The organism is Streptomyces sp. CB02400, from assembly GCF_001905725.1.
In the GTDB taxonomy this organism is placed as follows: domain Bacteria; phylum Actinomycetota; class Actinomycetes; order Streptomycetales; family Streptomycetaceae; genus Streptomyces; species Streptomyces atrovirens.
The window spans coordinates 1-230,686 of record NZ_LIWB01000001.1 but is presented as its reverse complement, the minus strand read 5'-3'; the positions used below and the strand labels follow the sequence as shown (position 1 = coordinate 230,686).

Here is a 230,686-nt window from a genome sequence, read left to right as displayed (position 1 = left end):
GCCGAGCGTGATCTCCAGCGCGGACCCGGAGTCCGGGTTCGGCGCGCTGTTCCGCTGCGCCCGGCTGGCTCTCTTCGTCGCCACGCTGTGGCTGCTCAGCCGCTGGTGGGACGGCGGCACGACGTTCGTACGGCACCACATCCGGATGTACTTCGTCGTCCTCGGGTCGGTCGCCGCCGGCCTGGCGATCTCACCGGGCGCCGCCCTGCCCGACCTCTACGGCGGGCGGCTGGTCGGCGCGTTGTGGCCGCTCACCCCGCCGCAGATCGGACAGTACGCCGCGGTGATCATCGGGCTCACCGTGCTGCTCCTGCTGGGCCGCCGGACCGACCGGGGCAGCGCGGCGGTGGTCATCGTGCCGTCACTCGTCCTGCTCGCGCTGACCCATACCCGGACGGCCACGGTCGGCCTGCTCGTCGGGCTGGCGCTGGCGATCGGCTCGCTCGTCCTGACCAGCGCCGCCGCCCGCCGGTTCTTCACCTGGACGGTGCTGTGCGCCGCCGTCGCCGCGGTGGTGCTCGGCTCCGCGGTGCAGGCGTGGTTCCTGCGCGGGCAGAGCCAGGAGAACTTCACCAGCCTCACCGGCCGGGCCAAGGTCTGGGACGCCCTGCTGGCGGCGGACCGGACGACCTCGGAGTACCTGCTCGGCGCGGGCCTGGGCGACAAGTCGTTCGGCGGGCTGCCGATCGACAACAGCTGGCTGGCCGTCTACCACGAGCAGGGCATGACCGGTGTCGTCCTGGTGGCGGCGTTCGTCGTCGTGCTGGGCGGTGTCGCGTTGCTGCGGCCGCCGTCGCTGTCGAGGGCCTGCGCGATCTTCCTGATCAGCTACTGCGCGATCGCGTCGTACACCGAGGCCGGGCTGGGTGACGCCTCGCCGTACCTGCTGCATCTGGCCGTGGCCGCCTCGCTCCTCGCGGCACCCGCCCCGGCCACGCCCCTCCCGGCGCCCGACGTCCCCCGACGACGCGTTCCGCGCTGGGCCCAGAGATCGGAGGTGAGCTGAGCATGCACGTCCTCGTGGTGCACAACCGTTACGCCTCGGCGCAGCCGAGCGGGGAGAACAAGGTCGTCGACCAGGAGGTGGCGCTGCTGCGCGGGGCCGGCCACCGGGTCGAGGTGTTCGAGCGGCGCAGCGACGACATCGCCGCCATGTCCCTGCCGCGCAAGGCCGCCCTGCCGCTGCTCGTGCCGTGGAACCCGGCGGTCCGCACGGAGCTCGCCGCCCGGCTGCGCGCCGAACGGCCGGACGTGGTGCACGTCCACAACGTCTTCCCGCTGCTGTCGCCGGCGGTGCTGGCCGCCTGCGCCGACGCGGGTGTGCCGGCCGTCGCCACGCTGCACAACTACACCCAGGTCTGCCCGCCCGGCACGCTCCAGCGGGACGGCCGGCCGTGCACCGAGTGCGTCGGGTCGACGCCGCTGCCCGCCGTCCGGCACGGCTGCTACCGGAACTCCCGGCCGGCGACGGTGCCGCTCGCGGTCAGCCTGTCGGTCAACCGGCGGCGGTGGTGGTCCGGCGTGGAGCGGTTCTTCTGCATCTCCGCGGCGCAGCGCGACGTCCTGGTGGGGGCCGGCATGCCCGCCGAACGGCTGGCGGTGAAGCACAACTTCGTGCCCGACCCGGACGCCCGCCGCTCGGGCGACGGCGAGCATCTGCTCTACCTCGGCCGGCTCGCCGAGGCCAAGGGCGTACGGCTGCTCATGACCGCGTGGGACGAGATCGCCGCCGGCGGCGGTGTGGGCGTGCCGCTCGTGATCGCCGGTACGGGGCCGCTGGAGCCGGAGGTGACCGCCTGGGCGGCGGGCCGGGACGACGTGCGGTACGTCGGCCTGTACGACACCGAGGAATGCCGGCAGGCGATCGCACGATCGGTGGCCGTGGTGGCTCCCTCGACGTGGCTGGAGGCGTTCGGCCTGGTGGTCGTGGAGGCGATGGCGGCCGGAGTGCCGACCGTCGCCGCCGGTCACGGCGCCTTCACCGAACTCGTCGAGGACGGGGTGACCGGGCTGCTGCACCGGCCGGGCGAGGCCGCCTCGCTCGCGTCCCGCATACGCCGGATCGCGGCCGACCAGGGCCGCAACCGGGAGATGGGCCGGGCGGCCCGGCGCCGATACGAGCAGGGTTTCAGCCCGGCCGTCGGCCTGGAGCGCCTGGTGGAGGGATACCGCGCCGCGATCGCGGGGCGGTCGGCACTGGCTCGCGGCGGGGACACCCGCGCGGGCAGGGGGGATGGGGACAGCAGATGACACGATGCCGACTCTGCGGCTCGGAAGCGATGGCGAGCGTCGTCGATCTCGGGGCGACGCCACCATGTGAGAGCTTCCTCGCCGCGGACCAACTGGATCAGCCGGAGCCCGCCTACCCGCTGCACCTGCGGGTCTGCACCGACTGCTGGCTGGCGCAGATCCCGCCGCTGATCACGCCGGAGGAGACGTTCAAGGAGTACGCGTACTTCTCCTCCTACTCCACCTCCTGGGTGGAGCACGCGCGCACGTTCGTCGCGGACGCCGTGGAACGGGTGGGACTCGGCCCCGACGCCTTCGTGGTCGAGGTCGCGAGCAACGACGGGTACCTGCTGCGGCACGTGGTGGACCGGGGCATCCGCTGCCTGGGCATCGAGCCGTCGGTGAACGTCGGCGCCGCGGCGCGCGAGGCGGGTGTGCCCACGCTCACGGAGTTCCTGAGCCCGGACACCGGTTCGGCCGTCCGCGCCGAGCACGGCCCGGCGGACCTGGTCGTGGCCAACAACGTGTACGCGCACATCCCCGACGTCGTCGGGTTCACCCAGGGTCTGCGCGCCCTGGTCGCCGACGACGGCTGGGTCTCCATCGAGGTGCAGCACCTGCTGACGCTGATCGAGGAGAACCAGTACGACACGATCTACCACGAGCACTTCCAGTACTACACGGTCGCGTCCGCGGCCCGGGCGCTGGCGAGCGGCGGACTCACGCTGGTGGACGTCGAGCTGCTGCCCACGCACGGCGGTTCCGTCCGGCTGTGGGCCCGTCCCGCCGAGGCGGCCGGCGAGCCGGGCGGGCGGGTGGCCGAGGTGCTGGACCGGGAGAAGGCCGCCGGGCTCCAGGAGCCGACCGGGTACGCCGAGTTCTCCGCCCGGGTGGCCAAGGTGCGCCGGGACCTGCTGCGGTTCCTCATCGAGGCGGCCGAGCGCGGCGAGACGGTCGTCGGCTACGGCGCCCCGGGCAAGGGCAACACCCTGCTCAACCACTGCGGCATCCGGCCCGACCTGCTCCCGTACACGGTCGACCGCAACCCCTACAAGCACGGCAGGTTCACCCCGGGCACCCGCATCCCGGTCCTGGCGCCCGAGCGGATCGCCGCCGACCGGCCGGACTACGTCCTCGTCCTGCCGTGGAACCTGCGGGCCGAGCTGGTCGAGCAACTGTCCTTCGTGCACGAGTGGGGCGGCCGGCTGGTCTTCCCCATACCGGAACTGAGCATCGTCGAGGCCCCGTCCCGAGAGGTCACAGCATGAAGGTCGTACTGTTCTGCGGCGGTTACGGGATGCGGATGCGCAGCGGCGCCGCGGACGACGTGCCCAAGCCGATGGCGATGGTCGGCCCCCGGCCGCTGATCTGGCACGTCATGCGCTACTACGCGCACTTCGGACACACCGAGTTCATCCTGTGCCTCGGCTACGGGGCCCACCACATCAAGGACTTCTTCCTCAACTACGAGGAGACGACGTCCAACGACTTCGTGCTGCGCGGCGGACGGACCGAGCTGCTGTCCACCGACATCTCCGACTGGACGATCACGTTCGCGCAGACCGGCATCGAGTCACCGATCGGGGAGCGGCTGCGCCGGGTGCGGCACCACCTGGACGGCGACGAGATGTTCCTCGCCAACTACGCCGACGTGCTCACCGACGCCCCGCTGCCGGAGATGATCGAGAGGTTCGCCCGGCGCGACGCCGGCGCGTCGATGATGGTGGTGCCGCCGCAGTCCTCGTTCCACTGCGTGGAGTTGGGCGAGGACGGCCTGGTGGGAGGCATCACCGCGGTGAGCGACATGCCGCTGTGGGAGAACGGCGGCTACTTCGTGCTCCGTCAGGAGGTCTTCGACCACATCCCGGAGGACGGGGACCTGGTCGCCGACGGTTGCGCGGGGCTGGCCAAGCAGGGGCGGCTGGTGGCGCACCGGCACCGCGGCTTCTGGAAGCCGACCGACACCGTCAAGGAGCGGGCCGCGCTCGACGCCGCCTACGCCCGGGGCGACCGCCCGTGGGCCGTGTGGGAGCGGGACGGCGCGGGGGTGGGCGCGTGATCCGGCTCGGTGCCGGGCGTCTGGACCGGGTCGTCGCGGTGGGCGCGCACTGCGACGACATCGCCATCGGCGCCGGCGGCACCCTGCTCACGATGTGCCTGGCGCGGCCGGGTCTCCGCGTCGACGCGCTGGTGCTCTCCGGCGGTGGCGGCGAGCGGGAGCAGGAGGAACGGGCCGCGCTCGCCGCCTTCTGCCCGGACGCCGACCTGCGGCTGACCGTGCTCAAGCTGCCGGACGGCCGGATGCCGGCGCACTGGGAGGAGGCCAAGGCCGCGGTCGAGGAACTGCGGACGCGGTCCGAGCCGGAGCTGGTCCTCGCCCCGCGTACCGATGACGCGCACCAGGACCACCGCGGCCTGGCGCGACTGATGACCACCGCGTTCCGCGACCACCTCGTGCTCGGCTACGAGATCGTCAAGTGGGACGGCGACCTCGGCCGTATGGCGGCGTACCAGCCGCTGTCACCGGAGACCGCCGAGCAGAAGGTGCGGCTGCTGCAGGAGCACTACCCCTCGCAGCGGCACCGGCCCTGGTACGACCGGGAGGCCTTCCTCGGCCTCGCCCGGATCCGCGGCATCGAATGCCACGCGCGCTACGCCGAGGCGTTCGCCGTCACCAAACTCACTCTCGACCTGGGGGATTGAACCTTGCGCGTACTGCTCACCGGACACCAGGGCTACCTGGGCACCGTGATGGCCCCGGTCCTCACGGCCGCCGGACACGAGGTCACCGGCCTCGACGCCGGCCTGTTCGCCGACTGCCTGCTGGGCCCGGCGCCCGCCGACCCGCCGGGCCGGCGGGTGGACCTGCGCGACGTCACGGCCGACCACCTGGCCGGGGTGGACGCCGTGATCCACCTGGCCGCCCTGTCCAACGACCCGCTGGGATCGCTGGCGCCGGAGCTCACCTACGACATCAACCACCACGCCTCCGTACGGCTCGCCCGGCTGGCCCGCGACGCCGGGGTGCAGCGTTTCCTGTACGCGTCGACCTGCTCGGTCTACGGCGCCGCCGGCGGCGGCGAGCTGGTGACCGAGGACGCCCCGCTGCGCCCGGTGACGCCGTACGCGGAGTCCAAGGTGCGGGTGGAGGACGACCTGCACGCGCTCTGTGACGGCGACTTCAGCCCGGTGTACATGCGCAACGCCACCGCCTTCGGGTACTCGCCCCGGCTGCGCGCCGACATCGTGCTGAACAACCTGGTGGGTCACGCCCTTTTGTCCGGCGAGGTCCTTGTCCTCTCCGACGGCACCCCCTGGCGCCCGCTGGTGCACGCCGCCGACATCGCGCGGGCCTTCACGGCGGCGCTGACCGCGCCGCGGGAAGCGGTGCACGACCGGGCGTTCAACATCGGCAGCGAGGTCAACAACGTCACGGTCGCCGAGATCGCCGGGCAGGTCGCCGAGGCGGTACCCGGCTCGAAGGTGGTGATCACCGGGGAGACCGGTGCCGATCCCCGGTCGTACCGGGTGGACTTCTCCCGGTTCCGCGCCGCGATACCCGGCTTCGACTGCGAGTGGACGGTGAAGCGGGGCGCGCTCGAACTCGCCGACGCCTACCGGAAACACGGGCTGACCCGGGAGGACTTCGAGCGGCGCTTCACCCGCCTCGCCGTGCTGCGCGCGGCGTCCGACGCCGGCACCGTCGACGACACCCTGCGGTGGCGCCGGTGACCGCGTTCGGCGAGGAGATGTACGAGCTGGTGGAGCGGCTGTACCCGCTCTGCCGGAGCATCACCGGCGACGGTGTGCGCGCCACCCTGGAGATCGTCGGCGAGTACATCCCGCTGCACGTGCACGAGGTGCCGACCGGGACGCAGGTGCTCGACTGGACGGTGCCGCAGGAGTGGAACATCCGGGACGCGTACGTCGCCGACGCCGCCGGCCGCCGGGTCGTCGACTTCCGTGCGTCCAGTCTGCACGTGCTCGGTTACAGCGTGCCGGTGTCGGCGACCATGCCGCTGGCCGAGCTGCGCGAGCACCTGCACACCCTGCCGGACCACCCGTCCTGGGTGCCGTACCGCACCAGCTACTACCGGCCGGAGTGGGGGTTCTGCCTGGCCCAGGAGACCCTGGACGCGCTGCCGGACGGCGAGTACGAGGTGCGGATCGACTCCACGCTCGCCGACGGCCACCTCACCTACGCCGAGCACGTGGTCCCCGGCCAGGTCGCCGACGAGGTGATCGTCTCCTGTCACGTCTGCCACCCGTCGCTGGCCAACGACAACCTGGCCGGCATCGCGGTGGCGACGTTCCTGGCCCGGACGCTGGCGGAGCGAAGGCCGTACTACACCTACCGGTTCCTGTTCGCGCCCGGCACCATCGGGGCGATCACCTGGCTGGCCCTCAACGCGGAACGGGTGGAACGGGTCAAGCACGGGCTGGTGCTGGCCTGCGCCGGTGATCCGGGGCAGTTGACGTACAAGCGGAGCAGGCGCGGCGACGCGGAGATCGACCGGGTGCTGCGGCACGTCCTGGCCGCCTCCGAACGGCCGCACCGCGTAGTCGAGTTCACGCCGTACGGCTACGACGAGCGGCAGTTCTGCTCGCCCGGGTTCGACCTCGGCGTGGGCTCTCTCACCCGGACCCCGTACGCCGGTTACCCCGAGTATCACACCTCGGCGGACAACCTGGACTTCGTCTCCCCGGAGGCGATGGCGGACACGCTCGCCGTCTGCCGCGAGGCGTTCGGCGTCCTGGACCGCAACCGGCGGTACCTCAACCTCAGTCCCTACGGCGAACCACAGCTCGGGCGGCGGGGGTTGTACGAGTCGCTCGGCGGTCGCAGCGACGCCAAGCAGGCCCAGATGGCCATGCTCTGGGTGCTCAACCTCTCCGACGGCGAGCACAGTCTGCTGGACGTCGCCGAGCGCTCCGGGCTGCCGTTCGACACCGTCGCCGCCGCGGCCGACGCCCTGCACGGCGCCGGACTGCTCAAGGCGTGACGCCGATGTCCACCGAGAAGGAGACGACGACCGCGGCCCGGTCCGCCCGGCGGGCCGTCGCCGGGCGGCTGTCCTGGGGACTGGCCGACCAGGCGGCCTCCAGCCTGTCCAACTTCGCGGTGGGCATCTACGTGGCGCGCTCGCTGGGGCTGACCGCGTTCGGTGTGTTCAGCCTGGCCTGGGTGACCTACGGCGTGGTGCTCAACGTCTCCCGCGGGCTGGCCACCGACCCGCTCGTGGTGCGCTTCAGCGGCGTGCCGGAAGCGTCCTGGCGCCAGGCGGTGGCCCGGTCGTCGGGTACCGCGCTCTGGGTCGGTGCCGGTATCGGCACGGCGTGCCTGGTCGCCGGGCTGGGCATCGGCGGCCAGGTGGGGGCCGCGTTCGCCGGTCTCGGCCTCGTGCTGCCGGGGCTGCTGCTGCAGGACGCCTGGCGGTACGCGTTCTTCGCCGCCGGCACCGGCCGGAAGGCGTTCGTCAACGACGTCGTGTGGGGCGTCGCACTCGTCCCGGCCATGGTGGTGGCGGCCCAGGTGGGCACCGTGACCGCTTTCCTGCTCGCCTGGGGCGGGTCCGCCGCGGTCGCCGCGGCGTACGGCTGCTTCCAGTCCGGCATCCGGCCCCGGCCGGCCGGGGCGCGCGAGTGGCACCGCGACCACCGTGACCTCGGCCACCGGTACCTGGTCGAGAACGTCGGCGTCAGCGGCTCGAGCCAGTTGCGGGCGTACGGGCTCGGCGCGATCGTCGGGGTCGGCGCGGTGGGGGTGATCCGGGGCGCCGAGCTGCTGCTCGGCCCGTTCCTCGCCGTGCTGATGGGACTGTCGCTGGTCACCGTCGCCGAGGCGGCGCGGGTGCTGCGGCAGGCCCCGCGGCGGCTCGGTGCGTTCTGCCTCCTCCTCGGCGGCGGGCAGGCCGTCGGCGCGCTGCTGTGGGGCGCGGCGCTGCTGCTGGTGCCGGACCGGCTCGGCGAGCTCGTCCTCGGCGACGTCTGGCCCGCCGCCTCGGAGCTCATCGTGCCGGTCACGCTCGGCGTCGCGGGCGCCGGCCTCGGCACCGGCGCGGCGGCCGGGCTCCGCGCGCTCGCCGCGGCCCGGCGCAGCCTGCGCTGCCAGATGTTCGCCTCCGCCTGCTACGTCATCGGCGGGGTCGGCGGGGCGGTCGTGGCCGGCACGATCGGCTCGGCCTGGGGCGTCGCCGCCGCGGCCGCCTGCGGCTCGGCCGTGTGGTGGCTCCAGCTCCGGTCCGCCCTGCGCGAGCACCACCACCTCCCCATCCCCGAAGCATCCGCGAAGTGAGGACACCGTGACCCCCCATCCCCGGCTGAGCATCGGCCTGCCCGTGTACAACGGCGAGGAGTACCTCGCCGAGGCGTTCGACGCCCTGCTCGGCCAGACCTACGAGGACTTCGAGCTGGTCGTCTCCGACAACGCCTCGACCGACGGGACCCAGGACATCTGCCGGAAGTACGCCGCGCGGGACTCCCGCATCCGGTACATCCGGCTGCCCCGGAACATCGGCGCCGCGCCGAACCACAACTACGTGTTCACCGAGTGCCGCGGCGAACTGTTCAAGTGGGCGTCGCACGACGACCTGTACGCCCGTGACCTGCTGCGGGCCTGCGTCGAGGCGCTGGACGAACGGCCGGACGTCGTCCTCGCGCACAGCGGCCAGGCGGTCATCGACGGCGACGGCCGGGTGAAGGTCCCCTACGAGTACTCGCTCGCCACCGACTCGCCGCACGCGCCGGAGCGCTTCCGCAGCCTGCTGTTCGAGCCCGGTGGCGACGACTTCTACGGAGTGATGCGGGCGGACATGCTGCGCCGGGTGAAGCCGCACGACAGCTACCACCACGCGGACCGCACGTTCGTCGCCGAGATCACCCTGCACGGGCCGTTCCACCAGGTGCCGGAGCTGCTGTACTTCCGCCGCGACCACCCCACCCGCGCCGAGCGGGCGAACCCCTCGAAGCGCTCCCGGTGCGTCAACCTGGACCCGCGCCGGGCGGGCCCGCTGCACCCGACGCCCCGGCTGCTCGCCGAGTACGTCTGGGGTTTCGTCTCCGCGATCGGGCGGGCGCCGTTGTCCTCGGCCGACCGGCGCGCCTGCTACCGCCACCTGGCCGCGTGGATGACCAGCCGGGCCCGGCCGGGCGCCGGCGAGCGGGTCGAGGACCGCGCCCCGGTCGACCCGGGCCGGCTCACCGTCTCCGTCGACGCCCTCGTCGCCGGCCGTGAGGGGAGGAGCGCGTGAGGCCCCCGCGGGTAGGGGTGTTCGGCCTGCTCGGCTCCGGCAACGTCGGCAACGACGGGTCGCTCGAGGCCGTACTCGGGTACCTCCGCGCCGAGCATCCGGAGGCGGTCGTGGACGCGCTGTGCGGCGGACCCGAGGTCGTCACGGCCCGGTACGGGATCCCCGCGACGCGGCTGCACTGGTACCGCGGGGAGTACCGGACCGCGTCCCGTGCGGGCGCGGTCGCGGCCAAGGGGCTGGGCAAACTCGTCGACGTCGTCCGCACCGCCGCCTGGGCGCGCCGGCACGACGTGGTGATCGTGCCGGGCACGGGCGTCCTGGAGACCACGCTGCCGCTGCGGCCGTGGGGCTTCCCGTACTCGCTGTTCCTGCTCTGCGCGGCCGGCCGACTGGTCGGCACCCGGGTCGCGCTGGTCAGCGTCGGCGCCGGCACGATCGGCAACCGGCCGACCCGGACCCTGACCCGCTGGTCGACGCGGCTGGCCGCGTACCGGTCGTACCGGGACGCCATGTCCCGCGACGCGATGCGGGCGATGGGCGTGGACACCGCGCGCGACGAGGTCTACGAGGACCTCGTGTTCGCCCTGCCGGCACCGCCGGCGAGCACGCCCTCGGGTCCGCCGGGCCTGGTCTGCGTCGGCGTCATGGACTTCCACGGGAGCAACGACGAGCGCGACCGGGCCGAGGAGATCCACCGGCGCTACCTCGACGGGACGACCCGTTTCGTCCGCGCGCTGGTCGAGGACGGCAGACCGGTCCGGCTGCTCACCGGTGACGAGCTCGACCGGCCGGTGGCCGACGCGATCCTCGACGCGGTGGACTCGCCGCTGGTCACCGTCGCCGAGACGGCCTCGCTGACCGACCTGATGAAGGAGATGTCGGCCGCCGACACCGTGGTGGCGACCCGCTACCACAACCTGGTCTGCGCGCTGAAGACCGGCACGCCGACCCTCGCGCTCAGCTACTCGACGAAGAGCGACACGCTCATGGCCCGGATGGGCCTCGGCGCGTACTGCCACCCGGCCCGCGAGACCGACGCCGACCGGCTGCTCGCACAGTTCCGCGAGCTGGAACGGCGGTCGGCGGAGCTGCGGCGGACCCTCACCGAGCGGAACCTGGACGCCACCCGGCGCGTCGAGCGGCAGTTCGCCGCCCTGACCGCGGCCCTGTTCCCCGCGACCGACCACGCCCACACCCTGAGAGAGGCTCCATGAAGGCGACCGAAGTCCCGGAGATCACCGGGGCGTACCTGTTCGAGCCGACGCCGTACGCCGACGAGCGCGGCTTCTTCTGCCGCACCTTCGACGCCGACGTGGTCCGCTCGGTGGGCCTCGACCCGGACGCCTTCGTCCAGGACAGCCTGTCCCGCTCGGTCCGGGGCGTGCTGCGCGGCCTGCACCTGCGCTCCGGCGCCGGCGAGGCCAAGCTGGTGCGGTGCTCGTACGGGAGGATCTTCGACGTCGTCGTGGACCTGCGGCCGGACTCGCCGACCTACCTGGGCCGGGCCTCCTTCGAGCTGTCCGGCGAGACGCAGACGACCCTGTACGTCCCGGCGGGGTGCGCGCACGGCTTCCAGGCGCTGACCGAGACCGCCGACACCTCGTACCGGATCGACCGCCCGCACGACCCGGCCGAGGACGTGACGATCGCCTTCGACGACCCGGAGCTCGCCATCCCCTGGCCGCTGCCGGTCACCTCGGTGTCCCGGCGGGACCGGGAGGCGCCGAGCCTGGCCGAGGTCCTGAAGCACAGGGAGAGCTGAGGTCGCCATGGACACCGAAGAGTTCGAACTGCCCCGCTCACGAGCGGTCAACGAGCGGCTGCACGCCCTGGTCCCCGGCGGCGCGCACACCTACGCCAAGGGCGACGACCAGTACCCCGAGAACCTGGCCCCGGTCATCAGTCACGGCCGCGGCGCCCACGTGTGGGACGTCGACGGCAACCGCTACGTCGAGTACGGCTCCGGCCTGCGGTCGGTCAGTCTCGGCCACGCCCACCCGCGCGTGACCGAGGCGGTGCGGCGGGAACTCGACCGCGGCAGCAACTTCGTCCGGCCGTCCGTCCTGGAGGTCGAGGCCGCGGAACGCTTCCTGGCCACGGTGCCGACCGCCGAGATGGTGAAGTTCGCGAAGAACGGCTCCGACGCCACCACCGCCGCGGTGCGCCTCGCCCGCGCCGCCACCGGGCGCCCGCGGGTGGCCGTCTGCGCCGACCACCCGTTCTTCTCCGTCGACGACTGGTTCATCGGCACCACACCGATGTCGGCCGGTGTTCCGGCGGCGACCACCGAACTCACCGTGGCGTTCCCCTACGGCGACCTGGCCGCCACGGAGGAACTGCTCACCCGGTACCGGGACGAGATCGCCTGCCTGGTCCTCGAACCCGCCGGCCACACCGAGCCGCCGCCCGGATACCTCGCCGGTCTGCGCGAACTGGCCGACCGGCACGGCTGCGTGCTGGTCTTCGACGAGATGATCACCGGCTTCCGCTGGTCCGAGGCGGGCGCCCAGGGCCTGTACGGCGTCGTCCCCGACCTCTCCACGTTCGGCAAGGCGCTGGGCAACGGGTTCGCCGTCTCGGCGCTGGCCGGGCGGCGCGAGCTGATGGAACGGGGCGGGCTGCGTCACTCCGACGAGCGGGTGTTCCTGCTGTCCACCACGCACGGCGCGGAGACGCACGCGCTGGCCGCCGCGACGGCCGTGCAGACCGTCTACGCCGAGGAGGGCGTCACCGCGCGGCTGCACGCCCTCGGCGAGAAGCTGGCCGCCGGTGTGCGTGAGGCCGCGGCCGGCATGGGCGTCGGCGACCACGTCGTCGTCCGGGGCCGGGCCAGCAACCTGGTCTTCGCCACCCTCGACGAGCGGGGCCGGCCCTCGCAGGAGTACCGCACGCTGTTCCTGCGCCGGCTCCTCGCGGGCGGGGTGCTGGCCCCGTCGTTCGTGGTGAGCGCCGCGCTCGACGACGCCGACATCGAGCACACCGTCGACGTGGTGGCCCAGGCGTGTGCGGTGTACCGGAAGGCGCTGGACGCCGGGGATCCCACCCCCTGGCTGGGCGGACGACCGGTGAAGCCGGTGTTCCGCCGTCTGGCGTGACGTCAGCGATGCCCTGACCGACCGGCGCCGGCCACCCGGTCGGCCAGCCACGCGGTCGCCGGTGTCACCGCCAGCGCGGTGCACCAGCCTCCGAGGGCGTCGGTCGGGTAGTGCGCGCCCAGGGCGACCTGCGCCCAGCCCATGGCGGCGCCAGCGGCCAGCGCCGCGGCGAGTACGAGTGAGGTGCCGGCCGTCCCGCCGGGGCCGCGCCGGCCGGTCGCGAGCAGCGCCACCACGAGGACGAACGCGGTGAGGAAGGCGGTGTGCCCGCTCGGGTAGGACAGGTTGCCGTCGCCATGGATGGTGCGTCCCACCAGGGGCTTGAGCAGCTTCGTCGTCCCCACGGCCAGACCGGGGCCGGCCACGACGAGCAGCGCCGCGCGAGGACTCCGAAGCAGCAGGCAGCCCGTCACGGCGGCCCCGACCAGCATCGCCGCTCCCACGGGCTCCCCCAGGAAGTCCGTGGCCAGGGCGACATGCCGCCACGGCGGCCCCGCACCGTCCACCACCGACTGGATCCGCGCGTCCACCGCGCCGGGCCCGCTGTCACCGGCGTACAGGACCCCGAGTACGACGACCATCAGCGCGGCGAGGGCCGCGATCAGCCCGAGCGACGCGCGCAGCGCCGGCGGCAGCACCGCGGGCGCCGACCTCTCATCCGACCGGTGGGTGACCATGCGTCAGCCTCCCCACGAACGAGCCCCCCGTCGTGTCCGACCCGGCCCACGCGGGAGCCGTCGGTCCGTCCCTCTCCGCTCGCCACCCTAACCGACGGGGCGTCACCGGCGGTCCCGGAGTCCGGGGCCGACAGGACGGGTCGCCGGTGCGGTCCGTCACCGCGCCGGCGACCCGCCGTCCCTCTCAGACCGGCACCCGCGACAGCGCGCCCACGATCTCGTCGACGCGGGTCTTGGCATCGCCGAAGAGCATCCGGGAGTTCTCCCGGAAGAACAGCGGGTTCTGCACGCCGGCGTAGCCGGCGGCCATCGACCGCTTGAAGACCACCACGTTCCCCGCCTCCCACACCCGCAGCACCGGCATCCCCGCGATCGGCGAGTCCGGGTCCTCGGCCGCCGACGGGTTGACGGTGTCGTTGGCGCCGATGACCAGCACGACGTCCGTGTCGGCGAGTTCGTCGTTGATCTCGTCCATCTCCAGGACGATGTCGTACGGCACCTTCGCCTCGGCCAGCAGGACGTTCATGTGTCCGGGCAGCCGCCCGGCGACCGGGTGGATGGCGAAGCGCACGTCGACGCCCTTCTCGCGCAGCAGCCGGGTCATCTCCGCGACCGGGTACTGCGCCTGCGCCACCGCCATGCCGTAACCGGGGGTGATGACGACGGACGAGGCGGACAGGAGGAGTTCCGCGGTGTCCTCCGCGGAGGTCTCACGGTGCTCGCCGTACTCCCGGTCACCCGACGGGCCCGTCTCCAGCCCGAAGCCGCCCGCGATGACGGAGACGAAGGAGCGGTTCATCGCCTTGCACATGATGTACGAGAGGTACGCGCCGGAGGAACCGACCAGCGCGCCCGTGACGATCAGGAGGTCGTTGCCCAGCAGGAATCCCGAAGCGGCGGCCGCCCAGCCGGAGTAACTGTTGAGCATGGAGACGACCACGGGCATGTCGCCGCCGCCGATGGAGGCGACCAGGTGCCAGCCGAGGGCCAGCGCCAGCGCGGTGACCGCTGTCAGCAGCCCGAGTGACGGCGTGATGACGTAGAGCACCGTGAGGATCACGAAGCCGGCCAGGGCCCCGATGTTGACGGCGTTCTTGCCCGGCAGCATCAGCGGCGCGGACTTCATCCGTGCCGAGAGCTTCAGGAAGGCGACGACGGAGCCGGTGAAGGTGACCGCGCCGATGAAGACACCGATGAAGACCTCGGCGTGGTGGATGCCGTCGGCGTGCGAACCCCCCTCCAGATGACCGTTCCAGCCGATCAGCACCGCGGCGAGACCGACGAAGGAGTGCAGCAGCGCGATCAGTTCGGGCATGCCGGTCATCTGCACGCGCCTCGCGCACCAGAGTCCGACGACCGCGCCGGCCGCGACCGCGGGCCCGAGGACGACGAGAGAGGTGAGTGAACCGGCGTCGGTGACCCGCAGGATCGTGGCCGCGAGCGCGAGGGTCATGCCCGCGACGCCGTAGGCCCAGCCCTGGGACGCGGTTTCGTGCCGGGAGAGCCCGGCGAGCGACAGGATGAACAGGAGGGCGGCGACCAGGTACGCCGCGCCGGAGATCGAGAGGACGTCCATGGTCACCTCACGCCTTCCGGAACATCGAGAGCATGCGGCGGGTGACGGCGAAGCCTCCGAAGATGTTGATCGAGGCGAGCAGCGTGGCGGCGCCGGCCAGCACCAGCACCACGTTGTCGGTGCCGGTCAGCTGGAGCAGCGCACCCACCACGACGATTCCCGAGATGGCGTTGGTGACCGACATCAGCGGCGTGTGCAGCGCGTGGTGCACGTGCCCGATGACGTAGAAGCCGACCACGACCGCCAGTGTCAGCACGGTGAAGTGCTGGGTGATCTCCGAGGGGGCGAAGGCGTTGAGGAGGAACAGCGCCAGCGAACCGGTGCCGACGAGGGCCGATCTGGCGGCGGTCGCGGAGAGCTTCTTCTTCTCCGCCCTTGCCGCCTTCTCTTCCGTCTTCCCCGGCTCCTTCGCCTCGGTGTCCGCGGCGGGGGCCGCGGACACCTGCACCGGGGGTGGCGGCCAGAGCACGTCGCCCTGGTGGACCACGGTCAGCCCGCGCTGCACGGCGTCCTCGAGGTCGACGACGATCCGCCCGTCCTTGGCGGGAGTGACCAGCTTCATCAGGTTGACCAGGTTGGTGCCGTACAGCTGTGACGACTGCGCCGGAAGACGTGCGGGCAGGTCGGTGTAGCCGATGATCGTCACACCGTTGTCGGTGGTGACGACCTCGTCCTTGACCGTTCCCTCCACGTTCCCGCCCTGGGCGGCCGCCATGTCGACGACGACGCTGCCTGGCTTCATTGAGGCGACGTCGGCGGCCGTGATCAGCCTCGGCGCCGGCCGCCCCGGGATCAGGGCCGTGGTGATGATGATGTCCACGTCCGCGGCCTGCTCGGAGTAGATCTCGGCGGCCCGCCGGTCGTACGCCTCGGAGGTCGCCCGCGCGTACCCGTCGGCCGACTGCTCCACCTCGACGTCCACCGGCAGGTACGCGCCGCCGAGCGACTTCACCTGGTCGGCGACCTCCGGCCGTGGATCGGTGGCACGGACGACGGCGCCCAGGGAGGCGGCCGCGCCGATCGCCGCCAGACCCGCCACGCCGGCGCCGGCGACGAGCACCTTGGCCGGGGGCACCTTGCCCGCCGCGGTCACCTGACCGGTGAAGAACCGGCCGAAGTGGTGCGCCGCCTCGATCACCGCACGGTATCCCGCGATATTGGCCTGGCTGGAGAGGATGTCCAGCGACTGGGCCCGGGAGATACGCGGAACGGCGTCCATCGCGAAGGCGTCGACCTTGTGCGTGGCCAACGCCGTGAGCAGGTCGCCGTTGGCCGCCGGCGCGAGCGGGGCGACCAGTGTCGCGCCCTCCTCGAGCCGCTCCACCTCCACGAGTTCGGGGGCGTTCACCCGGAAGACCAGGTCGGCACGCCACGCCTCCTCGGCGGTGCCGATCGCGGCACCGGCCCGGGTGTACGCCTCGTCGGTGATGCTCGAGCCCGCCCCCGCCCCGGTCTCGATCACCACGTCGTAGCCCAGTCCGGTCAGTTGCCTGACGGTCGCGGGCGTGGCCGCGACCCTGGTCTCCCCGGGCCGGGTCTCCCGGGTCACTCCAATCAGCATGCTCGGCTCTTTCGTCTCGTGGTCAGCCATGGTGGTCTGCATGAACCAATGGTCTGCATGGACGCAATGGCCCGAAATGTCTCGGCCACTCGTACCGGCACGGCCCCGTCTCCGAACTCCCCGGTGACGCCCGGCGATCCACTCGCAACCGTGGGAGTACCGTAGATCCGCTTCTCGCCGCCGTCGACGTGGCAACGGCATGCAGCACGTCACAGTGCCCCGATCGCCCCGGTCGCTCAAGGTGCCCCCGGCACCGGTCGTTCCGCACGCAGCGGAACGGACCGCGCGGCGCTCCGCCTGCGCCGGGCGGTACCGCTTACGCGGTGTTTCGCCAGGAGGAACGCTCCCCCATCGTGGCGCGGGCCCAGCCCTCGACGGGGGTCCGCCGGTCATTCGGCGACGTCGACCCCGTAGCCGCGAGCAAGGTCGGCCAGGCCATGGTCGTATCCCTGCCCGACGACACGCAGCCGCCAGCCCTCTCCTCGGCGGTAGAGCTCGACGAGGATCATGGTGCGTTCGGTGGTGGCCGCGTCGAGGGTGGCCCGGGCGGTCGGGGCCGCGCCGATTCCGCTGGTGGCCGTGATCTCGATGGCTCCGACGTCGGAGAAGGTCGCGGCACCGTCGATCGCGGCGGCGATGACGATTCGGTGGATCTCCAGGGGCAGGCGCTCCAGGTCGGCGGTGACGGCCTGCTCCGTCGGACCGTCCGTGCCGAGGCGCACGGTGCCGTCGGGGTGCTCGGGTGCGCCGTAGAAGACGAAGTCCTCATCTCCTGGCACCTGTTCGTGCCCGTCGACCGCGAAGGCGACGACGTCCACGACGCAGGCGGTCTGCTGACGCCATGTGGCGGCCACCGTCCAGGCCGTGCCGGTGTCGGACAGGTCGATGACAGCCCCTCGGACCAGTACCGCCGCTGTGTCCGACCGGCTTCCGGCCGCGCTCCGGGCCGGCGCGGGAAGAGACGTGGCCGTGGGCGCGAGGAGCCAGTCGGCGTCGTGGACGCGGAGGCCGAGCGTGGCGATGCGGCTCATGCGCCGGTCGGCTTCGCCACCGGGCAGCACGACGACGTCGGACACGCTGGCGGAGAGGTTGACCGCCGCGGAGGCTCCATGAGCGACAGCACGCGCGCGTGCCTCGGCGGCCTCGTCGTGGGTGCCGCCCAGGACCAGGACCCTGCGCCCGGTGAGCGACTGGTCCGCGGGAGCGGTGGACGGGCCCGGTGCGGCAGTCCGCTGTGCGGGAAGACTCGGCGTTGACGCAGGCGGCGCGGTGGGCACGCTCGCGGGCCTCTCCACGGTACGACGCTGCCGGGCGGTGCCTTTGGCCTGGCCGGGCTGCACACTCTCCAACAGTCGCAGATAGGTCGGCTCGTCCACGAGCGGAACACCTTCGTCCGCGGCGCGACCCAGCTTGGCGGATCCGGCTCCGGCGTCGTTGGTGACGACGGCGCTGGTCCGGCCGCTGACCGAGGTCATCACGTTCAGCCCGGCCGCCACCGAACGGGCGATCAGTTCCTCACGGGAGACCCGGGTGTCCCCGGTGATGGCGACCTTCATGCCCTGCACCAGGTGTCCGCCCGGCGTCAGGCGGCCCGGATTGCGGTACGCGCAGGGCGCCTTGGGGACGTACGGCTTGTAGTCCTGGCGGGGCGGGCAGTCCAGGAGCGGCAGGGACAGGCCCAGTTGTTCGGCCGCGCTCAACGAACCGCGCAGGATGCCGGAGAGCACCCGTACGTCGTCCTGCGCGTCGTGTGCCTTCTCCTGACGCACACCGTAGTGCTCGGCCAGGGTGCCCAGCTTGAGATCGGGCGTCGCGGGCCCGACCAGGCGGTTGAGGGCCAGCGTGCACAGCCGTCGGCTCACCGGCACCCAGGAACGAACGTGGGCGAACTCGTGGGCCAGGAAGTCGTAGTCGAACTGGGCGTTGTGGGCGACCAGGACGCGGTTGCTGAGCAGCGCCCCCACCTGTGGCGCGATCTCCTCGAAGGTGGGGGCACCTGCGAGACGAGCGGGAGTGAGACCGTGGATGTGCACCGGACCGGGATCGCACCCCGGATTCAGGAGCGTGGAGAACTCACCCGTCCGGTTGCCGTATGCATCCAGCGTGAGGATCGCGAGCGACAGGACACGGTCCCGGCCGGGTCTCAGCCCGGAGGTCTCCACGTCCACCAGCGCCCAGTCGTGGAAGTAGCCGGGAGGGGCGGGCGACTTCGGACTCGACGACAGCAGGGCCATACCAGGCTCCCCTCCCCGGGCGCGCCGGCCGGCACACCCTCTCCACAATGGTGATCAATCAGTGGGATTTTCGCACGCACCGGGCGCCGTTTCGTAGTGATTCCGTGACGGAGAGCCAACCCGGAGGCGGGCAAGCCGGTGCCCCGGAGTCGGCTGTTCCGATGGGCGACCGCATCCACCTCATGCGGCCTTGTGGGCCGAGTCCGCGGCCGGGCGCCCGGCCGCGGACTCGGCGTACACGTCGCGGCGGGGTACGGCGTCCCTGGCGGGGCCGGCGCTGCCGATCCTCACGGTCGTCGGCGCCTTCACCACGATGTCGTCCACCGCAGGGGCGGCGATGGAGGCGGACCGCCGTGCGCGTACCGTCGCGCAACTCGTCGTGGAGCCCGTCCTGGGCGACTCGCTGCGCGCGGACGAGATGGAGACGCCGCGTGCCGGCCCGAGGGCGGCGGCCGTCTCGGCGGCCGCGCGACATCGACCGCCCCTTCGTCCTCGGCGGCCCCACCCGGGACACGGGAATGTGGCTCGGATCGGCGGAGACCCGGGGGCAGGGGAGCCGGCGGCACGCTCTACGCGGCGCCGGACCTGGTGATCCACTGCATGACGGAGCACCGTTACCGCCTACCCGCGGAGTCCTGCCGCGCGGCGGCACGGCCGGAGAGGCCATGGAGGTCAGCCCGGTGGCAGGCCCCGGTCGCGCAGCCGCCGGAGCAGGGCGTCCTCGTCGGCGGCGACGGTGCCCGGGTTCCAGCCGGCCAGCGGTACCGACCCCAGGCGCCGCCCGGTGGGGTCCAGCAGGTGGCCGGCGAGTTTGACCGGCCACAGGGTGACCGCGCGGTCGGCGACGGTCAGGCCGGGGAACGGTGCGGTGAGCTGCGACTCGAAGGCGTGGATGTCGTCGACGGACCGCAGCCAGGCCGCGAAGAGCAGGTTGTGCGGGCCGGAGAGGGAGGCCACCAGCCGGACCTCGCGCAGCCCGGAGACATGCGCGGCGATCCGCGCGGTGTCCTTCGGCGGCGCCGCGCACCACAGGCTCACGCTCACCGGCCAGCCGGACAGACCTCGCGCCACCTCGCAGCGGAAGACCAGCGACCTGGACTCCTCCAGGCGGCGCAGCCGCCGCCGTACCGTCGTCGGGCTCAGTCCGGTACGCCGTGCCAGCTTGGCCACCGGCTGCCGCGGGTCGTCGGTCAGGGCCCGCACCAGTGCCTGGTCCTCACGTCGTACGGGGGAGCGCCCCGGTCCGGGCGCGGCGGCGCCCGCCGTACGCGCCGGCCGCGGCCGGGCCGCCGCGGTCGGGCGGTCCAGCCGCCACCGGCTGCCGTCCAGGTGCAGGGCGGTCGCGATCTGTGTCCGGCTCGCCGCGACCCCGGGCAGTGTCCCGACGCGCATCCCGGTGTAGCGGGCCAGCTCGGCCAGCCCGTCGAACACGCACGTCAGCACCAGGTCCCGGGCGCCGGTCACCTGCTCGACGGTGAACACGTGCGAGTCACCGGCGAGTTCGACGGCCACGTCGTGCACCCGGCCGGGCACGCAGTCCACCTCCACGAAGGCGACGACCAGCGGCGCGCCCTCCAGGCTGACCGGGTAGCAGCTGAACCACGCGTGGCCGGCCGCGGAGAGCCGGGCCCAGCGCCGCGCCGCGGTCGAGGGGTCGACGCCGAGGGCCGCGCCCACCTCGCTCCACTCGGCGCGCGGCGAGTCCTGCAGCAGGGTCACCAACCGCATGTCCAGCTCGTCGAGGCCGTCCGTGCCGTCGCGGCCGCCGGACGCACGCGAGGTCCACGGCCAGTCCGGAGCGTCGGATTCCCGCGGTGTGGCGGATTCCTGCAAAGGATCAAGGGACATCAGCGGATCCAGGCGTGTCGGCGTGGGTTTCTTCTGCCGGGCGCACCCTATCGGCCATGTTCCAGCTCAGCGACGCCTCCGTACTCACCGACGACCTGCGGCGACTGCGCCGCGCACTGCACCGCGACCCCGAGGTCGGCCTGCACCTGCCGCGGACCCGGCAGACCGTGCTCGCCGCCCTCGACGGGCTCGGCCTGGAGATCACCACCGGTACGGCCCTCAGCTCGGTCGTCGCCGTGCTGCGCGGCGGCCGGCCCGGCCCCGCGGTGCTGCTGCGCGCCGACATGGACGCGCTCCCCGTGGCCGAGGCCACCGGACTGCCCTACGCCTCCCGGCGCCCCGGCGTCATGCACGCCTGCGGGCACGACCTGCACACCGCCGCCCTGGTCGGCGCCGCCCGGCTGCTCGCCGGACGCGGGGCGGAGCTGGCGGGCGACGTGGTGTTCATGTTCCAACCCGGGGAGGAGGGTCACGACGGTGCCCGCCTCATGATCGAGGAGGGCGTGCTGGACGCGGCGGGCGAGCGCGTGGTGGCCGCGTACGCCCTGCACGTCACCGCCAACACGCTCCCCGCCGGCGTCGTGGCCACCCGGCCCGGCACCGTACTCGCCGGCTCGGACGGGTTCGACGTCACCGTCACCGGCCGCGGCGGCCACGGCTCCTCACCCCACACCGCCGCCGACCCGGTCACCGCCGCCTGCGCGATGGTGACCGCGCTGCAGACGATGGTCACGCGCACCGTGGACGTCTTCGACCCCGCCGTCCTCACCGTCGGCTCGGTGCACGCCGGGGAGGCACGCAACGTCATCCCGGAGACCGCAGTGCTCCGGGCGACGGTCCGCACCTTCTCCGAGGCCACCCGTGCCAAGGTGCGGGAGGGCGTGCTGCGCACGGTGCGGGGCATCGCGGACGCGCACGGCGTCACCGCCGACGTCAACTACCAGGACGGCTACCCGGTGACCGTCAACGACCCGGCCGAAACCGCGTTCGCCACCACGGTGGCCGCGGAACTGCTCGGAGAGGCCCGCAGCCTCACCGCGCCCCGCCCGATCTCCGGCTCGGAGGACTTCTCCCTCGTGCTCCAGGAGGTGCCCGGCGCGTTCCTGGGCATGGGCGCCTGCCCCACCGGCCTCGACCCGGCCACCGCCCCGATGAACCACTCACCGCACGCCGTCTACGACGACGGGGTACTGCCGGCCGCGGCGGCGCTGCTGGCTGACCTCGCCGCCCGGCGGCTGGAAGGGGCGGCGGCGGGGGCGGTGGAGGCATGACCGGCACCGCCGCACCCGGCAGGACCGCCGGCATCGCGCCCGGCGCCTCGGTGACCGCGGTCGTCGGACTGCTCGTCCTGTTCGAGGCGATGAGCGGCATCACCCAGATGGGCATCACCCCGCTGCTGCCCGAACTGGCCGCCGCCTACGGCCTCGACGGCTCCGCCGCTAACTGGATCGGGGCGGTACAACTGCTCGCCGCGACCGTCTGCGTACCGCTCTTCGGGCGCCTCGGGGACCTGTACGGCCACCGCCGGATGCTCCGGGTGGCACTGGTGTGCGTGGCGGCCGGCTCGCTGCTCGTGGCGCTCGCCCCCACTCCGGCGCTGCTGTGGACCGGGCGGGCGTTGCAGGGGCCGCTCGCCGCGCTCCTGCCGCTGGAGATCGCCCTCGTCCGGGACCGGCTGTCGGTGCCCGACGCCCGCCGGGCCATCGCCCGGCTGGTCGGGGCGCTCACCGTCGGCGGACTGCTCGGCGCGGCCCTGATGGGCGCGGCGGCCGACGCCCTCGGGGACGTCCGCACCGCGCTGCTGATCCCGGCCGGGCTCGCCGCGGTCTGCGTACCGCTGTCGTTCGTCGCGGTCCCCGAGTCCGCCGCGGCGGGCGGGGAACGGATGGACTGGGCCGGGTTCGCGCTGCTCGCCCTCGGCGCGAGCACCCTGCTCGCCGGCGTCTTCGCACTGGAGCGGGGCGGCGGCGCCGGGCCCCTGGTGGCCGGCCCGCTGCTCCTCGGGAGCGCGCTGCTCGCGGTGTGGGTACGGGTGGAACTGCGCCGGCCCGATCCACTGGTGGACGTACGGTCACTGGCTGACCGGCGGGCGGGTCCGTTCTATCTGGCGGCGGCGGGCTTCGGCGTCGTCTACTTCGCCGCCCAGGCCCCGGAGACCACGTTCCTGGCCGCCGACCCGCACGAAACCGGCTACGGCTTCGGCATGTCCTCGGCGCAGATCTCCCTGGTGCTGCTGCCCGCCATCGTCGCCGCCGTCGTCGGGTCGGCCGTCACCGTGCCACTGGCCCGCCGCATCGGCTACCGCTCCGCGCTGGCCTGCGCGTTCGGACTGGTCGCGGTGAGCTTCCTGGCGCTGGCCGCGCGCCACGGCGCCGTGGGCGAGATCGTGGCGGCCAAGGTCGTCACCGGACTGGGGCTCGGCATCGCCCTGAGCGCCATGCCCACGGTGATCGTCGAGGCCGCCGACCGGTCCCGCAGCGGGGTGGCGACGGCCCTCTACAACAACGTGAAGACGTTCGGCGGGGCGGTCGCCGGCGGTCTCATGGCCGCCGTACTGGCCACGTCCTCCCACAACACCCCGACGTCGAACGCCGCCCCCGAGGAGGGCGCCTACGTGGCGGTGTGGCTGCTGTGCGCGGGCTGCGCCGCGGCCGGCGCCGGCGCGGCCCTGCTGGCCCGCCGGACGGAGGGGGCGGACAGCGGCGTCTCCCGGTGACGACCGCGTCAGCCGGGCAGATCCGGTCCGGCGACGGCCGCTTGCCGACGGGGAGGCGGTCCAGGACCTTCCACCGGCCGGTGCGGGCCGGGCGCCGCGCGGGATGGAACCAGACCACCGGGTGAGCACACGTACGGCGACGAGTTCTTGACGGGTCGCGGAGTGGACGGTGGCACCATGTGCCCGGTTCGGCCTGGCGTGGCCGTCCCTCCGAAGCGGGCCTTCATCCGGACATACGCGCCTGGAGCTCGCAACGGGTGCTTCGGACTGCGTAAGTAAGGCTGTGGTAACTTCCGGACGCCAGTCAAACTCGTGAACGCGGTCGTACGCGTGCACGGGTCAGGGAATCCGGTGAGAGTCCGGAACTGACGCGCAGCGGTGAGGGTGACGGGCGGGGCAGCAGCCACTGGACGACGGCCACGGCCGGGTCCGGGAAGGCGTCCCGCCGGGATGATCCCGAGTCCGAAGACCTGCTGGCGCCCGATCGTCCGCACGGGCCCCGCGCATGGGTCCTGACGTTGAGAAAGCCGACACCGTGCATCTGTCACGTCCTGCCCGCCGTTCCGTCCTGCTCCTGACCGGGGCGCTGCTGCTCACCGCATGCGGTTCCGGTTCCGGCCCGTCCTCGAAGCCCGCCGGCTCCGGCGACCGGCCCGTCACCTTCGACAACTGCGGGCGGGAGGTGACGGTCGAGACCCCGCCGAAGCGGGCCGTGTCCCTGAACCAGGGCACCACCGAGATCCTGCTCTCCCTCGGCCTGGCCGACCGCATGGTGGGAACCGCCACCTGGACCGACCCGGTCCTGAAGGGACTGGAGAAGGCCGACGCCGAGGTGACCCGGCTCGCCGACAACCAGCCGTCGTTCGAGAAGGTCCTGGCCACCGAACCGGACTTCGTCGCCTCCTCCTTCACCTCCACCCTGAGCAAGGGCGGTGTGGCCCCCCGCGAGAAGTTCGAGGAACTCGGCGTGCCGACGTATCTGTCGCCCGCCGACTGCGAGGGCAAGGACAACAGCGGCGACGGCGACGGCTCACGGACCGTGCCCCTGGCCATGGAGACGGTCTACCGCGAAGTGCGGGAACTGGCCCGGATCTTCGGGGTGGAGGAGCGTGGCGAGAAGCTGGTCGCCGGGCTGAAGAGCCGGGTGACGAAGGCCTCTTCCGGGATCCGGGCCGGGAACACCACCGTCCTGTACTGGTTCGCGAACCAGGAGTCCCCCTACATGGCGGGCTGCTGCGGCGCACCCGGCATCATCACGAACGCGCTCGGCGCGAAGAACGTCTTCGACGACAGCACACAGGAATGGCCCCAGATCAACTGGGAGACCGTCGCCGACCGCGACCCCGACGTGCTCGTCATCGGCGATCTCACCCGCACGTCGCAGACCGCCGAGTCGGCCGCGAAGAAGATCACCTTCCTGGAGTCCAACCCGGCGACAAAGAACATGAAGGCGGTGAAGAAGAAAAGGTACGTGCTGCTCAGCGGGCAGGCCATGAATCCGACGATCCGTACCGTCGAGGGCGTGGAGAAGGTGGCCGCGGCGCTGCGCGGATACGGACTCGCCGGATGACCACCGCCCTGAGGTCTCCCCGGACCCGCCCGCCGCGGTCCGCCGCCGGTGTGCTGCGCGGCGTGGTCGGCCTGGGCACCGGGCTGGCGGTGCTCACCGCGTCCGTCGCCGTGGCCATCACCATCGGCCCGGCGGACATCGGTGTGGGCGATACCTGGTCCGTGGTCGCCTCCCGCCTGGGCTGGGGCACGACGGAGCTGACCCCGATCCGGGAGGGCATCGTCTGGAACCTGCGACTGCCACGTACCCTGCTCGCCGCGGTGTGCGGCGCCGGACTCGCCGTGTGCGGCACGGTGATGCAGTCACTGCTGCGCAACCCCCTCGCCGACCCCTTTGTCCTGGGCGTCTCCTCCGGAGCGTCGACCGGCGCCGTCATCGTGGTCGTCCTCGGCGCCGGCGGGGGTGTCCTGTCCGTCTCCGGTGGCGCGTTCGTGGGCGCGGTCGGCTCGTTCGCGCTGGTGCTGCTGCTCAGCCACACACTAGGCGGGACGACGGACCGCGTGGTGCTGTCCGGAGTGGCCGCGATGCAACTGTTCTCCGCCCTGACCTCGTTCGTGGTGACGACGGCGGCCGACGCGGAGACCACCCGGGGCGTGCTGTTCTGGCTGCTCGGGTCGCTCAGCGGGGCCGGCTGGACCGAGGTGGGACTGTGCCTGGCCGTCCTGGCGCTCGCCCTCGTGGTGTGCCTGGGATACGCGCGCACCCTGGACGCCTTCGCCTTCGGCCAGGACGCCGCCGCGTCGCTCGGGGTCGCGGTGGCCCGGACCCGGCTGGTGCTGCTGTGCGTGACAGCGCTGCTGACGGCCGCGCTGGTCAGCTCGGCGGGCGCGATCGGCTTCGTCGGCCTGGTCCTGCCGCACGCCGCCCGCGCCCTCGTCGGCCCGGGGCACGCCCGGCTGCTGCCGGTCACCGCGCTCGCCGGGGCGGTGTTCCTGGTCTGGGCCGACACCCTGGCCCGTACCGTCCTCGATCCCCAGGAGGTGCCGGTGGGCGTGGTGACCTCGCTGGTCGGCGTCCCGGCGTTCGTCCTGGTCCTGTACCGCACGAGGAGGATGCGATGACGACCGGCACCGAGCGGCGGGACGGCGGCGCCCGGCCGCCCGGCCCCGGACAGACGACCGCCGGACAGACGACCGCCGAGCAGCCCACCCTCGCCGCCGACCGCGTGAGCCGCACCATCGACGGGCGGCTGATCCTCGACGGCGTGAGCCTCACCCCCCGCCCCGGCTCCGTGACCGGGCTGCTCGGCCCCAACGGCTCGGGGAAGTCGACGCTGCTGCGACTGCTGTCCGGTGTGCTCGCCCCCGCCTCCGGCGTCGTCACCCTCGACGGGCGTCCACTCGGCGACTGGGGCCGCCGAGCCGTGGCCCGACGCGTGGCCGTCGTCGAGCAGCATGCCGACACCCTCGTCGAGCTGACCGTTCTCGACGTCGTACGCCTCGGCCGCGTCCCGCACCGCCGCGCCTGGACCCCCGCGACCGCGGCGGACGAGGAAGCCGTACTCACCGCCCTGGAGCGCACCGGCCTCACCGACCGTGCGGACCAGCCCTGGCACACGCTCTCCGGCGGCGAACGGCAGCGCGTGCAGATCGCCCGTGCCCTGGCCCAGGAGCCGCGCGAGCTGCTGCTGGACGAACCGACCAACCACCTCGACATCCAGCACCAGCTCGACCTGCTGAACCTGGTCGCCGAGTTGCCCATCACCAGCGTCGTCGCCCTGCACGACCTGAATCTGGCGGCCATGTACTGCGACCAGGTCGTCGTGCTCCGGCAGGGCCGGGTGGTAGCCGCCGGTGCCCCGGACGGCACGCTGACCGAGTCCCTGATCGCCGACGTCTACGGCGTACGCGCCGCGGTCACCCGCCCCGGCCCCGGCGACCGGCCGCACATCCGCTTCCTGGGCACGGTGACCGGCGACTGAGCGACGGAGCCCGCGTCGAGCGCGTGGTCCACCTCACCCTCAGTATGCGGGAGGCGGCCCGACGGGCGGGAATCCGGCAGGTCCAGCCATGCCGTCCGAGCAGTGCGGGGACGTCGACTCGCAGGTCGTGCGCAAGGTTCGCGTTCCCTTCGCCGTGCCGGAACCGCTTGGTCGCCTTCATCCGTGACCTCTCGCGAGGACTCGCCGTTCATCGGTCAGCCCGCCACCCTGTGCGTACCTCATGCACTCGACGTACCGCAGGGGTCATGAAGCGTCAGCCCCGCCGGCACCACACTTCGAAGGTCAGTGGGTGGGTGAGTCGCCGAAGGCGGCGGCCAAGGTACGGGCCTGGGCGGCTTCGGTGGGGGCGTTGGCCCGGGTGAAGGCGTCGGCGGCCCGGAGGTAGGCGGCGCGGGCCTCGGCGGGGCGGTGGGCGGTCTCATGCGCGAGGGCCAGGTTGTAGAGGGTCCGCCCCTCGCCGTACCGGTCCTCAAATCCTCGGAAGAGCTCCAGAGACCTTCCGTACGCCTCGATCGCCTCCTCCGCCCGGCCCGCCTGCCGCAGGGCGACACCGAGGCTGTCCCACGCCCTGCCTTCGCCGTGGCGGTCTCCGGTGGTCTTGTACAGGCCGAGGGCCCGCGTGTGGGCGTCGATCGCCTCCCCCGTCCGGCCCAACTCCCCCAAGGCGAGGCCGAGGTTGTTCCACGCGCCGGCCTCACGATGGTGGTTTCCGGCGGCCTGGTACAGGTCACGGGCCCGCGTATGGGCGTCGATCGCCTCCTCCACCCGGCCCGCCCCTCCCAGGGCGACACCGAGGCTGTCCCACGCGCCGGCCTCGCCGCGGCGGTCCCCGGCGGCCTGGTACAGGTCACGGGCCCGCGTATGGGCGTCGATCGCCTCCTCCACCCGGCCCGCCTCGCGCAGGGCGTTGCCAAGGTTGTTCCACGCGATGGCCTCGCCCAGCCGGTCCCCGGCAAGCTGCGCGGCCTCCCGCGCCGCCTCCGCTACGGCAATCAAGTCGTCGAAATATCGCCGCCAGTCCAGGTACACCGCCAGACACAAAGCCAGCCGCATCGCCGCGCCCGCGAACCGCTCCTCCCGTCCCCACCCCACCGCCGCCACCAGGCCCGCCCGCTCACCGTCCAGCCACGCCAACGCCTGCCCCCGGTCCCCGAACCGCTCCGGCTCCTCCATCCCCGGCAGCCACCGCAACCGGTCATCGGCCGCATCCGCCCACCGCGCGTAGAACCCCAGCACCCGCTCCCGCGCCCTCTCCCCTTCTTCGCTCAACTCCGCGTTCCCCGCCACCACACTCACGCCGAACGCCCGTACCAGATCGTGCACCCGCCACCATCCGCGTCCACTTCCCCTCTCCACGAGGTGTGCATCGGCCAATTCCTCGAGGTCGCGCACCGGAGGCTCCTCGGCACCGACCAGCGCCGCGACGACCTCGTCACTCACCTCGGGCCCCGGCGCGAGGGCGAGCAGACGCAGCAGCCGGGCCTGATCGGGCGGCAGTCGGCGGTAGGAGAGCTCGAAGGCCGCGCGGACGCTGCGCTCGCCGTCGTCGAGGTGGTCGAGCCGGTCGTGGAACTCGGTCAGTCCTGTCACGAGTTCGGTCACCGGCTTGCCCGGGTCCTCCACCAGCCGAGCAACCGCGATCTGCAGGGCCAGCGGGAGATGCCCGCAGAGGCCGGCGAGTCGCTCGGCCGTGTCGGGGTCGTCGGCCACCCGGCTGTCGTACGGGTCGGCGATCCGCAGGGCGCGGTCGAGGAGTTCGTACGCCTGCTGTGGGCTGAGCCGGTCCAAGAGGAGAAGGTGCGCGCTCAGTTGGGGCAGCCGGTCGCGTGACGTGATCAGGACGTGGTGCCGGGAGTCGCCCGGCAGGAGGGGCCGTACCTGCTCCGGCGAGGAGGCGTTGTCGGCCAGGACCAGCACCGCGCCGCGCTCCTGGGCCCGCACGGCCAGCACCGAGCGGTAGAGCGCCGTCCGCTCGTCCGTCGTGGTGGGGATGTGTTCCGGCGGGGTGCCGAGGGCGCGCAGCAGGGCCTGGAGGGCACGGTCGGCGGTGACGGGCTCCCGGTCGTAGCCGTGCAGGTCGATGAAGAGGACCCCACCGGGAAACCAGCCCCGCTCACGGGCCAGGCGCGCGGTCTCGACGGCGAGCGCGGTCTTGCCGATACCGGCGGGACCGGACACGGCGGCGACGAGGGTCGCCGCCGACTGTGTTCCGGCCGGGTCCAGCGTGCGCAGCAGCTCCTCCGTCTCGTGCTCCCGGCCCGTGAACCCACCGATCCGCGGCGGCAGGGCGGCCATCGCCTCCGGGACAGCGGCCCCACCCTCCTGGTTCAGAACCTGGACACCGATCACCTCGCGCAGGAAGACCCCGTCCCGGAAGTCGGTGTGGTCACCGTCGTACCAGGCCACCCCACTTCCCGGCGCGGACCGCTCCATGGCCCGCGCGACGGCACCGGCGACACCCCGCGGATCGGCGGCGAACAGGTCGGCCACCGCCTCACCCCACTCCCGTACGGCCTCCCGCCATACCGGATCCGCCGCCGCCTCGGCGATCTCCCAGGCGGATGCCCCGGCATCGAGCCCCACCGCACGCGCCAGCCTCTCCACCGCCCGGCGTCCGCCGTCCCCACCCGCCCCCTCGGCCAGGGCCGCCAACAGCACCGTTCTCGTCTGCCCGTTCCCTGCCTCGTCCCCGAACCGGTGGGAGATCTCCTCATTGTCATGACGAGGCCGGTGCTTGCGCAGCACCGCCATCGTGACCGCGGCCGCCTGCTCGGCGGCGAGCTCCTGTGAGCCAGCGGCGTGGGCATCACGTTTGCCGCCATCGGCGCGATCGCTGATGCCCCGGATCACCAGGGCGTTCGACTGGCCGCTCAGATGGGCCGCCTGGAGCGCGCCGGAGCCCTCCATCTCGATCGCGCCCGCGTCGTTGTAGCTCCTGCGAATGAACCGGGCGATCTCGGACTCGGCGTCCGCCAGGACCACGTCACCCGTGGCGATCGGCAGGAAGTGCGCCCGCACGTCGTGCATGTCCCGTACGGCGGAACGGGCCGCCTGTTCGAGTGCGAGCGAGCCCGGCAGGGCGTTCGGCCGGACCAGGAAACCCTCCGGCGTCTGCTTGCCGCCGTGGATCTCGTACACCTTCGTGCCCACGACGACGTCGCCGATCTCGACGTCGTCCTTCAGACTGCCGGCGACACCGACGAAGAACACGGCCTCGGGACGCAGCCAGTTGATGAGCTGCGTGGTGAGAGCGGCAGCCCGCTCGGCGCCCATGCCCAGCTCGGCGATGGCAACCTGCCAGGGGGTACCGGATAGTGGGCCCCTTTCGACTCGGCTCCCGTCACGGTGCACCAACTCCTCCCGCTCCTCGACGTGCGCGCGGACGGCGGCGTATTCGAGAGGGAGTGCGGTCAGGACGAGAACGGTGGATCGTGCTGCCGGCTCAGCAGGTTGTGGCGCCGGCTGCGTCGCCACGTCCGGCACCGCCTGCTCACGCAGTGTCGTCGGTGCCGGACGTCTGCCTTGCCGCCGACGTACCAGGTTGTGGACCTCCGCCCAGTGTCGCGCACCCACCGGGAGGGTGAGCGTTCCGTCGGGGTCGGGCACAGTGGCCGTGAAGCGAGCACTGATCGTCGGGGCGTTGCGCTTCATGTACGCGGAGACCGTGTCGATCACTTCCTCGGCCTCGTCCCGGCGAATGCTGCTCAGCAGGCGCTCCCTTGCGCCCGGAACGAACTCATAGGCCTGGCCCATTACGTCATCGGCGCGGGCGCCGCCGGGCACTCTCCGCAGGAGTCCGCTATAGATGATCTCCGCCAGGTCGGACAGGGGACTGTCCGGCAGCATCGCGGACTGCACCGTACGCATCACCGCCAGGTTGAGCGGGACAGCAGCGAGGTACGCGGCAAGGCGGAAGACCTGGGGCTGTGCCTGGGCCCGGAAGTCATCGAACGTAACGTCCCGTCCGGGCACTTCGTTCACGTCGAACACCCCGGGGCCGGGCCGCGAGAGAGCCGCGGGCGCGGGCAGCAGTACCGCGGCTGCGTCGAACGCGGCAGGTTCCGCGATCGCGTGTGCCCAGGGGGCTAGCCACTCAGGGCTGACCCCCAACACCGGCACGGGAACAGCACCACGCTTCGGGCCACCCGAGCGCAAGCCGTAACCGGTGTACAGCAGAGTGGAGTTGGCCCCTCCCGCTTCCGTGCTGCGAAAGCGCCCCGGCTCAGGTGCCAGGGCCGTCCGCTCCCAGACGTGCTCAGGCAGCGCCTGGAGTATCGCTGTCGGGCCACTGGCTGCCCACTTCCGCAGCGCCCCCCTCAGCATGTCGGATCCCCAAGCCGGTGCCACACCGTCCGTGAGGACAAGGGTGGCCGTGCGCCCCGTGGGATCAACCACAGAACTCGTCGAGCGCAGCAAGTGCGGCGGGGTCGCGGCGCCGATTCCGAGCCCGGGAGAACCGTCGCCCCGTGCCAGCAAACGGCACAGGCGTACGTCACGGAACGCGCCGAGCTGTTGGCACAGGGCGCGCAATTCGCGTGCAAGCGGCTCCCAGAAGATGCCGCTCTCACTGTACGCGTCCAGGACGATCACGAGGTCGAGCCATCGGTCCTCGGCCGGCGTGAGCACAGGGATCCAGTGGTGGTGGTCGGCGATCCGGGTCGCAGTGGCCTCCTCGTCGAGAACCGTGCTCACCGTGGAGGGGACGCGCCGTTTGAGAGGGCGCAGTGCGCGTGCCAGTTCGCGGTGGCGGGGCAACGCCGTCGGCCCGCCCACGCGAACCGGCGCCGCTTGTACGGTTTCTTTTTCCGCCCCCTCGTCCGGGGAGCCGTGCCGAGGCAGATAGAACCGCGTGGCCTCGGCATCGGATCGGCCGCTGTCGCCGGCCTGGGACGACTCCGGCCTGGGACCGCCCTCCGTGGTGGACGGAATCGGGCGATCCCCGGACGGCAGGAGCACCCGCCCGGCCTGCCCGATCCCCTCGGGCAAATGCCGTGCCAGCCAGATGAGTTCGGCTACTTCGCGAGGTGTGGGCGGCTGCTCCGCCGGACAGAGGTCGGCGAGCAGCGAGCCGAATCGCTCAATCACGACTCCGTCGGCACCGTCACATTGAGATGCTGGAACACCAGCGCGGTGAGCCGATCGAGGCTCGGCGCACCGTCACGTGCCGTACGGCTCACCAGGTAGACGGCGTTGAGGAGCTGGTCGGTGGCCAGCTCGCCCGACGCGGCATGGCTGAGGAACCTGCTGATGACTTCGTCGGCGTCCTCGGCGGCTGTGGGGAGATGTGCCCGCACGATGGTACGCAGCCGTTCGTCGTCGTCGACGGCCGGGAGATGGAGCCGGACGCAGCGACGAAGGAACGCGGGCGGGAACTCACGCTCACCGTTGCTCGTCAGGATGACGAAGGGGAACGTGCGGCAGCGTAGCGTGCCGTGCACGACCGTGACCCGGGCACCGTCGTCGGCCGGACGGACCCGGACCCTGGGCTGCTTGTCGGCAACCCTGGAGAGTTCCGGGATCTCGAACATGCCCTCCTCGAAGACATCGAGGAGGTCGTTGGGCAGGTCGATGTCGCTCTTGTCGATCTCGTCGATGAGCAGGACACGTGGCAATGCGTACGGTGCCAGAGCCGTGCCGAGCGGTCCGAGCCGCAGATAGCGCCCGAGGTCCGTACCGTGCTCCGCCTCTGCGGCCGGGTCCGTGGTGGCACTTCTCCCGGCGGCGTCGCCCTTCCCGCTCGCTTCCGGCACACCGCTTGCGGGGCCCCGGGCCGCGCGGTTGACTCCGGCGTCCTCCAGCCGGCCCAGGGAGTCGTACCGGTACAGGCCGTCGCGCAGTCCGGTCTTGCTGTTGATCGGCCAGCGCAGCACCGTGCCCAGCTTCAGTTCACGAGCGACCGCATACGCCAGCGTGGACTTTCCGACACCGGGATCGCCCGTCACCAACAGCGGGCGGCGCAGGTACAGGGCCGTGTTGACCGCCTCGATGGTGCGTTCCTCGGCCTTGTACGCGTCAGCTCTCGGGAGCCGTCGGTCCCCGAGGGCTTCGGCGTTCCGGTCGAACGGGGTGACCTCACCGGCGCGCTCGAAGTCCCGCCACGGCGGCGGATCCGGCAAGCGGTCAATGCCGTCGTGCGGTTCTCGCACACCTCGGTAAATCCGCCACTCGCTCATCGGGGGCGTCCTTCCTGGGCCGGGGCCAGAGGAGATCGGGGGATCTGGCGTCGAGGGTCGTCCCACAACAGGACGATGTCGTCACCGAGATGCCCTTCCCTCTTCGAGGGCTTCTGCGCGTCGACACGCAACTGACGGACTCTTTCGGGCAGCTCGTCTCGCCGGGTGTCGTCCAAGGTGGCACACAGTTCGGCGAAGAAACCGTTGCCGGGACAGGCCCGTCTGCCCGGCGCCCCGCAGCGGCCGCCGTCATCACGCTCGCAGGCCGGGCTGCCCCGCCGCCACACCATCATCGGCACTCCGGACGCGACGGCCACTTGGTAGGCGTCCGAGACCGGCTGCGACTGCGGAGAACCAGCGAGCGCGAGCGCGGCCAATGTCGGATCGCTGTCGAACGAGGCGTCCAGCGCGGCCTGATGCTGATCACCTCGACCACACACGCACACCATCACCTCGCTGACCGCCTTGCCGTCCAGTTGCTGCCAGCGCTCAGCCCATGCCGCGTGCAGCGCCGGCGTCTCATGTCGCTCAAGCGGCCGGACCACCACACGTTGTTTGCGCCCCAGTGAGAACCAGGGCAACTGCGGCCAGAGCAAGAGATCGGCGAAGCCTTCGTCAAGCACCTCTTTCGGGAGGATCAGCTCGATCAGACCAGGGCGAGTGGCCCCACCCATGATCTCGATCTGTTCGGGCAGCAGCGCCGCCAGATGCTCGACCGCCTGGTTCAGGGGAAGCGCATCCGACTCCGGGGCAGCCGGATCGATGTCGTTCGCTGAGCGGTAGCGCCACACCCTGACGTGGTACAGCCGCCGGTCTCGCATCGAATGGCGAATCCTGCCGATGATCGATGCCTGAGCTTCCGACGCGGTCCCTCGGGCGAGACGCTGCTGGATCCCTTTACCGAGTCCGAGCCTGCCCGCTGTGATCAGCACCAGGTCGCGCAACTGCTGTACGGCTCCCTGACAGGCCGGACTCGCCGTCGCGGCCTTACGAGCGAGGTCGGCGGCGAAGGCCAGCTCGTAGGGCAGTTGACCGGCCTCGGGCGGCATCTGGGCGGCCAGCTCGGTGAAGACGTCACGGTGGTCCAGTAACGGATACGGCTCGGGCTCGCGGGCACCTTCGACGGCTGCGGCGAAGAACGCGGCACGATGGCTGCTCGTACTGGATGGTTTCACATCGGATTCGCCTTCGCCGCCTGTGCGGTGGGCCGGCAGAAGGTCCTCGTCCATCGGCTCCATCGGCAGCTGAGAGAAAATCGCCAGCAGTTGCCGTTCCTCGGCGGGGCTGAGCTCTGAATCGAGGCTCTCGTCGGCCCTTCCCCCGCCGGACTCGATGACGCGGTCGGACAGCCGGGCCCACTGGTCGTTCTGCCCGTGGAACGCATCATGTGCCCGTATGAGAGTGCGGTAGACCTCCCCGTCCAGCAGCCTCAGTGCGCTCACGGGGATACCGACACCTCCCATGAAGGTGTTCCGCAGCCTGGTGGCCTTGACGATCGCGCAGACGCCACCGGAGTCGTGGTTCAGTACCGGGCCGCCGGACAGCCCCTTGTTGACCTCGCCGCCCACCAACTCCAGCATCGAGCCGCCCTGCACCTTCGTGGTGCCCCCGCGGTTGAGGGCGGCGGAGCGCTCAGATGCCTTCCCGGGCTCGTAGATGTCGGAGAAGCCAATCGCGGTCAGGGGGGCGTCACGCGAAGGAGACACAGTGTCCAGCCAGACGCATGGGTGATTCGCGGGTGCGTCGAGAAGTCGTACTACGGCCAGATCCGGATAGGGCCACAAGTCCCGGCCCTTGGGCGGGGCCGACGCGGTCAGCACAGATCCCTCGAACTCCGTGTCGTTCCAGAAGACGGGTAACCGAGTACCCGTCCGTGCCCCGGCCACGTGGGCGCAGGTCACCACGTAGCCCGGGGCGACGAAGAAACCCGCCCCCTGTGACGCTCCGTGGACGCGCACGCGGCAGGTGCCCAGATATTCTTGAAGAAGTGACAACGGTGAGGGCCTGCGCACAGCGTGTGGCCTCAGTCCTGAGCCGGTGGCACCGGGGGTACGGTCGGGGGCTGGGTCGGCTGCGGCGGCACCACCGGTGCGACAGGGATGGCGGGCTCGCTGTTCCAGCTCAAGGTCACCTTGAACGCCGCCTTGCCGCTGCCACCCGCCAGGGCGGCGACGATGCCGTTCTCGCCGGCAGCCAGCTCCAGACCGAATTCGACACTGACCTCATCAGGGCGGGCTTTCGCCACGGCGTTGCGCACATTGGAGGCGATGACCTGGAGGGATTCCTGGAAGCCCTCGAGTTTCTCCGTGATCCGCTCGCCAAGACCAGAGTCGCTGGGCCCGTCACCATCATCGACCGTGGCCCAGATGACCTGCTCATCCGGCATCTGCAGGCGCATGAGCTGCGACATGACTCCCCCTCACTTGCCACCTTCAGCAGATCACATGGTACGAGCAGCATGTTGAATCCGTGGACCGATCACGCCGAATCGCTTCGGCCCCCCGCACCACCGAAACGGACCACCGCATGTGGCCGCCCGCCTCGTACTGCGTGCGGAGCGGCGCCACCGGACGTGCCCAGCGCCACCGAGTTCCGTGAGCGGCAGGGCATGACCCCGAGCGCCGTGCCCCGGATGGGCGCCGACGACGTCGTCACCAGCCCGGACGGCGCGGCCCGAGACCGGGCGAAGTGATCTGTGCCCCCCGGCGCGGAGGACACCGGCCTGCCGGACGCCGTCTTTCGGGCGGGCCTGGCCGCCTTCGCGGGCCGGAGCACTGAACCGGCCACCCGATACCGGACCGCCCGACCCGCTCGGCTCCCGGGCACGACCTGACGGCGCGTGCTTCCGGTCGGCGCCGCGACGGTCGTGGTTCACACGCACGGTGACGGACGCGAACCAGCCGCCGCAGGCCGCTCGGGCCTCGTCACCATGATCCGGTGTTGAACTCGCGCTCGCCGGCGAAGGAACGGCCGCCCCGGATGCTGCCGCTGATCCGCTCGATGAGGTCAAGGGCGTGCGCCAGAGCGCGCCGGTCCTCCTCGTCCAGCGTTTCCTCCAGCGCGTCGGTGAGGACGCCGACGCGCTGACGGCGGTCCGCGTCGAGCGTCTCCTTCCCCTCCCCCGTCAGAGTGAGGACCTTCCTGCGGGCATCGTCCGGATCGGGGTGTACGGCCAGGAAGCCGGCGTCGGTCAGTTCCCTGACGGTCGCGGCCATCGTCTGGTGGCGCACCCCACGGGCCGCCGCCAGGTCGGCCGTGGTCATCGGCCCACCCGTGTCGAGGAGGCCGAGCACCGCCGCCGGGACGGACGCGAGCCGGTCGACGGTGCGGGCACTGCGGACCAGGGTGCCGACGACCGCCCTGAGGCGGGCGGCCAACTCGCCGGGAAGGGGAGCCGGTTCGTTCGAGGTCGCGTTGTTCACATCCGCCAGCCTAGCAAGATCATACAGGGTGCCCTGTATATATTGTGCAGTAAACCCTGTGCATCAAGCCGACGGGAGCCGGCAGTGAAGCTGATCAAGCACGCCCACGCATGTGTGTCACTGGTCAAGGACGGTGGGCGCATCGCCGTCGACCCGGGCACGTTCACCCCCGACGCGAAGGAGGTGGTGGCCGCCGCCGACGCCGTCCTGATCACGCACGAACACTTCGACCACTTCGACGAAGATCTGCTCGCCCGGGCCCTGGACGCCCGCCCCGACCTGCGGGTCTACGGACCGGCCGGTGTGGTCGAACGCTGGTCGGCCCGACGCTCCCAGGTCACCGCGGTCGCGGCCGGTGACCGTGTCGACGTCGCCGGCTTCGACATAGCGGTCTCCGGCGACCTGCACGCCACGATCCACCGCGACATCCCCCGAGTCACCAACGTCGGCTACCTCGTCGACGGCCGGGTCTTCCACCCCGGCGACGCGTACCAGGCACCGCCCGCGCCGGTCGACACGCTGCTGCTGCCCACCAGCGGCCCTTGGACCCACCTCGGCCGGGCGGCGGACTACGTGCGCGAGGTCGCGCCCGGTCGCCTCGTCCAGATCCACGAGATCATGCTCAGCCGGACCGGCCAGGAGTCGACGGCCCGCTTCCTGAGCCCCGAGGCGCTGACCGAGGCGCCCCTGACCATCGTCCCGGAGGGGGACGCGATCACCGTGTGACCCCGGCCGGCCGCACCGACCCACGCCGGAGGTGGAGCCCGGACCCGGGCCCCACGCCCCCGCCGTGAACCGGGAAGGTCAGCGTCGCAGGGTGAGGACGCCCGGCCGCCACGGCAGTCGGTTGTACTCGCCGCCCGCGTTCGGGTCCTTGCCCTGGTAGAGGAACTGCAGGTTGCAGGGGTCGATGGTCATGGTCTGGTCGGGGTTGTCGCGGACCAGGTCGCCGTGGCTGATGTCGTTGGTCCAGGTGGCGCCGCTGTTGGCCTTGCCCGCGAAGGGGTTGCTCTCGGTGGCGGCCTGCGGGGTCCACGACCCGTTCAGGCTGGAGGCCGTGAAGGAGCGGAAGTAGCGCCCGTTCGCGCCCATCGCCTCGACGATCATGAGGTACTGGTTCTGGCCCTTGACCTTGTAGACCTGTACGCCCTCGAAGAGGTTGGCCTTCGTGTCGCTCATGATCGTCGTGTACGAGGAGCCGAAGTTGCCCGGGAAGTTCCCGATCGGCATGCTCGCCCGGTAGATCTTGCCGTTGTCACCGGCGAAGAACAGGTACATGTTCTGGCCGTCGGCGATCAGGGTCTGGTCGATCGGACCGGTGTCGGAGCCGGAGATGCTCCCGGTGAACAGCGGCTGCGCGGAGGACCAGCCGTTGGGGTTGGTGGGGTCGCTCGACGTGCGGTACATGAAGGCCGCCGAACCCCACTGGTAGGCCAGCACCCAGATGTTCTTGGGCGCGAAGTAGAACAGCGTGGGCGCCACCGCGGCCTGGCTCATCGCGTTCTGGCCGGCCGACGCCATGTCCGACCAGTTGGTGAAGGGGCTGAACATCATGGAGCCGTACGACGATCCCGAGAAGTTGGACGCGTAGACCAGGTGCCTGCCGTTGTGCGTCACGGTGGTGAAGTCCTTCACCGCGGCCCACCCGTTCGCCGGCTGCGCCAGGACACCCGTCGAGGACCACCGGTACGTCGACGGGAGGGTGCACGTGTCGTCCGTCGGCGGCGTCCCGGTCAGACCGGTCCACTTCTGGTTGCTGCCGCCGTTGCACGTCCACAGCTGCACCGCCGTGCCGTTGGCCGTACCGTTGTCCTTCACGTCCAGGCACAGCCCGGACTCCACGCCGACGACCGTGCCGTCGGAGTTCACCCGCCACTGCTGGTTCGCGGCACCGCTGCAGCTCCAGATCTGCACCCGGGTACCGGCCGTGGTCGCGTGGTCCGGAACGTCCAGGCACTTGTTGCCGTACACGGTCAACTGGTCGGCGTCCGTCAGCGTCCACTGCTGGTTGGTTCCGTTCCAGCAGTCGTAGATCTGCAGGTGCGTGCCGTTGGTCTGGCCGGCGCCCAACACGTCGAGACACCGGCCCGAACCGACACCGCGCAAGGCGCCACTGGTGGCCGCCTGGGCCGGGGTGGTGACGAGCATCGCCGCCAACGCGGCCAGGGTCGCGGCCACGGCGGCGAGCACCGCGGACGGATTCCTGCGGCTGAAACTTCCTCTGTGCATGGGGACTTCCTCAACCTTGAGACGAAGAGAGCACCGACAAGGGATTGGCGAGGTCATGACATACGCATGACGTACGCACGGCAGCACGGCCCCTCACGGCTCCGTGTTCGGGCGATGCGACCCGGAGTCGCCCTGCTGCGCGATGGAGCGACTCAACGTGCTCGAAATATCGAACACAAGTCGAAGTGTCGAGCAACCTGAATGATAGGGAGCTGCCGAACGGCGTCAATACCCCCCGCATACGTCGCCATCGATGTCGAAACATTCGCGAGAACCCATGGGTGAAACGTCGCACGTCACGCCGCCCGACGGCCGACACGCGACCCGCCGACCCCGCCCTACGGCCTCCATCGACAGCGGCACCGAGGGTCCGACGTCCGACTCGCCGGAGTCTCGAAAGTTTCGAACAGAGAACAGAAACTTTTCCTGCGGGAAGTATTGACGATGCATCATCAACACCTCGATCATTCCTGTCTGGAAAACCGGCCGCGGCTCGATATCTCGAACCGCACCAGCCTTGGGGCAATCCGTGCCGCACGGCAGATCCGCGCACGACCGCACTACAGATCCGCGCACCTGTGTCGAAGACCGTCCCGTCCCATGACCGCCGTGTCCGGTGATTCCGTGCCGGCCGGGCCCCGGCCCGCCCCGCCCCGTCCATCCATCCGTCCATCTGCCGAACGGGAGCGGACGACGCACTCCCCGCGCTTCGTTCCTTCCGTGATGTCCACTTTGGAGGCACAGCAATGGGCTCGTACGCCCTCCCCAGACCCGCCGTCCGGCGGAAGATCCGCGGCCTGCTGTTGGCGCTGGTCGTCGGCGCCACCGGTACGGCCACCGCACTGGTCACGCCGCCGACCGCGCACGCCGCCGAGAGCACGCTCGGCGCCGCTGCGGCACAGAGCGGCCGCTACTTCGGCGTCGCCATCGCCTCGGGCAGGCTGGGCGACTCGGCCTACACGTCGATCGCGAACCGTGAGTTCAACTCGGTGACGGCCGAGAACGAGATGAAGATCGACGCCACCGAACCGCAGCGGGGCCAGTTCAACTTCAGCGCCGCCGACCGCGTCTACAACTGGGCGGTGCAGAACGGCAAGGAGGTGCGCGGCCACACCCTGGCCTGGCACTCCCAGCAGCCCGGCTGGATGCAGAACCTCAGCGGCAGTTCGCTGCGCCAGGCGATGATCGACCACATCAACGGCGTGATGGCCCACTACAAGGGCAAGATCACCCAGTGGGACGTCGTGAACGAGGCCTTCGCCGACGGCAGTTCGGGGGCCCGGCGCGACTCCAACCTGCAACGCACCGGCAACGACTGGATCGAGGTCGCCTTCCGCACCGCGCGCGCCGCCGACCCGTCCGCCAAGCTCTGCTACAACGACTACAACGTCGAGAACTGGACCTGGGCCAAGACCCAGGCCATGTACAACATGGTGCGGGACTTCAAGCAGCGCGGTGTGCCGATCGACTGTGTCGGCTTCCAGTCGCACTTCAACAGCGGCAGCCCCTACAACAGCAACTTCCGCACCACCCTGCAGAACTTCGCCGCCCTCGGCGTCGACGTGGCCGTCACCGAGCTCGACATCCAGGGCGCCTCGCCCACGACCTACGCCAACGTGGTCAACGACTGCCTGGCCGTCTCCCGCTGCCTCGGCGTCACCGTCTGGGGCGTGCGCGACAGCGACTCCTGGCGGTCGGGGGACACACCGCTGCTGTTCAACAACGACGGCAGCAAGAAGCCCGCCTACACCGCCGTCCTCAACGCGCTCAACGGCGGCGACTCCACAGAGCCCCCCGCGGACGGCGGACAGATCAAGGGCGTCGGCTCGGGCCGCTGCCTGGACGTGCCCAACGCCAGCACCACCGACGGCACCCAGCTCCAGCTGTGGGACTGCCACAGCAACAGCAACCAGCAGTGGGCGTACACAGACGCGGGTGAACTCCGGGTCTACGGCGACAAGTGCCTGGACGCCGCCGGCACCGGCAACGGCGCCAAGGTCCAGATCTACAGCTGCTGGGGCGGCGACAACCAGAAGTGGCGCCTGAACTCCGACGGATCCATCGTCGGCGTCCAGTCCGGCCTCTGTCTCGACGCCGTCGGGGCCGGCACCGCCAACGGAACCCAGATCCAGCTCTACTCCTGCTCGAACGGCAGCAACCAGCGCTGGACCCACGCCTCCTGACAAGGTCTGCCACGCGGAGGTCGCCGATGCCCGCGAGGGTCGCCGCCGTGATGGCGGCGGCCCTCGCGGTCGGTCACGCGTCCGTCATGACGGACGCGATGCTGCGGTGCCGGGCGACGCCGTGTGCGAAATCGGGTATGCGTGACGTGCCCTCCCGCAGGTCGTCCAGGAACTGCCGGCAGGCGTGGGCGACCGCGTAGGCCGACGCGTCGGCGTGAGGGATTCACGCCCGGTGGGTACGGGGGCAGCGGGCGGTTGATGCCGTGGACGGACGTGCAGGGCACGGTGCTGTCGCGGGTGTCGCGGAAGGCGCGAAGCCTGGAGCCGGCCTGAGCGTCGGCGGTCGGCCCACGTGCGTACGGCCGGCTCCGGGCCGCGCCCGCTGTCCAGCAGAGCCACGAGGTTCGCTGCGTAACGGGTTCCGGCCACCGCGCCGGCCACTCCGGCCGGACCGTCGGCGGGCACCCCGTCGGCCCATCGGGCCGGCCCGGTGCGCGGCCCGGTGAGCCCCCTCGCCTCCGAGCCGCTGTCGTTCCGTCGTCCGGCGCCGGCCTCGCGAACACCGTCGACGCCGGGCCGAAGGACGACCACCGCCGGCGCGGCACGAGTACGAGCGCCCGCTCGCCCGGTGTACCGGCCTTCGTCGGCGCAGGAGCCTCGTCGATGCCCGGCGGATCTCGCACGGCCGTGAGACAAGTCCGGCTACTGGTGGACGCTTTTCGGACAACTGGGGGGCGACAGGGTGAGCGGAGCCAACCCGGAGGGTGTCCGGCCCCCTCTCATGGTCCGAACACAGCGGCCCCGTAAGCCAGTTGGGGTCGCACTGCTCATCCAGATCCCATGACGCACTCCACAGCCGGAAGCACGAGGACCGATGACCAGACTCCCGCAGGGCCGCCCCAGCCGCCTGACCCGCCCCTCCTTCGCCGTCGCCGCGGCCATCGCCGTGACCGCGGGCGTCGTCGCCGCCGCGCCCGACGCGAAGACCGCGGAGCCGACGCCGAAGCTCAGCCTGATCGCCGCATCCACCTCGGTCACGCTCGACTCGTGGACGGAGGACCCGGGGGTCTACCTCGACCTCGGGACGTACCTCACCTCCGAGAACGGCGCCTTCGAACTCAAGGTGACCCGCAAGTCGTACAAGGACCCGGTCGTCGCCGAGCAGGTCCTCCGGAACGGGAAGAAGACCCGGACCAAGGCACTCCCCGCCGGGCTCGTGAAGGACTTCACCGGGCTGCCGGACTTCACGCAGATCACCCTCACCGACGCGGCCGGCTCGACGGTGCTGGAGAGGACCGAGGCGTTCTGCCCCAACAACGCCTCCGGGCGGATCCGGCCGGACGCCCCCGCCAACTCGAAGTATCCGGAGAGCTGCCCGACGAACCCCTTCACCCTCGGTTCGGTGTGGGGTGTCGAGAACGGCTGGGCGTCCAACACCTACTCCGCGTACTACACCGAGCCGGTCCAGCTGAAGTCCGGCACCTACACCGCCGAGATCAACGTGACCGAGAAGTACCGCGACCTCTTCGGCATCGCCGACAAGCCGCAGACCGTCAAGGTGGTCGTACGCGAGCGCAGCTGGGAGGAGTCCGCGGGCTCCGCCTCCGGCGGCTCGGCGAAGACCACCGCCTCCGGGCACGGTGCGCACGCGCAGCACGGGGCCCACGCACAGCACGGGGCCCACGCGGAGCACAGCGCGCACGCGCGGCACGGGGCCACCGTGGACACCCCGGCCCCCGGCGCCGCGACGAGCGGCGCCGGCCCCTCGTACAACGCCGGCCACGGCCCCTACCCGTCGGCTCCGCCCGCCCTGCCGTGGGCGCTGAAGAGGAAGTCCCTGGGGAAGCAGGCCGTCGCCGCCGCCGAGACCGGTGACGGTTCCGGGCAGACCGACGGTTCGCGACAGGCGCCGGGCGACCGGCCCAACGCGAAGCGGCCCGCCGGCAAGGCGTCCGTGCCCGACGTCCCGAAGCCCGACCTGCGCTCGCTGCCCGCGTTCGGCATCACCGTCAGCGACGGCTACGAGGAGGTGCCCGGCAAGGACTACCTCGCCTTCAGCGCCAACGTGTGGAACGCGGGCCCGGCCAAGCTGGTGGTGGACGGCTTCCGCTCCCCGGGCAAGGAGGTGATGGACGCCTACCAGTACTTCTACGACGCCGACGGCAAGCAGGTCGGGTACACCCCGACCGGCGGCATGGAGTGGGATCCGCGTCCCGGCCACGAGCACTGGCACTTCCTGGACTTCGCCAGTTACCGGCTGCTGACGGCCGACCGGAAGGAGACGGTGCGCAGCGGCAAGGAGGCGTTCTGTCTGGCCAACACCGACGCCGTCGACTACACCGTGAAGAACGCCGCCTGGCACCCGGGAAACACTGACCTGTCCACCGCGTGCGGCTACGAGAACTCCATCTCCGTCCGCGAGGTGCTCGACGTCGGCTCCGGTGACACCTACACCCAGGACCTGCCCGGCCAGTCCTTCGACATCACGGACCTGCCGAACGGCACGTACTACATCCAGGTCCTCGCCAACCCGGAGAACCGACTCAAGGAGACCGATTACAGCAACAACAGCGCGCTGCGGGAAGTCGTCCTGGGGGGCGAGAAGGGCGCCCGTACGGTGACGGTCCCCCCGCACCACCTGGTGGACGCCAACTGACCCGCCCGTGAGGGCAGGGGCGGCTCCGGCCCTCGAAACGGACCGGAGCCGCTCCGGCGCGCGGGACCACCGGCGTCCGCCGCCCGCCTCCCGTACAGGTGGACACGCGAGCCGGCAGCGCCGTCACGTGCCCGGGGCAGACAACCGTTCCGCCCGTCGGGCCGACTGGGGAAAGTTGTCGGCCCGACCCGCCCGCAGCCCGAGGTATCAGAGAAACAGCAGGTCAGACGCCCTTTGCTGCAGGCTCCAGAATCGCCACGCACTCCACGTGATGCGTCATCGAAAAGGTGTCGAATAGACCGGAGCCCGAAGAACGGCAGGTCAGAGCCACCTTCTCGGCTCACCACCCTGCTCGCTGACGTCGAGAGCGTCAGACGAGCGTCACGAAGAACCTCACCCTCTGCCGCGACGTACTCGCCATTAGTCCCTCGTGGAGAGCGATCAGCGGCACTCCACGCGGCGGACGTGGGCTTGTGCAGCGTGGGGCCCTCTTGTCGAGCAGTGGGACGCGGTGACCCGGTCCCCGTACCTGCCCTTCGCGAGGTGGCCATTGTGCGCCCAGACCATGACCCGGGACGTCGGGCCGTCGTCCATGAGGCGGGCGACGGCGTCGGCCATGGCACGGTCGCGGACGGTGAAAGCGCTCCCCCCACCCGCGGGCCGGTCGAGCGAACGGGTCACGAGGTCGGCGGCGCGGACCAGGATCCGGGCGTGCTCGACGATGTCGTCCTCCGGTCCGCCTTCAAGCGCGCCCACGAGATCGTCCGAGCCCGTGTGATCGCGGACGCCGCCGAGGCGGCGGGCCTGCCCGAGCCGGACCCGACGATCCTCGTCAACCTGAGCAAGGCAAGAAGCCCTGCGCCCGGAGCGAGCTCGCCGCGCCGCTCGGATGGTCGGCCCATCACCCGACGCCTCAAGTGACCCATTTGCCGGTCGGTCCGAGACGTGCGGCCGGGAGAGCGGGTTGCCCTGTCCGCACGAGCACGCCTGCGCCCAGGCGTCAGGTGAACGCCAACGCCCGATATGCAATGCTTCGTCTCCTTTACCACATGTGACCAACGGAGGCCATCTCTCCGCTTCTCCGGCGTGGCTGGTTATGATCGGTACCTCACGTCGCGTCAAAGCCGAACCGGACTTCCCCCAGTCCTGAACCCAGGACTGCGTCTGGTCTCGGCGGTCGGGTCGTCCCCCTGGTTCCCCGCTCTCCGAGGACTGATGTCTCCCATAGAACCCGAAGGCACACGAGGGCAGCCGGCGACTCGTCGGCGGCGCACTCTGCGCCTGCGTACGCTGCTCATTTGGCTGGCAATCGTCCCTATTCTGGCGATGAGTGTCCAAGTGGTCATGACCGCACAGCCGCTGGTACACCAGTCAAAGCAACTACGCGCTGATGTGGCAGTCGGTGAGCGGACCGATGTACCCCTGACCAGGCTGATGGTCGAACTGCAGGCTGAGCGGAGGATGACCGCCACACGGTGGGCGAGCGGCTCCGTGTCCGAGAAAGAGCTGCGCGAGCAGCGCGCGGCCACGGACCGGGCCGCGGACGAGTTCCGCCGGGCGGCGGACGGAGCTCTGGCGGCGACCGGGCGCGAGGACGATCATTACGTCGCGGAGCTGAAGCACGGCCTCGCGGATCTGGCCGCGTTCCGCGAGCGCGCGGACGCCCGCAGCGGGGACGCGGATCGAACGATCGGCTACTACTCCGGCCTCGTCGACCACATCATCCGGGTGTACCAGAACGAGTTCAGCCATGCGGAAGACCCCGAGCTCATCCAGGAGAGCGGCCTGGTCGTCACGGTGTTCACGGTGTCCGAGATGGTGGCGCGCGAGACCACCATCCTCGCCATGGCCGGGCCGTCCAGGCGTCTGAGCCCTTCCGGGTTCGCCGAATTCGTCAACTCCGTCGGATCCCAGCGGTACCAGTACGACGAGTGGGTCGCGCCGTACCTGACGGCCGAAAACAAAGCGGCCTACGACCAGGTCTTCGCCTCGGACGGCTGGAAGACGAAGGTCCGTATCGAGGACGCGGTCATCTCCGACCACCAGAACACCGCGTCCGGCATCGAGCTGCCCAAGGAAGCTGACGCCTGGCAGGCCGCGTATGACGAGTTCGCGCCGCGCCTTGCCGCGCTCGACGCGAAACAGGGGCGAGCACTGCTCGTGCACGCCGACGCCAAGGCCACGCAGTTGGAGAACGAGGTCATCTGGCTGATCGTCGGAAACGGCGCAGCCGTCTTTGCCGTCGCGGCCGTCATCGTGCTCACCACGCGCTCCGTGCTCCGCCGCCTGCGCGGTCTGCACCAACGTACGGTGGCCATCGCTGAGGACACGCTGCCGGATGTCGTTGCCCGGCTCCAGCGCGGGCAGCCCGTCGACGACGATGCGCTGCCCGCGGTGAGCGGAGACCGGGACGAGGTCGGACGTATCAGCGACGCGTTCGCCCGGGTCGTCTCCGTATCCGTCGACGGGCATGCGCGGCTCGCGGCCGAGCGTCAGGGTTTCGGTATGTTCGCCGCGGGCATCGCCTCGCGCACCGGAAACCTGGTCAGCCGCCAGTTGGCCCTCACCGACGAACTGCAGGACGCCTTCGGGCACGACGAGGAGCTTCTCGCCCGGTTGATGCGATCCGACCAATTGACGGTGGGTATGCGGCGGCAGATCGAGAACCTGCTCATCCTGGCAGGTGGGGAGATCCCCGATCCGCACACCGAGCCCATGCGCGTCGCCGACCTGCTGCGCGAAGCCGCCGCGGAAGTCGAGGACTTCCGGCGGATCGAGCGCCAGTCCCTGGACGAGATCAGCGTGGCACCGCGGGTGATCAGCGAGATCAGCCACCTCCTGGCAGAACTCCTGGACAACGCCACCCGGTTCTCCCCGCCGCAGTCGAAGGTGGTCATCCGTGCCGAACTGGTGACGGACGGACTGTTGGTCGAGATCGAGGACCGCGGGCCTCGGGTGACCGCCGCAACCTACGAGGAGATGAACGGGCGTCTGCACTCGGCCCCGCCGTATTCCGTCCTGGCGGAGAACGCGCACCGGCTCGGACTCTTCGTGGTCGGCCACATCGCCGAACAGCTCGGGGCCACAGTGACGCTGCGCCGCTCGGTATACGGGGGGACGTCGGCCGTGGTGATCCTTCCCGAGGAACTCCTTGTGCCGACCGAACCGGTCCGGGCGGGAAAGGAAGCGCCGCGCGCGGCGGCGACGCCCGCCCCGGCACCGGGCCCGCTCGACGAACGCAAGCCCGAGCTGGTCCTGCACGCGAAGACCGGGGCGGCCGGCCGTAGGACGCCGGAGCGCTCGCCCGAGCGGCCGGTGAGGAGTAGGACGCCGGTCCTTTCCGCGACACGGGACGGTGACGCGAAGCCGGCCCTCCCCGAGCGGATCCCGCAGGCTCACATCGCCGAGCAGCTCCGCGCGCCGCACGCACCGGAGACCGGCGTCCATCAGGATGCGGCGACACCCGAAGAAGTGGCCGACGCCTGGGCGGACTACGAACACGGGACTCAGACAGTGGAAGAAGAACTCCGACAGGATCAGCCATGACGACAACGAACGACATGATCTACAGCGTCCTGGACAACAACCTGAGCAGGATCGCCGGCATCCAGGGAGCCGTGCTCCTGTCCAACGACGGGATCAAACTCAGCTCGTACGAGCTGGAACGGGACCAGGCGGAGCGCATAGCCGCCGCGTCCTCCGGCATCGCCTCCACGATGAAGGCGATATCCAGGGAGGTCGACGGCGGCCGGGTGATCCGCCAGCTGGTCGAGATGGACGACTGCTATCTCTGCATCGTCGGGTGCGGGGAGGGCAGCACGCTCATCGTGGTGACCTCCCGCAAGGCGCGGCTGGGGGAGCTGGGCGGTGAAGCCGTGCGCACCGCCCAGGCGCTCGGTGAGTGGCTGAGCACGCCTGATCGCGGCCGGGCGCAGCCGTCGTAATGGCGGACGAGCCCAGGCCGCGAGAGGGAGGCCACCGCCGGACGCGGCTGTACGCGCTGACCGATGGACGTACGGCGGCTGCACACACCGCCCTCACCATGGACACCACGATCACGGCGGTGGCCGTCACGGACGGCCACGGCGGCCTGCCCAGCGAGTGGCAGGCCATCCTCGCGATGTGCTCGCCTCCGGGCGGCCTGGCGGTCGCCGAGATCGCGGCGCGCATGCACATCCGCCTCACTCCCATGATGCTTCTTCTCGGCGAACTCGCGGATCGGGGGCTGATCGAGCACCGGCCACCCCTGGAAGGGGCCGAGACCACCAATGTCCACCTGCTCATGAGAATCAGGGACAACCTTGCCTGGATATGACACCCCAGCTCAGGAAGCGGACCCCGTCAAAATCCTCATCGCTGGGGGATTCGGCGTCGGCAAGACGACCCTGATCGGGACGGTCTCCGAGATCGAGCCGTTGCGCACCGAGGAGCGGCTGACGAGCGCGGGTGTCGGCGTCGATGACCTCGACGGCATCGAGTCCAAGGCGGTTACCACCGTCGCGATGGACTTCGGCCGCATCACCCTCACCGACGCACAGGTCGTGCTCTACCTGTTCGGCACACCTGGCCAGGAGCGCTTCTGGTTCATGTGGGACGACCTGCTGAACGGGGCACTCGGGGCGATCGTCCTTGTCGACACACGACGCCTCGACCGCAGTTTCCCGGCCGTCGACTTCTTCGAGAACCGAGGGCTTCCGTTCGTGGTCGCCGCGAACTGTTTCCACGGCGAACAGCCCTACACTGCCGAGGAGATCAGGGCGGCGCTGCATCTGCGTGACCCGAACACACCCATCCACTTGCTCGACGCCCGCTCCCGTGACGACGCGCGCGGTGTGCTGCTCTTGCTTCTGGACATGCTCATCGCCAAAGCCGGGGGCGCGGCGACCGGCTGACTTCGGCCTGCCACGTGGTGGCGTGGAGGTTCACGCCCGCGAACGTGGACCCGGTCCAGGCCGCCGCCGCGTCGGCCGTCGAGGAATGCCGGCCGGTACCAGCCATCGTCCTCGTACTCGAACCAGCCGTCGTCGAGGAACGCCTCTCGCGGCACGGCCCGGACCGAGCTGAGCCGGTTGTCGTAGCGGCCCTGAAGCCGGGCATGATTGATCCGGCGGATGGGAAGCACAGCTCTGATGCCTGCACCCCCGAAGTACGCGCCGAGTCGACGGTCGTCCCGGCGACTTCATCGGTGACCGACCCGTCAACTCCGTCATCCAACCTGTGGGGCGTCCCACAGCACACCTCTCTGATCAGGAGTGTTGCCACGACTGGTTGAACCCGGTCAATACGTGTCCATTCGCTACGGCGAGCGCCTGATCGAGGCCGGCGCGACCGCGTCGGTCGGCTCTGTCGCCGACAGTGACGACAACGCGATGGCCGAGGCCCTCAACGGCTCCTTCAGAGCCGAGCCGATCGAGCACCGAGGGCCCTGGCGAGACGCTGACCAGGTCGAACGTGCCGTCGTCCGGTGGGTCGGCTGGTACAACACCGAACGCCTGCACTCCGCCCTCGACTACCTCCCACCCGAAGAATTCGAGGCCCGGCACCACCGATCCCGGGCACCCGACTGACCCGCGCCATCCGGTACCGGGACGGCCACCTCACACTCCGTCAGAAACAGCGTCGAACGAGCGTCAAGACATTTCCCGAACCCGCCCCTGACGGAGTTGAGCAGAGCGTTCCGGACTCACGCTCCCGCTGCGAACCCGCAGGTGAGCCACGTGGCGGCTACCTACAGCAGACTCCACGCGGTGAACTTCGGGAAACAGGTCGAGCACCACCGGCCACATCTGGAAAACACAAGAAAGCCGCAGGTCAGAGCCCCTTTGCAGTAGGCTCCAAAATCGCCACGCACTCCACGTGGTGCGTCATCGGGAACAGATCGAACACCCGCAGCGTCCGCACCCGGTACCCCCCGTCCCGGAAGTACGCCAGGTCCCGTGCCAGGGCCGCCGGGTCGCAGGCGACGTACGCGATGCGGCGCGCGCCCAGGGACGACAGGTGTTCCACCGTCTTGCGGCCGGCGCCGGCGCGCGGGGGGTCGAGGACGACCAGGTCGACCTCCGTGATGCCCGTGCGGGGCAGGACCGTCTCGACCTTGCCCTGTTCGATGCGGACGCGGGGGAAGTCCGCGAGGTTGTGGCGGGCGTCCTCCACCGCGCGCTTGCCGGACTCGATGCCGAGGACCGCGCCCGCCTCGCCGACCCGGTCGGCCAGCGCGCCCGCGAACAGGCCGACGCCGCAGTACAGGTCGAGGGCCATGTCGCCCTTGCGGGGCAGCAGGCCCTGCATGACCGCGGTGACGAGGGTGTCGGCGGCCTTCGGGTGGACCTGCCAGAAGCCGCCGCCGGCGACCCGGTGGGTGCGGCCGTCGGCGCGTTCGCGGACGAAGGGGCGGCCGTGGACGCGGTGGAGCTGGCCGTTGCGTTCGTCGACGCGCATGACCGAGACGGGACGGTCGAGTTCGACCAGGGGGAGGCGGGCGCCGGGCTTGGGGGTGAGGACGACCTGGCGGTCCTGGGAGCCCGTCGCGGCGATCGCCTCGACGGAGTCCATGCCCGTCCAGTCCCGCTTCTCGATGCCCAGCTCGCTGACCCCCTCGGCGGCGATCATGCAGTGGTCGATCGGCTCGACCTCGTGCGAGCGGTGCCGGCGCAGTCCCGCGCGGCCGTCGGCGGTGACGGCGTACTGCACGCGCGTGCGCCACGCCGGGACCTGGCCGGCGGGGACCTTGTCGCCCTCGGCCGGCATCACGGTGCCGTCCCAGCCCACCTCCTCGGGCGTGAGCCCGGCCAGGCGCTGGAGCTGCTCGGCGACGACCTCGCCCTTCAGGCGGCGCTGGGCGCCCGGCTTGGCGTGCTGCCAGTCGCAGCCGCCGCAGCGGCCGGGGCCGGCGAAGGGGCAGGGAGCGTCGATGCGGTCCTTGGAGGCGTCCAGCACCCGTACCGCGTCCGCGCGGAGGAAGCGGGCCCCCTCCTCGCCCTCCGTGACCTGCGCGACGACCCGTTCACCGGGCAGCGCGTGCCGGACGAAGAGGACCTGGCCCTCGGACGTACGGGCGATGCAGTGGCCGCCGTGGGCGACGGGGCCGACCTCGACCTCGTACTCCTCCCCCACCAGTGATTTCCTCGGTTCTGCCTGCATGGCGGGGTGACTCCACAACATCGAGAGCGGGAAGGCCCAGGAGGGCCGGGACAACAGCCCACCAGTCTACGTGTGCGAGGAGGGATCCTTCGCCCGCTCCGCCGGACCGCGGCGCACCGAGCCGGGGGCGACCCATTCCTGCCGCTTGCGGGCCCGCTTCCTGGCCGCCTCGGAGGACTGGAGCTGGTAGGGCACCGAGGTCACCATCACACCCGGCGTGAACAGCAGCCGGCCCTTGAGCCGCAGCGCGCTCTGGTTGTGCAGCAGGTGTTCGTACCAGTGGCCGACCACGTACTCGGGGATGATCACGGAGACCACGTCGCGCGGGGACTCCTTGCGCAGGCTCTTGACGTAGTCGATGACCGGGCGCGTGACCTCCCGGTACGGCGAGTCGAGCACCTTCAGGGGTACGTCGATGCCGCGCCGTTCCCACTCCGCGCGGAGCGCCTTGGTCTCGGCCGGGTCCACGTTGACGCTGAGCGCCTCCAGGCTGTCGGAGCGCATCAGCTTGGCGTAGCCGAGGGCGCGCAGCGTGGGACGGTGGATCTTGGAGATCAGGACGACCGAGTGGACGCGGGAGGGCCGCACCATGTCGTCGTTCGGGGCCTCGGGGGCGGCGATCTCCTCGGCGACACGGTCGTAGTGCTTACGGATCGCCGTCATCGTCGCGTAGAAGATGCACATGCCGAGCAGCGCGACCCAGGCGCCGTGGGTGAACTTGGTGACGAGGACGACGACCAGGACCAGGCCGGTGAAGAAGGCGCCGAAGGTGTTGATGGCCCGGGAGCGGACCATGTGGCGGCGCTTGGCCTGGTCCCGCTCGGTGGCCAGCAGCCGGTTCCAGTGGCGGACCATGCCGATCTGGCTGAGCGTGAAGGACACGAACACGCCGACGATGTAGAGCTGGATCAACCGCGTGGAGTCGGCGCCGTAGATCCACACCAGCAGCACGGCGGCGCCCGCGAGCAGCACGATGCCGTTGGAGAAGGCGAGGCGGTCGCCGCGCGTGTGCAGCTGGCGGGGGAGGTAGCGGTCCTGGGCGAGGATCGAGCCGAGCAGCGGGAAGCCGTTGTAGGCGGTGTTCGCGGCGAGGAACAGCACCAGCGCTGTGGCGGCGGCGAGGATCATGAACAGGAAGCTGCCGTGACCGAAGACGGCCTCGGCGACCTGGGAGATCACCGGGTCCTGGACGTAGTCCGCGCCGAGCGGGACGCCGTCGTGGATCAGGTCCTTGGCGGGGTTCTCGGCCATGCGGACGTCGGTGGCGGCGGCCAGCGCGATGATGCCGCAGAACATGGTGACGGCGAGCAGGCCCATCATGGCGAGCGTGGTCGCGGCGTTGCGCGACTTGGGCTTGCGGAAGGCCGGTACGCCGTTGGAGATCGCCTCGACGCCGGTGAGCGCGGCGCAGCCGGAGGAGAAGGCGCGCAGCAGCAGGAAGAGCAGGGCGAAGCCGGCGAGTCCGGGGTGTTCGGGTTTGATCTCGTAGTCCGCGGTCGGCGCCCGCATGTCGTCGCCGAGCACGACCCCGCGGAACGCACCCCACGCGATCATGGTGAAGACGCCCGCGACGAAGACGTACGTGGGGATCGCGAAGAGCGTGCCCGATTCCTTGACCCCGCGCAGGTTCATCAGCGTCAGCAGCACGATCACGCCGATCGCGCAGGCCACCTTGTTCTCGACGACGAACGGGACCGCCGAGCCCAGGTTCTCGATGCCGGAGGAGATCGACACGGCGACGGTGAGGACGTAGTCGACGAGCAGGGCGCTGGCGACGGTCAGTCCGGCCCTGGGGCCGAGGTTGGTGGTGGCCACCTCGTAGTCGCCGCCGCCGCTCGGGTACTCGCGGACGTTCTGGCGGTAGGAGGCGACCACGGTGAACATCAGCACGACGACCGCGACGGCGATCCAGGGGCTGAAGTGGTACGCCGACAGACCCGCGATCGACAGGACCAGCAGCACCTCGCCGGGGGCGTACGCCACGGAGGAGAGCGGGTCGGAGGCGAAGACGGGCAGGGCGACACGCTTCGGCAGGAGCGTTTCACCCAGTCGGTCACTGCGCAGTGCGCGCCCGATCAGAATCCGTTTGGGCACGTCGGTCAATTTGGACACAGCAGTGGATCGTAAGCCTTCGGACATGGGGCAGCCCAACCACCACCCCACATCCATACGGCTTCCATACGGCCTCTGCTCTCCGGGTGAAATCACCGGGTGACCGGACCGGGGATTAGGCAGGTCGGGGCAGTTCCATGCCTATATGACCAGTCCGGCCGTAGTCGCCACGCCCCGTGGAGGTTCCCATGCACCCGACCGCAGAACTGATCGGCGCCGCGGCCGCCCTCGTCGGCCTCGGGATCCTCACGCTGGCGAGCGTGCGCAGTATCACGCGCCGCTGACCGCCCCGGGGATCCGCCCGGCGACTCCGGCGAGCAGGGCCTCCGGTCCGATGGCGGCCACCCGCGTCGACGGGACCGTGCAGGCGTACGCCCCCGCCACCGCCCCGAGCCGGGCGCAGTGGAGGGCGGGTTCGCCGCCGAGCCGGCCGTGCAGGAAGGCGGCCGCGAAGGCGTCGCCGGCCCCGTTGGAGTCGACGACCGGTGCCGGGGGCGCGGCCGCGGGGACGTGGGTCAGCTCGTCGTCGGCCAGCAGGTACGCGCCCTCGGCACCCGCGGTGGCGACGACGATTTGGGCCCGGCCCCGCGCGGCGATCCGGCGCATGGTGGCCTCCGGGTCGGTCAGGGCGGCGGCGGAGAGGAAGACGAGGTCCGCGGCGAGAGCGAACGTCTCGTGGTACGGGTTGACGCCGTCCCAGTCGTGCAGGTCGGTCGAGATCGTCACGCCCGCCTCGCGCAGCAGGGGCAGGGCGTCGGCGCACGGCTGGGTGATGACGACGTGGGCGTGCCGGCTGACGGCGGCCAGCCCGCGCACCGTCTCCTCGGGCAGCCGGTCCGTCTCGGACCAGCGGGTCGCGTCGTACAGGGAGAGCCTCCGGCCGTCGGGGCCGACCAGGTTGACCGCGCGCTTGGTGCCGCACGGCTGCGGTACGGCGGTGAGCGCGATGCCGTGGTCCCGGTGCAGGGCGCGGACGAGGTCGCCCTCGTGGTCGTCGCCGATCAGGTCGAGGTGGTGGGTGCGCAGGCCGAGGGCGCTGGTGCCGAGGGCGACGAAGTCGCCGCTCTGTCCCGCGCGGGTGACGATGCCCGGCCGGATCATGTGGCTGTCGGCGAGCGGCACGGGCAGCTCGGGCACGTGCACGATCGTGTCCACGCCCGCGCCGCCCAGGACGAGGACGTCGATCTCGGCAGTCATGGCCGGCTCTCTCCTTGCTCCGGGCACCGGTCGCGCCCGGGTGGTGCGGATACGTCGGACCCGGCACGCGCACACGACGACCGGGCCCCGGAGGGCGTCGGGACCGCGATCCCCCGGCATGATGTTGCCTGGCGGCCCGCACTCAGGCCGCGATGTTTGCCTGGCGAGCCGAAAGAGAGACATGAGCACGAAGGTCATGAAGGTCGAACGGCCTGCAGGAAGCGCGGTGTGACGCGATGCATATTGTCATCATGGGCTGCGGAAGGGTGGGTTCCGCCCTGGCCCAGACCCTGGAGGAACAGGGGCACACGGTCGCCGTGATCGACCAGGACCCCACCGCCTTCCGCCGCCTGGGCTCCGGGTTCGGGGGCCGGAGGGTCACCGGGGTCGGGTTCGACCAGGACACCCTGCGCGAGGCGGGCATCGAGGAGGCGGGTGCCTTCGCCGCCGTCTCCAGCGGCGACAACTCCAACATCATCGCCGCGCGGGTGGCCCGCGAGATGTTCGGCATCGAGAACGTCGCCGCCCGCATCTACGACCCCCGCCGCGCGGAGGTCTACCAGCGCCTCGGCATCCCCACGGTGGCGACCGTGCGCTGGACGGCCGACCAGATGCTGCGCCGGCTGCTCCCCTCGGGCGCCGAGCCGCTGTGGCGCGACCCCACCGGCGGGGTCCAGCTCGCCGAGGTGCACACCTCCACGGCCTGGGTGGGACACAGGATCAGCAGGCTGCAGGACGAGACCGGCGTGCGCGTGGCCTTCCTGACCCGGCTCGGCGAGGCGATCCTGCCCAGCTCGCAGACGGTGCTGCAGGAGGGGGACCTGGTGCATGTGATGATGCGCACCGATGAGATCGACCGCGTCGAGGCGGCGTTCGCCAAGGGTCCCGAACAGGAGGGCGGTCACTGATGAGGGTCGCCATTGCCGGAGCCGGCGCCGTCGGCCGCTCGATCGCGGGCGAACTGCTGGAGAACGGGCACGAGGTCCTGCTGATCGACAAGGCGCCGACCGCCATCTCGGTGGAGCGCGTGCCGCAGGCGGAGTGGCTGCTCGCCGACGCCTGCGAGATCACCTCCCTGGACGAGGCGGCGCTCCAGCGCTGCAACGTCGTCATCGCCGCGACCGGCGACGACAAGGTCAACCTGGTCGTCTCGCTGCTCGCCAAGACCGAGTACGGCGTCCCGCGCGTCGTCGCCCGGGTGAACAACCCGAAGAACGAGTGGCTGTTCAACGAGTCCTGGGGCGTGGACGTCGCCGTCTCCACCCCGCGCCTGATGTCGGCCCTGGTGGAGGAGGCGGTGAGCGTCGGCGACCTGGTCCGGCTGCTGCGCTTCAGCCACGGCGACGCCAACCTGGTCGAGCTGACCCTGCCGGAGGAGTCGGCGCTGGCCGGCACGCAGGTCGGGGACGTGGAGTGGCCGCAGGACACCTCGCTGGTCACCATCATCCGCGGCACCCGCGTCCTGACGCCGACCCGGGAGGACTCCCTGGAGGCCGGCGACGAACTCCTCTTCGTGGCCGCCCAGGCGCGTGAGGAGCAGTTGGAGGACCTGCTCTCCGTACGCAAGGAGTCATGAAAAGAGGGGCGCCCGGAAAACTCTGGGCGCCCCGATCCAGCCCGTCCGGCGTTTGAGGGCGAGGCCGTTCAGGCCGAAAGGGGGGGTCTGGGGGCACAGCCCCCAGAGAGCAAGGCGGGCCTACTCGGAGGCAGCAGCCTTGCGTTCCTCCTCCGCGCGTTCCTCCGCTTCCATTTCGGCGAAGACGTCGATCGGAGGCGGGGCCTTCGCCAGGAAGACCCACGTCAGGTACACGGCCAGCAGGAACGGCGGAATCTTCAGCGCGATCAACACCCAGCCCAGCTGAGTGGTGTCCGCCCACCAGTACAGCGGGAACAGGATCGCGCTCTTGCCGAGCAGGATCAGCCCCCACGCCCAGCTGGCCTTGGTGTACGCCTTCTTGCGGCCGGGGTTGCGGGTGCGCCAGGAGAGGTTCTCCTTGAAGACGGGGCCCAGCATCAGACCGATCAGCGGGACGCCCGCCATCGCCGTGACGATGTACGCCAGGGCCAGGCCCAGCGTGTACAGCATGCCCGGCAGGTAGAAGTCCTTGGCGTTGCCGGTCATCATCGCGAAGACCACACCGAAGGCCACGCCGAAGACACCGCTGAAGGCGTGCTTGACGGTGTCCTTCATCGCCAGCCGGACCACGACCATCACCAGCGACACGGCGAGCGCCGCGATCGCCGACATGTGCAGGTCCTTGTTGACCGTGTAGATACTGACGAAGAGCAGCCCGGGGAGCACCGTCTCGACCATGCCCCGCACCCCGCCGAACGCCTCGAAGAGGGCGGCTTCGGTCACCGCCCGGGCGTCGTCCGCGGATGTGTCTTCGGTTGTCGGCTTGTCGAGTGACGTCACCGGCTACTCCCGTCCGAGGGGTCTCAGTTCGTATTTCGGATTGAACAGCACCCGGCGGCCCCGGCTCATCGAGATCCGGCCCGATGCGATCAGCTTGCGCCCCGGCTCTATCCCCACGATGGAGCGCCTGCCGAGCCACACCACGTCGAGCGCGGCGGAGCCGTCGAACAGCTCGGCCTCCAGGGCCGGGACCCCCGCGCGCGGCCGTAGCGTGACCGTGCGCAAGGTACCAGTAACCGTGACGATCTGCCGGTCGCGGCAGTCGCCTATCCGCGTACAGCCGGCCGTCTCGGCGTCCTCACGCAGCTCCTCGGACTCCAGGTCCTCCTGAGACGAGGAGAGCCGGTCGAGCATGCGCCGGAACCGGCCTGCCGGCTTCTCGGATCGAGGAACAGCACTCATATCTGAAGCGTACCGGGGTGCACTGACGGTTACGTACCCCCTGCCGCCCCGCTCCGAACGGGCCTCTCCCGGCAACCCCGCGCGGGGACGCTCCTGACCTTCACTTCTCGAAGCGGTACCCCATGCCCGGCTCCGTGATCAGGTGCTTCGGATGTGACGGATCCGCCTCCAGCTTCCGCCGCAGCTGCGCCATGTACACGCGCAGGTAGTTCGTCTCCGTGCCGTACGACGGCCCCCACACCTCCTTCAGCAACTGCTTCTGCGCCACCAGCCGGCCGCCGGCCCGCACCAGCACCTCCAGCAGATGCCATTCGGTGGGGGTCAGCCGTACGTCCTTGCCGCCGCGGTTGACCTTCTTCGCGGCCAGGTCGACGGTGAACCCGGCGGTCTCCACCACCACGTCTCCCCCGTCGCCGGCGGGCTCCGCGCGGCGTACGGCGGCCCGCAGCCGGGCCAGCAGTTCGTCCATGCCGAAGGGCTTGGTGACGTAGTCGTCGGCGCCGGCGTCCAGCGCCTGGACCTTCTCGCCGGAGGCGTGCCGGGCGGACAGCACCAGGACCGGCACCCGGCTCCAGCTCCGCAGCTCCCTGAGCACGTCGACGCCGTCCATGTCGGGCAGGCCGAGGTCGAGGACGACGACGTCGGGATGGCGGGCGGCGGCCGTACGGAGGGCGTCGGCGCCGTCGTGGGCTGAGTCGACCTCGTACGAGCGTGCTCTGAGGTTGATCACGAGGGCGCGCACGATGGCCGGGTCGTCGTCGACCACCAGGACACGGGTCATGAGGGCTGCCTTTCGGGTTCCACGGTTTCCTCCGCGACCGCCGGTGCTCCCGCGGCGCGCAGGATGAGCGCCATGGTGAGGCCGCCGCCGGGGGTGTCCTCGGCGTTCAAAGTGCCGCCCATGGCCTCGGCGAAGCCCCGGGCGACCGCCAGGCCGAGACCGACCCCGGCCCCGCGCGGGGCGTCGCCGTGCCGCTGGAAGGGTTCGAAGATGTGGTCCTTGGCCTCGTCGGGGACGCCGGGGCCGCGGTCCACCACCCGCACCTCGACCCGGTCGGCGAGAGCGCTGGCGGCGACCAGGACGGGCAGGCCGGAAGGGCTGTACTTGACGGCGTTCTCGATCACGTTGGCCAGCGCCCGCTCCAGCAGTCCCGGGTCCACGGCGACCATGGGCAGGGCCTCGGGGACGTCCAGGGCGACGCTGCCCTCGGGCACCCCGCCGAGCGCCATCGGCACCACCTCGTCCAGGTCGATCTCACGGATCAGTGGGGTGACCGTGCCGGTGTGCAGCCGGGACATGTCCAGCAGGTTGCCCACCAGATGGTCCAGGCGGTCGGCGCCGTCCTCGATGCCCTCCAGCAGCTCGGCCCGATCCTCGGGGGACCACTCGACGTCCTCGGAGCGCAGCGAGGAGACGGCGGCCTTGATCCCGGCCAGCGGGGTGCGCAGGTCGTGGCTGACGGCGGCCAGCAGGGCGGTGCGGATGCGGTTGCCCTCGGCGAGGGCGTGGGCCCGGCCGGCCTGCTCGCGCAGCCGGCGGCGGTCCAGGACGACGGCGGCCTGCGCGGCGAAGGCGGCCAGCACCCTGCGGTCCTCGGCGGGCGGCACCCGGCCGGTCAGCGCCAGCGCCATGTGGTCGCCGACCGGCACCTCCACGTCCGCGTCCTCGGGCCGTTCGACCGGGCGTCCGCGCCCCGCCCGGCCGGCGCAGGTCCACGGCTCGACGTCGCCCGCGCGTTCGAGGAGGGCGGCGGACTCCATGCCGAAGGTCTCCCGGACCCGCTCCAGCAGGTCCTCCAGGCCCGTCTCGCCGCGCAGCACGTTGCCGGCGAGGAAGGACAGGATCTCCGACTCGGCGCGCAGCCGGGCCGCCTGGTGGGTGCGCCGGGCCGCGAGGTCGACCACGGACGCCACCGCCGCGCCGACCGCGACGAAGATCACGATGGCGACGATGTTCTTCGGGTCGGAGACGGTCCAGGTGTGCAGGGGTGGGGTGTAGAAGTAGTTCAGCAGCAGCGAGCCGACCGCCGCGGAGGCCAGGGCCGGCCAGAGCCCGCCGAGCAGGGCCGCCGCCACCGTCAGGGCCAGGAACAGCAGCATGTCGTTGGCGAGTCCCAGGTCCACGGCGCTGAGCAGCACCGCCACCGCCGCCGGTCCCGCCACGCCGACCGCCCAGCCCCAGGCCAGCCGGGAACGCCCCAGCCGCGCGCCGCGGGCGCCGGGCAGCCCGCGGCCCTTGGCGACCTCCTCGTGGGTGACGATGTGCACGTCCAGGTCGGGTCCCGAGTCCCGGGCGACGGTCGCGCCGACGCCGGGTCCGAAGACGTACTGCCAGGCCGGGCGGCGCGAGGAGCCGAGCACGATCTGGGTGGCGTTGGCCCCCCGCGCGAAGGCGAGCAGGTCGGCCGGGATGTCGTCGCCGACGACGTGGTGGAAGGTGCCGCCGAGGTCCTCCACCAGGGTGCGCTGCTCGACCAGCTCCCTGGGTGAGGCCGCGGTCAGCCCGTCGCTGCGGGAGATGTAGACGGCGAGCAGCTCGCCGCCGGCGCCCTTCTCCGCCAGCCGCGCGGCCCGCCGGAGCAGGGTGCGGCCCTCGGGACCGCCGGTCAGGCCGACGACGATCCGCTCGCGGGAGCCCCATATCGCCGAGACCTCGTGCTCGCTGCGGTAGCGCTGGAGGTGGGCGTCGACCCGGTCGGCCACCCACAGCAGCGCCAGCTCCCTCAGCGCGGTGAGGTTGCCGGGGCGGAAGTAGTTGGACAGGGCGGCGTCGACCTTGTCCGGCTGGTAGATGTTGCCGTGCGCCATGCGGCGGCGCAGCGCCTCGGGCGTCATGTCGACCAGCTCGATCTGGTCCGCCCGCCGCACCACCTCGTCCGGTACGGTCTCCCGCTCCCGTACGCCGGTGATCGACTCCACGACGTCGCCCAGCGACTCCAGGTGCTGGATGTTGACCGTGGCCAGGACGTCGATCCCGGCCGCGAGCAGCTCCTCCACGTCCTGCCAGCGCTTGGCGTTGCGCGAGCCGGGGGCGTTGGTGTGGGCGAGTTCGTCGACGAGGGCCACCTGGGGGCGGCGGGCGAGGACGGCGTCGAGGTCCATCTCCGTCAGGACGGCCCCGCGGTGCTCGACGTCCCGGTGCGGGATCCGCTCCAGTCCGCGCAGCAGCGCCTCGGTACGGGGCCTGCCGTGCGGTTCGGCGAAGGCCACCACGCAGTCGGTGCCGCGTCCGGCACGGCGGTGCGCCTCGGAGAGCATCGCGTACGTCTTGCCGACGCCCGGTGCCGCGCCGAGGTGGATCCGGAGGTTGCCGCGTCCCATGGATTCATTGTCTTCCCCCGCGGCGCCCGGCCGGGCGCGGGGTCCCGGCGGGGGTCAGTGCTCGGTGATCTCGCCGTCGCTCAGCTCCAGGACGCGGTCGGCGAGGTCGAGGAGGGTGGTGTCGTGGGTGGCGACGAGCACGGTGACGTGCTCGCTGCGGACGACCGCGCGCAGCAGCTCCATCACGGCGTGCCCGGTCTCCGCGTCGAGCTGGCCGGTCGGCTCGTCGGCGATGAGGAGGGAGGGGCTGTTGGCGAGGGCGCGGGCGATGGCGACCCGCTGCTGCTGGCCGCCGGAGAGTTCGCCGGGCCGCTGGGCGGCGTGGTCGGCGAGGCCGACGAGGGACAGCAGCAGTTCGACGCGCTCCTCGCGCTCGCGCGGGTCGGCACGGCGCAGCCGCAGCGGGACGCCGACGTTCTCGGCGGCGGTGAGGATGGGGATGAGGCCGAAGGACTGGAAGACGAAGCCGACGTGGTCCCGGCGCAGGGCGAGCAGCCCGTTCTCGTCGAGGCCGGCGAGGTCGCGTCCGTCGACGTGGACCCGCCCCCGGTCGGGGGTGTCGAGGCCGCCGACGATGTTCAGGAGTGTGGTCTTGCCGGATCCGGAGCGGCCCTTGAGGGCGACCAGTTCGCCGCGCGGGACGTCGAAGGAGACACCGCGCAGCGCGTGGACGGCGGCGGCTCCGGTGCCGTACGACTTGTGCACGTCCTCGACGCGCACCATGGTCTCGGTGACCACCTGACCCATCCTGACCGCCCTCCCCCGTGGACCGGGCGCCAGTATCCCCGGCCGGCGCCCGTGCGATCAACGGTCGGACCGGTTTGTCCCACACACGCACAAGCACGCAACCACCACAACCACGGACAGCCACCGCAGCAGCCGCGGGCAGTCGTGCCTCCCCCAGTGCCTTAAAGGCCTGGGAGGCACCCCCAGGGCGGCACGGGTGGACGATGGGGGCACCTCCCGCTCATGGGGGTACCTCCCGCTCGAGCGAAGCCGAGAGTGGGGGAGAAGCCGAGAGTGGGGGAGAAGCCGAGAGTGGGGGAGGCACCCCGCAAGCGCCGGGCAGCGCAACCCCACCCCCGGCCGGCATCAACGCCCGGCGCCCCGCCCCGCGTACCGGCACCGCCACCGGCTCACGCACACGAAAAGGGCCGCACCCCGCCAGGGATGCGACCCTCCGTCCGGCCGGCTAGCGGACCTCGGTGATCTCCGGTCCGCGCTGGAGCTGGCCCATGCCGCCGGCGAAGCGGGAGCCGCCCTCCTCCTGCTGCACGTTCTCCGGGACCATCTGCGCGTCGTTCGGCAGCTTCAGGACGATCGGGTCGCGCGGGGCCATCGGGCCCTCACCGCGCACCACGACGGTGTCCCGGAAGATCTGCTCGAGGAGCCCGGCGGCCTCCGGCTGCACCGCGCCCTGGCCCGAGATCACCCCGCGCAGGAACCAGCGGGGGCCGTCCACGCCGACGAACCGCACGACCTGGAAGCCGCTGGTGCCGTCCGGGAGCTGCACCGGCACCTGGGCCCGCAGCTCCCAGCCCAGCGGGCCCTCGACCTCGTCGATGATGCCGCCCTGCTGGGTGATGCCGGACGCGATCTCCTCGCGCACCTCGCCCCAGATGCCCTCGCGCTTGGGCGCGGCGAAGCCCTGGAGCTGGATGGCGCTGTCCCGCAGCACGACGGTGGCCGCGACGATCGCGTCGCCCGCGACCTCCACCCGCAGCTCCATGCCGTCGACCCCGGGCACGAACAGGCCGCCCAGGTCGACCCGGCCCTCGCCGGGCTCACTGACCTCGGCGCTGTCCCAGGGCCCGTCGGGCCTCGGCGCCGGCTCGAGCCTCAGCCGCTCGGCCTCCTCGCCCGCCTCAGCGTCGACACCGTCGACGACCTGCTCGGCCTCGCCGGCCGCACCGTCGGCGGCATCCTTCTTCTTGCGACGTCCGAACACGTCACTGTCCTTCCCGGTCGGATACGACCGAAGCGTATCGATTCCCACCCGCTGTACCGCCCATGGCGGCCTGAACGCTTGTGCCGCTCTTACCTTCCACCGCGGCATGGCCGCCGGTGGACCCGAAGCCCCCCTCGGCCCGGGCCGAGGGGGGAAGCTCCGCGACCGACACGAAGCGGACCCTCTCGACCTGCTGGACGACCAGTTGGGCAATCCGGTCGAAGCGCTCGAACCGCACGGTCTCGCGCGGATCGAGATTCACCACGATCACCTTGATCTCCCCACGGTACCCGGCATCAACCGTCCCCGGGGCATTCACCAGGGCGACGCCGCAGCGGGCGGCGAGACCGGATCGCGGGTGCACGAAGGCCGCGTACCCCTCGGGCAGCGCCACAGACACCCCCGTGGGCAGTACGGCCCGCTCGCCGGGAGCCAGTTCGCGGGCCTCGGTGGTCCGCAGATCGGCTCCCGCGTCCCCCGGGTGCTCGTATGCCGGAAGCGGTACGTCCGGGTCGACGCGCCGGATCAGCACCTCGAGTGCGCTCACGGGTTCACCTCGAAGGCGCGGGCACGGCGGACCGTGTCGGGGTCGCTCATGGCGGCCTGGATCTCCTCCTGGCGGCCGTGGTCGACGAAGTGGTCGACCTTGACCTCGATGAACAGCGCGTCGGCGCGGACCGCGACCGGCCCGTCGGGGCCGCCGACGCGTCCGGTGGCGGTGCAGTAGATCTTCCGTCCGGCCACCGCCGTCACCTCGGCCTGAAGATGCAGCACGGCGCCGACCGGCACGGGCCGGACGAAGTCGGTCTCCAGCCTGCCGGTCACCGCGATCGTGCGCAGCAGCCAGTTGAGCGAGCCGAGCGCCTCGTCCAGGGCGGTGGCGAGGACCCCGCCGTGCGCGAGTCCCGGGGCACCCTGGTGGGCGGGCCGCACGGTGAACTCGGCGGTGATCGACACGCCTTCGCCGGCTCGGGCCGCCAGGTGCAGCCCGTGGGGCTGTTCGTCGCCACAGCCGAAACACTGGCCGTAGTGGGCGCCGAGGAGCTCGCCGGGTGCGGGAGCATCGGGGTGGCGCACCGGTTTCACGGCGTCGGCCGGGGGCTGAAGAGCTGCGGAAGTACCACTCACAGGCGCAGACCTTACCCGCGCGTGAGTCACGGTCCGACACCGTGCCAAGCTTGGATTCATGCAGCTCTCCGCCTCCCCGTACGAAGAACGCCTCACCGCCCCCCGCTCCTGGTGGCTGATCTCCTTCCTGGTGGGGGTCTCCCTGGCGCTGATCCTGCTGCCGTTCGGCACGCTGCCGATGCTCGGCGGCCTGGCCGGCGGCACCGCCGCTGCGGCCGTCGTGGCGAGTTCGTACGGCTCGGTACGCATCCGGGTCGTGGGCGGCCACCTGATCGCGGGCGAGGCGAAGATCCCGGTGTCGGCGCTGGGCGAGGCGGAGATCCTGGACGCCGAGGAGGCCCGCGCCTGGCGCTCCCACAAGGCCGACCCGCGCTGCTTCATGCTCCTGCGGGCGTACATCCCCGGCGCGCTCCGCGTGGACGTCACGGACCCGGCGGACCCGACCCCCTACGTCTTCCTGTCGACCCGCGAGCCCCAGCGACTGGCGCAGGCGCTGAGGGCGGCGAAGGACGCGTAGCGCGCCGGTCCGGCGGAGCATGGCGGGGACGACTGGGGGCTGCTCCGACGCCGCTCGGTGACGTCCCCGGTCGCACCACCGTCGCGCAGTTCCTCGCGCCCCTGGGCTGAAACCAGCCCGTCCGGCGTTTGAGGACGAGGCCCGTTCAGGGCCGAAAGGGGGTCTGGGGCGCAGCCCCAGGAACGGGACGGGAAGGGGCGGCGGGGCGATCAGACGCCTGGTCCCTCGCCTCAGGAAGGGCCCGGGCAAGGACCGGGGGCGTGGCTGCGGCCGTCACCGGCCCGGGAGGCGGCCTTCAGGGAGCCTGGTGCCCGTCATGGTGGCCGCCGAGTTCCTTGAGGGCGTCCTCGGGGAGGGCGTTCTCGGGGCGCTCCAGGGCGGGGAGGGCCGGCAGCGCGTCCCAGGGCACCTGGACCTTGCGCAGGTCGTCCCGGATGCGTGCGGCGAGCTTTCTGGTGTCTCTGCGGTTCATGGCGGCGCCCACGGCGGCTCCCACCAGGAACGGCATCAGGTTCGGCAGGTTGCGGACCGTGCGCTTCATGATCCGCTGGCGCAGTTGGCGCTTCATGTGGCTGTTCAGCGCCGCGCTCACGGTCGAGGGCTTGGTGGCCTCGATGCCGCGCTCCTCCGACCAGGAGTTGAGGTACACGGTGCTGCGCTGGGCGAGGGTGCCGGCCGGCCGTACGCCGTAGACCTCGTGGAGTTCGGCGATCAGCTTCAGCTCGATCGCGGCGACGCCGGTGATCTCGGCGGCCAGCTCCGTCGGCATCGCGGGCGGTACGGGCATCATGGCCGCCGCGCCGACTCCGGCCCCGACCGTCGCCGTGGCCTTCGCGGCGCCCGCCACGAGCTTGTCCGCGAGCTCCTCGGGGCCGAGGCCGGGGAACTGCCGGCGCAGCGTCCCGAGGTCGCGTACGGGCACACGCGGGGCGATCTCGATGATCCGGTCCGCGAGATGCGCCAGTCCCGCGCGGGCGCGGGCACCGCCCTTGCGGGCGCCTTCCAGGGCCTTCTCGCGGATCACGGCGGCCCGCCGGTGCGCCACGGGCGCGGTGACCTCCAGGGGGGCCGGGAGGTCACCCCGACGGGCTGCCGCTTCGAGCGAGGCCGCCCCGGTACCGGTTGAGCCCCGCTCTTGGTCACGCGTGTCGTGCTCCGGGCCCTCCTCGGGCCCTTGGTCCGCTCCCCTCGTGAAGAAGCGGCGCTTCCGCGGAGGGGTCGAGCCAGTCACGGCCGACCCCGCCTCAGTCGCAGTCGCGGCAGATCGGCTGGCCGTTCTTCTCGCGGGCCAGCTGGCTGCGGTGGTGGACCAGGAAGCAGCTCATGCAGGTGAACTCGTCCTGCTGCTTGGGCAGGACCCGGACGGCCAGCTCCTCGTTCGAGAGGTCCGCTCCGGGCAGTTCCAGGCCCTCGGCGGCCTCGAACTCGTCGACGTCCACGGCCGAGGCCGACTTGTCGTTCCGCCGGGCCTTCAGCTCTTCCAGGCTGTCCGAGTCGACGTCGTCGTCGGTCTTGCGTGGAGTGTCGTAGTCGGTTGCCATTGTCGCTCTCCCCCTCTGGGTGTATGCGGTGTCTCCAGCGCACGTAACGCGTGAGAGGCCGGACTTGTGCCCGACCTGAGGCGGAGATTTTGCCTCACATCAAGGTCTGTTACTCAATCGACACCCAACCGAACTCCTCATGAGTGATCGGCTTGGATGGCGATGGGGACCGTACACGGTCCGGATGCCGCACTCCAAAGGCGCCTCACCGTGTACTTCCCGTGATCAAGCCCCCTGAAAACCGGGACTTTCCCGACTTTCTCGGGGATACATGATCACGGAGAGTGGACGGCCGGGGAATCGCTCCTGTGATCGATCACACACGGGGATACAGGAGAGGCGCCCCGAAAATTCCGCCCAAAGCGAACACCCCGTTGTGTCGGCGGCATCATCTCAGATCGGCAGGGTGACACGCATCACGAGCCCGCCCCCTTCGCGCGGTTGTGCGTAAATGTGGCCGCCGTGCGCCCGGGCGACCGACCGCACGATGGACAGACCGAGTCCGACACCCTTGTCGCTGCCCGTGCGCTCGGTGCGCAGCCGCCGGAACGGCTCGAAGAGGTTGTCGATCTCGTACGCCGGTACCACCGGGCCCGTGTTCGACACCACCAGGACCGCCTGTCCGTGCTCCACGTCGGTGGTGACCTCGACCCAGCCCTCCTCGGGCACGTTGTACCGCACGGCGTTCTGCACCAGGTTCAGCGCGATCCGCTCCAACAGCACGCCGTTGCCCTGGACGACCGCCGGCCGGCGTGCGCCGCGGATCTCCACGCCCTTGGCCTCCGCCTCGCCGTGCACCTGGTCGATCGCCTGGGTGGCGACCTCGGCGAGGTCCACGGGCTTGCGCTCGACGATCTGGTTGTCGCTGCGGGCGAGCAGCAGCAGGCCCTCCACGAGCTGCTCGCTGCGCTCGTTGGTGGACAGCAGCGTCTTGCCGAGCTGCTGGAGCTCCACCGGCGCTCCGGGATCGGAGAGGTGCACCTCCAGGAGCGTGCGGTTGATCGCCAGCGGGGTGCGCAGCTCGTGCGAGGCGTTGCCCACGAAGCGCTGCTGGGCGGTGAACGCCCGCTGGAGCCGCTCCAGCATGTCGTCGAAGGTGTCGGCCAGCTCCTTCAGCTCGTCGTCCGGGCCGTCCAGCTCGATCCGGCGGGACAGGTCCGAACCGGCCACCGCGCGGGCGGTGCGGGTGATCCGGCCCAGCGGCGACAGGACCCGGCCGGCCATGGCGTAGCCGAAGGCGAAGGCGATGATCGCGAGACCGAGCAGGGCCCCCAGGGAGCGGCTGAGCAGATCGTCCAGCGCGTGCTGCCGCTGGATGGTGTTGCACTGCTTGAGCATGTCGTTGAGCTGGCCGTTGGTGGTCGCGCCGTTCAGCTGCGGACAGGTCTCGCTGGTGATGTCGATGTTGCTGCCGGTCACCTGGAAGGACTGGCCGCTGCCGCCGTCATTGAGCGCCTGGGCGGCCAGCAGGTAGATGATCGACAGCAGCAGGATCCCGGCGATCAGGAACATGCCGCCGTACAGCAGCGTGAGGCGTATGCGGATGGTGGGACGCAGCCACGGGAAGGGCGGGTCGCCCTTCCTCGGGTCCCAGGTGGGCTTGGGGGGCGCCGTGGGGGGCGCGGGTGTGGCGGCCATCGGTCATCAGATCCGGTATCCGGAGCCGGGCACGGTCACGATGACCGGCGGCTCCCCCAGCTTGCGGCGCAGGGTCATCACGGTCACCCGCACCACGTTGGTGAACGGGTCCGTGTTCTCGTCCCAGGCCTTCTCCAGGAGCTGCTCCGCGGAGACGACCGCTCCCTCGCTGCGCATGAGCACCTCCAGGACGGCGAACTCCTTCGGCGCGAGCTGCACCTCCTTGCCGTCGCGGAAGACCTCGCGGCGGTTGGGGTCGAGCTTGATCCCGGCACGCTCCAGAACGGGCGGCAGCGGCACGCTCGTACGCCGCCCCAGGGCGCGCACGCGGGCGATGAGCTCGCTGAACGCGAAGGGCTTGGGCAGATAGTCGTCGGCGCCGATCTCCAGGCCCTCGACACGGTCGCTGACGTCGCCGGAGGCCGTGAGCATCAGCACGCGCGTGGGCATGCCGAGCTCGACGATCTTGCGGCAGACGTCGTCGCCGTGCACGAGCGGGAGGTCGCGGTCGAGGACGACCACGTCGTAGTCGTTGACGCCGATGCGCTCCAGGGCGGCCGCACCGTCGTACACGACGTCGACGGCCATGGCCTCCCGGCGCAGTCCGGTGGCCACCGCATCGGCGAGCAGCTGCTCGTCCTCGACGACGAGTACGCGCACGTCGCTTGTCCTTCCTCATGTCCCGCCCTTGGTCGGACAGCGCCGCAGGGCGCACTCGGGCAGGGGTACGGGTGGGTGTGTTGCCTCCATCCTGCCCTTTTCGGCCGTAAGTCGGCTGTAAGGCGGGGGAACGGGCGGTGGCGGGCGGGTGCGGGACAGGGGAACGTCCGGACGAACGGGGCGGGAATACGAGAATTTCTCGCGCGGTTAGGTTTCCCCGGAAGGGAGCTTGGGGAGGACGGGTTTTACATCCCGCGATCACGCTCTGCACGTACCGCGCCACCATGCGGTACGTAACGGTCCGCTTCCGCAGAGCGGGCGTGGATGTCCGGCACCGTCGCCGCCCGGCCGAGCGGCGCTGGGCATCCGCTTCGGACGTGATCGTCCCTTCCGAACGGCACACCCCCGTGCCACCGACCCACCGACCCAGGACGAGGGGGCGCAGCATGGACGCATTCACCGCAGGACTTCTGCAGCGCATAAAGGCGACCGAGTCCGACCTGTCGCGGGCCCGCGACGACGGCGACGACTTCCTCGTCGACGTGGAACAGGGCGAACTCGACGACCTGCGCCGCCTCGCCGCCGAACACGGCGTGGAGGTCGGCGCGTACAGCGTCTGATCGGCTCGCACCAGAACGGGCCCCGGCGAATCCAGCGCCGGGGCCCGTTTGTTTCGTCCGTTCGCCTACGGGGCGTCCCAGCCGGTGGCGAGACCGCGATCGTGCTCGCCCCTTCGGGCCTCCGCGCTCCCCCACTCTCGACTTCGCTCGAGCGGGAGGGGCCCCATGCGGTCTCGCCACCGGCGTGCCCCTACGGCTCCCTCACGGCCGACGCGTGGGGACAGTGGGCGTTGGTGGGCCCCTGCCGCCGGTTCACCTGTCCCGGTGCCGGACCTTGGTCGGATGTCACCCCCGCCAGCGCCCGTCAGCCGTGCCGGCGGCCCGTCAGTCGTGCCAAGCCCCCAGGTCCTCCAAGATGTGCTGGAGCGGCTCGAAGACGCCCGGGGTGGCCGCGACCGTGAGGTCCCAGGACGGGCGGTCTCCGGGGCGGCCACCGGTCAGGGCGCCCGCCTCACGGGCGATCAGGTCACCGGCCGCCAGGTCCCAGGGGTGCAGCCCGCGCTCGTAGTAGCCGTCGAGGCGCCCCGCGGCGAGGTCGCACAGGTCGATCGCGGCCGAGCCGCCGCGCCGGATGTCCCGAAGCCGGGGGATCAGCCGCTGTGCCACGTCGGCCTGGTGGGTGCGGACCTCGGTGACGTAGTTGAAGCCGGTCGACACCAGGGCCTGGTCCAGGGGCGGCGAGGGACGGCAGGTCAGCCGCCGCTCGCCCTCCCAGGCGCCGGTGGCCCAGGCTCCGCCGCCGCGTACCGCGTGGTACGCCTCACCGCGCATGGGGGCCGCGACCGCCCCGGCCACGGTCTCGCCGTCCTGCTCGGCGGCGATGGAGACGGCCCAGGTGGGCAGGCCGTACAGGTAGTTGACCGTGCCGTCGAGCGGGTCGATCACCCAGCGGATGCCGCTGCTGCCCTCGGTGGAGGCGCCCTCCTCGCCGAGGAAGCCGTCCTCCGGGCGGCGCTCGGCGATCAGCGTGGTGATCAGCTTCTCGGCCGCGATGTCCATCTCGGTGACGACGTCGATCGGGCTGGACTTGGTCGCGGCGACCGCGAGGTCGGCCGGGCGGCCGTCCCGCAGCAGCTCGCCCGCGCGGCGGGCGGCCTCCCGGGCGAGCTCCAGCAGTTCCGCGTGCAGGGGGTCGGTCACGGCGCTCCTCATGCGTAGGGGCTGTCGGCGCCCGCGGCGGCGGGGCGCGGGGCACGGGCCGGGCAGCAGCCCACCGGGCAGAGGTTGTGGCTCGCGCCGAGCGCGCCCAGGGCGCACGGCGTGACGTCCTGCCCGCGTTCGGCGACCGCGCGCTCCACGATCAGCTCACGGACCGCGGCGGCGAACCGCGGGTCGGCGCCGACGGTCGCCGAGCGGCGCACCGGCAGGCCCAGCTCCCCCGCCTTGGCGGTGGCCTCGGTGTCGAGGTCGTAGATGACCTCCATGTGGTCGGAGACGAAGCCGATGGGGGCCATGACCACGGCCGGGACCCCGGCCGCGTGCCGCTCCTCGAGGTGGTCGCAGATGTCGGGCTCCAGCCAGGGGATGTGCGGGGCGCCGGAGCGGGACTGGTAGACGAGCTGCCAGGGGCGGTCGACGCCGGTGCGCTCGCGGACGGCGTCGGCGATCACCTGGGCCACGTCCAGGTGCTGCCGGACGTACGCGCCGCCGTCGCCGTGGTCCTCGACGGGGCCGGAGGTGTCGGCGGCGGAGGTGGGGATCGAGTGGGTGCAGAAGGCGATGTGCGCGCCGTCCCGGACGTCCTCGGGGAGGTCGGCGAGGGACCGCACCACCCCGTCGACCATGGGCTCTACGAAGCCGGGGTGGTTGAAGTAGTGCCGCAGCTTGTCGATCTTCGGCAGCTCCAGCCCCTCCTGCTCCAGGGCCGCGAGGGCGTCGGCGAGGTTCTCGCGGTACTGGCGGCAGCCCGAGTACGAGGCGTAGGCACTGGTGGCCAGGACGAGGATCCGGCGGCGGCCGTCGCGGACCATCTCGCGCAGGGTGTCGGTGAGGTAGGGCGCCCAGTTGCGGTTGCCCCAGTAGACCGGCAGGTCCAGGCCGTGGTCGGCGAAGTCCTTGCGCAGCGCGTCCAGCAGGGCCCGGTTCTGGTCGTTGATGGGGCTGACCCCGCCGAAGAGGAAGTAGTGCTGCCCGACCTCCTTGAGGCGTTCCTTGGGGATGCCGCGCCCGCGCGTCACGTTCTCCAGGAACGGGACCACGTCGTCCGGGCCTTCGGGACCACCGAAAGAGAGCAGGAGCAGGGCGTCATAGGGGCTGGCATCGAGCACGTCAGGCATGTCTCGATCCTGCCACCCGGCACCGACAGGCGGGACGGGGCGGGGGGTGTCACCGGCCATGACGCGGAATTCCGGGGTGTATTAGGGTGACCTAACCCGTAAGCTGTATCGACTGCGGTCGCACCTTACTGAGCCCCTCCGGAGATCCCGTGCCCAGCCCCTATCGCGCCCTGTTCGCCGCCCCCGGCAGCAAGGCCTTCTCCGCCGCGGGGTTCCTCGGCCGGATGCCACTGTCCATGATGGGCATCGGCGTGGTGACGATGGTCTCCCAGCTCACCGGCCGGTACGGGCTGGCCGGCGCACTGTCGGCGACCATCGCGCTGGCCGCCGCCGTGGCGGGCCCGCAGGTCTCGCGCCTGGTGGACCAGTACGGGCAGCGGCGGGTGCTGCGCCCCGCGACGCTGGTCTCGCTCACCGCGGCGGCCGTGCTGCTGTTCGCCGCGCACTACGGCTGGCCGGAGTGGGTGCTGTTCGTCGCGTGCGTCGGCATCGGCTGCGTACCGAGCGTCGGCTCGATGATCCGGGCCCGCTGGGCCGCCCTGTACCGGGGCACCCCGAAGCTGCACACCGCGTACTCGTTCGAGTCCGTGGTGGACGAGATGTGCTTCGTCTTCGGGCCGATCATCTCCATCGGACTGTCCACGGCCTGGTTCCCGGAGGCCGGCCCGCTGCTCGCGGCCTGCTTCCTGGCGGCCGGTGTCTTCTGGCTGACCGCGCAGCGCGCCACCGAGCCCGAGCCGCACCCGCGCGAGCACAAGGACGGCGGCGGCACGGCGCTGCGCGCCCCGGGCCTCCAGGTGCTGGTGGCGACGTTCGTGGCGACGGGGGCGATCTTCGGTGCCGTGGACGTGGTCACCGTGGCCTTCGCCGAGGAGGAGGGGCACAAGACCGCCGCGAGCGTGGTGCTCGCCGTGTACGCGCTGGGCTCCTGTGTGGCGGGCGCCGTGTTCGGGCTGATGCACTTCGCGGGGGCGCCGGAACGTCGCTGGCTGCTGGGCGTCTGCGCCATGGCCGTGAGTATGATCCCACTCCTACTGGTCGGGAACCTGCCGTTTCTGGCCGTGGCGCTGTTCGTTGCGGGTCTGTCCATCGCTCCGACGATGATCACGACGATGTCCCTCATCGAAGAGCACGTACCACGCGCGCAGCTCACCGAGGGCATGACCTGGGTGAGCACCGGGCTCGCGGTCGGGGTCGCGCTCGGCTCCTCCGTGGCCGGCTGGGTGATCGACGCGGCCGGGGCGCGTGCCGGGTACGGGGTTCCGGCGGTGGCCGGGGCCGTCGCGGTCGCGGTCGGTTTCCTCGGGTACCGCCGGCTCAAACGGCCGGCTCCGGGTCGGGGAGGCTCCGTTGGGCAGCACAGCGAGCGCGAGGAACGGCACATGGCGTAACTGGGGCGGCAACGTCTCCGTCCGCCCCGCGCGGGAGACCTCGCCCGCCTCCGTCGACGAGCTGGCCGCCGCCGTGCGCCGGGCCGCCGAGGACGGCATGCCGGTGAAGGCGGTCGGCACCGGCCACTCGTTCACCTCGATAGCCGCCACCGACGGCCTGCTGATCCGCCCTCATCTGCTGACGGGCATACGTCACATCGACCGCGCGGCCGGCACGGTCACGGTGGAGGCCGGCACCCCGCTCAAGCGGCTGAACACGGCCCTCGCGCGGGAGGGTCTGTCGCTGACCAACATGGGCGACATCATGGAGCAGACGGTCTCCGGGGCCACCAGTACGGGCACCCACGGCACGGGTCGCGACTCCGCCTCCATCGCCGCCCAGATCCGGGGCCTGGAGCTGGTCACCGCCGACGGTTCGGTGCTCACCTGCTCCGAGAAGGAGAACCCGGACGTCTTCGCCGCCGCCCGGATCGGGCTCGGCGCCCTCGGCATCGTCACCGCGATCACCTTCGCCGTGGAGCCGGTCTTCCTGCTCACCGCCCGTGAGGAGCCGATGCCCTTCGACCGGGTCTGCGCAGAGTTCGACCAGTTGCACGCCGAGAACGAGCACTTCGAGTTCTACTGGTTCCCGCACACCGGCAACACCAACACCAAGCGCAACAACCGCAGCGCGGGCCCGGAGCGGCCGGTGCCGCGCCTCAAGGGCTGGTTCGAGGACGAGTTCCTCTCCAACGGGGTCTTCCAGGCGGCCAACTGGGTCGGCCGCGCGGCGCCCGCGAGCATTCCGGCCATCGCGCGGATCTCCAGCAGGGCGCTCTCCGCGCGGACCTACACCGACATCCCGTACAAGGTCTTCACCTCGCCGCGCCGGGTGCGCTTCGTGGAGATGGAGTACGCCGTTCCGCGCGCGGCCCTGGTGGAGACGCTGCGGGAGCTGAAGGCGATGGTCGACCGCTCTCCGCTGCGGGTCAGCTTCCCCGTCGAGGTGCGCACCGCGCCGGCCGACGACATCACGCTGTCCACCGCGTCCGGCCGGGACAGCGCCTACATCGCCGTCCACATGTTCAGGGGCACCCCCTATCAGGGGTACTTCACCGCGGCCGAGCGCGTCTTCACCGCCCACGAGGGGCGTCCCCACTGGGGGAAGATCCACACGCGCGACGCCGATTACCTCTCACGGGTGTATCCGCGCTTCGAGGAGTTCACGGCGCTGCGGGACCGGCTCGACCCGGAACGCCGGTTCCGGAACGACCACTTGCGGAGGGTCCTGGGGTCGTAGAGGATTCGCTGCACGGCGTGCCAATCCACGCACGTGGCCCAAATGGAGTACTCTTGCGAGCCTTGGGCCCGGTCGCCCGTCAGGGTGCCCGGAACCGCGAAGGACCGCCGGGAGGGGGCTAGTTGCACAGGGTGACGCAGTTGGTCACTTAGCGTTGCGAATAGGTAACCGTGCCATAACGGCGATCCAGGGCCCGCGCCCGACACGCCGGGCAAATAGGCAAGGTTGTGGCAGGCTGCACCCGGGCAGGCCACACTCGACTAGCGGAAGCAGCGACGCACGTGACGTCGGCAGGCACCACCCGGGAGGTCCCCATGCCCGAACTGCGTGTCGTGGCCGTCTCGAATGACGGCACACGGCTGGTGCTGAAGGCTGCGGACAGCACGGAGTACACCCTTCCGATCGACGAACGGCTCCGGGCCGCCGTGCGCGGCGACCGTCCCCGCCTCGGCCAGATCGAGATCGAGGTGGAGAGCCATCTCCGCCCCCGCGACATCCAGGCGCGTATAAGAGCGGGCGCGACCGCGGAAGAGGTCGCGCAGATGGCCGGCATCCCCGTGGACCGCGTACGCCGCTTCGAGGGCCCCGTCCTCGCCGAGCGCGCGTTCATGGCCGAGCGCGCCCGCAAGACCCCCGTCCGCCGCCCCGGCGAGAACTCCGGTCCCCCGCTGGGCGAGGCGGTACAGGAGCGGCTGCTGCTGCGCGGCGCCGAGAAGGACACCGTCCAGTGGGACTCCTGGCGCCGCGACGACGGCACCTGGGAGGTGCTGCTGGTCTACCGGGTCGCGGGCGAGCCGCACTCGGCGAGCTGGACGTACGACCCGCCCCGGCGGCTCGTCCAGGCCGTCGACGACGAGGCGCGCTCGCTGATCGGCGAGTCCGACGACCTCGCCGCGCCCGAGCCCAGCTTCCCCTTCGTGCCGCGCATCGCCCGGCTGCCGCGGGACCGCCCGCTCGACCGTCCCGGCGACCGCGAGCGCCCGAGCCTGCCCGCGCAGGCGTCCGAGCCCGACGAGGAGTCCCTGACGGCCACGGCGTCGGGCGAACGGGACTCGCTGACCAGCCTGCTGGAGGCGGTCCCGAGCTTCCGGGGCGACCTGGTCGTCCCGGAGCGCCCGGCCGAGACCGCTCCCGAGGAGCCGGACCCCGAGCCCGAGGCGGAGGAACCGCCGGCCCCCGCGGCCTCGGCCGGGGCCGCGTACGCGGATGTCCTCATGCCGCGTTCCGTCACCAGCCACCGGGACCGGCTCATCGGCTCGACCGACCGTCAGGCCGAGGCGGACGGCGTCCGTCCGGGCCGCCGCGCGGCGGTGCCGAGCTGGGACGAGATCGTGTTCGGGACGCGACGGAAGAAGCAGGAGTAGCTCGTTCGGGCGGTCCGTGTCCGCGGCCGATTGACGGCATGAGGGCGCTCGCCACACGGATACCGCTGGCTGATCCAGCGGACAAGACGCCGACAGGAGCGAATCTCCCGGCGGAACGGCCCGCCGACGGCGTGTCGCCGGCAGATCCGCTCCCCTCACAGCCCGAGGCCCGAAGGCCTGCGTCCGGACTCCGGGCCCCGGTCTATTGTTCTACTGCTCTACTGCGGGTCCGGGCCCACCGCGACCGGCCGCTCCGGGTCGGACGACCACTCCGACCAGGAACCGACGTACAGCGCCGCCGGGATGCCCGCGACCGCCAGTGCCAGCACCTCGTGCGCGCCGGAGACACCCGAGCCGCAGTACACGCCGACCGGTGCCCCCTGGGACACGCCCAGTTCCTTGAAGCGGGCGTCCAGTTCCCCGGCGGGCAGGAAACGGCCGTCGGCGCCGACGTTCTCCGTCGTGGGCGCCGAGACCGCGCCGGGAATGTGCCCGCCCACCCGGTCGATCGGCTCCACCTCACCGCGGTACCGCTCCCCCGCGCGGGCGTCCAGCAGCACCCCCGAACGCGCCAGCGCCGCCGCGCCGTCGGCGTCGAGCAGCCCGTCCGCCCCCGGCACCGGTACGAAGTCCCCCTCGGCCGGCTGCGGCACCGACGTCTCCAACGGCCCCTCCCAGGACGGCAACCCACCGTCGAGGACTCGCACGTCCGGGTGACCCGTCCAGCGCAGCAGCCACCACGCGCGGGCGGCGCCCCAGCCCAGGCCCCCGTCGTACACGACCACCGGCGTCCCGGACGACACGCCCGCCCGCCGCATCGCGGCGCCGAACACCGCGAGGTCCGGCAGCGGATGGCGGCCGTGCCCGCCCGGAGCGGAAGCCAGTTCCCGGTCCAGGTCGACGAAGACGGCGCCGGGAAGATGCCCGGCCCCGTACGCGGCCCGTCCGTCGAACGGCGGCTCACCGGCCGCCGTGGCCAGGCTGAGCCGCCAGCGGACGTCGAGCAGTACCGGCGGGTTGGCGCCCGCGAGCGCGCCCGCGAGGTCGGGTGCGGAGATGATGGCGTTCATGGCCACCATCCTCGCGCACGGGGTGGCCGAGCCGCCCGCGTCCGGCTACTCTGCTCGGCCGGACAGGACCGGTCACGAGGCGTACCGGATCGGGCACGTACTGTGTCGACAGCGGCGCGGGAACGATCCGCCGGGACGCGAGAGGACAACGGCCGGCACACGCGGCCGAGAAGAGAGTGACGATGACCGACGCACGGGGGAACGCCCGCCCGAACGGCGGGGCGCCCGCTCGGCACACACCCGGCACACCCTGCTGGGTGAGCCTGATGGTGCATGGCCTGGAGGCGACCGAGGAGTTCTACGGGGCGCTGTTCGGCTGGGAGTTCCACCCCGGCCCCCAGCAGCTCGGCCCGTATGTGCGTGCCCTGCTCGACGGCCGTGAGGTGGCCGGCATGGGGGTGCTGCCGCCGGACCGTGATCTGCCGGTCGCCTGGACGCCGTACTTCGCCTCGGACGACGTGGACCTGACGGCGGACGTGGTGCGGTCGTGCGGCGGCACCATCGGGGTGGGCCCGCTGGACGCCGCCGACGCCGGCCGGCTGGCGATCGGCTCCGACCCCGGCGGTGCCGTCTTCGGCGTCTGGCAGGCGGCCGCGAGCCCGGGCACCGACGTCTCCGGGGTGCCCGGCACCCCCGCCTGGAACGAGCTGACGACCTTCGAGTCGGCCCGTACCGCCAAGTTCTACGAGACCGTGTTCGGTTACGACGAGGAGCCGGCGGTCTCCGCCGACCCCGACCACGTCACCCTGCACCTGAACGGCCGCCCGGTGGCCGGCGTCCACGGCGTGGGCAGGGCCCTGCCCCGGGACCGGGGCCCGCACTGGACGACGTACTTCACCGTCGCCGGCACCGACGCCGCGGTGGAGCAGGTCCTCCGCCTGGGCGGCCGGCTCCTCACCCCGCCCCACGACGGCCCCCACGGCCGCGTCGCCACGGTGACGGACCCGGAGGGGGCACGGTTCGCGGTGGTGGAGAGCCCGCGCTGACGCGCGGACTCCCGCCTGCCACCGGTGGGTGGCTCCCGCGCGGCCTACTTGACGACGTACAGCGTCTTCGGCCAGCCGTAGCGCTTGGCCTTGGCGAAGAGGTCCTTGATGTCGGCCGGCTTCAGCTTGATGCAGCCGTTGGAGTAGTAGTCGCGCGTGCCGTCCCAGCGCTCGGACTCGATGGTGCCCTGCTTGCCGTTCGGCTTCATCTCGCTGTGCACGAACAGCGCGGTGCGCTTGGTGCGCTTGTCTCCCTGGGTGCACTTCTTGTCGGACAGCTTGATGACGTAGCCGTTGATGATGCCGTCGAAGTTCGTACGGTGGAACTCGATCTTGTACTTGCCGTTCTTCGTGTTGGTGCCGGGCAGCCAGCCCTTGTTGGTGGCGCACTCGTTCTGGCTGCCGTTGCCGGAGCCGGCGCGGTACCTGGCGACGACCTTGTCCTTGGCGTTGGCCACGCTCTTCATCAGGTAGAGCTTGGAGTTGATCGGGTTGGACGTGTTCTTCTTGAAGTACAGGTAGTAACTGCCGCTCGCCGCATGGGCGTCCGGGGCGACCGCGGTCGTGGTGGCGACCAGGCCGCCGACGAGAGCGGTGGCGACGGCGAGCGGGGCGATACGGGTGCGCAGACTGAACGTGGGCATGGGAACTGCTCCTTCTGTCGTGGAGGGGTTTCGATGACCGCGCCGCATCCGGTCCACCCCCGTGGGCCCGGAACGCGGCGGCAGCACCAGAGTCTTGGCGGGGAGATCCTGTCCGGCAACGGTTTGCCGTGTCCGGGACAGACGGAGCCTGTCCGGCCTGGTCAACGGCGCGCGCGGACGGTGCGGTCGGGCTGTCCGATAACCGCCGGACACCGGTTGCCCGCTGTGGCGGGTGTGACGAGAATGACCGCATGGTGGTCTCGGGGGGCGTGGACCCCGCAGAAGCGCGGACGGCGCGCGAGTATGTCGCCCTGCTGCGGGAGCTCAAGGAACACAGCGGGCTGACCTTCCGTCAACTGGAGCAGCGGGCCGCCGAACGCGACGAGGTACTGGCCCGCAGCACCCTGGCGGACGTCCTACGGCGGGACGCGCTGCCGCGCGCGGAGGTGGTCGCGGCGCTGGTCCGGGCGTGCGGTGCCGGGGAGGACGTACCGGAGTGGCTCACGGCCAGGGAACGGCTCGCGGCCGGGGAGGACTCTGCGACCGGGGAAGACCCTACGGCCGGGGAGGACCCTGCGACCGGGGAGGACCCTGCGACCGACGGTACGGATCAGGAGCCGGAGCCCCCGGACGGGCCGCCGGAACCGTCGGACCCCCGTCGCGGCAGGACCGCCATGACCGCCGCGCTGGCCTCACTCGGCACGGTCGTCCTGCTCGCCGTCGGCGCGGTGGTGCTGCTGCCGCAGGACGACGGGGCCGAGAACACGAAGTCGACCGCCACCCCTACGACTTCGAGCTACTCACGCATCCGCCCGGCACGCGCACCCGAGTTGTGCCTGACCGACGGGGACGTCCGTAGGAACGGCGAGTCCAAACTCCTCGCGGTGCAACGGCCTTGCGCGGAGGCCACTCCTCCGCGTGTGTACCTCCAGCGGGCGGATGACGGCCGCTACCAGATCCAGTTCCGCCACCCGGAACACGGCACCGGCTGCCTCACCGTCCTGGGCGACGGCGCGTTCCAAAACACGCTCGAACCCTGGGAGGACTGCCGGGCGGGCGGCGACTCCCAGTGGTTCCGCCTCGAACGGGCGGACGGTGCCGACCGGTGGCGGCTGCACTCGGCGCGGGACGACGGGCTGTGCGTGGGCGTCCGCGGGGGTGCGGAGGAGGCGGGCGCGGTGATCGTGGCGGAACGCTGCGCGGAACGCGCCGGTGACGATCAGGTGTTCCTGATCGGGCGGGAGTGACGAGGACCCGGTTGCCCCTCGGCCCGCCCCTGGGTGTCAGTGGTGGTCGGCGGTGGCGAAGTCGGGCAGCTCGGTGGAGAGCAGCTCGGTGGCGGCACCGTCGAGGAGCCGGGCCGTCTCCGTGGAGCGGGGAAGCATGGTCTTCTCGTAGGCGCGGACGGCTTCGCCGACGGTGTCGTGGCGGGCGAGAGCGAGTTCGCAGGCGTCCAGCATGGCGAGGTTGACGCCGACGCCGAGCGGGGGCATGAGGTGGGCGGCGTCCCCGAGCAGGGTCACCGTGGGGCTGTGCTCCCAGGTGTGCGGGACGGGCAGGGCGAAGATCGGGCGGTCGACGTAGGGGCCGTCGTTGTCGGTGATCAGCCGGCGCAGCCGGGGTGACCAGTCGCGGTAGCGCTCCAGGAGGTGGGCGCGGATGCCGTCGGTGTCCTGCGGGGTGAGGCCGCCGGCGGTGATCCAGCCGGCCGGGACGCGCTGGATGACGTAAGACGCGGATGTGGTCGCCGCTGTTGCGCTGAACGAACAGGCCGCGGTCGCCGTCGGCCGCGGCGGCGCCGCCCTGGCCCACTTCACCCTCGAAGCCTCCCGCGCGGCCTGCGCCCACAGCACCCCCCGCGAGGTCGTCGACCGGGCCTTCGACCTCCTGGAACAGGGCTGGGGAGTGCTCGCCCGAAGCGAGGCGCGAGCGAACGCGTCGCGGCGCGACGGCCCGCGGTCCGGGCGGGGATGCCATGACCGGGCTGGGCTTCCTGACGGGGGTCTCCTGCTGCTGCCCGTCGGCCTGGTGTCCGGACTGGGACCGCCACTGCGGATCGACGCGGTCGGCGCCGTGATGTTCCTCGGGCTGGTGCCGACGGCCGTCGCCCACACCAGCTACTTCGCAGGCTTGCATCACGCCGGTGCAGCCGCCGGAGTCGTCGCAGTCCTCCTCGAACCACTCACCGCCACGCTGCTCGCCGTGCTGTTCGGCCACGATCGCCTGGGCGCGGCACAGATCCTCGGTGCCTTCCTCGTCATGGTCCCGATCGGCGTCCAGCAGGCTCCGGTCAGGACGCCGTCACATCGTGAACACCCCCTGTCCGTCAGCGGTTGCCTCACCCACGAGGCTCTGAGCAGGGTGCCCGGGCAAGCAGGTCTGTCCATCGCCCGAGCACCCTCACGGAGAGGAATCAAGCCGACGACGAGCCCTCACCCAAAAGACGGCCCGTCTCAAGCTGCCTCCCGGGGCCGTCCCACCACGCCCGAACTTCATCAACCTCCTCCCCAGCGACCGAGCTGCGTCCGCAGTTCGGCGTCACCGGCCGTCAGACCCGGCGACTGACCGGGCTCTCAGAGAGGGACCCGTACCGTCTCCACCCAGCCAGGGGGCTGCGGTGCCTCGGAGCCGATCAGGGCCGCGACGATGCGGCAGGACGGGGTTTCGGCGGGCCACGGTGTGAAGCCGTCGGTGAGGACGATGACGATGGTCGGGCGGTCGCGGGCCGCGAGGGCCGCTTCGATGCCGACGCGCATGTCCGTGCCGCCCCCGCCGCCGAGGGTGATCTGCTCGGTGGACGTCACCCGGGAGACGGCGTGCACGTCGGCGTCGCAGGCGAGGACGGTGACGCGGTTGCCGCGCACGCCGACCTCGCGCAGCACGCCCGTGACCTCGCCCAGGGCGGCCGCGAGTTCCGCGTCGCCCATCGAGCCCGAGGTGTCGACGACGACGGCCACCCGGGGCAGCGGGCGGCGCAGGCTGGGGAGGACGACGCCGCGCAGCGCCGGGGTGCGGCGCGACGGGCGGCGGTAGGTGTAGTCGACGGCTCCGCCGGCCCACGCGGCGGCTTCCCGGACCGCGCCGGACAGCGCCTGCCGCCAGTCCACCGTGGGTTCCAGGAGTTCCTCGGCCCAGCGCTGCCAGCCCGCGGGCAGGGTGCCGCGAGTGCGTTGGTGGGTGCGCATGGCCTCGGCGGTGAGCCGGCGCAGCGCCTGGGCCTCGACGTCACCGAGCGCGGCGGGGCCGGCGGATCCGGGGAGTTCCCAGGGCGCGGGGCGGCCGTGGGCGCCCGATCCGCAGTCGTGTTCCCGTACGTGCGGGGGCAGTTGCGGCAGGTACGCCTCGAACAGCTGCCCGTCGGGCAGGCCGAAGAGGCGGGGTTCGACGCGTCCGGCGGGCAGGCGCAGGCCGTCGGCGAGGAGGTCGTCGTTGATCTCGCAGTCCTGGGCGACGTTGACGCGGTACCGGTCGCGCTGGTCGGCGGCGGGGAGCCGGCCGGCGCGGCCGTGGTGGTCGCGCAGCAGGTGCGCCACCTCGTGGATCCAGACGCCCGCGAGTTCCTCCACGGGGGTCGCGTCGACGAAGGCGGGTGACACGTAGCAGCGCCAGTGGCGGTCCACGCCCATCGTCGGCACGTCGGGGCTCGGCACGACGGTGAGGGCGTACAGGGCCGACGCCAGGTAGGGGCGGTCGCTCGCCGCGCGGTAGCGGGCGGCGAGCAGTTTGGTCGTGTCCAGGCGGCTGCGGGGGTCCGTCATGCTCGTGGGTCTCAGCGGCTGCCGGGCAGGGCCCCGGACATCTGCAGCAGGTCCAGGAATCCGTCGATGCCCGGGGGTACGGGCCAGTCCAGATGGCGCATCGACGCGAGGTCGGTGGCGGCACGGGCGGCCACGTCCGGTACGCCCGCGTCCACGGCCTTGGCCAGGACCGTCCAGCCGGCCTCCCAGCGGGGCCGGGTGAGGTCGCTCTGGATGGCGGCGACGACCGCGATGAGGAAGGCGAGTTGGCGGTCGCCGCGCTCGGGCAGGGCGAACGCGTCGGGGTCGGCGAGGACCCGCTCGGGGTCGGGCAGGTCGAGGTGTTCCAGGTACGACAGCAGTTCGATGCCCGCGCCGTCCCCGACGGCGCCGGTGAGCGCGGCGGCCGTGGCCTCGCGGCCGGCGCCGGTCGCGTATCCCGTGGCGAGCAGCCGCAGCGCCATCTCCCAGGTGCGCGGGGACGGCCACGACCGGCCCCGGCTCTCGGCGTCGGCGGGGATGTGGTGGACCAGGCCCGGGCGGGCTGTGAGGAAACCGGAGACGGCGCCGCGGGCCCGCGCGACGGCACCGGGCGCCTTGGCCGGATCGACCGCGGGAACGGCCACCTCCGGCCAGGTGCCGGCCATGCCGCGCGCGACCGTGGCCGGGTCGTGGGTCCAGTCGAGGTGGACGAAGCGGTTGGCGAGCGGCGGGCTGAGGTGCCAGCCGTCGGCGGCACTGGACGGCGGGTTTGCGGCGGCGACGATGCGTACCGCGTCGGGCAGGACGAGGCTGCCGACCCGGCGTTCGAGGACGACCCGCAGCAGCGCCGCCTGCACGGCCGGGGGCGCGGAGGACAGTTCGTCGAAGAAGAGCAGGCCCTGTCCGGCGCGGGTGAGCCGGACCGCCCAGTCGGGCGGGGCCATCGGCACACCGGTCACGGCCGGGTCGTCCCCGACGATCGGCAGTCCCGCGAAGTCCGACGGCTCGTGCACGCTGGCGATGACCGTCTCCAGCGGGAGGCCGAGTCCGGCGGCGAGCTGCTCCAGGCCGGCCGACTTGCCGATGCCGGGTTCGCCCCACAGGAGGACGGGCTGGTTGGCCGTCACCGCCAGGGCCAGCGCCTCCAGTTGGGGGTTGGCGGCGGGTTCGGTGCGGTGCGTGCGCAGTCTGCCGACGAGGTCGTCGGCGGCGGCCAGCGGGGCCGGTCCGGTGCGGGAGGCGGGGTCGGTGCTCAAAACGGCGGTTCCTTGCTGTACTCGTCGAGTCCGGGCTCGTCGGGCTCGGGCTCATCGGGCTCGGGCTCGACAGGCTCGTGGTCGTCCGCTTCCTCCTCTTCGTCGCGGTCCATGTACTCGTCCCACCAGTCGGCCCCGAGGCCCGGGTGCTCCTCCCGGACGCGCTTCCGGAGGAAGGCCAGGTCGGAACGCTTGTAGCGGCGGATGACCTGGGCCAGCGACAGCTCCATCTGGTCTTCCACGTCGATCCGGGCGCCGGCGGCGAGGAGTGCCTCCACCAGAGCCCTGGAACCGCCGTCGTTGACCGCCACGAACAGCGGAGTACGGTCCCGCTGGTCCCGGGCCTCCAGGTCGAGCCCCGCCGCGAGCAACCGGGGCAGGAGCGGTTCGTGGTCGAGGAGATGCAGTACGTGGAGCAGCGAGCGTCCGGAGGCGTCGCGGACCCGGGGATCCACACCGGCGTCCAGGAGGTGGAGCACGCCGTGGGTGTCACCGTGCTGGGCGCGCAGGAAAAGGTCCTGCCGCTGGGCGCGCAGTGCCTTCGGCAGCCGGCCGCTGCCGGACGCCCAGGTCTGCTCGACGGCGAAGCATCCGGCGACGGCGCCGCCGAACGCGCGCAGGGCCCGCTCGCGCCGCTGCTCCTCGTCGCTGTGCGGCATGCGGAGCAGACCGCCCGGGCGGAAGCCCACCTCGTGCCATTCGCCTCGGCATCGCACCCGGACGGGGGCGGGATCGGTGGGGCCCGGCGGGCCGCCGGTCCCGTCGGCGACCCGGAGGCCGGGGAACAGCGCCTCGCGGACCAGTGGATGCAGGTGTTCCGGCTCCACTCCGCCGACGCGCAGCAGGTCGAGGTCGGGGAGCCTGCGCCAGAGTGCTTCGGCCAGGAAGGGCACGCCCTTGGCCTCCTCGCGGCCGACGGCCCTCACCCGGAGAGCGGTGCGACCGCCGGTGGCCGTCGGCTCCAGCAGGACGCAGGTGCGCCAGTCGCCGGCGACGAGGAAGCGGTCCCCGACGCCCTCGTCCGTCAGCCGGCGGACCTCCCGCTCCAGGCGGGTGTGGTCGAACGCGATCCTGCCGAGGAGCACCGCCGGATCGGCCCGGTACCAGCCGGGGCCGGTCGGGGGTGTCAGGTCGAGCTCGGCCCCGACGGCGGCGAAGGCCGCCTCGATCTCGCCCTTCTGGTGCAGCAGGGTGACCCACTCGGCCCGGGCCGCCGCGTCGGCGGGGCCGGGGTCGGCCGCGGGCAGTTCGTCCGTACGGCGCGGTCGGCCGTCGGCGTGGAGGAAGGGGGGCCGCTCGGTACCGCCGCCGCCCCGCTCGCGCAGTTCGGCGGTGCGGCGCGCGTCCCACAGGTGCCGGACGTACCGCCAGTCCTCGGTCGGGCGTCCGAAGACGCCGGCGGTCTTCTCGTCCGTGATCGTCCGGAACCGCAGGGTGATCCGCTGCGGGCCCTCCAGCATCGCGGGTGTGACGAGGTGCAGGTACGGCGTGGAGCGGGGGCCCTCGCCCGCCCGCACCGGCCGGTAGCGGGCGAGGACCACGGTCCGGTCGGTGTCGAGGGTGGTCCAGCCGCCCAGCACCCGGGGCAGGTGCCAGCGCACCAGGTCCGGGACCAGGTGGCGCAGGTCGTCCTCCAGCGCCGCGGCGACGTCGTCGCCGCAGTGCTCGGCGACCTCCGGCAGGTCGATGTCGACATCCACGCCGGCCGCCGCGCACGCGCCCCGCCAGTCACCGGCGGTACGGCGTTCGGTGGCGCGCTCGATCATCCTCCGGGGCACGGCGTAGCGGCGGACGCGTCGCCAGCTCGCCGCCTCCTCCGGTGGGAAGCAGGGGAGTTCGGGGCGGCGGCTCACCGGTAGACACTTCCTATCGCGCGCAGGTCGGGGTGGGCCCCGGCCATGGGCCGCAGGCGCTGGGTGAAGGAGCGCTTCACCTTCCGGGGCAGTCCCGGTCCCAGACCGACGTACTCCAGCGGTGAGTCGTCCGGCACGGCCGCCAGCAGGGACTTCGCGCCGCGCCCGGTGAGCCCGGTGTGGCACAGCTCCAGCCTGCGCAGCGGGCTGCCCGCGAGGGCGGCGGCCAGGGCGCGGGCGCCTTCGTCACCGGTGGCGTTGGCGGGGGCGCCGAGGCTCCGCTCGGACATCGGCCGTCCCAGGTCGAGCGTCTCGATGGCGCCCAGGGCGGCGGCGAGGGCGCGGGCGCCGGCGGGGCCGATGCCGTTGCCGCCCAGGCCGAGGCGTACCGGCCGTCCGGCGTCGGCGGCGGCTGCCGCGAGGACGGCGGCGCCTTCGTCGCCGAGGTGGTTGGCGGGCAGGTACAGCTCGCGCACGCCCGCCTCCCGGATCAGCGCCGCCAGCAGGCCGGCGGCGTCGGCGGTCAGGCCGTTCCCGCCGAGGAAGAGGCGTTCCACCGGGCGCGGGCGGCCGGTGAGGGCGTCGAGCAGGGCGCGCAGGCCCTCGGTGGTGACACCGGTGTTGACCAGGTCGAGGGTGCGCAGCGCGGTGTTGCGGCGGAGCGTCGCGGCGAGCGCCACGGCACCGTCGTCGCCCACCGGGTTGCGCTTGAGCCACAGGGCGCGAACGGTGTCGTCCGTAGAGAGCGCGTCGGCGAGCGCGGTGGCGCCTTCCGGGCCGATGCGGTTGCAGCCGAGGTAGAGCGTGTGCAGGCCGTGGCCGTCGGCGAGCGCGCGGGCGACCGTCGACGCCCCTTCGTCGCCGATGGCGTTGGTGCCGAGCAGGACGTGCCGGGCGTGCGGCGATGCGGCGGCGACGGGCATCAGCCGGGCGGCGCCGGCCGCTCCGAGGCCCTGCTTGCACAGGTCGACGCGGCCGTCCGCGCGCACGGTGCCGAGCGGGAACGTCTCGTCGCTCTCCACCGCCCGGTCCGACCCCAGCCGGGCCAGCAGCGGGTCCAGGCCGACAGGGTCACTGATCGGGATGTCCGGGTGCTCGATCGCCGGGCAGCGCACGGGTGTCGGCTGCGTCATCACCACTCCACCGGTCCATCGCCGGTGCCCGGCTCGCCGAGGGCGGCACCGCCCTCCGCCCGCCCAGGACGGACCGACGCCAATCGACGTTCCTCCACGACAAGGGCGGCAAGGCCGGTCGGATTCGAACCGACGTCCTCCAGCTTGATGCTAGGGCGCGACGACCTCTGCGCTACGGCCTTGCCGTGGAAGATCATAGCCGGATCCGCCAACACGTCGATCAGTTGTTCGGCGAGATGTCCGGCGATGCCACCGGACGGTCAGTGGTGCGCGTCCGGCGGGTGCGGGGTGCGTCGGCCGGGTGCGGGGTGCGGCGGCCGGCCGGAGCGCTTCCGCCGAAAGCCCGTCAGGCCGGCATCCCCCGCTCGGCGAGTCCGCTCTCGTAGGCGATGATGACCAGTTGGGCGCGGTCGCGGGCGTTCAGCTTGGCGAGGAGGCTGCTCACATGGGTCTTCACGGTGGGCAGGCTGATCACCAGTCGCCCGGAGATCTCGGCGTTCGACAGGCCGTTCGCGATCAGCACGAGCACTTCATGCTCCCGCTTGGTGAGCCCGACGAGCCGCGGGGCGGGGCGGGCCGTTCGGTCGTGGCGGGAGAAGTTCGCGATGAGGCGGCGGGTGACCGTGGGCGCCAGCACACCCTCACCGGTGGCGATGACGCGAATGCCGGCGACCAGGTCGGCCGGCGAGGCGTCCTTCAGCATGAATCCGCTCGCGCCCGCCTGGAGGGCCGGGTAGACGTACTCGTCCATGTCGAACATCGTGAGGGCCAGGACCCGCACGCCGGCCATGGTGTCGTCGGAGCAGATCTCCCGCGTGGCGGTGATGCCGTCCTCGACGGGCATGCGCAGATCCATCAGGACGACGTCCGGCTTGAGTTCACGGGCGAGTCGCACCGCCTGGACGCCGTCGCCCGCCTCACCGACCGCCTCCATTCCCGGTGTCGAATCGACGAGGACACGGAAACTACCGCGCAACAGTGCCTGGTCGTCCGCGATCAGTACCCGGACCGCCTCAGCCATTCCGTATTCCTCACACGCTGGTCATGGGCCGTCGGAATGCGCGACTTTAGCAGTCCCGCCGCTCCCGGCTCCCGCGCTTCGGGGGCTGTAGGGAGGGCTCGTGGAGCGCGGACATGGCTCCTCCCCGTCGGTCCTGCGGTCCGGGCCGGCCTGTTCGGCCCGTGACCTGTCCGGGAACCCGCGGGCCGGCACGTCCCGGACGCACGGGGCGCATGCCTCGGCCACGTCCCGTCACGCGTCCCACCGGTGATGCCGGTAGGAGCCGAGGGCCAGCGCCGCGACGGTCCACGCGAGCAGGACCGCGAACCCGGTGTACGCGTCGTCCGCGCCGACGGTGAGCATCCGCATGCCGGCCCGGTCGGGGAAGTACCGCACCACCTCCTTCGTCGCTCCGACGACGGACAGGATCTGGGAGCCGGCGAGCACCATGGGGAGCAGAACGGCCAAGGGAACGACGGCGCTGCGGGCCGTCGCGGCGAGGCCCGCCGCGAACAGGCTCATCAGCGTCAGGTAGAGCACCGCGCCGGCCAGGGCGCGAGGGACACCGCTCGCGCCGATCGAGGCGCCGTGGGGCCCGAGGGCGAGCTGGGTGACCAGGTAGCCGACGACCGTGACGGGGATCGCGAGGGCCGCGGTGGCGGCGGCGGTGACGGCCGTCTTCGCCGCGTAGAGCCGGCCGCGCCGGGGCACGGCGAGCAGGGAGACCCGCATCATCCCCGACGTGTACTCGCTGGAGACGATGAGCACTCCGAACACGATCAGGGCGAGCTGACCGTAGAGGACGCCGTCCAGGCCCGCCTGCTGAGGGGTGAAGTCGGAGCGGAGCCCGGGACTGTCGGATTCGATGGCGCCCTTCGCGGACCACCCGCCCAGGGCTGCGATCAGGAGACTGAAGGGTGCGAACAGCAGCAGGGCGACGAGCGTGCCCCGGATGCCCAGCAGCTTGGTGAACTCGGCCCGGACGGCCGCGGCCGTCTCAGACATGGGTGTCGCTTCCTCCCTTGCCGACGAGCTCGAGGAACGTGTCCTCGAGGGATCCCGTGTGCGTGCTCAGTTCTTCGAGCGGGACGCCGACCGCCGCGGCCAGCCGGCTGATCTCGGCCGCCGACAGGCCGTCGATTTCCAGGCCGCCGTCCGGTACGAGCCTCAGCGAGGCTCCCTTCTTCTCCAGTTCACCGTGGAGCCGCAGGGGTTCGGCCGTCCGCACGCGCACGTACGTCCGTCCGTGGCGCCGGATGAAGTCCGACATGCTGGTCCCGGCCAGGAGTTGCCCGCGGCTGATGATGATCAGGTCGTCCGCGACCAGGGACATCTCGGCCATCAGGTGGCTGGAGACGAGGACGGTCCGGCCTTCGGCGGCCATCGCGCGCAGCAGTTCGCGCAGCCACTTGACGCCTTCGGTGTCCAGGCCGTTGACCGGCTCGTCGAGCACGAGGACGGGCGGGTCCCCGAGCAGGGCCGCGGCCAGGCCGAGCCGCCGGCCCATGCCGAGGGAGAAGGTCCCGATCCGCCGCCGGGCCGCCTCCGTCAGACCGACCGTCGCGAGGACCTCTCCGACTCGTCGCCGGGCGATCCGGTTGCTCCTCGCGAGCCACAGCAGGTGGTCGGCGGCGGTCAGGCCGCGGTGGGGTGCGGCTGTCTCCAGCAGGGCACCGACATGCCGGGCCGGGTGCCTCAGTTCGTGATAGGCGCGGCCGTCGATGCGGGTGGATCCGGCGTCCGGGCGGGTGAGGCCGAGCATCATGCGCATCGTCGTGGACTTGCCGGCTCCGTTGGGGCCCAGGAACCCGGTGACCGCCCCTGACCGCACCGTGAAGGTGAGGCCGTCCACGACCGTGTTCCGCCCGTACCGCTTGGTCAACTTCTGGACGTCGATCACAGGGTGAGTCTCGTCGAGCGTCTCGTCGGCCGCATCGGTCCCGGGACGGGACTGCCGACGGGCCTCCACGGCTCGACCTCATACTTGCGCATGAGTTCCGCTCAGTAGGGCAGCGTCGCCAGGACCCGGAAACCGCCGGCCGGTTCCGGTCCGGCTCTGAGGGTGCCGCCGTGCGCGGCGACCCGCTCCTTCATTCCGACGAGGCCCATTCCACCGCCGGGCACGGTCGGCCGGTGCCCCGGTCCGGGGCCCTCGTCGGCCACCTCGATCGTCAACGTCCCCTGCTGCGAGGTGAGGTGCACCCGGCAGCGGGTCGGCGCGGCGTGCTTGACGACGTTGGTCAGCGCCTCCTGGACGATCCGGAAGGCGGACAGCGCCACACCGTCCGGTGGTTCCTCCGCGTACCGGGACCGCAGGTCGACGCGGACGCCGGCCGCCTCGGCCGCCCGGACCAGAGCGGGCAGGTCCGACAGCCCTCGTACCGGCCGGAGTTCCTGTTCCGCGCCCTCCTGCTCGTGGCGCAACGCCTTAAGGGTGCCGCGCATGTCGCGCAGCGCCCTGCGGCTGACGTCCTCGATCACCGCCAGGGCTTCCCGCGCCTCCTCCGGGCGGGTGTCGATCACGTGGTTGGCGACACCGGCCTTGATCACGATCAGGCCCACACTGTGCGTGACGACGTCGTGGATGTCACGGGCGATGCGGAGGCGTTCCTCGGTCTTCGCCTGCTCGGCCGCACGCTCGATGGCGCGCCGCGTGCTCTCCCGCCGTTCCCGGACGGCCGAACCCGCCGCCCAGGTGGCGCCGAGAACGAGCAGTCCGAACACGGTCTGCACGGCCTTGCCGCCGCCCTGCTGGCTCTGCCCTCCCGTGACCGTGAGCAGGGCCGCGCCCGCGGCGCACAGCCCCGCGACGAAGGCCGCGGACAGCACCGGTGGCCCGCTCCTCGTCGTGGCCACCGCGTACAGGGCGTAGGAGGCGGCCAGGAACAGGGCCGGTCCGGCGCCGACCGCCAGTGCCACGCAGGCGGTGGTCAGGACGAATCCGAAGACCGGGACGGGCCACAGCCGGCGGGCGGCCAACGCCAGCGCGGCGCTCAGCGACAACAGCCCTACGGTGCCGCCGCTCACCTCGCCGCCCCCGGCCGGCCGCAGTGCCGACACGTGCGGAAGCAGTGCGAATCCGAGGGCAGCAGGTACGTCAAGCACGACCAGGCGCCGAAAAGGGGTGTCACCCATGTGCGCGAACGTATGCGTTCGGTTGACGGCGCGTCCAACGTTCCGTGCGACAGCGCTTCCGCCGCGGCCCCGCCCCGCGAGGGACGCCGGCTGGTCGACGGCCTCGTGGGGGTGGCGGTGGGCGGTGCTCGTTCCGATCAGCGGCCGCAGCCGTGGGCCGGCACACCTCGAGCCCTCCTCCCACCACCTCAAGAGGAGGTGGAAAAGGCCCCGTGACCGGCGGTTCGGCCGGTGTCACTCAGGCGGGGCCACCGGCAGGACGTCCGGTGAGAGCGCGCCGGCGTGTGCGGAGACACTTGTCATCCGGCGGCGGTGGTGACGTCGGCACAGCACTTCGTAACCGACCTCCGCGGCCGGGCCGTTCACATCTCCGACGACGACCTGCTCGCCCTCGACGACCATCTCGCCGCCCACCGTGCGGGCGTTGTGCGTGGCACGCGCACCACACCAGCACATCGCCTCGACCTGGAGGGTCTCGATCCGGTCCGCCAGCTCGATCAGCCGCTGCGAGCCGGGGAACAGCTTCGTGCGGAAGTCGGTGGTGATGCCGAAGGCGAAGACGTCCAGGCCCAGGTCGTCCACGACGCGTGCCAGCTGGTCGATCTGCTCCGGGGCGAGGAACTGCGCCTCGTCCACGATCACGTAGTCCACCCTGCCGCCCCGCGACAGCCGATCCACGAGGTAGGCGTGCAGATCCATGCCCGGAGCCGCCTCGGTCGCCTCCGTCACCAGGCCCAGCCGCGAGGAAAGCTTCCCCTCCCCCGCACGGTCGTCCCGCGTGAAGATCACACCTTGTAGCCCTCGTGCCGACCGGTTGTGACCGATCTGCAGAGCAAGTGTCGACTTCCCGCAGTCCATGGTTCCGGAGAAGAACACCAGCTCGGGCATGAGGGGTCAGGCACCTTTCAGCAACAGGGTCAGGGGGCGTGGGCGAGTCGTCAGGGGCTCAGGAGCGTACTTCGAGCAGCGGGACCAGCTGCTCGGCAGGGGTCATCGAACCGTGGTTGCCGACCATCGCCGACTCCCTGGGCTCCCGCTCGGAGGCGATCAGCAGGACGTCGTCCCGCGCGGCGGCGACCACGTCGCCGATCCGGTGGTACACGCGCTCGTCGACCGTCGGACCGAACCAGCCCGCCTCGATCGCCTCGTCGCGCGAGGCCACCCAGAACTGCTCGCCGAGCACCTCGCGCCAGCAGGTCAGCACGTCGTCGGCGGCGCCCGGTACGGCGTAGACGTGCCGGGCGCGGCCCTCGCCACCGAGCAGGGCGACGCCGGCCTTCAGCTCCCAGTCCTCGTCGAAGTCGATGCGGTGGTCCTCGTCGAAGGGGATGTCGACCATGCCGTGGTCGGCGGTGACGTAGAGCGCGCTGCGCGCAGGGAGCTGTTCGGCCAGGCGCTGGACCAGGCGGTCGACGTACATGAGCTGGCCGCGCCAGGTGTCGGAGTCGACGCCGAAGCGGTGGCCCGCGCCGTCGACCTCGGCGTAGTACGTGTAGACCAGGGAGCGGTCGGCGGCGGCCAGCTGCTCGGCCGCGACGTCCATGCGCTCCTCGCCGGACAGCCGCCCGTGGAAGCTGCCGCCGCTGAGCGCGACCTTGGTCAGCGGGGTGTTCGCGAAGGCCGGGGAGGTGACCTGTGCGGCGTGCACGCCCGCGCGGTGGGCCAGCTCGAAGACGGTGGGGTACGGCTGCCAGGGGCCGGGCGGGGTCCAGGGCTGCCAGCGGAGCTGGTTCATCAGCTCGCCGGTGTCCGGGTTGCGCACGGTGTAGCCGGGCAGACCGTGCGCGCCCGGCGGCAGACCGGTGCCGACGGAGGCCAGGGAGGTGGCGGTCGTGGCCGGGTACCCGGCGGTGATCGGACGGCCGGTGCCGCCGCGCGAGGCGGCGAGCAGGGACGTCATGAAGGGGGCTTCCTCTGGGTGCGCCTTCAACTGCTCCCAGCCCAGCCCGTCGATCAGGAACACGCAGTTCCGGTCGGCGGGGATCAGCTCGGGGATCGCGGCGGTCATACCGGGGACAGCCATACCGGCGGCGAGCGTGGGCAGCAGGTCGGCGAGCGAACCGGTGCCGTATTCGGGCAGGGGCGCGGAGCCGAGGGCGAGGGGTCGCGGGTGCGCGTCGTCCCAGGCGGTGGGGGGCGGGAGCGGCGCGGGCCGCGCGGGGGGCGTCGGCCGGGCGGTGGACGCGGACTGCGGGGTGCGGGCGGGCGGTGCGGGACGGGGAGCCTGCGGGCGGGGCGCGGGCCGCGCACCGGATGCGGACTGGACACCCGGTGCAGGCTGGGCGCCCGGTGCGGGTCGCGCGCCGGGGGTGGGCTGTGGCATCAGCGTGTCTGGTCCGCGGTCGCCTCGGACAGGGCCTGCGCGAAGGTGAGGGCCTGGCGTACCGTCTCCGGGCCGTCGCCGGCCTCGCTGACGCGCAGGCTCAGGTCGTCGGCCGTGGAGCTGCCCGTGTAGCCGTGGTCGGCCTCGCAATTGGGGTCGCCGCAGGCGGCCGGCTCCAGGTCGATGCGGGAGACGGCGCCCCAGCCGATGGTGAGCACGATCTCGCGCGGCAGCGTGCCCGGCTTGTACGACTCCGGGTTGGCGACCACACGGCTGACCACGATCGACGAGATCCGGCCGAGCTTGACCGACTCCGTGGACGTGGTGGCGTACGGCGTCGGGGAGGTGTTGTCCGCGGCCTGCTCGTCGGTGTGGCTGACGATGAAGCGGTTGCCGGTGAGGACGAGCACGGTGACATGCCGCCGCACCTCGTTCTGGTCGAACGTCGTCTCCTGATGGACCAGGTACGACCGGACGGGCTCGCCGCCCACGGCGGCCTCCACCGCCTCGGCCACGAGGGCCGGGTAGTAGCCGCTGCGCTCGATCGCCGCCCGCAGCCCCTGGGTCGTCGTACTGGTCTTGGCCATGACGCCCATCCTACGGGGGACCACTGACTGCGAGGCACCGGTCAGTACGCGGGGAGGGTCCGCGGGCCGAGGTCGTCACGGGCGGGCGGCGGGGCCAGGCGTACGGACGCGCCGAGGACGCTCACGCCGCGCGGGGCGACGACCACCGGTTCCAGGGTGACCGCGACGACCTCCGGATGATCGTCGACCAGCCGCGACACCCGCAGCATCAGCTCCTCCAGCGCCGGGGTGTCGACCGGTGCCGAACCGCGCCAGCCGAACAGGAGCGGGGCGGTCCGGATCGACCGCACCAGCGAGGTCGCGTCCCGGTCGGCGACCGGGATCAGCCGGTGCGCCATGTCCCCGAGCAGCTGGGAGGGGGCTCCGGCGAGGCCGAAGGACAGTACGGCTCCGGCGGCGGGGTCGATGACCGCGCGCACGACGGTGTCGACACCGCGCGGGGCCATCCGCTGCACCACGGGGCGCAGCTCCTCCGGGGCGCCGAACAGCTCCGTCAACTCGCTGTACGCCCGACGCAGTTGCTCCTCGTCGGCCAGGTCCAGGCGGACGCCGCCCAGGTCGGCGCGGTGCCTCAGGTGGGGGGCGGTCGCCTTGAGGGCCACGGGATAGCCGAGGGTGCGCGCGGCCTCGGCGGCGGTGCCGGGGTCCGGGGCGGGGAGGGCGCGGTGGACGTGGATGCCGTAGGTGCCGAGCAGGTCGCAGGTCTCGGCGGTGCCGAGGGTCAGGCCCTGCCCGCGCGAGAGGAGCCCGTCGATGAGGGCGGCGGCACCCCGCTCGTCGATGTCGTCGTACTCCGGCACCTTGCCGGGGTCGGCGGCGTCCCGCCGCCACTGGCCGTACGCGACGGCCTGGGCGAGCGCCCGGACGGCGCGTTCGGCGGCGGGGTAGGCGGGGATGAGGTGGGCGCCCTCGGGGGGCGCGACGGGGGCCGGCGGGCCGCCGTCGACGGCCGCGCGGACGCGGTCCGAGGCATCCGCGCGGGCCCGCGCACCGCTGCCGGCGGACGGCAGGACGCCCGCGGCGGCCGAGGGCGGCGCGGCGCCGGACGGCCGGGACGCCGTGCCCGTCACCGTCTGCGGCGCGGCGCCGGACGGCCGGGACGCCGTGCCCGTCACCGTCTGCGGCGCGGCGCCGGCCGCCGGAGGGGGTGCCGTGCTCGTGGCGGCCGACAACGCCTCCGCGAGGCCGCCCAGTTCCACGTGGACCACCAGGACGGGTTTGGACGGGGTCGCGGCGGCGGCCGAGCGCAGGGCCTGGGCCAGGGCCGCGTCGCCGACCGAGCCCTCCCCCACCGCCGGGATCGCGGTCACGACGACCGCGTCGCTCGTGTCGTCGGCCAGCGCGCGGGAGAGCGCCGCGTGGAAGTCCGACGCCGAGGCGGCGGTGGTGAGGTCCAGCGGGGGATGCGGACGCAGGCCCTCGGCGAGGCAGGCGTCGTAGGTGAGCAGGCCCAGGGACTCGGAGTTGCCGAGGATCGCCACCCGGGGTCCGGCCGGCAGGGGCTGGCGGGCGAGCAGCAGGCCCGCGTCGACCAGTTCGGTGATGGTGTCCACGCGGATCACCCCGGCCTGGCGCAGCAGCGCGGACACCGTCGAATGGGGCAGCCGGGTCGCCCGTACGGCGTGCCCCCGGGGACCGGCTCCATGGCGTGCGCCCTGGACCACGACCAGCGGCTTCGCCGCCGCGGTGCGCCGGGCGAGGCGGGTGAACTTGCGGGGGTTGCCGATGGACTCCAGGTACATCAGGACGACGTCGGTGTCGGGGTCCTCGTACCAGTACTGCAGGACGTCGTTGCCGGAGACGTCTGCCCGGTTCCCGGACGACACGAAGGTGGACACGCCGGTGACGCCCGTGACGCCGCCGCCGCGCCGGTGCAGGCGGGACAGCAGGGCGACGCCGATGGCGCCGGACTGGGCGAACAGTCCGATCCGGCCGGGTCGGGGCGTCTCCGGGGCGAGCGAGGCGTTCAGTCGCACGTCGGGCGAGGTGTTGATGACGCCGAAGGCGTTCGGGCCGATGATCCGCATGCCGTACGAGCGCGCCTGCCGTACGAGGGCGCGCTGGCGTTCGCGGCCGTCGGGGCCCGACTCGGCGTAGCCGGCGGAGACGACGACGAGCCCCTGCACGCCGTGCTCACCGCACTCGGTGACGGTCTCGGGGACCCGCTCGGCGGGCACCGCGACGACCGCGAGGTCGACGGGCCCCTCGATGTCCCGCACCGAGCGGAACGCGGCCACCCCGCCGAGCTCCTTCTCCCCCTCCCCCAAGGCCTTGTTCACGGCGTACAGCCGGCCGGTGAACCCGGTGTCCCGGAGGTTGTCGAGGACGCTGCGGCCCACGCCGCCGGGGGCGCGGCCGGCACCGACGACGGCCACCGAGCCGGGGGCGAGCAGCCGCTGCACCGAGCGCGCCTCGGCACGCTGTTCGCGCGCGCGCTGCACGGCCATGGAGCGGTCGGTGGGTTCGAGGCCGAACTCCAGACGGACGACACCGTCCTCGAAGCTGCGCTTCTGGGTGTACCCGGCGTCGGTGAACACCTTGATCATCTTGGTGTTGGCGGGCAGCACCTCGGCCGCGAAACGGCGGATGCCGCGCTCCCGCGCGACGGCACCGATGTGTTCGAGGAGGGCGGAGGCGACGCCCCGGCCCTGGTGGGCGTCCTGGACGAGGAAGGCGACCTCGGCCTCGTCGGCCGGTGCGGACGCGGGCGTGCCGTCGGCGCCGATCCGGTCGTAGCGTACGGTGGCGATGAACTCGCCGCCGATGGTGGCCGCGAGTCCCACCCGGTCCACGAAGTCGTGGTGCGTGAAGCGGTGGACGTCCTTGGCGGACAGGCGAGGGTAGGGCGCGAAGAAGCGGTAGTACTTCGACTCGTCCGACACCTGCTCGTAGAAGCTGACCAGGCGCTCGGCGTCATCGACGGTGATGGGGCGGATGCGCGCGGTGCCGCCGTCGCGCAGCACCACGTCGGCCTCCCAGTGGGCGGGATACTCGTGCCGGTCCGACGAGGTCTGCATGGGCCCCAGAGTACGGCTCGCGTACGACAACGGCGCGAGGCAGTCTGTGGTGGACGACAGCCGGGCCGAGGCCGCGGTCCGGCTGTCACCGGGAGCGGGAGCGGATGCCGCTTCGGGCACGCTCCCGGCACGCTCCGGGCATGCTTCACGATGTGGGAAACTGGTCTAGACAACCCTGAACAGCGAAGGGCAGCAACACATGGCTGAGCGCCGCGTCAACGTCGGCTGGGCCGAGGGTCTCCACGCCCGCCCCGCCTCCATCTTCGTCCGAGCCGCCACGGCCGCAGGCGTCCCGGTGACGATCGCCAAGGCCGGGGGCAACCCCGTCAACGCGGCCTCCATGCTGGCCGTCCTGGGCCTGGGCGCCCAGGGCGGCGAGGAGATCGTCCTCGCCTCCGACGCCGAGGGCGCGGACGCCGCCCTGGACCGTCTGGCGAAGCTGGTCTCCGAGGGTCTCGAGGAACTCCCCGAGACCGTCTGAGGACGTAATACCGAAAGGCCCGCCCGGACCACCGGGCGGGCCTTTCGCTTTCCCCCGTCACGGGCAGCTTCTCCCTTTCGCGGGCAGCATAAATAACCCCCGATAAACGCTCCCTCTTTGTATACGGCACCCGTGTTAATGCCGAATGCTCGGCATGTTTACGGCATGTTGCGAGTTCCTCACACGGTCCGTGCGGCCGGCGCCGGAGGCGAAACGCAGGCGGTGCCCGGCGCTCGCGCGCTCGGTGTGCAGCGCCGTGACGGACCGCGCGCGGTCGCCGTCGCCGCGTGCCACGGCGTCCACGATCGCGCCGTGCTCCGCCCAGTACTCGACGGGGTCGGACGGCCCCTCGGCGGCGTACATCCAGGCGATCTTGTGCCGCAGCTGGGTCAGCGTCGAGGTCAGCGCCGGGCTGCCGGTGGCCTGGGCGAGCGTCTCGTGGAACCAGCCGCTCAGGGAGCGCAGGTCGTCGCTGTTGCCCTGGCGGGCGCGTTCCTGCCCCAGCCGGACCAGGCCGCGCAGCACCTTCAGATGGGCCTCGGTGCGGCGCTGGGCCGCGCGGGAGGCACCGAGCGGCTCGAGGAGCATGCGCATCTCCAGCAGATCGGCGGCCTCCTGCTCGGTGGGTTCCGCGACGCACGCGCCCGCGTGCCGCCGCGTCACCACGAACCCCTCGGCCTCCAGCGTGCGCAGCGCCTCCCGGACGGGGACGCGGGAGACGCCGTAACGGCGGGCGAGGACTTCCTCGGTGAGCCGGCCGCCGCGCTCGTGGACACCCGCGACGATGTCGTCCCGGATCGCCGTGCACACCGAGTGCGCGGGAATACGCATGACGAACCTCCGGCTTAATCCCCGTGAAACGTCGACGATTGACGTGTGTTCCGCGACTCTATTGCAATCGGCGGGAATTCACGACGGCGGACCGGAATCCATGCATATTTTTTGGACAGGCGATGCGTGGACAGGCGATGCCCAGAAACACCGATGCCCCGGCTCGGGGAGCCGGGGCATCGGGAAGCGGACGGTTCAGAGGTTCACGCCGTGCGCGCGGAGGTAGGCGACGGGGTCGAGGTCGGAGCCGTAATCGGCGCCCGTGCGGGCCTCGAAGTGCAGATGCGCGCCCGTGACGTTGCCGGTGGCGCCGGAGAGGCCGATCTGCTGCCCGGCGGCGACCTGCTGGCCCACCGAGACGGCGATGGACGACAGGTGACCGTACTGGGTGTACGTGCCGTCGTTCATCCTGATGACGACCTGGTTGCCGTACGAGCCGCCCCAGCCGGCCTCGACGACGGTGCCGATGCCGACCGACTGGACGGGGGTGCCGCTCGCGGCGTGGAAGTCGACACCGGTGTGGCTGCCGGAGGACCAGACGGCGCCGCCGGTCTTGTAGCCGGTCGAGACGTACGAGCCGGGGATCGGGGAGACGAAGGTGTTGAGGCGCTCGCGCTCGGCCTCCCGCGCGGCGCGCTCCTTCTCCGCGCGGGCCTCCTCGGCCGCCTTGGCGGCCTTCTCGCGCGCGGCCTCCTCGGCGGCCTTGCGCGCGGCGGCCTCGGCCGCCTCCCGGGCTGCCTCGTGCTGGGCGGCCGCCTGGGCGTCGATCCGGTCGGCTACCGCGTCGCCCAGGGTGACGACGGGCGTGAGGCCGGTCTGTGCGGCAGCGGGCTCGGCGGCGAGTGCGGGAGTCGCGAGGGAGCCGACGACGCCGGTGGTGGTGAGCGCCGCGACGCCCGCCACGCGGGCGGTGCCGCGCTGCGTCCGGCTGGGACGACGGTGCTTGCCCGGGGCGCGGGTGAACGCCATGTACAGGCTGGTCCTTTCCTTCCCTCTCGCCTACCGGGTTAGCTGACGGGTTCGGAGCAGGAAGGTCTCCTACGGACCCCCTCGCGACACGCGCGGGCGTCCGATTCACCCCAGGGACTGCGGTGGGTCCCCGGCTCCCCTGGCTCGCGCCGTAGGGGGACTCGGCGATGGCTGTCCGGTGCCGCGGATGCGGCGCACTGCCCGACGAACAGCCCGGATGACGCTAAGCGGGCCGTCTCCCAATCCTCAAACGAATCCCGGTTTTTGTAGCGCATCCCACAGGCCAGACAGGCAACTTCCGCCCCGATTCGGGCATAAGCGGGCCCTGGTGACTTTCGTGTCACCAGGGCCCCACGCGCGTGCGTCCTCGCCGCTCGCTACTCGGCCGTCACGACGGTGACTTCACCGATGCCGAGGGCCTCGACGGGCGCCTTGATCTGCGCCGCGTCACCGACGAGGATCGTCACCAGACGGTCCACCGGGAAGGCGTTCACGACGGCCGCGGTGGCCTCCACGGTGCCGGTCGCGGCCAACTGCCGGTACAGGTCGGCCTGGTAGTGGTCGGGCAGGTGCTGCTCGACCTGGTCGGCCAGGGTGCTCGCGACGGCCGCGGCGGTCTCGTACTTGAGCGGCGCCACACCCACGAGGTTCTGCACGGCGACATCACGTTCGTCGTCGGTGAGCCCGTCGGCGGCGAGCGTGCGCAGCACCGTCCACAGGTCCTCGAGAGCGGGGCCGGTGTTCGGGGTGTCGACGGAGCCGCTGATGGCCAGCATCGCCGCGCCGGTGCCGTCCGGGGCTGACCTGAGGACCTGCCCGAACGACCGCACGCCGTAGGTGTAGCCCTTCTCCTCGCGCAGCACGCGGTCCAGGCGGGAGGTGAGGGTGCCGCCGAGGCAGTACGTGCCGAGGACCTGCGCGGGCCACACGCGGTCGTGCCGGTCCGCGCCGATACGGCCGATCAGCAGCTGCGTCTGGACGGCGCCGGGGCGGTCCACGATCACGACACGCCCGGTGTCGTCGGCGACCACCGGCGGAACGGGCCGCGGCTGCGCCGAGGAGCCGGTCCAGGCGCCCAGGGTGTCGCCGAGCAGCGCGTCCAGGTCGATGCCGGTGAGGTCGCCGACGACCACGGCGGTCGCCGTGGCGGGGCGGACGTGCTTCTCGTAGAAGGCGCGTACGGCCGCGGAGTCGATGCCGGCGACCGTCTCCTCGGTGCCCTGGCGCGGACGCGACATACGGGCGCTCGCCGGGAACAGCTCCTTGGAGAGCTCCTTGGCGGCGCGGCGGGAGGGGTTGGCCAGCTCGTGCGGGATCTCGTCGAGGCGGTTGCGGACCAGCCGCTCGACCTCGCTGTCGGCGAACGCGGGCGCCCTGAGCGCGTCGGCGAGCAGCCCGAGCCCCTTGGTGAGCCGGGAGGCCGGGACCTCCAGGCTGAGGCGGACGCCGGGGTGGTCGGCGTGCGCGTCCAGGGTGGCGCCGCAGCGCTCCAGCTCGGCGGCGAACTCCTCGGCGGAGTGCTTGTCGGTGCCCTCGGAGAAGGCCCGCGCCATGATCGTGGCGACACCGTCGAGGCCGGCCGGCTCGGCCTCCAGGGGCGCGTCGAGGAGCACCTCGACGGCGACGACCTGCTGGCCGGGGCGGTGGCAGCGCAGCACGGTCAGGCCGTTGTCGAGCGTGCCGCGCTCGGGGGCCGGGAAGGCCCAGGGCTTGGCGTCGCCCGCCTGCGGCTGCGGGTGGAAGTCCATCGTGGCGAGCTCGGTCACTTCGCCGCCTCCTCGTTCTCGTCGGTGCCGGCGGCTGCGGCGGCTTCCTCTGTGTCCTCGGCGTCCTCGGCTTCCGGGGCGACGGGTTCGTAGACGAGCACCGCGCGGTTGTCGGGACGCAGGCGGGCCTTGGCGACCTCCTGCACCTCCTCCGCCGTCACCTCCAGGACGCGCTGTACGGCGGTCAGGGCGAGCTGCGGGTCGCCGAACAGGACCGCGTACCGGCACAGTTCGTCGGCGCGGCCGGCGACCGTGCCGAGCCGGTCCAGCCACTCGCGCTCCAGCTGGGCCTGCGCGCGTTCCATCTCCTCCGCCGTGGGGCCCTGCTCGGCGAACCGGGCGAGCTCCTCGTCGATGGCGGCCTCGATGACCGGCACCTCCACGTCGCCGGACGTCTTCACGTCCAGCCAGCCCAGGGAGGGCGCCCCGGCCAGCCGCAGCAGGCCGAAGCCGGCGGCCACGGCCGTACGGTCGCGCCGTACCAGCCGGTTGTAGAGCCGCGAGGACTCGCCGCCGCCGAGGACGGTGAGCGCCAGGTCGACGGCGTCGCACGCGCGCGTGCCGTCCTCCGGCAGGCGGTAGGCGGCCATCAGCGCACGCGCGGGGACCTCCTCCTCGACGATCTCGCGCAGCTGCCCGCCGATGACGTCGGGCAGCGAGCCGTCGCGCGGGGCGGGCTTGCCGTCGTGGCCCGGGATGGAGCCGAAGTACTTCTCGATCCAGGCGAGCGTCTGCTCCGGGTCGATGTCGCCGACGACGGAGAGCACGGCGTTGTTCGGCGCGTAGTACGTGCGGAAGAACTGACGGGCGTCTTCCAGGGTGGCCGCGTCCAGGTCCGCCATCGAGCCGATGGGCGTGTGGTGGTACGGGTGGCCCTCCGGGTAGGCGAGGGCGGTCAGCTTCTCGAAGGCGGTGCCGTAGGGGACGTTGTCGTAGCGCTGGCGGCGCTCGTTCTTGACGACGTCGCGCTGGTTCTCCATGGACTCGTCGTCCAGGGCGGTCAGCAGGGAGCCCATGCGGTCGGCCTCCAGCCAGAGGGCGAGCTCCAGCTGGTGGGCGGGCATGGTCTCGAAGTAGTTGGTGCGCTCGAAACTGGTGGTGCCGTTGAGGGAGCCGCCGGCGCCCTGGACCAGCTCGAAGTGACCGTTGCCCCTCACCTGGGCGGAGCCCTGGAACATCAGGTGCTCGAAGAGGTGAGCCAGACCCGTACGTCCCTTGACCTCGTGACGCGAACCCACGTCGTACCAGAGGCACACCGCGGCGACCGGGGTCAGGTGGTCCTCGGAGAGCACCACGCGCAGGCCGTTGGCCAGGCGGTGCTCGGTCGCTGTCAGGCCGCCGGAGCCTGCCTGGGCTGTGGCCGTGTGACCCATGGGCATGTACGTCCCTTCGATCGCGGAGGCGGTCGTCGAAACCGCCGTTTCTGCCGGTCCTGCCACTGTATGCAAGCGCGCGGACCCCCGACGAAGTTCCCGACGCGACCGGGATACGCCGAGAGCGAGAATGCCGGGGACACGCGGGCACCCGCGAGCCGCAGACCGCGGTCCGCGGTCCGCGGACAGCACCTCCGCTCTCCGCAGGCGTTCGCCACCACATACCGCCTTTCCACAGGCAGCCGCTACCGCCATCCCCGCGATCCGCGTCAGCCGCGGGCAGTCGTGCCGCTGGGGCGGCACGGGTGGGCGCGACGGCACCCCGCAAGCGCCGGGCAGCGGGAACACCCTCGGCCGGCCACGACACCGGGCACCCGCCCAGCCCCACACGGGTGGGCGGTGGGGGCACCTCCCGCTCGAGCGAAGCCGAGAGTGGGGGAGCCACCCCGCCGGCGCCGGGCCGCGCGACCCACCCCCAACCCACTTCACCCCGATCACCAGGAACCCCGCAAAAAGCCGATCACACGCACCGCGTACCCTGCTCCCCCGCCCCCCATCAACCGCCCGGACCCGGGACCCTGGTCCCGTCTGTCAGTGCGACGGTCCACAATGGTCCGCGTCAGATCCCGTCCAAAACGCTTCAGCAAGGAGCCGGCAGCGATGGCCCGCCGCAGCACGAAGACCCCGCCGCCCGACGACTCGTACGAGGAGAAGATCCTCGACATCGACGTCGTCGACGAGATGCAGGGCTCCTTCCTCGAGTACGCGTACTCGGTCATCTACTCCCGCGCCCTGCCGGACGCGCGCGACGGCCTCAAGCCGGTGCACCGCCGCATCGTCTACCAGATGAACGAGATGGGCCTGCGGCCCGAGCGCGGCTACGTGAAGTGCGCCCGCGTCGTCGGCGAGGTCATGGGCAAGCTGCACCCCCACGGCGACGCGTCGATCTACGACGCCCTGGTCCGCATGGCCCAGCCGTTCTCGATGCGCGTCCCCCTGGTCGACGGCCACGGCAACTTCGGCTCGCTGGGCAACGACGACCCGCCCGCCGCCATGCGGTACACCGAGTGCCGGATGGCCGAGGCCACCAGCCTGATGACCGAGTCCATCGACGAGGACACGGTCGACTTCGCGCCCAACTACGACGGGCAGGAGCAGGAACCGGTGGCGCTGCCCGCCGCCTTCCCGAACCTGCTGGTGAACGGCGCGTCGGGCATCGCCGTCGGTATGGCCACCAACATGCCGCCGCACAACCTGCGCGAGGTCGTCGCGGCCGCGCGGCACCTGATCAGGTATCCGAACGCCGATCTCGACGCCCTGATGAAGCACGTCCCGGGCCCCGACCTGCCCACCGGCGGCCGGATCGTCGGCCTGTCCGGCGTCCGGGACGCGTACGAGTCGGGCCGCGGCACGTTCAAGATCCGCGCGACGGTCACCGTGGAGGACGTGACGGCCCGCCGCAAGGGCCTCGTCGTCACCGAGCTGCCCTTCACGGTCGGCCCGGAGAAGGTGATCGGCAAGATCAAGGACCTGGTCGGCTCGAAGAAGCTCCAGGGCATCGCCGACGTCAAGGACCTCACCGACCGCGAGCACGGTCTGCGGCTGGTCATCGAGATCAAGAACGGCTTCGTGCCGGAAGCGGTCCTGGAGCAGCTCTACAAGCTGACGCCGATGGAGGAGTCCTTCGGCATCAACAACGTGGCGCTGGTGGACGGCCAGCCGCTCACCCTGGGCCTCAAGGAACTCCTGGAGGTCTACCTCGACCACCGCTTCAACGTCGTACGCCGGCGTTCGGAGTTCCGCCGCGGCAAGCGGCGCGACCGCCTCCACCTGGTCGAGGGCCTGCTCACGGCCCTGGTGGACATCGACGAGGTCATCCGTCTCATCCGCTCCAGCGAGAACTCCGCGCAGGCCAAGCAGCGCCTGATGGAGCGGTTCTCCCTCAGCGACATCCAGACCCAGTACATCCTGGACACGCCGCTGCGCCGCCTCACCAAGTACGACCGGATCGAGCTGGAGGCCGAGCAGGACCGGCTGAACGCGGAGATCGAGGAGCTGACCCGGATCCTGGACTCGGACGCGGAGCTGCGCAAGCTGGTCTCCGCGGAACTGGCCGCGGTGGCGAAGAAGTTCGGCAACGACCGCCGTACGCTGCTGCTGGAGTCGGCCGGCGCCCCGGCCGTCGCCGTACCGCTGCAGGTGGCGGACGACCCGTGCCGGGTGCTGCTGTCCTCCACGGGCCTGCTCGCCCGCACGGCGGACAACGAGCCGCTCGCCGACGACGGCAAGCGGGTCAAGCACGACGTGATCGTCTCGGCGGTGCCGGCGACGGCCCGCGGCGAGATCGGCGTCGTCACCTCGTCCGGCCGGCTGCTCCGGCTGAACGTGATCGACCTGCCGCAGCTCCCGCAGGCGATGCCGACGCCGAACCTCTCGGGCGGAGCGCCCCTGGCCGAGTTCGTGTCCCTGGAGGACGACGAGCAGGTGGTGTGCCTGACCACGCTCGACGAGTCGTCGCCCGGCCTGGCGCTCGGCACGGAGCAGGGTGTCGTCAAGCGCGTGGTGCCCGACTACCCCTCCAGCAAGGAGGAGCTGGAGGTCATCACGCTCAAGGAGGGCGACCGGATCGTCGGCGCGGTCGAGCTGCGCACGGGCGAGGAGGACCTGGTCTTCATCAGCGACGACGCGCAGCTGCTGCGCTACCCGGCCGCGCAGGTCCGGCCGCAGGGCCGTCCCGCGGGCGGTATGACGGGCATCAAGCTCACCGAGGGGGCGAAGGTCATCTCCTTCACGGCGGTCGATCCGGCCGCGGACGCGGTGGTGTTCACGGTCGCGGGTTCGCGGGGCACGCTGGACGACTCGGTCCAGACGACGGCCAAGCTGACCCCGTTCGACCAGTACCCGCGCAAGGGCCGGGCCACCGGCGGTGTGCGCTGCCAGCGGTTCCTGAAGGGCGAGGACTGCCTGGCCCTGGCCTGGGCGGGCCCGCTCCCGGCCCGTGCCGCGCAGAAGAACGGCGCGGCGGTGACCCTCCCGGAACCCGACCCGCGCCGTGACGGCTCGGGCGTCTCCCTGCCGAAGACGGTGTCGGTGGTGGCGGGCCCGGTCTAGGCGGCCGGGTCCTCCGCCGCCCCCTGCACATAGCGGAGAACGCCCCACATGCCGTGGTCGTCGGCGTGTGGGGCGCCGTCGCTCGCGCACGCCTCCAGCTCCTCGCCGAGGGCGGTGGCGTCGATGCCCGAGCCGATGAGGACGAGCTGCGTGAGCCGCTCCCCGCCGGCGGGCCAGGGCTCGGGGTAGAACCGCAGGAACGGTCCCACGGCATGTACGGCGTACCGGTTGCCGACGTCGTACGGACCGAAGTCGACGTACCCCTTGATCCGGTAGAGCCCTTCGGGCCGGCTGTCCAGGAACCGGATCAGCCGCCGCGGGTCCAGCGGGCGCTCGGAGACGAAGGAGACGCTGTCGTACGCGGCGTGCAGGTGCTCGGAGTGGTCGGCGTGGTGCAGATCGTCGAACGACAGCTGCCCGACGCGCTCCTCGCTCGGCCTGCAGTCGAAGAGGAACTCCGGGTCGACACGGCCGTGCGTGGCGGGGACGACGGCCGCGCGGTCGACGAGGGACCGGACCAGGGTCAGTACGCGCGAGGCGTCGGTGACCCGGTCCATCTTGTTGACGACCACGAGGTCCGCGAGGGCGAGGTGCCGGTCGATCTCCGGGTGCCTGGCCCGGGTGTCGTCGAACTCGGCGGCGTCCACGACCTCGACGAGTCCGCCGTACACGAGGTCCGGATGCTCGCTGGCGAGCACCATCCGCACGAGTTCCTGCGGTTCGGCGAGGCCGCTGGCCTCGATGACGATGACGTCGATCCCGGCGGAGGGGCGGGCCAGCCGCTCGAGGTACACGTCGAGTTCGCTGCCGTCCACGGCACAGCACAGGCACCCGTTGCCCAGCGACACGGTCGAGTCACCGAGCGCCCCGGCGACGGCCATCGCGTCGATCTCGATGGCCCCGAAGTCGTTGACGACGGCACCGATGCGGCTGCCGCCGCTGCGGTGGAGAAGGTGGTTGAGCAGGGTGGTCTTCCCCGAGCCGAGAAATCCGGCCAGGACGACCACCGGAATCTGCCGCCCGCTGCTCCGCTCCGACACGCGACCCCTCTCACACCTGTGCGCACACCGGCTCGCTCACGGCGTGCGCACGGAAGACCGACTGACAGTCCAGGATACGAGTACCCGGAACGACGGCGAAGTGAACGATTGTTAGCAGCATCCACGGGGCAGACGTTGGGCAAGGCGCCGGTTTGTGCGACCCTCGCTTCCCTCCGTGCGCCGCCTGGCCGCCTTCCCGCCGATCAGAGCCGCTCGGCACCCTGGAAGGCGGCAAGCGCCGCCCACCGCTCGCCGGTTCCCCACAGTCGACCCGCAACCCGACGACCGGCGGACGGCGGCCTGATCGGGGGTATTTGACATGGCCACACGGAACAGTGGGATACGGGGGCTCCGCTCCGCGGTCGCGGCCTGCCTGGGCATGGCGGCAGGCGCCTGTGCCGCCATAGCGGCACAGCGGCACATCCTCGACACGATCAACGAACGACTGGAGCACCTGGAGGAGCGTGCGCTCACTCAGCAGCAGGCCAACCTGGCCATGCAGCAGCGCCAGCACTGGGAGCTGCTGAGCAAGGCGATGGACAACCCCGAACTCACCGAAGTCCTGGACATCTTCGAGGTGCCGGTCACCGTCCAGAAGCGACGCCAGTTCCTTTTCGCCAACGCCCTGTACACGAACCTGCTCTGCTACTACCGCATCGGCAACCTCACCAGGGACGAGTTCTTCAAACACGCCCGGGGCATGCTCCAGAACCCGATCGTCAGGGAGTACTGGTACGCGACCCGGCAACAGCGTGCGAGCCTGACGGGGACGGAAGAAGCAGAGCTCGGCCGGCTGATCGACGATCTGCTGCTGCAGCTGGACGAGGCCGACACCGACGAGTGGTAGGTGGTCGGGGACCCACCACTCGATGCGTGACTAGGCGTCCGGGATGTCCGCCTTCGCCTTGATCAGGGTCTCTCTGGTGATCACGACGATGCGTTCGTAGTCGGCACGTGCGGCGTCCTCGGGCAGTTGGGAATCGAGTGAATCGGTGGCATCCGTGCCGATGACGGCGAAGTTCCCGTCAGCCAGCTCGAAGATATCGGGACATGTTCCACCACCAGTACTGCCTCGATAGCGCGGAGCGACACCGAGACGGCGGACGATCTGACTCACTGTTCAATTTCCTCTGCTTCTCAAGACGCGAGCGCCTGCGCCCGCTGCCACGCGACGCGCGATGGCATCGTCGCAGGTCTGCCTCCCGACCGGGGGAGGCTCGCAGATGGTCGGACCCGCTCGCACCTCAAAGGACGCAACGCGTGCGGCATTCCTATCACTCGGGGGCGTGAGGGCACTCCCACTCCGAGGAATCCTCCGTAAGAGTGACGAGTAAGCGAAGAATCGATGATCAGCCTCGTTCAAGGCAATTGTCATCATTGGGCCGTGCGCGCCCACGGACGCGGTCGGCCCACGATGTACGGGCGGGCCGACAAGCCACTCGCGAGCAAGTCAGGTTAGGCTCACCTTTGTGAGTAGCACGTGCTCGAACGTCTCCCGTGAGTTCGATGAGCCGGTCGCGGGAACCGCGGCCACCGCGCGGACCTGGCTGCTGCTGGAGCAGCCCGGCCCCTGGGGTGCCAAGGCGCTCACCTCCAGCCACCTCGATCCCGCGCTGGGCCGCGCCCTGGAGGCCGCCGCGCAGGGCAGCGGGGTGCGGATCGCGCTCATACGGCGACCCGGACGGCACGCGGACCGCCGGACGCCCGCCACGCGCCGGGTGTACGTGGCCCACACCGTTCCTGGAAACGTGTGGCTGTACGCCACCACCACGGACCCCGAACGCCTGCTCGACCTCGACTTCGCCGCGCTCGGCAGGGGCGAGCCAGAGTCCTTCGCGACCGCGCTCGGCGGACGGCCCCACGAGGGCGGCCCCCTCGCCCTCGTCTGCACCAACGGCAAACGCGACCGCTGCTGCGCCCTCCTCGGACGGCCCCTGGCGGCCGAACTCGCCGCCTCCGGGGTCGAGGGTGTCTGGGAGGTCACCCACCTGGGCGGTCACCGCTTCTCCCCCACGGTGCTCGTGCTGCCGTACGGCTACGCGTACGGGCGGGCCGAGGCGCACACCGTCAAGGAGGTGCTGCACGGCGCGCGGGAGGGTCGGATCGTCGTCGAGGGATGCCGGGGAGGCTCCGCCTGGGAGCGGCCCGGTCAGGCGGCCGAGCTGGCCGTCCGGCGCGCGGTGGGCGAGTACGCCGCCGAGGCCCTGAGCGTCGTACGGACGGACGGCGCGGCGCCCCGCTGGGAAGTGACCGTCGCCCACGGGGACGGGCGCCGGTGGCTGGTGGAGGTCGCCCGGGGCGCGTCCCTGCCGCCCCGTCCGGAGAGCTGCGGGTCGGCGCTCGGTTCGCCCGCGCGGATGGACGTCGTGGGCGTCCGCGAGGTGACCCTGGCGGCGTTGGCGGGCTGACCGCTCCCGCTCGCGGGAACACGGGCCCGGGAGATCCCCGCCACACCCCTGCGGCACCCCGCGCCCGCCCACGTACCGTCATGGGTATGAGCTCCACTCCCCCCGCACGCCGCCTGCGCCTCGGCCTGCCGCGGCGGGTGTTCTCGCAGGTCCTGCTGATGCAGCTGGCGATCGCCGCGGGAGTCGCGGTGCTGGCCACCGGGCTGTTCCTCGCGCCGCTCGGCGACCAGCTGGACGACCAGGCGATGCGCCGCGCGCTCGCGATCGCGCAGACCACCGCCCAGCAGCCGCAGCTGGCGCGGGACCTGCGCGGCACGGCGCCGTCCCCGGACGGGCCGGTGCAGCGGGAGGCGGAACGGATCCGGAAGGCCACCGGTGCCGAGTACATCGTGGTGCTGGATGGGCGGGGCGTGCGCTGGTCGCACACCGATCCGGAGCGGATCGGCGGCCTGGTGTCGACCGACCCCGGTGAGGCGCTGGCCGGACATGACGTCATGGAGATCGACGACGGCACTCTGGGGCGCTCCGCGCGGGGCAAGGTTCCGCTGCGGGACGACGACGGGGAGATCGTCGGGGCGGTCTCCGTCGGCATCGCCTACGACAGCGTCCGGGCCCGGCTGATCCACGCCATCCCTGGACTGTTCGCGTACGCCGGCGGCGCCCTGGCCGTGGGCGCGCTCGCTGCCTGGCTGATCTCCCGGCGGGTGCAGCGGCAGACCCGCGACCTGGCCTTCTCGGACATCGCGGCGCTGCTCGCGGAGCGTGAGGCGATGCTGCACGGCATCCGGGAGGGCGTCGTCGCCCTGGACCGCGCCGGCCGCATCCGCCTGCTGAACGACGAGGCGCAGCGCCTGCTGGGGATCGGCGAGGAGGCCGTCGGCCACTCCCCCGACCTGGCGCTCGGTGCGGGACGCACCGCCGATGTGCTGGCCGGGCGGGTGACCGGTACCGATCTGCTCACCGTCCGCGGCCGGCGGGTCCTGGTCGCCAACCGGATGCCGACGGACGACGGCGGCGCCGTGGCCACCCTGCGCGACCGCACGGAGCTGGACCGGCTCGGCCGGGAACTGGACTCCACGCGGGGGCTGATCGACGCGCTGCGCGCCCAGGACCACGAGCACGCCAACCGCATGCACACCCTGCTGGGGCTGCTGGAGCTGGAGATGTACGACGACGCGGTGGAGTTCGTCGGCGAGGTCGTCGGCGATCACCGGGCCACGTCGGAGCAGGTCACCGAGAAGATCCGGGATCCGCTGCTCGCGGCGCTGCTGGTGGGCAAGGCGACGGTCGCGGCCGAGCGCGGTGTGGCGCTGTGGGTGTCGGACGGGACCCGGCTGCCGGACCGGCTGATCGACCCCCGGGGGCTCGTCACCGTCGTCGGCAATCTGGTGGACAACGCCCTGGACGCCGTCGCCGGCACTCCGCACGCGCGCGTGGAGGTCGAACTGCGCGCCGAGGGCCGTACGGCGGTACTCGTGGTGCGCGACACCGGGCCCGGAATTCCGCCGGAGCACCGCGAGTTGATCTTCACCGAGGGCTGGTCCACCAAGGAGCCGCCGGCCCACCGCGAGCGGGGCATCGGGCTGCCGCTGGTGCGCCGGCTCGCCGAGCGGCAGGGGGGCAGCGCGGACGTGGGCGAGGCGCCCGGCGGGGGCGCGGAGTTCACCGTCGTGCTGCCCGAGGCCCTGGCCGAGCCGGGCGCGGAACCCGCGCTCACCGGGGCGCCCGTCCCGGGGACCGTCGAGGAGGAGTCGGAATGATCGAGGTCCTGGTCGTGGACGACGACGTGCGGGTCGCGCGGGTCAACGCCGCGTACGTCGAGAAGGTGCCCGGCTTCCATGTCGCCGGTCAGGCGCACAGCGCGGCCGAGGCTCTCGGCCGGCTGGAGTCACTGCCCCGGCTGGATCTCGTGCTCCTGGACCACTATCTGCCCGACGAGACGGGGCTCGAGGTGGTGCAGGAGATGCGCCGGCGCGGGCACCAGACCGACGTGATCATGGTGACGGCGGCCCGTGACGTGTCGACGGTGCAGGCGGCGATGCGCCAGGGCGCCCTGCAGTACCTGGTCAAGCCGTTCGCCTTCGCCGGACTGCGCGCCAAGCTGGAGGCGTACGCGGAGCTGCGCCGCACCCTCGACGGCGGGGGTGAGGCGGAGCAGGCGGAGGTGGACCGCATCTTCGGCGCGCTGTCGGCGTCGTCCGAGCCGCAGTTGCCGAAGGGGCACTCCCCCACCACCGCGGAACTCGTACGGCAGTCCCTGATGAACGCGGGCGGCCCGCTGTCGGCCCAGGAGATCGCCGAACGCACGGGGGTGAGCCGCCAGACCGCCCAGCGCTATCTGAAGCTCCTGGAGCGTACGGGGCGGGCCACGCTGACCCTGAAATACGGTGACGCGGGCCGCCCGGAACACCGTTATGTGTGGGCGACCCGCGCCTGAGTGAGGACACGGCCCATGGGGGGCGGGGGAGGGAACTCCCGCGGACGGCGGCACCGTCCGTCTCCGCCGGACGCCCTACGCGGCCCCCGCGCCGGTCAGTGAGCGCACCTCGGTCTCCGCGTGCTTGGCCTCGTCGGGCACCTCGGGCGAGGTGAGCGTGCCGAGCCAGCCCGCGAGGAAGCCCAGCGGGACGGAGACCAGGCCGGGGTTCTGCAGCGGGAAGAGCTGGAAGTCGGCGCCCGGGAAGAGCGACGCGGGGCTGCCCGACACCACGGGGGACAGCAGCACCAGCACCACGGCCGGGATCAGCCCCCCGTACACGGCCCACACGGCACCGCGTGTGGTGAAGCCGCGCCAGAACAGCGAGTACAGCAGCACGGGCAGGTTCGCGGACGCGGCCACGGCGAAGGCGAGGCCCACCAGGAACGCGACGTTGAGGTCGCGGGCCAGCAGACCGAGGCCGATCGCGACCAGGCCGATGCCGACCGAGGCGACGCGGGCGACGGCCACCTCACTGCGCGGCTTCCCGCGCCGGCGGCGCAGGGAGGCGTACAGGTCGTGCGCGACGGACGCCGAGGAGGCGAGCGTGATTCCGGCGACCACGGCGAGGATCGTGGCGAAGGCGACCGCGGCGACGATCGCGAACAGGATCGTTCCACCGGTGGAGCCGGCGCCGCCGCCCAGGTCGAGGGCGAGCAGGGGCACCGCCGTGTTCCCGGACGCGTTCGAGGCGCGCACGGTGTCCGGTCCGATGAGGGCGGCGGCGCCGAAGCCGAGCACGATCGTCATCAGGTAGAAACCGCCGATGAGCCCGATCGCCCAGACGACCGACCGCCGTGCCGCCCGCGCGGTGGGGACGGTGTAGAAGCGGGACAGGATGTGCGGCAGCCCGGCCGTGCCGAGCACCAGCGCGAGGCCCAGGCTGATGAAGTCGAACCGCGCGGTCCAGTCCCCGCCGTAGGCGAGACCGGGTGCCAGGAACGCCTCCCCGTGACCGCTGCGTTCGGCCGCGGTGAGGAGCAGCCGGTTGAAGTCGCCGTGGAACCGCAGCAGGACGAGGACGGTCAGCGCGATGGTGCCGCCGAGCAGCAGGACCGCCTTGACGATCTGGATCCAGGTGGTGGCCCGCATCCCTCCCAACGACACGTAGATGACCATGAGCACGCCGACGCCTACGACGGTCCAGGCCCGGGTCGCCTCGCCCGTGCCGCCGAGCAGCAGCGCGACCAGGCTGCCCGCGCCCACCATCTGCGCCACCAGATACAGAACGGACACGGTGACCGAGGAGGTTCCCGCCGCGATGCGCACCGGCCGCTCCCGCATGCGTGCGGCGACCACGTCGGCGAGCGTGAACCGTCCGCAGTTGCGCACCAGTTCCGCGACCAGGAACAGGACCACCAGCCAGGCCACCAGGAAACCCACCGAGTAGAGCATCCCGTCGTAGCCGACGAGCGCGATGAGTCCGGAGATGCCGAGGAAGGACGCGGCCGACATGTAGTCGCCCGCGATGGCAAAACCATTTTCCATCGGGGAGAAGAGCCGGCCGCCCGCGTAGAACTCCTCCGCCGAGCCCTGCCGGTGGCGGCTCACCCAGGTCGTGATGACCAGGGTCACCGCGACGAACGCGCCGAACAGCAGCAGTGCCGGAAGCCGGTGATCGCCCGTCATGCCGCGCCGCCTCTCCCGCGCGCCAGCTCCTGGGCGTCCCAGCGCAGTTCCAGCGCCGCCCGGTCCCGGCGCAGCCGCGCGTGGCGGACGTAGGCCCAGGTGAGCAGGAAGGTGGTCAGGAACTGGCCGAGCCCGGCGAGCATGCCCAGGTTCACGGCGCCCGCGACGGGCCGTGCCATCAGTCCCGGTGCGGTCGTGGCGGTCACGACGTACGCCACGTACCAGGTGAGGAAGGCGGCGACCGCCGGGACCACGAACCGCCGGTACCGGCTGCGCACCTCCTGGAAGGCCGCGCTGCGCTGTACTTCGAGGTAGACGTCGGCCCCGTCCGCGCGGCGGGCCGGCACCGCCGCCTCCGCCGGGCCGGCCGACTCGCCCCAGCCCGAGGCCAGGGCGTCGTACCAGGGATCGTCGTACCTCACGTCCCCCGAGTTGCTTCGCTGCATGCCCAAGGATGGACAGAACGGGAAGATCCCCGACTCTTCTTCCCGTTCCGCTTCACCCCATCAGGTGACTGGTCCGTGCGCGCGTCCCGCGTGCCCGCCAGGGCCTGTCCGGCGGATCATGCGGAGACGCGGGGCCCGGCACACCCTCCCTCACTGCCCGAAAGGGCGTGGGGGCGCCCCCAGCGGCGTTGTCGTCGGTCACCGACTCCCCACGCTCGGCTGCTCCCCCACGCTCGGCTTCGCTCGAGCGGGAGAGGCCCCATGCACGGGGGACCCCTATAGCCCCGCTCACCTGGGCTGCAAGGCGCCGCCGGTTTCCTCCGACTCGATCCGCCGGACAGGCTCTACGCGTCGATGCGCGAGCGGTCCAGGGTCGCCGCGGAGCTGGAGATGAACTCCTTGCGCGGGGCGACGTCGTTGCCCATGAGGAGGTCGAAGACCTGCTCGGCGGCCTCCAGGTCGGTGAGGTTGATCCGGCGCAGGGTGCGGTGACGCGGGTCCATGGTGGTCTCGGCCAGCTGGTCGGCGTCCATCTCGCCGAGGCCCTTGTAGCGCTGGATCGAGTCCTTGTAGCGGATGTTCTTGCTCTGGAACTCCATGAGCTTGTCGCGCAGTTCCCGGTCCGAGTACGTGTAGACGTACTTGTCCTGGCCCTTCTTGGGCTGGACCAGCTCGATGCGGTGCAGCGGCGGCACCGCGGCGAACACCCGGCCGGACTCGACCATGGGCCGCATGTAGCGGTGGAACAGGGTCAGCAGCAGGGTGCGGATGTGGGAGCCGTCGACATCGGCGTCGGTCATCATGATGATCTTGCCGTAGCGGGCCGTGTCGATGTCGAAGGTGCGCCCCGACCCCGCCCCTATGACCTGGATGATCGCGCCGCACTCGGCGTTCTTCAGCATGTCCGTCACGGACGACTTCTGGACGTTGAGGATCTTGCCGCGGATCGGCAGGAGCGCCTGGAACTCGGAGTTCCGGGCGAGCTTGGCCGTGCCGAGCGCGGAGTCTCCCTCGACGATGAACAGCTCGCTGCGGTCGACGTCGTCGCTGCGGCAGTCGGCGAGCTTGGCGGGCAGCGAGGAGGACTCCAGGGCCGTCTTGCGGCGCTGCGCGTCCTTGTGCTGACGGGCCGCGATGCGGGTCCGGGCCGCGGCGACGGCCTTCTCCATGACGACGCGGGCCTGCTGGGCGTCGTCGCGCTTGGTGGAGGTCAGGAACGCCTTGAGTTCCTTGGAGATCACGTTGTTCACGATGCGGCGGGCCGCCGAGGTGCCGAGGACCTCCTTGGTCTGGCCCTCGAACTGCGGCTCGGCCAGGCGGACCGTGACCACCGCGGTGAGGCCCTCGAGGGCGTCGTCCTTGACGATGTCGTCCTCGGCCACGCGCAGCATCTTCTTGGTGCGCAGCACCTCGTTCATCGTCTTGGCGACGGCCTGCTCGAAGCCGGCGACATGGGTGCCGCCCTTGGGGGTGGCGATGATGTTGACGAACGACCTGAGCGTGGTGTCGTAGCCGGTGCCCCAGCGCATCGCGACGTCGACGCCGAGCTCGCGGGTGACCTCGGTGGGCGTCATCTGGCCGTGCTCGTCGAGGACCGGGACGGTCTCCTTGAAGGTTCCCTGTCCGGTGAAGCGGAGGGTGTCGCAGACGGGCCGGTCGGAGGCCAGGAACTCGCAGAACTCGCTGATGCCGCCGTCGAAGCGGAACGACTCCTCGCCCTTGCTGCCGCCCTCGCCGAGCCCGAACTCGTCGCGGACGACGATGGTCAGCCCCGGCACCAGGAACGCGGTCTGGCGGGCGCGCTGGTGCAGCGTGTCCAGGGCGAGCTTGGCGTCCTTGAGGAAGATCTGGCGGTCGGCCCAGTAGCGCACGCGCGTGCCGCTGCGGGTCTTGGGGATCTTCTTGGCCTTGCGCAGTCCGCTCCCGGCCTCGAACTTCGCGTCCGGGCCCATGGCGGCGAAGGCTCCGGGGACACCGCGCCGGAAGCTGATCGCATGGGTGTGCCCGCCACGGTCCACCTCGACGTCCAGCCGCGCGGAGAGCGCGTTGACGACGGAGGCGCCGACGCCGTGCAGACCGCCGGAGGCGGCGTACGAGCCGCCGCCGAACTTGCCGCCGGCGTGCAGCTTGGTCATGACGACCTCGACGCCGGAGAGGCCGGTCTTGGGTTCGACGTCGACCGGGATGCCCCGGCCGTTGTCCCGGACCTCCACCGAGCCGTCGTCGTGGAGGACCACGTCGATGTGGTCGCAGTAGCCTCCGAGGGCCTCGTCCACGGAGTTGTCGATGATCTCCCAGAGGCAGTGCATCAGACCGCGGCTGTCGGTCGACCCGATGTACATTCCGGGGCGCTTCCGCACGGCCTCGAGCCCCTCGAGGACGAGCAGGTGCCGCGCGGTGTAGTTGGAACCGTCCCGGTCTGCTCCTGCCAGCAGCGCTGTGGACGGCACGGACGTCTCGGCGGTCACGCGGTTCGCTCCTCGCTGAATTTCAGATGCGGCCCTCTTGGGTAAGGGCGCGGCTTCAGTCACCGGTGAGAGGGTACCGAGGCCTGGTAGAGCCGTTGTAACGCCACCCTCGCTTCAGCCCACCCTAGTCCAGGGTCGCATGCGTGTTCGATCCCTCGATGGAGTGAAGCACACATCACGTTCCCTTCGAGGCATGAACCATTTAGGCTCCGGGCACGTCCTCATGAACAACCGGCAAGCCAGCCGGGAGGGCCGACCACCGATACGAACGCGAATCCGTACGACACATCAGACACGCACTACGGCACATTCGCCGCCAACCGGCAACAGCCACCCACCTCGGAAAATTTTTTCGAGGAGAAGCCACGAGCGGGAACGTTTTGGGGCTGGTTGGATGTTGACCCTGGTACGACAGCTCGTCGAGCTAGAGAAGAGGCGACGTGACTACTGTTCTGACCCCCGCGAGCCCACTGACGGCCGCCGATCGCTGCGACCGCTGCGGCGCCCAGGCATACCTGCGCGTCGTCCTGCTGAGCGGCGGAGAACTGCTCTTCTGCGCCCACCACGGCCGCAAGTTCGAGCCGGAACTCAAGAAGATCGCCGCTGAGATACAGGACGAGACGGAGCGGCTGACCGCCCCTCCGGTGACCGCTCCCGACGAAGAGCGCTGACAGAGAGCGCCGACACTTCGCGTCCGACGACGAGCAGCCCGGCACAGGCCGGTGAGCGGGCGGCTGTCTCCACTCCGGAGGCAGCCGCCCGTCTCGTGCCCGCACCCGCCAGGAGCCGCCCAGCGGTCCTCCTGTGCCCTTTTGGCCGTTCTCAGCCCTGCGGCCGCCCAAGGGTCCGCAGGATGTCGGAGACCCGCGTGTACACCCCGGGACTGCCCGCCCAGCCGCACCCCGTCCCCCAGGAGACGAGGCCTATCAGCCGCCCCTGGGCCACCAGCGGCCCTCCACTGTCGCCCTGACAGGCGTCCCGGCCCCCTCGCACCTCTCCCGCGCACAGCATCGTCTCGGCACGGTAGGTGCCCTCGGAACCGCCCGGATACGCCTTCTCGCACAGCGCGTCGGGCTGCACCCGCACGCGTGCCGCGTGCAGGCTGCCGGCATAGGCCCCGGACCCCGTGGTGTCCCCCCACCCGTAGACGGTGGCCGCGGTACCCGCCCGGTACGCGGGATCACCGGCCCCGGCCATGGCTATCACCGAGCTCGAGGGCAGCGGCTCGGCCAGACTGAGCACGGCGTAGTCGCCGGAGTTGGTGACGCCGTCGTAGTCCGGGTTCACCCAGGTGCCGCGTACGGCGATCTCCTGACCGCGGTCCGAGAGCAGTTCCGTACGCCCCGTGATCACCCTGAGGTCGCCCACGCGTCCCGGGGGCGCCCCCAGCACCTCCTCGTCCATGCAGTGGGCCGCGGTGAGCACGGTGGTCCGGCCGACCGCCACACCCCCGCAGAACTGTCCCGCTCGCGTACCTCCGAACCGGTCGCGGCTGGACAGCGCCACTGTCCACGGACCCTCCGAGACATCGACGGGGAAGCCACCGACGACGATGCTGTCGGCGGCTGCCGGAACGGCCGAGGCCAGCGGTATGACGGTCGCGGCGGCCGCGAGGGCCAGCGGCCGGGCCAGGGCCCGGGCAAGACGACGTCGCATGCACGCTCCTCACACTGGGGTGATCCTGAAACACCCACAGTGATGGACCCCGCCCGAGCCCGCACCCGCGCGACAACGCGAAGGCCCAGCTCCCCAGGACGGGAAACCGGGCCTGACGCGAACCGGCACACGACGGCGTGTCGTGGCGGGCGGACCTGGGAGGTGCCGTTTGGATCTTGCCGGAGTCGCGGGTCCTGGCACGCACATCTGCGGCGTTGTCGCCTGAAACCGGCCTGATCCAGACAACACCCCCTAGTCGAGGTAGTCGCGCAGCACCTGGGAGCGCGACGGGTGGCGCAGCTTCGACATGGTCTTGGACTCGATCTGGCGGATGCGCTCGCGCGTGACGCCGTACACCTTGCCGATCTCGTCGAGGGTCTTCGGCTGACCGTCGGTGAGACCGAAGCGCATGGAGACGACGCCCGCCTCGCGCTCGGACAGGGTGTCCAGGACGGAGTGGAGCTGCTCCTGCAGCAGCGTGAAGCTGACCGCGTCGGCCGGGACGACCGCCTCGGAGTCCTCGATGAGGTCACCGAACTCGCTGTCGCCGTCCTCGCCCAGCGGGGTGTGCAGGGAGATGGGCTCGCGGCCGTACTTCTGGACCTCGATGACCTTCTCGGGGGTCATGTCGAGTTCCTTGGCCAGCTCCTCCGGGGTGGGCTCGCGGCCCAGGTCCTGGAGCATCTGGCGCTGTACGCGCGCGAGCTTGTTGATGACCTCGACCATGTGCACCGGGATACGGATGGTGCGCGCCTGGTCGGCCATCGCGCGGGTGATCGCCTGGCGGATCCACCAGGTGGCGTACGTGGAGAACTTGTAGCCCTTGGTGTAGTCGAACTTCTCCACCGCGCGGATCAGACCGAGGTTGCCCTCCTGGATGAGGTCCAGGAAGAGCATGCCGCGGCCGGTGTAGCGCTTGGCCAGGGAGACCACCAGACGGAGGTTGGCCTCCAGCAGGTGGTTCTTGGCGCGGCGGCCGTCCTCGGCGATGATCTCCAGCTCGCGCTTGAGCTTGGGCGCCAGCTTGTCGGAGTTGGCCAGCTTGTCCTCGGCGAACAGACCCGCCTCGATGCGCTTGGCGAGCTCGACCTCCTGCTCGGCGTTGAGCAGGGGGACCTTGCCGATCTGCTTGAGGTAGTCCTTGACCGGGTCGGCGGTGGCACCGGCGGCGGCGACCTGCTGGGCGGGCGCGTCGTCCTCGTCCTCGTCGGAGAGCACGAAGCCGGCGTTCTCGGTGCCCTCGGGCTCCTCCGCGGCCTTGGTGTCCTCGAGGACCTCCTCGTCGCCCAGCTCGGCGTCGTCCTTCTTGGCCGTGGTCTTCTTGGTGGCCGTCTTCTTGGCCGTGGTCTTCTTGACGGCCGCCTTCTTCGCGGTCGTCTTCTTGGCAGCCGCCTTCTTGGCGGGTGCCTCCTCCTCGGCGGCGGGGTCGGCGGCGGGCGCCGCCGGAGTCGCGGTGGCGGTGGCCTTCCGGGCGGTCACCGTCTTGGCGGCGACCGTCTTGGTGGCGGTGCGCTTGGCGGGACTCTTCGCTGCGACGCTCTTGCGGGTGCGCTTGGGCTCTGCGGCACTGACCATCAGCGTCACACCCTCTTCCTCGAGGATCTGGTTGAGGCTGCGCAGTACGTTCTTCCACTGAGTGGCCGGAATCTGGTCAGCTTCGAAGGCCCGACGCACGTCATCGCCGGCGATCTGCCCCTCAGCCTTTCCCCGCTCAATGAGCGCCATGACAGAGACGGACTCGGCGATCTCCGGCGGGAGCGTACGGGATGTGCTGGCCGACACGAACAACCTCTCGGAACGTTGGAAAACGGCTTCCGGCCCCGTCCACAGTGGACAGGGGCCGACCGCCGGCTTGGGGATGGGCCGACGGCGCGGGCGGGGGCCGGGGAAGATGCACAGCGCCATGAACGGCGTCCGTATTCCCTCCGCGGCTGTCACCTCTTAGGTCATCGCGTTCTTCCCAGGAGCGTTACGCCCAATCCGCGTGGCCCGAGTCACACCCCGTAAGCGCACAGAATCGGTCAAACAATTACGAAAGCGTTCACTCAGGGGCGAGGAGGTCACCTCTCCGAGTCTGCCACGCCGTTCTGGGCATCGGACCCCGCGGGATCATCGATGATCCCGCGGGGTCCGACGGGGGACGGCTCATCGGTGGGGCGCTGCCACAGGAGGGGGATGGCATGCCGGACCGCGCCGTCCGCGGAACGCGGTCAGTGCTCGCGCGGGGCGGGCACCACGCGTTCCACCTCTGGGTGGACCGTGAGCAGTTGCCGCATGGCCGCCTCGGCCGCCGCGCCGTCGCCGCCGGCGAGGGCGTCGACGATCCGGCCGTGCTGCGCCAGGGACGTCTCGTTCGGTCGCTCACAGCCCGTGGCCGGGCCGCCCGAGACCTGCAGCGCGGCGGACACGATCCCGGAGAGGTGCTCCAGCATCCGGTTGCCGGCGATCTGGATGAGCAGGGAGTGGAACTCCGCGTCGGCGCGGGCGAAGGTCAGGGCGTCGCCCTGCCCCATGGCGTGGCCCATGATCTCGACCATGTCGGTCAGGCGCTGCTGGACGTCCTCCCGTCCGTGCCCGGCCGCCAGGCAGGCGGCGAGCGGCTCGATCGTCCAGCGCAGCTCGCTGAGCTCACGGCGCTGGTCGTCGCGCTGCGGCCCGAAGGCCCGCCACTCGATGATGTCCGGGTCGAGGAGGTTCCAGTCGCTGACGGGGCGCACGCGCGTACCGACGTTCGGCCGGGCGCTGACCAGGCCCTTGGCCTCCAGGACACGGAGCGACTCGCGGACGACGGTGCGGGAGACCTCGAAGCGCTGGCCGATCTCCTCCGGCACCAGCGGGCGGTCGGCGCCCAGGTCCCCGGAAACGATCATCTGACCCAACTGCTGGACGAGTTGGCCGTGCAGCCCGCGACCGCGGCTGCCCGCGGCCCGTCGGCCCACACGGCCCAGCTCCGGGTCCGCGCCGTCCCAGGCAGGGGCCCCGACGCGGTCGACGGCGGGCGTCTCGGCGTAGGGGTAGCGGTCGAGTCCGCCCGGGCTCGCGAGGCCGGAGTCTGCGGAGCGGGCGGCGGTCATCATGGTGTGCGCAAGGGTACTCACGCATCCTTTGTCGGCTCCGCTTCCAACTCCCTTGAGGTCTTTGGTGAAAAGCACACGAAAGGGTGATCGCTCACCCCGTCGCAATTGACGCCTTATCGGAAAGAAATGGGCTTTCTGCGGGGAGTTGTGGGCGGGGGCGGGCCGATGCGTTCGTGGACGGTCGTTATCGGACTCTGCTCCGCAGACCGGTGAGCACGTACGCGCACAGCAGCGCCGCCAGCGACAACGTCAGCGCGCCGCCGACGGGTTGGGCGACCAGGCGCAGGACCGCGTCCAGATGGCGTTCGCCCCCGAAGGGCCACCGGAGCGGCACACCGTCCCGCAGCCGCGACGCGAGCGGGGCCGGGGTGCGCGCCGCCGGCCCCTCCGTCACCTTGTGCACGAGCGGCACGACGAGAAGGGGTACGGCGACGACGACGGCGAGACCGGCGGTGGTGGACCGGAACACGCCCGCGGCCAGCACACCGGCGCAGGCGCACCCGGTCACCAGGCCGAGCCAACCCGCACTCAGCGGCAGCCAGTCGGCGGGAACCTCGACGGCCTCCCGTCCGTAGACGAGGTAGAGCAGCTCGGCGTCACACCCGACGGTCAGGACGGCCAGCACCAGCGCGGTGGCCGAGGCCACGAGGAGTTTGGCGGTCAGCAGCCCCAGCCGCCGGGGCACGGTGCCGCGGTCCGCCGCCAGCGCGGGGTGGCGGAACTCGTCGCCGAAGGCCAGCGCGCCGAGCAGTCCCGCGCCGAGCGCCGCGGGCGGCAGCGGCAGCTCCCTCGGCCACGCGGCCAGCAGGCGCGGCTGCGGGGTGTGCCCGACCCGCGCCAGCAGTACGGCGGTGAGCGCGGACACGACGAGCACGGCCGCCCCGACGAGGAACCCCGTGCCGACACCCGTGGCACGGCGGATCTCGTAGCGCAGCGGGCGAAGGGGTCTGGGGGCGGGGCGGACGGAGACGGAAGGGGGAAGCCCGGCAGCGGCGTCGCGTGTGCGGGCGGCCCGGCGCGAGCGGGTCCTGGAGGCCGGGGGGGCGTCCTCGACGGCGGCTTCCTCCGGCTCCTGCCGGAGCGGGGACACGGACGCGGGGGAGCCTTCGCCGGCCGGGGCGCCGGGGTGGTCGTCCGGATCGCGTGCCGTGTCGTCCGCGGGGACGGGTCCCCCGGCGTCCCGGACGGCGGTGCCGACCGGGGTCCCCTTCTCGCCCGGCGCCGGTTCGCCCGCCCCGGCGCCGGGACCCATGTCCCCGGTCTCGTCCGCCAGTTGGTGTACGACGATGCCGTGCCGGAACGCGACCTCGCCGACGTCCGCGCAGGTACTGCCATAGACGCAGAGGCGGTTGCCGCCCTCGTGCACGGCCTCCACCGACCGCCGGGTGGCGCGGGCCTCCTGCGCGAGCAGGGCGGAGAGGCGGGCGGCGTGCGGGCTGCGGACGGCGACGCGGGGGCGCAGCCGGGTCCGCGAGAAGTCCGCCGCCTCCTGGTCGGCGACGAGCCTTCCCCGTTCCAGGGTGACCACGTGGTCCGCGATCCGCGCGGCCTCCTTCGGGTCCGCCGTCGTGCACAGCACCGTACCGCCCTGGGCCGCGTACGCCCTGAGTGTGCCGTACAGCCAGCGGCTCTCGGTGGCGGAGAGACCGCGCGCGGGCTCGTCGAGCACGAGTGTGTGCGGGTCCGGCAGCAGTGCGCAGGCCAGTCCCAGGCGGCGGTCCATGCCGCGCGACAGGGTGCCCAGGCGTTCGTCGCGCAGGCTCACGATCCCTGCCGCCTCGAGGACTTCGTCGGCCCGGCGGACCGGGACGCCCGCGGCGGCGCACAGCATGCGCAGGTGCCCGCGGACGGTGCGGGCGGGGTGGCCCGGCACATCGCCGAGCAGCACGCCGACTTCGTGGGCGGGATGGGGGATGCGGTGCAGCGGGCGGCCCCTGAAGTAGGTGATGCCACGGCCGCGTTGGAGTTCGAGCATGAGCCGGAGCGCCGTCGTCTTGCCGGCGCCCGGTGCTCCGAGCAACGCGGTGACACGGCCCGCGTGCGCCTCGAAGGAGACGTCGTCGACGGCGGGCGGAAGCTCTTTGCGAGGGCTGCTGGTCAGTCCGGTGGCCTGGATCACCCGATGCAAGATAGCGCGCCATATCGGATTTTCCGGGCATCTCGCGGCCGGTCGGCGGAGAGGAAGGGCGCTGCCCCGCCGGGCCCGTTGGCCGGGTCCGGTCGGGCCGCGTCAGACCTCGGGGCGCAGCATCGGGGGGTTGAGCAGGGTGGCGCCGCCGGCCCGGAAGAGCTGGGCGGGGCGACCGCCCTGCCGGGTGGTCGTACCACCGGTGGGGACCAGGAAGCCCGGCGTGCCCGTCACCTTGCGGTGGAAGTTGCGCGGGTCGAGCGCCACGCCCCAGACCGCCTCGTAGACCCGGCGCAGCTCGCCGACGGTGAACTCGGGCGGGCAGAAGGCCGTCGCCAGCGACGAGTACTCGATCTTGGAGCGGGCGCGTTCCACCCCGTCCGACAGGATCCGGGCGTGGTCGAAGGCGAGGGGCGCCACCGGCTCGCCGTCCCGGCCGTAACCGCCCTGCTGCAGCAGTTCCTCGACGGGCGCCCAGCGTGCGTTGCTGGCGTCACCGCCCGCCCGGGGCGCGGGCAGGTCGGGGGCGAGGGCGAGGTGGGCGACGCTGACGACCCGCATCCGGGGGTCGCGCTCGGGATCGCCGTACGTGGCGAGCTGTTCCAGGTGAGCGCCGTTGTCCTGGGCGGGGGCGGCGGGGTCGTGCACCCTCAGCCCTGTCTCCTCGGCCAGTTCCCGGGCCGCCGCCTGCGCCAGGTCCTCGTCGTCCCGCACGAAGCCGCCGGGGAGCGCCCAGCGCCCCTGGAACGGCGCCTCTCCCCGGCGTACCGCCAGCGCGCACAGGGCATGGCGGCGTACGGTCAGCACGACCAGGTCCACGGTGACGGCGAAGGGGGGAAAGGCTGACGGGTCGTAGGGCATGCGGCGATCATAGTCGTCTGCCTGACGATAAACACTCCCTTCGCCGACCGTGACACCAACTGATCCACTTCGCTCCGGCAGGTCCGTCGCCCGCCCTCCCTGCCGCCCGGCGAGGACGTGCCCCACCGGGTCAGGCTCCCAACTGGAGTCCGTCGGCCGCTTCCTCGACCATGGCGAGACCGAGCCGGCTGATCCGTACGGCGAAGGGGGCGCCCGCCACGCGCAGTCCCGTCAGGACCGTCTCGCCCAGCGGGGCGCCGCGCATCGGTCGCAGCGCGACCGTCCGGGCCGGGGCGTCGGGGCGGACCCCCGCGAGCGTGGTCAGCAGCAGGACTCCGGCGGCCGCCGCCGTGGCCGCCGGGCGGCAGGCCGCCGGGTGCGGGAGCGGCACGCTCCCCTCGGTCCGCTGCTCCCCCGCGTACATCTCGGGCAGCCGGTGACCGAACGCCTCCGCCGCCCCGAGCACGCCCCGCAGCAGGGACGCCGCCTCCCTCTCGTAGCCGGCGGCCGCGAGTCCCGCGACGGCGAGCGCCGTCTCGCGGACCCGCACGGCGCCGGAGCGGTGTCCGAACGGGTTGTGACCCGCCTCCTTCACGCCCATGCCGCGCAGGCCCCAGCCCGAGTCCAGGTCGGGGCCGCCCAGCAGCCGCGCCAGCCGCTCGGTCCGCACCTTGTCGAGGAGGCCGGGCGCGAGTTCGCCCCCGCCCAGCAGTCCGGTGTCGAGGAGGTGTGCGACCGGTGCGCCCAGGTGCGGGACGGGGCGGCCGTCCGGGGCACGGGCCGCCGCCGGCCGGTCTCCGCGCGGGCCGTCGATCCAGAAGTCGTCCTGGAAGGCCCCGCGCAAGGTCCGCGCCCACTGCCGCAGTCCGGCGCCGCCCGGTCTGCCGTACGCGTCGAGCAGGTCGGCGCCGAGCAGGGCCGCCCGGTGGGCCTGGGCCTGTGTCTCGCAGCGGACGGGTCCGCCGGGTTGCGGGTCGGGCAGGTAGGCGCCGTCACCCACCGTGTTCCGCAGCCAGGCCAGACAGCGTTCGGCGGCCGGAAGCAGTTCCTCGGTCTCGCGTTCGGGGAGCCCCCAGCGGCGGGCCTCGGCCAGGAGCACGGGGAAGAGCAGTGTGGCCTCCGTTCCCGTGCAGCCAGGAGGCAGATGGGGTCCGGCGTCGCGGCACGGGCCGGGGATCATGCCGGCCTTCGGCCCCGGCCCGGGGAACTGGGTGCGGGCGAGGATGCGCAGGGTGCCCGCGGCGAGCCCGGTGCCGAGCGGCAGGACCATCCGGGCGGCGGCGAGGGCCTCGGCCGGGGCGAGCCCGCAGCGCCAGGGGGCGCCGGCCGCGAGGTGGAGGTCGGCGGGGTGCTCCGGGTCACGCAGCAGGAGGGCCCGGAGGTCGTCGACGCTCGTCCGCAGCAGGGCGGGGACCCGCGGGTCGTCCCCCGTGGCACGCGCCGGAGCGAGAGGGCTCGTGGCCGTGCGGCCCGCGGAACGAAGAGGCGCCGCTCCGTCCTGCCGTACGCGCAACTCGATGCTCGCGCTGCCGCCCGGGGGCAGGTCGAACTCCCAGCGCAGCAGTCCGGCGGAGGCCAGCGCCTCGGCGGGCGGCGGTTCGGCCGTGACCGACGCGCGTGCGCCGGCACGGGACCAGCGCAGGCCACAGGCGTGGACATCGGCCGGCAGTTCGGGCCCCGCGCGGCCGGCGGCGATCGCCCCGAGGTCGGCGAGATCCGTGCCGAGGGCCACCTCGACGGGCAGGCGCAACGGACGCGGGGCCGCGCTGCGCAGCGTGATCCGTTCCGTGCCGTCCGCGCAGCGCGTCCGCTCCACGAGCACGTCCGGGTCCGGGCCGCCGCCTCGTGGGGACACCCGCAGCGTCCCCACGAAACGGGCCCGGTCGGCGGCCACCATCCGCGCCTGGACCGCGAGCGGCTCCCGCCCGGCCACGCGGACCTGGCACCGGGAGAGGAGACGCCGTCCCGCGCGGTAGAACCCCTCCAGCCCGTTGCCGGTCTGCTGTCCCTGTTCCGTCGAGATGGCGAGGCCGGGCAGGGCGACGCAGATCATGGCGGTGTGCGCGGGCGGCAGTTCGGCGGGCCACCGACGGGCGGGATGGTGATCCCGCTGTCGTGGCAGTGGCGTCCGCGTGCCGGTCAGGGCTCCGGCACGGTCGGCGAAGGGGGCGGGCGGAGCCGGCTGGTGCATGGGAAGGCTTTCTCTGTGCTCGGTATGGCTCGGGCGGGCCCGCCGCCGACAGGCTTCGGTCAGGCCGGTGGAATTCGGTCAGGCCGGTGGAAGTGGAATACGACGTCACGCCCCGTCCAGGCGTTCCGCCACTCAGGTGAACGGAACCGCCCGTCTCCGGGTCACGCCCACACCCACCCACACCGCGGGCAGCCGTGCCTCCCCCAGTGCCTGAACGGCTTGGGAAGCACCCCCAGGGCGGTGGGGATCCCCGCTCGAGCGGAGCCGAGAGCGGGGGAAGACGGGCGCTGGGAGTACCTCCCGCCCATGAAGCCTCCGCTCGAGCGGAGCCGAGACTTGGGGAAGTACCCCGCCAGCGCCGGGCCGCGCAGCCTCCCCGCCCGCTCCGGACAGCCGTCGCCTGTCCGGAGCGGGTCCCGGGACGGGTTCCGGCCCGATGGCACAGCACGGACAACACCCCCGCCGCTCACCACGCCTCCTTGAGGCCGGTTCCTACTCAACGAGCGCAAAGCCGCAGCTCACTCACCCCTCCCGGTCGCCGCCCCGGTGGCCGGCCTGCGCGCCCGGCGGCGAGGTACCGCGGCGACGCCCCGCGCCGGGGCCCGCCGTGCCGGGGCGCGCGCCGCCGGGACGTGTTCCGCTCTCGTCCGCGCCGCCCGCCGCGGGGTGGGCGCTCGCCGCCGACGTACGCGAATGCGGAACCCGTCGTCCCGGTCGGCCGCCCTCCGTGCGGCCCCGGCGAGGGAGAACGCCGCCGGTGCCGGGCGCCCGGGTGCGGCGCCGACGCGGCAGGGGAACCGCTTCGGGGCCCGGAACCGCGGGTCCGGCAACCGGCGGCTCCGTGGCCACGGCCGCCGGCTCGTCCGGCGTCGCCCGCCCGCGGTCCCCGCGCTCGGACCGCAGGCAGCGGCGGATCGACTCCGGGTCCAGTCCCTCGTTGCACGCCTGGTGCAGAAGCCGGGCGAAGAGGTAGTCGGGGTCGGCGCCCAGGGCCATGGCGAGTGCTTCCCGGGCCTCCAGTTCGTCACCGGTGGACCAGGCGACCCACCCGGCGAGGGTGAGGGGTGCCGCGGCGTGTTCGCCGTACGCTCCGACGCAGCGGCGGGCCAGGGCGCGCCACAGGCGGAGGGCCGGGCCCGCCTCGTCGTCCTCCATCCACTCGGCCGCGCGGTCGCGGGTCGTGCGGTCCTGCAGGCCGAGGATCAGCGCCGCGGCCTCGTCGTTCCCGAGCAGTTCGTCGTCCCGCAGGTCCGCCGGGAGCATTCCGGGCACGGGCGGGGCGTCGGCGAGACGGCCCAGGAGCCGCTCGGCCAGCCCCAGTGTCTCCCCGGCGACCTCGTGCCGGCCCTCCGCGTCGAGGATCCTGGGGATCAGCGCCAGGCCGGCGGCGTCCAGGGCTGCCTCCTGTTCCCGGGCGGCGGAGTGCTCCCACGGCTGGAGCCTGGCGCGCAGTTCGCGCAGGGTGCCGCGGACCTGGAGCCCGGCGTAGGTGGCGGCGGCGGCCAGCACCGAGGTGCCGGGCAGGCCCATCGGTGTCCCCTCGGACGGGCAGCAGCCCTCGTCGTCGCAGCAGTACGACCAGAAGCGGCCGTCCGAGACGCACAGGGCCTCCACCACCGGGATGTCCAGGGCGCCGCACTCCAGGCGCAGGGTGTGGGCGAGCGGACCCAGCCGCTCCTTGACCTGCCGGCCCGATTCGCCCCGGCCCGGTTCGTGGCAGAGGAAGACGACCATCTGCTCGGGCCGGGCGCCCCGGCGCTCGCTGCCCGTCACCAGGCCGTGGGCCAGCTGCCGGACCGCGGCGGGCCAGTCGTCGGGGTTGGCGGGGATGCCGAGCCGGGCGCGGCCGCCGAACCGGCCCCGTCCGTCCTTGTCGTGCAGGGCGACCAGCACGATGCTGTCCTCGGGGCGGTAGCCGAGCAGGTAGGGCAGGGCGTCGGCGAGTTCGGCCGGGGAGCGCAGGGTGACCTGCTGTCCGTCGCCATGGCTGTCGTACGCGGTGCAGGTGATGTCCTGCGGACGCGGTGCGCGGCCTTCGTCGCCGCCGGGTGTCCGGGGACCGGTGTCGCGCCCGGAGATGTCACCGTTTTCGGGGGATCCAGTGGTTTCGCCGTGGTTCGTCATGCGAAGACGATCTCGCGGATTGCGGCCTTCCGGTTTGTCCTGTGGATAACTTCAATCAGGAACATGTCACTGACCCCGGGGTCACGGGGATCGCTCCCGCGCTCTCGCCCGCATGTCAGTGGCGTCCTGTTGTATGGACCCATGGAGCACACGAGCAACGCGGATCTCCGCACGGCCGCCGACGCGGTTCTCGCCCGCCTCGTCGGGGACGCCTCGGGCGGGGCCCGGCTGCGCGAGGACCAGTGGCGGGCGATCGAGGCGCTGGTCGCCGACAAGCGCCGGGCCCTGGTCGTGCAGCGCACGGGCTGGGGCAAGTCCGCGGTCTACTTCGTGGCCACCTCGCTGCTGCGGGCACAGGGCAGCGGCCCCACCGTGATCGTCTCCCCGCTGCTGGCGCTCATGCGCAACCAGGTGGAGGCCGCGGCCAGAGCCGGAATCCGCGCCCGGACCATCAACTCCTCCAACAGCGAGGAATGGGAATCCGTCCAGACGGAGATCGCCGCGGGCGACGTCGATGTGCTGCTGGTGAGTCCCGAGCGGCTGAACAACCCGGACTTCCGCGACCAGGTGCTGCCCAGGCTCTCCGCCGCGACCGGGCTCCTGGTGGTCGACGAGGCGCACTGCATCTCGGACTGGGGGCACGACTTCCGCCCGGACTACCGCCGGCTGCGCACCATGCTCGCCGACCTCCCGGACGGCGTGCCCGTCCTCGCCACCACCGCCACCGCCAACGCCCGTGTCACCGCCGATGTCGCGGAACAGCTGGGTACGGGAGGCTCGTCGGACGCGCTGGTGCTCCGGGGCCCTCTGGACCGGGAGAGCCTGAGCCTGAGCGTGCTGCGCCTGCCGGACGCCGCGCACCGGATGGCCTGGCTCGCCGACCACCTGGACGAGCTCCCGGGCTCGGGGATCGTCTACACGCTCACCGTGGCCGCCGCCGAGGAGGTCACCGCCTTCCTGCGGCAGCGCGGGCACACCGTCGCCTCGTACACCGGCAGGACGGAGAACGCCGACCGGCAGCAGGCCGAGGAGGATCTGCTCGCCAACAAGGTGAAGGCCCTGGTCGCCACCTCCGCGCTCGGCATGGGCTTCGACAAGCCCGATCTGGGCTTCGTGGTGCATCTCGGCTCGCCGTCCTCCCCCATCTCCTACTACCAGCAGGTCGGCCGCGCCGGGCGTGGTGTCCGGCACGCCGAGGTGCTGCTGCTGCCGGGGAAGGAGGACGAGGCCATCTGGGAGTACTTCGCGTCGCTCGCCTTCCCCTCGGAGGACCTGGTGCGCCGTACGCTCGACGTCCTCGCGCGCTCCGACCGGCCCGTGTCGCTGCCGGCCCTCGAGCCGCTGGTGGAACTGCGCCGCTCCCGGCTGGAGACCATGCTCAAGGTGCTCGACGTGGACGGGGCGGTGAAGCGGGTCAAGGGCGGCTGGATCGCGACCGGGCAGCCGTGGACGTACGACGCCGAGCGGTACGCGTGGGTGGCGCGCCAGCGCAGGACCGAACAGCAGGCGATGCGCGAGTACGCGGCGAGCACGGACTGCCGGATGGAGTTCCTGCAGCGCCAGTTGGACGACGAGGGCGCCAAGCCCTGCGGACGCTGCGACAACTGCGCGGGCGCGCGGTACACCCCCGAGGCATCCTCGACCGCCCTCGAGGCGGCCCGCGTGGATCTCGGCCGGGCGGGCGTCGAGGTGGAGCCCCGGCGGATGTGGCCCACCGGGCTTCCGGCGATCGGCATGGACCTCAAGGGGCGCATTCCGGCGGGGGAACAGGCCGCTCGGGGCATGGCGTTGGGGCGTCTGTCGGACATCGGCTGGGGCAACCGGCTGCGTCCGATGTTCGCACCGCAGGCACCGGACGGGCCGGTGCCGGACGATGTCGCCCGGGCCGTGGTGGGTGTGCTGGCCGACTGGGCCAAGGGGCCCGGCGGTTGGGCTCCGGGAGCGGCGGACCCCCAGCCCCGGCCGGTGGGGGTGGTCACCCTCGCCTCCCGCAGCCGGCCCCGACTGATCCACTCGCTCGGGGCGCGCATCGCGGAGATCGGGCGGCTGCCGCTGCTGGGATCGGTGGATTACACGGGCGAGGCGCACTCCGCCTCCCGGAGCAACAGCGCCCAGCGCCTCAAGTCCCTCGACGGGGCACTGACCGTGCCGGTCGGGCTCGCCGCCGCGCTGGCCGAGGCGCCGGGCCCGGTTCTCCTCGTGGACGACTACACGGAGACGGGCTGGACCCTCGCGGTCGCGGCACGCCTGCTCCGGCGGGCCGGTGCACAGGGTGTGCTGCCGCTGGTGCTGGCCGTACAGGGCTGATGGTTCGGACCACCCAGCGGGTGGGGATATTAGCCGTGGAACATCCGATACCGGGCCGCTGCATCAATTGCTCGTTGCCGCATCCAAGTTCGACAGGAAGAATTGAAGGACGCACCCGCACGGCTCGCCCGCCGATCAGGTAGGGCTCTGTTGCGTGCGCGCTCCCCCGAATCCGACCCCGCCCGCAGTCCGGGCGTAGCCGAAGGGAGGACCGTGACCTTCGGATTCGCTCCGTCCTCGGCGGCATCGCTGTCGACGTCCGCCGCTTCCGCCAATCGTGTGCTCGAACCCGCGGAGTGGGCCGCCGCGGGAATCCCGCTGCTGGGCAGTCCGCGGGAGGTCGTCAGCGGACTGCACGCCCGGCACCATCCCGGTCCGGCGACCGCGGTCGTCGCCGTGCTCGATCCGGACGAACGGGTGCGGGCGAGCGCGTCGTTCACCCGGCGTACCGCCTCCGCGGACGGCTGGTTGCTCCGCAATGTGCTGCTGTCCCAGTTGCGCCGGGTGATCCCGCACGACCTGCGCCGCCGCACCCCGGTGCGCACCGCCGTGCTGCTCTACTGCCGTGACGGCGACGCGCGCTGGACGGAGGAGGACGGTGCGTGGATGTGGGGGCTGCGGGACGCCTGCACCCTGCACGGGCTGCGCTGCGGTGCGTACATCACGCTGACCCGTGACGGGTGGCAGGTCCTCGGCGAGGGGCGTGGCGGCCGCCACCCCAGCGCCGGCTCGGCGCCGGAACCGTTCGCCACGTCCGCGGCACCGCCCCGGATACCGCGCACCGGTGGTGCCGCGTCGGAGGTTCTGCGCCGCGCGGCGGCACGCTGACATCACGGGACGACGCCCGGACATCCGGGGGCCTCACGTGGTGGTGCGGGACGGGCCGCACCACGGCACGGCGCGTCCGCACGAGGCCGGACCCGGCCCGGTACCGAGGCGGCGAGACGCGAGAGCGTCGGCCCCTCCGGTCCCGGGCACGCGAAGTCCCCGGATCGTGCGGACGCCGCGACCGCGGCGTCCGTGTCCCCCCTCGGCGTCCGGCCGGACGCCTTGGCGACGGCTCAGACGCTCGCGCCCAGCACCGAGTTGACGCGCTGCGGGTCGCCGCAGACGATCAGCAGGGTGCCGGCCCGGGCGTGCGCCACCGACAGGGCGGAGGCGGCCGCGGGTTCCGGGCCTCCGTTGACGGCGACCACGACGACGGGGCGCGCACCGGCACGCTCGGCGGCCTTGGCGTCCGTGTAGAAGACGTCGTCACCGGCGTCGTGCTGGGCCCAGTAGGAGGCTTCGCCGAAGGACAGTTCGTGGGTGGCCCACGGGTGCGGGTCACCGGTGGTGATCACCAGCACGTCGCCGGGGGCGCGGCCCGAGTCCAGCAGCAGGTCCACGGCCTCTTCGGCGGCGTCGAGCGCCCCCTGGTCCGAGGCCGGGATCAACTGGAGCTGCGGGGTGGGCGCCGCGGGCGCGGGCGGGCCCGGGGGAACGGGCTTGGCCGCGTCGCGCGACGCGCGCTGCACCGGCGGCGCGGGCCGCGGCGGGCCGGGACGACCGGGACGCGACGGAGCCGCGGGGCGGGGACCGGGTACGGGGCGGGGGGTCGGCGCGGTGCGGGGACCCTGGGCACTCTCGTGAATCTGAGGCTCCTCGGGAATGAGAGGCATGGGTTGATTTTTATCAAACGTTGGTACGGCTCGCGCCGCCGGGTGGCACATGAGTGCGAGCGGTCCGTCAGAAGTCGAAGCCGAGCTGACCCTCGATTTCCGGAACGCGCCCTTCCGTCACGCTGCGGACCTTCTTGAGGTGCCGCCACTGGGGCAGCGCATCAAGATACGCCCACGACAACCGGTGGTACGGGGTGGGCCCCCGGACCTCCAGTGCGGCCTTGTGCACGGGCGACGGATACCCGGCGTTGTCCGCAAAACCGAAGTCTGCATGGTCGACGCCCAGTTCGGCCATCATTTTGTCGCGCTGAACCTTGGCGATCACCGAGGCCGCCGCGACGGCCACGCACGACTGGTCGCCCTTGATGACCGTACGGACCTTCCAGGGCGTGCCGAGATAGTCGTGCTTGCCGTCGAGGATCACCGCGTCCGGCCGGACCGGCAGCCCCTCCAGCGCACGCCCCGCCGCCAGCCGCAGCGCGGCCGTCATCCCCAGGGCGTCGATCTCCTCGGGAGAGGCGTGCCCCAGGGCGTACGAGGTCACCCAGCTCCGCAGCGTCTCGGCGAGCTCGGTGCGCCGCCTGACGGTGAGGAGCTTGGAGTCGGTGAGGCCCCCTGGGGGCCGACGCAGTCCGGTGACCGCCGCGCAGACGGTGACAGGGCCGGCCCACGCGCCGCGCCCCACCTCGTCGACACCTGCAACGATCTTCGCCCCGGTCGTGGCGCGCAGAGAGCGCTCGACGGTGTGAGTAGGTGGTTCGTACGGCATGGCGCCCTTAGCGTACGCCGCCCGCGGCGGCCCGCGACACCCCGGTCCCCGAGCGGCGCCGACGACTCGGGGAAACCGCGGTCAGGAGCCGGTCGGCCGCAGCAGCGGAACCATCAACTGGTCGATCATCTCCTCCAGATCGACGTCCGACCATTCGCTGCCGCACATCTTCGAGCGATACATCATCATCGCCGGGATGGCGTCGAAGACATATCCGTTCGCCGCGTCGGCACGCACCTCTCCCCGCTCTATTCCACGCTCGATCACGGCGCGCAGCATCTTGATGGTGGGTTCCACGACCCCTTCGAAGATGACGGCGTGGAAGCGCTCGGCCTGGAGCGTGTCACATTCGTGAATCACCGAACGCAGAGCGCATCCCGGCCGGGAGAACATCGCGTCGCGTGCCCTCAGGCACAGGTCCAGCAGATCCTCGCGCACGCCGCCCAGGTCCGGCGCCTCGTCGAACTGCGGCAGTCCGGCCCGCAGCGCGTCCGCGACCAGATCCTCCTTGGACGGCCAGCGCCGGTAGACGGCGGCCTTTCCGGTCTGGGCGCCCGCGGCGACGCCCTCCATCGTCAGGCCGTTCCAGCCGACCGTACTGAGCTGTTCCAGGGCGGCATCGAGGATCGCGCGTTCCAGCACGGCACCGCGGCGGCGGGAGGCGGCCGTCCGATCCTGGGCGGCCACCCAGCTCGAAGAAACCATCTGACTCTCTCCAACGAGCAGAGGAAGCGGACATTCGGGGATGAAGCGCGCGCCGCGCGGCGACTGAGGGGGACACGCCGAGCGACAACACATTCAGTGAACGCTTGCGTTCACTGTCGGGGACTCATACCGTTGGCGCAACAGTGAACGCGAGCGTTCACTGACGCACTCGTGGGGGACCCATAGTGACAACCTCTCCTTTGACTCAGACCAAGAAGCCAGGTGCGGCCCGCCGGGACGGGCGTCCCGGCATCGCGCTCACCGTCATCGCGGCCTGCCAACTCATGGTGGTACTCGACTCGACGATTGTGAACATCGCGCTGCCGCACATCCAGAACGCTCTCGAGTTCAGCACCACCGACCTCACCTGGGTGATCAGCGCCTACACCCTGACCTTCGGCGGCCTGCTGCTGCTCGGCGGCCGGGCCGGCGACATCCTCGGCCGCCGCCGTGTCTTCATGACCGGCATCCTGCTGTTCACCCTCGCCTCGCTGCTCGGCGGGTTCGCCCAGGAGCCGTGGCAGTTGCTGGCCGCGCGCGTCCTGCAGGGCGTGGGCGGCGCCATCGCCTCGCCCACCTCGCTGGCGCTCATCACCACCACGTTCCCGGAAGGACCCGAGCGCAATCGCGCCTTCGGCATCTTCGCCGCGGTCTCCGCGGGCGGCGGCGCCATCGGCCTGCTCGCGGGCGGCATGCTCACCGAGTGGCTCGACTGGCGGTGGGTGCTCTTCGTCAACGTGCCGATCGGCCTGCTGATCGTCGTACTCACACCGATGTACATCAACGAGTCCGAGCGGCACACCGGCCGTTTCGACATAGCGGGCGCGGTGACCTCGACGGCCGGTATGGCCTCTCTCGTCTACGGCTTCATCCGCGCGGCGGAGGAAGGCTGGCGGGACGGGCTGACCGTCGGCTCCTTCGCGGCCGCCGCGGTCCTGCTGGTGGCCTTCGCGCTGATCGAGTCCCGGGCCAAGGAACCGATCACCCCGCTGCGGATGTTCACCGACCGCAACCGCGCGGGCACGTATGTGATCATGCTCAGCCTGGCCGCGGCGATGTTCGGCATGTTCTTCTACATCGTCCTCTTCGTGCAGAACGTGCTCGGCTACAGCCCGATCGAAGCCGGTCTCGCCTTCCTGCCGGTGACGGTCGTGATCGCGCTCGGGGCCGGCCTGTCGCAGCGGTTCCTTCCCGTGTTCGGCCCCAAGCCGTTCATGCTCGTCGGGTCGGCGCTCGCCGCGATCGGGCTGGCCTGGCAGACGCTGATCAGCTCCGACAGCTCGTATGTCGGCGGCATCCTCGGTCCCATGCTGATCTTCGGCTTCGGCATGGGACTGAACTTCGTGACGCTGACGCTCACCGCGGTCTCCGGAGTGGCCCAGCACGAGGCCGGCGCCGCGTCCGGACTGCTCAACGCCACCCAGCAGGTGGGCGGATCGGTGGGACTGGCCCTCCTGACGACGGTGTTCGGCACCGCCAGCAAGGACGAGGCGGAGAAGCAGATCCCGGGCTTCCTCGCGGAAGGGACGGCGCAGCAGAAGGCGGAGTTCGCCCAGACGCAGCAACTGCCCGCTCCCTGGGGCCACGAGGTGCTCACCGAGGGCATCTCCACGGCCTTCGTCCCGGCTGCCGCGATGGCCGTACTCGCCCTGGCCACCGCGTGGTTCGTCATCCGGGTCCGCAAGAGCGACCTGGAGGCGCTGTCCGGCTCGGCCGGACCGGGCATGGGCTGAGAAGGGAACACCACGGGTCCGGCCCGGCGCCTCGCCGGCCGACGTCTTCGGACTCGGTCGGCGAACGCCCCGTCGGCCCGTCCCCATCAGGACGAGCAGAACCCCGAGCAACGCCTTCACGATCACCACCACGGCCCCTCCCCCACACCGCTCCCGCACGACGGACCCGTCTACACGTGTCAGGCCCCACATGCCTCACACAGCGGATGTCTCGACAACGGACGACCGGTCACGGAGAGTTCCCGGGACGCACAGAGAGTTCTGAACTCCGCCCCCGGACCGAGGCGGCGTCCGGTTCCCGCCCTCAGACCGCGGTCCGCATCCAGTCCGGCAGGGGTTCGACCCGGTCGGCCCACTCGGCGGGCGGTGCCCCCGCCTTCTCGGCGGCGACCACACCGCCCACGATCGCACAGGTCGTGTCGACGTCCCCGCCCACCTGCGCGGTCGTCCAGAACGCCCGCTCGTAGTCGCCCAGGGTCCGGGCCGCCGACCAGAGCGCGAAGGGCACGGTGTCATGCGCCGTCGTACGCCGTCCGCAGCCGAGCACGGCCGCGACGGTGGCCGCGTCCGCGTAGTCGAGCATGTCCCGGGCCCGGCGCAGCCCCGCGCCGACCGCGCTCCTCGCGGGCACCAGCGCGATCACCCCGTCGAGGAGGGCTTCCGAGCCGGGCGGCCCGCCGGGCGCGGCGACCAGCGCGGCCGCCGCCGCGACGGCCATGGCACCGACCACGGCCTCACGGTGCTGGTGCGTGGGGTAGGCGGAGATCTCGGCCTGATGGGTGGCCTGTTCCGGATCGTCCGCGTACCAGGCGCCCAACGGCGCGATCCGCATCGCGGCGCCGTTGCCCCACGACCCCTGCCCGTTGAAGAGCGCGGCGGCGAGTTCCCGCCAGTCGCCGCCCTCGCGGACCAGCCGCAGCAGCCGGTTGACCGCGGGCCCGTAGCCCCGGTCGAAGTCGTGATGCGTGGCGAAGGACCGCGCGAGGGCGTCCTGGTCGATCCGGTGGTGCGTGGCCAGGACGGAGACGACGGAGCACGCCATCTCCGTGTCGTCCGTCCACTGCCAGGGCGCCGGGGGCAGTTCGCGGCGCTTGAGCAGCGGATAGTTCACCGGCACGAAGAACTGGGAGCCGAGCGCGTCCCCCACGGACACGCCGCGCAGGCTGGCCAGGGCGCGGTCCAGGCGCCCGGCGGGAGAGGAATCAGCGGTCATCGCCCTGCCACTCTATCCGGTGACCCTCTGTCTATCCGGTGATCCCGTAGGGTTCCGGATCCCGCCAGCGCCCGAAGGGCCGGTCGAGGGTGTACTTGCCGTTCTCCCCCAGAACGAGCACGCGCATCTCGGCGTTCCCCGGGTTCGACAGCGACTCGAACTCCGCCACGGTCCAGTGGAACCACCGCATGCAGAACAGCCGCATGGCCAGACCGTGGGTGACGATCAGGACGTTCGGGGGGTGGTCGGGGGCCTCGAAGCTGCGGAACAGGCTCTCCAGGAAGCCGCCGACCCGGTCGTAGACGTCGGCTCCGGACTCCCCCTGGGCGAACCGGTAGAAGAAGTGCCCGTAGGCGTCCCGGTAGGCCTTCTGCAGACGCACGTCCTCACGGTCCTGCCAGTTGCCCCAGTCCTGCTCGCGCAGCCTCGGCTCCTCCCGCACGCGTATCCGCCCCGGGTCGAGCCGGAAGGCGCTCAGCGTCTGGTGCGTGCGGCGGTAGGGGGAGACGTAGACGCTGACGCGCTCACGGCCGAAGAGTTCCCGCAACCGCTCACCCGTCTCCTCCGCCTGCAGTCTGCCCCGCCCGGTCAGGGCCAGGGCGTGATCGGGTTCGCGCTCATAGACGGAGTCATCAACATTGCCCGTTGATTCGCCGTGTCGGACAAGGACGATGCGCCGTGGTCGTGCCATGCCAAAACCCTAGATCGGGTGACGGCCGGACGAGCACCCGTGCGGGCCCCATACGGCATAGGTCACACATGTCCCGCACCCCGCGTCACGCCGGCGCACACCGTTCCGCGTCCGGAGATCAGACCGTCCAGGCCGATTCCATCTCCACGATGTCCCCCGCGAGGGCCGCGACGTCGGCCTCCGTCTGTGCCCGCAGGGCGAGGCGCTCCACCCGCTCGGTGCGGTACTTGCCGTGCTCGGCGGCCGACCGCCACATCGACAGCACCAGGAACTCGTGCCCGGGCGCCTCTCCGAACAGGCCCCGGACCATGCCGGGCGAGCCGGCCATGGCCGGGTTCCAGACCTTCTCCTGCATCAGCACGAAGTGCTCCGACCGCTCCTCGTGCACGCGGCACAGTGCCACCCTGAGCAGGTCGGCGTCCGTGAAACGCGGTTCGAAGCCGGTCTTCACGTCGAAGCGGTGGTCGAAGAGCCTGACCTGGGCGTCCTTGAACGTGCCCGACTGGGCCGAGGCGAGCCGGTCGTGGGAGCGGGCCATGAACGAGTCGTAGAAGGCACGGCTCTCCCAGAAGGAGAAGATGTGCGCCACGTCCGGCCGCCCCCGGCTCCAGCCTCCGCCCTGCCCGCGAAACCCCGGCTCCCCCAGAAGCCCCGCCCACTTCCGCTGCCCCCGCTCGAACCCGCGGCGGTCCACCACGGTGCAGCGAATCCACTTGACCAGCACCGCGCCATCGTAAGGCCAGGGAGCGTGGCGCCGGTCACCCTCGGAGTGACTGCTTACCACCGTCCGCCGCCACACGCGTGGCAGGATGGGCAACCTGCCGGGAACTCCCGGCGATCGGGGTGAGCGGGCAGGACGGTCACGGGGAAGGGGAAGACTGGTGAACGGCCTCAACAAGGGCATCCGCAAGGTCGAGATCGCGCTGAGGTGGGACCCGAGTCCGTCGGGGCAGCCCTCCACCGACCTGGATCTCGTCGCCGCGCCCTATCCGGCGGGCGAGCCGCACGGCGCTCCCGCCTACGTGGTGCACTTCGACAGTCGTTCCCCCGACGGCACCATCACGCTCAACCGGGACAGCAAGGACGGCCAGGGCTTCGGCTACGACGAGGTCATGACGCTGGAGCTGGACCGGCTCGACCAGCGGTACGCGCGCGTGGTGGTCGGCGTCGTCATACAACAGCACCAGGGGCGGCGGACGTTCTCCGGGGTGGGCAACCCCGGTCTGCGCGTCCGCGAGGGCTACACCGTGCTGGCCGAGGACGACTTCGGCGGTGTCCTCGGGGCCACGGCGGCGACGGTCGCGGAGTTCGTCCGGGACGGGTCGGGAGCCTGGGAGTTCCGCCCCGGTGTCCAGGGGTTCGAGGGCGATCCGGCGGACTTCACCCGTGCGATGGGGACGTCGCGCCGGGCCTGACCCGCGAAAGCACCGAGGGCGGTGGCGCCGGAACACCGGCACCACCGCCCTCAGCCGTTCCTCACACCCGGGCAGCGCCCGGGCGTGCCGGCCGCGTCAGCTGCAACCGCTGGTCGAGCCGCAGCCCTCGCAGATGTAGCAGGAACCGGCGCGCTGCATCTTCGTACCGCAGGAGAAGCACAGCGGGGCGTCCGCCTGGATGCCCAGCTGCATCTCGACCAGCTCGGCGCTGGTGTGGGCCTGCTTCGGGGCCGGCTTGGCCGCCTCGGCCTCGGCCTTCGGCGTGGCCACCGCCTTCAGCTCCTGGGCGCGCGGCGCCGACTGGGCCAGGCCCTCGACGTCGAGCTCGTCGTCGGACGGCTCGTACGAACCGGTCTCCAGGTGACGCTGACGCTCCTCGGCGGAGTGGATGCCGAGCGCGGAGCGCGTCTCGAAGGGCAGGAAGTCCAGCGCCAGGCGGCGGAAGATGTAGTCGACGATCGACTGCGCCATCCGCACGTCCGGGTCGTCCGTCATGCCGGCCGGCTCGAAGCGCATGTTGGTGAACTTCGAGACGTACGTCTCCAGTGGCACGCCGTACTGGAGACCCACCGAGACGGCGATGGAGAAGGCGTCCATCATGCCCGCGAGCGTGGAACCCTGCTTCGACATCTTCAGGAAGACCTCGCCGAGACCGTCGTCCGGGTAGGAGTTGGCGGTCATGTAGCCCTCGGCGCCGCCGACCGTGAAGGAGGTGGTGATGCCGGGGCGGCCCTTCGGGAGGCGCTTGCGGACCGGGCGGTACTCGACGACCTTCTCGACCGCGGCCCGGATCGTCTCCTCGGCCTTCTCGGTGACCTCGGCCTTCTCCTTCTCCTTGGTCTTCGCGGAGAGCGGCTGGCCGACCTTGCAGTTGTCGCGGTAGATGGCGAGCGCCTTGACGCCGAGCTTCCAGGCCTCGAAGTAGATCTCCTCGACCTCCTCGACGGTCGCCGTCTCCGGCATGTTGACCGTCTTGGAGATGGCGCCGGAGATCCAGGGCTGGATCGCGGCCATCATGCGGACGTGGCCCATCGGGGAGATGGCGCGCTCGCCCATGGCGCAGTCGAACACCTCGTAGTGCTCCTGCTTGAGACCGGGGGCGTCGATCACATTGCCGTTCTCGGCGATGTGGGCGACGATCGCCTCGATCTGCTCCTCCTGGTAGCCCAGGCGGCGCAGGGCCTGCGGGACGGTGCCGTTGACGATCTGCATCGAGCCGCCGCCGACCAGCTTCTTGAACTTCACCAGCGCCAGGTCGGGCTCGACACCGGTGGTGTCGCAGGACATCGCCAGACCGATGGTGCCGGTCGGGGCGAGCACGGACGCCTGGGCGTTGCGGAAGCCGTTCTTCTCGCCGACGCGGACCACGTCCTGCCAGGCCTCGGTGGCGGCGGCCCACACCGGGGTGTCCAGGTCGTCCATGCGCACGGCCGTGCCGTTGGCGTCGGCGTGCTGCTTCATGACGCGCTGGTGGGCGTCGGCGTTGCGGGCGTAGCCGTCGTACGGGCCGACGATCGCGGCGAGTTCGGCGGAGCGGCGGTACGCCGTACCCGTCATCAGGGAGGTGATGGCGCCGGCGAGGGCGCGGCCGCCGTCGGAGTCGTAGGCGTGGCCGGTCGCCATCAGCAGGGCGCCGAGGTTGGCGTAGCCGATGCCGAGCTGGCGGAAGGCGCGGGTGTTCTCGCCGATCTTCTGGGTCGGGAAGTCCGCGAAGCAGATCGAGATGTCCATCGCGGTGATGACCAGCTCGACGACCTTCTGGAAGCGCTCGGTCTCGAACGACTGGTTGCCCTGGCCGTCGTCCTTGAGGAACTTCATCAGGTTCAGCGAGGCCAGGTTGCAGGACGTGTTGTCCAGGTGCATGTACTCGCTGCACGGGTTCGACGCGGTGATCCGGCCGGACTCGGGGCAGGTGTGCCAGTTGTTGATGACGCCGTCGTACTGGATGCCCGGGTCCGCGCAGGCCCAGGCGGCCTCGGCGAGCCTGCGGAAGAGCGCCTTGGCGTCGACCTCCTCGATGACCTCGCCGGTCATCCGGGCACGCAGGCCGAACTTGCCGCCCTGCTCGACCGCCTGCATGAACTCGTCGTTGACGCGGACCGAGTTGTTGGCGTTCTGGTACTGGACGGAGGCGATGTCGTCGCCGCCCAGGTCCATGTCGAAGCCCGCGTCGCGCAGGACGCGGATCTTCTCCTCTTCCTTGACCTTGGTCTCGATGAAGTCCTCGATGTCCGGGTGGTCCACGTCGAGGACGACCATCTTGGCCGCGCGGCGGGTGGCGCCACCGGACTTGATCGTTCCGGCGGAGGCGTCGGCTCCGCGCATGAAGGAGACCGGGCCGGAGGCGTTGCCGCCGGAGGACAGCAGTTCCTTGGAGGAGCGGATCCGGGAGAGGTTCAGGCCGGCGCCGGAGCCGCCCTTGAAGATCATGCCCTCTTCCTTGTACCAGTCGAGGATCGACTCCATGGAGTCGTCGACGGACAGGATGAAGCAGGCGGAGACCTGCTGCGGCTGGGGCGTGCCCACGTTGAACCACACGGGGCTGTTGAAGCTGAAGATCTGGTGCAGGAGGGCGTACGCCAGCTCGTGCTCGAAGATCTCGGCGTCGGCGGGCGAGGCGAAGTACTTGTGGTCCTCACCGGCCTTCCGGTACGTCTTCACGATGCGGTCGATCAGCTGCTTGAGGCTGGTCTCGCGCTGCGGGGTGCCCACGGCGCCCCGGAAGTACTTGCTGGTGACGATGTTGACCGCGTTCACCGACCAGAAGTCGGGGAACTCGACGCCGCGCTGCTCGAAGTTGACCGAGCCGTCGCGCCAGTTGGTCATGACGACGTCACGGCGCTCCCAGGCCACCTCGTCGTACGGGTGGACTCCGGGAGTGGTGTGGATGCGCTCGACACGCAGTCCCTTGCCGGCCTTGTTGCTCTTGGCTCGGGGACTCCGTGCCGGACCGCTCGCCGTCTCTGTCATGCCGCCTCCCTGTACGGGCAAAAACGCCCTGAAGTGCCCCGTTTGTTCCCGTGGCACGGTGTTCTGTCTGGTGCTGCGGGCGCATGCTCGTCTGCCCGCAACAGGTCTTCTCATCGCCGCCGCCCGGCCGGTCCCCGCGTCTGCCGCGCGGGGCCGGCCCACCGGTCAGTCGGCGGCGGGAGCGGGTTCGGGGACCTGGACGGTCCCGCCGGACCCGCTGTCGTCTTCCCGGCCTCCCGGGGCGGCTCCCTCGCCGTCCCCGTCGCCCGCGGCGGGCCGCTCCGCCCGCCTGAGTTCCGCGATCGCGGCCTCGAAGTCCTCCAGCGAGTCGAACGCCCGGTAGACGGACGCGAACCGCAGGTAGGCGACGAGGTCGAGTTCCTGCAACGGGCCGAGGATGGCCAGCCCCACGTCGTGGGTGGTCAGCTCGGCGCTTCCGGTGGCCCGCACCGCCTCCTCGACACGCTGCCCGAGCTGGGCGAGGGCGTCCTCGGTGACGGGCCGCCCCTGGCACGCCTTGCGCACACCGTTGATGACCTTGGTGCGACTGAAGGGCTCGGTGACTCCGGACCGCTTGACCACCATGAGCGAACACGTCTCCACGGTCGTGAAACGACGGGAGCAGTCCGGACACTGGCGGCGCCTGCGGATCGACGTGCCGTCGTCGGTCGTACGGCTGTCGACGACACGGCTGTCGGGGTGCCTGCAGAAGGGGCAGTGCATGAACTCCCAACCCTCCTCACAGCAGACTCGATGGCCTCACGAGGCCTCTTGGGCCTCACGAAGCAGCACCAGCATAGGCGATCGCGGAGGGCCCGAAGACCCGGGGGACCACAACTTCTGGGCTGCTGCCGCAATCCAACCACTAGATGTGGGGATTGGCTCATACATCCACACCGTGCACGCGTGTCGCGCACGTCAGGGTGGGCAGGACACGCCGGACGCCGCGCGATGAGGGGGGTGCCGTGCCGGAGGCGGGGAGGAGGCGTGCGGCTCCCGGAGAGAGCGGGGGCCGCTTCACGCTCCACGGGGCGCCCGGTGGCAGACTGAGGACCACGGCCGCGAGGTCATCGCCCCGGCGGTGAAGGGTACAACAATTGGCCCGTTTGTCCGGCAGGAAGCGTGGCGACCAATACACCTCGATGAGAGATCGCGTACAGCAATTCGCGATTTTTCACTCGAACGTGTGTTTGGCGCAACCTTTCGAAAGCAACTACCGTTGTGCTGCAGGGAGACCATCGAGAGGGGCCGACGTGACCACCACCGCAGACAGTGCCGCCATCACTGCCCAGGACCGCCCCCAGGGCCGGATCGAGCCGGTGCACGCGATGAACGAAGCCACGAATCCCGAGGGGCACAAGCGCTCCCTGCCGGGCCGACCTCCCGGCATCCGGGCGGACAGCTCAGGACTCACCGACCGCCAGCGCCGGGTGATCGAGGTCATCAGGGACTCGGTGCAGCGTCGCGGCTACCCGCCGTCGATGCGCGAGATCGGCCAGGCGGTCGGTCTCTCCAGCACCTCCTCCGTGGCCCACCAACTGATGGCCCTGGAGCGCAAGGGCTTCCTGCGCCGCGACCCGCACCGCCCGCGCGCCTACGAGGTGCGGGGCTCCGACCAGGCCGCCTCCGTGCAGCCCACGGACACCGCCGGCAAGCCGGCCGCGTCCTACGTACCGCTGGTCGGCCGTATCGCCGCCGGTGGCCCGATCCTCGCCGAGGAGTCCGTCGAGGACGTCTTCCCCCTGCCCCGGCAGCTCGTCGGTGACGGTGAGCTGTTCGTGCTGAAGGTCGTGGGTGACTCCATGATCGAGGCCGCGATCTGTGACGGCGACTGGGTGACGGTCCGCCGCCAGCCGGTCGCCGAGAACGGGGACATCGTCGCGGCCATGCTCGACGGCGAGGCGACCGTCAAGCGCTTCAAGCGGGAGGACGGCCATGTCTGGCTGCTCCCGCACAACGCGGCCTACGAGCCCATCCCGGGTGACGACGCGACCATTCTGGGCAAGGTGGTGGCCGTTCTGCGGCGCGTCTGAACACGGCGCGGGGCCGGCCCGGAGCGCCGCCCCGCCCCCTGACCGGGCCCCGGGACCCCTGCGCCGGTTCCGGGGTCCTGTGCTGTCCGGACGGACCCGACTGCGGCTGCTGCCGCCGGTCGGTGGCGTGCCGCGGCACGCCACCTCCCTCACTGCGCCGCCGTCCCGGCCTCCGCCCCTTGTGCCGCCGCGTCGATCGCGGCCAGCGACTTCCTGACCTGGTTGCGGTCCGTGGTGTACCAGAAGTCGGGCAGCGAAGCCTTCAGATAGCTGCCGTACCGGGCAGTGGCCAGCCGCTGGTCCAGTACGGCCACCACGCCCCGGTCGCCCGAGGCGCGTACGAGACGGCCGGCGCCCTGCGCCATCAGCAGCGCCGCGTGGGTGGCGGCGACCGCCATGAAGCCGTTGCCACCGGCCTCCTCCACGGCCTTCTGGCGGGCGCTCATCAAGGGGTCGTCCGGACGCGGGAAGGGAATCTTGTCCATGACCACTAGCTGGCAGCTCGGACCCGGTACGTCGACCCCCTGCCACAGCGACAGCGTGCCGAAGAGGCAGGTCTTCGGGTCGGCCGCGAAGTTCTTGATCAGTTCGCCGAGCGTCTCCTCGCCCTGGAGGAAGATCGGGAACTCCGGGATGCGGGAGCGCAGCTCCTCGGCGGCGAGCTGAGCGGCCCGCATCGAGGAGAACAGCCCCAGGGTGCGGCCGCCCGCCGCCTGGATCAGCTCGGTGAGCTCGTCCAGCATGTCCCCGCGGTCACCGTCACGGGCCGGGCGCGCCAGATGCTTCGCGACGTACAGGATGCCCTGTCGGGGGTAGTCGAACGGCGAACCGACGTCGACGCCCTTCCACTGCGGGAGGTCATCGCCTTCGGCGCCCTCGGGACCAAGCCCCAGGGACGCTCCCACGCCGTTGAAGTCGCCGCCCAGCTTCAGCGTCGCGGACGTCAGGATCACGGAACGGTCGGTGAAGAGCTTCTCGCGCAGCAGGCCCGAGACGGACATCGGGGCAACGCGCAGGGACGCGCCGAAGCGGTCGTGCCGCTCGTACCAGACGACGTCCCACTCGGAGCCGTTCGTGATCCGCTCCGCCACGTCGTGGACGCTCTCCACGGAGGCCAGCGCCTGTTTGCGGACCGCGTCCTCGTCCTGGACCGACTTGTCGCGGGTGCTGCCGATGGCGGAGATGACGGTGCGGCAGGCGTCGCGCAGCGCCATGAGCGCGTAGCCGAGGTCCTCCGGGATCTCCTCCAGCCGGCCCGGAAGGGCCAGCTCCATCAGTCGTTCGAACCCTTCGGCGGCGGTCTGGAGCTGGTCGGCGGCCTTCTCGTTGACGAGCTTCGCGGCGCGCCGCACCGCGCGGTTGACCTGCCCGGGGGTGAGCTCGCCCGTGGCGACTCCGGTGACCCGGGAGACCAGCTCGTGGGCCTCGTCGACGATCAGCACCTCGTGCTGCGGAAGCACCGGCGCGCCCTCGATGGCGTCGATCGCGAGCAGGGCGTGGTTGGTGACGACGACCTCGGCCAGCTTGGCGCGCTCGCGGGCCGTCTCGGCGAAGCACTCGGCGCCGTAAGCGCACTTCGTGGCGCCGAGGCACTCCCGCGACGACACCGACACCTGGGACCAGGCCCGGTCGGACACGCCCGGCGTGAGGTCGTCCCGGTCGCCGGTCTCCGTCTCGTCGGACCAGTCACGCAGGCGCAGCAGGTCCTGGCCCAGCTTGCTGGTGGGCGCGGCCGCCTCGAACTGGTCGAAGAGGCCCTCCTCCTCGTCCTGCGGCACGCCCTCGTGCAGCCGGTGCAGGCACAGGTAGTTGGAGCGGCCCTTGAGCATCGCGAACTCCGGGCGGCGGCGCAGCAGCGGATGCAGCGACTCCACCGTGCGCGGCAGGTCCCGCTCCACCAGCTGGCGCTGCAGGGCCAGGGTGGCCGTCGCCACCACCACCCGCTCCCCCTGCGCGAGCGCGGGCACCAGGTAGCCCAGCGACTTTCCGGTGCCGGTACCGGCCTGGACCAGCAGATGGGCGTTGTCGTCGATCGCCTCGGCGACGGCTTCGGCCATGGTCACCTGGCCGGGGCGCTCCGTGCCGCCGACGGCGGTGACGGCGGCGTGCAGGAGTTCGGGGAGTGAGGGCTTCGTCATAGCGCGACCACCCTACGACCCGGCACTGACATTCGTGCGATCACGGCGGGGGCTGGGGGCGCGGTCAAGACGGGGCTCCTCTGTCGGGCGGTGTGAGGGGTGCGAAGTCGCCGGAGTGCGGGACGGACGGATCGTGCCGGGCATGGGACGGACGGATCGTGCCCGGGTGTGAGACGGACGGATCGTTCCGGGGCCCGCGGCCAGGACATCGCCGCGGCGCGAGTGGGAACCGCGGCGGCGTGAGCGGTGTACCACATACGAGAGCGCGGTGACGGAGCGCTACATCAGATGGCACAGGGAGCGGTCCCGGACCATGAGGGCGGCCCGCTTGGTGGGCAGATCGACCTCGGCCGAGAAGTAGAAGCCGGCGTTGAGGAAGGCGGTGACGGAGGGGATGTTGCGAAGGTCGGGCTCCGCGACGACGCGTGGCGAGGCGGGCCTCCTGGCGAGGGCGAGGTCGGTGACCGTCCTGAGCAGGATGCTGCCGAGGCCCCGCCCCCGGTCGCCGACGGCACCGATGAGGACATGGAGTCCGGTGTCGTGCGGTCGGGCCGGGTAGTGGTGGGCCAGGGGATCGAGATCCGCGCGGTAGATCTCCCAGTAGCTCATCGGTGTTCCGTCCAGGACACCGAGGCACGGAACGCTGTGTCCGTCACCGGTGAGCTGGGACCGCACATGGTCGGCCGTCACGGCCGGCGGTCCGGCGAGTTCCCAGAACATGGCGACGGCGGGGTCGTTCATCCACCGTGACAGAAGGAGCAGATCACGTTCGACACGGACGGGGACCAGCCGGAACAGGCCTGCGGAAGTCCTGGCCGGGCCCCAGTCACCGATGGGGGCGGACATCATGAGTGCAGGGGGTTGGCGATGGTGACGTAGACGGACTGATTGTCGACCGGGCCGACGAGTTCGTCGAGGCCGTGCAGCCGGGTCAGCAGGTTCGCCTTGCAGCGCAGGACGGGTGAGTCCAGCAGACGGGTGGGCAACGAGCTGCTCGTCCGGGCCGGTCCGGACGAGACTCCGGTGAGGAACCGGCGGAGGGCGGCGAGCAGCAGCCGTTCGTCGGCCAGGCGCTGGGAGCCGAAGGCGCCGATGAGACCGAGGACGTTGTTGATGCCCAGGTAGTAGGCGAAGCGTTCGTCGGTGACCTCGTCGGAGACGAAGGTGTCGCTGTGCTCGCCGATGCCGGGCAGCCGGGCATCGAGTTCCGCGCGTCGCGACGCGCGGAAGTAGTAGCCCTGGTTGTCCCGGTAACGTCCGCCCACCGGCCAGCCGTCGGGGTCCAGCAGAAGCAGGGTGTTCTGCTGGTGCGCCTCCAGGGCGATGCCGGCCTCTCCGTCCAGCCACAGCACGGGCCGCACCACGTGTTCCAGGTACCGCAGGAACCACTCGGCGGCGACGGCCCCGGACGGCCGCCCCGTGCGAGCGGCGAGGCGGGTGACGATCTCGGCCAGCCGGGATCCCGTACGGCCACCGGGGCGGGGCCGCGGCGAGAGCAGTCCGGCGACGCAGGCGACGTCGTCGTGCGGCCGGAACGGGTTGTGCCGGATCACCGCGTCGAGGCCGGGCACGGGGTCACCGGCCGGTGTGTTCACGGCGATCCAGGCCGGGTCCCGGACGATGTCGAAGCCGGGGTGCACGGCCCGCCACCGCTGGGACAGTCCGGTGCGCAGCAGCCGGTGGACCTCGACCCCTCGGTGGAGCTCCTTACGGAGGTTCTCCCGGCGGGAGTTGGTGATGCGCAGGCCCAGCGACAGCTTGAGCATGGCCGGGGCGTCGGTTTGGTGGACGGTGCGTACGGAGGAGGTGGGGTACCAGGGGTCGCCGTGGCCGCCGAGGTCGCGGAGCAGTCCGGCGTCCAGCAGTGCGGCGGTCTCGGGGCGGTGGCGGACCTGGCGCAGTTGCCAGGGGTGCACGGGGAGAGCCGCGTAGCCGTCGGGCAGCGGCAGCCCCGGGCCGGCGAGGCGTGTGGTGAGGCGGGCCGCGGTGACGGAGCGTCCGCGCTCGGTCCAGGCGGAGTCGGCGGCGAGCAGAGAAGGGGCGACGGCGATCCAGTGCAGCGGGAAGGAGCCGCGGGACTCGGGCGAGTACCGCTGTGCCTCGGCGTCGGAGAGGCCCTCGCGGCTCTTCGGGTCCGGGTGCAGCGGATGTCCGAGGACGAGTGACTGTTCGGCGGCGAGGAAGAGATCGGGGTCGTCGGCCGTGTCCGCCCGTCGCTCGCCGACGAAGGCGGCGGCACGCCGTACGGAGTCGGCGACCCGCGCGACCAGATCGGTGCCGTCGCCGGCCGGCGGCCGTGCCGGTGCCGGAATGCCGGCGCTCTCCCTGCCGAGGAGGGCGGCGAGCAGGACGGCGTCGACGGGCGGGGCGGGGTCGGGGGCGTCGGCCAGATAGGGCAGGCCGAAGCGGTGCCAGCCCGTGGGGGACCAGTACAGGACGGGGACGAGGAGGGCCGTGCCACTGGCCGGCAGAGGGAGGCACAGGATGTCACTGCCCGGAGCGCGGACGCCGGTTTCGCGTACCCAGCAGCGCAGAAGGTTCTCCGTGGCCGCCGCATGGGCCGCCCTGCGCGGGTCGGGATGGTCCAAGGGGCAGGCGCCGGTGCCTCTGAGCCAGTCGGTGTCGGGCAGTTTCCGGTGCTGGTGCGGTACCAGGGAGCTCGGGCGGTCGGCGGGTGCGGGGGTCGTGTGCAAGGCGGATCCTCGTGGGGGGTGGTGCGGTGGCGGGGTCAGCCCGTCCGCGCGGGACGGCCTTCGGGGGCGCCGGACTCCTCGTGCGTGTCGTGGCGGCGGGCGGGGTGGTCGCGAGCCGCCGTGTGCAGGGCGTCGGTGAGCCGGTCCAGGACCGCGGCCGCCTGTTCCTCCGTGATCGTCAGGGGCAGGAGCAGGCGTACGACACTCGCGCGGCGGCCGGCCAGGTCGACGATCAGACCGCGCCGCAGGCACTCCCGCCGTACGGCGGCAGCGAGTCCGGGCGCGGCGGGGCGGTACCGGTGTGGGCCGTCGGGCGGTGTTTCCGGGTCCACCACCTCGATCCCGATCAGCAGCCCCCGCCCCCGTACGTCCCCCACGCAGGCGAGTTCACCGGCGAGTGTTCGGAGCCGGTCCAGCATGGTGGTGCCCAGGGCGGCGGCGTGTCCGGCGAGGCCGCTCTCGCGGACGTGGGCGAGGGTCGCCGTGCCCGCGGCCATGGCGAGCTGGTTGCCGGTGTGGGTGGGGAGGCCGGGCAGGTCGAGGTCGTCACGGTGGACCACGACGGCCAGGGGCAGGCCGCCCCCGACGGCCCCGGACAGCACCATCGCGTCCGGGGTGGTGCCGCCGCGCTCCACCGCCCAGAAGGCGCCGGTCCGTCCGACGCCGGTGAGTGTCTCGTCGGCGACCAGGGGGACGGGCCGGGCGTCCGGCGCCGGCTCCACTATCACCCCGGCAGGACGGTGCGCATCCGGCGCGGTGTCGTCGAGCGCGGACTCCATCCGGCGGACGGCGGGTTCGGCTCCGCGCCCGCCACCGGCCCGTCCGGTCGCCGCCCGTACGAGCCGGAGGGCGGTCGCCACCGCGTCGTCGCGGCCCGGCCCGCAGAAGCGCACGCGGGCGCGTTCGGCGAGACCGGGTGGCAGGGTGCGCGACAGTTCGGTGACGAAGGCGTCCTTCACCGGGGTCGCCAGGCCGGGGACGTCGATCGGCGCGCCCGAGTCGATGATGCCGCGGATCGCCTCCAGCACGACGGGGTGGTTGTGCCCGAGCGCGAGGGTTCCCGCACCGGAGAGGCAGTCCAGGTAGCGGCGGCCGTCCGCGCCCTCGACGGTCATCCCGCGCGCCCGCACCGGGACGATCGGCAGGGCGCCGGGCTCCCGCCCCTCGTACGTGGATTCCGCCACCGTCCTCCGTCCTCCCCTGTGCTCCCGCCGAACCACGGCACGGGGCATCCGCGTGCGGGCAGCGGGCCCCCACCGCTACCAACCGCGGACCACCCACCGGGTTACGGGTTGCTCCGGGATCACCGCCCCCCTGGGCCGGCAACTCGGGGCCCGTCGGCCTCAAATCGGCGCATCTCCGGACGATCGGCCAGGTCAGGCGGCTTGTAGCCGAACCGTTGCCGTTCCGTCGGACGTCCCCCACAGCGAGCGCATAGTGTGTGGTGCCGTTCCCGAAGGCCGTGGGAGCGTCCCCGAACTCCGTGCGGACCAGGGGCGGGACCACGGTCGAAGCACCAAGTCCGTTCATTCCAGGGGGAGTCAGATCATGCGATCCATACGGCCGTCATCCACCGCTCGCCGAGGGGGGAGAGCGCGCCGGACCTCCCCCGTCCTGGCCGCTGTCGCGCTCGCCTCGGCGCTCGCCCTCACCGCCACCGCCTGCGAGTCGGGAGACACCGACGCGAGCGCCGAGACCTCCGCGACCGCCGCCGACGACGGCAAACTCAAGATCCCGGACGACATCAAGGACCGGCTCAAGGAGCACGGGATCGACCTCGACAAGTGGAAGAACGGCGCCTGGAAGGACTGGAGCAAGGACGACTGGCTGCGCGAGGCGCAGGACTACGTCAACCCGATCATCGAGGACCTGTGGGACCCGGACCGCATGCGGGACGCGGAGGAGCCGGACCAGGGGGTCGACGAGAGCGACATCTCCGGTGACCAGGGCGTGACGGACCCGACCCCGGAACCGGTGCAGGCGGAGGCCATCGCCCCGTCGTACCACGCCAACGCCCCCACGGCGGGCAAGGTGTTCTTCGACTCCCCCGAGGGCACGATGGTCTGCTCGGCCACGGTCGTGCAGGACCCGGCCAACCCGGGCAAGTCCAACATGGTGTGGACGGCGGGCCACTGTGTGCACGCGGGCAAGAAGGGCGGCTGGTACCGCAACATCGCCTTCGTGCCGTCGTACAACGACGCGGGCAGGTCGGCGAAGGAGCTGGAGACCGCCACGAAGGAGGAGATCGCTCCGTACGGCGTCTGGTGGGGCGACTGGGCGCAGACCTCGGACCAGTGGATCGAGCAGGGCGGCTCCACGGGCGGTGACGGCGCCTCGTACGACTTCGCGGTCATCCATGTGACGCCGGAGAAGGGCGGTGACGGCAAGTCGCTGGAGGAGACGGTCGGTTCGGCGCTGCCGGTGGACTTCGACGCTCCCGCGGTGCCGGAGGTGGAGGAGATCACGGCGATCGGTTACCCGGCCGCCCCGCCGTACGACGGCCAGACGCTGTACAACTGCCAGGACGAGCCGGGCCGGCTGTCGCTCAGCGCGTCGGACCCGACGATGTACCGCATCGGGTGCAGCATGACCGCCGGTTCGTCCGGTGGCGGCTGGGTCGCGACGGGTTCGGACGGGAAGCCGGCGCTGGTGTCCAACACCTCCATCGGCCCGGTGACGTCGGGCTGGCTGGCCGGTCCGCGACTGGATGACGAGGCCAAGGGCGTGTACGACGCGGTCAGCGGGAAGTTCGCCGGGCAGTGACCGGCGTGCCCGGCCCCGCGTGCCACCGCGCGCGGGACCGGGCGGGAGACCAACACGCGGTACGACATTCATTCGTTTCAACGGGGGTCATCGCACCATGGGTTCCACACGTACGTCCGCGCCGCTCGGGCGTGGCCGGCGCACCGTCCTCACCGCCGTCGGGCTGGTCGCCGCCCTGGCGCTCACCGCGACCGCGTGCGGCGGTTCCGAGAAGGACAAGGCGAACGACAAGCCCGACGCCACCACCTCGCAGGCCGCCGACAGCGGCGGCGAGGTGAAGATCCCGTCCGACATCGCGGACCGGCTCAAGGAGCACGGGATCGACGTCGACAAGTGGAAGAACGGCGCCTGGAAGGACTGGGACAAGGACAAGTGGCTCAGTGAGGCCGAGGACTTCGTCAACCCGGTGATCGAGGGCCTGTGGAAGCCCGACCGGATGCGGTCCGCGAAGGAGGCCGACAAGACCGTCTCGGTCAAGGACGCGACGGCGGCCCAGGGCGTCAGCGATCCGGAGCCGGGCCAGGTCCGGGCGGAGGCCGAGAAGACGCCGTACCACGAGAACGCGGCCCCGGTCGGCAAGGTGTTCTTCGACTCCCCGGAGGGCCCCGCCGTCTGCTCCGGCACCGTGATCAAGGACGTGAACCACCCGGGCAAGTCCAACCTCGTCTGGACGGCCGGACACTGCGTCCACGCCGGTGGCGACGGCGGCTGGTACCGCAACCTCGTCTTCGTGCCGGCCTACAACGACCTCGGTCGGTCCGCGGCGGACCTGGGGGGCGCGAGCGCCACCGAGATCGCCCCCTACGGCAACTGGTGGGCGGACTGGGCCTCGACGTCCAACGGCTGGATCCAGGGCGGTTCGCAGTCCGGCGGTGACGGAGCGGCGTACGACTACGCGGTGCTGCACGTGAAGCCGGAGCAGGGCGCCAAGTCCCTGGAGGAGACGGTCGGCGCCGCGCTGGACGTGGACTTCTCCGCGCCGTCCGCGGCGGAGGCCGGCGAGATGGGCGCCTGGGGCTACCCGGCCGCGCCGCCCTACGACGGCCTGCAGATGTTCAAGTGCCTCGACGCTCCGGGCCGGTTCTCGCTCGGCGCGGACCTGCCGACGATGTACCGCATCGGCTGCTCCATGACCGGCGGTTCGTCCGGCGGCGGCTGGTTCCGGGTGCTGAACGGCAAGACGGTGCTGGTCTCCAACACCTCGATCGGCCCGATGGACAACACCTGGCTGGCGGGCCCGCAGCTCGGCGAGGACGCCGAGGCGCTGTACCGGAACATGAGCAAGACCTACGGCGGTCAGTGACCGGCACGTTCCGCACATGACGAAGGCCCGCCCCCTGCCGTGAGCAGGGGGCGGGCCTTCGCTCTGCCGTGAGTGGCTCAGCCGGCCGGTGTCAGAACGTACGGCGTGAGTTCCGCCGCCAGCTCCTCGTGCACCCGGACCTTGAGCAGGGTGCCCTCCGGGGTGTGCTCCTCGGAGATCACCTCGCCCTCGTCATGGGCGCGGGCGACCAGCTTGCCGTGGGTGTACGGCACGAGTGCCTCGATCTCCACGGACGGGCGGGGCAGCTCGCTGTCGATCAGCGCGAGCAGCTCCGTGATGCCCCGGCCGGTACGGGCCGAGACCGCGATGGAGCGCTTCTCCGTCCGCAGCAGCCGCTGAAGGGTCAGCGGGTCGGCCGCGTCGGCCTTGTTGATCACGACGATCTCGGGTACGTCGGTGGCGCCGACGTCCCTGATCACCTCGCGCACGGCGGCCAGCTGCTCCTCCGGGACCGGGTGCGAACCGTCCACCACGTGCAGGATCAGGTCGGCGTCGCCGACCTCCTCCATCGTGGAGCGGAACGCCTCGACCAGGTGGTGCGGCAGGTGCCGGACGAACCCGACGGTGTCGGCCAGCGTGTACAGCCGGCCGCTGGGGGTCTCGGCCCGGCGCACGGTCGGGTCGAGGGTCGCGAACAGGGCGTTCTCGACCAGGACGCCCGCGCCCGTGAGGCGGTTGAGCAGCGAGGACTTGCCGGCGTTGGTGTAGCCCGCGATGGCCACGGACGGCACCTTGTTGCGCCTGCGCTCCTGGCGCTTGATCTCGCGGCCGGTCTTCATCTCCGCGATCTCCCGGCGCATCTTCGCCATCTTCTCGCGGATCCGTCGCCGGTCCGTCTCGATCTTGGTCTCACCGGGGCCACGGGTGGCGAGGCCGCCGCCCTTGCCACCGCCCATCTGCCGGGACAGCGACTGACCCCAGCCGCGCAGTCGCGGCAGCATGTACTGCATCTGCGCGAGTGCGACCTGCGCCTTGCCCTCGCGGGACTTGGCGTGCTGGGCAAAGATGTCGAGGATCAGGGCCGTACGGTCGATGACCTTGACCTTGACGACGTCCTCGAGGTGGATCAGCTGGCCGGGGCTGAGCTCACCGTCGCAGATGACGGTGTCCGCGCCCGTGTCGAGCACGATGCCGCGCAGCTCCTGCGCCTTGCCGGAACCGATGTAGGTGGCGGCGTCGGGCTTGTCGCGGCGCTGGATCACACCGTCGAGGACGAGGGCGCCGGCCGTCTCCGCGAGGGCGGCGAGCTCGGCCAGGGAGTTCTCCGCGTCCTGCACGGTTCCCGAGGTCCACACACCGACGAGCACGACCCGCTCCAGGCGGAGCTGCCGGTACTCGACCTCGGTGACGTCCTCGAGCTCGGTGGAGAGGCCCGCGACACGGCGCAGGGCCGCGCGCTCGGAGCGGTCGAACTGGTCGCCGTCCCGCTCTCCGTCGACATCGAGGCTCCAGGCGACGTCCTCTTCCATCAGGGCATCGGCCCGAAGACCCTCGGGGTAGGTGTGCGCGAAGCGCTTGGTGTCCTGGGAAGGGGAAGAAGAGGAGGTCATTGGGTCCTTACGTCGTTGGGTAACCGTATGCGGCGACGGAGGCGGTCCGTGGGACCCTCCGTCACTGTCCACAACGTCCGGGGGGCCCGGGAGATTCCCGTGTCCCGTGCTGTGCGGACCTGACGATGGTCGCACGGTACGGCTCGTCTCGTCACCGTGTTATTCCCGGCCCGTGCCCGGTCGATGCGCGGGCGTGACCGGCCGCCGGGCGGGCGTCGCGGACCGGGCCGCGGACTTCCATTCCGGGTGGCCGGGCATCGGCGGGGTCGTGGCCCCGTACAGCCAGGGGTGCAGGAAGCCGGTCAGGTCGCGTCCGGCGGTGCGGGACGCCAGCCGGACGAAGTCGGAGGTGGAGGCGGTGCCGTTGCGGTGGCGGGTGACCCAGTCGCGCTCCAGGCGCTCGAAGGCGGTGCGGCCGATCTCCTCGCGCAGGGCGTACAGCACGAGCGCGGCGCCGGAGTAGATGTTCGGCCGGAAGATGTCGAGCTTCCGGCCGGGTTCCGGGGGCTTGGGCGCGGCGGGCGGTCCGCCGGCCGCGCGCCAGCCGTCGGACGCCTCGTAGGCGGCCTTCATCCGGGCCTCGAGGGTCCTGCCGCCCCGCTCCTGCGCGTACAGCGCCTCGTACCAGGTGGCGTGGCCTTCGTTGAGCCACAGGTCGGACCAGGTGCGGGGGCTGACGCTGTTACCGAACCACTGGTGGGCCAGCTCGTGCACCATGATCGACTCGACGTACCAGGCGGGGAGGGCCGGATCGGTGAACAGGTCACGTTCGAAGAGGGAGAGGGTCTGGGTCTCCAGCGCGAAGCCGGTGGACGCGTCGGCGAGGAGCAGGCCGTAGGTCTCGAACGGGTAGCGGCCGGCCCTCTCCTCCATCCAGGAGATCTGGGCGGGGGTCTTCGCCAGCCATGGTTCGAGCTTCGCGCGGTGCGCGGTGGGCACGACGTCCCGCAGGGGCAGTCCGTGCGGGCCGACGCGGTGCAGGACGGTGGAACGGCCGATGGAGACCTGCGCGAGTTCGGTGGCCATGGGGTGGCGGGTGTGGTACGTCCAGGTGGCGGCCCCGCGCGTGCGGCCGACGCCGGCCGGCAGACCGCCTGCGACGACCGTGTGGCCGTCGGGGGCGGTGATCCGGAAGGTGAACACCGCCTTGTCCGAGGGGTGGTCGTTGCACGGGAACACCAGGTGGGCGGCGTCGGCCTGGTTGGCCATGGCGAGGCCGTCCGCGGTGCGCACCCAGCCGCCCTCGCGGTCCTCGGCGGCCACGGGGTCGCTGGTGTGCCGGACGGTGATCCGGGCCCGCTCCCCCTCGTCCAGATGGCCCTCGGGTGTGATCACCAGGTCCTCTCCGGCGCTGGTGAAGCCGGCCGGAGCACCGTCGACCTCGACGGAGTGGACCGTGCCGTGGGCGAAGTCGAGGTTGATCCGGTCCAGGCCGGCGGTGAGGCGGGCGTCGATCGTGGTGACGGCTTCGAGCGGCCGGTCATTGCGGCCCGGGTAGTCGAGGGCGATGTCGTACGACAGCACGTCGTATCCGGGGTTGCCCAGGTACGGGAAGAGCCGGTCACCGATGCCGAGCGGGACGGCGGGGGCACCCGCGGCGACCAGACAGACGGAGACGGCGGAGGCGAGCAACGCGGCGACCGCCCGACGCCGACGCGCGTGACCGCCCCCGGCACGGGCGTCCCGGCCTCGGGCTGCCTGACTGTGGAGTGCTTGGGCCTGGGGGTGGTGGCTGTGCGCTGTCCGGCCCTGGGACACGTGACCGTCAGGGGCCTCGGCCCGGGAGCCGTGGTCGAGCGGTGACTGACCGTGCAGGGCCTGGCTGGATGTGGCCCGGTCAGGGGAGACGTCGCTGTCGGGCGCCTCGGGCCGGGGGCCGTGGGTCGGGGGTGGCTGGCCGTGCGGGGCGTGGTTGGGCGTCGTCCGGGTCTGGGGCGGTTGGCTGTGGGGTGTCTCGGGCTGGGTGGCGTGGTCGACGGGTGGGCGGCCGTGAGGAACGGGAGCGTGGGGGGTGAGCATTCACCACGGCTATCAGCGTGCGCGTGTGCTGTGGTGACGGCGCGCTTTCGGCCCACCCGATCGGGTAATCACACCGCCGCTCGGACGCTCCGTGCCCCGGTCAGACGCCCGGCGCCTGCCGCTGGGCCCGGCTCACGTCGTACACACCGGCCACGTTGCGCATCGCGCGCATGAGGACGGGCAGGTGGGCGGCGTCCGGCAGTTGCACGGTGTAGGTGTGCCGCACCTGCTGACGGTCCGGGGGTTCGACGGTCGCGGAGACGATCTCGGCGCCTTCGAGGGCCATGGCCTCGGTGAGGTCCGCGAGCAGGTGCGGCCGGACGAAGGACTCCGCGACCAGCGTGACCCGGCACTCGGCACCCTCCCCCCAGCGCACGCCGACCTCCGCGCGGCCCGCGCTCTTCATACGCTCCACCCCGGCGCACTCCACCCGGTGCACGGTGACCGCTCCCCCGCGCACGGCGAAGCCGGTCACCTCGTCGGGCGGTACGGGCGTACAGCAGCCGGCGAGCCGTACGGTCGCGCCGGCCCGGTCGGCCAGGACCTGGGCGGCCGTGGGACGACCGGGGGCCGGGGCGTCCGGAGCCGGCGACGGGGCGGGGTCGTCGGTGAGGGGCCGGGCGGCCTCCTCCGGTACGGCCCCGGACGCCTCGTCCTGTGCGGGGTGGGCGGTCAGCCACCGCTGGATGGCGATCCGCGCGGCGGGGGTGTGGGCGTGCTCCAGCCACTCCCTGGAGGGCTCGGAGGCCGCGTCCTGGCCCATCAGCAACTGAACGGTGTCGCCGTCCTTGAGGACGGTGCTCAGTGTCGCCAGCCGGCCGTTGACCCTGGCCCCGATGCACGCGTGGGCGTCCTCGCCGTACTGCGCGTAGGCGGCGTCCACGCAGGTCGCCCCCTCGGGCAGGCCCAGTGTGCCCCCGTCGGGGCGGAACACGGTGATCTCACGGTCCTGGGCGAGGTCCTCGCGCAGGGTGGACCAGAAGGTGTCGGGGTCGGGCGCGGCCCGCTGCCAGTCGAGCAGCCGGGAGAGCCAACCGGGCCGGGTGGGGTCGACGCGTTCGCCGTCGCTCGCGGACTGCTCCTCCGGCGGGGCGGCGTAGGGGTTGCCGAGGGCGACGACTCCGGCCTCGGCGACCTTGTGCATCTGGTGGGTGCGGATGAGGACCTCGACGACCTGTCCGTCCGCACCGGCCACGGCGGTGTGCAGCGACTGGTACAGGTTGAACTTCGGTACGGCGATGAAGTCCTTGAACTCCGAGACCACGGGCGTCATGCAGGTGTGCAGCTCGCCCAGGACGCCGTAGCAGTCGGCGTCCTCGTTCACCAGCACCAGCAGACGGCCGAAGTCGGCGCCGCGCAGTGCCCCGCGTCTGCGGGAAACCCGGTGCACGGAGACGAAGTGGCGTGGGCGGATGAGGACTTCGGCGGTGATGTCGGCCTCACGGAGCACCTTGCGCACGTCGTCGGCGACTTCGGCGAGCGGGTCGTCCGCGCGGGCGGCGTTGCGGACGATCAACTCGCGCGTGTGCCCGTACTCCTCGGGATGGAGGATCGCGAAGACCAGGTCCTCCAGTTCCGTCTTGAGCGCCTGGACGCCGAGCCGTTCGGCGAGCGGGATCAGGACGTCACGTGTCACCTTGGCGATGCGTTCCTGTTTCTCGGGGCGCATCACGCCGAGGGTGCGCATGTTGTGCAGCCGGTCGGCGAGTTTGATCGACATCACGCGGACGTCGTTGCCGGTGGCGACGAGCATCTTGCGGAAGGTCTCGGGCTCGGCGGCGGCGCCGTAGTCGACCTTCTCCAGTTTGGTGACGCCGTCGACGAGGTAGCGGACCTCCTCGCCGAACTGCTCGCCCACCTGATCCAGCGTCACCTCCGTGTCCTCGACGGTGTCGTGGAGCAGGGAGGCGGTCAACGTCGTGGTCTCGGCGCCGAGTTCGGCGAGGATCAGGGTCACCGCGAGCGGGTGCGTGATGTACGGCTCACCGCTCTTGCGCATCTGCCCGCGATGGGAGGACTCGGCCAACAGGTAGGCGCGGCGCAGGGGTTCGAGGTCGGCGTCGGGATGGTGGGCGCGGTGGGCGTCGACCACGTGTCCGATGGCGTCGGGGAGCCGGTCGCGGGCGGCGGGGCCGAGCAGCGCGGCACGGCCCAGCCGGCGCAGGTCGAGCCGGGGGCGGGACTTCCTGCGCGACCCCGTGGGCGTGACGTGACCAGATGTCACAGGGCCTGGGGTCGCAGGGTTCACGGCCTCCGCGTTCATGGGCACCTCCGGCTGCGTGGACCGGCGGACGGCGTGCCCCAGGGCGGACTCGGGCTCGGGAGACGGCGTTCGCCCCCCGTCCGGGCCGGTGCTTGATGCTACCGAGCCGGACCCCCTCGGGCTGACCGCCTCCGGCCGAGCGTGAAACGGATCACCCCATCGAGGGAAGGTCGACCGGAGGTCCTTTTCACGCCATCGGACCGGGGAACCTCCATGATCTTGAAGGCGAGCGCCCTTCCGGTCCTGCGGATGTTTCCACCCGACAGGCCGGAAGCTGCGATACCGAGCCGGCGCTCCGGTCAGCGCAGGGCGTTCTCCAGCCACTCGGGCTCGATCACGCCCTCGGCGACGATCACCGCCGGACCGGTCATCTCGATCTCGCCGTCGGGCCGTTCGGTGATCACGAGGGTGCCGCCGGGCACATCGACGGTGTACGTCACAGGGGTGCCGGTGACCTTCGGGTCGGCGCCGTCGCGGCGGGCGGTGGCCACGGCGACCGCGCACGCGCCCGTGCCGCAGGAGCGGGTCTCGCCGGACCCGCGCTCGTGCACCCGCAGCGCCACGTGCCGCGGGCCGCGGTCGACGACGAACTCCACGTTCACGCCGTCCGGGTAGGCGGCGGCCGGGCTGAACGGGGGCGGGGTGTACAGGTCGCCCGCGTGGGCCAGGTCGTCCACGAAGGCCACGGCGTGCGGGTTGCCCATGTTCACGTTCCGCGCGGGCCAGCTGCGCCCGCCGACGCTCACGGTGACGTCGCCCTCGGGGAGCAGCGCCCGGCCCATGCCGACGGTGATGTCACCGTCTTTGGCGATGTGGACGGTCTTCACTCCCCCGCGCGTGGCGATCACGGTGTCTCCCGCGGACACGTGTCCGGCGCGCTGGAGGTAGCGCGCGAACACCCGCACTCCGTTGCCGCACATCTCCGCGATCGAGCCGTCGCCGTTGCGGTAGTCCATGAACCACTCGGCCTCGGCGGCCATGGCCCGCGCCTCGGGGTGGGCCGCGGACCGCACCACGTGCAGCAGTCCGTCGCCGCCGATGCCCGCGCGGCGGTCGCACAGGGCGGCGACGGCGGCCGGGGACAGGTCGATGGCGTTCTCGGGGTCCGGGACGATCACGAAGTCGTTCTCCGTGCCGTGGCCCTTGAGGAAGGCGATCCGCGTGCTCATTCCTCGATCGTACGAGAACGCTCCGTCGGGGGCGTCGGAGGGAGGTGGGGCGGCTGGCTGGTCCCGTGCGGGCCGGTGGGGGCTGATCGCGCCCACGCGGCGGAGCCGCACATCGATGCAGCCCCGCGCCCCTTTGGGGCGCGCTGTCCTTCCGGCGTTGTTCAGCGGAGCCGTGCCACCCGCCACACCGCCAGGGCGACCACCGCGGCGACCATCACGGTGTAGGCGGTCACCACCCGCCAGTCGGGTCTGCGTCCGGAGCCGCGGGCCGGCAGGCCCGGCCAGGTGGAGCCCACCCTGCGGGCGGCCATCATGCCCCAGCCGGCCGCGCAGGAGCAGATCAGCAGCCCCAGCATGGCGATCACGGCGCCGCTGTCGCCGAAGTCGAAGGCGAGCGGGAAGGCGAACATCAGGGAGCCGACCGCGGCCAGCCCGACGATCGGCGCGAGCTGCCAGATGCGCAGCCGGCGCTGCGGGCGCAGCTCGACCTCGACCTCGTCACCGCCCGCGAACATCTCGTCCGGCTCGGGGCCGTCGTCGGTCACGCCGCCCTGCGTCTCGTCCGGTCCGTCCGGACTGAGGCGGTCGGTCGTCTCCTGCTCCGGTGCACCCCGCTCGGTGGTGAGGTGTTCGGTGCCGTGTGCGGTGTCGCGAGGGCCGGCCTCCATCGCCACGCGCCCTCCCAACTAGGACTCCACTGGTCGATCGAAGCTCGATGATGGCACGGCGCCGCAGGCCCGGATGACGGCCTGGGCGTCCCGATGCCAGGACGTGATCAGGCTGTAACCGGTCGTTCGACCAACGACAACGCGAGCTGCGGAAGTTCCGTCAGGTCCGCCGCGGCCCCACTCAACCAGTGCACCCGGGGATCGCGCCTGAACCATGAATCCTGACGGCGCGCGAAGCGCTTGGTGGCACGGACGGTCTCGGACCGCGCCTCTTCGAGGGTGCACTCCCCGGCGAGCGCCGCGAGCACCTGCTGGTAGCCGAGCGCGCGCGACGCCGTACGCCCCTGGCGCAACCCTTGCGCCTCCAATGCGCGCACTTCCTCCACGAGGCCGGCCTCCCACATCCGGTCCACCCGGCGGGCGATCCGCTCGTCCAGCTCGGGGCGGGCCACGTCGACGCCGATCTGGAGGGTGTCGTAGACCGAGTCGTGGCCGGGGAGGTTGGCCGTGAAGGGTCTTCCGGTGATCTCGATGACCTCGAGCGCGCGGACGATGCGGCGGCCGTTGCTCGGCAGGATCGCCCGCGCGGCCTCCGGGTCCGCGACGGCGAGGCGCGCGTGCAGCGCCCCCGGGCCGCGCAGTGTGAGTTCCTCCTCCAGACGGGCCCTGACCTCGGGGTCGGTGCCGGGGAACTCCAGGTTGTCGACGGCGCCCCGGACGTAGAGGCCGGAACCGCCGACGAGGACGGGCCAGCGCCCCTCGGCGAGCAGCGCGTCGATCCGCTCCCGGGCCAGCCGCTGGTACTCGGCGACGGACGCGGTGACGGTGACGTCCCAGATGTCGAGCAGGTGGTGCGGGACGCCGCCGCGTTCCTCGGGCGTCAGTTTGGCGGTGCCGATGTCCATCCCCCGGTAGAGCTGCATGGAGTCGGCGTTGACGACTTCGCCGTCGAGTCGCTGGGCCAGGAATACGCCCAGATCGGACTTTCCGGCCGCAGTGGGGCCGACGACGGCGATGACGCGGGGGGCGAGGGGTGCGCTGCTCACTGATCCAGTCTCGCAAACCTCCCGTCCGGCCCTCGAACGGGTTACGTGACGTGACGGTCGCCGGGTCGTTGCCCGTTGCGAGGTTCCTGCCGCCGGATCACAGGGGCGGCGGCCCGGCTCACACGAACGGACGCGCCGGGCAACGCGGGATTTCGCCCGCACGAGTAACGTATGGAGTGGATATGGGCGTTTTTGCACGGCTTTTTCGGAGGTCGAAGGCCACGGAGGAGACGCGGACCGCCGAGGTCCGGGCCGGCGAAGCGGCGGCCGGGACCGGCACGGAGAGCGCGGCCGGGGCCGCGGAGCCGAAGGGGCCGGCCGAGGCGCCGGAGACCACCGGGCCGGCGGAGAAGGAGGCCGGCGAGGTCACCGGCACCGACACCGTCGAGATCCCCAAGCAGCAGTCCGCCGAGGCGGCCGGCAGCGAGACCGGTGAGGGCGCCCGCACGTAGACGGTCGCGAGGGAAGGTACATCATGGGTCTCCTGGACAATCTGAAGGCCAGACTCGGCCCGGCCAAGAACAAGGTCTCCGACCTCGCGCACCAGCACGAGGACAGGATTCAGCACGGCCTGGACAAGGCCGCGCGGACCGTCGACAAGCGGACCAAGGGCAAGTACAGCGACCGGATCCAGACGGGTACGGGCAAGGCCAAGGGTGCCGTGGACCGACTCGCGCACAAGAACGACCCCGGCTCGGGCGCGGGCGGCACGACCACGCCGCCGGCCGGGCCGCCGCCCACTTCCTGAGCGGCACACCGGCGGACGGCCGCGGAGCACACCGAGAGCTCCCGGCCGTCCGCCGCGTTCTCCCGGCGACAGCCCGCCTATGCCCAGGTGATCACGAGGTAGCCGACCCCGTAGGGAGCGTCCTCGTGGAGCAGCGTGCCCTTCAGGGTCGGGTTTCCGGTTGCCGCGCCGGCGAGTACCTGCCAGGGGGCCCGGCCGGACACCTTCAGTTCGTGGGCCAGCTTGGTGTCCAGCGCTCGCAGGGCCGCGGTGTTGGCCGTGCCCAGTGCGCGTGCGAGTTCCGTGTCGAAGGGGGCCGCGCGTTCGTCGAGGTAGCCGGGTGCCTTGAGTGTGCGGCAGGCGCTGGCGTCGCCCATCACCAGCAGCGCGACCCGCTCCGCCCGGCCGGCGAGGGCCTCCCCCGCCTCGGCGCACCGCTCGGCCGTGAGGGACTCCCCCACGGCCAGCCCCTCCACGGGGGCGTCCGCCCATCCGGTGCGGTCCAGCAGCCAGGCGCCCACGGCCAGCCCGTACGGGAGTTCCCGCCCGGGTGTGCCCTCGCCCTGTCCCAGCCGTACGTCCAGGCCGACGCCGAAGCCCCGGAAGGATCCGGGGGTGCCCTCCGGGTAGGTCTCGGGTCCGGCACCGTCTCCCGGTCCGACGACCACGAGCAGATCGGGCCGGGCGGCGGCGAGCACGCCCAGCGCGTCCGTGCACGCGGCCCGTGCGGTGTCCAGCTCGGGGGTGGCCCCTGTGGCGACCTCCGGCACGAGCAGCGGCGGGCACGGGCAGACTGCGGCGGCGACAAGCATGATCAGCAGCCTACTGCGGCGGCCCGGAACGGCACCCCCGCCTCACGGGCCGTCCGTGCTCCGGACGCGCTCCGCGAGGCCGTACCGCGGGCGGCAGGTGCCCGGCCCGCCCTCGGTCTCCACGTGGTACGTGTCGTCGTCCACGCGGTACGCCTCGCGACGCCGTCGCATCGGCCCTCCGGAGAACCGGTGCGCGCACACCGTCCCGTACGGCCTGCGGCGTGCCTCCTCGCGCGTGCCTTCGCAACGCGCGATCGGCCGGAGTGTGCCGTGCGGCTCCTCCACGACGACCCGATGAGCCGTGCGTCCCCCGTCACGGCCCGGTCAGTCGACGGCGCAGCCCCCGGTGACCGCCGGCAGCGGCTCGGGGACGCCCACCTTGGGCAGGCCGAGCAGTACGCCCGCGGGCCGTGCCGCCTTCTCGGTGTTCCGCTTCTCCCAGGCGTCCCCCGCGCGGGTGCGGCGCACATCGAGCACCGCGCCCTCGGCGAGGAGGTGGTGCGGGGCGGCGTAGGTGATCTCGACGGTGACCACGTCGCCGGGGCGCACCTCCTGCTCCGGCTTGGTGAAGTGCACCAGGCGGCTGTCGGGGGCGCGGCCGGAGAGGCGGTGGGTGGTGCCGTCCTTGCGGCCCTCGCCCTCGGCGACCATCAGCTCCAGGGTGCGGCCGACCTGCTTCTTGTTCTCCTCCCAGGAGATCTCCTCCTGGAGGGCGACGAGACGCTCGTAGCGCTCCTGGACGACCTTCTTGGGGATCTGGCCGTCCATCTCGGCGGCCGGGGTGCCGGGACGCTTGGAGTACTGGAAGGTGAACGCCTGCGCGAAGCGGGCCTCGCGCACCACGTGGAGGGTCTGCTCGAAGTCCTCCTCGGTCTCGCCGGGGAAGCCCACGATGATGTCGGTGCTGATCGCCGCGTGCGGGATGGCGGCGCGGACCTTCTCGATGATCCCGAGGTAGCGCTCCTGCCGGTAGGAGCGGCGCATCGCCTTCAGCACCGGGTCGGAGCCGGACTGCAGGGGCATGTGGAGCTGCGGCATGACGTTCGGCGTCTCGGCCATGGCGGCGATGACGTCGTCGGTGAAGTCGCGCGGGTGCGGCGAGGTGAAGCGGACGCGCTCCAGGCCGTCGATCTTCCCGCAGGCCCGCAGCAGCTTGCTGAACGCCTCGCGGTCGCCGATGTCGGAGCCGTACGCGTTGACGTTCTGGCCGAGCAGGGTGATCTCGGAGACACCCTCGGCGACCAGGGCCTCGATCTCGGCGAGGATGTCGCCGGGGCGGCGGTCCTTCTCCTTGCCGCGCAGCGCCGGGACGATGCAGAAGGTGCAGGTGTTGTTGCAGCCGACGGAGATGGACACCCAGGCCGCGTAGGCGCTCTCGCGCCGGGTGGGCAGCGTGGAGGGGAACGCCTCCAGCGACTCGGCGATCTCGACCTGCGCCTCCTCCTGCACGCGGGCGCGCTCCAGGAGGACGGGCAGCTTGCCGATGTTGTGCGTGCCGAAGACGACGTCGACCCAGGGCGCCCGCTTCACGATGGTGTCGCGGTCCTTCTGCGCGAGGCAGCCGCCGACCGCGATCTGCATGCCGGGGCGGCTCGCCTTCTTCGGGGCGAGGTGGCCGAGGTTGCCGTACAGCTTGTTGTCGGCGTTCTCCCGCACGGCGCAGGTGTTGAAGACGACGACGTCCGCGTCGCCGTCGGCACCCTCGGGGGCGCGGACGTAGCCCGCGTCCTCCAGCAGCCCGGACAACCGCTCGGAGTCGTGGACGTTCATCTGGCACCCGTAGGTGCGTACTTCATAGGTGCGCGTGCCGCCCACTGACTGGCTCCGGTCGATGCTGCTCATGCCCCTAAGGGTAGGCGGTGCCGCGGACCGCCTCGGCCGCGTGGGCAACTCCCTGCCAGGCAGCTTCCTGGCCTGGCCGGATGCGGACAACGGGGGTGGCGTGATGGTTCTCTCTTAGCAGCGGCCGGAAAGCGCGGGGAACGCGGACCGGCCCGGGGGAGCTGAAGGCACCACTGGCTCCATGCGCATCGTCGCAATGGCACTGACTTACGCATGGAATGGAGACCAGCATGATCCGTACCGACCGTTGTACCGCGGCCACCGTCCTCGCCACCGCCGTCCTGGCGACCGTCGCCTGGGCGGTGCCCGCCCAGGCCGCCGACGCGGCCGGGCGGGAGTCGGTGGCCACCACTCAGGACTTCGTGTGGCCCGCCCCGCCGGCCCACCAGCCCGACGACTTCACGTGGCCCGCGCCGCCCGCGTCCCTCCCGGACGACTTCACGTGGCCCGCCCCGCCCGCGCCCCGCCCGGACGACTTCGTCTGGCCCGCGCCGCCGGTCCGGCCGTGACCGCCCTGCCGGGCGGGGCGCCGGACGCCGCGCCTCAGACCCACTGCCGGCGAGCCGCCTGCACGCCCGCCTCGAACCTGCTGGAGGCGCCGAGCCGGTCCATCAGCTCGGCCATGATCCGCCGCTCCGTGCGCACTCCGATCCCGAGCGTCCGCGCCACCGCCTCGTCGGTGAGGCCGGTGGCCAGGAGCTGGAGCAGTTTGCGCTCCTGCGGGGTGAGCCCGTGGGCGTCGTCCTTGACGGAGGACTCCTGATGGAACGGGGTCGCGTGCTCCCAGTACGCCTCGAACAGCGCCCGCATGGCGAGCACCACGGGCGGGCTGCTGAACAGCAGCGCCGAGGGGCCCGTCTGACCGGGAAGGCCCGCCACCACTGCGGTGGTGGTGTCGACGATCAGCAGGCGCATCGGCAGGGTCGGGGACGTACGGATCTCGCTGTCGTGGTCGGCCATCCACTGGGCGTGTTCCCTGGTCACCCGGTCGTTGGTGATGCTGTCGAGGTAGATCGAACGGAACCGGACCCCGCGGGCGAGCGCCCGTTCGTTCAGCGGGCGGGCCGCCTCGATCGACTCCTCGGTGAGTCCGCCCACGGGGTGGAACGCCAGGGCCTCGTGCCGGCACCCCTCGGCCAGGGCCTCCAGGCGGATGCGGATGTCGTCGACGTCGTCGAGCTCCTCGGTGCCGTCGGGGCCGGACCGGCTGGACGCCGTGTACTCGGCGGCGAGCGCGGCCAGCGCGGCCCGGTTCTGCTCGATGCGCTGCTGCCGGTAGGCCAGTTCGTCCTGTTCCCGCTGGAGCAGGACCTTCAGGCCCAGCGACGGGTTCACCGCGCGCAGCGCTCCGGGCGAGTCCCGGGACGGGGCGAGGAGGGACAGCTCGGACAACTGGGCGAGTGCCTCCTCCACCTCGTCGGCGGCGATGCCGAGGAGGTCGGCGAGTCTGGCCGGATCGTGTTCCTTGTGGAACAGGATCGCGCGGTAGACGGCAAGCGTTCGCTGGTCGAGTGGAGATGCGTCTTCCAAGTGGTGTCTCCCCCTTGAACCACATGTCCGGACCGGGCACCACACCGGGTCGGACGTCTGCGGCGCGGCACGGGGGAGGCACCGCACGCCCGGCGAAGCATCCCCCGTAGATCCTTCACGTTCTCGCCACGCTACCTGCTCAGGAGTTCCGGTGTCGCACACAGTCGCGTTTGTCGTCCCTCCGTTGAACGGCTGTGTCGTGCTCGTCATGGACGCGACCACCGGGGCCGGCCGCAGTGTGGCCACCCGGCTGAGCGCGGCGGGCGCGGCGGTGGCGGTGGTCGGCGCGGGACACCCGGGGCGCGACGACGACGCGGCCACCAACGCGGCCTTCCTCTGCAAGGAACTGGCCGGTATCGGACTGGTCGCGCTGCCCTACCAGGTGGATGTCACGCGGCCGGAGACGCTGCGTGCCCTGCCCGGTCAGATCGCCGGCGACCTCGGCCCGGTGGCCGCGTGCGTCGTGGTGATCCCGTCGGGTCCCGGCAGCGGGGACCTGGCCCGGGACTTCCGCGCCGTCTCGGCCGTCGTCGCGGCGGCCCTGCCGGCCGGGGCCGAGCACATCGAGATCGACCCGGAGCACGACGGCGCCGGTCACGAGCGGGCGGCGCAGTCGGTCGCGGACCGGCTGATCGAACGGTTCACCCGCTCGCACGAGAGTCATTGACGGTCCGCAGTGGTTGACGGTCCGCCGCACACGGCACGCAGGCCCTGGGGCCTGGTTTCCACGAGTCTTCTCACCGTTCGTCCGCACGGGGGTTCAGCATGTCGATACGGATAGTCGTCGCAGGTGATCACCAACTCGTCCTGGAGGCCTTCGCCGAGACGCTCAACGGCGTCGACGGACTGGAGGTGGTCGGGCTGGCCACGTCGTGCGACGCCGTGCTGCCGGCCGTGGAACGGCACCGGCCCACCGTGCTGCTGCTCGGCGAGTCCACGATGGCCGGCCGGGCGCTGCGCATCGCCACCGAGGTGCGCAGTCACCATCCCAGGTGCGGGGTCGCGCTGATGGTGGGGGCGGCCACGCCGTCGGTGGTGGACCGGGCGGTGGCGGCCGGCGCGCTCGGTGTCGTACCGAAGAACGCCCGGCTGCCCCAGCTGGTGACGACCCTGATGGGGGTGGCGGGCGGCTGTCTGACCGTCGACCCGTCGCTGCTGCGGCCGGTGGCGGTCGGGGAGACGACGCTGAGCGTGCGGGAGGTGGACGTGCTGCGGCTGACGGCCGGCGGGGCGACCGTGAAGGAGATCGCGGGAGAGCTGTACCTGGCGGCGGGCACCGTACGCAATCTGACGTCGGCGGCCATCAAGAAGCTCGGGGGACGCAACCGGTTCGACGCGGCGCGCATCGCCGGGGAACACGGGCTGTTGTGAGCGGACGCGCGCCTGCCCCGGCACGGTGGGTGCCGGGGCGGGGCGGGATGGTGCGCCTGCTCGTCACGCTCGTACGGGCACGGGCGCGACGGGTGTGCGAGGTCGTACGGGACTTCGTAGGGGACTCACTTCTCCAGGCAGAACTCGTCGATCGGGTAGCCGACATGGCGGTCGGCGGTCGGCAGGTGTCCGAGGATCGTGTCGCCCGGCTTGAGTTCGGTGGAGTTGAGGACCGCGGCGTCCGGGCCGAGGACCCGTACGTGCCAGTCGTCCTGAAGGATCAGGTTGACGGTCTGTCCGCTCGGGGCCACCGCGTCGATGGAGATGAGCGGGCGGGTCTCTATCTTGACCCGGCCGACGCTGACCGGACGGGTGCGGCCCTTGGTGTCGACGGCCAGCACCTTGCTGCCGGCGTGGAGTTCGCTCAGGTAGTGGGTGCGTCCGCCCTGCGAGACGGTGTACGAGTGCAGGGCGCCGGCGTTGACCCGGAACGGGCGGGTCGGCATGTACGGCAGCGGGTGGGTCTCGCTGACGCACAGCACCATGCCCTTGGAGTGCGAACCGACCAGGATGCCCTCGTCCTTGCGGAAGTGGGTCGTGGTGTCGACGCAGGCCCGCTCGCCCATGCCGATGTGGGTGGTGTGGGTGACGGTCAGCTCCACCAGGTCGATCTCGCCCCCGCGGGCGCTCGCGGCGGTGCGCAGCGCGGTGGCGTCACCGACCGTGTTGGCCCGCATCAGCACGCCGTCCGAGCCGAGTTCGAGGACGCCGTAGACGATCTCGGCCTCCTCGGTGTTGGAGGCGGTGGTGATGATCGAACCGGGCGCGCCGGTGGCCGCCGCGATCACGATCTCGAGCGGGATCTTGGTGGGGTCGCGGAAGTCGAGGACGCTCCACGGCTCCAGCCGTGCCGCGAGGCAGGCGTCCTCGAGCGTGTCGGCGTCGACGATCTCCACGTACCGCCCGAACTCGACGTCCGGGTGGGCCTCCTGGAGCGCGGCGCGCTCCTCCCGGGGGCCCGGCACGACCACCAGGTCGGCGGCGCCGAGGTCGGCGGGGAGGGCGTCGGTGCCGTCCTCGAAGAGCAGGACCTTGCGGACGGTGGGCGGCAGGCCGGCGAAGGCGGCCGGGTCGGCGGCGACGATGCCGTCGATGCGCTGGTGCAGGGCCTCTTCGAGGACGGCTTCGGTGGCGTTGCCGGCGCCTCGGATGTCAAGCCAGCACAGTTTTGCGTCCGTCATGGTGCGGACCTCCTGTCGAATGCGAAAGGTCGGAGAGGTGGTGGGTGTTCTCGGGGAAGGCACCGGACGCCGTCAGCGGCGCCGGGTCGTCCAGGTGGTCGGGCGTCAGCCGTTCGTCCCGGTGGACGCCGGCCCCGGCGGGGAAGGCGACCGCGCCGAAGTGCTGCTCCGGGAAGTGGTGGATCAGCCGGGCCACCTTGGCGGCGAGCCGCCGGGGATCGGCGGCCTGGAAGATGTTGCGGCCCATCGCCACCCCGCCCGCGCCGCCGGCCAGGGCGTCGCGGACATAGGCGAGGACGTCCTCCTCGGTGGGCATCGCGGGACCGCCCGCGACCAGCACCGGCACCGGACAGGCCGCGGTCAGGTCGAGCATCTCCGCGGTCGAGCCGAGGAAGACGGTCTTGACCAGGTCCGCGCCCAGGTCGGAGGCGACGGTGACGGCGTGCGCCACCAGTTGCGGGTCGCGCGGGTCGGTGACCCGCGGGCCGCGCGGGTACACCATGGCGAGCAGCGGCAGGTTCCACCGGTCGCAGGCGTCGGCGATCCGTCCGAGGTCGCCGATCTGCTGCCGCTCGTCGTCCGAACCGACGTTGACGTGGACGCTCACCGCGTCCGCGCCGAGCCGGAGCGCCTCCTCGACCTCGGTCACCACGTACTTGGCGTCGGGGTCGTGCGCCTGGCTGGTGGACGCGTTGAGATGGATGATCAGCGACATCGCGGCGAACCGCTCCGGGCTGATGTGGCGGACGCTGCCCTTGTGCACGACGACCGCGTCCGCGCCGCCGGCGGCGAGCTGCCCGGCGAGCTGGTCGAGGGTCGTGCCGCGGGGCACCACGGGCCCGTCGCTGATCGAGTGGTCGAGAGGGGTGATCATCAGGCCGGCCGTGCTGTGGCGGTAGAGCCGCCGCAGCCGCAGTGACCTGGCGAAGTGGCCGAATCCGGTCATGGAGTGCCCTTTCTGTTGCGCGGATCGGTGCGCCGGCGGGCGTGGTGTCCGGGCGGGCCGTCCACCTCGGCGCCGGTGTCGGGTGGGCCGGTGCCGCGCGTCTCGGCGGCGGGCGGGGGTGCCGCGCGCACCGGTGCGGTCGCGCCGCGCAGCCGCGTCCGGTCGGGTTTGCCGGACGGGGTGAGCGGCAGTTCGGGCCAGACGGAGACACTGACCGGGGCGTGCTCCGGGGTGAGCGTCGCCGCGACGTAGCCCCGCAGGTCGCAGGAGGTGTGCCCGGCGCCCGAGTGCAGTTCGACGGCGGCGTGCACCTGCTCCACGAGGTCCTCGTCCCGGACGCCGAACACCGCGGCCTGGCGCACCTGGGGGTGCCGGAGCAGCGCCGCCTCGATGGCGGCCGGGTCGAGCTTGAGGCCGCCGTGCTTGATGACGTCGCCCACCCGGCCGTCCAGCCGCAGATAGCCGTACGGGTCCCAGTGCCCGAGGTCGCCGGTGCGCAGCCAGCCGTCGCGGTACGTGCCGGCGGTCAGCTCCGCGTCGTCCAGGTAGCCGGCGGACACCGTCGGCGAGTCGATCCAGATCTCGCCACTCTGCCCGCGCCCCAGCGGGGTGCCGGTGCCGGGTGCGCGGATCTCCACCCGTACCCAGGGGAAGGGCCGGCCGACCGAGCCGAGCAGTTCGGGCTCCCGGTGGTCCAGCGGGGTGAGGCTGCTGATGCCGCCGGCCTCCGTGGTGCCGTACACCTGGATCAGTACGTCACCGAAGAGCCGTACCGCTTCGCGGACCCGTTCGGGGGCGGCCGGTGTGCCGCTGTAGGTGATGCGGCGCAGCGAGGACAGGTCGTACGACGTGACCAGCGGGTGGTCGAGCAGCCGGTACAGGTGCGGTACGGCCAGGTAGGCGTCGGTGACGTGGTGTTCGGCGATGGCCGCCAGGGTGGCGTCGGCGTCGAACTCGTCGTGGAGCACCACCGTGCCGCCTCCGCACAGCACGGCGTCGGCCATCGGCGCGGTCGTGTGGCTGACCGGGGTGACGGAGAGCAGCGTGGCCGGGCCCCGTGGGTCGAGGCCGTCGGTGAGGCGTCCGACGAGGTGTTCGCGGGTGCCGTAACGCTGCGCGACCATTTTCGGCCGGCCGGTGCTGCCGCTGGTGAAGTCGACGACGGCCAGGTCGTCGGGCCGGGGCGGCTCGGCCGGCGGTGCGGTGCCGGGCCCGTCCGCCGTGCGCGGGATCGCCCGCACGGTGAGTCCGGGCCGGCGGCGGGCCAGCCATCTGCCGCGGGCCGCGCTCTCCTCGTCCTCCTCGTCCACCAGCAGCAGCGGCACCGCGAGGTCCCGCAGCAGTTCGGTCTGGGTGGCGAGGGAGAAGGTCTCGGTGTCCGTGCGCGGGTTCATCGAGCGGACGTACACCGAGGTCGCGCCGAGCAGGTGCACGGCGTAGCGGGCGCTGAGCATCAGCGGGTGGTTGGGGCCGGTCAGGATCGCCACCGTGGTGCCGGGTCCGACCCGCAGGGAGCGCAGCAGGGCGGCGCTGCCCAGGAGGGACGCGCGCAGCTCCCCCGCCGTCACGGCCGCGTCGGGCCGGTGCACGACGATCCGGGTGGGATCGCGTTCCAGCGCGGCGAGCAGCCGGCGGACGTAGGGGCGTGCGAGGGTTCCGGTGGTGGTCATGGTCCTCCTCTCTGTTCGTCGGGAACTCGTAGGGATTCGTCGGGAACTCGTCGGGAATTCGTCGGGAACTCGTCGGGAATTCGTCGGGAATTCGTTGGAAATTCGTCGGGAAAGTCAGGCGATCTTCATCTGCGCCATCATTCCCATGGCGCTGTGGTCGATCATGTGGCAGTGGTACGGATAGACACCGCGGTGCGAATCGAAGGTGAGCTGGAGTTTCGCCGTCTGCCCGGGGAAGAGCAGCACGGTGTCCTTCCATCCGGTCTCGGCCGGATACGGCGGCTGCCCGTCGCGTTCGAGAATCCTGAACTGCACCAGGTGCGTATGGAAATTGTGCGGAACGGTGACGCTCTTGTTGGTGACCGTCCACACCTCGGTGCTGCCCCACTCGACGTGGGTGTCGATGCGGTCCGGGTCGAAGGTCTTTCCGTTGATGTACGCCTGGTGGCCTCCGGTGCCCGGCTCGTCCATGTTCAGTTCGAAGGCGCGCTCGACGGTGGGCTTCGGCAGGGGCGGCAGCGTGGCGAGGGTGTCCGGGACCCGGCTGCGGTCGGGGGTCCGTTCACCGATGTCGAACCGCATGACCTGGCCGACGAGTTCGGTGGGGCCGGGGCCCAGCATGTTGGCGAGGGTGAGCCGCGTTCCGGGCGCGTACTTGGAGAAGTCGACGACGAAGTCGATGCGTTCGCCGGGCGACAGGACGAGCACCGGCGTCTCGGCGGGGGCGGCGAGCAGGCCGCCGTCGGTGCCGATCTGCTGCACGGGGTGCTGGGTGGCGGAGCCGTCCGACAGCGCGAGGACGAAGATGCGCAGGTTGCACGAGTTGACCAGCCGGAAACGGTACTTGCGGGCCTCGACCTCGAGGTACGGCCAGGGCCGGCCGTTGACCAGGATCGTCGTGCGGTTCTGCGCGTCGTCCATCGTGTAGACCATGGCGGCGTCGTCGTCGAAGTCCGCGTCGCGCAGGACCAGGGGGATGTCGTACTTCCCGGACGGCAGCCCGAGCCGGTCCTCGTCGGGGTCGCGCAGCAGGTACAGCCCGGACAGTCCCCGGTAGACGTGCTCGGACTCCATGTGGTGGGCGTGGTCGTGCATCCACAGGGTGGCGCCGGGCTGCCGGTTCTCGTACACGTAGGTGCGCCTGCGTCCCGGCGCGATCGTGTCCATCATGCCGCCGTCGTGCTCCACCGGGTTGTTGCCGCCGTGCAGGTGCACGGAGGTCGGCATGTCCAGCGCGTTGACGTGCCGGACCACCGTCCTGCGGCCGGTGCGGGCGCGGATGGTGGGGCCGGTGAAGGAGCCGTTGTACGTCAGGACGTCGGTGCGGGTGCCGGGCAGGATCTCGGCGCTCGCGCGGCGCGTGGTGATCCGGTAGTAGTCGGCGTGTCTGGTTCTGCGGTACGGGGCCAGCACCGGCGGCACGGTCAGCGGCACCGCGAACGGCTCGGCCGCCGTGGCCGCCGTCGCGGCGACGGGTACGGTGGCCGGCCCGCCCGCGGTGAGCGTCTTGAACAGCCCGCCCGCCGCGCCGACCGCCCCGACGGCGCCGGTGGTCATACCGAGACGTATCGCATGTCGACGAGTGAGCACGAGAATGTCCTTCTGTCGTTGGGGCGGTGGCCGTTGAATTCCTGTTCCGAGGATGCGCTTCGGGCGTCGATTGTCCGAGCGGAGACGGTCCGTCCCTGTCATGTGTCACGCATTCCATGACCTCGGTCACGAACAGGAATGGTGACTGTCATGCGGTGCGGCCGGCCGGGTCGGAGAGGGTGTAGCGGGCGTCAGAGTGGATTTCGTCGAGTTCTTTCAGCGAATCCCTCTGACGGAGGCCCTGATGATTCCCGTGTCCACGGAGAAACCGCCCGAGTTCGCGGCCCGCGCGCTGCGTACGGACGTGCGGATCACGTTCGACGACACCGCGGACACGGCGGTGCTGCGCGGCCCCGAGAGCTCACTCGTGCTGCGCCCGGTGCGCGGTGGCCTGCGCACCGTACTGCGCCGGCTGGCCGAGGGCCCGGTGCCGTACGAGGAGCTGTACGAGGGGTTCGGCGGCGCCGCGCGGGAGCGGGCCGACGCCGCGCTGGCACGGGCCGGCCACCTGCTGGCGTACAGCGTGCTCACACACGACGAGCCGCCGCTGCGGCGGGAGTTGGTGCGGCTGGAGCCGACGGCCCGGGACGCCGAGCACCGTACGGCGGCCGTGCCCGCCGGCGCGCGGGTGCGTCTGTCGCGGTTCGCCCTCTGCCGTACGCGCGGGGGTGTGCTCGTACTGGAGTCACCGCTGGTGAAGTTCCGGGCCGTGCTCGCCGACCGGGCCGCCCGTGAACTCGCCGCCGCGCTGGGGCAGCCGGGTCCTGCGGTCCGGGCCGGTGAGGGCACCGGGCTGAGCGAGGCGGAGACGCTCACGGTCCTGGCCCACCTCGTCGGCACCGGCTTCGTCGAACGCGCCGCCCCGGACGGCACCTTCGCGTCCGACACCGAGCCGGTGCTGCGCCAGTGGGACTTCCACGACCTGCTGTTCCACTCGCGCGTCCGGTCCGGCCGCTTCGACGAGACCTTCGGCGCGGCCTACCCGTACCGGGGCCAGATCGACCCGCTGCCCGCCGTGAAGCCGGCGCCGGACGGCCCCGTGACGGAGCTGTACCGCCCCCGGCGCGCGGACATCGACGCCCGTGACCCGTCCCTGACGGCCGCGGTCGAGGGCCGCCGCTCCCACCGCGTCTTCGGCGAGCGGGCGTTGACGGCGCGCGAGCTGGGCGAGTTCCTGTACCGGGTGCAGCGGGTGCGGGTCCACCACACGCCCGGCCCCGGCGAGGACGAGGTGGTCTCGCGGCCCTATCCGGCCGGGGGCTCGCTCCACGAACTGGAGCTGTACGTCACGGTGCTGCGCTGCGAGGGACTCGCACCGGGCGTCTACCACTACGACTCGTACGCGCACCGCCTGGTCCTCGTCAGCGGGGCGGAGGACGACCGGCGGGCGCTGCTGGGCGTGGCGTCACGCTCCGTCGGGTTCGACGTGCGCCCCGATGTGCTCCTGACGGTGACCTCGCGGTTCCAGCGCATGGCGTGGAAGTACCGGGCCATGGCGTACGCGACGACGCTGCGGCACACCGGTGTGCTCTACCAGACCATGTACCTGGTGGCGACGGCGATGGGCCTGGCGCCCTGCGGGCTGGGCAACGGCGACGCCGACCTGTCCGCCCGCGTGCTGGGCCTGGACTACCTGCGGGAGTCCTCGGTCGGCGACTTCCTGCTGGGCACGCCGGCGCCCGGGTCCGCGATGCCCGCCGAGCCGGGCGAGGAATGGCACATGGTGAACAGCCCCGAATGGGCACTTCCGGTGACCCCCGACGAGAATCCGGGCACCGGGAAAACGTCATCCGGGCCGTGATAAATGTCAGCCGACGCCCGCAGGGGGTGGCGCACGGGTGGGTGGCCGAGCAATATAGATGTCACAGCCGGACGGAAAAGGAAAAACATTCCGGAAGGCGCCCGGGAATCATCCCGGAGCATGAATCCTCGGGAATTCCGTTCAGGGAAATCCCGAATCGACGAAAGGACCACGACATGACCGCCAAGGACATCAAGAACGACGCCGACAACGCGTTCGAGGGCTTCGACGCCGACGAGCTGGAGACCCTCGAGGTCGCCGACGGCGTGGCGCTGCCCGAGATGGGCGCCTCCAGCGGCTCGATCGGCACCTCCTCCTCGTCCTCCAGCACCTGCTCGGCCTGCTGAACCACTCACCCCACGCATCCCGGAAGGACCACGACATGACCGCCAAGGACATCAAGAACGACGCCGACAACGCGTTCGAGGGCTTCGACGCCGACGAGCTGGAGACCCTCGAGGTCGCCGACGGCGTGGCGCTGCCCGAGATGGGCGCCTCCAGCGGCTCGATCGGTACCTCGTCCTCCTCGTCCAGCACCTGCTCGGCCTGCTGAACGCGCGTGAGCGCCTGAGCACGACCGTGTGAACGCACAAGGATGCGCCGCCGGCCCCCTGGCCGGTCGGCACATCCTTGCGTTCGTTTGCGGGGCGGTCCGCCGGCCCCGATCGATTCGGCGGTCCGTCAGCCCGACAGGTCCCCGACGGCCCGTCAGCCCCGTACCGCCGGGCGGCCGTCAGCCCCGTACGGCCAGGTGGTACGCGGAGGCCCAGAGCACCGCCGCGCAGGCCAGGCCCACCGCGACCAGCACGCTCTCGTCCGACAGACCGGCCACGACCAGCACCGCGCCCACGACCGCCACGGCGGTCATCAGCCCGGCCGTCCACCGGTACTGCCACTGGTCGTACAGGCGCGCGAGGGGGAAGAAGTGCAGCCCCACGACGAGGGCGACACCGACCGGGATGAGCTCGGGGCGGCCGGAGGCGTTGGAGCCGGCGATGACGGCGAAGATGGCCAGCACCTCGACGCCGTTGACGACACCCACCCCGCGCGCCCAGTTCTCCGGGAGGCTCACCGTCCGGGGCGAGGGCGCGGCGTCCTTGCGGTGCCCCAGGTAGATCGCCGCCGCGGTGACCACGAGGGCCGCCACCTCTATGGACACCGGCACGACGTCCGTCGCCGAACCGGTTCCGGAGGCCCCGGCGAAGGCCCACAGCAGGCCGAAGACGGAGAGCACGAGGGTTCCTCGGCGCCGCAGTTTCCGGGTGAGTTCCAGGCACTCGGCGTCCGTGAGGGACGGGGCCGGCGGAGTGGTGGGGGGATCAGTCGTCATTGGCGGAGAGTACAACGATCACCGCGGCTGCCAGATGTTTTTCGGCCAGTCCGTCGGCCGGATCAAACGGAATTGATCATTCCGAGACTTTGCCGCGGAGTGCACGCCCGCCGGATCTCCCGAAAAGGGCGCACGGTGTCACGAGAAGCGTGACGTATGTAAGCCGCCACCCCCTCTCCACTTCCACCGCGCATTCCGGGCGCCAATGATGTGGAGGACATTCCCGAATTCATTTCCCGTTCGTCTCGGAAGGTGCGAAGGACATGGTGGTTGACGCTCCGGAGCGTATTGCCGTGAGGCCGGATTCCGCCGACCTGACGGGGGTGCGACTCCACACTCGGATGCCGGTGACGCCGGCCTGGCTGGCCCGGTACGTCGTACCGGCCGCCCGCGAACTGAGCGAGGGGGGCGTGCCCGGCGTCCAGGTCCGCCGCGGCTGGCTGCACGGACCCCACATCGACCTGCTCGCCCCGGCCGCCGGCGCCGCCGACTGGCCGGCGGTCGCGGCCGGGCTCGACGCGGGCCCCCTCGACCCGGCGCGGGCGCTGACCGAGGAGGCCTACCTGGAGCAGGCCCGCGAGTTCGGCCGGCTCGAGGCGGTGGAGCCCCCGTACCTGCCGCTGCGCGACCACGGCGCGGTCCTGCCCGTCGCTCCCGACGACCCGGCCCTGCGCTCCCGCGAGCCGCGCCTCGATCCGCTGCGCACCGTCGTGAACGGCGCCCTCGCCGTGCCGGTGCTGTCGATGATCGAGGGCCTGGCCGAGGAGCCCGGCAGCGGCACGGTGCTGCTCGCGGAGGCGTTCGCCGCGCTCGCCGACACCCACGCCCTCGGCCCGGGCTACGGGGTGTTCTCCCCCCGGTCGCACGCGGAGGCGTTCCTCGCCTGGGCGGCTCCCCGCAAGGACATGCGGCCCGTCTTCCAGGAGCGGCTCGCCAAGGAGGCGCCGCTGCTCCGCGCGGTGGTCGAACAGCGGCTGAGCGGTGGAGTGTCGCCCGCGGCGGCCCGGTGGCGCACGGCGTTCGCCTACGGCGCCGGCGTGCTGGACAGCGCGGTCGCCTCGGGCGCCCTCACCGCCGACCTGCTCGACTCCGTGACCGACGGCGTCGACCGGGGCCGGATGGGACCGCCCGGGGCCGTGACCACGGTGCCGCGCGGCGAGCAGCCGGACACCGACTTCCACCGCACCGTGCACGGATCTGGGGCGATCAGCACGCCCTCGCCGTTCTTCGCCGCGTTCCGCCTGTTGACCAACCTCTTCTACCAGCAGCTTCCCCTGCTCACCGTGTCGCCGATGCAGCGCTACTACATGTGCTTCGCGATCGCCGAGACGGTCGACGACGTGCTCGGCAGCAGCTGGCGCGAGCGTCTGGAGCGCCCGCACACCGCCCGCACCACGAAGCCGACGGGAGCCCCGCGATGACCAGCCCCGAACCCCAGTGGTTCCTGCGCGTCAACCCGCTGCGCAGGGCCCGCCTCGCCGATCCGGAACTGCGCCGGCTGCTCGCCGGCCTCGCCGCCGCCGAGGCCGAACTGGCCGAGGCCGCCGAGGTCTGCTCGCAGGAGCTGTACGAGCGGATCGGTGCCGTGGACTCGGACGCCGAGCGCCGCGAGCTGATCGCGCTGCGCCGGGCGATCCACAACGGCCGCGCGCCCCGGAAGGCCCCCGAGGGCCGCGTGGCGGAGCTCCCGTCGGTGGCCCGCTGGCTGGCCGTCCAGGCCGAGCGGGAGCGGCTGCGCGCCACGATCACCGCCGGCTACCCGGCCGCCGCCGACCGCGAGCGGACCGTCCTGGCGGGCCTGCTCGGCGACGACGACCTGCTGCGCTCGCTCGCCCTCGTCGCCCCCGAGGTGCACCAGGAGGCCGAGCGCTACCGCGCGGCGGTCGAGGGGCCTGGCAAGGTCAACGCCCGCACCCGCAAGTCGGAACGCGGACTGATCCAGTACGTCACCCGGTCCATGGTGCGCACCAGCCCGCTCTCCCGGTTCACCGCGGTGGGCATCGCCGAACCCGCCCCCGCCGGCGACCCGGAGGCCGTACGCCCCGGCGACGTGCCCTTCACCGGCGCGCTGGCCGTACCGGGCCTGGACCGGGTGATGCTGCACTACGTGCTCGGCGGGCTGCCCGCCGCCGACGAGGCCGACCTGACGGACCTGTGGGTGGGACTGCCGCCCACCTCGGCACCCGACCCGGAGAGCGGCAAACTGTTCTTCCTGAAGTTCTCCGAACAGGGCATGCACCGGCTCGCGCTGCCGCTCGACGGGCCCGTCGCCGACCTGCTCGACGCGCTGTCCATGGGGCCGCGCCGCTTCCCCGCCGTGGTCGCGCACGTCGCCGCGCGGGCCGGCTGCCCGGCCGAGGACGCCGACCGGCGCGTACGGCAGGCGCTCGGGCAGGGCGTGCTGTGCACCTTCACCCAGCCGGAGGAGCGCGCGGCTTCCGCCGACTACGACGCCCTGCTCCCGACGGGGCGGGACACCGCCGTCGGGGAGCTGGCGGAGCGGGTCCGTGCCGGACTGCCCCGGGTGGCCGGGGCGCCCGCCGGGGAGCGGGGCGCGGTCCTGGCCGGGCTGCGCGGGGACCTCGGCCGGTTCAGCCAGGCCGTGGGCCGCCCGGCGCACATCACGGTCGAGGAGGACTACGTCATGCCGCCGCTGAAGGTGGCCACCTCCGACTGGCACGCCCCGCTGACCGACCTCGGGCCCGCCGTGGAGCTGCTGTCGGTCTTCGACTGGCTGCACGACGTACGGGTCCTGATGACCGCCGCGTTCACGGAGCGGTTCGGGGCCGGGGCGAACGTTCCGCTGGCCGAGCACGCGCCGTTCGTCGTCGGGGAGGTCTCCCGGCGGGCCGCCGCGATGGCCGCCGTGTACGGGCCGCAGGGCTCGGGCGGGTCGGCCGCGCTGACCGGCATCGGCCCGGCGGACGGCTCGCTGGAGCGCATGTACCTGCTGCGCCGCGAGCTGTCCGAGGAGGTGCACGCGCTCCTCACCAAGACCGCCCGGGCCGGCGAGGACACCCTGAGCCTCAGCGCGGCGGACGTCGCCGGGCTGACCCGGTCGCTGCCCGACCGCTTCCGCCGGGACCCGCTGATCTACGGCGTGCTGCTCCAGCAGGCCGGCGGCAAGCTCGTCCTCAACGACGGCCTGCCGGGCCACGGCATGCTGTACGCGCGGTTCCTGGAGGCCGACCGCCGCCAGGGCGGCCGGGCGCTGCCCCGGCTCGCCGTCCACCTGCGGCGCTTCTACGGTCACGACGGCGCCCGGGTCACCGAGGACCTCGGTCTGCACCGTCTCAACGTCAACGCGCACGCGCCGGTGCTGCCGGGCGGTCTCACCCCGGAGGACTGGTTCACGCTGCGGCTGGCCCACGACCCGGAGACGGACTCGCTGCGGGTCGAGGACGCGGACGGCGCGCCCCTGAGGGTGCTGCCGCTCGGCACGGGTCATCCGGGCCTGTTCCCGCCCCCGCTGTCGGTGGCCTCCGGCCTCGCGATCAGCGGCCGGCTCTTCAACAGCCTGCCGAACTCCTGGCACGCGGCCACCCCGTGGGACGGCGAGCACACCCGCACCGCGCCGCGCATGGCGGTCGGCGACGTCCTCATCGGCCGCCGCCGCTGGTACGGCGGGGTCGAGCTGGACACGGCGGTGGCCGCCGGGCCCGACGAGCACGAGCGGCTGCTCGCGCTGACGGCGTGGCGGGCCCGGCACGGGGTCCCCGACGAGGTCGTCATCAAGTCGGCGCCCGAGGACGAGGGTCCGCTGTCGGTCGGCGCACCGGACGTCCAGTCCAAGCGCCTCCAGCAGAAGCCGCAGTACGTGGACCTGTCCAGCGCCCTCGCGGTGCGGGTCCTGCCGCGGATGCTGGAGCGCCGCGGGGCGGGCGCGAGCTATCTGGAGGAGGCGCTGCCCGGCGTCACCGACGGCACGCACGCGACGGAATGGGTGCTCGAAGTCGGGCGCACGGCCGGCGGACGGTTCGTGTACGACCCGTCCAACCACACGGAAGCGGAAGGAGCTCGGTCGTGACGGTGACCGATCTGGACAGGGCCCCGGCCACGATGGCTCCGGGGACGGACGCCCCGCTGCGGGCCCGGCCCGGGCTGCACTACGCGCCGGTGCCGGGGGGCGTGTACTTCAGCGGCACGCGCGGGCAGTTCGTGCTGAGCGGCTCGGACCTCATGTACGCGGTGGCGGACGGCTGCGTACCGCTGCTGGAGACGGGGACGACGGAGGACGCCCTGGTCGCCGAGTTCGGCACGGAGCGTGCCCGTCCGGCCGTACGGCATCTCGTCGCCCGGCTGCGGGAGAACGGCCTGCTGCTCGACCCGGCCGCGTTCACCGAGCCGGAGCCCCCGGCCGAGGTGCGCGCCCGCTACGCCGACACCCTGGCCCGCCTGACCGCCCGCCTCGACGACCCGTACGCGGCGTTCGCCCGCCTGCGCCGGGCCCGGGTGGAGCTCCGTGGCCCGGCCACGGCGACGGCCCCGGCCCGCCGCGGCCTGCACCGGGCCGGCGTGACCACCACACCACCGACCGCCGGAACGGCGACCCCCCTCGTCCCGGTCTGCGACCCGGCGATGTACGCGGACCCCGCCCTCCTGACCCCCGCCGGCGACCCGGCGGTGCACGAACCCACGACTCCCGCCGGCGACCCGGCGGCGCGCAAGCCCGGACCCCTCACCCCCACCGGCGACCCGGCGGCGGACAAGACCCGCACCACGACCCCTGCCGCTGCCCCGGCAGCCCGCACACCCCGCGTTCCGATCCCCGCCGGCGACCCGGCGGTACGCGAACCCACGACTCCCGCCGGCGACCCGGCGGTACGCACGTCCAGAACCCTCACCCCCACCGGCGACCCGGCGGCGGACAAGACCCGCACCACGACCCCCGTCAGCGACCCGGCGGTGCGCGGGGACCAGGCAGTGATTCCCGTCGGCGGCCCGGCGGTGGACTTTCCGGGGGCCGGTGGTTCGCCCCGTGCCGTCATCGAGTTCCTCACCGGTGACGGGACCTGGACCGAGCGGCACGGGACGCTCCACGTGCCCGTGCTGCTCGGTCCGGGGCCGGTCCTCGTCGGTCCGGTCGGGGTGTCGCCCGCCGTCTGGGCGGCGTTCCGGGACCGGGCCGGGGTCTGGGCCGGTGCCGAGGGCGTCGAGCCCGCGGCCGGGCCCGTCGCCCACTCCCTCGCGGGAGCCCTCGCCGCCCAGCTCCTGGCCGACACCCTCACGGGTGTCGCGGAGCCCGGCGAGGCCCATGTCGTGCACGGCCCCGATCTGACCGCCGACCGCGTCACCGTCACGGGCGGCCCCGTGGACGAAGCGGTCGTGGTCCGGCTCGACGACGCCCCCGCCGAACCCCTCCCCGAACCGGCGGCCGCGCTGGAGGAGGCCGCCGCCCTCACCGCCCGCTGGACCGGACTCTTCGCCTCCGCGCAGGGCGAGCACCTGCCGCAGATGCCCCTCGCCCTGCGCGCGGCGGAGCACCGCACGGACCGCACGGACACGGTCACCGCCTGGGCGGCGCACCAGGAGACGGCGACCGTCGCCGCCGCCCTGGCCGCCCTGCGCGACCGCGATGGCGGTGCCGCCGGCCTCACCCGTGAGCACTGGCTGCTGGACGGCGCGCTGCGGTGGCTCGCCGAGCGCCGGGACCGGTTCGAGCACCTGACCGACACCGCTCCCCCGCTGCACGCCGAGGGCGAGCGCATCCTCGCCGCCCTGCGCGCGCGGCTCGGGCCGGCCGTTCCCGTACTCGCCCTGGCCCGGACCGCCGGAGTCGACTGGCCGCTGGCCGAGGTCACCGCCGGCGGCCGGCCGCTCGGCGCCGGCTGGGGACCCACGGCCGCCGACGCGACGTACGCCGCGCTGTGCACGGCACTCGCCGCCGCCCAGGCCGACGGCACCGTCGACACCCTGTCCACCGACGCCCTGCTCACCGCCGACGACACCGCCCGCACCGCACTGAGGAGGCAGCTCACCGCGCTCGCCACGATCCGGGGACAGGCCCGCCGCACGGACCCCGTGCTCGGCGAACTCCCCTTCTGGCACGGCCCGGTGACCGCCCGGACGGCCCAGGAGCCCACCGATGCCGACCACTGACCCGACCACCACCGAGAACCCGGTCCAGGCGGGCCCCGCGCTGCCCGCGACGGCCCACGACGACTGGCTGCCCGCCCTCGCCGGACTGGCCCGCGCCACCGGGGCGACCGTCTCCGTCAACCTCGGCTGGGACCTCGTCTGGGAACGCGGCCCGGTCGTCGCGGCGGACGGCCCCCACCTCTCCGTACGCCTGTACGACGACGAGGTCATGATCGGCCCGCTGTGGGTGCCGGGCACCGCGTCCGGCTGCGCCGCCTGCGCCGAGGTGCGCGAACGCACCGTCCTCGACCACCCGCTCGTCGGCGACCTCACCCAGGCCACGCGGGTCCCCGCCGCCCCCGCGCCGCTGCTGCCCGAACTCCTGCGCACCGGCCTGGAACACCTGGCGGACCGCCCCCTCGCACCCGGCGAGGCGTACTCGGTGACCGTGCGCGGCACCCGCCGCCACCGCATCGCGCGCAGCTTCCACTGCCCGGCGTGCGGCCCCGCCCCCGAGGACCTGGTCAGCACCGGGACCCCGCCGCCCCGTACCCTCCGCTCGCGCCCGGCCGTCCCCGGTGACGCCACCCGCACCGCGGCGAGCCGGCTCGTCGAGCCCGGCTTCCTGCGCGACCGCCTGGTCGACGACCGCTTCGGACCGGTCCGGGCGATCCTGCGCGAGTCCCACGCCCCGTTCGCGATGAGCATGGCCGTCGTCGCCGACGCCCCGGCGATGGGTCACGGCCGGGCCCGTACGTTCGCCGAGACCGAACCCGTCGCCGTCCTGGAGGCCTACGAACGGCTCGGCGGATACCCCTACGACATCCCCCTGGTGACCCGGCGCTCCTACCGCGAGGTCGCCGGCCACGCCGTCGACCCGGACAGCCTCGGCCGCTACACCGCCGAGCAGCTCGCCCATCCGACCAGCAGGGCGACGCCGTTCACGGCCGACACCCCGATGGACTGGGCCTGGGGGCACGACCTGGCCGACGGCCGTCCGCTCCTCGTCCCGGCGGACCACGCCTTCTACCAGTACGAGTACGCGTTCCGCCGGGACCGCCGGGCGGCGCGCGTGGCCGGTGCCGCGAACCGGCGGCACTACTTCTTCGACTGCTCCAGCGGCTGCGCGGTCGGCGCCAACTACGAAGAGGCCGCCCTGCACTCGCTGTTCGAACTGGCCGAGCGGGACGCGTTCCTGACGTCCTGGTACCGGGCGGCGCCGCTCCCCCACATCCCGGTCGCCTCCCTCACCGACCCGACCAGCCGGGCCATGGTCGAGCTGATCCGGGCGCGCGGCTTCGACGTCCATCTGCTGGTCGCCACCCGTGACATCGGCCTGCCGGTGGTGTGGGTCATCGCCGTCAACGAGAAGAACCCGTTCCCCGCCACCTTCTCCTCCGCCGGTTCGGGTGCGGACCCGGAGTCGGCGATCCGGGGCGCGCTGCGCGAGGTGGCCCAGCTCGTCACCAACCCGGTCGACTGGACCCGTGAGCAGGCCGAGCGGATGGCCGAGGACCCGTGGCTGGTGGAGGAGCTGGAGGACCATGTGCGGTTCTCCTCGATCCCCGAGACCCGCGACCGCGCCCTGGCGGGGCTCGGCGGCCCGGCCGTCACCCTGGAGGAGGCCTTCCCCGACTGGCCCGGCCGGCTCGAACGGGCCGCGGGCGGCGATGTGCGCGGCACCCTCGAGTACGTCGCCTCGCTGTTCGCCGACGCGGGCCTGGACCGCGTCGTCGTCGTCGACCAGACCAGCCGGGAGCACGCGGACGCCGGTATCGCGGTCGCCCGCGCGGTCGTCCCCGGCATCGTGCCGATGTGCTTCGGCCACGCCCAGCAGCGCCTGGACGGACTGCCCCGGCTCCGGGCCGCCCTGCGCGGCACGGACCAGGAGCACCGGGCGATCCCCTACGACCCCCACCCGTTCCCGTGACGGCCCCCGCCCCGGAGTGGACCCGGCGCGCCCCGGTCGACCTGCCGGGTCCCGAGGGCGACAACAGCATCGCGCGCGAACCGCTCTGGTACGCGTACGGCGCGGGCGACGACGGTCCGGAGCCGCCGCACTGGACCTGGGCGGACACGCCCCCGCCCGACAGCCACGTACCGCCGGATCCGCCGCGCCCGGCGGGGCCGGGCAGGGTGCTGCCGGCGGGCACCACCGAGCGGCTGTCGGCGCTCGCGTACCCGCGGGTCCCCGCCCCCTCCGGTCCGGCGGCGCCGGACGCCCTGGCGCACGCCCTGACGGCGACGTTCGGTCCCGTGCGCCGGGAACCGGAGAACCCGTACAACGAACACCGCCCGTACGCCTCACCGCGCTGCCTCTTCCCCGTCCACGCCTTCGTGGGCGACGGTGACGGCTCGGCGTGGCGGCTGCTGGAGCCGACCCGCCACGCCCTCACCGGACCGGACACCGGAGCGCCGCCCACCCGCATCGCGCTCACCGGCCGCTACACCGCGATCCCGGTGGCGTACCAGTGGTTCCGCGGGTCGCTCGTCTCCATCGAAATCGGCATGGTGCTGCGGGCGTTGAGCCTCGGCCTCGAACTGTTCGGGGTGCCGGCGACCCTCACCCCGCCGGCCGGCGGCGGGGCGGGGCCGCTGCGCGAGCTGGGTCTTGAGCGGACCTGGGAGTGGTCGCTGCCCTGGCTCGTCGACGTGGCCGGGCCCGGTCCCGGTCCCGTGGCGGGGGCCGGGCGGGACGCGCCGGTGCCCGACGGCGACCCCTCGCTGACGGACGTCGTACGCGTCAACCGGGAGCAGACGTATCCGGCGGGCGCGGCACCGCTCACCACGGCCGTCCCGGCCGGCCTGTCGGACAGCCCGGTCGTGCCCGACTGGGCGGAGCTGCTGTGGCGGCGCCACTCCGGCCGTATGCCGCGCGCCCTGCACGGCATGGACTCGGCACCGCGCCCCGCCCCGGTCCCGGCCCGGCACCTGGCCGCCGCCCTCGCCTGGCTCGGTGTCCCGCCACCGCACCCGGTGCTGGCCGCCGCCTTCGACGCGGTCACGGTCACCGCCGTGGTGCAGCACGTCGAGGGGTACGCGGCCGGGGTGCACCGCTTCGAGAAGGGCGCGGCGCACCTGCGGAAGGCCGATCCGACCGCCCCCGCGGGGCTGGAGGCGAACTACGGCTACGGGTTGTCGCCCGTCAACGGCTGCGGCATCGCCAAGGCCCCGCTCACCGTCTTCTTCTCCATCCGCCCCCGCGAACTGTTCGCCCGCTTCGGCCCCACCGGCTGGGGCGCCGCCCAGGCCGCCTGCGGCTGGGCCGTCCACGGGCTGTGTCTGGCGGCGGCAGCGGCCGGTCTCTTCGCGCGGCCCGTCCGGGCGTTCAAGGAGATCCCCACGAAGGAGGTCATCGGCCTGGCCGAGGACGAGACGATCGTCCTGTCGGCGGTGGTGGGGGTACCGCGCGAGACCGGGGGCGACCAGCTCGACCTGCGCACCTGAGCCCGATCCTCCGCACGCCCTCCGGACGACAAGGAAGCCCGCCCATGACCGAGCCCACCACCACACCCCGGCGCTGGAGCGCCTGGCACCTCCACCTCGCCACCACCGCCCGCGGCGCCCACGACCGCGTCCTCACCGAGGTCGTCGGACCCACGGTCCGCGAACTGCCGCCCGGCACCGAGTGGTTCTTCATCCGCTACTGGCAGTCGGGTCCCCATCTGCGGCTGCGGATCGCGGACCTCGCCCCGGACGCCGGCGCGGACGTCGAGCACGCCCTGCGCGACCGGCTCGCCGCGGCGGGCCGGCTCGCGCCCGGGGAGGAGCCGCTGGCCGCCGACGCCTACGAGGAGAGCGCGGCCCGGCTCGCCGCCGCGGGTGAGACCGGCGTCAACTCCACCGTCCGGGCACTGCTGCCGCCCGGCGTCCACCGTGCCGACTACGACCCCGAGTTCGAACGCTACGGCGGTCACGCCCTCATGCCGGCCGCCGAGTCCCTGTTCCACCTGTCCAGCGAACTCGTGCTGCGGCTCGCCCCGGGCACCACCGACGAGGCGCGGCGCGCCCGGCTGGCGCTGCGCGGCACCCTGTCCGCCGCCGTCGCCCTCGGCGGTCCCGTCGAGCGTGCCCACTACTTCGCGCGGGGCCTGGACGCCTGGCGGGCCTGGGCGTCCGACGCGGGCCATCCCGACGCCCTGCTCGACCGGATCACCCACGTCGGCCAGGACCCGGACGCGGTACGGATCACGCCCGGGGCGCACGGCCCGTTCACCGGCTGGTACGAGGGGCTGGCGGCCCATGCCGACGACATCCGGCGGCACACGACGACCCACCCCGGAATGATCCTCTTCTCCCACGCCCACATGCTGCACAACCGGCTGGGCCTGAGCCTGCTGGAGGAGCTGCGCACCTACGCCTGGCTGTCCCACGTCTTCCCGGTGCGGCAGCCGGCACCCGGCCTGGCACCCGTGGGGTGACCCCCGCGCCCCGTGGGTGCCGACGCAGAGGCCCGGCCGGATTCCCCCTCCGGCCGGGCCTCGTTCTGCGTGCGCCGTGCGGCTCATGACCGGCGTACGAAGACGGCCCGCACCCGCACCAGGAGTCCCGCTCCGACCAGGCCCCGCATGGCGCCGACACCGCACGCGTGCCGGTCGACGCGGGCGGTGGCCCGTACGGTGGCCCGATCGCCGTCGGTCGTCAGCTCGTCGACCGTGAACGTCACCGGCGTCCTGCGGCCCTTGACCTCCAGCAGTCCGGTGACGCCCGGTCCGGTGGTGAGACGCTCGCCGGTGAAGCGCAGTTCCGGGTGGCGCTCCGCGTCGAGGAACCGCGGGCCGCGCACGGCCGTGTCCCGCCGCGGGTCGCCGCTCTCGAAGCCGGCGACGCCGACCGTGGCGTCCAGGCCGGCCAGGGTGCCGTCGGCGGCGAGTTCGGCGCGGCCGGAACGCACGGGCAGTGAGCCGCGTACGGGCAGGAAGAAGAAGTGGCGGCCGGTGAACTCCACGGTGGAGTCGGCGGGTTCGAGGTGCCAGCTACCGGCCGGGGCGTCGACGGTCTGCGGGTGGGTGGTGGGGTTCGTGGACATGGTGGGGGTCCTCTCAAACATCGTGGGGGTTCCTGGAGAGCCGCGAGGGGGCCTCACAGAGGCCCCCTCGATGTGGTGGTCCGGAGCGGTCGTCCGGCTCTACTCGGGGCGCGGGTCCCAGCGGAAGCGGCGCACCGCGATCAGGGCGCCGACGACGCCCCAGGCCGCGAGCACCGCGAGCTCCTTCCACTGGAAGCCGGCGCCGTGCGCGAAGGACGCCAGCATGGCGTCGTTGAAGGGCTTCACCGGGAGCAGTCCGGCGATCTCGTTGAGGACGCCGGAGTGGATGGGGAAGTAGCTGCCGGAGATGAACACCAGCGGGAACTGGATGAACTGCACGACCGCGGGCGCCGCCTCGGAGTTGCGGATGAGCGAGGCGACCCCGACGCCGAGCGCACAGAAGCTGGCCGCGCCGAACACCAGGGTGACCGCGAGCGCGGCCCACTGGGTGGGCCACGGCACCCCGTACAGGCGCCCGATGCCGATGACGAGCGCGACGTCGACGATGCTCACGACGACGCAGTGCACCAGCAGGCCCGCGAAGTACACCCAGGCGGGCAGCGGGGTCGCGTGCAGTCGCTTGAGGACGCCGGTCTGCCGGCGCATGGCGAGCACGATCGCCAACTGGCCGTAGCAGGCGCCCAGTACGGACACGGCGGCGATGGTCGGCGTGTAGTACTGCATGCCGCTCATGCCGAAGAAGAAGTCCTCGCCCTGGCCGCCGCCGAACACGGCGCCGAAGATCGCGATGATCACGACGGGCAGGACGAAGGTGAACACCATCGACTGCGGGTTGCGCCAGAACGACAGCTGCTCGTAGCGGATCTGGTGGGCGAGCAGGGCGAACGAGCCCCGTTCCTCCGGTCGTTCGGCGCCGGGGCGCGCGGAGCGCCGACCGGGTGTGGTGGTCGTGGGGGGAAGGGTGCTGGTCATCGGCTGCTCCGTCCGGGTCGGCGCCCACGGCGCCCGCGGGCCGCCGGGGCCGGGGCCTGGCCCCGTTCGGCGGACGGGGACGAGGCGTCCTGCTGTGCGTACGAACTGGTCAGCCCCAGGTAGACGTCCTCCAGGGTGGGCTGTTCCACGGTCAGCCGCTCCAGCGGCGTGCCACGCTCCAGCGCCCAGGAGGTGAGCCGGTGCAGGACCGCCGTCGGCTCCTCGGCCTCGGCCGTGACCAGGCCGTCCTCGGCGTCGTTGACCGGGATCGGCAGGTCCCCGATGGCGGCGCCGGCCGGCAGCGCGAACCGGATCCGGGCCAGCGCGCTGTCCCGGCCGCCCAGGGTGTCCGGGGTGCCGGAGGCGACGATCCGCCCGCCGGCGATGACGGCGACCGAGTCGGCGAGCGCCTGCGCCTCGTCCATGTAGTGCGTGGTCAGCATGATGGTCGTGCCGGCGTCGCGCAGGTTGCGTACGACCTCCCAGGCGCCGCGGCGGGCGCCCGGGTCGAAGCCGGTGGTCGGCTCGTCCAGGAACAGCAGCTTCGGGTCCCCGATCACGCCCAGGGCGAGGTCGAGCCGCCGCTTCTGCCCTCCGGACAGGTCCTTGACCTTCGCGCCCTCCTTCTCCCGGAGCCCCACCAGGTCGATGACCTCGTCGGTGTCGCGCGGGGCGGGGTAGTAGCCCGCGTTGCGGGCGATGGTCTCGCGCACCGACAGGTACGGCTCCACGGCGATGTCCTGGAGCACGAGCCCGATCTGCCCGCGCAGCCACCGCCCGTCGGCCTTGTCGCCGGGGTCGCGGCCGAGGACCCGTACGCTGCCGCCGTCCCGCTGCCGGAAGCCCTCCAGGATCTCCATGGTGGTGGTCTTGCCGGCGCCGTTCGGTCCGAGGAGCGCGAAGATCTCGCCCTCCTCGACGGCGAAGTCCACGCCGCGCACGGCCTCGTGGTCCCCGTACTTCTTGAGCAGGCCGTCAACGGCCACCGCGGTCACCGCGGTCGCTCCCGTCGTCGTTCCCGTGTCACCGCGTGCCTCCAAGGGTGTCGTGCGTAACCGGCTGTCTCCTTGAGGAAGTTAGGGCCGGCCGGGGGCGCGGCAGCAGGGTCGGCGGGGGAACCGATGACGTCCGTCACGCAAGCGGCGACAGTTGTCAGTGACGGACCGGCGGGCCGTTGCCGCGCGGTGCGGCGCGGCACATGCTCGGCACACGACCGATGACAGTGCGCTCACGCCGCGCACCCATCGCGACGGTGAACGGGCGTGGAGCGAAGACGCGGAAGGCGGTCCCAGACGTGCGGTTGGGGAGCAGGAGCGGAGCGCAGCGGCGGCCCGGCGACTCCGGGGACGCCGGTGACGTCGCGGACGTCGCGGACCAGGAGCGGCGGCCACGGGTCGCCGTCGTCGGCGCCGGCATAGGCGGACTGGCCCTGGCCGGCGCGCTGGCCGCGAACGGCACGCCGTACGTGGTCCACGAGCAGACCCGCGTGCTGTCCGAGGTGGGCGCGGGCGTGCAGCTCTCGCCCAACGCGGTCCGCCCGCTGCTGCGGCTGGGCCTCGGACCCGCGCTGGAGGAGCACGGGGTGCGCGTCGAGGCGATGGAGGTGCGCGGCTGGAACGGCCGGCCCATCGCGCGCACGCCGCTCGGCGCGGAGTGCGAGCGCATGTTCGCGGCGCCGTACCTGACGATCCACCGGGCGCACCTGCACGAGGCGCTGCTCTCCCTGACCGACCGGGACCGCCTGCGTCTCGGCGAACGGCTGCGGGCGGCGGAGGAGACGGCGGACGGTACGGGCGTACGGCTCGCCTTCGACGACGGTACGGTCCGCGAGGCGGACGTGGTGATCGGCGCGGACGGCATCCACTCCACGGTCCGCGAGACCCTGCGCACCGACGCGCCGGTCTTCTCCGGCCTGGGCATCTACCGCGGCCTGGTCCCTGCGGACGCGCTGCCGGCGGGGGCCCGCGAGCGGCTGGTGCGGCTGTGGCTCGGGCCGGGCGGGCACTTCGTGTGCTACCCCGTGGCGTCCGGCGCGTACCTCAGCTACGCCGCGACCGTGCCGCTGACCACCGGCGCCCCGCCGCGCGAGTCCTGGTCCCGGCCGGGCGACCCGGACGCGCTGCGCGCGGTCTTCGGCGGCTGGACGGGGCTCGTCGCGGACGTCGTCGCGGCGGTCGACTCGACCCACCTGTGGGCCCTGTACGACCGTCCGCCGCTGCGCACCTGGTCCACGAACCGCATCACGCTCCTCGGGGACGCGGCCCACCCGATGCTGCCGTTCATGGCGCAGGGCGCCAACCAGGCGATCGAGGACGCGATGGACCTGGCCGCCTGTCTGTCGGACGCCCCCGCCCCGGAGATCCCGGAGCGCCTGGCCCGCTACGAGTCCCTGCGCATCCCGCGCACCGCCGAGATCCAGCGCGGCTCACGGGGCAACGCGGGCATCCTCCACCTCCCGGACGGCCCCGCACAACGCCGCAGGGACGCCCACATGGCAGTCCACGCCGCCCTCCACGACCGCACCCCCCTCTACGCCCACGAAACAGGCCGCAACGTCGTCACCACCGCATGACTGCGGGCACGCACGCCGCCACAACTACGGGCACTCGCGCCACCGCAACTGCGGGCACTCGCGCCGCTGGGGCGGCACGGGTGGGCGCGGCGGCACCCCGCAAGCGCCGGGCAGCGCGACCCACCCCCGCCCAGCACCAACGCCGGACGACGTACCCCGGGGCGCCGCTCAGGCCGCCCCGCCCGGCACCCACCCCTGCCGCCGCAGCACCCCCGCCACATCCGGCGCCTCGTAATGCTCCCCCTTCAGCACCTTGCCGTCGGCACGACGACTGACCTCCCCCTCGGGCCCCAGCTTGCTCATGTTGGAACGATGGACCTCGGCGATCACCGCGTCGAGGTCGATCCCATGAACCAGCGCCGTCCCGTACGCGACGTACACCACATCAGCCAGCTCGTGCGCCAACCGATCGAGCGGCCCCGCCACCGACACCTCCGCCACCTCCCGCGCCTCCTCGGCCAGCAGCTCACCACGATGCGCACCGAGCTCCGGCGAAACCTCGGACGGTATGTCGCGGGCGTCCAGCCCGAAGGCACGGTGGAAGTCACGGACCAGATCGGCGGGCGAAGAACTCATGCCCGCGACTGTAGCGGCCACCACGGACACTCCCCGGCCCGCTGTGAGCTCCGCCCTGGTCAGCGGCCACCCCGACTGGCAGGATCGCGCGCATGTCCCACACGCTGTCCCGGATCGGCAGGCGACGGGCCCTGCGGGGCACCGCCGCCGGTCTCGTCGTACTCGGACTGCTGCTGTGGTGGCTGGCGCCCTGGGACGAGGAACCACCGGGCGGGACGGTCACACTGAGCACGGGCACCCGCGCGGGGGTCTACCAGAAGTACGGCGTACTCCTGCGCAGCTCACTCGGCAAGCACATGCCCGACCTCGACGTACGCCTGAAGACGAGTGACGGGTCGCAGGAGAACGTGCGCCGCGTGGCGACCGGGGAGGCCGACTTCGCGATCGCCGCGGCCGACGCGGTGGAGACGTACCGGCTCAGCGACCGGCCGGGCGCCGACCGGCTGCGCGGGGTGGCACGCCTGTACGACGACTACGTGCAGCTCGCCGTCGCGCCCGACTCGGGCATCGAGACCGTCGACGACCTGCGGGGCAAGCGCGTCGCCATAGGGCCGCCCAAGTCGGGCGTCCGGCTCATCGCCAACCGGGTGCTCCGGGCGGCCGGCATCGACCCGGAGACGGACATCGAGCCCTCCTCCGACGGCATCGACAACGGCCCGGAGCGGCTCGGACACGGCCTGGACGCCTTCTTCTGGTCCGGCGGACTGCCCACGGACGGCCTGAAGACACTCGCCGAGCAGTCCGCGCTCCGGTTCGTGCCGATCGACGCCGAACTCGTCTCCAAGCTGCACGAACAGGGCGGCGCCACGCGCTACTACCGCGTCACCAACATGCCGGAGTCGGCCTACCCGGGCAGCCGGCCCAGCGCGCCCGTCGCGACGATGGCGGTGTCCAACCTCCTGATCACCCGGGCGGACGCGGATCCCCGGCTCACCGAGTGGCTGACCCGCATCGTGCTCAAGAGCCGGGACAACATCGGGGCGCACGTCCACTCCGCCCAGCTGGTCGACGTACGCACCGCGATCTACACCGACCCGCTCCGGCTGCACGAGGGCGCCCGCCGGTACTACCGGTCCGTCAAGCCCTGAGCCGCCGCCTCACCCGTCGGGGCGTTCCTCGGCACCATCACGGTCACCCTCAGTCCGTGCGGCTCGTGACGCTCGTACGCGATCGAGCCGCCGCCCGCCGCGAGCAGCGCCCGCGTGATGGACAGGCCCAGGCCCGAGCCCTTGATGTTCTGGTGCCGCCCGCTGCGCCAGAAGCGGTCGCCGACGCGGGTCAGCTCCTCCTCGGTCAGTCCCGGGCCGTTGTCGGTGACGACGACGGTGGACATGTCGCCGTTGGAGGCGACGGTGACCTCGACGGTCTCGCCCCCGGGCGTGAACTTCACCGCGTTGTCGATGACCGCGTCCAGGGCGCTGGACAGCGCCACCGGGTCGGCCCACGCGGTGGTCGGCGGGCAGGTGCCGGTCAGACGGACGCCCTTGGCCTCGGCGGTCGGCGACCAGGCCGCGACGCGCTCGGCGGTCAGGGCACCGATGTCGGTGACCTGGAGGACGGCCTCGCTGTGCTCGGCGAGCGCCAGGTCGAGCAGGTCGTCCAGGACCTGCGCCAGGCGCTTGCCCTCGGCCTGCACCGAGGCGATCTCCTCGTTGCCCTCGGGCAGCTCCAGGGCGAGCAGCTCGATGCGCAGCAGCAGCGCCGAGAGCGGGTTGCGGAGCTGGTGCGAGGCGTCGGCGACGAAGGCGCGCTGCTGCTCCAGCACGCTCTCGACGTTGTCGGCCATCTCGTTGAACGACCGGGCGAGCCGTCTCAGTTCCGGCGGCCCGCCGGCCGCCGCGACCCGGGACTTCAGCCGTCCGGTGGCGATGTCGTGGGTGGTGGCGTCCAGGATCCGTACGGGCTTGAGCACCCAGCCGGTCAGCCGCAGCGCCGCGCCGACCGCGAGCAGCATCGCGGCCGCCTCCCCCGCGGCGATGACCAGCCAGCCCCGGAGGATGCGGGAGCGCATCTGTCCGGTGGGCGAGTCGGTGACCACGACCGCGACGACGTCGCCGTCCCGGATGACCGGTGAGGCCACCACCAGGCTGCGCCGCTGCCAGGGCCACACCTGCTCGGGGTCGTGGCTGCGGCGGCTGAGCAGCGCCTCCTCGAAGGCGTCGCGCACCTCGCCCGTACGGGGCAGGTACCAGTCGTCCGGGGCGTGTGCCATGGGCGAGTCGCTGCGGTAGAAGACGCCCGCGCGGATGCCGTAGACCGAGTGGTAGCTGCGGAGCTCGCTGCTGAGGGTCTCGCGGCGCTCGTTGATGTCCGCGTCGACCGGGTCGGTGGGCTCGGTGACGAACTGGGCGAGCGCCGCGAAGCGCGCGGTGTCGTCGATCCGGTCGACGACGACCCGCTGCTGCTCCGCGCCGGCCAGGCTGACGGCCAGCGGGACACCGAGGGCGAGCAGGACGGCCGCCATCAGGACGATGAGCAGCGGAAGCAGACGTGTGTGCACCCGGCCCCGCTACGCCGTGGGCGCGACGAGCCGGTAGCCGACGCCGCGCACGGTCTCGATGAGGGCGGGCATGCGGAGCTTGGCGCGCAGGGAGGCGACGTGCACCTCCAGGGTGCGCCCGGTCCCCTCCCAGCTGGTGCGCCACACCTCGCTGATGATCTGTTCCCGGCGGAAGACGACCCCCGGCCGCTGGGCGAGCAGGGCGAGCAGATCGAACTCCTTGCGGGTCAGCTGGACGACCGAACCGTTGACGGTGACCTGGCGGGTCGACAGCTCGATGCGGACCGGGCCGAGCCGCAGCTCGGTCTCCGTACCGCCCGTGGCCTCCTCGTGGACGGTGCGCCGGCTGACGGCGTGGATCCGCGCGAGCAGCTCCCCCGTGTCGTACGGCTTGACCACGTAGTCGTCGGCGCCGAGGTTGAGGCCGTGGATGCGCGAACGCACGTCGGACCGCGCGGTGACCATGATCACCGGCGTGCTGGTGCGCTTGCGGATCTTGCCGCAGACCTCGTAGCCGTCCTGATCGGGCAGCCCCAGGTCGAGCAGGACGACACCGAAGCCGTCGCCCTCGGGGACGAGCGCCTGGAGCGCCTCCTCGCCGCTGCGCGCGTGGGTGACGTCGAACCCGTGCCGCGCCAGGACCGCCGACAGGGCGGCGGCGACGTGGTTGTCGTCCTCGACGAGAAGCAGTCTCACCAGGGCCCCCTTCGGTTCATCGGCCGTACGCTCTCCATGTGTATGAAAACGCGTGCACGCGCGCGTGCACCTTGCAGTGACGCCGATGAACGAGGACGGCGTCAAGAGGGTTCCGGTTGCTCTTCCGTACCGTTACCCGGCCGAAATCACCCCTGCTCACAAGTGCTACGACAGGTGTCCGATTGCTATCGGATCGTGATGCTCAGATTCCCCTCAGATGTAATGACGCAGGTCCGACGGGTTACTACTGTCCTCCGAAACCGAGGAGGACGGAGCCTGAGAGCGATGACCGAAGTATCGGTGGCCAAGGAAGATGTGGCCGCGACCGGCGATCTGGTCGTCCTGAAGAGCGTCAACAAGCACTTCGGCGCGTTGCACGTACTCCAGGACATCGACCTGACGATCGCCCGTGGCGAAGTCGTCGTGGTCATCGGACCCTCCGGGTCCGGGAAGTCCACCCTGTGCCGCACCATCAACCGTCTGGAGACGATCGACTCCGGGTCGATCAGCATCGACGGCAAGCCCCTGCCCCACGAGGGCAAGGAGCTCGCCCGGCTGCGGGCCGACGTGGGCATGGTCTTCCAGTCCTTCAACCTCTTCGCGCACAAGACCGTGCTCGAGAACGTGATGCTGGGCCAGATCAAAGTCCGAAAGAAGGACAAGAAGGCGGCCGAGGAGCGGGCCCGTGCCCTGCTCGACCGGGTCGGCGTGGGCGCGCAGGCCGAGAAGTACCCCGCGCAGCTCTCCGGTGGCCAGCAGCAGCGTGTCGCCATCGCGCGGGCCCTGGCGATGGAGCCCAAGGTCATGCTCTTCGACGAGCCGACGTCGGCTCTCGACCCGGAGATGATCAACGAGGTGCTGGAGGTCATGCAGCAGCTCGCCCGCGAGGGCATGACCATGATCGTCGTCACGCACGAGATGGGATTCGCCCGTTCGGCGGCAAATCGCGTGGTGTTCATGGCGGACGGTCGCATCGTCGAACAGGCTTCGCCGGACCAGTTCTTCAGCAATCCGCGCAGTGACCGCGCCAAGGACTTCCTGTCGAAGATCCTTCACCACTGAGGCGCACTTCGCGCCCTGCCGACCTGCGTCACCGGACACCGCCCGGGCCGCATCACTTCACCAGAGTCAAAGGATGTGCACCATGAAGCTCCGCAAGGTCACCGCCGCCTCGGCCGCCGTGTTCGCCCTCGCCCTGACCGCCACCGCCTGTGGCGGCGACGACAGCAGTGACAACGGTTCCTCCGGGGGCGGCGGCGACAAGATCAAGATCGGCATCAAGTACGACCAGCCCGGTCTCGGCCTGAAGACGCCTGACGGTTACACCGGTTTCGACGTGGACGTGGCGACCTACGTCGCCAAGGAGCTCGGTTACGAGCCCGACCAGATCGAGTGGGTCGAGACCAAGAGCGCCGACCGCGAGAACGCCCTCTCGCGCGGGGACGTGAAGTTCATCGCGGCGACCTACTCGATCACCGACGAGCGCAAGGAGAAGGTCGACTTCGCCGGCCCGTACCTGCTGGCCCACCAGGACCTGCTGGTGAAGAAGGGCGCGGACATCTCCGAGGCCACCGACCTCAACGACAAGAAGCTGTGCTCGGTGACCGGCTCGACCTCGGCTCAGAACGTCAAGAAGGACTTCGCGCCGGATGCGCAGCTGCGTGAGTACGGCACCTACTCGGAGTGCATCGCCGGCCTGCAGAGTGGTGCCGTCGACGCGCTGACCACCGACGACTCGATCCTCGCCGGCTTCGCCGCGCAGGACCAGTACAAGGGCAAGTTCGAGCTTGTCGGTCTGAAGCTCAGCAACGAGAACTACGGCATCGGCGTCAAGAAGGGCGACACCGAGACCGTCAACAAGATCAACGACGCCCTGGAGAAGATGGTCAGCGACAAGTCCTGGGACAAGGCGGTCGAGGAGAACTTCGGCCCGGCCGAGTACAAGAACGAGCCGGCTCCGCAGATCGGCAACATCGTCAAGTAAGCCCAGGACCGCAACGCGGGTCCAGAAGGCGTGCCGCCGTCCGTCGCGATCAGGACGGCGGCGCGCCGCGTCCGCCCCGTAGGCCACACACCCGGAAGCGCGGGAGATCGTGTTCGACTTTATTTCTGACTATGACGACCCAACCCTGTTGGGCGCGTTCTGGATGACGGTGAAACTCACCGTGTTCTCGGGCGTCGGCTCCCTGATCTGGGGCACCCTGCTGGCGGCGATGCGGGTCAGCCCCGTTCCGCTGATGCGGTGGTTCGGGACCGCCTACGTGAACATCGTCCGGAACATCCCGCTGACCGTCATCATCGTCTTCACCTCGCTCGGTCTCGCCGACATCTTCGGCATGACCATGGGAGCGCCGGACGACTTCGCGCTCCAGGGCTTCCGCCTCGCGGTGCTCGGTCTGATCGCCTACACCGCGGCCTTCGTCTGCGAGGCGCTGCGCTCCGGCATCAACACCGTGCCGGTCGGGCAGGCCGAGGCGGCCCGCGCCATCGGGCTGAACTTCACCCAGGTCCTCAGCCTGATCGTGCTGCCGCAGGCGTTCCGCTCGGTCATCGGGCCGCTCGCGAACGTACTGATCGCGCTGACCAAGAACACGACGGTGGCGGCCACCATCGGTGTGGCGGAGGCCGCCCTGTTGATGAAGGAAATGATCGAGAACGAGGCACAGACGCTGCTCATCGGCGCGGTCTTCGCCTTCGGGTTCGTGGTGTTGACCCTGCCCACCGGCCTGATCCTCAACTGGCTGAGCAAGCGACTGGCGGTGAAGCGGTGACCTCCGTTCTGTACGACGCCCCCGGCCCCCGGGCCAAGCGGCGCAACGTCATCCTCTCGGTCGTCTTCGTGGCCCTCCTGGTCCTCCTGCTGTGGTGGGTCTATAAGACGATGGACGACAAGGGCCAGCTTGAGTGGTCCTTGTGGAAGCCGTTCACGCAGTCCGAGGCGTGGACGACCTACCTGCTGCCCGGCCTCGCCGACACGCTGAAGGCCGCGGCGCTGGCCATGGTCATCGCGCTTCCGCTGGGCGCGGTCCTCGGCATCGCCCGGATGTCGGACCACCGATGGGTGCGGATCCCGGCCGCCGTGGTGGTGGAGTTCTTCCGCGCCATCCCGGTGCTGCTGCTGATGCTGTTCGCCAACGAGTTCTTCGCCCGTTCCACGGACGTCTCCAGCGAGGACCGGCCCCTCTACGCGGTCGTCACCGGTCTGGTGCTCTACAACGCCTCGGTCCTCGCCGAGGTGGTCCGGGCCGGCATCCTCTCCCTCCCCAAGGGACAGTCCGAGGCGGCCCAGGCCATCGGCCTGCGTAAGAGCCAGGTGATGACCAACATCCTGCTGCCGCAGGCGGTCACGGCGATGCTTCCGGCGATCGTCAGCCAGCTGGTCGTCATCGTGAAGGACACCGCGCTGGGCGGCGTGATGCTGGGCTTCACCGAGCTGCTGAACTCGCGCGGCACACTGGCGGCCAACTACGCCAACGTCATCCCCAGCTTCATCGTGGTGGCGGTCATCTACATCATCCTGAACTTCATCCTCACCTCGTTCGCCTCCTGGCTCGAGGGGCGGCTGCGCCGCAGCAAGCGCAGCACGGGCGCGGTGCTCGGTGTGGAGGATGTCGACGACCTCAACGCGGCCGAGGTCGGTGGCACGTTCGGGACCGGTGCGGAGAAGTGACGCACGTCTGACGTACGGCATGACTGTGGCCCGCCGGAATCCGGCGGGCCACAGTCATGTCGAGTTGCCGGACGCCGTCGGCGGTGCGGAGGAGCCGTACACCCCGGACTCGTGTGATGAACAGTCAAGTGGTGTGACCGGCCCCTCCCCACTTCATGATCGCCACTGCCCTTCGGTCACTTGACGCAAGCACCGGCAATAGGTTGCATACGTTCTGTGATCGTGCACCCTGCTCCATCTTCCTGTTCCTCCGCGTCCCTTCGGGCGTCACTTCGAGCAGGGGGCGCCGCGCCGTGGACCCGGTGATCATCGTCGGAGCGGGGCCCGTCGGGCTCACGCTCGCGCTGGCGCTGGCACGCCAGGAAGTGCCGAGCGTGGTCCTCGACGAAGGGCCGGGCAAGGACGAACCCCGCCCGGCGCGCACCGTCGTACTGCGCGAGGAGACCGCCGCGCTCATGGAGCAGCTGACCGGCGTGCCGCTCGCGCACGCCGGTGTCCGTTGGGCCGGATGGCGGTCGATGCGGCGCAAGCAGGTGACGGCCGAGGTCGCCTTCGGCGACGTCGAGCCCGCGCCCCTGCACATCGCCCAGCACGTCCTGACCGGTGCGCTGCGCGCGGCCCTCGCCGGCGAGCGGCTCGTCAGGATCGCCGTGAACAGCAGGCTGGACACGATAGAGCAGGAGCCCTCGGGCGTCACCGCCCATACCCGCGGCGACACCGGCACCTGGTGGCGCGGCAGTTACCTGGTCGGCTGCGACGGCCCGCGCTCGACCGTGCGCAAGCTCCAGGACATCCGCTTCCCCGGCCGCACCGCGGTGGAACGTCACGCCGTGGCCGCCCTGCGCACCGAACTTCCCTGGTACGACGAGGCGCTGCTGCACCGCACGCCGCCGTGGCGCACGTCAGGACCCTCGGCCGGGGAGATCACCGCGCGCCCGCTGCCGGACGGGGTGTGGCGCCTGGACTGGCTGCTGCCGCCGGGCAAGGACCTGGTCACGCCCGAACTGCTGCTGGGCCGGGTCCGGGAGACCCTGGCCGGCTGGACCGACGGTCCGACCCCGCCGTACGAACTGCTGGACACCGGGGTGCACACCGTCCACCACCGGCTGGCCCGGCGCTGGCGGGCCGACCGGGTGTTCCTCGCCGGGGACTCGGCCCATCTGCTCGGCGCGCTGGGCACGCACGGACTGGAGGAAGGGCTCCGCGACGCCGACAACCTCGCCTGGAAACTGGCGCTGGCCTGGCACCACGGTCCGCACGAGGCGCTGCTCGACAGCTACCAGACCGAGCGCCGGGCGATCGTCGCCGCCCGGCTGCGCGCCGCCGACCAGGCACTGCCGCTGGTGCGCGGCGGCGGTGGACTGCGCTCCTACGTTCCCGGGTCCGCGCGGGGACACGACACGCTGCTGATGGACGGTCATCTGGGGCGGGGCGCGCTGGGCGCGCCGGGGACGTACGCCGGCTCGCCACTCGCTCCCGGCCGCCTCGAGGGCGAGGTGCCCATCGGAACGGCTCCCGGGTCTGCGGTGACGGACGTACGGGTCACGGCGGAGGACGGCACCTTCGTCCGGCTGCGGGACCGGTTCGGCCGGGGGGCGCTGCTGGTGGTGCTGATCGCGCCCGGTACGGGGGTGTGGGAGCGCCGGCACTGGGTGTCCGCCGGGATCATGCCCCGGCTGGCGGCGGCCGTCTCGGCACTGCCGCACCGGGCCGAACTGCTGGTCGCCGAGAGCTATCCGGGTGCGGCGGCCCACACCGTGCTCCTGGTACGCCCCGACGGTCACCTGGTGACGGCGCTGAGCGGGGTCCGCCCGGCGGATCTGTACGCGGCGGCGGAAGCGGCGGTCGGCGGGCCCGCCAGCACGGAGGCGGAGGCCAAGGCGGATGCGGGGGCCGGGTCGCGCTGAGAGTCCCGGTCGGCCGAGTCGTCGTCACCCCGTGGTCCGCGGGGTGACGACGAGTTGAATCGGCGCGCGGCCCCGTGGTGTACTCCGCTCGTGACCGACACCTGCGTGCACCTGTGGCGGAGGGTCCATATGGACCTCGTCCGCTATGCGGGCTGCGTGTGTCGCCCGTCCTGCTGATTCGCGTCCCTCCCTTTCCCATTCCCAGCGCGCCGCCCGCCGTCTCGTCCGCGTGGCCGCGCGCCTCCGCGAACCTCCTCCAGGACGGTGCACATGTCTGTCTCCTCCCCTGTTCCGGCTCCCGTCTCCGTTCCCACGCAGGCGGACCTCCTCGACTTCGTACGGCGTACCGTCGCCGACGCCGAACTGATCGCCGCCCTTCCGCTCGATCCCGAGGGGCGCACCTGGGTGCGGCTCGACGGGCCCGGTGGCAGCGAGGCCTGGCTGATCGGCTGGCCTCCTGGCACCGGTACCGGCTGGCACGACCACGCCGACTCCGTCGGTGCCTTCATGACCGCGTCGGGTGAGCTGAGGGAGAACTCGCTCGCCGCGCGGCTGCCCACCGACGGCTGGAAGACCCTGGAACTCACGGACGGCGTGGACCGGGAACGACGGCTGGGGACCGGACAGGGGCGTGCCTTCGGACGGCACCACGTCCACGAGGTCCTCAACGAGTCCCCGGACCGGCACGCGATCTCCGTGCACGCCTACTACCCGCCGTTGCCGCGGATCCGCCGCTACAGTCGCAGCGGCCGTATGCTCCGCCTGGAGCAGGTCGAACGACCGGAGGACTGGCATTGAGCGTTGGCATCGACGAGTTGCTGGAGCGGGTGCGTTCCGGTTACGTACGCATCCGCCCCTGGGCCGCGTACGAGGCCGCACGGACCGGTGAGGCACTGCTGGTGGACATCCGCTACGCCGCCCTGCGGGACCGGGACGGACTCGTTCCCGGAGCCCTCGTCGTCGAACGCAACGAACTGGAGTGGCGCCTGGACCCGCGGGGCAGCCACCGCCTCCCGGAGGCCACGAGCCACGACCTGCGGATCGTGGTGATCTGCAACGAGGGATACGCCTCCAGCCTGGCAGCGGAGTCCCTCCACCGCCTGGGCCTGCACCGGGCCACCGATCTGGTGGGCGGCTTCCAGGCCTGGCGGGAGGCGGGCCTGCCGGTCGAGCCTGCGCCCGTGTAGGGCGGGGCCGCCCCCGTCGTCTCAGAACCCCTCGTCGCCGAGGAACTCCGTGTCCTCGCCCTCCTCCTCCAGCGCCTGCCGGACGACGCGCAGGGCGAGGCCCTCGGGGTAGCCCTTGCGGGCGAGCATGCCCGCGAGGCGGCGGAGCCGCTTGTCGCGGTCGAGTCCGCGGGTGGCGCGCAGCTTGCGGGCGACCAGCTCCCGGGCGGTCTCCTCCTCCTGCTCGGAGTCGAGCTGGGAGACGGCCGCGTCGATCAGCGTGGGATCGACGCCCTTGGTGCGCAGCTCCCGGGCGAGGGCGCGCCGGGCGAGTCCCCGGCCGTGGTGCCGGGACTCCACCCAGGCGTCCGCGAAGGCGCTGTCGTTGATCAGTCCGACCTCCTCGAACCGGGACAGCACCTCCTCGGCAACCTCGTCCGGGATCTCCCGCTTGCGCAGGGCGTCGGCGAGCTGCTTCCGGGTGCGCGGGGTCCCGGTGAGCAGGCGCAGGCAGATCGCCCGCGCCCGCTCGACCGGGTCCGCCGGAGGTTCCTCCCGCTCGGCCCTCGACGAGGAAGAGGCGCCCCCGTCCTCCGCGACCGCCTCGCCGAAGGTCCGACGTCTGCGCCCGCGTCCACCGCGCGGCCCGCCGTCACGCGAGCCGCCCGACCGTGCGCCACCCCCGTCGCGGGGGCCATCCCCGCGGGGGCCATCCCCGCGGGGGCCACCCCCGTCGCGGGGACCGCCCCCGCCGGCGATGTCGTCGTACGCCGCGTCACCGTCCACGGCTGAGCCGTCGCCGCCCTCGGTGCCCCTCCCCCGTGGGGCACCGGAGGCGGCGAACTCGTACTCGGCCCAGTCGGTTCGTCGCATCACGGGTCAGCTCTTGGCCGCCGCGGCCTTGGACTTGGAGGCCTTGGCCGCCGGGGCCGGTACCGCGGCCGGCTCGGCCGCGGCGGTGCTCGTGGCGTCCGCGCCCGGCTCGGCGGCGGGCTCCTCGGGCCGTACGCCGACGCCCAGCTTCGTCAGGATCTTCTTCTCGATCTCGTTGGCGAGGTCGGGGTTGTCCTTCAGGAAGTTGCGGGCGTTCTCCTTGCCCTGGCCGAGCTGGTCGCCCTCGTACGTGTACCAGGCACCGGCCTTGCGGACGAAGCCGTGCTCCACGCCCATGTCGATCAGGCCGCCCTCGCGGCTGATGCCCTGGCCATAGAGGATGTCGAACTCGGCCTGCTTGAAGGGCGGCGCCACCTTGTTCTTGACGACCTTGCAGCGGGTGCGGTTGCCGACCGCCTCGGTGCCGTCCTTGAGGGTCTCGATGCGACGGATGTCGATACGCACCGAGGCGTAGAACTTCAGCGCGCGGCCACCGGTCGTGGTCTCCGGGGAGCCGAACATCACGCCGATCTTCTCGCGGAGCTGGTTGATGAAGATCGCGGTGGTCTTGGACTGGTTGAGGGCGCTGGTGATCTTCCGCAGGGCCTGGCTCATCAGCCGGGCCTGCAGACCCACGTGGCTGTCGCCCATCTCGCCCTCGATCTCCGCGCGCGGGACGAGCGCGGCGACGGAGTCGATGACGATGAGGTCGAGGGCGCCGGAGCGGACCAGCATGTCCACGATCTCCAGGGCCTGCTCGCCGTTGTCCGGCTGGGACAGGATCAGGTTGTCGATGTCGACGCCGAGCTTCTTGGCGTACTCGGGGTCGAGGGCGTGCTCCGCGTCCACGAAGGCGACCTGGCCGCCGGCCTTCTGCGCGTTCGCCACCGCGTGCAGGGTCAGGGTCGTCTTGCCGGAGGACTCCGGTCCGTAGATCTCCACCACACGGCCGCGCGGCAGGCCGCCGACGCCGAGGGCCACGTCGAGCGCGGTCGATCCGGTCGGGATGATCTCGATGGGCTCGTTCGTCCGGTCGCCCATGCGCATGACCGCGCCCTTGCCGAATTGCCGTTCAATCTGTGCGAGCGCGGCGTCGAGCGCCTTCTCGCGGTCGGTTCCTGCCATGGGTTCCACCCGATTTGCTTGATTCGATCGCTTCACGTCAAAGACGCTAACGCCTGCCACTGACAACGCGCCCCGACGCACCTCCGGCCTGTGGATAACGCGGGTGCATTCCTGCTCAAACTAGGACACAACACCTGCCGTTGAGCCTCATCGGCACTTCCATGAGAATGGATGTTCGATTTTCGTGTCAAGCGCACCACACGGCACCACAGACCCGTGTGCCGCGTGGTGCGGCCGCCCTCAGGAGGCCCCGGTGTCTCCGCCGCGTGGCCGCCCCGCACCTGGCCGGCGGACCCACCGATGACGGACGCGCATGAGGACGCCCGACCCGCCGCCGGGGCCGCGGTGCCCGAGCACACGGGGGTCGTCCGTGACGTCGTACCGCCGCACGTACGCGCCCAGGAACGCCTGGAGGGTGGCGACGGCGGGGATGGCGATCAGCGCGCCCACGGCACCGAGCAGGGCGGTGCCCGCGACGACCGAGCCGAAGGCGACCGCCGGGTGGATGTCGACGGTCTTGGAGGTCAGCTTGGGCTGCAGCACGTAGTTCTCGAACTGCTGGTAGATCACCACGAAGATCAGCACCCACAGCGCGTACCAGGGGTCGACCGTGAAGGCGATCAGCATGGGCAGGGCGCCCGCGAGATAGGTGCCGATGGTGGGGATGAACTGCGACACCAGACCCACCCACACGGCGAGGACGGGCGCGTAGGGCACCTCGAGGAACTCCAGCAGGACGTAGTGCGCCAGGCCGGAGGCCAGTGCCATCAGTCCGCGCGAGTAGAGGTAGCCGCCCGTCTTGTTCACGGCGATCTCCCACGCGCGCAGCACCTCGGCCTGTCGGGCGGGCGGCAGCAGGGAGCAGACCGTGCGCCGCAGCCGAGGGCCGTCGGCGGCGAAGTAGAACGAGAACAGACCGATGGTCAGCAGCTGGAAGAGGCCGCCGAGGACCTGCGCGGAGACGTCCAGGACACCGGTGGCGCTGTTCTGGACGTAGTTGCGCAGCCAGTCGGAGCGCAGCAGGCCCTCCTGGATGTCCACGCGCCGCAGCTCGGTGTGGAAGTGCGTGTTGATCCAGTTGATCACGGAGTCGAGGTAGTCCGGGAAGTCCTCGACGATCTTGACGATCTGTCCCGCCAGCATGGACCCGAGCAGCGTGACGAAGCCCGCCGCCGCGATCAGTACGCCCAGGAAGACGAAGAAGGTGCCCAGGCCCCGGCGCACCCCGCGCGCGGCCATCCAGCTCACCGCGGGCTCGACGGCGAGCGCCAGGAAGAACGCGATGAGGACGTTGATCAGCAGGCCGATGAGCTGGTGGAAGGCCCAGCTGCCCAGCTGGAACACGGCGTACAGCGCGAGGGCGAGCACCATGGCACGCGGCAGCCAGCGCGGCATGCGGGCGCCCGGCCCGGATATGGGGGCCGTCGGGGGCCCGGCGGGCGGCGGCGCGCCGGGCGTGGTGGGATGCCGGGCCGCCTGCCCGGTTTCGTCAGTGGGTGCCACGGACCAAGTCTCGCCCACGCCGGCGGCAGCCGTGCGCCCTCGGCGGTCTCTGTGACGATCAGCGCTTTTCCGCGGGGACGCTCATGACCGCGCAGACCACCTGCCAGACGTCCTTGGCGCTCCAGCCGGCCGCCAGCGCCTCGTGCACGGTGCGCCCGCCGAGCTCGGACATGACATGGTCACGCGCGAAGGTGTCGGCATAGCCCGCACCGAAGTGCTCCGTCATCCGCTCCCAGAAAACCGTCAACCGCATGCACCCAGTATCCCGCCTGCGGGAGCGGCCCCGAGCCGGGCCGCCTGCGGGGACGGCCCTGAGCCGAGCCGCCTGCCGGCACCGCTTTCCGCCCGCGGTCGGCCCCCCACGGCCGGCACCGGAGCCGCCCCACCGCCCCCGACATCCCCGCCGCAGGGCCCGCTCGCGCGGGCGGAGCGGTTCGTCCGGCTCACCGCGCGAGTGCTCGAACAGCACCTCTTCGCCCCCCTTCCGGGACGGCGGCGCCGGTCCGGTGGAGGCGGCGCTGGACGCCGTGGGGCGTTGCGGCGGCCGCCGCGCGGAGGACGTGTGACGCTGTCCGACGTCCGTCTCCACGGCGGACGGCCCGCTTCCGGGGGCCCGTCCCGGTCAGCGCGGTTACCCGGCGGCGCCCTTCGTGCCGGTCGTGGACGACCCGCCCGGCGAGCTGCCGGCCACCGGCCCGGTGCGACGGACCGCCGCGCGGCACCGCCGGGCACCGTGCCCGTCACCTCAGCCGCCCAGGGCACGCACCCCCGCCGTCACGACGACCGCTGCTCCGACGACGAGCAGGAACGGGGCGCGCAGGACGAGGGCCACGGCGGCGGCCGCCACCCCCGCCGCCCGTGCGTCGACGACCAGGGCCTGGCCGTCGGAGAAGGTCTGCTGGGCGGTCAGCGCGGCGAGCAGGGCGACCGGAAGGAGCGCGGCGAGCCGCCTGACGAGGGGCCGTTCCAGGACCCCGGCGGGCACCAGCAGCCCCGCGAGCTTGACGGCGTAGCAGCCGACGGCGGTCACACCGATCGCGATCCAGATGTTCAACGGTCCCCCTCCGTCACGTCACCGCGCGCGGCGCTCTTTCTGCCCTGTGCCCACAGGACGGCCGGTGCCGCGAGCGCGGCCACCAGGACCGGCACACCGGCCGGCAGCACGGGCAGCAGCCCCAGCCCCAGGAGAACGGCGAGCCCGGCGACGGTCCGCTCGGTCCCGGTGCGCAGCATCGGCGCGAGCAGCGCCAGGAAGACCGCGGGCCCGGCCGCGTCCAGCCCCCACGCGGCGGTGTCGCCGATCGCCTCGGCGCCCAGCGCGCCGAGCAGCGTGGTGAGGTTCCACAGGACGTACAGGCTGAGCCCCGTCACCACGAACCCGAGACGCGCGCCGCGCCGGTCGGGCTGGGCGAGCGAGACGGCCGTCGTCTCGTCGATCACCCACTGCGCGGCGAACGGCCGCACCGCGCGGGGCAGCGCCAGCAGCTGCGACAGCCGCAGCCCGTAGAACGCGTTGCGCACCCCCAGGAAGAACGCCCCCGCGGCGGCCGTGAACGCCCCTCCACCCGCCGCCAGCGCCCCCACCAGCGCGAACTGGGAGGCGCCGGTGAACACCAGCAGGCTGAGCGCACAGGTCTGGAGCAGGGTGAGCCCGCTGCCCGCCGAGGTCACGCCGAAGGCGAACCCGGAGAGTCCGACGGCGACCCCGACACCGAGGGCGTCCCGTACGACGGCACCGTCCGGCTTTCCTCCTCCGTCGTCCCGTATGTCTGCGAGTGCTTCTGTCCGTTCCACTGCCACGCCCCGGACGGTACGGGCGTGCCGCCCCGCGCGTCTTGTACGTTCTTGCGCTCGCGCTGGTAGGCGCCCGGGGGCACGCCGACGATCCGGCCGAAGTGCCGGTTCAGGTGCGGCTGGTCGGTGAACCCGACCGCGACGGCCGCCTCCGACGGAGCCGTCCCCGCGTCCAGCAGCCGCCGTGCCCGCCGCACGCGCGCGTCGGTGAGCCAGGTGTGCGGCGGCATCCCGTAGGTGTCCCGGAAGGCGCGCAGCAGCGCGAACGGGCCGGTGCCCAGCTCGGCGGCCAGCCGCTCCAGCGTCGGCGGATCCGCCATCCGCTCCTCCAGCACGGCACGCGCGCGTGCCGCGATCCCGGCGCCCGCCGTGCGGACCTCGCGTCGCGGCAGCGTCCCGCCGTTCAGCCGCAGCAGCCGGGTCACCGCGACCCGGAGCAGGGTGTCGGCGGCGAGCGCGTTGCCCTCGTCGGTGGCCCGCAGCACCTGGTGCACCAGGCGGACGGTGTACGGATCGTCGAGCACCGGCGTCACGAATCCCGGTGTGCCGCGCAGCGTGGTGGTCTCGGCGGCGATCGCGGCCACCACCTCGGGCGACGGGTACACCGCCCCGTACCGCCAGCCCTCGGGAACACCCGCCCGGCCGGTGTGCGGGGTGTCCGGGTTCACCAGGGCCAGGGAGCCGGCGCCCGCGTACACGTCGCCGCCGCCGTGGTGGAAGACCTCCGCCCCGTCGGCGATGGCGGCGATCACGAAGTTCTCGTGGGTGTGCCGGACGAACGTCTTCCGTATGTACCGGGCGCGCAGCAGATCGACACCGGGCAGTTCGTCGTACTGCCAGTGCCGCGCCCGCTCCTTCCGGGATTCCGCCATACGGCCATTGTCACGCGGCCCCCGGCCGCCCCCGCCCGTCCCCCGGCTCGGCCCGATTGTCAGTGGCCGGGTGCACGATGGACGCATGGTCAGTGATCCGCACCGAGCCCTGGACGGCTTCTCCCCCGCGACCCGCGGCTGGTTCACGGGGGCGTTCTCCGTGCCCACCGCCGCCCAGGCCGGCGCGTGGCGGGCCATCGGGGAGGGCTCGGACGTGCTGGTGGTCGCTCCCACCGGTTCCGGGAAGACCCTGGCCGCCTTCCTCGCCGCCCTGGACCAGCTCGCCTCGACGCCGCCGCCCGCCGACCCCAAAAAGCGCTGCCGCGTCCTGTACGTCTCACCGCTGAAGGCCCTGGCCGTCGACGTCGAGCGCAACCTCCGCAGCCCGCTGACCGGCATCCGCCAGGAGTCCGTACGTCTGGGGCTGCCCGAGCCCGAGGTGAAGGTCGGCATCCGCTCCGGCGACACCCCGCCCGCCGAGCGGCGCGCCCTGGCCACCCGCCCGCCGGACATCCTGATCACCACGCCCGAGTCGCTGTTCCTGATGCTGACGTCCGCCACGCGCGACGCCCTGACGGGCGTGGAGACGGTGATCCTCGACGAGGTGCACGCGGTCGCCGGCACCAAGCGCGGCGCGCATCTCGCGCTCACCCTGGAGCGGCTGGACGAGCTGCTGCCCCGTCCGGCCCGCCGTATCGGCCTCTCGGCGACGGTGCGCCCGGTCGACGAGGTCGCCCGGTTCCTCTCCCCGCGCCGCAAGGTGGAGATCGTCCAGCCGGAGTCCGGCAAGGAGTTCGACCTGTCCGTGGTGGTGCCGGTCGAGGACCTGGGCGAGCTGGGCGGCTCCCCGGTCGCCGACGGCTCGGAGGGCGCCGAGCGCCCGTCGATCTGGCCGCACGTCGAGGAGCGGATCACCGATCTGGTGCAGGCCCACCGCTCGACGATCGTGTTCGCGAACTCCCGCCGCCTCGCGGAGCGGCTGTGCAACCGGCTCAACGAGATCGCCTACGAGCGGGCCACCGGCGAGCCCTTGGACGAGCACCACTCCCCCGCCGAGCTGATGGGCGGCTCCGGGGCCGCCCAGGGAGCGCCCGCGGTCATCGCGCGCGCCCATCACGGTTCGGTGTCCAAGGAGCAGCGCGCCCTGGTCGAGGAGGACCTCAAGGCGGGCCGGCTGCCGGCGGTGGTCGCCACCTCCAGCCTGGAACTGGGCATCGACATGGGTGCCGTCGATTTGGTGGTCCAGGTCGAGTCGCCGCCGTCCGTCGCCTCCGGGCTCCAGCGCGTCGGCCGCGCGGGGCACCAGGTGGGCGCGGTCTCCACGGGCGTGGTGTTCCCGAAGTACCGGGGTGACCTGGTGCAGGCGGCCGTGGTCACCGAGCGGATGCGCGCGGGCGCCATCGAGTCCCTGCGCGTCCCCACGAACCCCTTGGACGTGCTGGCCCAGCAGCTCGTCGCCATGACGGCCATGGACACCTGGCAGCTCGACGACCTGCTCGCCATGGTCCGCCGCGCGGCGCCCTTCGCCTCCCTGCCCGAGTCCGCCTTCACGGGCGTCCTGGACATGCTCGCCGGCCGCTACCCGTCCGACGCGTTCGCGGAGCTGCGCCCGCGCGTGGTGTGGGACCGGGTCACGGGCGAGATCACCGGCCGTCCCGGCGCCCAGCGCCTGGCCGTCACCTCCGGTGGCACGATCCCCGACCGCGGCCTCTTCGGGGTGTTCCTGGCGGGCGCCGACCCGAAGAAGGGCGGCGGACGGGTCGGCGAGCTGGACGAGGAGATGGTCTACGAGTCCCGCGTGGGCGACGTCTTCACCCTCGGCACCAGTTCCTGGCGCATCGAGGACATCACGCGCGACCGGGTCCTGGTCTCCCCCGCGCCGGGCGTGCCGGGCCGGCTGCCGTTCTGGAAGGGCGACCAGCTGGGCCGCCCGCTGGAACTCGGCCGCGCGGTGGGCGCGTTCCTGCGCGAAGTGGGCTCGCTGTCCAAGGACGACGCCCGGCTGCGGCTCCTGGCGGCGGGACTGGACGCCTGGGCCGCCGACAACGTCCTGTCCTACCTCGACGAGCAGCGCGAGGCCTGCGGCCACGTTCCCGACGACCGCACCATCGTGGTGGAGCGCTTCCGCGACGAACTGGGCGACTGGCGGGTCGTCGTGCACTCCCCGTTCGGCGCCCAGGTGCACGCCCCGTGGGCGCTCGCGCTCGGCGCCCGCCTCTCCGAGCGGTACGGCATGGACGCCCAGGTGATGCACGCCGACGACGGCATCGTGCTGCGCCTGCCGGACGCCGACCTGATGGGCCTCGACCTGCTCGACCAGGAGCCGGTGAAGGCCGGCACCGAGTACGACGCGGATCAGGCCCCCGTGGGCGCGGCCGACGTCGTCTTCGACAAGGGCGAAGTCGACCAGGTCGTCACCGACCAGGTGGGCGGCTCGGCGCTGTTCGCGTCCCGGTTCCGCGAGTGCGCCGCCCGCGCGCTGCTGCTGCCGCGCCGCAACCCCGGCCGGCGCACCCCGCTGTGGCAGCAGCGTCAGCGCGCCTCACAACTGCTCCAGGTGGCCGGCGAGTTCGGCTCGTTCCCGATCGTCCTCGAAGCCGTCCGCGAGTGCCTCCAGGACGTCTTCGACGTGCCCGGACTCGTCGAGCTGATGGGCGATCTGGAGGCGCGCAAGGTGCGCCTGGTCGAGGTCACCACACCCGAACCGTCCCCCTTCGCCCGCTCCCTCCTCTTCGGATACGTCGCCCAGTTCCTGTACGAGGGCGACTCCCCGCTCGCCGAGCGCCGCGCCGCCGCCCTGTCGCTGGACTCGCGGCTGCTGGCCGAACTGCTCGGCCAGGCGGAGCTGCGCGAACTGCTCGACGCGGAGGTGCTGACCGAGCTGGAGCGCGAGCTGCGGTGGCTCACCGAGGACCGGCGGGTCAAGGACGCGGAGGGCGTGGCCGACCTGCTGCGGCTGCTGGGCCCGCTCACCGACGCCGAACTCGCCGAGCGGGGCGCCGAGCCGCAGTGGGCGCGGGAGCTCGCCTCCGCGCGGCGCGCCATCCGGGTGCGGGTGGCCGGCACCGACCACTGGGCGGCGATCGAGGACGCCGGCCGGCTGCGCGACGCGCTGGGCACGGCGCTGCCGGTCGGTGTGCCGGAGGCGTTCACCGAGCCCGTCAAGGACCCCCTCGGTGACCTCCTCGCGCGGTACGCGCGCACCCACGGCCCGTTCACGTCGGCGACGGCGGCGGCCCGTTTCGGTCTGGGTGTGGCGGTCACCGAGGGCGCCCTGCAGCGGCTCTCGGCGGCGGGCAGGGTCGTCCAGGGCGAGTTCCATCCGGCCGGGATCGGACAGGAATGGTGCGACGCGGCCGTACTGCGCCGGCTGCGCCGCCGCTCCCTGGCCGCGCTGCGGCACGAACTGGAGCCGGTGCCGCCGCCCGCGCTCGCCCAGTTCCTCCCCCAGTGGCAGCACATCGGCAAGGGGCACTCCCTGCGCGGCATCGACGGCCTGGTGCGCGCCGTCGAGCAGTTGCAGGGCGCGTCCGTGCCCGCGTCCGCCCTGGAGAAGCTGGTCCTGCCGTCCCGGGTGGCGGACTACGCCCCGGCGATGCTGGACGAGCTGACGGCCGCCGGGGAGGTGGTGTGGGCGGGCGCCGGTTCGCTGCCCGGGAAGGACGGCTGGGTCTCCCTCTACCTCGCGGACACGGCCCCGCTGCTCCTGCCGCCCCCGCACCCCCTGGAACTCACCGCGCTCCACCAGTCCGTCCTGGACTCCCTCTCCGGCGGCTACGGCCTGTTCTTCCGCCAGATCGCCGACCAGGTCCGCGCCACCACGCACCCCGAGGCCACCGATCCCCAACTGGCCGACGCCCTCTGGGACCTCGCCTGGTCCGGGCGGCTGACCAACGACACGCTCACTCCCATGCGCTCCCTGCTGGGCTCGGGCCGCACCGCGGGCGCCACGGCCCACCGCGCGAAGCGCTCCGTCCCGCGCGGGCGCTACGGCTCGCTCACGGCGGCCGCCCGCGGTGCCTCCCGCACCGGCCCGCCGACCGTCGCCGGCCGCTGGTCCCTGCTCCCGGACACGGACACGAACACGGACACCGACGCCACGGTCCGCGCCCACGCCCTGGCCCGCACCCTGCTCGACCGGCACGGTGTGGTGACCCGGGGCGCCGTCTCCGCGGAGGGCGTCGAGGGCGGCTTCTCGGCGGTGTACCGGGTGCTGTCCGCCTTCGAGGAAACGGGTCAGGCGCGTCGCGGCTATGTGGTGGAGGGCCTGGGCGCCGCCCAGTTCGCGATGGACGGGGCCGTGGACCGCCTCCGCTCGGCGGCCAACGCCCGCGAGCGGAGCGACGGCTTCCCGGCCGCCCCCGGCCCCGACATGCCCGACCCGTTCGGCGACGCCTCCGCGTACGACGGTTTCCCCGGCCCGGACGACATGCCGTACCCCCGCCTCTCGCCGGGCGACTACGTCTCCCCGCGCGACCTGGCCCCGCAGTCCCCTCCGCCCCGGCGGAACGGCGGGCGTCCCGCGTACGACCCCTTCGCCGGCCGCCGTACCGGTGCGGACCGCGCCGCACGCGCCGTGGTCCTGGCCGCCGCCGACCCGGCGAACGCCTACGGTGCCGCTCTGGGCTGGCCCGAGCCGCCGACCGGTGCCGGGCACAAACCCGGCCGCAAGGCGGGCTCCCTGGTGGTGCTGGTGGACGGCGAGCTGACGCTCTACATGGAGCGCGGCGGCAAGACGCTGCTGGCCTGGCCCGCCGACTCCGGCGGCGAACCCGCCGACGACCCGCGCCTCCCGGCCGCCGCCGAGGCCCTCGCCGCGGCCGCCCGCGCGGGCTCCCTGGGCACGGTCACGGTGGAGCGCGTCAACGGCACCTCCGCACTGACGTCCCCCCTGGGCACCCTCCTGGAAACCGCGGGCTTCGTCGCCACTCCCAGAGGACTACGCCTACGCGCCTGACCCACCACCCCGACCTCTACCCCCGAACACCCCACATGCGCCGGCGGGACCCACAATGACGCCCCTGCCCCTGACGCCCCCTTGCCACCCTCCTGGAACCGCGAGCTTCGTCGCCGTTCCCCGAGGACTACGCCTGCGCCCCCGACCCACCACCGGCACACGCCCGCCCGAGCGCCCCGGCCGCCCGCGGGGCGCTCGGCACGATCACAGTGGAGCGCATCAACGGCACCTCCGCACCGACGCCCCCCTGGAGACCGCCAGCTTCGTCGCCGTTCCCCGAGGACTACGCCTGCGCCCCCGACCCACCACCGGCACACGCCCGCCCGAGCGCCCCGGCCGCCCGGCGTGCCACCCTTGACGCATGCCCGAAGGAGACACGGTCTGGCAGGCCGCGCGGCGGCTGCACGATGCCCTGGCCGGCCAGGTGCTGATCCGCAGCGACCTCCGGGTGCCGAGGTTCGCCACGGCCGACCTCACCGGCCGCACCGTGCTGGACGTCACCCCGCGCGGCAAGCACCTGCTGACCCGCGTCGAGGGCGGCCTGACGCTGCACTCGCACCTGAGGATGGACGGCTCCTGGCGGGTGTACCCGCACGGGCAGCGCTGGAACGGCGGCCCCGCCCACCAGATCCGCGCGATCCTCGGCAACGCCGACCGCACGGCCGTCGGCTACCGGCTCCCCGTCCTGGAACTGATGCGCACCACCGACGAGGACCGCGCGGTCGGCCACCTCGGCCCCGACCTCCTCGGCCCGGACTGGGACCCCCGCCTCGCACTGGCCAACCTCCTGAAGGACCCGGCCCGCCCCCTCGGCGAGGCCCTGCTGGACCAGCGGAACCTCGCCGGAATCGGCAACATCTTCAAGAGCGAGCTGTGCTTCCTCCTCGGCGTCACCCCCTGGCTCCCCGTGGGCGAGCTGCCCGCCGACCGTTCCGCGAAGCTGCCGGTGCTCGCCCGGAAACTGCTGGAATCCAACCGCGAGCGCCCGGTCCGCAACACCACGGGCCGTCGCGGTCAGGACCTGTTCGTGTACGGCCGCGCCCGCCGTCCCTGTCTGCGCTGCCGCACCCCGGTCCGCCTCGCCGACCAGGGCGACGGCTCCCGCGAGCGCCCCACGTACTGGTGCCCCACCTGCCAGCCGGGCCCGGCTCCGTTCACTCCCCGTCGGTGAACCGACGCACGGTGCTCATCCGCCACGCCCTCCGCCACCGTCCCGCCGCGAGCGCTCCCTCCGCCCGCGCCTTGGGCATGCAGTGCACCGGCAGCAGACTGAGCCCCCACCCGCCGGCCGCGACCGCCCCTTCCATCACCCCGGCGTCGGGCGCCAGCAGCAGCCGCGCCACCGCCCACCACCACAGCGCCCCCAATCCCAGAACGGCCCCCCGGCGCACCACCCGTCCCGTCGTCACGGCCCCCACCCCCGCGCCGACGCCATGAGACCGCTCGCCCCCGCGCACAGGGCGCACCGAGGGCACACGGGCGCATCCGGCCCCCCGGGCCGCTTCACGAGGGCCCCACGGCCCCCCAAGGTCACGTCACCCGTTCTCGGCCTGGAACATCCAGTGCTGCTTCTCCAGGTCCGCGGTGATCGTGATCAGGATGTCCTGGCTCACCGGGTCCGGCTCGGCGGTCGCCGTGACCCGCTCCCGCATACGGGCGATCACCGCGCCCAGCGCCTCCACGAGCGCGCCCACCGCGGCCGTGTCGTCGACCCAGCCCTCGGGCGTCACCCCGATGCCGCTGCCGACGGCCACCGTCGCGGCGCGCCCGTCGGGCGAGACCCCCAGTGCCGCGGCGCGCTCCGCCACGGTGTCGGAGTGGGTACGCGCCAGGGTCACGACCTCGTCGAGCTGGAGGTGCACGGAACGGAAGCGTGGCCCGACCACGTTCCAGTGGATCTGCTTGCCCACCAGGGCGAGATCCACCAGGTCGACCAGGGCGCCCTGCAGCGCCTCGGACACGGTCTTCAGGTTCGCGTCGGACAACGGGCTCTTCACGACGTACATCCGCACCTCCGTAGCCGGCCCCCGCCTCGTCCCTCAACGATGACCGCCGCGCGCCGCACCGGCAAACGCACGGGAGAAGGCCCGGGCATGCGAAAACCCCGGCGGCACCCCTCCGGATCTCCCGGAAGGGCCCCTACCGGGGCATCCCACACCTTCACACCGCGCGTGCGCGGAACACCACGCTCACGCGGCGACGACGTCCACCGCCTCGGCGGGCGCCTTGATGGTCACCCGTTCCGGTGGCACACCGGTCACCGAAACGGAACCCAGCATCGGACGAACCGGCGTGGGTACGGGCTCGCTGGGGGTCGCTGCAGCAGACTGGGCCAGTTCGGCGAGAGCGAGCTCGTCGCTCACTTCCCGCATGAGCTCGGACATCCGTACGTCCAGCGCGTCGCAGATGGCGGAGAGCAGCTCGGAGGAAGCCTCCTTCTGCCCCCGCTCCACCTCGGAGAGATAGCCGAGTGAGACTCGGGCGGACGAGGAGACTTCGCGCAGAGTACGGCCCTGGCGTTGGCGCTGCCGACGCAGCACGTCACCCAGCAGGCGACGGAGCAGAATCATCGGTGGCTCCCTCCTCGGACCGCGTAGCCGCATCCTTCTCGCCCCACCGTACCGCCTTGCGCCGCGGCCGTGCGGGGAGCGATGTCGTGTTCACTCAGGGCTGCAAACATCAAAACCCCCCGTTCCGTTCCGTATCCTGTGCCCGCTCATTCCCGGTCTGTTCGCCCGCAAGCTCTGTCAGAAGCAGTGCGAGTACGCTCCGTACACTCTCCATACGAATTTCCGCGCGGTCGCCGTTCAACCGCAGATGCTCCACTTTTCCGCCGCGGGCGGAACCCGCTCCCGTGCCCGAGGGGCCGTCCACGGCCACGAAAACCGTGCCGACGGCCTGGCCGTCCTGGGGATCCGGACCGGCGACGCCGGTGGTGGCGATGCCCCAGTCGGCACCCAGCGCCTTGCGGACGCCGGCCGCCATCCGGGCCGCCACCTGCGGATCCACCGCTCCGCGCTCCGCCAGCAGGGTGGCGTCCACACCGAGCAGTTCCTGCTTGAGTTCGGTGGCGTACGCCGTCACCGAGCCCCGGAAGACCTTGGACGCCCCGGGGACCGAAGTGATCTCCGCCGCCACCAGGCCACCGGTCAGCGACTCCGCGACGGCGAGCGTTCCACCGTTCACAGTGAGTAGTCGCACCACTTCGGTGGCCTCGGAACTCACGCTTCCGTCTCCTCCAACGCCGCCTCGCGCTCGGCGATTCCCTGCCTGCGCAGCACAATGGCTTGTTTCACATAGTCGAGTCCGGTCGCCACGGTCAGCACGACCGCCGCGGCCATCACCCACCACCGCAGTGTGGCCAGCCACCCCGTCAGCGCCAGTACGTACATACCGACGGCGATGCCCTGGGTGAGGGTCTTGAGCTTGCCCCCTCGGCTGGCCGGGATCACGCCGTAGCGAATGACCAGAAAACGCAGCAGGGTGACGCCGAGTTCCCGGCCGAGGATGACTCCGGTGACCCACCACGGAAGATCGCCCAGCGAGGAGAGACAGATCAGCGCCGCTCCCATGATCGCCTTGTCGGCGATGGGGTCGGCGATCTTCCCGAAGTCGGTGACGAGGTCGTACGTGCGCGCCAGATGACCGTCGAACAGGTCGGTGATCATGGCGATGGCGAAGGCCGCCCAGGCGAACGACCGCCACGCCGGGTCGTATCCGCCCTCGGCGAGCATCAGCATGACGAACGCCGGCACCAGGAGCAGCCGGAGCATGGTCAGCAGGTTGGCGATGTTCCAGACGCTGGCCTGGTTGACGGCCGCCGCCGCGATCTTCGCGCCGCGCGCGGGCCTGGTCCCGTCCCCGGCGTCGACGCCGTCACGGGACGCGGTGGCCGGCGCCGCCTCGTCGCCGTGCGTCCGGGCGCCGGCCGGGCCACGGCCGGACGCGCCGCGCCGGGCCGGTCCGCCGCCGGACGATCCCGGAGCCGTGCCCCGTGCCTCCCGCGCGACCACGCGGCCGGTCGCCGGCATGCCTCCGGGTGCGGCGCCCGCCGTCCTCCTCGCGCCGGAGGGGCCGCCCGCCGCCGATGCCGGGACACCCGTCATCTGCCCGCCTCCTCGCTACACGCGGGCGAACCCTGGAACAGCGGCTCGGCCACCAGGTCGACACCCTCCGTGCCGACCACCTTCGCCTCGACCATACGGCCGACACTCAGTCCCTCGCCGCTCGTGAGCAGCACCTGGCCGTCCGTCTCGGGGGCCTGGTGCGCCGCCCGGCCGTACACGCCCTCCGTCTCGTCGACGGACTCCACCAGCACGTGCACGGTCTCGCCGACCCGCTCCTCGGCGCGCTGCGAGACCAGTTCCTCGGCCAGCCGGGAGACCCGGGCCAGCCGCTCGGCGACGACGTCCTCGTCCAGCTTGCGGTCGTACGTCGCGGCCTCGGTGCCCTCCTCGTCGGAGTAGCCGAAGACGCCGATGGCGTCCAGCCGCGCGTGGTTCAGGAACCGCTCCAGCTCGGCGAGGTCGGCCGCGGACTCGCCGGGGAAGCCGACGATGAAGTTGGAGCGCACACCGGCCTGGGGCGCCTTGCTCCGGATGGTGTCGAGCAGCTCCAGGAACCGGTCGGTGTCGCCGAAGCGGCGCATCGCGCGCAGTACGTCGGGCGCGGAGTGCTGGAAGGACAGGTCGAAGTAGGGGGCGACCTTCGGGGTGGAGGTCAGCACGTCGATCAGGCCGGGCCGCATCTCGGCCGGCTGGAGGTAGCTGACGCGCACCCGCTCCAGGCCGTCGACCTCGGCCAGCTCGGGCAGCAGGGACTCCAGCAGGCGGATGTCGCCGAGGTCCTTGCCGTAGGAGGTGTTGTTCTCGGAGACCAGCATGATCTCCTTCACGCCCTGTTCGGCCAGCCAGCGCGTCTCGTTCAGCACGTCGCTGGGGCGGCGCGAGATGAAGGAGCCGCGGAAGGACGGGATGGCGCAGAAGGAGCAGCGCCGGTCGCAGCCGGAGGCGAGCTTCACCGAGGCGACCGGGGCGCCGTCCAGTCGGCGGCGCAGCGGCGCGCGGGGACCGGAGGCCGGGGCGAGGCCGTCGGGCAGATCCACCGGGCCGTGTCCCGGAAGGGCGACGGCGGCGGCGGAGTCCTGCCGCTCGGCCGGGCTGATCGGCAGCAGCTTGCGGCGGTCGCGCGGGGTGTGGGAGGCGTGGATGCCGCCGTTCAGGATGGTCTGGAGGCGGTCGGAGATGTCGGCGTAGTCGTCGAAGCCGAGCACGCCGTCGGCTTCGGGGAGGGCCTCGGCGAGTTCCTTGCCGTACCGCTCGGCCATGCAGCCCACCGCGACGACGGCCTGGGTTCTTCCGTGTCCCTTGAGGTCGTTGGCCTCCAGGAGGGCGTCGACGGAGTCCTTCTTGGCGGCCTCGACGAAGCCACAGGTGTTGACGACGGCGACGTCCGCTTCCTCGGCGTCCTCCACGAGCTGCCAGCCGTCCGCCTCCAAACGGCCTGCGAGCTCCTCCGAGTCCACCTCGTTACGGGCGCAGCCAAGGGTGACGAGTGCGACGGTACGGCGTTCAGGCATGGGCTCAAGACTACTTCGTCCCGCTGACGCCCCACGTCGACGGGGTTGGCCGATCATGGCCGACCCCGTCGAAGCGCCCTTCGCGCCGGGTCATCCGGCCTGCGGGTCGCCCTTGGTGTAGGTGAGGCGCTCGACGGCGCCCGGCTGCCAGTCGTCCTCGATCTTCTTGCCGTTCACGAACAGGTCGATCGCGCCGGCGTCGCCGAGGACCAGGTTGATCTTGGTGCTGTCCTGGAAGGTCTTGGAATCGCCCTGCTTGAGCAGTCCGTCGAACAGCAGCCGGCCGTTGTGGTCCTTGGCGGAGATCCAGCTCCGTCCGTCGGCGGCGCTGACCTGGACCGTCACCTTGTCCTGCGGCGCGGCGGCGATGGCGCTGTCCGACGGTTCCGGCTCGGGCTCGGCGGGCTTCTCGGACTTCGGGGTGGGCGAGGCGGCCGGCTTGCTGGGCGTGGCGCCGTCGGCGACGTTCGCCTTGCCGCCGTCGTCGTCGCCCTTGACCATCGTGAACCCGACGAAGCCGATCACGACGACGATCGCGGCGACCATGGCCGCGGTCCAGTTGGGCCCGCGCCGCTCCGGACGGATGCGTTCCGCCTCGAACAGCGGGGCGGCCGGGGTCGGGGCCGGGCGGCCGCCGCCGTGTTCGGCCTCGTACTGCGCGATCAGCGGGGCCGGGTCGAGGTCCACGGCCCTGGCCAGGGTCCGGATGTGCCCGCGCGCGTAGACGTCGCCGCCGCAGGGCGCGAAGTCGTCCGCCTCGATGGCGTGCACGATGGCGATACGGACCCGGGTGGCGGTACTGACGTCGTCGACGGTGAGCCCGGCGGCGATGCGCGCCTGTTGCAGCGCTCGGCCGACGGAGACGGAAGGGCGGTCTTCCTCGGAAACGTCTTCGAAGGGACGCTCGTCTTCAGGGGAGTTGCCGATGGACACGGGGGCGCCTTTCGAGCGTGTAGCCGCCTGTGCTGGAGGTTCAGTCTAGGAGGGGTACGAGAGGATGGGGCAACCGGGCGGTAGGACTTTGTACGCCATCGGAATGGCCCGACATTCCGATGATGGGACTGCGGTTTGTCACTTCGCTCAACTTGACGTACACCGACGGGAAACAGTTGCTCGATGATCCCTAACGGGTGGGTCACGATCGACCGCCCGGATGCCCGGAGGCGACGACCGCCTCCCGTTCGCCTACCCTTCAGACTCCCCCCGGATCAGCGCGAGCACGCCATCCAGTTCATCAGGCTTCACAAGAACGTCACGAGCCTTCGAACCCTCGCTCGGTCCGACGATGTTCCGCGACTCCATGAGGTCCATCAGCCGGCCCGCCTTGGCGAAGCCGACGCGCAGCTTGCGCTGGAGCATGGACGTCGACCCGAACTGGGTGGAGACGACCAGCTCGGCCGCCTGGCACAGTAGGTCCAGGTCGTCGCCGATGTCCTCGTCGATCTCCTTCTTCTGCTTGGTCCCGACGGTGACGTCGTCCCGGAAGACGGGCGCCATCTGCTCCTTGCAGTGCCGGACGACGGCCGCGACCTCCTCCTCGGTCACGAACGCGCCCTGCAGACGCGTCGGTTTGTTCGCGCCCATCGGCAGGAACAGCCCGTCGCCCTTGCCGATCAGCTTCTCGGCGCCGGGCTGGTCGAGGATGACCCGCGAGTCCGCGAGCGAGGAGGTGGCGAACGCCAGCCGGGACGGCACGTTCGCCTTGATCAGACCGGTGACCACGTCGACGGACGGCCGCTGCGTGGCGAGCACCAGGTGGATGCCGGCCGCCCGCGCGAGCTGCGTGATGCGCACGATGGCGTCCTCGACGTCGCGCGGGGCGACCATCATCAGGTCGGCCAGCTCGTCGACGATCACCAGCAGGTACGGGTACGGCTGCAGCTCCCGCTCGCTGCCCTCGGGCGGTGTGGCCCTGCCCTCGCGCACCGCGCGGTTGAAGTCGTCGATGTGCCGGTAGCCGTAGGCCGCGAGGTCGTCGTAGCGCAGGTCCATCTCGCGCACGACCCACTGGAGCGCCTCGGCGGCCCGCTTGGGGTTGGTGATGATCGGCGTGATCAGGTGCGGGATGCCCTCGTACGCCGTCAGCTCCACGCGCTTGGGGTCGACCAGGATCATCCGGACGTCCTCCGGGGTCGCCCGCATCATGATCGAGGTGATCAGGCAGTTGATGCAGGACGACTTTCCGGAGCCGGTGGCGCCGGCGACCAGCATGTGCGGCATCTTCGCCAGCGAGTCCATGACGTAGCCGCCCTCGACGTCCTTGCCGAAGGCGACCAGCATCGGGTCGTCGTCCTCTGCGGACTCCGCGAGCCGCAGTACGTCACCGAGGTTGACCATCTCCCGGTCGGTGTTGGGGATCTCGATGCCCACCGCGGACTTGCCGGGGATCGGGCTGATGATCCGCACGTCCGGGCTGGCGACGGCGTACGCGATGTTCTTGGTCAGCGCGGTCACCCGCTCGACCTTCACGGCCGGGCCGAGTTCCACCACGTAGCGGGTGACCGTCGGGCCGCGGGTGAAGCCGGTGACGGCGGCGTCCACCTTGAACTCCGTGAAGACCTTCCGCAGCGCGTCGACGATGGCGTCGTTGGCGGCGCTGCGCGCCTTGCCGGGGCCGCCGCGCTCGAGCAGGTCGAGGGCGGGCAGCGAGTAGGTGATGTCGCCGGAGAGCTGGAGCTGCTCCGCGCGGGCGGGCAGATCGCGGGGTTCGCGCGGCGGCTCCTTGGTCATGTCCAGGACGCCGGCCGGCGGCTTGTCCCGCTTCGGCCTTTCCTGAGAACCGTCCTGAGGCCTGTCCGCCTTCGGCTTCCCCTGCTGCGGGCGGGCGGCCGGGACCGGCGTCGGTGTGGTCGGCTCCCGGTCGCCGGTGCTCACGCCCTGGGTCAGGTCGGCGACGATCGGCGAGGGCGGCATCCCGTGCAGCACGGCGCCGTCCAGCGCGGCGGCAGCGGCGGCGGCCACGTCCACGGCGTCCATGGGCCGGTCCATGGCGGGCTTCGGCACCGCGGGCCTGCGGGGCCGGCCCCGGCGCCGGGACAGCGCCTCCTGCTCCGCGCCGTCCGGGTCGTACTCCTCGGGCGCCGGCCGCCGTCCGCGGCGGCTCGCGGGCAGCGACTCGCGCCACTGCTGCTCGTAGCGCTCGTCGTCCTCGCCGAACTCCTCCGGCTCGGGTTCGCGGACGAGTCCGAGCCGCACACCGAGCTGCCGCAGACGCTGCGGGACGGCGTTGACCGGGGTGGCGGTGACGACCAGCAGACCGAAGACGGTGAGCAGCACCAGCAGCGGCACGGCGAGGACGTCGGTCATGGTCGCCGACAGCGGTGTGGCCGCGCCCCAGCCGATGAGCCCGCCGGCGTCCCTTATGGCCTGCATGCCGTCACCGCGCGCGGGCGAGCCGCAGCCGATGTGGATCTGCCCGAGCACGCCGATGACGAGCGCGGACAGACCGATCACGATCCGTCCGTTGGCCTCCGGCTTCTCCGGGTGCCGGATGAACCGTACGGCGATGACGGCGACCAGGATCGGCACCAGCAGGTCGAGCCGGCCGAAGGCCCCGGCGACCAGGATCTCCACGAGGTCGCCGACGGGACCCTTCAGGTCGGCCCAGGTGCCGGCGGCGACGATCAGGGCGACGGCGAGCAGCAGCAGCGCCAGGCCGTCCTTGCGGTGCGCGGGGTCGAGGTTCTTGGCGCCCTGCCCTATGCCGCGGAAGACGGCGCCCACCGCGTGCGCGAGGCCCAGCCACAGGGCGCGTACGAGCCGGTAGACGCCGCTGGTCGGATTCGGGGCGGCCGGTGCGGGCGCGGGCTTCTTCGCCGCGGCCTTCCTGGCGGGAGCCTTCTTCGCCGGGGCCTTCTTGGCCGGGACCTTCTTGGCAGCGGCCTTCTTCGCCGGAGCCTTCGCGGAAGCGGGCGCCTTCTTCGCGGGCGGCTTCTTGGCTGCGGAGGGACGTGAGGCCATGGGTGTGAGGTTACCGGTGGAGACGGTCGGTGACACGCGTGGCGGATGCTTCACCCGTTCGTGTCGCTCTTGTCGATGCGTGACGTTGACGCGCAGTTGACGCGGTCTCACGTCCGCGGCGCGTCGGGGGCCCGGCCAACGCCCTTGTTCTCGGAGTCAGTTCTGCGACGGCACCGACGACGTGCTGCCGGTCCCGGGCTCCAGGGCGTCCAGCGCCCGCCGCAACCCCGTGAGCTTGCGCTCCAGATGGGCGGCCGTGGCCACCGCGGCCGCGTCGGTCGACTCGTCGTTGAGCTGCTTGGTGAGCGCCTCGGCCTGCTCCTCGACGGCCGCGAGCCGCGCCGAGAGCTCCGCGAGCAGCCCCGCCGACTCCTTGGACTCGGCCGCGTCCTTCTCGCCGCCCTCCAGCTGGAGCCGCAGCAGCGCCGCCTGCTCCCGCAGCTGGCAGTTCTTCATGTACAGCTCGACGAAGACCGAGACCTTCGCGCGCAGCACCCACGGGTCGAACGGCTTGGAGATGTAGTCGACCGCGCCCGCCGCGTACCCGCGGAAGGTGTGGTGCGGGCCGTGGTTGATCGCGGTGAGGAAGATGATCGGGATGTCCCGGGTCCGCTCCCGCCGCTTGATGTGCGCGGCGGTCTCGAAACCGTCCATGCCCGGCATCTGGACGTCCAGCAGAATGACCGCGAAATCGTCCGTGAGCAGTGCCTTGAGCGCTTCTTCCCCGGACGATGCCCGCACCAGCGTCTGATCGAGCGCCGAGAGGATCGCCTCCAGCGCGAGCAGATTCTCCGGCCGGTCATCGACCAGGAGGATCTTGGCCTTCTGCACCATGGCCCGCCCTCCTCGCCCCGGCTTGGGGCCTCCCCTGTCCGCAGGACCTGGGGACGTACCCGCGGGTACCGCCCCAGGGGGCGACTCCCTTGCGCCGCCCGTCCTTGTGCCGGTCATCGTAGCCGCACCCCGCCCGTCGCCACACCCTGTCACCGCGATGTCACTGTGCACGTAGCAGAAACGCGGCGGGAGACCAGAAGGTTCCCCGATTCCCGTACTTCTACACGACTTCGCGCGCACCGCGTCAGCAACATCATGTGAACACCGGAGCTTCCCGTCACCTTCGCGCCCCCTCCGGACGCCGGTCTCACTCCCCCCGCATCCACTGCTCCATCACCGACAGCAGGTGATCGAGGTCGACCGGCTTGGTCACGTAGTCGGAGGCACCCGACTCGATCGCCTTCTCGCGGTCGCCCTTCATCGCCTTCGCGGTGAGCGCGATGATCGGGAGCCCGGCGAACTGCGGCATCCGGCGGATCGCCGTGGTCGTGGCGTATCCGTCCATCTCGGGCATCATGATGTCCATCAGGACGACCGCCACGTCGTCGTGCTGCTCCAGCACCTCGATGCCCTCGCGGCCGTTCTCCGCGTACAGCACGGACAGGCCGTGCTGCTCCAGGACGCTGGTGAGCGCGAAGACGTTGCGGATGTCGTCGTCGACGATCAGCACCTTCTGCCCGCCGAAACGGATGCCGCGGCTCGACGGCCGGGGAGCCGGCTCCTGCTGCTCCACGTCCGGCCACCGCTCGGCCTCCGGGGCGGGCCGCTGCTCGAGCGTGATCCTGCGGCGGCGCCGGAACAGCGCGGCCGGACCGTTCTGGGTGTCCCGGTACGACTTCACCTCGGCCGGCGTCTCGACCTGCGGCCCGGTCAGCTCGGCCGAGGCCACCAGGTCACCGGCCTCCAGCGCGGGCATGGGCTGCTGGTAGCCGTTCGGGGGCAGCTCGCTCGGGTGCAACGGCAGGTACAGCGTGAACGTCGAGCCGCGGCCCGGCTCGCTCTGCGCGTGGATCTCGCCGCCGAGCAACTGCGCGATCTCCCGCGAGATGGACAGCCCCAGGCCCGTACCGCCGTACTTGCGGCTGGTGGTGCCGTCGGCCTGCTTGAACGCCTCGAAGATCACCCGCATCTTGCCGGCCGCGATGCCGATGCCCGTGTCGCTCACCGAGAACGCGATCAGGTCCGCGTCCGGGTCGGTCAGCGAACCGGCCTCCAGCAACTGCTCCCGGATGGCCTGCGGAACCTCGTCCCGGGCGGGCCGGATGACCAGCTCGACCGACCCGGAGTCGGTGAACTTCACCGCGTTGGACAGCAGGTTGCGCAGCACCTGGAGCAGCCGCTGCTCGTCGGTGTGCAGCGTGGCCGGCAGCTCCGGCGACACCCGCACCGACAGGTCCAGGCCCTTCTCCGCGGTCAGCGGCCGGAAGGTGGCCTCCACGTAGTCCACGAGCTGGACCAGCGCGATGCGCGTCGGGGAGACGTCCATCTTGCCCGCCTCGACCTTCGACAGGTCGAGGATGTCGTTGATGAGCTGCAGCAGGTCGGACCCGGCACCGTGGATGGTCTCGGCGAACTCGACCTGCTTCGGGGAGAGGTTCCCCTCCGCGTTGTCGGCGAGCAGCTTCGCCAGGATCAGCAGCGAGTTGAGCGGCGTACGCAGCTCGTGCGACATGTTGGCGAGGAACTCGCTCTTGTAGCGCATGGAGACCGCGAGCTGCTCGGCGCGCTCCTCCAGGACCTGCCGCGCCTCCTCGATCTCGGTGTTCTTCACCTCGATGTCGCGGTTCTGCCGGGCCAGCAGCTCGGCCTTCTCCTCCAGTTCGGCGTTGGACGCCTGGAGCGCCTTCTGCCGCTGCTCCAACTCCGCCGACCGCTCGCGCAGTTGCTCGGTCAGCTCCTGGGACTGCGAGAGCAGCCGCTCGGTCTTGGTGTTGACCGAGATGGTGTTGACGCTCGTCGCGATCATCTCGGCGATCTGGTTGAGGAAGTCCTTCTGGATGTGCGTGAACGGCGTGAACGAGGCCAGCTCGATGACGCCGAGCACCTTCCCCTCGAACAGCACCGGCAGCACGATCACCTGCGCCGGCGGTGCCTCCCCGAGCCCCGAGGAGATCTTCAGATAGCCGCTGGGCGCGTCCTGCACGAGGATCGTGCGCTTCTCCACGGCGGCCGTCCCGATGAGCCCCTCACCGGGCCGGAACGACGTCGGCATGGACCCCATGGAGTAGCCGTACGAGCCGAGCATGCGCAGCTCGAACTGGTCGTCGTCCGCGGCGTTCAGGTCCTCGCCGTCGACCAGCGGCATCGCGAGGAAGAACGCGCCGTGCTGCGCGGACACCACCGGCGTCAGCTCGCTCATGATCAGCGAGGCCACGTCCTCCAGGTCGCGGCGGCCCTGCATCAGCGCGGAGATGCGGGCGAGATTGCCCTTGAGCCAGTCCTGCTCCTTGTTGGCGATCGTGGTGTCGCGCAGGTTGGCGATCATCTTGTTGATGTAGTCCTGGAGTTCCTGGATCTCCCCGGACGCGTCCACGTCGATCTTCAGGTTCAGGTCGCCGCGGGTCACCGCGGTCGCCACCCGCGCGATGGCACGCACCTGCCGGGTCAGGTTCCCGGCCATCTCGTTCACGGACTCGGTCAGGTCCCGCCAGGTGCCGTCCACGTCACGCACGCGTGCCTGGCCGCCCAGCTGGCCCTCGGTGCCCACCTCGCGGGCCACGCGCGTGACCTCCTCGGCGAACGAGGACAGCTGGTCCACCATCGTGTTGATGGTGGTCTTCAGCTCGAGGATCTCCCCGCGCGCGTCGATGTCGATCTTCTTCGTCAGGTCACCCTTGGCGATGGCCGTCGTCACCATGGCGATGTTGCGCACCTGACCGGTCAGGTTGGACGCCATCTGGTTCACCGACTCGGTGAGGTCCTTCCACGTCCCCGCCACACCCGGCACGTGCGCCTGGCCGCCCAGGATGCCGTCCGTGCCCACCTCGCGGGCCACCTTGGTGACCTGTTCGGCGAACGCGCTCAGCGTCTTCACCATGATGTTGATGGTGTCGGCGAGCTGCGCCACCTCACCGCGCGCCTCGATGCTGACCTGCCGCGACAGGTCGCCGTTGGCGACGGCCGCGGACACCTGGGAGATGTTCCGCACCTGAGTGGTCAGGTTCTTCGCCATCAGGTTGACGTTGTCGCTCAGGTCCTTCCAGATGCCCGTGACACCCGGCACGTGCGCCTGGCCGCCCAGGATGCCCTCGGTGCCCACCTCACGGGCCACCCGCGTCACCTGCTCGGCGAACGACGACAGCTGGTCCACCATCGTGTTGACGGTGGTCACCAGCTCCAGGATCTCGCCCTTGGCGTCGACGGTGATCTTCTTCGACAGGTCGCCCTTGGCGACCGCCGTGGTGACCTCGGCGATGTTGCGCACCTGGAGGGTCAGGTTGTTCGCCATGCCGTTCACCGACTGCGTGAGGTCCTTCCAGGTGCCGGAGACCCCCTGCACCTCGGCCTGACCGCCGAGGATGCCCTCCGTACCCACCTCACGGGCCACCCGGGTGACCTCCTCGGCGAACGACGACAGCTGGTCCACCATCGTGTTCAGCGTGTTCTTGAGCTCGAGGATCTCCCCGCGCGCGTCCACGGTGATCTTCTGCGACAGGTCACCGCGCGCCACCGCCGTCGCCACCTGGGCGATGTTCCTCACCTGTCCGGTCAGGTTGGACGCCATGCCGTTCACGGAGTCCGTCAGGTCCCGCCACACACCGGCGACCCCGGGCACCTGCGCCTGACCGCCCAGCCGGCCCTCGGTGCCCACCTCGCGGGCCACTCGCGTCACCTGGTCGGCGAACGACGACAGCTGGTCGACCATCGTGTTGATGGTGTTCTTCAGTTCCAGGATCTCCCCGCGCGCGTCGACGTCGATCTTCTGCGACAGGTCACCCCGCGCGACGGCCGTCGTCACCTGCGCGATGTTGCGCACCTGACCGGTCAGATTCGACGCCATCGAGTTGACGGAGTCGGTCAGCTCCTTCCAGGTGCCCGACACGCCGTCCACGCGCGCCTGACCGCCCAGCCGGCCCTCCGTACCCACGTCCCGGGCCATCCGCGTGACCTGGTCGGCGAAGCTCGACAGCTGGTCCACCATCGTGTTCACGGTGTTCTTCAGCTGGAGCATCTCACCGGAGACGTCCACCGTGACCTTCTGCGACAGGTCACCGTTGGCGACCGCCGTCGTCACCTGGGCGATGTTCCTCACCTGTCCGGTGAGGTTGCGGAACGCCGTGTTGACGGAGTCCGTCAGGTCCTTCCACGTCCCCGCCGCCCCCGGCACCTGCGCCTGGCCGCCCAGCTCACCCTCGACACCGATCTCGCGCGCCACGCGCGTGACCTCCGCACCGAAGGAGGACAACTGGTCCACCATCGTGTTGACGGTGTTCTTCAGCTCCAGCATCTCGCCGGCCACGTCCACGGTGACCTTCTGCGACAGGTCACCGTTGGCGACCGCCGTCGTCACCGCGGCGATGTCCCGCACCTGAGTGGTGAGGTTCCGGAACACCGTGTTGACGGAGTCCGTCAGGTCCTTCCACGTCCCCGCGGCCCCCGGCACATTGGCCTGACCGCCCAGCCGTCCCTCGGCCCCGACCTCGTTGGCGACCCGCGTGACCTCGTCCGCGAAGATCCGCAGCGTCTCGGTCATCTGGTTGATCGTCTCGGCGAGCTGCGCGACCTCGCCTCGCGCCGGCACCGTCACCTTCCGCGACAGGTCACCGTTGGCGACCGCCGTCGTCACCTCGGCGATCCCGCGCACCTGAGCGGTGAGGTTCCCGGCCATGGTGTTGACGGAGTCGGTGAGCTCCTTCCACACGCCGTCCACCCCGGGCACCTGCGCCTGGCCGCCCAGGGCGCCCTCGGTGCCCACCTCGCGCGCGACGCGGGTCACCTCCGAGGAGAACGCGGAGAGCTGGTCCACCATCGTGTTGACGGTGTTCTTCAGCTCCAGCATCTCGCCCTCGACGTGCACGGTGACCTTGCGGGACAGATCACCGCGCGCGACGGCCGTCGTCACCAGCGCGATGTCGCGCACCTGCGCCGTCAGCCGCTCCGCCATCGTGTTGACGGAGTCCGTCAGGTCCTTCCAGGAGCCGGACATGCCGCGTACCTGGGCCTGACCGCCCAGCTTGCCCTCGGTGCCCACCTCGCTGGCCACGCGCGTGACCTCGTCGGTGAACGTCGACAACTGGTCGACCAGGTTGTTCACCGTCCGCGCGACCTTCAGGAACTCGCCCCGCAGCGGATGCCCGGCCCCTTCCGGCGCCGCCTGCGTCCGCAGCTCCATACGCGGCGACAGATCACCCTCGGCCACCGCCGACAGCACCCGGCTCACCTCGGAGACCGGCCGCACGAGATCGTCCACCAGCGCGTTCGAGTTGTCGATCGCGGTCGCCCAGGAACCCTCGGAGGCCCCCGTCTCCAGCCGCTCCGTGAGCTTTCCCTCACGTCCGACCATGCGGCGCACCCGCGCCAGCTCACCCGTCAGGTGGAGATTGCGGTCGGCCACCTCGTTGAAGACCGCCGCGATCTCCGCCATCACGCCGTCGCCGGACACCGTGAGCCGCTTGCGGAAGTTCCCGTCCCGCATCGCCACCAGCGCCGTCATCAACCGGTTCAGGGCCGCCGTGTCCACGGTCGTGGTCCCGCCCCGCACCCTTCCCGGCTTGCTCAGGGACTGTCCGCCTTTCGCGCGCGTCGTCTTCGTGCCCCGCGTCGCTGCGCCAGACTCCACTGTGTCCCTCCCGCAGGGGTCGACCGTTACCGCTGTGCCCGGGCACACCACCAAAGGCGTTCCCGTTACTCATGTGCTTTTCCTGTACTACTGCGATGTCCTGCCCGACGTTCCAAAGCGCCACCAGGGGGCTGCTGCCCACCCGACGCGGAAGACACACGGCCTGCCGGACCTTCGCTACAAGCCTGCCCAGTGTTTCACCCCCGCCGAACCAGGCCATAACAGTTCGGCAGCATCGCACATCGTCCGCACACCCGCCGGACGGAGAACACCTCCGGACGACAAACACAGCAGACCGGCATCCGCCCGGACCGCGAAGGTAAGTAACCTTGCATCCGGCTGTCCAGCCACGCCGGTCCGTCCGGCCTGGGCGGTGGCACGGGAACGAGCGGGCATCGGAGGGCGGCCGCACACATGACCACCGGACTGATCCCGGGGGAACAGCCCCCGGACCCACGGCCGACTGACGGCCTGCCGCACCAGCGGCACGAGCCGGTCGGCCAGGGAGCCATGCCCGTCGAGAACCGGTCGAGGAGTTCTGTGATCACCGCGCGCGCGGCCGCCAGCTTCGAGCCCGTGGGGCGATCGGTCGCGAGCGCCCGCTCCTTCGTCCGCGACACCCTGCAGGGCTGGGGCTTCGCCGACATCGTCGACGACGCCGTGGTTCTCACCAGCGAACTGGTGACCAACGCCGTGGTCCACGCCGGCACCTCCGCCGACCTCCTCTGTCTGCGCAGCGACGAAGGCGTACGGATCGAGGTGGCCGACCGGTATCCGGAGCGGGAGGTCCCCCTCCAGGGCTCGCCCGTCAACATGGGCAGCCCCGACCGCGAGGGCGGCCGCGGGCTCCAGCTGTGCGCGGCCCTGGCCGGCCACTGGGGCGTGGACTACACCCCCACCCACAAGACCGTCTGGTTCCAGCTCGACCTTCCCGAGCGCCCGGTCGGCACCCGCACCGCCGGCCCCTCCCTGCCGGCCCACCTCCTCCCGCTCGCCGACACCCGGGTCCGCGTCGCCGTCGTCCAGATCGACCGGACCGGCTCCGTCACCGCCTGGAACGAGGACGCCGAGGAGCTCTTCGGCTACTCCGCCGAGCAGGTCACCGGCAAACCGCTGACCGACTTCGCGGCCTGGCCGCACACCCCGGGCACCGGCACCGGCATCGCCGACGCGCTCCAGCTCTCCCGCTGGGAGGGCAGCTACGGCATCAGGGGCGCCCACGGCCGAGTGATCCCCGTGTACGCCTCCCACCTTCGGGTCCGGGACACCGACGGCGAACCGTCAACGGTCTGCCTCCTCGTACGGGACCACGAACGGGCGGTTCTGCAGACTCCGCTGCGCGGCCCCGCGTCCGACAAGTCCGGCACCTCCGAGGGCCAGAGCACCGACCCCTTCGAGGTGTTCATCGGCTCCCCGGCCCCGGACGACCTCGACGGTCTGCTCCAGCGCACGGTGGAACGCGCCCGCGACATGCTCGACGGCGACTCCGCCTTCCTGCTCCTCGCCACCGACGACGAGACGGAGCTGGAGGTCCGCGCCTCCACCGGCCTGCCATCGGCCCGCCAGCGCTTCGCCCGCGTCCCCGTCGAGGCCGGCCCCGGCCGCTACGGCTCCGCCCGCATGCCGGCCGTCCACGAGGACCTGACCGCCGTCCCCGGCGCGGTGCCGCTCCTCAACAGCACCGGCATGCGCTCGGTCGTCACCGTCCCGCTGAAGGTGGAGGGCCGCCTCACCGGCTCCCTCGGTGTCGCCGCGGAGGCACCCGGCAGGTACTCCAACGAGGAGGCGCTGCGCCTGCAGTTCGCGGCGGACCGCATCGCGCTCGCCGTCGAGTCGGCCCGCCTGGGCGAGCTGGAGCGCCTGCGCCGCGGCTCGCTCAGCTTCCTCGTCGAGGCCTCCGACCTGCTGGCCGGCACCCTGGACCGGGACCAGACGCTGGCCCTGATGGCCCAGATGACGGTGCCGACCCTCGCCACCTGGTGCGCCGTCTACACGATCGCCGACCAGGCCTCCGAGCCGTATCTCTCCTACGTGCTGCACGAGGACGAGGAGCTGATCGACGGCATCAAGTCCCTGCTGTCGAAGATCGCCCCGCCCGACCCGGTCCCCACGCCCGGCGCCCGCGTCTGGTCCGCCCCCGCGGAGGTCGCCCACCAGGCGGCCCTGCGCACCTCCATGCGCAGCCTCGGCCTCAGCGGCAGTCCGACCCATCCGGTCACCCCGGGCATCGGCCCGACCCTCGCGACGGCCTCCGCGGTCGGCGGCGAGACGGTGGTCCTGCCCCTGGTCGCCCGCAACCGGGTCATCGGCATGCTGACGCTCGGCAAGCCGACCGACGAGCACTTCCGCCAGGAGATCCTGGAACTCGCCGAGGACCTCTCCCGGCGGGCCGCCCTGGCCCTGGACAACGCCCGCCTCTACTCGGAGCGCACGGCCATCAGCCAGTCCCTCCAGCGCAGCCTCCTGCCGCCGGAGCTGCCGACGATCGACGGCGTCGAGGTCGAGGTCATCTACCGCGCGGCCGGCGAGGGCAACGAGGTCGGCGGCGACTTCTACGACCTCTTCCCGATCAGCGACGGCGCGTACGGCTTCGCCATCGGCGACGTCTGCGGCACCGGCCCCAACGCGGCGGCCGTGACCGGCCTCGCCCGGCACGCGCTCCGGCTGCTGGCCCGTGAGGGTCTCAGCGGCCCGGCGGTCCTGGAGCGCCTCAACTCCGCGATCCTCGACGAGGGCGCCCGCAGCCGCTTCCTCACCCTCCTCTACGGCGAGATGCGCCCGCAGGACGACGGCAGCGCGGAACTGAAGGTGGTCTGCGCCGGCCACCCCCTCCCGCTCCGCCTGCGCCAGGACGGCACGGTGGAACCGGCGGCGGAGCCGCAGCCCCTCCTCGGCGTCATCGAGGACCTGGAGCTGTACGAGCAGACGGTCACCCTCGATCCCGGCGACGTGCTCCTCTGCGTCACCGACGGTGTCACCGAACGCCGCGAGGGCCCCCGCATGCTGGGCGACGACGGCCTCGCCGACGTCCTGACCACCTGCACCGGTCTGACGGCCGGCGCGGTCGCGGCCCGCATCATGCGCGCCGTGGAACGCTTCGCCTCCGAACCCCCGTCCGACGACATGGCGATCCTCGCCATGCGCGTACCGGGCCTGCAGGCGGATTAGCGGGTGCCCTCCCCGCAGGGCACTCCTGCAAGGCACTCCCGCAGGGCATGAGAAAGGCCCCGCCCGAATGGGCGGGGCCTTTCTGTCCGAGCCCCCAAACGGAATCGAACCGTTGACCTTCTCCTTACCATGGAGACGCTCTACCGACTGAGCTATAGGGGCCTGTTGCCGTGTGCGGGGTTTCCCGCTCGCCAACGGAATAGATCATACCCCGAACGGACCCGTGCTCCCAACCGTCGCTCAGCCGATCGGCTGGAGCAGCCCGCCCAGCGCATTGCACGCCGCCGCGATCCGCTGCATGTCCCGTCTGGTCAGCGACGCGTCCACGGGAAGCGCGAGCGTCTCGTCGGCGGCCCGCTCGGTCTCGGGCAGGGACACGCACCGCCGGAACTCGGGCATCCGGTGCACGGGGGTCTTCACCGGTACGCGGCACTCAACACCCTTGCCCCGTATGGCGCGTGCGAAGGCGTCCCGGTCGGGCCGACCGTTCCCCGGCACCCGCACGACGTACTGCTGATAGGTGTGCCCGACTCCGCTCTCGGGCGTCCGCACGCCCCTCAACTTGGCATCGAGGAACGCCGCCCGCTCCCGCCGCCGAGCCATCTCGTCGTACGGTGCCTCGGATTCCCCGTGCTCCAGCACCAGCAGCCCGTGCCGGCGGCCGAGCGCGTGCAACCGCCCGACGTCGGCGGGCCTTCCGAAGCGGTGTACGACAACGACGGCTGCCGTCCGCGGAGTTACGGCCGCCTCCACCGCGGCCGGCTCCAGGCAGTACGTCGCCGGGTCTATGTCGGCGAACACCGGCAGCGCCCCTGCCATCGCCACGGCTTCGGCGACTTCCACGTTCCCGAAGGCCGGTACGACGACCTCGTCGCCCACTCCGACACCGGCGGCCCTGAGCAGTGCAGCAGTACTCATGGAGTGGATGCTCGTTGCGCAACGTGAACGTCAAGTGACGCAGAACAAAAAAGGGTTGGACCCGGAACCGAAGTTCCGGGTCCAACCCTTTGAATAATTGTTCGGCGGCGTCCTACTC

Annotated in this window: 186 protein-coding genes, 1 tRNA gene, 2 pseudogenes and 2 riboswitches (1 of these 191 cut by a window edge); of the genes and pseudogenes, 77 read left to right on the top strand and 112 right to left on the bottom strand. The window is 72.0% G+C overall.

The annotated features are described in order from the left end of the window. The 12 genes in view from AMK33_RS00955 to AMK33_RS00900 are tightly spaced (at most 7 nt apart) and all read left to right on the top strand, a layout consistent with a single transcriptional unit that may run on beyond the window. Window positions 1-1,006 carry the 3' portion of a hypothetical protein gene (locus AMK33_RS00955; protein ID WP_073930735.1) on the top strand. It extends 227 nt beyond the left edge of the window, so only the last 1,006 of its 1,233 coding nucleotides appear in the window; the start codon falls outside the window, past its left edge; it ends in the stop codon at window positions 1,004-1,006. A 2-nt stretch (window positions 1,007-1,008) separates the two neighbouring features. Next, a complete protein-coding gene (locus tag AMK33_RS00950) occupies window positions 1,009-2,250 on the top strand; it encodes a glycosyltransferase (protein WP_073930734.1) in 1,242 nt (413 codons plus the stop codon). After that, window positions 2,247-3,497: a class I SAM-dependent methyltransferase gene (locus AMK33_RS00945; RefSeq protein WP_073930733.1), complete on the top strand. Its 1,251-nt coding sequence runs from the start codon at window positions 2,247-2,249 to the stop codon at window positions 3,495-3,497. Before AMK33_RS00950 ends, AMK33_RS00945 begins: the two co-directional genes overlap by 4 nt. Beyond that, window positions 3,494-4,288: a glucose-1-phosphate cytidylyltransferase gene (locus AMK33_RS00940; protein WP_073930732.1), complete on the top strand. Its 795-nt coding sequence runs from the start codon at window positions 3,494-3,496 to the stop codon at window positions 4,286-4,288. Before AMK33_RS00945 ends, AMK33_RS00940 begins: the two co-directional genes overlap by 4 nt. Further along, window positions 4,285-4,932, top strand: coding sequence for a PIG-L deacetylase family protein (locus AMK33_RS00935; protein ID WP_073930731.1), 648 nt, complete (start codon window positions 4,285-4,287; stop codon window positions 4,930-4,932). Before AMK33_RS00940 ends, AMK33_RS00935 begins: the two co-directional genes overlap by 4 nt. A 3-nt stretch (window positions 4,933-4,935) precedes the next feature. Continuing rightward, a complete protein-coding gene (locus tag AMK33_RS00930; protein WP_073930730.1) occupies window positions 4,936-5,961 on the top strand; it encodes an NAD-dependent epimerase/dehydratase family protein in 1,026 nt (341 codons plus the stop codon). Beyond that, window positions 5,949-7,232 (top strand): DUF4910 domain-containing protein, encoded by a 1,284-nt coding sequence (locus AMK33_RS00925; RefSeq protein ID WP_073930729.1) that lies wholly within the window; start codon window positions 5,949-5,951, stop codon window positions 7,230-7,232. Before AMK33_RS00930 ends, AMK33_RS00925 begins: the two co-directional genes overlap by 13 nt. A gap of 5 nt (window positions 7,233-7,237) precedes the next feature. Continuing rightward, window positions 7,238-8,524: a hypothetical protein gene (locus AMK33_RS00920; protein ID WP_073931464.1), complete on the top strand. Its 1,287-nt coding sequence runs from the start codon at window positions 7,238-7,240 to the stop codon at window positions 8,522-8,524. A gap of 7 nt (window positions 8,525-8,531) precedes the next feature. Continuing rightward, window positions 8,532-9,479 (top strand): glycosyltransferase family 2 protein, encoded by a 948-nt coding sequence (locus AMK33_RS00915; RefSeq protein WP_073930728.1) that lies wholly within the window; start codon window positions 8,532-8,534, stop codon window positions 9,477-9,479. After that, entirely contained in the window at window positions 9,476-10,693 is a 1,218-nt protein-coding gene (locus AMK33_RS00910) for a polysaccharide pyruvyl transferase family protein (protein ID WP_073930727.1), read from the top strand. The genes AMK33_RS00915 and AMK33_RS00910 overlap by 4 nt, the downstream gene beginning before the upstream one ends. Next, complete coding sequence (rfbC, locus tag AMK33_RS00905; RefSeq protein WP_073930726.1) at window positions 10,690-11,241, top strand: dTDP-4-dehydrorhamnose 3,5-epimerase; 552 nt, start codon at window positions 10,690-10,692, stop codon at window positions 11,239-11,241. The genes AMK33_RS00910 and rfbC overlap by 4 nt, the downstream gene beginning before the upstream one ends. 7 nt (window positions 11,242-11,248) lie before the next feature. Next, entirely contained in the window at window positions 11,249-12,574 is a 1,326-nt protein-coding gene (locus tag AMK33_RS00900; protein WP_073930725.1) for a glutamate-1-semialdehyde 2,1-aminomutase, read from the top strand. A gap of 2 nt (window positions 12,575-12,576) precedes the next feature. Here AMK33_RS00900 and AMK33_RS00895 read toward each other — a convergent pair whose 3' ends face one another. The 5 genes from AMK33_RS00895 to AMK33_RS00875 all read right to left on the bottom strand — a co-directional run bounded on the left by AMK33_RS00895 (window position 12,577) and on the right by AMK33_RS00875 (window position 20,470). Next, window positions 12,577-13,251, bottom strand: coding sequence for a phosphatase PAP2 family protein (locus AMK33_RS00895; protein WP_073930724.1), 675 nt, complete (start codon window positions 13,249-13,251; stop codon window positions 12,577-12,579). 184 nt (window positions 13,252-13,435) lie between these two features. Beyond that, complete coding sequence (pntB, locus tag AMK33_RS00890) at window positions 13,436-14,827, bottom strand: Re/Si-specific NAD(P)(+) transhydrogenase subunit beta (protein WP_073931463.1); 1,392 nt, start codon at window positions 14,825-14,827, stop codon at window positions 13,436-13,438. Window positions 14,828-14,834: 7 nt separating this feature from the next. Then, on the bottom strand, window positions 14,835-16,388 hold the full coding sequence (locus tag AMK33_RS00885) for a Re/Si-specific NAD(P)(+) transhydrogenase subunit alpha (protein ID WP_073930723.1): 1,554 nt from the start codon (window positions 16,386-16,388) through the stop codon (window positions 14,835-14,837). A 389-nt stretch (window positions 16,389-16,777) separates the two neighbouring features. Beyond that, entirely contained in the window at window positions 16,778-18,622 is a 1,845-nt protein-coding gene (locus AMK33_RS00880) for a TerD family protein (protein WP_073930722.1), read from the bottom strand. A gap of 672 nt (window positions 18,623-19,294) precedes the next feature. Beyond that, window positions 19,295-20,470 (bottom strand): Lrp/AsnC family transcriptional regulator, encoded by a 1,176-nt coding sequence (locus AMK33_RS00875; protein ID WP_079194695.1) that lies wholly within the window; start codon window positions 20,468-20,470, stop codon window positions 19,295-19,297. Window positions 20,471-20,526: 56 nt separating this feature from the next. On the opposite strand from AMK33_RS00875, the gene AMK33_RS00870 reads away from it, so the two are divergent. The 5 genes from AMK33_RS00870 to AMK33_RS00850 all read left to right on the top strand — a co-directional run bounded on the left by AMK33_RS00870 (window position 20,527) and on the right by AMK33_RS00850 (window position 26,677). Further along, entirely contained in the window at window positions 20,527-21,741 is a 1,215-nt protein-coding gene (locus AMK33_RS00870; RefSeq protein ID WP_073930721.1) for a M20 metallopeptidase family protein, read from the top strand. Then, a complete protein-coding gene (locus AMK33_RS00865; protein ID WP_073930720.1) occupies window positions 21,738-23,186 on the top strand; it encodes an MFS transporter in 1,449 nt (482 codons plus the stop codon). Before AMK33_RS00870 ends, AMK33_RS00865 begins: the two co-directional genes overlap by 4 nt. Before the next feature lie 301 nt (window positions 23,187-23,487). Beyond that, window positions 23,488-23,678, top strand: a riboswitch (cobalamin riboswitch). A gap of 13 nt (window positions 23,679-23,691) precedes the next feature. Continuing rightward, window positions 23,692-24,756: an ABC transporter substrate-binding protein gene (locus AMK33_RS00860; protein WP_073930719.1), complete on the top strand. Its 1,065-nt coding sequence runs from the start codon at window positions 23,692-23,694 to the stop codon at window positions 24,754-24,756. Continuing rightward, entirely contained in the window at window positions 24,753-25,817 is a 1,065-nt protein-coding gene (locus AMK33_RS00855; RefSeq protein ID WP_073930718.1) for a FecCD family ABC transporter permease, read from the top strand. Before AMK33_RS00860 ends, AMK33_RS00855 begins: the two co-directional genes overlap by 4 nt. Beyond that, complete coding sequence (locus AMK33_RS00850) at window positions 25,814-26,677, top strand: ABC transporter ATP-binding protein (RefSeq protein WP_079194694.1); 864 nt, start codon at window positions 25,814-25,816, stop codon at window positions 26,675-26,677. The genes AMK33_RS00855 and AMK33_RS00850 overlap by 4 nt, the downstream gene beginning before the upstream one ends. A gap of 303 nt (window positions 26,678-26,980) precedes the next feature. Here AMK33_RS00850 and AMK33_RS44850 read toward each other — a convergent pair whose 3' ends face one another. The 5 genes from AMK33_RS44850 to AMK33_RS00820 all read right to left on the bottom strand — a co-directional run bounded on the left by AMK33_RS44850 (window position 26,981) and on the right by AMK33_RS00820 (window position 36,293). Further along, window positions 26,981-31,783, bottom strand: coding sequence for an SAV_2336 N-terminal domain-related protein (locus AMK33_RS44850; RefSeq protein ID WP_327378038.1), 4,803 nt, complete (start codon window positions 31,781-31,783; stop codon window positions 26,981-26,983). After that, complete coding sequence (locus AMK33_RS00835) at window positions 31,780-32,871, bottom strand: AAA family ATPase (protein ID WP_073930717.1); 1,092 nt, start codon at window positions 32,869-32,871, stop codon at window positions 31,780-31,782. The genes AMK33_RS44850 and AMK33_RS00835 overlap by 4 nt, the downstream gene beginning before the upstream one ends. Beyond that, the gene (locus AMK33_RS00830; protein ID WP_073930716.1) at window positions 32,868-34,829 is read right to left on the bottom strand and encodes a VMAP-C domain-containing protein; all 1,962 of its coding nucleotides are present in this window, start codon (window positions 34,827-34,829) and stop codon (window positions 32,868-32,870) included. Before AMK33_RS00830 ends, AMK33_RS00835 begins: the two co-directional genes overlap by 4 nt. Window positions 34,830-34,894: 65 nt before the next feature. Then, a complete protein-coding gene (locus AMK33_RS42355; RefSeq protein ID WP_073930715.1) occupies window positions 34,895-35,281 on the bottom strand; it encodes a CU044_2847 family protein in 387 nt (128 codons plus the stop codon). 514 nt (window positions 35,282-35,795) lie between these two features. Then, window positions 35,796-36,293, bottom strand: a complete 498-nt coding sequence (locus AMK33_RS00820) for a MarR family winged helix-turn-helix transcriptional regulator (protein WP_079194692.1) — start codon at window positions 36,291-36,293, stop codon at window positions 35,796-35,798. An 84-nt stretch (window positions 36,294-36,377) separates the two neighbouring features. Here AMK33_RS00820 and AMK33_RS00815 point away from each other — a divergent pair, with 84 nt between their 5' ends. Beyond that, the gene (locus AMK33_RS00815) at window positions 36,378-37,019 is read left to right on the top strand and encodes an MBL fold metallo-hydrolase (RefSeq protein WP_073930714.1); all 642 of its coding nucleotides are present in this window, start codon (window positions 36,378-36,380) and stop codon (window positions 37,017-37,019) included. Window positions 37,020-37,097: 78 nt separating this feature from the next. Here the strand turns inward: AMK33_RS00815 and AMK33_RS00810 are convergent, their stop codons facing one another. Beyond that, a complete protein-coding gene (locus tag AMK33_RS00810; protein WP_073930713.1) occupies window positions 37,098-38,522 on the bottom strand; it encodes a non-reducing end alpha-L-arabinofuranosidase family hydrolase in 1,425 nt (474 codons plus the stop codon). 746 nt (window positions 38,523-39,268) lie between these two features. Between AMK33_RS00810 and AMK33_RS00805 the strand changes: the two genes are divergently transcribed. Together AMK33_RS00805 and AMK33_RS00800 are read left to right on the top strand one after the other, a co-directional pair. Next, window positions 39,269-40,705 (top strand): endo-1,4-beta-xylanase, encoded by a 1,437-nt coding sequence (locus AMK33_RS00805; RefSeq protein ID WP_073930712.1) that lies wholly within the window; start codon window positions 39,269-39,271, stop codon window positions 40,703-40,705. 874 nt (window positions 40,706-41,579) lie between these two features. Continuing rightward, window positions 41,580-43,361, top strand: coding sequence for a lysyl oxidase family protein (locus tag AMK33_RS00800; protein WP_073930711.1), 1,782 nt, complete (start codon window positions 41,580-41,582; stop codon window positions 43,359-43,361). Window positions 43,362-43,802: 441 nt separating this feature from the next. Here the strand turns inward: AMK33_RS00800 and AMK33_RS43475 are convergent, their stop codons facing one another. After that, on the bottom strand, window positions 43,803-44,042 hold the full coding sequence (locus AMK33_RS43475; protein ID WP_235617970.1) for an erythromycin esterase family protein: 240 nt from the start codon (window positions 44,040-44,042) through the stop codon (window positions 43,803-43,805). A gap of 663 nt (window positions 44,043-44,705) precedes the next feature. Between AMK33_RS43475 and AMK33_RS00790 the strand changes: the two genes are divergently transcribed. From AMK33_RS00790 to AMK33_RS00770, 5 genes are all read left to right on the top strand, one after another. Then, window positions 44,706-46,907: a sensor histidine kinase gene (locus AMK33_RS00790; protein WP_235617937.1), complete on the top strand. Its 2,202-nt coding sequence runs from the start codon at window positions 44,706-44,708 to the stop codon at window positions 46,905-46,907. Continuing rightward, complete coding sequence (locus AMK33_RS00785; protein WP_073930709.1) at window positions 46,904-47,305, top strand: roadblock/LC7 domain-containing protein; 402 nt, start codon at window positions 46,904-46,906, stop codon at window positions 47,303-47,305. The genes AMK33_RS00790 and AMK33_RS00785 overlap by 4 nt, the downstream gene beginning before the upstream one ends. Next, complete coding sequence (locus tag AMK33_RS00780; protein WP_073930708.1) at window positions 47,305-47,676, top strand: DUF742 domain-containing protein; 372 nt, start codon at window positions 47,305-47,307, stop codon at window positions 47,674-47,676. Before AMK33_RS00785 ends, AMK33_RS00780 begins: the two co-directional genes overlap by 1 nt. Then, window positions 47,663-48,253, top strand: coding sequence for a GTP-binding protein (locus tag AMK33_RS00775; protein ID WP_073930707.1), 591 nt, complete (start codon window positions 47,663-47,665; stop codon window positions 48,251-48,253). The genes AMK33_RS00780 and AMK33_RS00775 overlap by 14 nt, the downstream gene beginning before the upstream one ends. Before the next feature lie 393 nt (window positions 48,254-48,646). Next, a complete protein-coding gene (locus AMK33_RS00770; RefSeq protein ID WP_158075104.1) occupies window positions 48,647-48,928 on the top strand; it encodes an integrase core domain-containing protein in 282 nt (93 codons plus the stop codon). 244 nt (window positions 48,929-49,172) lie between these two features. Here the strand turns inward: AMK33_RS00770 and AMK33_RS00765 are convergent, their stop codons facing one another. From AMK33_RS00765 to AMK33_RS00755, 3 genes are all read right to left on the bottom strand, one after another. Further along, the gene (locus AMK33_RS00765; RefSeq protein ID WP_073930706.1) at window positions 49,173-50,501 is read right to left on the bottom strand and encodes a class I SAM-dependent RNA methyltransferase; all 1,329 of its coding nucleotides are present in this window, start codon (window positions 50,499-50,501) and stop codon (window positions 49,173-49,175) included. 66 nt (window positions 50,502-50,567) lie between these two features. Further along, window positions 50,568-52,613, bottom strand: a complete 2,046-nt coding sequence (locus AMK33_RS00760; RefSeq protein ID WP_073930705.1) for an APC family permease — start codon at window positions 52,611-52,613, stop codon at window positions 50,568-50,570. Window positions 52,614-52,883: 270 nt separating this feature from the next. Continuing rightward, entirely contained in the window at window positions 52,884-53,810 is a 927-nt protein-coding gene (locus tag AMK33_RS00755) for a PfkB family carbohydrate kinase (RefSeq protein ID WP_073930704.1), read from the bottom strand. A gap of 236 nt (window positions 53,811-54,046) precedes the next feature. Here AMK33_RS00755 and AMK33_RS00750 point away from each other — a divergent pair, with 236 nt between their 5' ends. Together AMK33_RS00750 and AMK33_RS00745 are read left to right on the top strand one after the other, a co-directional pair. Continuing rightward, window positions 54,047-54,718 carry a potassium channel family protein gene (locus AMK33_RS00750; RefSeq protein ID WP_073930703.1) on the top strand — a complete coding sequence of 224 codons (672 nt, stop codon included), beginning with the start codon at window positions 54,047-54,049 and terminating at the stop codon, window positions 54,716-54,718. Beyond that, a complete protein-coding gene (locus AMK33_RS00745) occupies window positions 54,718-55,386 on the top strand; it encodes a potassium channel family protein (protein WP_037930094.1) in 669 nt (222 codons plus the stop codon). The genes AMK33_RS00750 and AMK33_RS00745 overlap by 1 nt, the downstream gene beginning before the upstream one ends. A 120-nt stretch (window positions 55,387-55,506) precedes the next feature. Here the strand turns inward: AMK33_RS00745 and AMK33_RS00740 are convergent, their stop codons facing one another. From AMK33_RS00740 to AMK33_RS00705, 8 genes are all read right to left on the bottom strand, one after another. Continuing rightward, window positions 55,507-56,226 (bottom strand): DUF3159 domain-containing protein, encoded by a 720-nt coding sequence (locus AMK33_RS00740; protein ID WP_073930702.1) that lies wholly within the window; start codon window positions 56,224-56,226, stop codon window positions 55,507-55,509. A gap of 3 nt (window positions 56,227-56,229) precedes the next feature. Continuing rightward, entirely contained in the window at window positions 56,230-56,628 is a 399-nt protein-coding gene (locus tag AMK33_RS00735) for an OB-fold nucleic acid binding domain-containing protein (protein ID WP_073930701.1), read from the bottom strand. Between the two features lie 100 nt (window positions 56,629-56,728). Continuing rightward, complete coding sequence (locus AMK33_RS00730) at window positions 56,729-57,409, bottom strand: response regulator (RefSeq protein WP_073930700.1); 681 nt, start codon at window positions 57,407-57,409, stop codon at window positions 56,729-56,731. Further along, window positions 57,406-59,949, bottom strand: coding sequence for a sensor histidine kinase (locus tag AMK33_RS00725; protein WP_073930699.1), 2,544 nt, complete (start codon window positions 59,947-59,949; stop codon window positions 57,406-57,408). Before AMK33_RS00725 ends, AMK33_RS00730 begins: the two co-directional genes overlap by 4 nt. Window positions 59,950-60,003: 54 nt before the next feature. After that, entirely contained in the window at window positions 60,004-60,696 is a 693-nt protein-coding gene (locus tag AMK33_RS00720) for an ABC transporter ATP-binding protein (RefSeq protein ID WP_073930698.1), read from the bottom strand. 445 nt (window positions 60,697-61,141) lie between these two features. Beyond that, window positions 61,142-61,897: a DUF3710 domain-containing protein gene (locus tag AMK33_RS00715; protein WP_073930697.1), complete on the bottom strand. Its 756-nt coding sequence runs from the start codon at window positions 61,895-61,897 to the stop codon at window positions 61,142-61,144. Window position 61,898: 1 nt separating this feature from the next. Next, window positions 61,899-62,444: a dUTP diphosphatase gene (gene dut / locus AMK33_RS00710; RefSeq protein WP_073930696.1), complete on the bottom strand. Its 546-nt coding sequence runs from the start codon at window positions 62,442-62,444 to the stop codon at window positions 61,899-61,901. Next, window positions 62,441-63,025, bottom strand: coding sequence for a PaaI family thioesterase (locus tag AMK33_RS00705; protein WP_073930695.1), 585 nt, complete (start codon window positions 63,023-63,025; stop codon window positions 62,441-62,443). The genes dut and AMK33_RS00705 overlap by 4 nt, the downstream gene beginning before the upstream one ends. Before the next feature lie 58 nt (window positions 63,026-63,083). Between AMK33_RS00705 and AMK33_RS00700 the strand changes: the two genes are divergently transcribed. Next, complete coding sequence (locus AMK33_RS00700) at window positions 63,084-63,542, top strand: DUF3093 domain-containing protein (protein ID WP_073930694.1); 459 nt, start codon at window positions 63,084-63,086, stop codon at window positions 63,540-63,542. 295 nt (window positions 63,543-63,837) lie between these two features. Here AMK33_RS00700 and AMK33_RS00695 read toward each other — a convergent pair whose 3' ends face one another. The 4 genes from AMK33_RS00695 to AMK33_RS00680 all read right to left on the bottom strand — a co-directional run bounded on the left by AMK33_RS00695 (window position 63,838) and on the right by AMK33_RS00680 (window position 67,381). Then, on the bottom strand, window positions 63,838-64,773 hold the full coding sequence (locus tag AMK33_RS00695) for a hypothetical protein (RefSeq protein ID WP_073930693.1): 936 nt from the start codon (window positions 64,771-64,773) through the stop codon (window positions 63,838-63,840). Window positions 64,774-64,786: 13 nt separating this feature from the next. Then, a complete protein-coding gene (locus AMK33_RS00690; protein WP_003993510.1) occupies window positions 64,787-65,083 on the bottom strand; it encodes a DUF4193 domain-containing protein in 297 nt (98 codons plus the stop codon). Between the two features lie 393 nt (window positions 65,084-65,476). Then, entirely contained in the window at window positions 65,477-66,721 is a 1,245-nt protein-coding gene (locus AMK33_RS00685) for a sensor histidine kinase (RefSeq protein ID WP_073930692.1), read from the bottom strand. A gap of 6 nt (window positions 66,722-66,727) precedes the next feature. Next, complete coding sequence (locus AMK33_RS00680) at window positions 66,728-67,381, bottom strand: response regulator transcription factor (protein WP_003993508.1); 654 nt, start codon at window positions 67,379-67,381, stop codon at window positions 66,728-66,730. A 446-nt stretch (window positions 67,382-67,827) separates the two neighbouring features. On the opposite strand from AMK33_RS00680, the gene AMK33_RS42725 reads away from it, so the two are divergent. Continuing rightward, the gene (locus AMK33_RS42725) at window positions 67,828-68,001 is read left to right on the top strand and encodes a hypothetical protein (protein WP_167748545.1); all 174 of its coding nucleotides are present in this window, start codon (window positions 67,828-67,830) and stop codon (window positions 67,999-68,001) included. A 324-nt stretch (window positions 68,002-68,325) separates the two neighbouring features. Here AMK33_RS42725 and AMK33_RS00670 read toward each other — a convergent pair whose 3' ends face one another. Then, window positions 68,326-69,141, bottom strand: a complete 816-nt coding sequence (locus AMK33_RS00670; RefSeq protein WP_073930690.1) for an inositol monophosphatase family protein — start codon at window positions 69,139-69,141, stop codon at window positions 68,326-68,328. A gap of 8 nt (window positions 69,142-69,149) precedes the next feature. Beyond that, entirely contained in the window at window positions 69,150-70,277 is a 1,128-nt protein-coding gene (locus AMK33_RS00665; protein WP_073930689.1) for a ferrochelatase, read from the bottom strand. 149 nt (window positions 70,278-70,426) lie between these two features. Here AMK33_RS00665 and AMK33_RS00660 point away from each other — a divergent pair, with 149 nt between their 5' ends. The 3 genes from AMK33_RS00660 to sepH all read left to right on the top strand — a co-directional run bounded on the left by AMK33_RS00660 (window position 70,427) and on the right by sepH (window position 74,311). Then, complete coding sequence (locus tag AMK33_RS00660; protein WP_073930688.1) at window positions 70,427-71,668, top strand: MFS transporter; 1,242 nt, start codon at window positions 70,427-70,429, stop codon at window positions 71,666-71,668. Next, window positions 71,628-72,947, top strand: a complete 1,320-nt coding sequence (locus AMK33_RS00655; RefSeq protein WP_073930687.1) for a D-arabinono-1,4-lactone oxidase — start codon at window positions 71,628-71,630, stop codon at window positions 72,945-72,947. Before AMK33_RS00660 ends, AMK33_RS00655 begins: the two co-directional genes overlap by 41 nt. A gap of 314 nt (window positions 72,948-73,261) precedes the next feature. Beyond that, the gene (gene sepH, locus AMK33_RS00650) at window positions 73,262-74,311 is read left to right on the top strand and encodes a septation protein SepH (protein ID WP_073930686.1); all 1,050 of its coding nucleotides are present in this window, start codon (window positions 73,262-73,264) and stop codon (window positions 74,309-74,311) included. Window positions 74,312-74,529: 218 nt separating this feature from the next. Here sepH and AMK33_RS00645 read toward each other — a convergent pair whose 3' ends face one another. Continuing rightward, window positions 74,530-75,381, bottom strand: coding sequence for a sulfurtransferase (locus AMK33_RS00645; protein WP_073930685.1), 852 nt, complete (start codon window positions 75,379-75,381; stop codon window positions 74,530-74,532). A gap of 182 nt (window positions 75,382-75,563) precedes the next feature. On the opposite strand from AMK33_RS00645, the gene AMK33_RS00640 reads away from it, so the two are divergent. Further along, entirely contained in the window at window positions 75,564-76,367 is an 804-nt protein-coding gene (locus AMK33_RS00640) for a VOC family protein (protein WP_073931458.1), read from the top strand. 44 nt (window positions 76,368-76,411) lie between these two features. Here AMK33_RS00640 and AMK33_RS00635 read toward each other — a convergent pair whose 3' ends face one another. After that, window positions 76,412-77,011: a L,D-transpeptidase family protein gene (locus AMK33_RS00635; protein ID WP_073930684.1), complete on the bottom strand. Its 600-nt coding sequence runs from the start codon at window positions 77,009-77,011 to the stop codon at window positions 76,412-76,414. Window positions 77,012-77,262: 251 nt separating this feature from the next. Here AMK33_RS00635 and AMK33_RS00630 point away from each other — a divergent pair, with 251 nt between their 5' ends. Continuing rightward, complete coding sequence (locus AMK33_RS00630) at window positions 77,263-78,258, top strand: helix-turn-helix domain-containing protein (protein ID WP_073930683.1); 996 nt, start codon at window positions 77,263-77,265, stop codon at window positions 78,256-78,258. Window positions 78,259-78,294: 36 nt separating this feature from the next. On the opposite strand, the pseudogene AMK33_RS00625 reads toward AMK33_RS00630, so the two are convergent. Next, window positions 78,295-78,823, bottom strand: a pseudogene (locus AMK33_RS00625) (FAD-dependent oxidoreductase); the annotation flags it as partial. Between AMK33_RS00625 and AMK33_RS40180 the strand changes: the two are divergent. Next, window positions 78,752-79,576 carry a DMT family transporter gene (locus tag AMK33_RS40180; RefSeq protein ID WP_327378014.1) on the top strand — a complete coding sequence of 275 codons (825 nt, stop codon included), beginning with the start codon at window positions 78,752-78,754 and terminating at the stop codon, window positions 79,574-79,576. The pseudogene AMK33_RS00625 and the gene AMK33_RS40180 overlap by 72 nt on opposite strands. Window positions 79,577-79,584: 8 nt before the next feature. Here AMK33_RS40180 and AMK33_RS00615 read toward each other — a convergent pair whose 3' ends face one another. The 12 genes from AMK33_RS00615 to AMK33_RS00555 all read right to left on the bottom strand — a co-directional run bounded on the left by AMK33_RS00615 (window position 79,585) and on the right by AMK33_RS00555 (window position 95,034). Next, the gene (locus AMK33_RS00615; protein WP_073930682.1) at window positions 79,585-80,769 is read right to left on the bottom strand and encodes a vWA domain-containing protein; all 1,185 of its coding nucleotides are present in this window, start codon (window positions 80,767-80,769) and stop codon (window positions 79,585-79,587) included. 11 nt (window positions 80,770-80,780) lie between these two features. Further along, the gene (locus AMK33_RS00610) at window positions 80,781-81,986 is read right to left on the bottom strand and encodes an AAA family ATPase (protein ID WP_073930681.1); all 1,206 of its coding nucleotides are present in this window, start codon (window positions 81,984-81,986) and stop codon (window positions 80,781-80,783) included. Continuing rightward, window positions 81,983-83,839 carry an ankyrin repeat domain-containing protein gene (locus AMK33_RS00605; protein WP_073930680.1) on the bottom strand — a complete coding sequence of 619 codons (1,857 nt, stop codon included), beginning with the start codon at window positions 83,837-83,839 and terminating at the stop codon, window positions 81,983-81,985. Before AMK33_RS00605 ends, AMK33_RS00610 begins: the two co-directional genes overlap by 4 nt. After that, the gene (locus AMK33_RS00600) at window positions 83,836-84,972 is read right to left on the bottom strand and encodes a gala protein (protein WP_073931457.1); all 1,137 of its coding nucleotides are present in this window, start codon (window positions 84,970-84,972) and stop codon (window positions 83,836-83,838) included. Before AMK33_RS00600 ends, AMK33_RS00605 begins: the two co-directional genes overlap by 4 nt. A gap of 346 nt (window positions 84,973-85,318) precedes the next feature. Further along, window positions 85,319-85,993 carry a response regulator gene (locus AMK33_RS00590; protein WP_073930679.1) on the bottom strand — a complete coding sequence of 225 codons (675 nt, stop codon included), beginning with the start codon at window positions 85,991-85,993 and terminating at the stop codon, window positions 85,319-85,321. A 231-nt stretch (window positions 85,994-86,224) separates the two neighbouring features. Beyond that, window positions 86,225-86,977 carry an ABC transporter permease gene (locus tag AMK33_RS00585; protein WP_073930678.1) on the bottom strand — a complete coding sequence of 251 codons (753 nt, stop codon included), beginning with the start codon at window positions 86,975-86,977 and terminating at the stop codon, window positions 86,225-86,227. After that, on the bottom strand, window positions 86,970-87,872 hold the full coding sequence (locus tag AMK33_RS00580; RefSeq protein ID WP_073931456.1) for an ABC transporter ATP-binding protein: 903 nt from the start codon (window positions 87,870-87,872) through the stop codon (window positions 86,970-86,972). The genes AMK33_RS00585 and AMK33_RS00580 overlap by 8 nt, the downstream gene beginning before the upstream one ends. Before the next feature lie 101 nt (window positions 87,873-87,973). After that, window positions 87,974-89,107 carry a sensor histidine kinase gene (locus AMK33_RS00575; RefSeq protein ID WP_079194690.1) on the bottom strand — a complete coding sequence of 378 codons (1,134 nt, stop codon included), beginning with the start codon at window positions 89,105-89,107 and terminating at the stop codon, window positions 87,974-87,976. A 234-nt stretch (window positions 89,108-89,341) separates the two neighbouring features. Next, window positions 89,342-89,995: a thymidine kinase gene (locus tag AMK33_RS00570; RefSeq protein ID WP_073930677.1), complete on the bottom strand. Its 654-nt coding sequence runs from the start codon at window positions 89,993-89,995 to the stop codon at window positions 89,342-89,344. A gap of 58 nt (window positions 89,996-90,053) precedes the next feature. Continuing rightward, window positions 90,054-91,430: an alkaline phosphatase family protein gene (locus tag AMK33_RS00565; RefSeq protein ID WP_235617935.1), complete on the bottom strand. Its 1,377-nt coding sequence runs from the start codon at window positions 91,428-91,430 to the stop codon at window positions 90,054-90,056. After that, window positions 91,430-92,017: a DUF5998 family protein gene (locus tag AMK33_RS00560; protein ID WP_073930676.1), complete on the bottom strand. Its 588-nt coding sequence runs from the start codon at window positions 92,015-92,017 to the stop codon at window positions 91,430-91,432. The genes AMK33_RS00565 and AMK33_RS00560 overlap by 1 nt, the downstream gene beginning before the upstream one ends. A 41-nt stretch (window positions 92,018-92,058) precedes the next feature. Further along, window positions 92,059-95,034 (bottom strand): bifunctional acetate--CoA ligase family protein/GNAT family N-acetyltransferase, encoded by a 2,976-nt coding sequence (locus tag AMK33_RS00555; protein ID WP_073930675.1) that lies wholly within the window; start codon window positions 95,032-95,034, stop codon window positions 92,059-92,061. A 199-nt stretch (window positions 95,035-95,233) separates the two neighbouring features. Between AMK33_RS00555 and AMK33_RS00545 the strand changes: the two genes are divergently transcribed. Further along, complete coding sequence (locus AMK33_RS00545; RefSeq protein WP_014675499.1) at window positions 95,234-95,515, top strand: HPr family phosphocarrier protein; 282 nt, start codon at window positions 95,234-95,236, stop codon at window positions 95,513-95,515. A gap of 135 nt (window positions 95,516-95,650) precedes the next feature. Here the strand turns inward: AMK33_RS00545 and AMK33_RS00540 are convergent, their stop codons facing one another. The 4 genes from AMK33_RS00540 to AMK33_RS00525 all read right to left on the bottom strand — a co-directional run bounded on the left by AMK33_RS00540 (window position 95,651) and on the right by AMK33_RS00525 (window position 100,460). Continuing rightward, window positions 95,651-96,346 (bottom strand): GntR family transcriptional regulator, encoded by a 696-nt coding sequence (locus tag AMK33_RS00540; protein ID WP_073930674.1) that lies wholly within the window; start codon window positions 96,344-96,346, stop codon window positions 95,651-95,653. A gap of 195 nt (window positions 96,347-96,541) precedes the next feature. Beyond that, entirely contained in the window at window positions 96,542-97,315 is a 774-nt protein-coding gene (locus AMK33_RS00535; RefSeq protein WP_073930673.1) for a M23 family metallopeptidase, read from the bottom strand. Window positions 97,316-97,327: 12 nt separating this feature from the next. Beyond that, window positions 97,328-97,492: riboswitch (cyclic di-AMP (ydaO/yuaA leader) on the bottom strand. Between the two features lie 200 nt (window positions 97,493-97,692). Beyond that, complete coding sequence (locus AMK33_RS00530; protein WP_073930672.1) at window positions 97,693-99,081, bottom strand: M16 family metallopeptidase; 1,389 nt, start codon at window positions 99,079-99,081, stop codon at window positions 97,693-97,695. Then, window positions 99,078-100,460, bottom strand: coding sequence for a M16 family metallopeptidase (locus AMK33_RS00525; RefSeq protein ID WP_073930671.1), 1,383 nt, complete (start codon window positions 100,458-100,460; stop codon window positions 99,078-99,080). Before AMK33_RS00525 ends, AMK33_RS00530 begins: the two co-directional genes overlap by 4 nt. Window positions 100,461-101,114: 654 nt before the next feature. Here AMK33_RS00525 and AMK33_RS00520 point away from each other — a divergent pair. Next, complete coding sequence (locus tag AMK33_RS00520; RefSeq protein ID WP_073930670.1) at window positions 101,115-103,565, top strand: DNA gyrase/topoisomerase IV subunit A; 2,451 nt, start codon at window positions 101,115-101,117, stop codon at window positions 103,563-103,565. Here the strand turns inward: AMK33_RS00520 and AMK33_RS00515 are convergent. After that, window positions 103,562-104,605: a CobW family GTP-binding protein gene (locus AMK33_RS00515; protein ID WP_073930669.1), complete on the bottom strand. Its 1,044-nt coding sequence runs from the start codon at window positions 104,603-104,605 to the stop codon at window positions 103,562-103,564. The genes AMK33_RS00520 and AMK33_RS00515 overlap by 4 nt on opposite strands. Window positions 104,606-104,924: 319 nt before the next feature. On the opposite strand from AMK33_RS00515, the gene AMK33_RS00510 reads away from it, so the two are divergent. Continuing rightward, window positions 104,925-105,452 carry a DUF6082 family protein gene (locus tag AMK33_RS00510; protein ID WP_073930668.1) on the top strand — a complete coding sequence of 176 codons (528 nt, stop codon included), beginning with the start codon at window positions 104,925-104,927 and terminating at the stop codon, window positions 105,450-105,452. Window positions 105,453-105,482: 30 nt separating this feature from the next. On the opposite strand, the gene AMK33_RS00505 is transcribed toward AMK33_RS00510, so the two are convergent. After that, on the bottom strand, window positions 105,483-105,722 hold the full coding sequence (locus AMK33_RS00505) for a hypothetical protein (RefSeq protein ID WP_073930667.1): 240 nt from the start codon (window positions 105,720-105,722) through the stop codon (window positions 105,483-105,485). Window positions 105,723-106,074: 352 nt separating this feature from the next. Here AMK33_RS00505 and AMK33_RS00500 point away from each other — a divergent pair, with 352 nt between their 5' ends. The 3 genes from AMK33_RS00500 to AMK33_RS00490 all read left to right on the top strand — a co-directional run bounded on the left by AMK33_RS00500 (window position 106,075) and on the right by AMK33_RS00490 (window position 109,450). After that, a complete protein-coding gene (locus AMK33_RS00500; RefSeq protein ID WP_073930666.1) occupies window positions 106,075-107,013 on the top strand; it encodes a sucrase ferredoxin in 939 nt (312 codons plus the stop codon). 86 nt (window positions 107,014-107,099) lie between these two features. Further along, entirely contained in the window at window positions 107,100-108,773 is a 1,674-nt protein-coding gene (locus AMK33_RS00495) for a sensor histidine kinase (protein ID WP_073930665.1), read from the top strand. Further along, complete coding sequence (locus AMK33_RS00490; RefSeq protein WP_073930664.1) at window positions 108,770-109,450, top strand: response regulator; 681 nt, start codon at window positions 108,770-108,772, stop codon at window positions 109,448-109,450. Before AMK33_RS00495 ends, AMK33_RS00490 begins: the two co-directional genes overlap by 4 nt. 75 nt (window positions 109,451-109,525) lie before the next feature. Here AMK33_RS00490 and AMK33_RS00485 read toward each other — a convergent pair whose 3' ends face one another. The 3 genes from AMK33_RS00485 to AMK33_RS00475 all read right to left on the bottom strand — a co-directional run bounded on the left by AMK33_RS00485 (window position 109,526) and on the right by AMK33_RS00475 (window position 114,032). Beyond that, window positions 109,526-111,118: a solute symporter family protein gene (locus tag AMK33_RS00485; protein WP_073930663.1), complete on the bottom strand. Its 1,593-nt coding sequence runs from the start codon at window positions 111,116-111,118 to the stop codon at window positions 109,526-109,528. Next, on the bottom strand, window positions 111,115-111,564 hold the full coding sequence (locus AMK33_RS00480) for a DUF485 domain-containing protein (RefSeq protein ID WP_107424980.1): 450 nt from the start codon (window positions 111,562-111,564) through the stop codon (window positions 111,115-111,117). The genes AMK33_RS00485 and AMK33_RS00480 overlap by 4 nt, the downstream gene beginning before the upstream one ends. Before the next feature lie 344 nt (window positions 111,565-111,908). Beyond that, the gene (locus tag AMK33_RS00475) at window positions 111,909-114,032 is read right to left on the bottom strand and encodes a DNA gyrase/topoisomerase IV subunit B (protein ID WP_073930662.1); all 2,124 of its coding nucleotides are present in this window, start codon (window positions 114,030-114,032) and stop codon (window positions 111,909-111,911) included. 440 nt (window positions 114,033-114,472) lie between these two features. Between AMK33_RS00475 and AMK33_RS00470 the strand changes: the two genes are divergently transcribed. Further along, entirely contained in the window at window positions 114,473-114,703 is a 231-nt protein-coding gene (locus tag AMK33_RS00470; RefSeq protein WP_073930661.1) for a DUF7455 domain-containing protein, read from the top strand. Window positions 114,704-114,854: 151 nt separating this feature from the next. Here the strand turns inward: AMK33_RS00470 and AMK33_RS00465 are convergent, their stop codons facing one another. The 7 genes from AMK33_RS00465 to AMK33_RS00435 all read right to left on the bottom strand — a co-directional run bounded on the left by AMK33_RS00465 (window position 114,855) and on the right by AMK33_RS00435 (window position 126,069). Further along, the gene (locus tag AMK33_RS00465) at window positions 114,855-115,688 is read right to left on the bottom strand and encodes a S1 family peptidase (RefSeq protein ID WP_073930660.1); all 834 of its coding nucleotides are present in this window, start codon (window positions 115,686-115,688) and stop codon (window positions 114,855-114,857) included. A gap of 252 nt (window positions 115,689-115,940) precedes the next feature. Then, complete coding sequence (locus tag AMK33_RS00460; protein WP_073931453.1) at window positions 115,941-117,470, bottom strand: RNA polymerase sigma factor; 1,530 nt, start codon at window positions 117,468-117,470, stop codon at window positions 115,941-115,943. A 428-nt stretch (window positions 117,471-117,898) separates the two neighbouring features. Next, a complete protein-coding gene (locus tag AMK33_RS00455) occupies window positions 117,899-118,786 on the bottom strand; it encodes a FadR/GntR family transcriptional regulator (protein WP_073930659.1) in 888 nt (295 codons plus the stop codon). A 163-nt stretch (window positions 118,787-118,949) separates the two neighbouring features. After that, window positions 118,950-120,884, bottom strand: coding sequence for an ABC transporter ATP-binding protein (locus AMK33_RS00450; RefSeq protein ID WP_073930658.1), 1,935 nt, complete (start codon window positions 120,882-120,884; stop codon window positions 118,950-118,952). 111 nt (window positions 120,885-120,995) lie between these two features. Then, window positions 120,996-121,754, bottom strand: coding sequence for an NUDIX hydrolase (locus AMK33_RS00445; protein WP_073930657.1), 759 nt, complete (start codon window positions 121,752-121,754; stop codon window positions 120,996-120,998). A gap of 130 nt (window positions 121,755-121,884) precedes the next feature. Continuing rightward, window positions 121,885-123,807 carry a glycogen debranching N-terminal domain-containing protein gene (locus AMK33_RS00440; RefSeq protein ID WP_073931452.1) on the bottom strand — a complete coding sequence of 641 codons (1,923 nt, stop codon included), beginning with the start codon at window positions 123,805-123,807 and terminating at the stop codon, window positions 121,885-121,887. Window positions 123,808-124,467: 660 nt separating this feature from the next. Next, window positions 124,468-126,069 carry a DUF4192 domain-containing protein gene (locus AMK33_RS00435; RefSeq protein WP_073930656.1) on the bottom strand — a complete coding sequence of 534 codons (1,602 nt, stop codon included), beginning with the start codon at window positions 126,067-126,069 and terminating at the stop codon, window positions 124,468-124,470. A 141-nt stretch (window positions 126,070-126,210) separates the two neighbouring features. Between AMK33_RS00435 and AMK33_RS00430 the strand changes: the two genes are divergently transcribed. Next, complete coding sequence (locus AMK33_RS00430) at window positions 126,211-128,376, top strand: RecQ family ATP-dependent DNA helicase (protein WP_073930655.1); 2,166 nt, start codon at window positions 126,211-126,213, stop codon at window positions 128,374-128,376. 213 nt (window positions 128,377-128,589) lie between these two features. Continuing rightward, entirely contained in the window at window positions 128,590-129,204 is a 615-nt protein-coding gene (locus AMK33_RS00425) for a hypothetical protein (RefSeq protein WP_073930654.1), read from the top strand. 233 nt (window positions 129,205-129,437) lie between these two features. Here the strand turns inward: AMK33_RS00425 and AMK33_RS00420 are convergent, their stop codons facing one another. The 3 genes from AMK33_RS00420 to AMK33_RS00410 all read right to left on the bottom strand — a co-directional run bounded on the left by AMK33_RS00420 (window position 129,438) and on the right by AMK33_RS00410 (window position 131,511). Further along, window positions 129,438-130,037, bottom strand: a complete 600-nt coding sequence (locus tag AMK33_RS00420; RefSeq protein ID WP_073930653.1) for a hypothetical protein — start codon at window positions 130,035-130,037, stop codon at window positions 129,438-129,440. Between the two features lie 67 nt (window positions 130,038-130,104). Continuing rightward, the gene (locus AMK33_RS00415) at window positions 130,105-130,806 is read right to left on the bottom strand and encodes a ribonuclease HII (RefSeq protein ID WP_073930652.1); all 702 of its coding nucleotides are present in this window, start codon (window positions 130,804-130,806) and stop codon (window positions 130,105-130,107) included. 81 nt (window positions 130,807-130,887) lie between these two features. Further along, window positions 130,888-131,511 carry a TetR/AcrR family transcriptional regulator gene (locus AMK33_RS00410; RefSeq protein ID WP_073930651.1) on the bottom strand — a complete coding sequence of 208 codons (624 nt, stop codon included), beginning with the start codon at window positions 131,509-131,511 and terminating at the stop codon, window positions 130,888-130,890. Between the two features lie 185 nt (window positions 131,512-131,696). Here AMK33_RS00410 and AMK33_RS00405 point away from each other — a divergent pair, with 185 nt between their 5' ends. After that, complete coding sequence (locus AMK33_RS00405; protein ID WP_073930650.1) at window positions 131,697-133,244, top strand: MFS transporter; 1,548 nt, start codon at window positions 131,697-131,699, stop codon at window positions 133,242-133,244. Window positions 133,245-133,548: 304 nt separating this feature from the next. On the opposite strand, the gene AMK33_RS00400 is transcribed toward AMK33_RS00405, so the two are convergent. The 3 genes from AMK33_RS00400 to AMK33_RS00390 form a co-directional block, all read right to left on the bottom strand. Beyond that, window positions 133,549-134,457: an ADP-ribosylglycohydrolase family protein gene (locus AMK33_RS00400; RefSeq protein ID WP_073930649.1), complete on the bottom strand. Its 909-nt coding sequence runs from the start codon at window positions 134,455-134,457 to the stop codon at window positions 133,549-133,551. A 31-nt stretch (window positions 134,458-134,488) separates the two neighbouring features. After that, window positions 134,489-135,148 (bottom strand): histidine phosphatase family protein, encoded by a 660-nt coding sequence (locus tag AMK33_RS00395; protein ID WP_073930648.1) that lies wholly within the window; start codon window positions 135,146-135,148, stop codon window positions 134,489-134,491. Window positions 135,149-135,266: 118 nt separating this feature from the next. Then, the gene (locus AMK33_RS00390; RefSeq protein WP_073930647.1) at window positions 135,267-135,872 is read right to left on the bottom strand and encodes a YdbC family protein; all 606 of its coding nucleotides are present in this window, start codon (window positions 135,870-135,872) and stop codon (window positions 135,267-135,269) included. A 157-nt stretch (window positions 135,873-136,029) separates the two neighbouring features. On the opposite strand from AMK33_RS00390, the gene AMK33_RS00385 reads away from it, so the two are divergent. Further along, on the top strand, window positions 136,030-136,563 hold the full coding sequence (locus tag AMK33_RS00385) for a TerD family protein (RefSeq protein WP_073930646.1): 534 nt from the start codon (window positions 136,030-136,032) through the stop codon (window positions 136,561-136,563). Window positions 136,564-136,659: 96 nt separating this feature from the next. On the opposite strand, the gene AMK33_RS00380 is transcribed toward AMK33_RS00385, so the two are convergent. Next, on the bottom strand, window positions 136,660-139,554 hold the full coding sequence (locus tag AMK33_RS00380) for a vitamin B12-dependent ribonucleotide reductase (RefSeq protein ID WP_073930645.1): 2,895 nt from the start codon (window positions 139,552-139,554) through the stop codon (window positions 136,660-136,662). Window positions 139,555-139,719: 165 nt separating this feature from the next. Further along, a complete protein-coding gene (nrdR, locus tag AMK33_RS00375) occupies window positions 139,720-140,277 on the bottom strand; it encodes a transcriptional regulator NrdR (protein ID WP_073930644.1) in 558 nt (185 codons plus the stop codon). A gap of 530 nt (window positions 140,278-140,807) precedes the next feature. Here nrdR and lexA point away from each other — a divergent pair. Then, window positions 140,808-141,587 carry a transcriptional repressor LexA gene (gene lexA, locus AMK33_RS00370; protein WP_030227721.1) on the top strand — a complete coding sequence of 260 codons (780 nt, stop codon included), beginning with the start codon at window positions 140,808-140,810 and terminating at the stop codon, window positions 141,585-141,587. A gap of 149 nt (window positions 141,588-141,736) precedes the next feature. Here lexA and AMK33_RS00365 read toward each other — a convergent pair whose 3' ends face one another. The 4 genes from AMK33_RS00365 to AMK33_RS00350 all read right to left on the bottom strand — a co-directional run bounded on the left by AMK33_RS00365 (window position 141,737) and on the right by AMK33_RS00350 (window position 147,650). After that, the gene (locus AMK33_RS00365; RefSeq protein WP_073930643.1) at window positions 141,737-143,725 is read right to left on the bottom strand and encodes an ATP-dependent DNA helicase; all 1,989 of its coding nucleotides are present in this window, start codon (window positions 143,723-143,725) and stop codon (window positions 141,737-141,739) included. 279 nt (window positions 143,726-144,004) lie between these two features. Continuing rightward, a complete protein-coding gene (locus tag AMK33_RS00360) occupies window positions 144,005-144,676 on the bottom strand; it encodes a GNAT family N-acetyltransferase (protein ID WP_073931451.1) in 672 nt (223 codons plus the stop codon). After that, window positions 144,571-146,418 (bottom strand): IucA/IucC family protein, encoded by a 1,848-nt coding sequence (locus tag AMK33_RS00355; protein ID WP_107424979.1) that lies wholly within the window; start codon window positions 146,416-146,418, stop codon window positions 144,571-144,573. The genes AMK33_RS00360 and AMK33_RS00355 overlap by 106 nt, the downstream gene beginning before the upstream one ends. A gap of 35 nt (window positions 146,419-146,453) precedes the next feature. Next, a complete protein-coding gene (locus tag AMK33_RS00350; protein ID WP_079194689.1) occupies window positions 146,454-147,650 on the bottom strand; it encodes an aminotransferase class III-fold pyridoxal phosphate-dependent enzyme in 1,197 nt (398 codons plus the stop codon). Window positions 147,651-147,966: 316 nt separating this feature from the next. On the opposite strand from AMK33_RS00350, the gene AMK33_RS00345 reads away from it, so the two are divergent. Together AMK33_RS00345 and AMK33_RS00340 are read left to right on the top strand one after the other, a co-directional pair. Beyond that, on the top strand, window positions 147,967-149,181 hold the full coding sequence (locus tag AMK33_RS00345) for a trypsin-like serine peptidase (RefSeq protein WP_073930641.1): 1,215 nt from the start codon (window positions 147,967-147,969) through the stop codon (window positions 149,179-149,181). A 97-nt stretch (window positions 149,182-149,278) separates the two neighbouring features. Continuing rightward, window positions 149,279-150,484 carry a trypsin-like serine peptidase gene (locus AMK33_RS00340; protein ID WP_073930640.1) on the top strand — a complete coding sequence of 402 codons (1,206 nt, stop codon included), beginning with the start codon at window positions 149,279-149,281 and terminating at the stop codon, window positions 150,482-150,484. 77 nt (window positions 150,485-150,561) lie between these two features. Here the strand turns inward: AMK33_RS00340 and hflX are convergent, their stop codons facing one another. The 6 genes from hflX to miaA form a co-directional block, all read right to left on the bottom strand. Continuing rightward, complete coding sequence (gene hflX / locus AMK33_RS00335) at window positions 150,562-152,055, bottom strand: GTPase HflX (RefSeq protein WP_073930639.1); 1,494 nt, start codon at window positions 152,053-152,055, stop codon at window positions 150,562-150,564. A gap of 159 nt (window positions 152,056-152,214) precedes the next feature. Next, window positions 152,215-153,687, bottom strand: coding sequence for a M1 family metallopeptidase (locus AMK33_RS00330; protein ID WP_235617934.1), 1,473 nt, complete (start codon window positions 153,685-153,687; stop codon window positions 152,215-152,217). 487 nt (window positions 153,688-154,174) lie between these two features. Further along, window positions 154,175-156,337 carry a RelA/SpoT family protein gene (locus AMK33_RS00325; RefSeq protein ID WP_073930637.1) on the bottom strand — a complete coding sequence of 721 codons (2,163 nt, stop codon included), beginning with the start codon at window positions 156,335-156,337 and terminating at the stop codon, window positions 154,175-154,177. A gap of 299 nt (window positions 156,338-156,636) precedes the next feature. Continuing rightward, entirely contained in the window at window positions 156,637-157,506 is an 870-nt protein-coding gene (dapF, locus tag AMK33_RS00320) for a diaminopimelate epimerase (RefSeq protein WP_073930636.1), read from the bottom strand. Window positions 157,507-157,667: 161 nt separating this feature from the next. After that, on the bottom strand, window positions 157,668-158,174 hold the full coding sequence (locus AMK33_RS00315) for a hypothetical protein (RefSeq protein ID WP_073930635.1): 507 nt from the start codon (window positions 158,172-158,174) through the stop codon (window positions 157,668-157,670). Window positions 158,175-158,281: 107 nt separating this feature from the next. Then, on the bottom strand, window positions 158,282-159,220 hold the full coding sequence (miaA, locus tag AMK33_RS00310) for a tRNA (adenosine(37)-N6)-dimethylallyltransferase MiaA (RefSeq protein ID WP_073930634.1): 939 nt from the start codon (window positions 159,218-159,220) through the stop codon (window positions 158,282-158,284). A gap of 182 nt (window positions 159,221-159,402) precedes the next feature. Between miaA and AMK33_RS00305 the strand changes: the two genes are divergently transcribed. Both AMK33_RS00305 and AMK33_RS00300 read left to right on the top strand, forming a co-directional pair. After that, window positions 159,403-159,672, top strand: a complete 270-nt coding sequence (locus AMK33_RS00305) for a hypothetical protein (RefSeq protein ID WP_073930633.1) — start codon at window positions 159,403-159,405, stop codon at window positions 159,670-159,672. A gap of 23 nt (window positions 159,673-159,695) precedes the next feature. Then, complete coding sequence (locus AMK33_RS00300; protein WP_073930632.1) at window positions 159,696-159,968, top strand: antitoxin; 273 nt, start codon at window positions 159,696-159,698, stop codon at window positions 159,966-159,968. 77 nt (window positions 159,969-160,045) lie between these two features. On the opposite strand, the gene AMK33_RS00295 is transcribed toward AMK33_RS00300, so the two are convergent. The 3 genes from AMK33_RS00295 to miaB form a co-directional block, all read right to left on the bottom strand. Next, window positions 160,046-160,759, bottom strand: coding sequence for a class III extradiol dioxygenase subunit B-like domain-containing protein (locus AMK33_RS00295; protein ID WP_073930631.1), 714 nt, complete (start codon window positions 160,757-160,759; stop codon window positions 160,046-160,048). Between the two features lie 42 nt (window positions 160,760-160,801). Beyond that, window positions 160,802-160,930 carry a hypothetical protein gene (locus AMK33_RS44635; protein ID WP_268817340.1) on the bottom strand — a complete coding sequence of 43 codons (129 nt, stop codon included), beginning with the start codon at window positions 160,928-160,930 and terminating at the stop codon, window positions 160,802-160,804. 153 nt (window positions 160,931-161,083) lie between these two features. Beyond that, complete coding sequence (miaB, locus tag AMK33_RS00285; RefSeq protein WP_073930629.1) at window positions 161,084-162,601, bottom strand: tRNA (N6-isopentenyl adenosine(37)-C2)-methylthiotransferase MiaB; 1,518 nt, start codon at window positions 162,599-162,601, stop codon at window positions 161,084-161,086. A gap of 230 nt (window positions 162,602-162,831) precedes the next feature. On the opposite strand from miaB, the gene AMK33_RS00280 reads away from it, so the two are divergent. After that, window positions 162,832-163,110, top strand: a complete 279-nt coding sequence (locus AMK33_RS00280; RefSeq protein WP_143203791.1) for a hypothetical protein — start codon at window positions 162,832-162,834, stop codon at window positions 163,108-163,110. 34 nt (window positions 163,111-163,144) lie between these two features. Here AMK33_RS00280 and AMK33_RS00275 read toward each other — a convergent pair whose 3' ends face one another. Continuing rightward, complete coding sequence (locus tag AMK33_RS00275) at window positions 163,145-164,131, bottom strand: LuxR C-terminal-related transcriptional regulator (protein ID WP_073930627.1); 987 nt, start codon at window positions 164,129-164,131, stop codon at window positions 163,145-163,147. A gap of 151 nt (window positions 164,132-164,282) precedes the next feature. Between AMK33_RS00275 and AMK33_RS00270 the strand changes: the two genes are divergently transcribed. Together AMK33_RS00270 and AMK33_RS00265 are read left to right on the top strand one after the other, a co-directional pair. Next, on the top strand, window positions 164,283-164,798 hold the full coding sequence (locus AMK33_RS00270; protein ID WP_235617933.1) for a hypothetical protein: 516 nt from the start codon (window positions 164,283-164,285) through the stop codon (window positions 164,796-164,798). Window positions 164,799-164,896: 98 nt separating this feature from the next. Next, entirely contained in the window at window positions 164,897-165,502 is a 606-nt protein-coding gene (locus tag AMK33_RS00265) for a response regulator transcription factor (RefSeq protein ID WP_073930625.1), read from the top strand. Between the two features lie 125 nt (window positions 165,503-165,627). Here the strand turns inward: AMK33_RS00265 and AMK33_RS00260 are convergent, their stop codons facing one another. From AMK33_RS00260 to AMK33_RS00245, 4 genes are all read right to left on the bottom strand, one after another. Next, window positions 165,628-166,743, bottom strand: coding sequence for a 3-dehydroquinate synthase II (locus AMK33_RS00260; RefSeq protein WP_073930624.1), 1,116 nt, complete (start codon window positions 166,741-166,743; stop codon window positions 165,628-165,630). Next, window positions 166,715-167,689, bottom strand: a complete 975-nt coding sequence (locus AMK33_RS00255; RefSeq protein WP_073930623.1) for a 2-amino-3,7-dideoxy-D-threo-hept-6-ulosonate synthase — start codon at window positions 167,687-167,689, stop codon at window positions 166,715-166,717. The genes AMK33_RS00260 and AMK33_RS00255 overlap by 29 nt, the downstream gene beginning before the upstream one ends. After that, entirely contained in the window at window positions 167,686-169,359 is a 1,674-nt protein-coding gene (locus tag AMK33_RS00250; protein ID WP_073930622.1) for a class I adenylate-forming enzyme family protein, read from the bottom strand. The genes AMK33_RS00255 and AMK33_RS00250 overlap by 4 nt, the downstream gene beginning before the upstream one ends. Before the next feature lie 114 nt (window positions 169,360-169,473). Next, window positions 169,474-170,949, bottom strand: coding sequence for a multicopper oxidase domain-containing protein (locus AMK33_RS00245; protein WP_073930621.1), 1,476 nt, complete (start codon window positions 170,947-170,949; stop codon window positions 169,474-169,476). Between the two features lie 244 nt (window positions 170,950-171,193). Here AMK33_RS00245 and AMK33_RS00240 point away from each other — a divergent pair, with 244 nt between their 5' ends. The 3 genes from AMK33_RS00240 (at window position 171,194) to AMK33_RS00230 (ending at window position 173,303) form a co-directional block, all read left to right on the top strand. Next, entirely contained in the window at window positions 171,194-172,750 is a 1,557-nt protein-coding gene (locus AMK33_RS00240) for a SagB/ThcOx family dehydrogenase (RefSeq protein WP_073930620.1), read from the top strand. A gap of 176 nt (window positions 172,751-172,926) precedes the next feature. Then, a complete protein-coding gene (locus AMK33_RS00235) occupies window positions 172,927-173,097 on the top strand; it encodes a thiazolylpeptide-type bacteriocin (protein WP_073930619.1) in 171 nt (56 codons plus the stop codon). A 35-nt stretch (window positions 173,098-173,132) separates the two neighbouring features. Then, on the top strand, window positions 173,133-173,303 hold the full coding sequence (locus AMK33_RS00230) for a thiazolylpeptide-type bacteriocin (protein ID WP_073930619.1): 171 nt from the start codon (window positions 173,133-173,135) through the stop codon (window positions 173,301-173,303). Between the two features lie 180 nt (window positions 173,304-173,483). Here AMK33_RS00230 and AMK33_RS00225 read toward each other — a convergent pair whose 3' ends face one another. Next, complete coding sequence (locus AMK33_RS00225; protein ID WP_073930618.1) at window positions 173,484-174,080, bottom strand: DUF7010 family protein; 597 nt, start codon at window positions 174,078-174,080, stop codon at window positions 173,484-173,486. Window positions 174,081-174,421: 341 nt separating this feature from the next. Here AMK33_RS00225 and AMK33_RS00220 point away from each other — a divergent pair, with 341 nt between their 5' ends. The 6 genes from AMK33_RS00220 to AMK33_RS00195 are packed head-to-tail and all read left to right on the top strand — an operon-like array spanning window position 174,422 to window position 184,579. Continuing rightward, the gene (locus AMK33_RS00220) at window positions 174,422-175,501 is read left to right on the top strand and encodes a hypothetical protein (protein WP_201262937.1); all 1,080 of its coding nucleotides are present in this window, start codon (window positions 174,422-174,424) and stop codon (window positions 175,499-175,501) included. Next, on the top strand, window positions 175,498-178,107 hold the full coding sequence (locus tag AMK33_RS00215; RefSeq protein ID WP_073930617.1) for a lantibiotic dehydratase: 2,610 nt from the start codon (window positions 175,498-175,500) through the stop codon (window positions 178,105-178,107). Before AMK33_RS00220 ends, AMK33_RS00215 begins: the two co-directional genes overlap by 4 nt. Then, window positions 178,104-180,179, top strand: a complete 2,076-nt coding sequence (locus tag AMK33_RS00210; protein WP_073930616.1) for a hypothetical protein — start codon at window positions 178,104-178,106, stop codon at window positions 180,177-180,179. Before AMK33_RS00215 ends, AMK33_RS00210 begins: the two co-directional genes overlap by 4 nt. Continuing rightward, on the top strand, window positions 180,166-182,088 hold the full coding sequence (locus AMK33_RS00205; protein WP_073930613.1) for a TOMM precursor leader peptide-binding protein: 1,923 nt from the start codon (window positions 180,166-180,168) through the stop codon (window positions 182,086-182,088). Before AMK33_RS00210 ends, AMK33_RS00205 begins: the two co-directional genes overlap by 14 nt. Further along, on the top strand, window positions 182,085-183,605 hold the full coding sequence (locus AMK33_RS00200; protein WP_073930610.1) for a nitroreductase family protein: 1,521 nt from the start codon (window positions 182,085-182,087) through the stop codon (window positions 183,603-183,605). The genes AMK33_RS00205 and AMK33_RS00200 overlap by 4 nt, the downstream gene beginning before the upstream one ends. A gap of 44 nt (window positions 183,606-183,649) precedes the next feature. Beyond that, window positions 183,650-184,579: a thiopeptide-type bacteriocin biosynthesis protein gene (locus AMK33_RS00195; RefSeq protein ID WP_073930608.1), complete on the top strand. Its 930-nt coding sequence runs from the start codon at window positions 183,650-183,652 to the stop codon at window positions 184,577-184,579. A gap of 83 nt (window positions 184,580-184,662) precedes the next feature. Here the strand turns inward: AMK33_RS00195 and AMK33_RS00190 are convergent, their stop codons facing one another. From AMK33_RS00190 to AMK33_RS00180, 3 genes are all read right to left on the bottom strand, one after another. After that, window positions 184,663-185,187, bottom strand: a complete 525-nt coding sequence (locus tag AMK33_RS00190) for a YceI family protein (protein WP_073930606.1) — start codon at window positions 185,185-185,187, stop codon at window positions 184,663-184,665. A gap of 99 nt (window positions 185,188-185,286) precedes the next feature. After that, a complete protein-coding gene (locus AMK33_RS00185; RefSeq protein WP_073930604.1) occupies window positions 185,287-186,120 on the bottom strand; it encodes an ABC transporter permease in 834 nt (277 codons plus the stop codon). Next, window positions 186,117-187,115: an ABC transporter ATP-binding protein gene (locus tag AMK33_RS00180; protein WP_073931448.1), complete on the bottom strand. Its 999-nt coding sequence runs from the start codon at window positions 187,113-187,115 to the stop codon at window positions 186,117-186,119. The genes AMK33_RS00185 and AMK33_RS00180 overlap by 4 nt, the downstream gene beginning before the upstream one ends. Before the next feature lie 299 nt (window positions 187,116-187,414). On the opposite strand from AMK33_RS00180, the gene AMK33_RS00175 reads away from it, so the two are divergent. Continuing rightward, the gene (locus AMK33_RS00175) at window positions 187,415-188,692 is read left to right on the top strand and encodes an FAD-dependent monooxygenase (RefSeq protein WP_073930602.1); all 1,278 of its coding nucleotides are present in this window, start codon (window positions 187,415-187,417) and stop codon (window positions 188,690-188,692) included. Window positions 188,693-188,860: 168 nt separating this feature from the next. Here the strand turns inward: AMK33_RS00175 and AMK33_RS00170 are convergent, their stop codons facing one another. Further along, the gene (locus AMK33_RS00170; protein ID WP_073931447.1) at window positions 188,861-189,268 is read right to left on the bottom strand and encodes a MazG nucleotide pyrophosphohydrolase domain-containing protein; all 408 of its coding nucleotides are present in this window, start codon (window positions 189,266-189,268) and stop codon (window positions 188,861-188,863) included. Window positions 189,269-189,360: 92 nt separating this feature from the next. On the opposite strand from AMK33_RS00170, the gene AMK33_RS00165 reads away from it, so the two are divergent. Beyond that, the gene (locus AMK33_RS00165; RefSeq protein ID WP_073930601.1) at window positions 189,361-190,356 is read left to right on the top strand and encodes a TAXI family TRAP transporter solute-binding subunit; all 996 of its coding nucleotides are present in this window, start codon (window positions 189,361-189,363) and stop codon (window positions 190,354-190,356) included. Here AMK33_RS00165 and AMK33_RS00160 read toward each other — a convergent pair. Together AMK33_RS00160 and AMK33_RS00155 are read right to left on the bottom strand one after the other, a co-directional pair. Continuing rightward, window positions 190,335-191,768, bottom strand: coding sequence for a HAMP domain-containing sensor histidine kinase (locus tag AMK33_RS00160; RefSeq protein ID WP_073930600.1), 1,434 nt, complete (start codon window positions 191,766-191,768; stop codon window positions 190,335-190,337). The genes AMK33_RS00165 and AMK33_RS00160 overlap by 22 nt on opposite strands. A 9-nt stretch (window positions 191,769-191,777) precedes the next feature. Then, entirely contained in the window at window positions 191,778-192,464 is a 687-nt protein-coding gene (locus AMK33_RS00155) for a response regulator transcription factor (protein WP_073930599.1), read from the bottom strand. 285 nt (window positions 192,465-192,749) lie between these two features. Between AMK33_RS00155 and AMK33_RS00150 the strand changes: the two genes are divergently transcribed. From AMK33_RS00150 to AMK33_RS00120, 8 genes are all read left to right on the top strand, one after another. Then, entirely contained in the window at window positions 192,750-193,526 is a 777-nt protein-coding gene (locus AMK33_RS00150) for an amino acid ABC transporter ATP-binding protein (RefSeq protein WP_030870707.1), read from the top strand. Between the two features lie 82 nt (window positions 193,527-193,608). After that, window positions 193,609-194,448, top strand: coding sequence for a glutamate ABC transporter substrate-binding protein (locus tag AMK33_RS00145; RefSeq protein ID WP_073930598.1), 840 nt, complete (start codon window positions 193,609-193,611; stop codon window positions 194,446-194,448). A 109-nt stretch (window positions 194,449-194,557) separates the two neighbouring features. Then, window positions 194,558-195,235: an amino acid ABC transporter permease gene (locus AMK33_RS00140; RefSeq protein ID WP_073930597.1), complete on the top strand. Its 678-nt coding sequence runs from the start codon at window positions 194,558-194,560 to the stop codon at window positions 195,233-195,235. Continuing rightward, window positions 195,232-196,134 (top strand): amino acid ABC transporter permease, encoded by a 903-nt coding sequence (locus AMK33_RS00135; RefSeq protein ID WP_073930596.1) that lies wholly within the window; start codon window positions 195,232-195,234, stop codon window positions 196,132-196,134. The genes AMK33_RS00140 and AMK33_RS00135 overlap by 4 nt, the downstream gene beginning before the upstream one ends. 293 nt (window positions 196,135-196,427) lie before the next feature. Continuing rightward, entirely contained in the window at window positions 196,428-198,041 is a 1,614-nt protein-coding gene (locus AMK33_RS00130; protein WP_073930595.1) for an FAD-dependent monooxygenase, read from the top strand. Window positions 198,042-198,131: 90 nt separating this feature from the next. Continuing rightward, complete coding sequence (locus AMK33_RS45115; RefSeq protein WP_351151402.1) at window positions 198,132-198,218, top strand: putative leader peptide; 87 nt, start codon at window positions 198,132-198,134, stop codon at window positions 198,216-198,218. A gap of 93 nt (window positions 198,219-198,311) precedes the next feature. Next, entirely contained in the window at window positions 198,312-198,839 is a 528-nt protein-coding gene (locus AMK33_RS00125; RefSeq protein WP_073930594.1) for a cysteine dioxygenase, read from the top strand. Further along, window positions 198,836-199,228, top strand: a complete 393-nt coding sequence (locus tag AMK33_RS00120) for a rhodanese-like domain-containing protein (protein WP_327377933.1) — start codon at window positions 198,836-198,838, stop codon at window positions 199,226-199,228. The genes AMK33_RS00125 and AMK33_RS00120 overlap by 4 nt, the downstream gene beginning before the upstream one ends. 21 nt (window positions 199,229-199,249) lie before the next feature. Here the strand turns inward: AMK33_RS00120 and recX are convergent, their stop codons facing one another. From recX to AMK33_RS00100, 4 genes are all read right to left on the bottom strand, one after another. After that, entirely contained in the window at window positions 199,250-200,083 is an 834-nt protein-coding gene (gene recX, locus AMK33_RS00115; protein ID WP_073930590.1) for a recombination regulator RecX, read from the bottom strand. A 3-nt stretch (window positions 200,084-200,086) separates the two neighbouring features. After that, window positions 200,087-201,205 (bottom strand): recombinase RecA, encoded by a 1,119-nt coding sequence (gene recA / locus AMK33_RS00110; RefSeq protein ID WP_073930589.1) that lies wholly within the window; start codon window positions 201,203-201,205, stop codon window positions 200,087-200,089. A 240-nt stretch (window positions 201,206-201,445) separates the two neighbouring features. After that, entirely contained in the window at window positions 201,446-202,708 is a 1,263-nt protein-coding gene (locus AMK33_RS00105; RefSeq protein WP_235617932.1) for an AI-2E family transporter, read from the bottom strand. Window positions 202,709-202,766: 58 nt separating this feature from the next. Beyond that, window positions 202,767-202,961, bottom strand: a complete 195-nt coding sequence (locus AMK33_RS00100) for a DUF3046 domain-containing protein (protein WP_073930588.1) — start codon at window positions 202,959-202,961, stop codon at window positions 202,767-202,769. Between the two features lie 72 nt (window positions 202,962-203,033). On the opposite strand from AMK33_RS00100, the pseudogene AMK33_RS43470 reads away from it, so the two are divergent. Next, a pseudogene (locus AMK33_RS43470) lies at window positions 203,034-203,409 on the top strand (hypothetical protein); the annotation flags it as partial. Window positions 203,410-203,453: 44 nt separating this feature from the next. On the opposite strand, the gene AMK33_RS00095 reads toward AMK33_RS43470, so the two are convergent. Genes AMK33_RS00095 through AMK33_RS00085 form a run of 3 tightly spaced genes read right to left on the bottom strand, consistent with a single transcriptional unit; the run spans window position 203,454 to window position 205,374 of the window. Further along, window positions 203,454-203,762, bottom strand: a complete 309-nt coding sequence (locus AMK33_RS00095) for an AzlD domain-containing protein (protein WP_073930587.1) — start codon at window positions 203,760-203,762, stop codon at window positions 203,454-203,456. Then, on the bottom strand, window positions 203,759-204,475 hold the full coding sequence (locus AMK33_RS00090) for an AzlC family ABC transporter permease (protein ID WP_235617967.1): 717 nt from the start codon (window positions 204,473-204,475) through the stop codon (window positions 203,759-203,761). Before AMK33_RS00090 ends, AMK33_RS00095 begins: the two co-directional genes overlap by 4 nt. Beyond that, window positions 204,376-205,374 (bottom strand): AraC family transcriptional regulator, encoded by a 999-nt coding sequence (locus AMK33_RS00085; protein ID WP_073930585.1) that lies wholly within the window; start codon window positions 205,372-205,374, stop codon window positions 204,376-204,378. Before AMK33_RS00085 ends, AMK33_RS00090 begins: the two co-directional genes overlap by 100 nt. Window positions 205,375-205,459: 85 nt before the next feature. On the opposite strand from AMK33_RS00085, the gene AMK33_RS00080 reads away from it, so the two are divergent. Next, window positions 205,460-210,331, top strand: a complete 4,872-nt coding sequence (locus AMK33_RS00080) for an ATP-dependent helicase (protein ID WP_073930584.1) — start codon at window positions 205,460-205,462, stop codon at window positions 210,329-210,331. Window positions 210,332-210,692: 361 nt separating this feature from the next. Further along, window positions 210,693-211,502, top strand: coding sequence for an Fpg/Nei family DNA glycosylase (locus AMK33_RS00075; RefSeq protein WP_073930583.1), 810 nt, complete (start codon window positions 210,693-210,695; stop codon window positions 211,500-211,502). Here the strand turns inward: AMK33_RS00075 and AMK33_RS00070 are convergent. The 10 genes from AMK33_RS00070 to AMK33_RS00025 form a co-directional block, all read right to left on the bottom strand. Next, window positions 211,486-211,740, bottom strand: coding sequence for a hypothetical protein (locus tag AMK33_RS00070; RefSeq protein WP_073931445.1), 255 nt, complete (start codon window positions 211,738-211,740; stop codon window positions 211,486-211,488). The two genes, AMK33_RS00075 and AMK33_RS00070, sit on opposite strands and share 17 nt — an antisense overlap. A 126-nt stretch (window positions 211,741-211,866) precedes the next feature. Next, window positions 211,867-212,337: a Dps family protein gene (locus AMK33_RS00065; RefSeq protein WP_073930582.1), complete on the bottom strand. Its 471-nt coding sequence runs from the start codon at window positions 212,335-212,337 to the stop codon at window positions 211,867-211,869. A 183-nt stretch (window positions 212,338-212,520) separates the two neighbouring features. Next, entirely contained in the window at window positions 212,521-212,901 is a 381-nt protein-coding gene (locus AMK33_RS00060; protein ID WP_003993396.1) for a helix-turn-helix domain-containing protein, read from the bottom strand. A gap of 109 nt (window positions 212,902-213,010) precedes the next feature. Then, window positions 213,011-213,556, bottom strand: a complete 546-nt coding sequence (locus tag AMK33_RS00055) for a CinA family protein (RefSeq protein ID WP_073930581.1) — start codon at window positions 213,554-213,556, stop codon at window positions 213,011-213,013. Continuing rightward, window positions 213,553-214,437, bottom strand: coding sequence for a CDP-diacylglycerol--glycerol-3-phosphate 3-phosphatidyltransferase (gene pgsA / locus AMK33_RS00050; protein WP_073930580.1), 885 nt, complete (start codon window positions 214,435-214,437; stop codon window positions 213,553-213,555). Before pgsA ends, AMK33_RS00055 begins: the two co-directional genes overlap by 4 nt. Continuing rightward, window positions 214,434-215,909 (bottom strand): 30S ribosomal protein S12 methylthiotransferase RimO, encoded by a 1,476-nt coding sequence (gene rimO / locus AMK33_RS00045; protein ID WP_073930578.1) that lies wholly within the window; start codon window positions 215,907-215,909, stop codon window positions 214,434-214,436. The genes pgsA and rimO overlap by 4 nt, the downstream gene beginning before the upstream one ends. Before the next feature lie 90 nt (window positions 215,910-215,999). After that, window positions 216,000-216,842 (bottom strand): helix-turn-helix domain-containing protein, encoded by an 843-nt coding sequence (locus AMK33_RS00040; RefSeq protein ID WP_073930576.1) that lies wholly within the window; start codon window positions 216,840-216,842, stop codon window positions 216,000-216,002. 252 nt (window positions 216,843-217,094) lie between these two features. Then, on the bottom strand, window positions 217,095-219,869 hold the full coding sequence (locus tag AMK33_RS00035; RefSeq protein WP_201262936.1) for a DNA translocase FtsK: 2,775 nt from the start codon (window positions 219,867-219,869) through the stop codon (window positions 217,095-217,097). 156 nt (window positions 219,870-220,025) lie between these two features. Then, on the bottom strand, window positions 220,026-220,703 hold the full coding sequence (locus AMK33_RS00030; RefSeq protein WP_073930574.1) for a response regulator: 678 nt from the start codon (window positions 220,701-220,703) through the stop codon (window positions 220,026-220,028). A gap of 307 nt (window positions 220,704-221,010) precedes the next feature. Beyond that, a complete protein-coding gene (locus AMK33_RS00025; protein WP_107424977.1) occupies window positions 221,011-226,482 on the bottom strand; it encodes a HAMP domain-containing protein in 5,472 nt (1,823 codons plus the stop codon). Window positions 226,483-226,896: 414 nt separating this feature from the next. Between AMK33_RS00025 and AMK33_RS00015 the strand changes: the two genes are divergently transcribed. Continuing rightward, window positions 226,897-229,650 carry a SpoIIE family protein phosphatase gene (locus AMK33_RS00015; RefSeq protein WP_073930573.1) on the top strand — a complete coding sequence of 918 codons (2,754 nt, stop codon included), beginning with the start codon at window positions 226,897-226,899 and terminating at the stop codon, window positions 229,648-229,650. Between the two features lie 89 nt (window positions 229,651-229,739). On the opposite strand, the gene AMK33_RS00010 is transcribed toward AMK33_RS00015, so the two are convergent. Both AMK33_RS00010 and AMK33_RS00005 read right to left on the bottom strand, forming a co-directional pair. Next, window positions 229,740-229,812 (bottom strand) — tRNA-Thr (locus AMK33_RS00010). A 78-nt stretch (window positions 229,813-229,890) separates the two neighbouring features. Beyond that, the gene (locus AMK33_RS00005; protein WP_107424976.1) at window positions 229,891-230,568 is read right to left on the bottom strand and encodes a DegT/DnrJ/EryC1/StrS family aminotransferase; all 678 of its coding nucleotides are present in this window, start codon (window positions 230,566-230,568) and stop codon (window positions 229,891-229,893) included. Between the last annotated feature and the right edge of the window lie 118 nt (window positions 230,569-230,686).

Excerpts from the sequence above, each read along its gene's own strand:
- AMK33_RS00145 (WP_073930598.1), top strand. The coding sequence starts at position 193,609 with ATGAAGCTCCGCAAGGTCACCGCCGCCTCGGCCGCCGTGTTCGCCCTC.
- AMK33_RS00805 (WP_073930712.1), top strand. The coding sequence starts at position 39,269 with ATGGGCTCGTACGCCCTCCCCAGACCCGCCGTCCGGCGGAAGATCCGC.
- AMK33_RS00735 (WP_073930701.1), bottom strand. The coding sequence starts at position 56,628 with ATGAGTGCTGTTCCTCGATCCGAGAAGCCGGCAGGCCGGTTCCGGCGC.
- AMK33_RS00635 (WP_073930684.1), bottom strand. The coding sequence starts at position 77,011 with ATGCCCACGTTCAGTCTGCGCACCCGTATCGCCCCGCTCGCCGTCGCC.
- AMK33_RS00720 (WP_073930698.1), bottom strand. The coding sequence starts at position 60,696 with ATGGGTCAGGTGGTCACCGAGACCATGGTGCGCGTCGAGGACGTGCAC.
- AMK33_RS00850 (WP_079194694.1), top strand. The coding sequence starts at position 25,814 with ATGACGACCGGCACCGAGCGGCGGGACGGCGGCGCCCGGCCGCCCGGC.
- AMK33_RS00340 (WP_073930640.1), top strand. The coding sequence starts at position 149,279 with ATGGGTTCCACACGTACGTCCGCGCCGCTCGGGCGTGGCCGGCGCACC.
- AMK33_RS00730 (WP_073930700.1), bottom strand. The coding sequence starts at position 57,409 with ATGACCCGTGTCCTGGTGGTCGACGACGACCCGGCCATCGTGCGCGCC.
- AMK33_RS00465 (WP_073930660.1), bottom strand. The coding sequence starts at position 115,688 with ATGCGACGTCGTCTTGCCCGGGCCCTGGCCCGGCCGCTGGCCCTCGCG.
- AMK33_RS00875 (WP_079194695.1), bottom strand. The coding sequence starts at position 20,470 with ATGTCCCTTGATCCTTTGCAGGAATCCGCCACACCGCGGGAATCCGAC.
- AMK33_RS00410 (WP_073930651.1), bottom strand. The coding sequence starts at position 131,511 with ATGGTTTCTTCGAGCTGGGTGGCCGCCCAGGATCGGACGGCCGCCTCC.
- AMK33_RS00495 (WP_073930665.1), top strand. The coding sequence starts at position 107,100 with ATGAGCTCCACTCCCCCCGCACGCCGCCTGCGCCTCGGCCTGCCGCGG.
- pgsA (WP_073930580.1), bottom strand. The coding sequence starts at position 214,437 with ATGACGGGTGTCCCGGCATCGGCGGCGGGCGGCCCCTCCGGCGCGAGG.
- AMK33_RS00085 (WP_073930585.1), bottom strand. The coding sequence starts at position 205,374 with ATGGCGGAATCCCGGAAGGAGCGGGCGCGGCACTGGCAGTACGACGAA.
- AMK33_RS00790 (WP_235617937.1), top strand. The coding sequence starts at position 44,706 with ATGACCGCACAGCCGCTGGTACACCAGTCAAAGCAACTACGCGCTGAT.
- AMK33_RS00920 (WP_073931464.1), top strand. The coding sequence starts at position 7,238 with ATGTCCACCGAGAAGGAGACGACGACCGCGGCCCGGTCCGCCCGGCGG.
- AMK33_RS00900 (WP_073930725.1), top strand. The coding sequence starts at position 11,249 with ATGGACACCGAAGAGTTCGAACTGCCCCGCTCACGAGCGGTCAACGAG.
- AMK33_RS00185 (WP_073930604.1), bottom strand. The coding sequence starts at position 186,120 with ATGACCAGCACCCTTCCCCCCACGACCACCACACCCGGTCGGCGCTCC.
- AMK33_RS00590 (WP_073930679.1), bottom strand. The coding sequence starts at position 85,993 with ATGGCTGAGGCGGTCCGGGTACTGATCGCGGACGACCAGGCACTGTTG.
- AMK33_RS00690 (WP_003993510.1), bottom strand. The coding sequence starts at position 65,083 with ATGGCAACCGACTACGACACTCCACGCAAGACCGACGACGACGTCGAC.
- AMK33_RS00380 (WP_073930645.1), bottom strand. The coding sequence starts at position 139,554 with ATGACAGAGACGGCGAGCGGTCCGGCACGGAGTCCCCGAGCCAAGAGC.
- AMK33_RS00700 (WP_073930694.1), top strand. The coding sequence starts at position 63,084 with ATGCAGCTCTCCGCCTCCCCGTACGAAGAACGCCTCACCGCCCCCCGC.
- AMK33_RS00835 (WP_073930717.1), bottom strand. The coding sequence starts at position 32,871 with ATGAGCGAGTGGCGGATTTACCGAGGTGTGCGAGAACCGCACGACGGC.
- AMK33_RS00260 (WP_073930624.1), bottom strand. The coding sequence starts at position 166,743 with ATGACGGACGCAAAACTGTGCTGGCTTGACATCCGAGGCGCCGGCAAC.
- AMK33_RS00255 (WP_073930623.1), bottom strand. The coding sequence starts at position 167,689 with ATGACCGGATTCGGCCACTTCGCCAGGTCACTGCGGCTGCGGCGGCTC.
- sepH (WP_073930686.1), top strand. The coding sequence starts at position 73,262 with ATGCCCGAACTGCGTGTCGTGGCCGTCTCGAATGACGGCACACGGCTG.
- AMK33_RS00585 (WP_073930678.1), bottom strand. The coding sequence starts at position 86,977 with ATGTCTGAGACGGCCGCGGCCGTCCGGGCCGAGTTCACCAAGCTGCTG.
- AMK33_RS00765 (WP_073930706.1), bottom strand. The coding sequence starts at position 50,501 with ATGCAGGCAGAACCGAGGAAATCACTGGTGGGGGAGGAGTACGAGGTC.
- AMK33_RS00950 (WP_073930734.1), top strand. The coding sequence starts at position 1,009 with ATGCACGTCCTCGTGGTGCACAACCGTTACGCCTCGGCGCAGCCGAGC.
- AMK33_RS00220 (WP_201262937.1), top strand. The coding sequence starts at position 174,422 with ATGCCGGTGACGCCGGCCTGGCTGGCCCGGTACGTCGTACCGGCCGCC.
- AMK33_RS00190 (WP_073930606.1), bottom strand. The coding sequence starts at position 185,187 with ATGTCCACGAACCCCACCACCCACCCGCAGACCGTCGACGCCCCGGCC.
- recA (WP_073930589.1), bottom strand. The coding sequence starts at position 201,205 with ATGGCAGGAACCGACCGCGAGAAGGCGCTCGACGCCGCGCTCGCACAG.
- AMK33_RS00215 (WP_073930617.1), top strand. The coding sequence starts at position 175,498 with ATGACCAGCCCCGAACCCCAGTGGTTCCTGCGCGTCAACCCGCTGCGC.
- AMK33_RS00300 (WP_073930632.1), top strand. The coding sequence starts at position 159,696 with ATGGGTCTCCTGGACAATCTGAAGGCCAGACTCGGCCCGGCCAAGAAC.
- AMK33_RS00510 (WP_073930668.1), top strand. The coding sequence starts at position 104,925 with ATGGCCACACGGAACAGTGGGATACGGGGGCTCCGCTCCGCGGTCGCG.
- AMK33_RS00060 (WP_003993396.1), bottom strand. The coding sequence starts at position 212,901 with ATGATTCTGCTCCGTCGCCTGCTGGGTGACGTGCTGCGTCGGCAGCGC.
- AMK33_RS00350 (WP_079194689.1), bottom strand. The coding sequence starts at position 147,650 with ATGCCCCGTGCCGTGGTTCGGCGGGAGCACAGGGGAGGACGGAGGACG.
- AMK33_RS00645 (WP_073930685.1), bottom strand. The coding sequence starts at position 75,381 with ATGAACGCCATCATCTCCGCACCCGACCTCGCGGGCGCGCTCGCGGGC.
- AMK33_RS00810 (WP_073930713.1), bottom strand. The coding sequence starts at position 38,522 with ATGCACAGAGGAAGTTTCAGCCGCAGGAATCCGTCCGCGGTGCTCGCC.
- AMK33_RS00725 (WP_073930699.1), bottom strand. The coding sequence starts at position 59,949 with ATGGGACGCGGCAACCTCCGGATCCACCTCGGCGCGGCACCGGGCGTC.
- AMK33_RS00490 (WP_073930664.1), top strand. The coding sequence starts at position 108,770 with ATGATCGAGGTCCTGGTCGTGGACGACGACGTGCGGGTCGCGCGGGTC.
- AMK33_RS00295 (WP_073930631.1), bottom strand. The coding sequence starts at position 160,759 with ATGCTTGTCGCCGCCGCAGTCTGCCCGTGCCCGCCGCTGCTCGTGCCG.
- AMK33_RS00570 (WP_073930677.1), bottom strand. The coding sequence starts at position 89,995 with ATGCCCGAGCTGGTGTTCTTCTCCGGAACCATGGACTGCGGGAAGTCG.
- miaB (WP_073930629.1), bottom strand. The coding sequence starts at position 162,601 with ATGAGCAGCATCGACCGGAGCCAGTCAGTGGGCGGCACGCGCACCTAT.
- AMK33_RS00560 (WP_073930676.1), bottom strand. The coding sequence starts at position 92,017 with ATGGCCAAGACCAGTACGACGACCCAGGGGCTGCGGGCGGCGATCGAG.
- AMK33_RS00165 (WP_073930601.1), top strand. The coding sequence starts at position 189,361 with ATGTCCCACACGCTGTCCCGGATCGGCAGGCGACGGGCCCTGCGGGGC.
- AMK33_RS00100 (WP_073930588.1), bottom strand. The coding sequence starts at position 202,961 with ATGCGGTTGACGGTTTTCTGGGAGCGGATGACGGAGCACTTCGGTGCG.
- AMK33_RS00400 (WP_073930649.1), bottom strand. The coding sequence starts at position 134,457 with ATGACCGCTGATTCCTCTCCCGCCGGGCGCCTGGACCGCGCCCTGGCC.
- AMK33_RS00415 (WP_073930652.1), bottom strand. The coding sequence starts at position 130,806 with ATGCCGTACGAACCACCTACTCACACCGTCGAGCGCTCTCTGCGCGCC.
- AMK33_RS00780 (WP_073930708.1), top strand. The coding sequence starts at position 47,305 with ATGGCGGACGAGCCCAGGCCGCGAGAGGGAGGCCACCGCCGGACGCGG.
- AMK33_RS00800 (WP_073930711.1), top strand. The coding sequence starts at position 41,580 with ATGACCAGACTCCCGCAGGGCCGCCCCAGCCGCCTGACCCGCCCCTCC.
- AMK33_RS00420 (WP_073930653.1), bottom strand. The coding sequence starts at position 130,037 with ATGCCTCTCATTCCCGAGGAGCCTCAGATTCACGAGAGTGCCCAGGGT.
- AMK33_RS00565 (WP_235617935.1), bottom strand. The coding sequence starts at position 91,430 with ATGCCACAGCCCACCCCCGGCGCGCGACCCGCACCGGGCGCCCAGCCT.
- AMK33_RS00640 (WP_073931458.1), top strand. The coding sequence starts at position 75,564 with ATGACCGACGCACGGGGGAACGCCCGCCCGAACGGCGGGGCGCCCGCT.
- AMK33_RS00365 (WP_073930643.1), bottom strand. The coding sequence starts at position 143,725 with ATGACGAAGCCCTCACTCCCCGAACTCCTGCACGCCGCCGTCACCGCC.
- AMK33_RS42725 (WP_167748545.1), top strand. The coding sequence starts at position 67,828 with ATGGACGCATTCACCGCAGGACTTCTGCAGCGCATAAAGGCGACCGAG.
- AMK33_RS00205 (WP_073930613.1), top strand. The coding sequence starts at position 180,166 with ATGCCGACCACTGACCCGACCACCACCGAGAACCCGGTCCAGGCGGGC.
- AMK33_RS00745 (WP_037930094.1), top strand. The coding sequence starts at position 54,718 with ATGAGGGTCGCCATTGCCGGAGCCGGCGCCGTCGGCCGCTCGATCGCG.
- AMK33_RS00870 (WP_073930721.1), top strand. The coding sequence starts at position 20,527 with ATGTTCCAGCTCAGCGACGCCTCCGTACTCACCGACGACCTGCGGCGA.
- AMK33_RS00195 (WP_073930608.1), top strand. The coding sequence starts at position 183,650 with ATGACCGAGCCCACCACCACACCCCGGCGCTGGAGCGCCTGGCACCTC.
- AMK33_RS00435 (WP_073930656.1), bottom strand. The coding sequence starts at position 126,069 with ATGACGAACCACGGCGAAACCACTGGATCCCCCGAAAACGGTGACATC.
- AMK33_RS00225 (WP_073930618.1), bottom strand. The coding sequence starts at position 174,080 with ATGACGACTGATCCCCCCACCACTCCGCCGGCCCCGTCCCTCACGGAC.
- AMK33_RS00940 (WP_073930732.1), top strand. The coding sequence starts at position 3,494 with ATGAAGGTCGTACTGTTCTGCGGCGGTTACGGGATGCGGATGCGCAGC.
- AMK33_RS00880 (WP_073930722.1), bottom strand. The coding sequence starts at position 18,622 with ATGGCCCTGCTGTCGTCGAGTCCGAAGTCGCCCGCCCCTCCCGGCTAC.
- pntB (WP_073931463.1), bottom strand. The coding sequence starts at position 14,827 with ATGGACGTCCTCTCGATCTCCGGCGCGGCGTACCTGGTCGCCGCCCTC.
- AMK33_RS00445 (WP_073930657.1), bottom strand. The coding sequence starts at position 121,754 with ATGCCCTACGACCCGTCAGCCTTTCCCCCCTTCGCCGTCACCGTGGAC.
- AMK33_RS00545 (WP_014675499.1), top strand. The coding sequence starts at position 95,234 with ATGGCTGAGCGCCGCGTCAACGTCGGCTGGGCCGAGGGTCTCCACGCC.
- AMK33_RS00895 (WP_073930724.1), bottom strand. The coding sequence starts at position 13,251 with ATGGTCACCCACCGGTCGGATGAGAGGTCGGCGCCCGCGGTGCTGCCG.
- hflX (WP_073930639.1), bottom strand. The coding sequence starts at position 152,055 with ATGACCTCCTCTTCTTCCCCTTCCCAGGACACCAAGCGCTTCGCGCAC.
- AMK33_RS00030 (WP_073930574.1), bottom strand. The coding sequence starts at position 220,703 with ATGGTGCAGAAGGCCAAGATCCTCCTGGTCGATGACCGGCCGGAGAAT.
- AMK33_RS00265 (WP_073930625.1), top strand. The coding sequence starts at position 164,897 with ATGTCGATACGGATAGTCGTCGCAGGTGATCACCAACTCGTCCTGGAG.
- AMK33_RS00485 (WP_073930663.1), bottom strand. The coding sequence starts at position 111,118 with ATGACGGGCGATCACCGGCTTCCGGCACTGCTGCTGTTCGGCGCGTTC.
- AMK33_RS00250 (WP_073930622.1), bottom strand. The coding sequence starts at position 169,359 with ATGACCACCACCGGAACCCTCGCACGCCCCTACGTCCGCCGGCTGCTC.
- AMK33_RS00535 (WP_073930673.1), bottom strand. The coding sequence starts at position 97,315 with ATGGCGTTCACCCGCGCCCCGGGCAAGCACCGTCGTCCCAGCCGGACG.
- AMK33_RS42355 (WP_073930715.1), bottom strand. The coding sequence starts at position 35,281 with ATGTCGCAGCTCATGCGCCTGCAGATGCCGGATGAGCAGGTCATCTGG.
- AMK33_RS00150 (WP_030870707.1), top strand. The coding sequence starts at position 192,750 with ATGACCGAAGTATCGGTGGCCAAGGAAGATGTGGCCGCGACCGGCGAT.
- AMK33_RS00865 (WP_073930720.1), top strand. The coding sequence starts at position 21,738 with ATGACCGGCACCGCCGCACCCGGCAGGACCGCCGGCATCGCGCCCGGC.
- AMK33_RS00785 (WP_073930709.1), top strand. The coding sequence starts at position 46,904 with ATGACGACAACGAACGACATGATCTACAGCGTCCTGGACAACAACCTG.
- AMK33_RS00305 (WP_073930633.1), top strand. The coding sequence starts at position 159,403 with ATGGGCGTTTTTGCACGGCTTTTTCGGAGGTCGAAGGCCACGGAGGAG.
- AMK33_RS00430 (WP_073930655.1), top strand. The coding sequence starts at position 126,211 with ATGGAGCACACGAGCAACGCGGATCTCCGCACGGCCGCCGACGCGGTT.
- AMK33_RS00750 (WP_073930703.1), top strand. The coding sequence starts at position 54,047 with ATGCATATTGTCATCATGGGCTGCGGAAGGGTGGGTTCCGCCCTGGCC.
- AMK33_RS00240 (WP_073930620.1), top strand. The coding sequence starts at position 171,194 with ATGATTCCCGTGTCCACGGAGAAACCGCCCGAGTTCGCGGCCCGCGCG.
- AMK33_RS00015 (WP_073930573.1), top strand. The coding sequence starts at position 226,897 with ATGACCACCGGACTGATCCCGGGGGAACAGCCCCCGGACCCACGGCCG.
- AMK33_RS00005 (WP_107424976.1), bottom strand. The coding sequence starts at position 230,568 with ATGAGTACTGCTGCACTGCTCAGGGCCGCCGGTGTCGGAGTGGGCGAC.
- AMK33_RS44635 (WP_268817340.1), bottom strand. The coding sequence starts at position 160,930 with ATGCGACGGCGTCGCGAGGCGTACCGCGTGGACGACGACACGTACCAC.
- AMK33_RS00630 (WP_073930683.1), top strand. The coding sequence starts at position 77,263 with ATGGTGGTCTCGGGGGGCGTGGACCCCGCAGAAGCGCGGACGGCGCGC.
- AMK33_RS00280 (WP_143203791.1), top strand. The coding sequence starts at position 162,832 with ATGATCCGTACCGACCGTTGTACCGCGGCCACCGTCCTCGCCACCGCC.
- AMK33_RS00170 (WP_073931447.1), bottom strand. The coding sequence starts at position 189,268 with ATGAGTTCTTCGCCCGCCGATCTGGTCCGTGACTTCCACCGTGCCTTC.
- AMK33_RS00685 (WP_073930692.1), bottom strand. The coding sequence starts at position 66,721 with ATGGCCGCCACACCCGCGCCCCCCACGGCGCCCCCCAAGCCCACCTGG.
- AMK33_RS00885 (WP_073930723.1), bottom strand. The coding sequence starts at position 16,388 with ATGCTGATTGGAGTGACCCGGGAGACCCGGCCCGGGGAGACCAGGGTC.
- AMK33_RS00860 (WP_073930719.1), top strand. The coding sequence starts at position 23,692 with ATGGGTCCTGACGTTGAGAAAGCCGACACCGTGCATCTGTCACGTCCT.
- AMK33_RS00395 (WP_073930648.1), bottom strand. The coding sequence starts at position 135,148 with ATGGCACGACCACGGCGCATCGTCCTTGTCCGACACGGCGAATCAACG.
- AMK33_RS00600 (WP_073931457.1), bottom strand. The coding sequence starts at position 84,972 with ATGACGCAGCCGACACCCGTGCGCTGCCCGGCGATCGAGCACCCGGAC.
- AMK33_RS00855 (WP_073930718.1), top strand. The coding sequence starts at position 24,753 with ATGACCACCGCCCTGAGGTCTCCCCGGACCCGCCCGCCGCGGTCCGCC.
- AMK33_RS00080 (WP_073930584.1), top strand. The coding sequence starts at position 205,460 with ATGGTCAGTGATCCGCACCGAGCCCTGGACGGCTTCTCCCCCGCGACC.
- AMK33_RS00525 (WP_073930671.1), bottom strand. The coding sequence starts at position 100,460 with ATGCCCATGGGTCACACGGCCACAGCCCAGGCAGGCTCCGGCGGCCTG.
- AMK33_RS00075 (WP_073930583.1), top strand. The coding sequence starts at position 210,693 with ATGCCCGAAGGAGACACGGTCTGGCAGGCCGCGCGGCGGCTGCACGAT.
- AMK33_RS00945 (WP_073930733.1), top strand. The coding sequence starts at position 2,247 with ATGACACGATGCCGACTCTGCGGCTCGGAAGCGATGGCGAGCGTCGTC.
- dapF (WP_073930636.1), bottom strand. The coding sequence starts at position 157,506 with ATGAGCACGCGGATCGCCTTCCTCAAGGGCCACGGCACGGAGAACGAC.
- rfbC (WP_073930726.1), top strand. The coding sequence starts at position 10,690 with ATGAAGGCGACCGAAGTCCCGGAGATCACCGGGGCGTACCTGTTCGAG.
- AMK33_RS00325 (WP_073930637.1), bottom strand. The coding sequence starts at position 156,337 with ATGAACGCGGAGGCCGTGAACCCTGCGACCCCAGGCCCTGTGACATCT.
- AMK33_RS00065 (WP_073930582.1), bottom strand. The coding sequence starts at position 212,337 with ATGTACGTCGTGAAGAGCCCGTTGTCCGACGCGAACCTGAAGACCGTG.
- AMK33_RS00540 (WP_073930674.1), bottom strand. The coding sequence starts at position 96,346 with ATGCGTATTCCCGCGCACTCGGTGTGCACGGCGATCCGGGACGACATC.
- AMK33_RS00555 (WP_073930675.1), bottom strand. The coding sequence starts at position 95,034 with ATGCAGACCTCGTCGGACCGGCACGAGTATCCCGCCCACTGGGAGGCC.
- AMK33_RS00665 (WP_073930689.1), bottom strand. The coding sequence starts at position 70,277 with ATGCCTGACGTGCTCGATGCCAGCCCCTATGACGCCCTGCTCCTGCTC.
- AMK33_RS00315 (WP_073930635.1), bottom strand. The coding sequence starts at position 158,174 with ATGGAGGCCGGCCCTCGCGACACCGCACACGGCACCGAACACCTCACC.
- AMK33_RS00520 (WP_073930670.1), top strand. The coding sequence starts at position 101,115 with ATGGCCCGCCGCAGCACGAAGACCCCGCCGCCCGACGACTCGTACGAG.
- AMK33_RS00235 (WP_073930619.1), top strand. The coding sequence starts at position 172,927 with ATGACCGCCAAGGACATCAAGAACGACGCCGACAACGCGTTCGAGGGC.
- AMK33_RS00230 (WP_073930619.1), top strand. The coding sequence starts at position 173,133 with ATGACCGCCAAGGACATCAAGAACGACGCCGACAACGCGTTCGAGGGC.
- AMK33_RS00345 (WP_073930641.1), top strand. The coding sequence starts at position 147,967 with ATGCGATCCATACGGCCGTCATCCACCGCTCGCCGAGGGGGGAGAGCG.
- nrdR (WP_073930644.1), bottom strand. The coding sequence starts at position 140,277 with ATGCACTGCCCCTTCTGCAGGCACCCCGACAGCCGTGTCGTCGACAGC.
- rimO (WP_073930578.1), bottom strand. The coding sequence starts at position 215,909 with ATGCCTGAACGCCGTACCGTCGCACTCGTCACCCTTGGCTGCGCCCGT.
- AMK33_RS00480 (WP_107424980.1), bottom strand. The coding sequence starts at position 111,564 with ATGCAGCGAAGCAACTCGGGGGACGTGAGGTACGACGATCCCTGGTAC.
- AMK33_RS00575 (WP_079194690.1), bottom strand. The coding sequence starts at position 89,107 with ATGGGTGACACCCCTTTTCGGCGCCTGGTCGTGCTTGACGTACCTGCT.
- AMK33_RS00440 (WP_073931452.1), bottom strand. The coding sequence starts at position 123,807 with ATGATCTGCGTCGCCCTGCCCGGCCTCGCCATCTCGACGGAACAGGGA.
- AMK33_RS00035 (WP_201262936.1), bottom strand. The coding sequence starts at position 219,869 with ATGGCCTCACGTCCCTCCGCAGCCAAGAAGCCGCCCGCGAAGAAGGCG.
- AMK33_RS00615 (WP_073930682.1), bottom strand. The coding sequence starts at position 80,769 with ATGACGGACCCCCGCAGCCGCCTGGACACGACCAAACTGCTCGCCGCC.
- AMK33_RS00125 (WP_073930594.1), top strand. The coding sequence starts at position 198,312 with ATGTCTGTCTCCTCCCCTGTTCCGGCTCCCGTCTCCGTTCCCACGCAG.
- AMK33_RS00755 (WP_073930704.1), bottom strand. The coding sequence starts at position 53,810 with ATGACTGCCGAGATCGACGTCCTCGTCCTGGGCGGCGCGGGCGTGGAC.